Origin of the sequence: Actinophytocola oryzae (assembly GCF_004364325.1) — a bacterium.
Taxonomy (GTDB): domain Bacteria; phylum Actinomycetota; class Actinomycetes; order Mycobacteriales; family Pseudonocardiaceae; genus Actinophytocola; species Actinophytocola oryzae.
In genome coordinates, this window is record NZ_SOCP01000018.1 from 1 (window position 1) to 222,116 (window position 222,116).

Here is a 222,116-nt window from a genome sequence, read left to right on the forward strand (position 1 = left end):
ACGCGCGGCGACCGAACAACCCCACCGCGGCGCGCACCACCTCGTCCTCGTCGAACGCTCTTCGCCTGCCCATGCCGCGACGTTAGCTTTTGGGGTGGATGAGTTCACTTCCACCGATCCGGCCTGCGAGGGCCAACAGACGTTGGCACCGATCGGCTACATCTACGGCGCTGCGCCGAACGAGTTGCTCACCGCGCCGCTGTACCGGTGCCGGACAGGCAACGAACTGACCACCGAACAGTTCACCTCCGGTAGCGAGATCTGTGAGGGCCGCGTGGTGGACCGGCTACTCGGACACGTGCTCCTCGCGCCGCCGGTTCCCGTCGCGGCGGCATAGGTCAGCGATCCAACTGGGAAGGGATAGCCATGCGGGTATGGCGTAGCAGTGCCCTGTTCTTGTCGGTGTCGCTGATCGCGCCCCTGATACAGGGAGTCGCGCCTCCGGTCGCGGCCGCTGCCGGCGGACCGTCGGGGCAGCTGCCGACTATTCCTTCCGAGCCGGTGACCAAGCAGAACCATGAGAATCCGGGCACTGGGGACGAGACCTCACCGCGTGCGCTCAGTGGTGACCAATCCGGTGGCACGTCGCTTCCTGGCAGTAGCAACTACGCGGCCACGTCGCTGTCGCCGTCGGCCATGTGGCAGGTATCCGGGCAGACCGGCGAGTTCATGTGGTCCTACCCGCTGCCTGTGCCGCCCGCGCCCGGCGGGCTGTCACCGAGTCTGGCGTTGTCGTACTCGTCGGGTGCGGTGGACGGGCTGACCAGCGCGACGAACAACCAGGCATCCTGGATCGGGGACGGCTGGAACCTGTGGCCGGGGTTCATCGAACGCGGGTACCGCAGCTGTGCCGATGATCTGGACGGCACCGGGGAGAAGCCCGCGGACCTGTGCTGGCACTCCGACAACGCCGTGCTTTCCCTCAACGGTGCGGGCGGTCAGCTTGTCCGCGACAGCAATCCGAACAACACCATCGAGGTGTGGAAGGCCAAGGACGACGACGGCTCCCGGATCGAGCGGTTGTCGGCACCGGGCAGCGCGGACGAGTCCTGGAAGATCACCGCCGTCGACGGCACACAGTACTTCTTCGGCTCGACTCCGGCCGCGAAGTCGATGTGGACGGTGCCGGTGTTCGGGGACGACACGAACGAACCGTGCCACAAGGCGACGTTCGCCGAGTCGTGGTGTACCCAGGGATACCGGTGGAACCTCGACAAGGTCATCGACCGGCACGGCAACATGATCCGCTACTTCTACGAGACCGAGATCAACTACTACGGCCGCAACAGGAACACCGCGGTCTCCGAGTACGTGCGGAACGGTTGGCTCGACCACATCGACTACGGCCTACGCGCCGACGACACGAACATCCCGGCATCGGGACAGGTGACGTTCGCGGTCACCGACCGCTGTGTGAAGGAATCCGACTGCACGCTGTCGAGGCCCGCGAACCTCCCCGATGTGCCGCTGGACCTCAAGTGTGACGGAGGGTCCTGTGCGGACAAGTGGGCGCCCTCGTTCTGGACCACCAAGAAGCTGACCACGATCACGACGAAGTCATTGGTCGCAGGCGAGTACAAACCAGTGGACAGCTGGGCGTTGCGCCACGAACTACCCGATCCCGGCGACGGCGAAAACCCCGCACTATGGCTGAAAGGCATCACCCACACCGGGCACACCGCGACGCCGGCGATCACGTTGCCCGAGGTCACCTTCGACGGCGTCCGCAAGGAGAACCGGGTCCACGGCGTCGACGGCTACGCCGCACTCGTCCGGTTCCGGATGAACGCCATCGTGTCCGAGACCGGTGGGGTCACCTCGATAGCCTACGCGGAGCCCGATTGCGCGTTCGGCACGGCGATGCCGGCAGACGCGCACCAGAACACGAAGCGCTGTTTCCCGGTGCGGTGGACACCGAAGATGTCCCCGGAACGCACGGACTACTTCCACAAGTACGTGGTCTCCCAGGTATCCAACCACGACGGCGTGGCAGGAACCCTGGCCGACGAGACGACCTACGAGTACCTCGACGGCGCCGCATGGCACTGGGACACCTCCGAGTTCGTCAAGGAGGACAAGAAGACCTGGAACGAGTTCCGCGGCTTCTCGCGTGTCCGCATCCGCAAGGGCTCCGCCGACGACGGCCCGCGAACCATGACCGAGCAACGGTTCTACCGCGGCATGGACGGTGACCATCAGCCGACCGCCACCCGCACGGCAACCGTGACCGACAGCCAGGGCGTGGCACACACAGACTCGGAATGGCTACACGGCTTCCAGCTCGAGCAGGCCACGTTCGAGAACGAAGCACCGTCCGACCAGCCGGATCCGAAGCGTGTCGTCAAGACGATCAACGAGCCGTTCGCGCACGGCCCCACCGCCGTCCGCGACACGTTCCAGGCCTACATCGTCCGGCCCGCCGCCTCGCAGGTGTACACCGCCGTCGGCGACACGGATGAGCGTGTCACCCGCACCGAGACCGCCTACGACACACGGTGGGGCCTACCGACCTCGGCGAGCGACCTCGGCGACACCGACACCGACGCGGACGACCTCTGCACGACCACCACCTACCGGCCGAACGAGAACGCATGGCTCATTGACTTCCCGTCCCGCGTCGAGACCGTTTCCCTCCGCTGCGGACAAGCACCATCGTTCCCCGATGACGCGGTGAGCGACGTTCTCATCGCCTACGACGGCCAGGACCCCAACGCCCCACCGACTACCGGTAACGCCACCGCGATCCGCACAGCCAAGGAACGCCCCGCCACGGATCCGGTCTACGTGGTGTCGGGGGCATCCACCTACGACGCACGTGGCCGGACCACCGCCACGACCGACCCGCTGGGCAACACCGCCACGACCGCTTACACCCCAGCGGTCGCCGGTCCGGTCACCCAGATAGTCACGACCACCCCGGGACCCACGGCAGGTGTCGCCGGATTCGCGACGACGACCACTCTCGGGGCGCTTCGAGGCCAGCCGACGAAGGTCGCCGACGCCAACACCCGCACCACCGAACTCGCCTACGACGCGTTGGGCCGCTCCGTCGAGGTGTGGCTCCCCAACCGCCCCCGCGCGACGTTCCCCACGGGCAACGGCAGCTACAAGTTCTCGTACCTGATCCGCAACAACGGGCCCAACGCCGTCACCACCGCCAAGTTGACGCCGAACGACAACTACGTCAGCTCCACGGAGCTGTACGACGGCCTGCTCCGACCACGCCAGACACAGACTCCAGCGCCCGGTGGCGGCAGGCTGCTGTCGGATACCCGCTACGACTCGCACGGCCGCGCAGTCATGACCACCCAGCCCTACTACAACAATGCCGCCGTGGACACCGAACTGTGGCTGCCGACCGACAACGTCGTGCCCGGCATGACGGTCGTCGAGTACGACGGCGCCGACCGGCCCACCGTGCAGGCCTACCTCGGCAACGGCGCGGAGAGGTGGCGCACCACCACCGAGTACGGCGGCGACCGCGTCACCACCACCCCACCGGCCGGCGGCACCAGAACCACGGTCATCACCGACGCCCGCGGCCGCACGTCAGAGCTGCGCCAGCACGGCCCGGACGGCGACGACGTCACCATCTACGAGCACACCCCGGTCGGCGAACTGGCCACAGTGATCGACCCCGGCGGCAACGCCTGGACCTACACCTACGACCTGCGGGGCCGCAAGATCGAGGAGATCGACCCGGACCGCGGTCGCTCCACGTTCACCTACGACGACGCCGGCCAACTGCGGTCCACAACGGACGCGAACGGCGCCACGCTGGCCTACGAGTACGACAACCTCGGCCGCAAGACCGTGCTGCACCGCGACTCGGTGACCGGGCTGCGCCTGGCCGACTGGACCTACGACACGGTCAACTTCAGCAAGGGCCAGCCCGCCACCGCGACCCGCTATGTCAACGGCAACGCCTACAAGACCGGCGTGCTCGCCTACACGCCCCTCTATCAGCCGGCCAAGGTCGAGGTCGAGATCCCCGCCGTCGAGGGAACCGAACTCGCCGGCAAGTACTCCTCGACACTCACCTACAAAGCGGACGGCTCGCTCGCCTCGGAGGGCTACGCCACCGCTGGTGCACTCCCCCAAGAGGCGGCTTCCCATTCCTACAACGACGTAGGCCTACCGACACGTACCTGGGGCGGCTACAACGGCGCGACAGTCGAGTACGTGCTGGCCACCGACTACACCCGCTACGGCGAGGTCCAGCAACTGACGCTCGGACAAGGCACCAAGCGTGCGTGGTTGTCCTACTACTACCAGGACGACACTCGCCGCCTCGACCACACCGTCGTGGACGCCGAGGTCTCCAACCCGATGCAGGCCGACTTCCACTACGGCTACGACGACATCGGCAACATCACCTCCATCGCCGACACGTCCGCGAGCGTGACGGGTGACGTGCAGTGTTTTCGCTATGACCACCTCCGCCGTCTGGCCGAAGCCTGGACCCCGCCAAGCGGCTGCTCCACAGGACCCGCGCTCGGCGGCGTGGCACCGTACTGGCAGACCTACGGCTACGACCAGACCGGCAACCGCGTCGAGCGAGTCCAGCACACCACCACCGGTGACACGACCAGCACGTACACCTACCAGGGCCACCAACTCGACACGGTGACCTCGACCACCGGTGGCGTCACGACCCTCGACGAGTACAACCACGACCTCACCGGCAACACCACCAGCCGCGTGCTCGCAGGCGAGGACCAGACCCTGGAGTGGGACCTTGAGGGCCACCTGGCCAAGGTGACTGAGAACGGCCAGGAAACCACCTACATCTATACCGCCGACGGAGAACGCCTCCTCCGCCGCGACCCGCAGGCGGTGACCCTGTATCTCGGGAACCAGGAGATCCGGGTTGACCGGGTGTCCAGGATCAAGACAGGCACCCGGTACTACACCCACGGCGGCCAGACTGTGGCCGTTCGTACCCAACAGGGCCTGAACTGGCTGGCTTCCGATCACAACGGCACCGGTGAGGTGTCGATCAACAGCGCCACCCAGCAGGTCAGCCGCCGCCGGCACCTCCCGTTCGGCGAACCCCGTGGGACCGCGCCGTCGATCTGGCCGGGGGAGCGCGGCTTCGTCGGCGGCACCCTCGACGCCTCGACAGACCTGACCCACCTGGGCGCCCGCGAGTACGACCCCACTCTGGGGCGCTTCATCTCGGTGGATCCGCTCATGGACCTGACCGACCCCCAGCAGATGAACGGCTACACCTACAGCAACAACAATCCAGTCACCTTCAGCGACCCCACCGGCGAGAAATTCTTCGAAGGCGACAACAGCGGCGCCATCGACTCCGGCGCCTGCCGCGACGGCAAATGCGGCAAACCCCCACTGACCCCCGCGCAGTCAGCCGGACAAGCCCAGCAAGACGCCGAGATGCAAATGAACGGACCCGTCTACGGGAAACCGCTCAACAAAAACGCACTCGACGCCCTAAAACAACGTGGCTACAAGGGCTCTCCGCTGTTCAGCTACCGTGACGCACTAGAGTTTGCGCGGCAGAGCCCACAAGCGGCGACGACCGTGTGTGAGGCCTTCGCTGACACACAAGGCACTTCCCGAGCCGGCTGCAACCCGGACCCCTGGAACTGGGAAGGCTTCCTCTCGGGGCTGGAGACACTCGCCGAACTTGCCTACCAACTCACCCCAATCCCAGACGTCATCGACTGCGCCCACAACGACGGCGGCGCCTGTCTGTGGCTTGCCGTCAGCGTCATACCAGGCGGTCGAGTACTCAGAGCAGCCGACAACATGGCCGACGCCGCCAAAGCCACGCGAGCAGGACGGCACGCATGTAGTTTCTCCGGTGACACCGAAGTACTGATGGCCGACGGATCCACAAAACCAATCAAACACGTCCAGGTCGGCGACCAGGTACAGGCCACGGATCCGGAAACCGGCGAGACCGGCGCCCGCACAGTCGCAGCCGTGTGGCATCACCAGGACGCTGTACTCGAACTGATGGTCGAGGACAGTGCTACTGTCACCACGACTGAAGATCACCCCTTCTGGAACGCCACTGACCACGAATGGCAACAAGCCCAACAACTTGACCCCGGCGACCAGCTTTACACCGGCCACTTGCGGTTGCTCCGTGTCGTCGGTCTCGATCCCGCAACTACCCATACGACAACTGCCTATAACCTTACGGTCCCAGGCATTCACGCGTATTATGTCTTGGCTGGTCGTACGCCGGTGTTGGTTCACAACCAAGACGGCGCCTCAGATTTCATTATTTCAGGCGATTACGAAGGTCGAGTTGATCGGTTCACGTTCAGAGGCCAGGCGCACTTCGAGGTACACGTCTATTACAAGGGTGCCGAGGTTGGGATTTATGGTAGCAATGGTTGGATTGGTAAGCATGGGCACTCGGCGGATATGAAGCTAAATGACACCGTAGAGAATCGACTCAAGGGGATAGCGATTGACGAGATGCGCCGAGCTCACACGCTTGGCCCCAACGATAATGTCAAGGGCGACGCTTGGAAGCGTCCACATGTTGGCGACGCAGGATGCTGATGATGAGATACATTAAGATTGAAACTGTGAAGGAACCATGGCCGGGTTTCGCTCTCGATGCGGATGAGTATGTCAGGGTGCTGCCTGAGATTGAGGCTGACCTGCCGGAGGGGGCGCGGAGATTTGCACTCGACACCGAGCATTACAATTTCTTCGGTTCTCGTTGCGTGAAGGATCTAAAGCTTTCGTCGATGACCATCGTAGATGCTGCAGACGAGCTTTCTGTGAAATTATTGTTCGCCCCGAACAGATTCAAGCATGACCAGGGTCTGGCTATCATGTATTCAAATGCTGTTGTCATCAATGTGGACGTTGCAGCTAGCCCAAGGATGGTCAATGTTCAGGCGGACTCGCGTCGTCTCGGCGACCTTCAACTCGATGAGATCCTTCCGCACGAGAAGGGCATGAGTCACGAGCTAAAGTTTACGGGCGGAACCGTTCGAATTATTGCCGCAGACCTGTTTGCGGAATGGAGTGAAGAATCAGTTGAAAATAGCTGAAAGGTACCCGCGAGACACACGATGCCGCCGAGTGTGTGTTGTCTCAAACCGGAGACGTTAGCGAGTGCAGTTCACCACGCGGCTTAAGCGAAGGACAATGAGCACGTGAACGGTAGTCCAGGAGCAGTGCAAGGAAACACGACCTTTCTGATTATCTGGATTTGGATGACGTTCGCGGCCTGATTGAGGACACCGCGAAGACCCGAGGGCGACCGAATGCGCCCGATCCGGTGATCGGGCATAAGCGTGATGGGACGATTCACACTGTAGACTGCGACTACCCTGTTGGCTATCGAGGTGAGACTAAAGGTTGTCCCGTATTGATCTTGGGGGGTGTCTGTCAGGCTGCGATGGTCAGGTTGCGCATCTGGGCCACACCGAGGGTTGCGTGCCAGACACCGTCTCCTTTGCGTCGGCAGTTGCGCAGGATGTTCCAGGACTTCATATGCGCCAACGCGTGCTCGACCCGAGCACGGACCCTCTTGTGCACGATGTTCAACTCCTCCTGCCACTCGGGAAGATCCTGGCCCTTGCCTGGTTTGCGGTCAGGGCTGAGGCAAAGTCGCGTTTCAGCTGGTTGTGATCAGTTTGATGGCTCGTGTGGGGTTGCGTCCTGTGTGGCGTGTGGCTTTGGCGATGTTGGTGTGGCCGGTGAGGCGTAGCAGGCTGATGGCGAGGTTGCGCAGGCTGGCCATCATTCTGGGGCCGCCGCCGGTGCGGGCGCGGGAGGCGTCTTCGCCCATGGTCACGTCGCGGACCCAGTGCAGTTTGTTCTCCACGTGCCAGTGGCCGCGGATGTAGCGGGCCAACTCGGCCGGTTGGGTCTGTGCGGCGGTCAGGGACGTCACCGCGTACACGGTTTCGCGGGTCGCGCGTGTGGTGCTGTTCTTGCGTTTGCGGGTCCGGACGATCTGGACCGCCTGAGCGGCGTGCGGGAAGATTGATCCCGGCCGCGATGGTGACGACCTTGTAGGTGCGGGTCACCGTGCGGCCGTGGCCGGTGTCGGTCTCGCGGTGCCCGGTCGGCACGTCTTTCCAGGGCAGGCCCGCCAACTGATTCCGGAGTGTCTTCTGGTTGCCCTTCACGGTAATCACATAGTGCGCGCCACGACGGTGCAGATATTCGGCGTGCTCGCGTTGCGCGTGCAGGGCATCGGCGGTGACGACCAGACCGCCCAGATCGGTGATGGTGTCGAGAAGTGCGGTGAACATCGGGATCTCGTTGCTCTTCTCGCCGATCTCGACCTGACCCAACACGATCCCGCTGTCGTGGTCCAAGCACGCCATCACCATCTGCGCCCGCTGCTCACCGTCGCGGGAGCCCGCAGCGCCTTCCCGTCGACTGCGACCGCGCGACGTGGAGATCGCCCTTGCCGCCTGCCCGACGTCCCCGCTCGTGCGGCCCTGACACGCCCGGACAACCAAGCACCGATCGCGGTGTCGAACCCGTCACCGGTGAACGCACAGAGCGCCCGCCGGATCGTGGACGCGTTCGGCGCGCCGATCCCCATCCCACACAAAGTGCCATCAACCGCGTCACCGACCGCATCGGCAGCCCATTCAGCGATCGCGGCGAACGACCGCGCACCCGAGACCACCGCACACACCGACACGAACAGGATCGCCGAGAACCGATGCCGCACACCCCGCTTCTTGCGGGGGTCCGGCACCGACTCCAACACCTCCAGCAAGCCACCCCGCGCCTCTGGTGTCACCTCGCCCAGCGGGGCCAGGTGGCGAGACAGGACAGCGATAGGAGACGATGACACAGCAGGCACGGCGCAGGCTCCGAAGATCACGATGGCGTAGGAACCTTCATGATCAACGGTCTCGCCGTGCCTGCTCCCAGCCGCCCCGATCTTCGGTGTGGGGCATCACGAATCAGCAGGTCAAGACGCTGATATACGACTTTGCCTCAGCCCTGAGGAGGTCGTGGATGCGGAACCGGTCGGCGTCCGCGTTAACCAGGTGCGCGTCGGCAAGCTGGGACAAGGCCTTCCGCGCTGCTGACACGTCGACGCCTGCGAGCGCTGCCGCCGTGTCCAGACTGATGTTGGTGACAGGTGACAGACCAAGGAGCCGGAACATGTGGGAGTGCACGGTAGGACCAGGAGAAGATCGCCCTCACGGCGGTCGAGGTGTCGTCATCGGAGAAGTCCAGGGCGTCCAGGCGTGACTGCTCGTCACTGAGTTCTTGGATGTATCGCTCGATCCGTGTCCCTGGGTTCGCCGCGTGCTCGGCCGCGATCCGCAGGGCGAGGGGTAGGCCCGCACAGAGCTCGGCCAGCTGTGCCATGGTGGCCTCCGGTATGCGGTGCTCGGCCACGATGCTGGTCAGGAAGGTGACCGCGTGCTCGGTTGGCAGCGGGTCGAGCGTGAGTCGTCGAGCGCCGTCGCGAGCGACGAGGCCGGGAAGACCTTTTCGGCTGGTCACCAACGTGAGACAGCGGGCGCCGGGGGGAATGAGCGAGCGGACCTGATCGGTGCTCGCGGCGTTGTCCAGGATTGCCAGCACGCGACGCTCGGACGTCATCGAGTGGTAGAGGCCCTTCTGCGCCTCCCGACTCGCGGGAATCACGAGTTGCGGTCCGCCCAGGGCCTGCAAGAAGGCTTCGAGCACGTTCTCCCACCTGGCCGGGTCGCCAGTTGCGTCGTATCCGCGGAGGTCGACGTAGAGCTGACCGTCCGGATACTGCTCCCGCGCGCGGTGCCCCCAATGCACCGCCAACGCCGTCTTCCCGACACCTGGCTGTCCGGTGATGACAGCGGTCCTTGCGGTCTCCTGGTTCCTGCTGGCGAGGTCGTCGAGCTGTTCGAGATGCTCGCTCCGCCCGACGAATGCGGCCTGATCGGGCGGCAGCTGATACGGGGTCGGATAGGCGACCGTGTTGTGGACATGCACGTCCCGCGCCTGAACGATGCTCCCGCTCGATATACCGATGAAGACGTTGCGGTGTTGCTCGCGATCCATGGTTCTTCAGCACCGCCCGTATTTCGTGGTACGAATCGCCTCGAACGTAACGGACGACACCACGGACGGTCCGACTTGACCGCACGGGAATCAGTCGTTTTCGCCCTGTGCACTCCACCATCGAAGACGAGCCGCTGCGCTGACGTCAGCCCTTGGGGCGCGAGATAGCGCTGACTTCCACCGCCGCCAGATGGTGCACAGGGCCGACCTGCCGGCGGCTGCAGGAAGGCCGGCGGAGGTCCGCTCTGTCCACGATCTGTGCGAGCGTGCCCGGGGACCTGCCGGATCGACTGGTCGATCTGGACGCGTACGCGACCGATGTCGCCGAAACGTTCACTGGCCGTGAGACCGGGAGACTCGAGGATGTTCTTTCGCGCTGAACGCAGGCTGCGACCGCCTCGCGACAACACGCGCGGCCTGTTCCTCACCGGCCAAGAGGCTGCCGAACCGCGCACCAGAAGCCGGGCGATCAGGTGCACTCAACTCGGCAGAAGCTGACGTTGGAACTACCGCTTCACGATCACGTTCCGTAGCCGTCCGGTTCGCTTGTTGTTGATCGAGTTGCGGTGTCTCCCCGATAGGCGCATCACGGTGTCGACCTATCAGCTGTTCAGGGAGGCTTGTCATGGCATGGGTGGAAAAGGTTGGGCGGCATTCGTGGCGCGTCCGGTACCGCACCGACAGCGGCTACGGCTCGGTGCCGGGCTTCGACAGCCACGAGACAGCAGTGGAATACCTGCAGGACATGCGCACCAACCAGCGCCGCGGAACCTGGCTGGACCCAGCCGGCGCGAAGACGCGACTCGACAAGTGGGTCCAGCGATGGATCGAAACTATCGACGTGGAAACCAGAACCGAGGAGAACTACCGACGCTGCCTCAGACTCCACATCCTGCCCCGCTGGGGCCACCTCGGCTTGGGTGAGATCACTGCCTCGGCCGTGACCGAATGGCTCAAGCAGCTCCGGCAACGCTACGCGGCGTCCACCGTCGTCACCCTCCGCACCATCCTCTCCATGATCCTCGACGACGCTATCGACGAACGCCTCATCCCCGCCAACCCCGTACGCCGCCGGCGCCGGCGAGGTCGTCGCCGCGACCACGCACCCACCCCACGTGAGCGAGTCTGGGCAATGCCCGACCAAGTACTGCGCATCGCCGAACAAGCCACCCAACTCGGCGGCCCCTCCGCCGGCCTGCTCGTCATCACCACGGCGTGGACCGGATGTAGGTGGGGCGAAATCGCCGGGCTACAACGCGACCACATAGACCTCGACCGCGGCGTGATCACAATCGACCCCGAGACCGGCGCCCTCCACGAGTCGGCACACGAGCTATGGCTCGGACCACCGAAGACACCAGCCTCGGCCCGCACCATCGCTCTCCCACCATTCCTCATCACCCAACTCGGGGAACACCTCGCCCACAGCAGCAGCCCATTCGTATTCACCAGCCCGCAGGGCAAGCTGCTACGGCGCAGCACCTTCGATCGGAGAGTCTTCAGGCCCGCCGTGGACGGCAGCCTGCGCAAAGACACACAGTCAGTAAAGCCTGGGTTGACCTTTCACGGACTCCGGCACAGTCACAAAACCTGGCTCATCGCCGACGGCATCCCCGAGATCGCCCAAGCCCGTCGCCTCGGCCACCACCTCGCCAACCGCTTGGTCGAGGTCTACAGCCATGTCGCACCCGAAATCGAAACCCGACTCCTCCACCAACTAGAACGACGCTGGAAGCAAGCCACAACCAACAAACGATCACATCGCGCGCCTCATCGCCGACGTGACCCCCACACGGCTCCCGCGCAGCGCGCCACCCTCCACAGAGCACGGCTGAACCAGAAAACCCAGTTCAACACCACTATGCAGCGAACATCCAACCCAGATACCCGTGCTCGCAGTGCTCCAGAATTGCTCCAGCTAGATGCGTCCAGCGACCGACGACGACCATGGCTGTCGATCATCGCGGACATGAGAGAAGCCCTCCGGCCAGGCAAAACATCTGACCGAGAGAGCTTCATCAAAAAGTGGAGCTGAGGGGGTTCGAACCCCTGACCCCCACACTGCCAGTGTGGTGCGCTACCAGCTGCGCTACAGCCCCGTGGTGGTACAAGTTACCGGACGTCGCCGGAGGGCTCGCAGGCGGGTCCGTTCTTCCCCCGGGCATGGTTCGCGTGCTACACCGACATCCGTGGTCGTTGATGCCCAAGTGGTGCCTCTGGTCGAGCCGGACGCGGAAGGGGTTGATCCCCAGCGACGTCGTGAGCTGCAGGAACGTCGGCTCCGACAGTTGGTGGACCGGCTGCTCGCCGCGGACGGGCTCCAGGCTTCCCGGCTTCGGGACGCCGGGGTCGACAGTGGCGCGGACGTCACGCTCGACCGGCTCGGGCAGCTACCTACGGTCACCAAGCGGGACCTTTGGGATCATTACCCGGACGGGTTGCGTGCGGTCCCGATTGAAGACATCGTCTGCGTGCACGGGTCGTCGGGGACCGGTGGGCGGCCCACGCTCATTCCCTACACAGCCGCTGACATCGACGTCTGGGCCCAGGTCATGGCTCGGGCGCTCGGTGGGGCCGGTGCCACGCGGCGCAGCCTCGTGCACAACGCCTACGGGTACGGGCTCTTCACCGGCGGCCTCGGCGTCCATCACGGAGCGATGAGGCTCGGCGCGACCGTGTTGCCACTTTCGGGTGGTATGACCGACCGGCAGGTCCGCATGATCGCCGATCTCAAGCCCGACATCCTGACGTGCACACCCTCCTACGCGATCTTCCTCGGCGAGGCGATGACGGAGCCGCCGCCCAGCCTGCGGGCCGGGCTGTTCGGTGCCGAGCCCTGGACCAACGAGATGCGTGCCCAGATCGAGCGTCTTCTCGGCCTGCGTGCGCTCGACATCTACGGGCTCTCCGAGATCATCGGCCCCGGGGTGGCCGCCGAGTCGCTCGACTCGGACGGCATGTTGAACGTCGCCGAAGACCACTTCTTCGTCGAGGCCGTCGACGCCGACGGGCGGGCCGTGTCGGACGGGACGCCGGGGGAGCTGGTGTTCACCACGCTCACCAAGACGGGCATGCCGCTCCTGCGCTACCGCACCGGCGACGTCGCGACGCTCGCCGGGCCGGTGCCGGGGGCGCCGCGCACGTTGCGGCGGATGTCGAAGCTGCTCGGCCGCACCGACGACATGCTGGTCGTGCGGGGTGTGAACGTCTTCCCGACCGAGATCGAGGCGGTGCTGCTCGCGGACGGCCGCGTCAGCCCGCACTACCTGGTCGTCGAGGACCGGCGGGTCGCGGCGCGTGCGGAGCTGATCGTGGCGGTCGAGCCGGTCGCGGACGGCCATGGTCTCGCCGCCGACCTCGACCGGGCGTTGCGGGAGCGGCTCGGCCTCACCTGTGTGGTGCGGGTCCTCGCCCCGGGCAGCGTGCCCAGGGTGGAGGTCGGCAAGGCCAAGCGGCTCGTCCGCTGGTCGGAGGGGCCTGCGCCGCTCGACGGGCTAGCTGGCTGACTTGACCAGGTTGTCCAACCAGTTCGACTCGGACGTGTCGACGACCTGCTGGCCGACCGCGACGGTCGGCGTGCCGAAGCCCTTCTGACCGTTCCCCAGGTCCTGTTGCAGGTAGGGGGTCTTGCTGACCTCTTCGTAGTTCGTCGACACGAGACTGTCGTACTTGCCGCTGGTCACACAGCTCTTGAACGTCACGTCCTTGATGCCGAGGTCGGCGCCGAGCTTGGCGAGCTGCTGGTCGTCCCAGCCGCGGCTGCCCTCCTCGGGTTGGTCGTTGTAGAGGCTCTGGTGGAAGGCCGGGAACTGGCCCGCGTCGGCCGCGCACAGGCCCGCGTTGGCCGAGTCCGTGGAGTACCCCGGCGGGTCCGATCTGTCGTTGAGCAGCGGCAGCATGTGGTACCGGACCTGGACACTGCCCGCAGCGACGTTCTTCTCGATGTCGGCGCCGTAGGTCTTCTCGAACTCGCCGCAGATCGGGCAGAGGAAGTCCTCGTAGACGTCGAGGGTGACCTTGGCGTCGGTCTGGCCGACGACGACCACACCACCGTCGCGGGTGACCGGGAACTCGGCGGTGGCGGCCTGCTGGGAGCTGTCCGGCGCGATCGCCTTGATGTTCTGGCCCTCGGTGGTGTTCTTCTGGTTGTTGTAGATGATCACGCCACCGATGACGGCGGCGAGCAGCACGACCACCACACCGACGCCGACGATGACCTTCCTGCGGTCGTTGTCGCCACGACGTGCCGCCGCCACGGCTTTGCTGCCGCCGCCCCGGCCCTGCGCCTGACGCTTCTTGCGAGCGTTGCGCTGTGCTCCACCCACCGGTCCTGTCCTTCCCTACGTGTCCTGGGGCTCCGCGGCGGGGGCCTTCGCCGTCAACCACCCGTCGAGCGAGGCGAGACTGCGCGGCCGCGCCACCAGCCACCCCGCGAGCAGGAGAAACCCGACGTCGCGCGCGATCTCCTGCGGGTACTGCGTCTGCCCCGCCGCGACCTGTCCGCCGCCGCCGAAGCATCCGCAGTCGATGGTCAGCCCCCGTGCCCAGGACTGCGCGACCGCCCCGACGAAGGCGACGAGCACGACGACCGACACGATCGCGCCGATCCGCGTCCCGAGCCCGACCAGCAGCAACACCCCGAGCGCGAGCTCGAGGAAGGGCAACGCCCCGGCGACGACACTGGACACGGACCCGGGTAGGAGATCGTAGGCCTGCACGGCGATGTAGGTCTGGTTGAGGTCGCTGGCCTTGATGGACCCGGAAACCAGCCACACGGCGGCGAGACCAAGCCGAACAATCAGCCCGACGAGGTCAAGCACCCGCGCAGAAGGTCGCACCACAACACGAAGTTACCGAAGCCGCCTTAGCGCAACCTGAGAGCCCGTCGTCGCAGGTGAGCCCCCACCACAGCACCGTAGACGAGATGGTCGACGACCTGCGGAAAAACGGACAAGCCACGCACAGCGGCCGCTCGCCGCCCAGGCATCCGCAAGTCGACGGCGGCGATGACACCACCAGCGACAACGCCCCAGAAGACGGTCCCCCGCGCGGGCAGAACCTGCGCGAGCACGACGCCCCACCCGGCAGAGATCCCGACGTGCACGGGCACCCCGACAAGAGCCAGGTTCCACCGCCCACGCCCGTCGGGCAGGAGAAGCCGGCCGGCGGCAACCGAGGCGGCAAGGGGATCGCGGCGACGAACGATGGCCCACAGCGTGGAGGGCACCCCGCCGACCACACCACCGGCAATCCCAGCCCGAACCCCACCCCGCCGCACAGACCGAGTGTCCCCGACAACACACCGCAAGGCAGCCCCGGCCGGGAAGCTCCGGCACCGGCGACCGCCTGACGTGGCAAGCCGCCCACCAGGACCGCGAGGACGCCTACCAGCCCCACAACCACCTGAGCCAGAATCCGGCGAAAGCTGGATCGGGAACCAGAGGATGGTGGCCAGGGCTGACCCAGCCGCAACGCGGGCAAGGTCCGGCGTGTGGCTGGGTTGACAACCGAGGGCGATCGGGATGAGACCTGCCAACGCCGGGCAGACACCGACGGCATCCCGAAGGCGGGAACCAAGAGCCCTGACAGGTGCGACCAGGCGGCAACGCGGGGGCGGATCCAGTGGTGACGCTGGGGCAGGATCCGAGGGATGGTGTTGGGGGAGACGCAGGGGCCACGCGAGTGGCATGGGCCGGCGGCGGCGCTGGTCCGTCCCCACCGAGGACCGTGGCTGGCGCGAGGTCAGGCAACAACGCCTGAGGGAGGACCCAGCGGCAACGCCAAGAGCCGCGACAACCGGCAACGCCGAGGGTGGGGAATAGGCAGGGTGTGGGCGGCGACACCGAGGTTGGGGAATCGGCGGTAGGCGGGGTTGTGGGCGGCAACCCCGAGGGTGAGGAATGGGCGGTAGGGCAGGGTTGGTGGGCGGCAACGTCGAGGGCTGGGAATCGGCGGTAGGCGGAGGGCGGTGGGCGGCAACGCCGAGGTTGGGGAATCGGCGGTAGGCAGGGTCGGTGGGCGGCGCCGAGGTTGGGGACCTGGCGGTAGGGCAGGGTTGGTGGGCAGCGATGCAGAGGGTTGGGAACTGTCAGCAGGGCAGGGTCGGTGGGCGGCGCCGAGGTTGGGGACCTGGCGGTAGGGCAGGGTTGGTGGGCCGCGATGCGGAGGGTTGGGAACTGTCAGCAGGGCAGGGTCGGTGGGCGGCGCCGAGGTTGGGGACCTGGCGGTAGGGCAGGGTTGGTGGGCCGCGATGCGGAGGGTTGGGAACTGTCAGCAGGGCAGGGTCGGTGGGCGGCGCCGAGGTTGGGGACCTGGCGGTAGGGCAGGGTTGGTGGGCCGCGATGCGGAGGGTTGGGAACTGTCAGCAGGGCAGGGTCGGTGGGCGGCGCCGAGGTTGGGGACCTGGCGGTAGGGCAGGGTCGGCGGGCCGCGATGCGGAGGGTTGGGAACTGTCAGCAGGGCAGGGTCGGTGGGCGGCGCCGAGGTTGAGGAATCGGCGGTAAGGCAGGGTCGACGAGCGACAGCACCGAGGGCTGGGAACCGGCGGCAACGCCGGAACGGCGGCAGGCGCCCACGCTGGGTCGGGAACCGACCGCGACGTGGGGTCTGCGGGGGTCGCCCCCGCAGAATGATGAGGGCCGACCCCGGCGAGGCTGCGTCAGCAACCGAGCAGGGTCGGCCCAGAGGTCCGTGGAGGTGCCGGGAATCGAACCCGGGTCCTCTGTCGCTTCAACAGGGCTTCTCCGTGCGCAGCTCACTGTGTCTCTACTCGGCCCCGCCGGTCACGTGAACAAGCCGGTGTGACGGGCCCAGCCGCTGTTGGTGTCCCGCAGCGGCCCTGCGGCCAGTCCGCTGCGGTAAGCCTCCTAGCTGATGCCGGCAGACCGGGTCGGAGGCGACCCCGGGCCGACAGACATCGCTACTCGCTCAGGCGGCGAGTGCGACGTCGCGCTGGTTATTAACCTTGGCGCTTATTGGTTTGCGGCGACGCTTGAGGTGGCCATCCGCCTGCACCTGCACGCTTCCCCTGAATCAACGTCCAGAGTCGAAACCGTTCACCCCCTCGTCGTGACTGTGTCACGTGAAGGATAACGCCTGGCGCCCGGCGGATCATCCCGGTTACCGGGCCACCCTCGTGGAGGTAGGGAAAACCCCACCCCCAAGTCTGCGGTACACCGCATGGTCCCCGCCTCCCCGACGCGCCATCCTGGTCACATCACCCGCAAAGGAGACCCAGCGATGACGACCACACACCGTGACGGCACCCGGCCGAACCCACCGCTGTTGGGTTCGCTCGCGTATCTGGTGATGAACCTGCCGATCGGGATCGGGTCGTTCGTGTTCGTCGTGACGAGCACGTTCCTCGGCCTCGGCACCGTGGTCATCTGGGTCGGCCTGGCCGTTCTGACGGTCGGGATGCTGGCGATGCGGGGCATGACCGGCCTCGAGCGGATGAGGGTGCACGCGATGCTGGGCACCTACATCGCCTCGCCGTACCGGCCGCTGCCGGAGAAGGGACGGTGGCTCGCCCGGGTCAAGGACCCCGCCACCTGGAAGGACATGGCCTACCTCGTGCTGCTCCTGCCACTGGGCATCGCGGAGTTCACGATCATGGTGGTGCTGTGGGCGGTCAGCCTGTACCTGACGCTCCTGCCGCTGTACTGGCACTGGGTCCCGGCCGACTGGCAGCTGGTGATGTGGAACCACTCGTTCGTCTCTCCGGACTCCTCGTGGTTGAGCACGCTGCCGTTCGCCGGGCTCGGGGTGCTGATCCTGGCGCTGGCGATCATCGCCACCAACGCCCTGGGCACCATGCACGCCATGTACGCCCGCGCCATGCTCGGCCCGAGCCAGCGCCGGATCGCGAAACTGGAAGGCCTGTCGACGGCTGGTGCGATCGACTGGAGCACCGAGTGGCCGCAGAACACGAGCACGATGACCTACGGATCGGTGTCCCGATGACCAGCCCGGCCGAGAAGCAACCACTGCGCTTGGTCCAGCCCCACGTCCCGGTGGATGCTGGCGAGGTGGCACCGTTTCCCGAGAACCCACAACCGCAGGGCGCGCCCTACCCGGACGTCCAGCAGGCGGAGTACCCCACGCAGGGCCTGGACCTGGGTGCCCACGCCGCCCCGCTGACGCAGCCGCTGACCCAGCAGGCGACCGTGCCCGTTGCCCAGCCGGAGCCCGAGGTGGCGGTGGGTGCGGAGGTCGACAAGCCGACGCTGGTCAGCCGCGGTTTCCGGGCGGCGGGGTTCATGCTCGCGGGCTTCCCGGTCAACCTGCTCGCCTTCATCCTCATCGTGACGTTGTTCTCGGTCGGGGTGAGCACCCTGGTCGTCTGGCTGGGCCTGGTCGTCCTGCTGGTCGCGACGAAGACGGTCTTCGGTTTCGCCGCCGCCAACCGGGGGCTGATCCGCAGGACGCTCGGCGTGGACATCCCCGCGCCGCCGATCACCTACGACGACTCCGGCACGTTCTGGCAGCGATACTTACGCCGCCTGACGCACCCGCAGATGTGGCGCAACCTCGCCTACCTGGTGCTGGCGTTCCCACTCGCCTGCTTCGAGTTCCCGCTGGCGATCGCCGGTGTGATCATCCTGCCGGTCGGTCTGTTCGTGCTGCCCGTGGTCGCCGCGCTGCACGTCCTGCTGGCGCGGGCGCTGCTCGGGCCGAACTCGACCGCCGCGCTGGAGCAGAAGGCCGAGCGCCTGCAGGCGTCGCGGGCCCGTGGCGTCGACGCGGCGGAGGCCGAGCGGCGGCGCATCGAGCGGGACCTGCACGACGGCGCGCAGCAGCGGCTCGTGGCGGTCGCCATGGGGCTCGGCCGGGCGAAGTCGAAGATGGACCTCGACCCGGACGCGGCCAAGGCGCTGATCGACGAAGCACACGCGGACGCGAAGCTCGCGGTGTCGGAGCTGCGTGACCTTGCTCGCGGCATCTATCCGGCGGTGCTCGGCGACCGGGGTCTCGACGCGGCACTGTCGTCGCTGGCGGCGAAGTGCCCGATCCCGGTCGAGGTCAACGTCCGGATCGACCCCCGGCCGCCTGCCGCGGTGGAGTCGACCGCGTACTTCATCGTCGGCGAGTGCCTCACGAACATCGCGAAGCACTCCGGCGCCGCGGAGGCCAAGGTCAACGCGTGGCGTGAGGAGCGGCCTACCGGCGACCTGGTGGTCGTGGAGATCACCGACGACGGTCACGGCGGCGCGTCGATGCGTGCGGGCGGTGGGCTGTCGGGTCTCGCGGACAGGGCTGCCACGATTGACGGCGTGATGACCGTGGTGAGCCCCATCGGCGGGCCGACAGTGATCAGGGCGGACCTGCCATGCGTGTGGTGATCGCGGAGGACTCCGTGTTGCTGCGGGCGGGCATCCAGCGCCTGCTGGCCGACGAGAACATCGAGACGGTCGCGGCCACGGAGGACGGTGACGGGCTGCTGGTCGCCGTCAGCGAGCACCGGCCGGACCTCGCGATCGTGGACGTGCGGATGCCGCCGTCGTTCACCGACGAGGGTCTGCGGGCGGCACTGCGTGCGCGCGAGCAGCAGCCGGGGCTGCCGGTGCTGGTGCTGTCGCAGTACGTGGAGGAGCGGTACGCGGTGGAGCTGCTGTCCGGCGGCGCGGGTGGGGTCGGCTACCTCCTCAAGGAGCGGGTGGCCGACGTCGCCGAGTTCGTGGACGCGGTGCACCGGGTCGCGAACGGCGGCACGTGCATCGACCAGGAGGTGATCGCACAGCTCATGGCACGTGGCAGGCGCAACCCCATCGACGTGCTCACCCCCAGGGAGCGCGAGGTCCTCGGGCTGATGGCCCAGGGGCTCACCAACGTGGCCATCGCCAAGTCGCTGACGGTCTCCGACGGCGCCGTGGAGAAGCACGTCGGCAACATCTTCTCGAAGCTGGGCCTGGAACCCAGCGCGGAGGAGCACCGCAGGGTCCGCGCGGTGCTGACCTTCCTCGAACGCGGATAAGGGACCCGGGGGGTGAGGGAACTTGTCGAAATCGGGTGCGGGTAAGCCATTTCGGTCTATAGGGTGCCCCCGGTAAAGGGGGCACGGCATGACGAAGCTGAACCAGATCATCGCGGTCGAGAAGAGTGTCAAGAGCGGCTCGCTCCGGGAGCTCACCGATGCTCATCACGGGCTGCAGAAGCCCACGCTGCTCGCCGGCATCTCGCGGACCTACCAGCCGAAGGACGAAGACGGCGAGGTACTGCCGCCGGAGTCCACACGGGTGCAGGTCAAGGCCGAGGACGTCCTGCGCAGGACCGCCGCCATGCTGACCCGCCTGTTCGACGTCACCGCGACCAAGGACTGGGCCAACTGCGTGGCCAAGGCCGACATCGTGGTCGACGGCCAGACGCTGCTGCGTGACGTGCCGGTGTCCTACCTGCTCTTCCTGGAGAAGCAGCTGACCGACCTGCACACGTTCGTCAAGAAGCTGCCGCTACTGGACGCGGCCGAGGACTGGGGCTTCGACGGGTCCGCCGACTGCTGGCGCACCGAGCAGGTCCGCACCATCCGCACCAAGAAGGTCCCGCGCAACCACGTCAAGGCCGAGGCGACCGAGAAGCACCCGGCGCAGGTCGAGGTGTACTACGAGGACATCCCGGTCGGCTACTGGAGCACGGTGAAGTTCTCCGGCGCGCTGCCCGCGCAGCGCGTCAACGAGCTGCTCGACCGCGTGGAGAAGCTCCAGCACGCGGTGAAGTTCGCTCGGGAGGAAGCCAACAACATGGAGATCACCGACCACCACGTTGGCGAGGTGATCTTCGGCTACCTGTTCGGGTAGCACCACGGACTCCCCGCTGGAGCGCGGGGATGCGCTCCCAGAAGGGAGCGTGAAGCTGAAGCTGAAACGTCAGCCTGAATCGCTCGGTAAGAGTGGGGGTTCGAATCCCTCTCCCGGCACCCCACGCCGGGATAGCCCAACAGGCAGAGGCAGCCGAGGTCAATCTCAGACTCTCGCTCCAGACTCAGCATTTCCGCCGAACGCCAGATCACTCGAGGCCGGGCAAGACTCGTCGGGGTGTGGGTTCGAATCCTGCTGGCCGCTCCACGTGCGGCTGTAGCTCAACGGCAGAGCACGACGACCTAAGGACTGATCCGACCTCTTAAACGTCGCTGGTGTGCGCAAATGGGCGGGACAACGGGGCCCTGGACTGGACATGTCCAGGGCCCCACCTGCATTCCCGGGCAGCCGGCCGTCTCGATAAACAGGTTGATGGTCGGCGAGGCGTCGGTCATCATTGGTTTCACCAGATCAGAGGAGAAGAGATGGCCGGCATCAAAGGCGAAAGGCTCCCGTCGTGACGAGGTGATGGCACGCCAGGGAGCCGCCCATCGGGAAACCGGTCCGGGCGGCTTTCTCTGTCTGGGGCAGGTTTACGCGGTCGTGGTGAACTCGGCGGACATGCCGGTCTTCCAAACCGGAGAAGTGGGTTCGATGCCCACCGACCGCTCTCCACACGTGCCTCTCGCGGTCGATTGGTGGAGCACCCGCCTCGTCAGCGGGGTTCGAGACCCCGAGGGAGGCTCGTGTACGAGGTGGAGCATGGCGGTCTGTGCGGCGCCCTGATAAGGCGATGGATCAGGTTCGACTCCTGGCACCTCGACGTTCGGCAACCTGGGTCGTTAGCTCAAGGGTAGAGCAGTCGCCGAGTAGCGTGGCCGCCCTCCGCACGCACGTGCGGCCATGGCAACGCTTCCTTCTCTCTTCTTCAACCGACAGGTTCGGGGTTCGAGTCCCCGGCGATCCACTTTCTTCCCGTTCAGCGCGCCAGGCGGCCCAGCAGTGACGAGGAGGCTGCCACGCCCGCCGCGGCGGCCACGACCAGGACGGCGAAGTCCGTGGCGAGGTGGGCCGGTGTGCCGAGCAGTAAACCTCGCAGTGCGTCGACCTGGTAGGTGAGTGGGTTCACCGTGCTGATGGCGCGGACCCACGCCGGCATCACGTCGACCGGGTACAGGGCGTTGGAGGCGAAGAAGAGCGGCATCGTGATGGCCTGGCCGATGCCCATCAGCCGGTCGCGGGTGAGGACGATGCCCGCGATCGTCATGGAGAGGCAGGCGAAGAACGCCGAGCCGAGGACCACGGCGACCGCGACACCCAGTAGCCGCAGCGGGTTCCACGTCATGCCCACGCCCAGCAGCGCGGCCAGTACCACCACCACGACCGCCTGGACGACCGCTTTGACGCCTGCCGCGAACGCCTTTCCCGTGATCAGCGCCGCCCTCGGTGTCGGGGTGACCAGCAGCTTGGTGAGCACGCCCGCGTCGCGCTCCCAGATGATGTGGATGCCGTAGAAGATCGAGATGAACATCGCGGACTGGGCGATGATCCCCGGTGCCATGTAGTCGAGGTACGGAATCCCGCCGGTCGGGATCGCGCGGATGCGGGTGAAGGTCTCGCCGAAGATCAGTAGCCAGAGGGCCGGTTGGATCGCCCTCGTGTACAGCTCGGTGCGGTCGTGGCGCAGCTTCTGCAGCTCGACCACGCACATCGCGCCTACCCGGGCTGCCACCACCCGCCAGCCGGTGCGGGCTCTGGGTGGCGTCAGCAGCAGCGGTGAGGTCTCAACCGAGCCGGGAAGCGGTGCGGCGGGTGCGGCGGACATCGCTGAACCTCTCCTTCTGGTCCTCGTGCGCGTCGGCCAGGTCGCGCCCCGCGAAATGGCGGAAGACGTCCTCCAGCGTCGGCGGTGGTCCGTCGCCCCTGGTGGCCGCCAGGTTGTCCTTCAGCTCACGGGGTGTGCCCAGGCCGCGGATCTGGCCTCGGTGCATCAGGGCGACGCGGTCGCAGTACTGGTCTGCCTCGTCCATGTAGTGGGTGGTGACCAGCACGGTCATGCCGGTGGCGGCCCGCACCGCGCCGATGTGCTCCCACACCTCGGTGCGGGCGATGGGGTCCAGTCCGATGGTCGGCTCGTCCAGCACCAGCAGCCGCGGCGCGTTGACCAGCGCCTGCGCCAGCTCCAGCCTGCGGATCATGCCGCCGGAGTACGTCTTGGCCAGGCGGTCGGCGGCGTCGGTGAGACCGACGGCCTCCAGTGCGGCCGCCACGCGTGGGCGGCGCTCCCTGCGGGGCACGTCGAAGACGCGGGCGAACAGGGTCACGTTCTCCCTGCCGGTGAGTCCGGCGTCGGCCGAGAGCGCCTGTGGGACGTAGCCCAGCAGTCGCCTGACCGCCATCTTCTCCCTGGCCACGTCGTTGCCGAACACCTGGACCATGCCCGCCGCCACCGGCAGCAGGGTGGTGATCGCGCGGATCGTCGTCGTCTTGCCCGCGCCGTTCGGGCCGAGCAGGCCGAAGACCTCTCCGGTGGCCACCGAGAGATCGACACCGTCCACCGCCCGGTTCGTGCCGAACGCGTAGACCAAGCCGGTGCAGTCGACCGCGGAACCGGTCGTCATGTGCCGTCCACCTCCTTCCGCAGGCCCTGCGCGAGCCTGCGCAGGGCGGGCACCGCCGCGGCCAGTGCCGCGCGGTCCGGTACCGACAGGCGTCCCACCTGTTCCCGCATGAGTGCCTCGCGCCTTTCCTGCCAGTCACGCATCCGTTTCTCGGCGACCGGGGTGAGGTGCAGCACCGCCGCCCGCCGGTCGTCGGCCGCCTTTTCGCGGTGCAGCAGGCCGGCCTCGGCCAGCTCGTTGACCAGCGTCGACACCGTGTTGCCCGCCAGGCCCAGCCGCTCGGCCGCGTGCGAGACGCGGACCCCCGGGTGCTTGTCGACCAGGCGCAGCAGCTCCACCTGCGCACCGCGGATCGGCGGGCCGACAACACCGGCCCGCAGGGTGCGCCGCATCAGCCGGTGCACTCCGTGGAGCACGTCGGCGAAGTCGTCGGGGACGTCCGTCACCGCCCCAGATTACCTCTGAAGCAGAGCTAACTACTCGTGATGCGCGGCACTCGGCCGTGCAACCCTTCGCGAACCGGTTCCGTAAGTAACCGCGGTGCGAAGGGAGTACACATGCGGAAAGCCGACGAGGACCGGTTCCGGGAGTTCGCCCGGAGTCATGCCATGGCCATGCGGCGCAGCGCGTTCCTGCTCTGCGGCGACTGGCACCTGGCTGAGGATCTGGTGCAGACCGCATTGATCAAGATGTACCGCGCCTGGCCTCGGATGGTGCGGACCGACCGCCCGGTCAACTACGCACGCAGGACCCTGCTCCGCTGCTGGCTCGACGAGCTGCGCAGGCCGTGGCGCCGTGCCGAGCGGCGGGACGGCCTCGTGCCGGACGCCGTCGACGGCGCGGTCGACCCGGCCTGGGCCCAGCAGCGACAGGACCTGCGTGGGGAGCTGTTCGACGCGTTGTCCGCGATACCGCCGAGGCAGCGAGCGGTGCTCGTCCTCCGTTATTTCGAGTCGCTCTCCGTCGCCGAGACGGCGGAGGCGCTCGGGTGCTCCGAGGGCACTGTCAAGAGCCAGGCCGCACGTGGTCTGGCTGCGATGAAGGCCGCACTCGACCCGGCGGCCGAGGCAGCGTTGAGGAGTGAGTTGTCATGATCGAAGATCGGCTTGCGGAGGAGTTCCGTTCGGCGGTGACCGGCGAGCCGCCACTGGGTTTCGACCCGGACGACGTGGTGACCGAGGCCGCGCACCGACGCAGGCGCAGGTTGGCCGCCGGGGCGACCGCCTTCGCGACCGGCGGCGTGGCGTTGGCCGCCGCGGCGGTGTTCGCCACGTCCGGCATGGCCGGTTCGTCTGACGTACGGGTGGGTGCCGGGCCGTCGGGCTCGGTCGTCTCGACCACGCCGCCGGGGGAGGGCAAGCCGGCCGAGTCGATGCCGCCCTCGACGCCGCCGACCTTCCCGGGGTCGGACGAGGTGGTGGCGAACCTCGGGCAGGTGATCCCGGCGGTGCTGCACGACCGGGTGCCGGGACTGGAGTTCACCGAGCCGGACAGCGGCCCCCTGATGGTCGTCGATGGCAGGCGCGGGGTCGGCGGTGCCTATCTCGTGAGCGGCACCACACACCGGTACGTGACGGTCTTCGTCTACCACGACAAGGACACGCTCGACCTCGTCGGCGACCCGGCGGCGAGCGGCGGCTGGGGACCGCTCCTCAGCGACACCCCCCAACAGGACGGCTCCCACCTGCGGGTCTACGGCCTCGGCGGAGGCGACAGCCAGGGTCTGACGGTCCTGCACCTGCGCACCGACGGCGTGATCGTGCAGGCCGACACCACGGCGAAGCCCGAGCCGGGACAGAACGGCCTCGCCGTGAGCCAGGAGGTGCTGACCGCCGTCGCCACGGACCCCCGGTTGACGTTCTGACACGACGGGCGGCCGGGCTCCGGCTCGGCCGCCCGGCTGTGCCGAAGGGACGGCAGCACTCCCGGCCGCCGGGGCAAATTCCGTTGACGGGTGGGCGGGGCGCGGTCATGATTGTCCTCGTTGAACTGACCAAAGGGGAAATGATGACCGGCCGAAAGCGTCAGCGAGCGAGGTGGTGCCCCGCCGCCATGCCGCTTGCCGGCCGTGAACAGGCCAAACTGTGGTCCATCGACGAGGGCTCCCCGCCGTGACGTGGTGATGTCACGACCAGGAGCCGCCCCTCGGGAAACCGATCAGGGCGGTTTCTTTTGTTTGTTCACGAATTACCCATGGGTCGTTAGCTCAATGGGTAGAGCAGCCGGCTGAACTAGTGCGCCCGCTTTCCGCTCACGCGGACATGGGTGCGCTTCCTTCTTCTACCGGACCGGCAGGTTCGGGGTTCGAGTCCCCGGCGACCCACCAGATGACGGAAAGGGGAGACCCGTGCTCGAGAAGTTGATCATCCAGAAGACGCTGCGCGTGCCGGCGAGCGCGGGCGCCCACGGCGACGGCACGGCGGTGGCCCGGCAGCTCGACGCGGCTCTGCTCGGCGTCGGCTTCTCCGCCTCGCGGGCCCTGCTCGACCACGTCGGCGGCCTGGCGACGGGTCCGGCCATGGACCTCGCCGCCACGGTCGTGGCCTCGGTTCGCGAGCTGGTCGGTGACCACGTCCAGCACAACGCCTACTTCGTCGGCTTCCCGGACGGCGTGCCCGACACCGTCGAGTTCTGGGTCGAGCGGCTGCGTGCCGCCGTGCTCACCGGTGACGCGACCGACGCCCAGCTGCGCGATGCGGTCACCTCCGGCGGGATCGACCTGCTCAGCCTCCCCGGCTACGGCACTTACCAGCACACCTACGCCGACCTCCTGGCCGCGCACGACGACCTCGTCGCCTCGGCGGGTGACCGGCTGACCGTGCTCCACCTCGGCGACACCGTCGAGGCGGAGGCGGCGCGTCTCTACCTGTCCATGGCGGGCAGTGTGACGCCGCTCGGCGAGGCCGACCTGGCGATCCTCAGCGAGCTCGCGGTGTCCTGTGTGGACGACGAGCAGCCCGCTGAGATCCCGGTGCGGGAGAACCGTGCCGTGCTCAACGGGGTTCGGCTGGTCCTCGGCCGGCCTCTCGTCGCGGTCGACACCACGACCGACGTACTGCGCCTGGCCTGCCAGGTCTCCGGCGGCGACGTCTCTCTCGCCACGCCGACGCGGTTGCGTGCACTCCGGCGACGTCACCGACGCACGCGAGGGCGCGACCGAGTTCATCGACGTGCCGCTCGCCGGCATGGGGCAGTACGTGGTGCCGCAGGTCCACGTCTACGCGGGCGAGTCGTTCGACGAGGTCGCGGAGTCGATGTTCGGGTACCAGACCCGTGGGCGCGACCAGGGCGGCGCGCCGTTCGACGCGCGGACCGTGCGGTCACGCTCGAGGCTGCACGGCCAGGGCCGGGTGGCGCTACCGGTGGTGTTCGCCAGGGGCGAGCACGGTTGGCAGGCGGTGTGGCTGCACCTGTACCTGCGGGGCACGCCGGCGTTCAACCGGGTGGAAGGCAACACGTTCACCACGGCCCACCGCGTGCGGGCACTGGTGGAGCGGCGGTACCTGACCATGTCCTACCTCGTCGGCCTGTGGCGCACGCGGACCGAGGTGACGATCTGGGACGGTCGAGCACTCGACGGGCCGGTGACGTTCGTCGGTGTCGACGCGCCTCGCGAGCTGCCCGACGGATCGGACGTGTATACATTGGACCGGCTCGGCGAGCTGATCCCGGCGTGATCGTGGCCAGTGGGGCCATGGGAGGGCTTCCTTCTTCCAGGAACACAACCCCTTAGCACTCCCGCTTTCCCCGCTGGCCACGGTCAGAACTGCTCGGTCACTCGACACCCGGGAACCGGAACACGGCCTCCGGCAAGGGGTTCTCGTTCGTGGCCGGTCGCTTCCACATCTCGGCGAAGCGTCGCAGGGAGGTCGTGGCGAGCTGGTCGAGCGAGTGGCGGGTCTCGTCCACCGTGCCGTCGGCGAAGATCTCCGCGGGAGACAGCTCACGCAGCAGGAGCATGGGACGCTCGCCGTCGGTCAGCTCCAGGACCTTGAAGCGTGTCCCGGGAGGGAAGACCACCCGGTCCGCCACCGTCGCGTCAAGCGGTGCCGTCCTGCGGGCGGTCATCGACCACACCAGCAGGTCCGCCTCGCCCTCGCCGGGCGCGGGCGGCGCGGTCAGCATGCTGTGGAAGGCGGGCTCGGTCACGATCGTGTTGTGGCGGTAGAAGTCCCACTGCGCCGCCGTGGGGGTCAGTGTCGCCACCGTGCCACCCCGGTGCTGCGGCAGTGCCCTCAACGCCGTCACAGCGCAGCGGGCCAGGTCCACGTACGGGCCTTTCCTGCCGTCACGCAGGGCCTTGTTCATGGTCTGGTCCGTCAGGTACAGGTGCAGCGCCAACGCGTCCTCCGGCGCGCCTGCGGCCAGCTTCGGGTGCGCCGCGACGATCTCCCGGACCGGGTCGGCCTTCGGACCGAACTCCTTCGGCCATGACTCGCGGACCCTCGCGCGGGTCTGCGTCATCCCCTCCTCGGACAGCGGTGTACTCAGGTCCACCGGGAGGGACGTCGTGGGCACGGACTCGGTCAGCCAGTCGAACTCCTCGACCGTCGCCACGTCCGGCGGCGAGGTCGCCACGAGACGGCTCGCCAGCCTCGCGGCGTAGTCGAGCTTCCCGTGCACCTCCTGCGCGACCGTCCGCATGCGAGGCGTGTCTTCGTGCAGCAGCAGCATCGTCGCGGGGTCCACCGGGGTGGCACGCGGCTCGTCCGCGTTGGCCGGGGCCTCGGCGGGCCTGACCCACAGGCCCGCGGACACGACCTCCAGCACCACGTCCGGGGCGTACTCGTACGTGCCCGGCGCGAGCTCGCGGAGGCCGGACAGCGGGGCGCGGTACGCCGCCGGCTTCGGGACCGTGCCGTGCGGTGAGTACGTGAGCTGCTGTACGAACGCGTTCCAGCCGTGCGAGCCGTCCTCGCGGAGGAGGTGGACATCCGACCTGCCCACCGGCATGCCCGTGTAGCAGGTGATCTCCTCGTCGAGGAGGTCGGCCAGTGCCTGGCCCAGCGGGGTTCCGGAGGGGGTGGCCACCGGTCCGAAGTGGACGAACCGCACTTTCGGGTGGTCGGCGGGCGGCAGGGCCTCCCACAGCGAGACCACGTCGTCCAAGGGAAGCTCCGGGAGGTCGCGGCCGCCCAGCGCGATCGTCAACACGTCCGGCCTGCACGGGATCGAGTGCGTGATCCGGTTCCTGCCCGCGTCCAGACGGCCCCTGTCACCCTCCGGGCGCAGCCACAGGCCGGACGGCATCGGCTCCGCGGTGCTCTTCCCCGTCCCGAACCGCTCGTTGACCAGCAACGACTCCCAGGACGGGCGTGGGAAGCGCTTCGCCTCACGTGCCGGCTCGCTGCCGGGCTGGAAGCGCAGCCAGCCGGTGCCGGGGCCCGCGTCCACGAACAGGCCGCCGTTCAGGTCGCGGAACAGGATGCCCGCGGGAGCCAGCACCGTGCGGCCGAGCCTGGCGGACAGCCAGTGACCTGCCGGCCCACCCAGCTCGCGGGACCCGTTCGTCAGCACCAGGCGCAGGCCGCGACGGCTGCGGGGCAGCGAAGTCGCGACGTACTCCCAGAACGTGCTCTCCACGGTGGTCGGCATGTCCGCCACCACGAGGTCGTTGTCCGGGTCGGCAGGCAACGCCGACGCGAGCGAGCGTGCGTCGGGGCTCATTCCGTCCGGGGCGTGCACCACCACGGCGTTGCCGACGGTGGTGACGCCGTGGTGCACGCTCCGCGGGCGGAGTTTCGTGAGCAGTGACATCGGCCTCCCCTTCCGATCCGGTCTCATGGTGGCTAGGAGTTCTCCGACGCGGACCGGTACTCGCCGTTGAGCATCGCCGTCGACAGCTCGATCCGGGAGCGGTAGCCGGTTCTGACGAACAGGCGCGACAGGCGGCCCTCGACGCTCTTGTCGCTGGTCCGCAGGGCCGCGGCCAGCTGCTTGTTGCTCAGGCCGCCCGCCGCCAGCATCGCCAGCAGGCGTTCGTTCTCCGCGACCGTCTCCTTGCGGCCGGGGACCGGCACGCCGTGGTCACGCATCACGTTGCGCGACCACGCCCGGTACAGCACCGCGTCCAGCGTGCCGAGCAGCCCGTACGCCTCGGCGAGCAGCCTCGGGTCGGCGCCGCCGTGCCTGACCAGGCGGTCCAGCACGATCGCCTGCTCGAGCGGCTGCGCACGCTCCCGAACCAGCCGCTCGCACTCCCGGGCCGCCTCGTGGTCCTTGTCGACCGTCGCGCGGGCCAGCAGGGTCAGCATCGTCGCGCGACTGGTCTGACACAGGCGTTCCAACGCGGCGAGGCCCTGTTCGGCCTCGGCGCGGTCGCCGCGTTCCAGTGCCAGGTCGACGAGCTCGCTCCACACGACGTCCATGCCGACCGCGAGACCGGACTCGGTCACGCAGCGCCGCAGCCGGGCGCTCGCGCCGTCGTCGTCGCCGAACGCGCGGTCCACCTGTGCGTCGGCGAGGTCCAGCAGGTGCGCGAGCGTGGGCGGGGTGGCACGCGCGGTGTCGAGCAGCTGCCGTGCCGTGGCCAGCTCGCCCCGGGCGACGAGCACCGACACCGTGCTCGCGTACATGCCTGCCGAGCGGGTCTCCGCGCAGGCGATGCTCCTGCGGGCGAGGTCGACGGCCGCCTCCGCGTCGCCGCGTGCCGCCGCCAGCATCGACCGGCAGTACAGCGGTAGCTCCTCGGCGGCCAGCCCTTCCTCGGCGAGCAACCGCTCCGCCCGGTGCGTGTCGCCGGTGACGAGCAGCGCCGAGACGTGGCTGTCGACCTGGTCGAGCAGGTGCCGTCGCGACGAGCGCAGCGGCCAGTCGCGCCGGCCCGCGAGGCTGCGCTCGAACCGTTCCGGCGAGCCGGTCCACAGCTCGGCCATCGTCGCGGTCAGCCCGCCGAGCATGGCCGAGGTCGGGTTTCCCTCGTCCCACCCGGACTCGCGCAGCAGGTCACGTGCCTCCCGCCAGCGGTCCAGCCACCCGCAGGCCAGTGCGTGCGTGACGGTCGAGCGACCGGCCCAGTGGCCCTGTCCCGCCACCACCTCGCCGAGCGCCTCACGGTTGCCCGCGGCGCCGAGCGCCGCGGTCGCCATCGCGGCCACCTCCTGCGTGGTGTCCGGCGACAGCTGGTCGGCGTGGTCCTCGAGCAGCCGCAGCGCGCCGTGCAGGCACTGGTCGTGGTCCCCGAGCACGAAGCAGGTGGCCGTGTGCATGAGCAGGACCCGTGCGCGTTGGCGTTGGTCGCAGGCGAGCTCGGTCGCGGCGGCGAGCCAGCGCAGCGCGCACTCGGGCCGGTCGTCCCGCACGGCCGCCGCCCGGTGCAACAGCTCGCGAAGGGCACGTTCGGTGTCGACCAGCGCACCCGCGTCGGCGATGCGGTCGGCGAGGTAGTCCTGGTCGTCGCACACCGCCGTGTTCGTCCAGACCGCCGTCACCACCGCGGCCGACAGTGCCCGGCGCTCGAACGGGCCGAGGCACGCGAACAGCGCGGCGCCGACCAACGGCACGACGAACCGCCACGAGCGGCCCCGGTGCACGACACCGGCGTCGGCCAGCCGGTCCAGCAACGCCTGTGCGTCCGGTTCCTCGACGCGCAGGACCTCGGCGAGCAGCGTGGGCACCTCGGTGCCGAGCGGGGCGAGCACGGCCATCGCCTTCGCAGCAGCCCAGCAGTCCGCGCCGAGGTCGCGGACGGCCTCGACGAGCTGGTTGTCCGCCGGCGGCACGACCGGGGTGCCCGGCCGCACCAGGTAGGCCCTGCGGTCCACGACCTGCACGGACCCGTTGCGCAGCAACGCCTCCACCGTGTCCCGGACGGCGGCGGGCAGGCCACGGCTCAGCTCGCGCACCCGCCGGGTGAGCGCGGGCTCCGGCGACGCGGTGAGCATCGTCGTCACCTCGCGGGCGACCGCGCGGTGGGTGGCGGGCACGAGCCGGAACTGGTCGACGAGGTCAGCGGCCCGCAGGTCACGCAGCACCGCGGCCATACGCGGGGTCGGTGGGGTGGAACGGAAGGCGCAGACGCACCGCGTCCTGCCGCGGACCAGCGCGTGCAGCACGGCGAGCGAGTCGGGGTCGAGCCACTGGGCGTCGTCGATGAGCAGGACGGTGTTGGGGGTGGCGATCATCGTGGCGACGCGCCGCGCGAGCTCGGGGTTGTCGGCGGCACCCTGCACCGGGCCGAACGGCGCCCCGGCCTGGTCGGGTGCCGGCAGCCGCACGGCGTGCTCGCCGGGGGCGAACCGGATCGGCAGCAGGTCGCCCCTGGCGGTGGCGCGGCTCGCCGTCACGCGGCAGCCCTTGCGCAGCAACAGGTCGCTGAGCTGCGCGAGCAGGGTCGTCTTGCCGATGCCCTCGGCGCCGGTGACCAGGACGAGCGGCCGTCTCGCCGCGACGATCTCGTCCAGCATGCCGTGACCACCCCCGATGGTTGAACCAATCCCTACCGAGAACCACGCGCCGGGCGACGCCGAAGGTTCAGGTGGGGGATAGCCCTACCCGCGGCGGGGGACAGCCCCCGCGAACACGCAGGGCTACCACCCATGCACTGGGGGGACAGACCCAACGACACAGCCGCCTATCCCGACAACGCTAGCCCACGGAAAACCAAGTGTTCCCAACTCAACCGCAGAGTGTGTGGAGGCGAGGGATCCCGCGATGAAATGGCAACGCCACGAGCTGGTCGGCCGCCGTGCCGAGCTCGACGAGCTGCGCAGGCACAGCGAGGAGCCTGCGCTGCTGGTGGTCCGCGGACCGGCGGGCAGCGGGAAGACCGCCGTGCTGCGGCGCTTCCGTGCCGAGTGCGCGGGGGCGGTCCTCGACCTCGGCGGCGGGCCCGTGTGGGACGAGTTCCGGGCCGGGGCGCTGCTGACCGCGGTGCGCGCGGACTTCGAGGCCTTCGGTGTCAACCCGAGGGTCGCCGAGGCGATCGAGGCGGTGAGCAGGCTCTGCGTGCCGCAGTCCTATGCCACGCCAGGGAGTCGCCACCGGCTGCTCGGTGCCATCAGCGTGCTGTTGACCCGTATCCGCGTCCGGCTCGTCATCGTGGTCGACGACGCCGACGAGGTGCCGGTGTCCGCGCTCGCTCCCATGCACCGCGCCGGACACACCGTCGTCGCCGCGTGCGGCACCACCGCGCCGAGGGAGCTGTGCTCGCTCGCCGACGTCGTCGTCGACCTGGCGCCCCTGACCAACGAGGAGATCGGCCGCCTGCTCTGGCAGGTCGCTGCCGCGCCGGTCGACGAGGCCGTCCCGCGCGCGCTGCGCGACAACCTCGGCCCCCTGTGCGGGAACGCGGGCACCCTGGTGTCCACTGTGGAGAGCCTGCTCGACGAGGGCCGCCTCGCGAAGGTGCACGGGGTGCTCGCCCTGCGCGCGCCGCGCGCGCCGATCGCGCTGCCCTCGGGACACCGGCTGCTCGACGAGCTGGACGCCCTCGGGCGGGTGCTCGTCGGTCTGGCCGCGTGCGAGAGCGGGTTCCGGGTCGACCAGATCCCCGAGCTTGCCGAGTCCTCCGGGCACTCGGCACTCGACTTCGGTCACGCCGTCGACCGGCTCGTGCGTGCCGGCGTGCTGGTGCACGAGGCCAACGGCAGGCTGCGGTGCCGCGCGAGGGCCATCGGTGCCACGGTGGCCGAGCCGTCGCACCCGGTGGTGCCGTCGGACCGGCTGTCGCGGCAGTTCATCGCCGAGGCGGACTACGAGGGACTCGCCGCGTTCGTCGCGGACGTGGTGGCGCGGGCGGGCGGTGTGTTCGACGACGCAGGGGAGCGGGACGAGCTCGCCGCCGCCGCGGCGCTCGCCGCGATGCACACCGGTCAGGCCGTGTCCGACGCCGTGCGGAACGCACTCGCCGGTGACGCGCTCGCCCTCGCCGACCGGTGGTTCGCCGGGGCGCGGCTGCGGGTCGCGGACGTCGCCGAGAGCCTCGGTCGGCTCGCCCGCCCAGTGCGTGGCGTACTCGACGGGCACGCCGACACCCGAGACCTCGTGCCGGTACTGAGATCCGTGCTCGGCCCCCTCTACCGGACACCGACCGGGGGACCGCTCGCCGCCTACCACCGCGTCTGCCGCGGCTACGCCGACGGCGACTGGGCCGACGCCCTCAGCGCCGCACGGGAACTGGAGTTCCTCTCCGTGGGTGAGCCGGTACTCGACGCCGCCCGGTTGCTCGCGGCCGAGATCTGCGGCTGGCGCGGTGAGGACCGCCAGGCCGCCGCGTGGCTGGCGGCCGTCGGTGAGGACACCCTGTTCCCCGGGCTGCGTGGCTGGGTCGCGACAGGACTGCTGGACCAGGACTCCGCCGACGCCCTGTCCTACGGCTGGGACTGGTACACCGCACACGCGGAGCGCCTCGAGGAACCCGGCGCCGCACGCCTGCTGACCCGCCTCGCCTCGCTCGCCACCGACACGGGCGACCGCTACCGCGCACGCGCGGTCCTGCGTGCCGCACTCGCTCGCTACGGCCCCGAGTCCGAGACCTGCCTGCTCGTGCGGGGTCTGGTCGACGGCGACGGGGCGAGCGTGCGGGCCGTCGAGCCGGTCGTGCGCGCGCGGGGCACCCGGTTCGAGCTCGCGTTCGCCTGCCAGCGGCTGGCACACCTGTCCGGTGAGCCGCGGCCGTGGCTGTCCGAGGCCTACGAGCTGGCGCGTTCGATGGGGGCGGCGAAGCTCGTGACCACGACGAGGCGGGCGATGGAGGGCTGCGGTGTCGCCGTGCCGGTGCGCAGGGTGCGGCAGTCCGACGTGTCCGATGTGGAGCTGCGGATCATCGAGCTGATCCGGTCGGGCAAGACGAACCGGCAGATCGCGCTCTCGTTGCGGGTGAGCTCGAAGACGGTGGAGAAGCACCTCACCAGGTTGTTCGCGAAGGCGGGCTGCCGGACGCGCCACGCGCTGGCGATGTCCGGCCTCGGCGCACGGCAGGAACTCGTGGGCGCGTGACAGGAGCGCAACGAAGGAGCCGGACGAGGAGCAGGGCTCGGGAGCGAGGGACGAGCGTCCTGTGACGAACGAAAGAGGTGGCCGAGCGGATGAGCGCAGCGACCAGTGTTGAGGCGGAGGAGTCGCGACCGTGAGCAAGGACGTCATTGTCATCTCGCAGATCCCGGGGCACGGGCAGCGCAGCATCTCCGACGCCATCGCGGGGGCGACGGAAGGCGCGCTGATCGTCGTGGGTCCCGGCCGGTATCACGAGAACCTGGTGCTGTCCAAGCCCGTCACGATCACCGCGGAGGACGGCCCCGGCACCGTCCAGGTGGTCGCGAGGAGCGGGCCGACCGTGACGTTGTCCGCCGACTCCGCCGCACTGTCCGGCATCACGATCGTCGCGGGCGACACGGAGAGTCCCGCCGTGCTGGTCGTCCGAGGTCAGCTGTCCATCACCGAGTGCGAGGTGCGGGCATCGGCGTGGGCCACAGTGTTCGCGCGCGACCAGGGGATGGTGTTGATGCGCGACTGCGTCATCCACAACACGGTCGGCGCCGGAGTCGTGGTGACCTCCCCGAACGGCGGCGTGCTCGACGGCTGCCGGCTCGACGCGCTCGGCACCTCGGCGATCGTCGTGGCCGACGACGGCAACCTGCGCGTGCGCTCGTGCGCGGTGCGTGACGCCGCGGGCAACGGCATCTGCCTCAACGGCCGCGGCCAGCTCACCGTCGAGGACACCACGGTGTCCGGCACGGGGAAGCCCGCCGTCGCGGTGGAGCAGGGCGCCGGCCTGTCGGCCACCCGCCTGACGGTGATGGACGCGATGGCCATCGGCTTCTACCTCGCCACGACGGACCGGGTGTCCCTCGAGGACTGCACGGTCGAACGGGCCGGGGCGGAGGGTGTCTTCGTGGCCGAGGGCTGCACCCCGACACTGCGTGGCATGAAGGTCTCCGGCACGCGTGGCCGCGGCATGCACTTCGGCGGCCGTTGCGGCGGCACGGTGTCCGCGTCCACCGTGTCCGATGTGGACGGTATCGGCGTCTCGGTGAGCGAGCGGAGCGTCACCGAGTTCGAGCAGCTCACGGTGTCCTTGTGCACGCAGTCCGGGGTGCGGGTGGACGGCGGGGCCGACCCGCTGTTCCGCAGGCTGCACGTGCTCGGCTGCGACGGCGACTCGATCGCGCTGGTGGGCAGCCGGGGCACGATGGAGAACGTCGAGGTCGAGGGCGGCGGCACCGGGCTGATGGTCGACGAGGCGGCGCGGCCGACGGTCAACGGCCTGAGCGTCCGCAAGACCGTGGGCGCCGGTGTGAGCGTGACCGCTGCGACGCTCGCACTCAGCGAGGCCGCGATCGAGGCAACGGGCGGCGACGGCGTGCACGCCGGGAGCGGCGCGGACCTCTCGCTCGTGCGATGCCGGGTGCAGGGCAGTGCGGGTATGGGCTGCCTGTTCGCGGAGGGCTCGTCGGGGTCGGTGACGGAGTCGGAGTTCTCCGGCGGCTCGGCGGACGGGATCCGGGTCGACACCGAGGAGTCCGTGCGGGTCACCAAGTGCACGGTCCGCGACAACCACGGCAGCGGCGTGCGGCAGACCAGACCGGGTACCTCGATCGAGGTCATCGACCTGATCACCAGCGGCAACCTCGCCCCCGACGCCTTCGGCACCACGGCGACCGCGGACGTCCTCGCGCCCGCACCTGCCCAGGCGCCCGCGCGACCCAGACGTGGCTCGGACCCGGTGCAGGAGCTGGAGAACCTGGTCGGGCTCGCCGGGGTGAAGGCCGAGGTGACGTCACTGATCAACCTGAACAAGATGGCCAAACGGCGCATGGACGCGGGCCTGTCCGCGCCGCCGATGGCCAGGCACCTGGTGTTCGCGGGCGCGCCCGGCACGGGCAAGACCACGGTCGCCCGGCTGTACGGCGTAATCCTCGCGGAGCTGGGTGTGCTGCGGAAGGGGCACCTGGTCGAGGTCGCGAGGGCGGACCTGGTCGCGCAGATCATCGGTGGCACGGCCATCAAGACCACGGAGGCCTTCGAGTCCGCGCTGGGCGGGGTTTTCTTCGTCGACGAGGCGTACACACTGTCCAGTGGCCGGGGTGGCAACGGCCCCGACTTCGGTCGTGAGGCGATCGACACGCTCGTGAAGCTGATGGAGGACCACCGCGACGACGTCGTGGTGATCGCCGCGGGCTACTCGAAGGAGATGGCGGACTTCCTGTCCGCCAACCCCGGCATGGAGTCCCGCTTCAGCCGCACGATCGAGTTCGCCAACTACACGCCGGACGAGCTGGTGACGATCGTGCGCACCCAGTGCGCCAAGCACGACTACCGGCTCGACGACGACGCGGGCGAGGCGCTGCTGAAGTACTTCGAGGAGATCCCGAAGGACGGCACCTTCGGCAACGGCCGCACCGCGCGGCGCGTGTTCGAGCGGATGACCGACCGACAGGCGTCCCGGCTGGCGACCGACCCCAACGCGAACGCCGCGGACCTCACCCTGCTGACCCAGGAAGACCTGATTACCGCCAGGTGAGCCACACCAGGGAGTGAGAGATGCATCAGCTCGACCTGCTGGTCGCCGAACCACTGCACGAGCGGCACGTGCTGGTCCGGCACCGTGACGAGGCGGGGCTGGACCACCGGCTCGTCGGTGCCGCCCCCGTGGAGCCGGGGCAGCTCCTGGTGCTGGCCACACCCGGCGCGCACGAGGTGCCTTCGCTCGTGGAGGACCTGCCCGTGCTCCTGGAGTCCTTCTTGGACGGTGTGGAGTCGGTGTGGGTGGGCGTCGGCAGCCTTGCCGCCTCCGCCGCGGTGTCGGAGCTGGCCTCGTCGCTCGGTGTTCCCGTCGTCGCGCCGGATGGTGGGGTCGCGGCCATGCCGGGCGCGGCGTTGTACGCGGGACACGGGGTCGGGGGGACGGGGTGGTACTCGGCCGGGGAGTTCGCCGGTGCGCGTTTCCCGTTGCCGGAGTGGGAGTCGTGGGTGCCGGACGCGCCGGTCGAGGTCGACGGGTTCGTTGCGTCGCCGGTGCCGTGTGGTCTCGTGATCGGTTCTGCTACCGCGTTCGAGGTGCCGGTCAACCAGCGGTTCCCGAAGCTCGTCCTCGGTTCGCCGGTGCCGTCGCCCGCTGTCGTGGCCACGCTGCTTGGTGGTTTGCCCGACCGGCCGATCATGCTGGTGCCGACGGTTCCCGATGCGGCGTCGCACATCTGGCAGGCCGAGCTTGCGATGCGGTTGTCGCGCGATGTGGTGTTCAGTGCGGGGAGGCAGGTGCGAACGCGGAACGGGGCGTTGTCGACGATCGTGCCGGATGCTGCCGGTGGTCGGCTTTACCGGCCGTTTCCGTTGGTGTTGCAGCAGGGGGCCGGGGGTGGGGACCAGCGGGTGCTGGACATCGCCGCTGCGCCGCCCGGGTGGGAGCGGGAGGGGCGGCGGTCGTATCGGCATGCCGGTGGGGCGGTGGTGGCGGATGTCGTGCCGTCCGGGCTGGTGCTTCGGGCCGCTGACGGGTCGTCGGCTGATCCGGCTGCGGAGGCCGCGCCGTTCGACCCGGCTGGGTGGACGTTGACGTTGGGTATTTCCGGGCAGGCTGCGGGGTTGCCGGTGCTTGCGGCGGCGGAGGAGTTGTTGACTGTTCTGCCTGCTGAGCAGCGGGCGGTGGTGCGGGTGCGGATGGCCGGGGTGATGGACGAGGAGGCCGAACACGCGCTTGACCGGTGGGCTGGTGGGCGCAAGCGCCGGGCGGCTTCGGTGTCCGAAGAGGACGGTTTGTTGCCTGGGCGCGGGTTCGTGGTCGCTCCACCCGAGCCGGACGAGTTCGCGATCGGGGCGACGCTTGGCGGGTCCGCGCCTGAGCTGACGACACCGGTTGCCGTTGCCAGTGGGCCGGCTGAGCCGTCGGTGTCGGTTGTGGGTGCGAGGTCTGGTGGGCCGTTGGCCGGGTCTGTGCCGGCTGCTGCTTCGGGCGGGCAGGTTGTGTCGGGTACCGGGTCTGGTAGGGCGTTGGCGGCCGGGTCCGTGTCGGCTGGAGACTTGAGTGGACCGTCTGTGTCGGGTGTGGGTGCGGGGTCTGGCGGGGCGTTGGCGACTGGGCCTGCGCCGGCTGGTAGTGCGAGTGGGCAGGTTGTGCCTGCTGTGGATGTGGGGTCTGGCGGCTCCGTAGCGGGCCGGCCTGTGTCGGCTGGTGGCTCGAGTGGGCCGTCTGTGCCTGGGGTGGATGTTGGGTCTGGTGGGCCGTTGGTCCCTGGTTCCGTGCCTCCGCAGGCTGCCGGTTCAAAGGCGGAGGTTGTGCCGGGTGCTGGGTCTGTGCCGCCTGGTAGTTCGGGTGGCCAGGTTGTGCCTGCTGTGGGTGCGGGGTCTGGTGAGCCGCGGGCAGCCGGGTCTGTGCCGGCGGCCGGTTCGGATGGGCTGGATGGTTCGTCGCCTGTTCCGGGTGCTGGTGGCCCGGTGGGTTCGGGATATGGCGGGCCAGTGCTTGGGTCGACGCCGTCTGGGGCGGCTGCCGGTTCGGGTGGGTCGCCGTTGCCAGGTGTGAGTTCAGGGTCTGGTGGATCGGTGCCGACAGTTGGTTCTGGCGGACCAGTCGGTGCGCCTTCGGTGCCGGTCGTCGGTTCGAGTGGGCCGGTTGGGTCGCCGTCCTTGCCGTCGGTGGGTGGGGAGGGAGGCTCGGGGGCCGGTGGACCGGTGCCAGGGTTGGTGCCGCCGATGTCTGCTGTCGGTTCTGGCGGGCCGGTTGGTTCACCTGCTGTGCCATCGGCGCCGGTGGCTGGTTCGAGTGGGCCGGCGGGCTTGCCGCCTGCGGGATCGGTGGTTGCCGGCGACAGGGAGTTCACGGGTTCGGGATCTGCCGGGCCTTCGGTGCCGGTCGCGGATGGGCCTTTGGCGCCTGTGTTCGTGTCGCCGCCGCCGAGTGTTGGAGCGGGTGGGCCGGTCGGCTCGCCGCCCGCTGGGCCAACCGCTGCCGGTGCGAGAGAGCCGATGGGCCCGCGACCTGAGACGTCGTTGATGCCTGCGTCCGGTCTGAGCGGGCCTCATGGCCCGGGGTCTGGCGGGCCTCCGGTGCCGGCTGCCATGGCCGGACCGCAGTTCAGTGGGCCGCCTGCCCCTCCCGTGCCGCCTGCCGGTTCGGGTGGTCCGTGGCGTGGTGAGTCCGCGCCGGCGGCTGTGCCGCCGATGTCGGCTGCCGGGGTGAGTCGTCGGTTCGAGCCTGCTGATCCGCGGCGTGGTGACACGGCGGGTGCGTGGCCTGTCGACGGGTCTGCCGTGCCTCCGACGGTGCCGCCTGTCGTGACGACGTCCGCCGCGCCTGTGTCCACTGTGTCCGGACCACCGACACCGGCGCCCCAGCCGGAACACGTCGAGCCCGCGGCCCGCCAGGATGTGGCGCCCCCCGAAACCGTGCGACCGCCTGTCGTCGAGAACCTGGCGGGTCCGGACACCACGGTCCAGCCGGTACCCGAACCGCGCGCGGCTGGGCGGGCGCTTGTCGTGCCGGGGCGGGCCAGTACCACCGGCGAGCAGGCGCGGTTCACGTCCGCGGCCGGGGAGGGTTTCGGCGAGGCTCTGGCCACCGTGAACGCCGCCATGGCCACCTGGCCCTCCATGCGCGTGGACGACTCGTTCGGGGCCAAGGCCGACTACGTCGCCGTCTGCCTCTTCCTCGGGCGCGGTGACGGCGGTGCACGTTCCCTCAACGGAGCCCTGCGCGGCGGCCAGAGCGGCGTGCTCGACGGGCAGGTTCCCTGTCTGATGTCGGGGATCCGCCGCCTGCCGACGCACCGGCGCGCGGTTCTGCGCCAGGGCAGGGTGAACGAGTCACTCGAGCACCGGAGCGCGCCCGGCACGGTGCTCACCGAACCAGGCTTCCTCGCGGGCAGCATCGATCTCGACGTCACGATGCCCGGCGCCGATCTGGACGTGCTGATCTGGCCCAGCTCGGCCCGCCGGACGTCCGAGCTGATGCTGGGCAGGCCGATCGACGAGGCGGTGTTCGTCGCAGGGGCGCGGTTCAAGGCGCTCGCGGTGCGGACGGCCGAGGAGGACGACGAGGAGTCCGAGGACGACGGGGCACCGACCGCGCCGAGGATCGCCGTCCTCTACCGCGAGCTGGCGCCTGGCGAGACACCGACGACCACCGAGCTCGACGAACGCGATCTCGTCGTGCTCGCCAAGCTGGACAGCGTGCTCGCGCGGCGACACCAGGGTTCGCTGCGGCTCGTCGACGATCCCGAGGTGGTCGCGCGGCTGACCACGTCGATGGTGGCCTGGCAGCAGGAGGCGGCAGCGGCGGTGGCGTCGTGAGACGGCTTGCCGGGCTGCTGGTCGCCTGCGCTCTCGTGGTCGTCCCGGCCGCACCGGCGTACGCGCAGCCGTCGTCCTCCCAGGAGGAGGAACCGTGCCTGCCGCCGCCGCAGAGTGTGGATCCCTCGGTACCGTGGGCGCAGCGGCAGCTAGCGCCGGACAAGGTGTGGCCGCTGACCGACGGGGCGGGCGTGACCGTGGGCGTCGTCGACACCGGTGTGGACGGTCACGTGCCACAGCTGCAGGGCGTGGTGCTCCCCGGGGTCGACACGACCCGGCCAGGACACGAGCCCGCCGACAGCGACTGTTTCGGGCATGGCACGTTCGTCGCCGGGATCATCGCGGCCGTGCCTGCCGAGGGGACGGGATATGCCGGTGTGGCGCCGGGAGCACGCATCCTGCCGATCCGGTGCGCGACCACCGACACGCCGAACGCGCCGGGTTCCCTGACCCCCGAGGGAATGGCGCTCGGCATCCGGGTCGCGGTCGACGAGGGCGCACGGGTGATCAACGTGTCGGCCAGCACGACCGAGCCGAACCCGGCACTGGCGGACGCGGTCAGGTACGCGGAGGAGCGCGACGTCGTCCTCGTGGCGTCGGCGGCCAACAGTGCCAACGAGGGCGACCCCGTCACCTACCCGGCGGCGTTCCCCTCGGTGATCGCGGTCGGTGCGGTGGACGAGGCGGGGCAGCACGCGGACTTCTCGCAGACCGGGCCGTTCGTGTCACTCGTGGCGCCGGGGGTCGAGGTGTTGGGGCTGGGGCCGGGTGGGCCGGGGCACTGGAAGGGCAACGGGACCAGCTACTCCGCGCCGTTCGTGGCCGGGGTGGCGGCTCTTGTCCGCGCGTACCGGCCGGGGCTTTCCGCCGCACAGGTCAAACACCGGTTGCTGGCCACGGCGACGCACCCGGCCCTGACGCTGCCGGACCCGGCTCTGGGCTGGGGCATGGTGAACCCGCTGGCCGCGGTGACCACCGTGCTGCCGGAGGAGGCGGGCGCGAAACCGGACATGGTCATGCCGCCCGGCGCGAACGCCGCGCCGGTCGTTCCTGAGGACGAAATGGGGCCGGTCCTGGCCTCGGCGGGCATGATCGGCGCCGTCTGCCTGGTGTTGGCCACGCTGCTGCTGGTCCGCATGTTCGGTGCCGGCCGCAAACGGGGCTTTCGCCCCGCGAGGGTGGTCGAGGTGACCACACCGGAGGCCTGACCCCCTGCGGAGGCCGAACCCACGGAAGGGCGCCTTCGGCCCACGCACCCACTGCACCGCACCGAAGGACGCCTTCGGTGCGCCCACTGCAACGAAGGACGCCTTCCTAACGCCCAGCGTTACGAAGGACGCCTTCGTAACGCCCACGGTTAGGAAGGCGTCCTTCGGTACGGGCACGGTTGCGTAGGCACCCTTCGGCACGCCCCCGGTTACGAAGGACGCTTTCCTAACGCCCACCGTTAGGAAGGCGTCCTTCGGTGCGGAGGGCCGGTGGGGCGGGGGGAGTCGGTGGGGGTTGGCGTGTGGAGAGGGGTTTGGTCGACTCAATCCTGTGGGGTGGTGAGTGGCTAACACAGCGAACGGGCGCGAACAGCCCCAGGACCAACGACACAGAAAACCGGGCCGAAGGTCCGAAGACCAACGGCCCGGTACTCCAGGAGAAACTCAGCCCTTGTCCTCCTTGACGAACCCCTCGACCAACGGCGTCTGAACCAACCGCACAGCACGCCGACGGTTCACGAACTGCCCCCGACCAACAGGCAGAACCCGCGGCTTCAGATTGCCGAGGAACGACCCCTCACCCTTCGGACAGGACAGCAACAACCCAGGCGTCCCCAACTCCCACATCCGCCGAACCGCCTGGCTCATCATCGTCCGGCTCGCCCCCGACGTACTACGCGCAATGATCACGTGCACCCCGATATCCGCCGCCTGAGGAAGTAGCGGAACCAGAGAATCCAGCGGCCCCGCCGTCTCCGCCAGCTCGTAGTCGTCAATGATGATGTACAGCCGACCACCCTCCCACCAGTCTCGTTTGGACAGACGGCTCGGGCTGATCTCCGGCCCCGGAATCCGGCCCTTGAGTGCCTGCGCCGCACCGGCGATCGACTTGGCCAAAGCCTCCGCGCCCACCGCGTACTCCAGCTGGTGACTGGTGGGCACCGAGTCGTGCAGCTCCCGGCGGAAGTCGCCGAACATGATGCGGGCCTCGTCGGACGTGTGGTGTGCTGCCACGGCCCTCGCGATGTGTCGCAGCAGGTTCGTCTTGCCCGTCTCCGCGTCGCCGAAGATCAGTAGGTGGGGGCTCGCGTCGAAGTCGTGCCACAGGGGAGCCAACTGAACGTCGTCGATACCCAGGGGCACCCGCATTTCCGACGTCGGGCTCGGGGCTGCCGGGCCTGGCAGCTCCCGCACGGTCAGCGTGTGCGGCAGCAGCCTGACCTTCGGGGCGCTCGGCGCGGTCGGCAGTGCCAGTGCCTCGGACAGCTCCACCGTCGCCTCCGCCAGGTCCTCCGTGTCCGACGTGCCGTCGATACGGGGCAGCGCGGCGAGGAAGTGCAGCCGGTCCGGGGTGATGCCGCGACCCGGGATCGCGGGCACTGTCGCGGCGAACCGGCTGTTGACCTCCGAGTCGACCGCGTCGCCCAGCTTCAGCTCGAACCTCGTGCCGAGCACGTCACGCAGCCACGGGCGCATCTCCGACCAGCGGTTCGACGCGACCACCAGGTGGATGCCGAAGCTCAGACCCCGGGCGGCCAGCTCCGTGAACTTGTCCTCGATGTCGTCGAAGTCCTGCCTCACCGTGTACCAACCGTCGACGACCAGGAACACGTCGCCGTAGGGATCCACGTCCGTGAACCTGCCTTCCCGGCGCGCCCGCCGGTAGGTGGCCATCGAGTCGATGTTGTGGTCGGCGAAGATCGTCTCGCGCTTCGCCATCAGGTTCGTGACCTCCAGCACCGTCCGCGTCACGCGGTCCCGGTCCAGGCGGTTCGCGATGCTGCCGACATGCGGCAGCTTCGCCAGCGCGGTCAGCGTGCCGCCGAAGTCCAGGCAGTAGAACTGGACCTCCGCGGCCGTGTGGGTCAGCGCCAGGCCCGCGATCAGCGTGCGCAGCATGGTGCTCTTGCCGCTCTGCACACCGCCGACGACCGCCACGTTTCCCTTGCTGCCGGACAGGTCCGCGACCAGCAGTTCGCGCTTCTGCTGCGCGGGCAGGTCGATCAGGCCCACCGGGATGGTCAGGTTCCCCGTCTGCAGGCCACCGACCGGGCGTGGGCCCAGGTTCGGGTCGTCCACCAGGGGCGGGAGCAGCTGGTCGAGCGTCGCCGACTGCTTCAGCGGCGGCAGCCACACCTGGTGCGCACGCGGGCCGACGTCCTTCAGGCGCGTGAGCAGCACGTCGAGGACCGTCTCCAGGCTGTCCTGCTCCTCCGGCTCCGGCTCGGGATCCGGGTCCGGCTGGTTCTGCGGCTCGATGTAACGCATCCCGAACGGCACGACACGCTGGTCGGCCGACTTGTCCGCCGTCCCGCGCCGCCTCGGCCGGTACGGCGACGACGAGTACGCGCCCTTGAAGCGGATGAGCGTCTGCGTGTCCGGCCGCAGGTAGCCGTTGCCGGGGCTGTTCGGCAGCTCGTACGCGTCCGGCACGCCGATGACGCTGCGGCTCTCCATCGCGGAGAACGTGCGCAGGCCGATCCGGTACGACAGGTGCGTCTCCACCTTGTGGATCCGGCCCTCGTCCAGTCGCTGTGACGCCAGCAGCAGGTGCACGCCCAGCGACCGGCCCAGCCTGCCGATCATGGCGAACACGTCGATGAACTCCGGCTTGCTCGACAGCATCTCGGAGAACTCGTCGACCACGATGAACAGCGCGGGCATCGGCTCCAGCGGCACGCCCTGTGCCCGTGCGGCCTCGTAGTCGCGGCGGGACGCGTAGTTGCCGGCGGCACGCAGGTACTCCTGGCGGCGGTTCATCTCGCCGGTCAGCGCGTCCTGCATGCGGTCGACCAGCTCCAGCTCCTCGGACAGGTTCGTGATGACCGCCGAGGTGTGCGGCAGCTGGTCGAACCCGAGGAAGGCCGCGCCACCCTTGAAGTCCACCAGCACGAAGTTGAGGTCCTCCGGCGAGTGCGTCGTGGCCAGCGCGAGCACCAGCGTGCGGAGCAGCTCGCTCTTGCCGGAGCCGGTGGCGCCGACGCACAGGCCGTGCGGGCCCATGCCGTCCTCGGCGGCCTCCTTGATGTCCAGCTCCAGCGGAGTGCCGTTGGCCGCGATGCCGATCGGCACCCGCAGCCGCCGCTTGGCGGTCATCCGCTCCCTGCGGTAACGCGTCGGCTCGAAGTGCGCGACGTCGCCGATCCCCAGCATCGCGGCCAGGTCGTAGTCGGCGGCCATCGGCTCCTCGTCCTCGGATACCTCGCCGACCCGGTACCTGGCCATCGTGCGCGCGAGCGCGGACGCCGCGGTCGCGCTGAACGTGTCGGGGGTGCACAGGGGTTTGGTCTGCGGCCTGCCGAGGCGGTCGAAGCTCACGGTGCTCGCCTGCTCCGGCACGACCTCCAGGAACAGCACGCCCGCCCGCTGGTGCCACGGCAGGCTGCCGGACACGTCGAGCACCACCGCGTTGCGGTAGCCCTCGTCGGCGGCCCGGTGGTCGCCGGGGATCGGCACGCCGTCGAGGATGAGCACCACGTACGGCTCGGACGCGGTGACCGGCGTGTCGGCCTCGAACCGGGGCCTTCCGGTGAAGGACGGGCCGCCGAGCAGCAGCTCCACCTCGCTGATGCCCTCCGCGACCAGCCTTCGCGCGCCCGCGGCGTCCCGGCTGTCCACGTCCTGGTTGTGCGGCAGCCACTTCAGCCAGTCCCAGCGTTCGAGCCGGTCGTCGGTGGCGCACAGCGCGATGCGGACGTCGGCGGGCGCGTGGGCGGTGGCGAGCTGGCCGAGCATCGCACGCACCAGGTCGAGCACGGCCGCGTCGTCGCCGCTGAGCTGGATCTGCCCGAAACCACGCAGGTACACCGCGATCGGGGCGTTCGGGAGGGTGGAGTAGGCCCGCAGGAAGCGGCGCAGGGCGTGCGCGGCCAGCGGTTCGAGGTCCTCGATCGGCTTGGTGTCCGGTGGGAGGAGCTTGATCGCCGAGCGCTGCGTGCCGACGCCGATGCGGACCTCGCCGAAGTCGTCCTGCGCCGGGCGCCGCTCCCAGAGGCGGTAGCCGAGCGCGATCGACCACAGCGCGCGCGGGTCGGGGTGGATCCAGCGTGCCGCGCGCTGCTGTGCGGCGAGCGCCTTGCGGACCCGCCCGCGCAGCTGGGTGAGGTAGCGGATGTAGTCGCGCCGGTGCCCGTGCAGTTTCTGTTTGTGTGTCACAGAGCTGCGCACGAGCTGCACGATCAGCATGCCGATGACCGACACCAGCATCATGCCGCCGCCGATGTAGGACATCAGCCCGGAACCGGGCCGGACGAACATCATCACCATCGCGATGGAGCCGAGACCCATCGGCGCGTACATCAGGACCGAGCTGATCCCGCCGCCCTGGTCCTCGGGTACCGCGGGCGGCTCCTGGATCTGTATCTCGTCACCTGGCACGGCCGGCTTGGGCCGCCGTGCCCGGCGCGCGAACAACACCGTGCTCATCGTGACTCGCTCTCCCTCTCGGTGGTGAGTGGACTTCCCCTATTTCGCGCCGGCGGGGCTCTCTACCGAGTACACGCGCGCCGGGCGGGATTAGGTTCGGGCCTGGTTCAGGGTCTGGGATCCCTGGCAGGAAAGGACCTGACACCAGATGGAAGAGCAGACACAGCATCGCACAACGACATCGGCGAGGCTACGGTTCGTCCTCGGGAACAAGGCGACCGAGGTGGCGCTGCCGACCGAGGCGACGCTCACCGACCTGTTGCCCGCGGTGCTGCCCCAGTTCGGCGCCGACTGGATCGAGCAGGGCGCCGACCACGAGGGCTGGGTCGTGCAGCGCGTCGGTGAGGCCCCGCTGGACGAGGACCGGACGCTCGCCGAGCTCAACCTGCTCGACGGGGAGACCGTCTACCTGCGACCGCGTGCGGACCAGCTGGCCCCGATCGACTACGACGACCTCGTCGACGGCGTCGGTGAGCAGGTCCGCGACCACCCCGGCGCGTGGCAGCCCAAGCACACCCGCTGGATGTTCCGCATCGGCACGGCCCTCGCGCTGCTGCTCGGGCTCGTCGTGCTGCCCGGCGCCGGATCCCTTGGCACGCAGGCGTTCCTCGCGCTGGCGGGTGCGGCCCTGCTGCTCGGCGGGAGCGCGCTGGTGGCGCGGAGCGTGCCCGACCCGCCTGGGGCGATGATCCTGGCCGGTGCCTCGGTCTGTTACGCCGTGCTTGGCGGTGTGCTGCTCACGCGGGTGCTGGCGCCCCTCGCCACCTCGACGGTCGAGGCGACCGTCGGGCTCGTCGTCGCGTTCGTCGTGCTGTGTGTCGGGGTGTTCCTGGTCGCCGACGCGGCACTGCTGTTCGCGGGCGCCATCCTGTTCGTCCTCATGCTCGGGATCACCGGGGTCATCGCCTCCGTGGCGGACGTGAACCTCCAGCAGGCGGTGGGGATCGGCCTGTCGATCAGCCTGATCGTCGGGGTCTTCCTGCCCGCGACGTCGTTCCGGCTGTCCGGGCTGACCCTGCCGATGCTGCCGACCGACGCGCCGGAGCTCTCCGAGGACATCGACCCGGTGCCGGCGAAGATCGTGGTCGAGCGTGGCGTGGTGACCGTCGGCTACTCGACGGCGCTGCACGCGGGCCTCGGCGCCGCGGTGGCGGTCCTGCTGCCGATCCTCGTCGTCGACGGCAACGGCTGGACCGAGGTGCTGTCGCTGGTGATCGCGTTCCTGCTGTTCCTGCGGTCGCGCCATCCCAGCGGTGTGGTGCAGCGGTGGGCGGTCGTGCTGCCCGCGATCGTCTGCGTGATGGTGAACCTCCACCAGTTCGCCGGCGAGCGCACCGAGACGGGCAGGCTGCTCGCGGCGGTCCTGCCGTTGTTCGCCCTCGGCGTGGTACTGCTGCTGTTCAGCAAGATGATGCCGGGCAAGCGGCTGCGGCCCTACTGGGGTCGCGCGGTGGAGATCCTCGAGTCGGTCGCCGCCGTCGCCGTGGTCCCGATCCTGTTGCAGGTGCTGGGCGTCTACGCCTGGATGCGTGGGTTGGCAGGCTGATGCAGTCCAAACGGGATCAGGTACAGGCCTACTTCTTCGTGGTGGGCAGGCTCGTGTCCGCCGTGGTGCACGGCAGGCCGGACGCGCTGGCTCAGCCGAACAAACGGCTGAACACCGGCACGTTCCTCGGCGTGATCCTCGGGGGCGTGCTGATGGGCGTCTTCGGGATCATCGGGTTGTTCGTCCCCGGCGGCAACGTGACGTGGCGCCAGCCGGGCGCGATCGTGATGAACGAGGACACCGGCGCGCGTTACGTCTTCCTCGACGACCAGCTCCGGCCGGTGCTCAACTACTCGTCGGCGCGGCTCGCCGCGGGGAAGAGCGGCGGCCAGGTCTTCAAGGTGTCGCAGAAGTCCCTCGCCGACACGCCGGTCGGGCAGCCGATCGGCATCCCGGGCGCCCCGGACGCCCTGCCTGCCGCGAACGCGCTCGACAACGGTCCGTGGACGGCGTGTGCGCAGGAGGGGGGCACGGGCGCCCAGGCGACGGGTCCGACGTCGACCCTCCTGATCGGACAGTCGTTCGACCTGACGGTGGTCCCGTCGCAGGCACTGCTGGTGCGTGCGCCGGACGAGACGACCTTCCTCGTCTGGCAGGGAAAGCGGCACCTCATCCCAGGCAGGGCCGAGGCGACGGCACTCGGCTACGGCGGTGTCGACCCGGTCGACGTCACGGCGGCCTGGCTGAACCCCATCCCGCAGGGCAGGGACTTCGAGGTCCGCAGGACCCCGGACACCGGGGCGCCGGGCCCGGACATCGACGGCGAACCGAGCGTGGTCGGCCAGATCTACCTGGTGCGCAACCCGGCGATCGGTGCCGACCAGCTGTACCTGGTCCGGTCGGACGGGTTGACGCCGCTGTCCCCGACCGTGGCGGCACTGCTGCTGGCGGCGCCGTTCACCAAGGAGGCCTACCCGGACTCCGCCGTGACCCCCATCGAGGTGGGACCGGGGGCGCTGTCCGGTGTGCCGTCGACGAACAGCGGCCCCGACCTGGTCGAGGGACTGCCGCAGATGCCGCCGGAGATCGTGACTCCCACCCCGGACGACTCGGCGTGCGTGGCGTTCTTCCCCGTCGGCAAGGGAGAGATGCGGGTCGTCACGGGGTTCGTGCCCGCGACGGTCCACAAGGAGGCCATGCCGGTCGCCGCGCACGAGGAGGGCGTGACGACCGACCGGGTGCTCATCCCGGCGGGCGGCGGTGTGCTCGTCAGGGAGCAGCAGTCGCCGGAGGCGGCGCTCAACGCGGTATACCTCGTCACGGAGACGGGGGTGAAGTACCCGCTGGCGAACTCGGACGTGGTGCAGGCGCTGGGCTATTCCGCGCAGTCCGCCGTGGCCATGCCAGGCGAGATGCTGGCCCTTCTGCCGACCGGGCCGGTGCTGAGCGTCGAGGCCGCGTTGAGCGCCCAGCAGTCATAACCGGCTCATGAGGGGAGTTCCGCTTGTTCGCCCCCCAGCGGTCGAGACCGGACTTCCTTGCCGAATCCGAAACTAACGTGTGAGTGGTAGCCAGGCTGTCTGCGGGCTGCCGGGGCTTACCGGAAGAAACGAAACCGAGGAGATCTCATGGCGCACACGACACAGCTGGACCCGGACGAGATCCGCAAGCAGGCGGACAACCACGACACGACCCGCGAGGACATCGTCGCGCAGCTCGAGCAGCTGAAGACCGCCGTCGACGACGTCCTGGGCAGGAGCACGAGTGCGGCCACGCGTGCCCTCAGCACGTCGACCGACACCTGGGTGGAGAACGTCAAGAAGTCGGTGATCGAGCACATGAAGGCCATGGCGGACAACATCCGGCGTGAGTCGAACAACCAGGAAGGCACCGACGAGGACTTCAACCAGCAGATCATGAACATCCCGCTGGAGACCGGCACCTTCCTCGGCGTCAAGTAGCCGGCCAGAACCTCCCGACGACAGCGGAAACCAGGAGAACAGCGATGATCACATACGACTACCCCGCCATCGACGAGGCCATCGACATGATGACCAAGAAGGCAACCGAGATCGCGAACCAGACCGACCAGCAGCAGCAGCAGGTCAAGGCGATCATGGGCAACTGGACCGGTACCACGGCCGACGCCTACAACAAGCTGTGCGACGACCTCGAGGCCGACCTGCGCGCGAACGTCGAGATCCTGAACAACCTGAAGACCACGTTCGGCCAGGGTGCGGACGAGATGAAGCACCAGGACGCCAAGGGCGGGCAGAACGTCGCCGGCAGCTGATGCCCGCACGGTGTGTGTGCCGGGCGCCATCCCGCCCGGCACACATCACACCGGCCAGTCCTGACACGTCCACCGTCCTGTTTGGAGTACCGCGATGACGACGACGAACATCAATGTCGAGGCCGTGAAGGACTCGGCGGCCAACCTCGGGCGGATCATGGACGACATGTCCGCCTTCAACGCACTGCGGGCGTCCTTCCCGTCGATCGGGAACTTCGACCTCGCACAGCAGCTGCAGGTCATCATCGACGACCGCCGCAACGGTGTCGTCGCGCACGCCGACCAGCTGCGGATCTCGCTCGACGAGATCTCGGCGGCGCTGAACCAGATCGCCACGAACGTCGAGAACATCGACAACGGCAACGCGGCGGCGATCCTCGCCGTCGTCGCCGATCTGCGGACCCGCGTGAGCGAGGACCTCGCCGGGCTCGGCGACCCGGCGAGCTGAGGGATCGGACATGGCCGACAAGACGGAGTACAGCTCCACGGACATCACGAACATCGCGGGCGAGGTCGGCAAGATCCTCGACGACATGGCGCCCTTCATCGACCTGAAGAACCACTGGCCCAACGCGGGCAAGTTCGAGCTGGCGCAGTGGCTCGAGCGGATCGTGGACGACCGCCGCAACGCGATCGTGGCGCACGCCGAGCACCTGCGGATGACGTTCGACAGCCTCGAGACGTCGCTCGTCCAGCTGGCCAAGGACTTCACGACCACCGACGGGGAGAACGCCGCCGAGATCAAGAAGGTGCTCGGCGACCTCGAGGACAAGATCGAGGGCCAGTGGGACACGTGGGACGAGAACACCGAGAAGGACCACCACAACTACTCGCCTGACGACAAGGTCAAGAACAACTCCACGGACGGCGACGGCTACAACGACGACCTCAGCGTTCCCATCGGGGACTAGGTCCGCACGAACAACACCGGTTCCGCAGCACGATCGACAAGGGTTGGAAAATGGCCAAATCGGAAATCCAGGACGTTGGTCTGTACAACGCCTCGGCACCGCCTCTGGATCCCATGCGGTACACCACCCTCAACGACCTCGTCGACGTGACCGCGGGACTGGTGGTGTCCAACAACGGTGAGAAGGACGGCGCTCAGGCGAGCCTGTCCACCAACACCACCGCCGAGGCGTGGTACCGGCTCGAGACCCAGATGAACGCGGCGACCAAGAAGCTCGGCGAGGTGAACGACGCCTTCGCCAAGCAGATCAAGGCGTTGAGCGACAACCTCAAGGGCGAGGCGGGCGACGCCTTCAACGAGTTCGCCACGGACGCGCTCAAGAAGAGCCAGGACCTCTACAACACACTGGACACCAAGAAGTACGGCCTGATGGTCGGCAACATCGGCCACTGCATCCAGTGGTTCGCCAACCGCTGGTGGGAGATCATCCAGAAGTCGGACGACGCCCGTACCGAAGCCGCGTTCGCGGTGAAGGCCCTCGCCGCCGCCCGCGCGGAGGCCGCGACGTCGACCGCCGACCTCCAGGACGTGCTCGACGAGCTCAAGACCGAGATGGACAAGGTCGACGACGCCGCGGAGAAGGCGCTCATCAAGGACCTCCAGGACCTCCTCGGCGAGATGGGCAGGCAGTACAACTCGCGGGGCCAGGACCTCGCGCCGATCTACATCGCGGGCGGCGAGCAGGCCAAGTCGGGTGGCGGTGGCGGTGACGACGAGGACGACGACGAGGACGACGACGAGGACGACGACGACAGCGACGACAGCGACGAGAACGACGACAGCGAGGACGAGGACGACGAGGACGACGAGGACGACGAGGAAGAGGACGACTCGTCCGGTAGCGATTCCGGTAGTGGTTCCGGTAAGGACGCCGACCTCGCCGCGGCCAAGAAGGCGGCCGAGGACGCGATAGACGGCGTCAAGGCCAAGACCGACGACCCCGAGGCGAAGAAGGCGCTCGACGACGCGAAGAAGGCGGTCGGCGACGCGATCGACGGGCTCGGCGGCGAGGGTGGCGGCGACGGCTCCGGCTCCGGTGCCGGTTCGCCAGGTGGCGGTGAGGAAGGCGCGGGCTCCGGCTCGGGTTCCGGCGCCGGTTCGCCCGACACCAGCGCGCTCGACGACGCGAAGAAGGCCGCCACGGACGCCATCGACGGCGTCAAGGCGGGCACGAGCGACCCGGAGGCGCAGCAGGCGCTCGACGACGCGAAGAAGGCGGTCGGCGACGCGATCGACGGTCTCGGCGGCGGCGAGGGCGCGGGCGACGGCCCCGGCGCGAGCGGTGGCGGCGCACCGGGCGGCGGTTCGCCCGGCATGGGCAGCTCCGGTGGCGGTTCGTCCGGCGGTGGCTCCGGCTCGCCGCGCTCGAAGGCACTGGAGGACGCCAAGAAAGCGGCCCAGGACGCCATCGACGGCCTGGCGGACGGCACCGACGACCCGGAGGCCGACAAGGCCCTCCAGGACGCGAAGGACGCCGTCGGCGACGCGATCGACGGCCTCGGTGGCGACTCGGGCATCGAGGCCGCGAAGGACCAGGCCAAGGACAAGGCCATGGACGCCATCGACGACGCGATCGGCAAGACCGACGACCCGGCTGCCAAGCAGGCGCTCGAGAACGCGAAGGACGCGGTCGGCGACGCCATCGACGGCATCGACGCCGACAGCCCGGCCGACGCGCTGCAGAAGGCGGGCGACGCGGCGAACAAGGCACTCGACGACGCGTTGGGCAAGACGGACGACCCGGCGGCCAAGCAGGCGCTCCAGGACGCCAAGGACGCGGTCGGCAAGGCCATCGACGGCATCGACCCGGACACGGCCGGTGCGCTCGGCGACGCCAAGGACAAGGCGCTCGACGCGCTCGACGGCGTCAAGGACGGCACCACCGATCCGGAGGCGCAGCAGGCGCTCGACGCGGCCAAGGACGCCGTCGGCAAGGCGATCGACGGCCTCGACGCCGGTGCGGGCACCGACGCCATCAAGGACGCGGGCGACGCGGCGAACAAGGCACTCGACGACGCGCTGGCGAACACCACCGATCCCGAGGCTCGCCAGGCACTCCAGGACGCGAAGGACAAGGTCGCCGACGCGATCGGCGAGCTCGACACCGACAAGCCGTCGACGATCTCCGGCGGCCCGGGCGCCGAGGACCCGGAGGCGAAGCAGGCGCTCACCGACGCGCGGGGTGCGGTGGACAAGGCGCTCGACGACCTGATCGGCAAGGAGACCGACCCGGAGGCCAGGCAGGCCCTCGAGGACGCCAAGGGCGCGGTCGACAAGGCCATCGACGGCATCAAGCCGCCGAGCAGCGGCATGGACGCGATGAAGGACTTCCTCGGTGGCGGTGGTGGTTCCTCCGGCGGCGGTGGGGGCGGTGGCCTCGGTGGTGGACTCGGCGCCGAGTCGGCAGCGGCACTGCCCCGTGCACAGTTCGACACCGACGTCGCCCAGCAGCGCGGGTTCACACCCGCGGGGGTGCGGACCGTGTCGAGTCCGATGGGCGCGTTGACCCCCGCGATCCCGGGCACCCCGGCCATGTCGGCGGGCATGCCCATGGGCGGCGGCGGCATGCCGATGGGCATGGGCGGCATGGGTGGCATGGGCGGCCAGCAGAACAACGAGCGGGAGCCGCAGATCTGGCTGCAGGCCGACAAGGATGCGTGGACGGACGACGCGGACGGCCAGGATGACGACGGGGTCGTCGGCCGCCGGACGACGAGGACATAAGCGATGCCCGACGGTTCGCCACCCAACCCGCCGCCGAATCCCAACGACCCGTGGCTGGAAGGACTGACGTTCGAGCAGATCGCCCAGCTGATCAACGAGGTCAGCCCGGACGTCTTCTACCAGCGTGCCTCGGCCTTCGACCAGTCCGGCGGGCGGTTCCAGGACGTGCTCGACCGGGTCCGGCACGAGATGAACCTCGTGCGGGAGGCCTGGACCGGCAAGGCGTCCGACGACTTCGACGCCGTGGTGCGCGAGGTCACCAGCAAGATCAGCAACGTGCTCCAGTTCCTGCAGAACCCCGGCTACGGCGCGACCCTGCGCGACGCAGGCGACCGGCTCGCCGACGCCCAGCAGCGGTTCCGGGACCTGCAGGGGCAGAAGACGCAGCAGGAGAGCACTCCGCCCGTGGCGGGTGGCCCGTCGCCGGAGGAGACGGCGAAGGTCAACGACGACTCCGCCAAGCAGATCCTGCGGGACCTGCGCACGGTGTACTGGGACGTCGGGAACGCGCTCACCCCGTTGCCGTACAAGCCGCCGCAGGTGGTCACCGACAAGTCCGGGGTGGACCCGAAGGACATCGTCACCAACAAGGTCGTCACGAACCAGCCGGGGAACGGCACGCCGAACCCCGGCGACGACACGAACACGAACAACGACACGAACTCGTACGCGAACGGGGATTCGAACGCGAACCCGTACGGGCCGTCGTTCATGCCGCCGACGATGCTGACGAAGTCGGCCGTGACGACCCAGCCCGGCCAGCACGGCGGCGGCGGTGACCGGTTCCAGTTCACCGGAGGGCAGGGCGGCCAGGACGGGCAGGTGCTCGGCCGGTTCGGTCCGGGTGGCGGCGAGAGCTTCGGCGGCCCCGGGCCGGGTGGTCCGTTCGTGCCGGGGCAGCTGGGTGCCACGTTCTTCGCCGGGGGCTCGCCGGGCAACGGGCCTGGCGTGCTCGGCCAGTCGAAGTCGTACGCCGCCGCGCGGGCGAACGATCCGCTCGAGCGGATCGACGACGAGGCGAGCGAAGCAGGCGGCATGACGCCGTTCGGTGTGGTGGCACCCGCGGTGCTCGGCCGGTCGGAGAGGTCGGCGACCTGCCGGCCGGAGGGTGCGACCGCGACGGGCAAGTCCGGCAAGGAGAAGGACAGCGGGCGCAGGACGGTCGACAACGTGCTGCTGGAGGAGACCCTCCCGGAGACCGAGTCGACCGAGACGCTGTCCACCGAGCTGCCGGAGCAGGAGAAGCAGAGCCGCGTCAGGACGGCCGTCGACGCGCCACCGACACGGGTGACCGAGAAGGCACGCGAGCTCGCGGGTCACGCCATCACCGCGTCGGGGGAGCCGCTCGTGGCCACCACGCACGGGATCGCGGCGACACCGGCGCTGGAGACCCTGGCACTGCCGCAGGTCGAGCCCGCCACGCCGGTCGAGCCCGCCAAGCCTGCCCTGACACCCGCGCTGGAGCTGGGTCCGGAGTCGAAGAAGTTCTTCGGGCTCTCGACATCGGCCGGTGGCGGCGGCGGTGTCACGCACGCGATCGCGCTGGACCCGCAGTCCCGCGGCATGTTCGCGCCAGGCACCGCGACAGCGGACGGCCTCACGGTGTCCGACCAGATCACGGGTGCCACGGCGCCGGGAGCGTCCGGTCGCGGCGCCGTCACCGACCCGAACGCGTCGCCGCACATGGGTGGCATGCCCATGGGAATGATGGGCGGGATGGGTGGCATGGGCGGCCAGCAGCAGAACGGCGGGCGCATGGCCGCCATGCCGAACGAGCCGCGACCCGAGGTGTGGGACCCGTCGAACGGCGCGCCCCACGCCGTCGGCCGCCGTGAACAGGAGCGCGAGCAACGCGAGGAGCGCGCGCCGGAGCCGCTTTCCAAGGAACAGGTGCAGGCCGCGCTCGCCGAGAAGTTCGCAGAGCTCGATCGGTTGATGGAACGAGGGAAATGACGATGGCCGACTGGAACTCCGCCGATCCCACCCAGGCTATGGACGCCGCGTTCGCGATGTTCGAGAACGAGTCCCGCAAGCTCGCCGAGCTGGGGAAGCACTGGGAGGAGGCGAGCACGACCGTACGGGCGAAGGACCACTCGCTCGAGATGACGCTAGACGGGCGCGGCGAGCTCGTGGAGCTGGTGTTCAACGCGTCGAAGTACCGCGCGATGCCGCCTGCCCAGCTCGCCCAGGTCATCGTCGAGACGCTGCGGCAGGGCCGTGTGCAGGCCCAGCAGAAGATGAACGATCTGATGGGCATTCCCGAGATTCCCGGGATGGACCTGGCCGGTCTTGCCAACGGGCAGGTCCGGCCGGACGAGATGATCAGCCAGCTGATCGGCCCCATGTTCGACACCCTGAACGAGTTCGGCGTCGAGGCCGAACGGCCGGGACTCGGCGGTGGCAACAGCAGCGGCAGTGCCAGTGCCAAACAAGAGGAGCGGTGATGGCCGAGAACTTCTACCTCGACGAGCCGGCGCTCGACAGTGTCGCCGACGGCATCCTGGTCACCGGGACCAACTTCACGTCCGCGTACAAGGACCTCGACGGCGTCCTGACCGCGACGCAGGGTTGCTGGGGCGACGACGAGATCGGCAAGGCGTTCGAGAAGAACTACTGGGAGAACGGCGAGAAGGTCTGGACCGGGACCGAGGGCGCGGGCGAGGGGTTGACCGAGACCTCGAAGAACATGAAGAAGTCCGCGGCGAACCTGTCGAGCGTCGACGAGGAGACCGCCAAGTGGCTGGACTCGCAGATCGAAGAGGAGTGAACGAATAACGGCCCCGCCGCCGTGTCCCCATCAGAGAGCCATTCGGAAGGAGGTGTATCGACAGAATGGCACCCAAGGGTGGCGGCCACGGCGGGCAGGCGAGTGGCATAAGCGGGTCCGGGTCGTCGATGACGACCCAGCTACCCGACGGACTGCAGAAGTTCTTCAAGGTCACCCTCGGCATGACCTGGCCGGAGGGCAGCGAGGGTGGCCTGCATCAGATGTCGGATGCCTGGTACGCCTTCCAGAAAGCCGCCGAGGCCGGCGTGGCCGACCTCGAGGCGCTCCTGCCCCGGTTGGCCTCGGCGATGCGTGGCGACACCGCGGACGCGTTGACGAAGTACCTGGAGGACGTCAAGTCCAGCCTGAACGACGTGGCGGACGCGTCCGGCGAGTTCGGCAAGATGGCCAACACCACCGCCGCGGACATCCAAAAAGCCAAGATCATGCTGATCGCGATGGCGCTCATGGTCCTGGCCACCGTCATCTCGCTCATCGCCTCCCTCTTCGGGGCCTTCGCGGTGCCTGGCGTGCTGGCCGCGGGCCGGTTCGCGCTGCAGGCCATCTGGAACGCGCTCGTCCGCAAGATCATGCAGATGACGTGGCAGAAGGCCGCCATGGGGCTTGGCAAGCTCGCATGGACGATAGGCAAGTACGCCGCCGGTGGTGCGGCATTCATGGGCGGGCTGGACCTGTCCATCCAGACCGGCCAGCTCATCGACAACAAGATCCACGGCGGGCACGGCGGGCGCGACGAGATCGACTGGGAGTCGGTGAAGGGTTCCGTCATCGGCGGCGCGATCGGCGGTGCGGCGTTCGGCGGGTTCCACGGCATCGGCAAGGGCATCGGCGGCGCCGTGAAGGGCGCCGGCAAGGGTGGCGGCCCCAAGAACATCGGCGGCAAGGGGCCCGGCGCGGGGTTCGGCGGCAAGGGACCGGGTGCGGGGTTCGGCGGCAAGGGGCCGGGCGCGGTCGGCAAGGGGCCGGGCGCCGGCGGAAAGGTCGGCGGTGAGGGTGCGGGCGCCGGTGGCAAGGGCGGCGGCAAGGCCGGTGAGGGTGCCGGCAAGGGCAAGGGCTACGAGGGCAAGGGCTACGACTCGAACGGCTTCAAGACCGAGGCTGACCCGAAGAGCTGGAAGAACAAGCTCGGCGGTCGCGGCGAGGCGGGAGACCCACCGGGCTGGGTGCGCGGCTTCGGGCAGATCGGGTACGCGGGCGCCCAGATCGGCATGGTCGCGGCCAGCAACCCGCTCGTGAACAAGGCCACCGGCCACGACGACGACATCTGGGCGGGCATCCTCGGCGGTGCCGCGCCCTACCACGCCAGCAAGGGCATGTCGGCCAAGGCCGACGCCATCGCGGGCGACTTCGCCAAGAAGTTCGCGAGCAAGCTCGGCATGAACTTCGACGAGCCGAACCTCGGTCTCGGCGGCGGCGACTCCGAGAAGGCCCCGCTCCTCGGCGGCGACGACTCGGACAGCGACTCCTCGCACGGCGACGAGAGCGGCTTCGACGACGCCGGTGACACGCACTCCATCGCCGGTTCGCTCGACGAGACGACGCCGCTGACCATCCCGGAGAGCCCGTTCGACACGGAGGGCGGGTTCACCGGCCACGGCCAGGACGTGTCGAACGGGGACGGCAAGTTCGGCAGCCTGTTCACGGACGGCGGCGAGCACTCGATCACCACGTCGACCGACGGGAACACCGGGTCGTCGTCCCAGTCGGGGCAGATGTCGGACGACGCGAAGCAGTTCTTCGGTGGCGGCGAGTCCGGGCAGAACTCCGGCGGCGTCACCCAGGAGGGTGGACAGCAGGGCGACCAGGGGCGTGGGGGAGACCAGTCCCAGGGCCAGGGGCGTGGCGGGGATCAGTCGCAGCAATTCGGGGACCAAAGTCAGCAGGGGCGTGGCGGGGATCAGTCGCAGCAGTTCGGGGACCAGAGCCAGCAGGGTCGTGGGGGCGATCAGAGCCAGCAGTTCGGCGACCAGAGCCAGCAGCATGGCCGCGGTGGTGGTGAGTTCGACCAGCACGACGGTCACACCGGTCGTGACGGTGGTCCGATCAGGTCGGAGTTCGGGCCCCAGCTCGGTTCGCAGGACGGGAACGGCGTCTTCCAGCCGGGCCAGCAGTCCGGCTTCCCGACCGGCCAGCAGTCGAACCTGCCAGGCCAGCAGTCCAACGTGCCAGGCCAGCAGTCGAACCTGCCGGGTCAGCAGTCGAATGTGCCGGGCCAGCAGTCCAACGTGCCGAGTGGGAGCCAGCAGACCACGCCGGGCGGCAACTCGGGAACCCAGCAGAACGGGCAGCCGGTCACCCAGCAGTCCGGGCCGCAGAACGCCCAGCAGAACAACCAGCCGAGCACGCAGTCCAACCAGCCGAGCACGTCCGGCGGGCCGAAGCAGGGCGCGCCGGTGGTCACGCAGTCCGGGCCGGCCACGAGCGGCACGGGGCACACGACCTCGTCGGGACCGTCCATCCTCGACAGTCCCGTGCCCAAGATCGACATCCCGGCGCTGGCGGACCAGACGCCCGAGGCGCACATCCTGGACTCGCCGGTGCCGCACATCGACACCCCGGCGCTGGCCGACGGCCCGCCGAAGCTGTCGGTCGAGAACAACGTCGTCGACGAGAGCCCGGTCAGCCCGCTGACCGACAGCGAGCGGACGTTCCAGCCGACCGGTCCGGTCAGCCCGATCACGCCGGCGGCGCCTTCGTTCCCAGCGAGCAACACCCAGAACACGTCCGGGTTCACCCAGCAGACGCCCAGTTCGTCGTCCACGTCGAACGTCACGCCCAGCGCCACGCCGCAGTCCCACCCGCAGGCCACGCCGCACACGACTCCGCAGAGCAGCCAGCAGAGCACCTCGAACACCCAGCCGGTCAGCCAGTCGCGGGACACCGGCGGGTCGTCGTCGAACCAGTCCTCCTCCTCGACGCAGCAGCCCCGCGCCGAGGACCCGGCGAACACGACGCCGAACATCGCCAAGGGCATCGACAAGTCGGTGGCCGACAAGCTGCAGTCGCTGCTGGACCGGCCGACGGAGCGGACGTTCCCGCTGACGCAGTCCGGCGAGCGGCCCGGCCTGGACAAGACCGTGCCGCAGCCCAGCGACCGGACCGTGCCGCAGCCCAGCGACCGGACCGTGCCGCAGCCGAGTGACCGGACGGTGCCGGACAAGTCGCAGGTCGCCCACGTCGGCGAGCAGCGGACGCCGCAGAAGCCGCTGCCCCAGGCGCCGGAGAAGGTCCCGGTCGTCGACAAGCCGGGCCCGACACCGGACCGGCCGTCCGACAGGACCCCGCCGCCCGAACGCCCGGCGCCGTCCGACAGGTCCGCGCCAGGTGGGGACCGGTCCGGCCCCGAGAGGCCGGCCGTGAAGACGTCGAAGCCGGAGGAGGTGGCCGCTGCGGTCGTGGCGGTCGCCCACCTGGGGCCGGACCTCCAGGCCGGTCACGACAACGGCACCAACCACGGTGGCCACCAGGGGCCCGGCCGCGACGGCGACGGGTTCGCGCAGCGGGACTCGCGGGACAAGCGTGCGGCGTGGGACGGGCAGCGGAACGCCGCGAAGCCCACCAGGATCAGCATGGAGCGCTTCCTGCCGTCCCCGGTCACGAAGGACGACCCGCACCGGACGGTCGAGAACAACCAGGTCTCCGGGACCATCTCGCAGATCCGCTACGACGTCCGCCACTTCGAGGCGTCGCCGGGGAAGTGGGTGCTGGAGTTCAGCGTGCCGCTCGACCTCGTCTCCCCGAACAACAAGATCGACGCGGGGACCCGGGCGAAGGCAGCGGAAGAACTGCAGCAGCTGCTGGACGAGCACGTCAACTTCCAGCACAAGTGGCAGGACAAGGGTCAGTTCGACGGCGAGCAGGTCCAGCTCGGGAAGGGGCAGTTCGAGGACAGCCAGATCCACTTCACCGTGGAGGCCAAGACACCGAACGGCGTCGAGAAGGGCTGGGACGCGGACCCGAACCGGAGCGTGCCGGTCGACGTGCACCGGGGCAACCCGTTCCGGAAGGTGAACCAGGTCCAGTGGGACCTCAGCAAGCCGCCCGCGACCCGGATGCACGAGTTCTTCCACTTCCTCGGGCTGGACGACCCCGCCGTGGGGCCCAACCCCACCGTGGGCCGCGGCGGCATCATGAGCCTCGCCGACAACAAAGTGACCCCCGCACAGCTCGGCGTGATCACGGGCCTGTTCGACAAGTGGTCGCGTCCGGTGATCTCCCGCGCGTGGAGCGACGAGAGCCCCCACGCCCAGCCCACCCCCAGCCCGGCCCCGTCCGCCGAGCTGGTGAACAGCGTCTTCTCCGACGGCCCCTACAGCGGGCAGCACAAGCCACCCAACGCCCCGAACCCCCCCGACCCGCAGGGTGGTCCCCCACGGGACCCGCAGGGCGGCCCGCCCCGACAGGGCCCGTCCCGCGAGCGGCAGGGCCCGCCGCGTGGTCCGCAGGACGGCCCGTCGTCCTCGCGGCGTTCTCCCGGCCGGTCCACGGAAGGGTCCCGCGGCGACCGGCGCTCGCAGCAGGACGACCCAGGCCGGTCCGGGCAGAACAAGCAGGGCACCCAGCCGCGTGGGTTGTTCGACGACATGGCCCAGGATCCGGCGCACAAGGCGGCGCAGGACGAGTTCAACGCGGCGATCGAGGCGAACAAGGCGTCTGCCGATGAGGCGAGCCGGCTGGCGGACCTGTTCGACCCCAGCAAGATGTCCGAGCAGCAGCGTGCGGCGGCGCAGCAGTGGGACAAGCTGTTCTCGAACGAGGACCACGAAGCCGGGGATCCGCTCGGGTTGGACACGAGGCCGAACCCCGAGCTGGCCGACTCGGGCGGTAAGGACAACTACAAGGTCCCACCGCCGACGCCGTCCCGCGGTGTGCCGCCGAACCCGGCCTGGACGCCGATCGCGGCGACCGTGGACCGGGCGCACGCGGAGGCGTTGTACAACGAGTTCACGACGTCCACCTTCCGGCATTCACGCCGCGGCGACCTGCCGCTGCCGACCGAGCACCCCGAGGACGGCTGCTACTTCCGCGCCCACGAGTGGGCCGAGACGCTGGCGAACCGGGGCATCGATGTCCGCAAGGTCTTCGTCGGGCGCAAGACCCCGTCGCTGAAGACGATGTCGAGCAACGCCTTCGGTGCCACACCGAACAACCCGAGGCCCATCCACTGGGGTTACCACGTCGCGCCGATGATCGCGATCGATCCCGGCAACGGGGGTAAGCCGGAATACGTGGTGCTGGACCCGGCGATGGGTCGCGGCGCGGTGCCCGTGGCGACGTGGCTGGAGCTGGCCGGTGTCAAGGACGGTTTCCACGAGAGCGACCTGAACAACCCGAAGCCCTACCACCACCCGCACAACGCGAGCCCGCTCACGGCAGGAGAACCGCGGGTGCTCGTCACGGACCCGTACGCGCTCATCCCGCCGTGGCTGACGATCGACAACAAGTCGGGTGAGGTGCGTGGTCCCGAGTCGCGTGCCGAGGCGCAGCGGCAGGCCAGGGCGATGGAGGACCGGATCGCCCGGTACAGCGACGAGGCCGGTAAGCGCAAGCAGTTCCGGCAGTGGGTTGAGTCGCTGTCCGACGGGCAGCGGTCCTGGTTCGATCTGGCGAACAACTCGTTGCAGGGCGACAAGCTCAAGGACTTCCAGACCTGGTTCCGGGGTCTGTCCGGAGCAGACCGCGCCGAGTTCCGCACGAAGCTGGGCGACATCCCCCACGACGCCTTCAACCGGGTGCCGGAGCTGCGTACCCAGGTCCAGGAGGCCCGCGACTTCCTCGCCGGGCTGCCGGAGAACCAGCGGAACGAGATCAAGGGCGCCGCGAACTTCATCGTGCTGGCCGACCACCACAAGGAAGGTGGTGCCGATCTGCGTGCGCCCTTGTTCGACGACATCGTCGACATGGTGGCGCACAAGTACAGCGCCGATAGCGTTACCAAGGCGGAGGACCTGTCGGCTGACCTGACGAAGAAGTTCGGGTCGCAGGACTTCTGGCGTGGTCGTGGCGGTGACCCGGTCGGCAAGGCGCTGGACGAGTTCCGCGCCACACACGGCGGACCCGGCCGTGGCACCACCCCCAGCCGGTACACGCCTTCCGCGAGCACCAGCACGCCCTCGGCCAGCACGCACACGCCCGCCCAGGCACGCACCGCGCCTGCCCCCCGGCGAGGTGGCCTGACGTTCGGGTCGGCGTTCACCGGGCTGCTCGACCTCATCTCCGGCAATCGCCGGGGTGGCGGGCACGACCTGGAGGGCGGCCGGTCCTCGGGGTTCCCGGACCCGCCCGCCGCACCGCCGCGGGATGGCGGAGCGACGGCACCGCCGCGGGATGGCGGGTCGACCGCGGCACCCACGACCGTGCCGCGCCCGGAGCGGCCGGCAGGGCCCGCGCCGGAGCACGCGTTCGACATCGAGCCGGGTAGCACCCGGTTGAGCGACGGGCAGCGCGGCGAGCTGAAGTCGTTGGCGGACGTGCTGAAGAACGCGACGGAGACGCGGCGTCAGGACGGTTATCTGCCGCCGCCGGTGACGGTGTCGGGTGCCAACGCACATCTGGTCGCGGACGGCCTTGCCGAGCACGGTATCGATGCGAAGGTGGCGCCGGGTCGTGCCGACGGCGCCGATGTGACGGTGGACTGGAAGCTGAACCGGCCGACCAGTGACCCGGCGGACGCGATCCTGAACGACGAGTCGTGGCGGCACAGCACGGCCGAGAGCGCGCCGTGGTTCGACCCGAACACGAACCCCGTTCCTTCCAACGTGATCGAGGACGCCGCGAAGAACGTGCCGGTCTCCGGCAAGGTGAACAGCGAGCAGGGTGGTCTGCGGCAGAGCGGCAAGCCGTGGCGTGGGCCGATCGGCTACGACATCCGCCGGTTCGACGTGACGGGGCCGGACGGCAAGACCGTGCCGGTGGAGCACCACACCACGAAGGTGTTCCTGGACCCGGGGAAGGCCACGCCGGAGGAGATCCGCGCGCTCCAGGAGCGTGCGAAGGCCGGTGTGGACGAGCGGTACAACCAGGGCTACCGGACTGCGGGCGGTCGCCAGTTCCACTCGTCGATCGAGTTCGTCAACGATCGGGGCGACGCCCACGGTGTCGTCAAGGTGGGGGAACCCGGCGGCCGGGCCGACCAGCTCAACTGGCCGGTGGACCTGCCGAAGGAGGAGCTGGGGCACGAAGCCGGTCACTTCGGCGGCCTGCACGACGAGTACCTGTCGACCGACGCCGACAAGCCCGTCTTCCAGCACCAGGACGGCAAGGGTCGCGTCGTGTCGGACAAGGGTCCGATGACGGCCGGGTTCGCAGACCCCGACGCGCGGTTCAAGCCGCGCAACATGTGGCTCGTCGAGAACCGCATGCGGGAGCTCGAGTCCGAGGCCGTCGACACGCGGACGCCGCCGGAGGAGTACTCGTCCCCGCCGCAGGTCCACCGTGACGGTGGCAGCCAGGGCGGCAGGCAGGGCTCGACGCGGGACCAGCAGGGCGGCAGGCAGGGATCGTCGCGGCAGGACGACTCGCGCCGGTCCGGGCAGGACCGCTCGGGTACCCCGCCGCGCGACCGGCAGCTGAGTCAGCTGTTCGGCGACACGCACCTCGACCCGGCGCACAAGGTGGCGCAGGACGAGTTCAACGCGGCGATCGAGGCGAACAAGGCGTCTGCCGATGAAGCGCACCGGCTGGAAGATCTGTTCGACCCGAACAAGATGTCCGAGCAGCAGCGGGCCGCGGCGCAGCAGTGGGACAAGCTGTTCTCGAACGAGGACCACGAGACCTGGCAGGACCCGCTGGGGCTGGAGTCGAGGCCGAACCCCGAGCTGGCCGACTCCGGTGGCAAGGACAACTACAAGGTTCCGCCGCCGACGCCGTCCCGCGGGGTGCCGCCGAACCCGGCGTGGACGCCTATCGCGGCCTCCATGGACCGTGCGCACGCGGAAGCCCTCTACAACGAGTTCACGACCTCCACCTTCCGCCACTCGCGCCGCGGCGACCTGCCGCTGCCGACCGAGCACCCCGAGGACGGCTGCTACTTCCGCGCCCACGAGTGGGCCGAGACGCTGGCGAACCGGGGCTACGACGTCCGCAAGGTGTTCGTCGGGCGCAAGACCCCGTCGCTGAAGACGATGTCGAGCAACGCCTTCGGTGCCACACCGAACAACCCGAGGCCCATCCACTGGGGCTACCACGTTGCCCCGATGATCGCGATCGATCCCGGCAACGGTGGCAAGCCCGAGTACATGGTGCTGGACCCCGCGATGGGCAAGGGTCTGGTCGACGTGAAGACCTGGCTGGAGCTGGCCGGCGTCAAGGACGGTTTCCACGAGAGCGACCTGAACAACCCGAAGCCCTACCACCACCCGCACAACGCGAGCCCGCTCACGGCAGGAGAACCGCGGGTGCTCGTCACGGACCCGTACGCGCTCATCCCGCCGTGGCTGACGATCGACAACAAGTCGGGCGAGGTGCGTGGTCCCGCGTCGCGTGCCGCCGCGCAGCGGCAGACCCGCGCGATGGAGGACCGGATCGCCCAGTACAGCGACGAGGCGGGCAAGCGCAAGCAGTTCCGCCAGTGGGTAGAGTCGCTGACGGAGCGGCAGCAGGCCTGGTTCGACCTGGCGAACAACTCGTTGCAGGGCAACAAGCTCAAGGACTTCCAAACCTGGTTCCGGGGCCTCTCGGGAGCGGGCCGCGCCGAGTTCCGCGCCAAGCTGGGCAACCTCCCCGCGGAAACCCTGAACCGGGTGCCGGAGCTGCGCGACCAGGTCAAGGGCGCGCGTGACTTCCTCGCCGCGTTGCCGGAGAACCAGCGCAACGAGATCAAGGGCGCCGCGAACTTCATCGTTCTCGCGGACCACCACAAGCTCGAGGGCGGCGACCTGCGCAGCCCGCTGTTCGACGACATCGTCGACATGGTGGCGCACAAGTACAGCGCCGAGAGCGTCACCAAGGCGGAGGACCTGTCGGCGGACCTGACGAAGAAGTTCGGGTCGCAGGACTTCTGGCGTGGTCGCGGCGGTGACCCGATCGCCAAGGCACTGGACGAGTTCCGGGCTGGTCGCGCCCCCGCGCCTTCGGCCACGGCCAGCCGGTACACCCCCTCGGCCAGCACGAGCACGCCCGCCCCGGCTCCCGCGGCCGGTCGGGGAGGCGCACCCGCGGGGCGGCGTGGCCTGACGTTCGGCTCGGCGTTCACCGGGCTGCTCGACCTCCTCTCCGGTAACCGCCGGGGAGGCGACGGGCACGACCTTGAAGGTGGCGGTTTCCCCGACCCGCCCGCGGCACCGCTGCGGGACGGCGGGTCGACTGCGGCGCAGGCCACTGCGCCGCGGCCCGAGCGGCCCTCTGGGCCTGCGCCGGAGCATGTCTTCGACATCGAGCCGGGTAGTACGCGGTTGTCCGATGGGCAGCGCGGCGAGCTGGAGTCGTTGGCGGACGTGCTGAAGAACGCGACGGAGACGCGGCGTCAGGACGGTTATCTGCCGCCGCCGGTGACGGTGTCGGGTTCGAACGCGCATCTGGTCGCGGATGGTCTTGCTGAGCACGGCATTGACGCGAAGGTCGAGCCGGGTCGTGCCGACGGCGCCGATGTGACGGTGGACTGGAAGCTGAACCGGGGGACCAGCGACCCGGCTGACGCGATCCTGAACGACGAGTCGTGGCGGCACAGCACGGCCGAGAGCGCGCCGTGGTTCGACCCCGCGCCCAATCGGGTCCCGTCGGAGGTCATCGAGAAGGCTGCGAAGAACGCACCCGTCTCGGGGCGCGTGCACGGCGTGGACGGTGGACTCCGGCGCAGCGGCAGGCCGTGGGCCGGGCCCATCTCCCATGAGGTCCGCCGGTTCGACGTGGTGGGGCCGGACGGTAGGACCGTGCCGGTGGAGCACCACACCACGAAGGTGTTCCTGGACAACGTGGCCAACGCGTCGCTGGAGGAGATCCGCGCGCTCCAGGAGCGCGTGAAGGCCGGTGTGGACGAGCGGTACAACCAGGGCTACCGGACCGCGGGCGGCCGCCAGTTCCACGCGGCGGTGGAGTTCGTCGACAACCGTGCCGACGCGGGGGACGGCGTCGTCAAGGTCGGTGAGCGCGGCAGCCCGGCCAACCAGCTCAACTGGCCGGTGGACCTGCCGAAGGAGGAGCTGGGGCACGAGGCAGGCCACTTCCTCGGCCTGCACGACGAGTACCTGTCGAAGGCCGACGACAAGCCGGTCTTCCAGCACCAGGACGGCAAGGGCCGGGTCATGTCGGACAAGGGTCCGATGACGGCCGGGTTCGCGCACCCCGACGCGCGGTTCAAGCCGCGCAACATGTGGCTCGTCGAGAACCGCATGCGGGACCTCGAGTCCGCCCCGAGCGCGCCGCGTCCACCTGCGACCAAGTTCTCCGCGCCGCCCGAGGTGAGCCGCGGCGACGCCCGTACCGAGCAGGCGGCTCGCGCCGCGGTCGACAGCGCACGCAGGCGGTTCGACGACGCCGAGAGCCGGCTGGCACGCGCGCTCGACAACCACGCGCCGGAGTCCGTGGTCACCGCCGCGCGGGACCGGGCGGCGGCGGCCGAGTCCGCACTGGACAGCGCCAACGAGCGCCTCTCCGCGTACGAGTACCACTCCTGGCTCGACGACGCGTTCGAGGGCGAGTCGCTGCGCGACACCGACGACGCCGTGAGCACGGCATCGGAGCCGTCCCCCGCGCGGCCGCCCCGCGACCTCGACAGCGTCCTGCCGCGCGAGGAGCGGTACCGGCTGTACCTGGACCCGGCGCACTTCGACATCGCGGAGCGGCTGTTCCCGCACGACCCCGGCTCGTACTACGACCACGACGAGTCGCCCGGGTACAAGGCGAGCATGGAGGCGGCCTACGACCAGTTCCTGGACACGGCGAAGTTCCCGGAACAGCGGCTGAACTCCGCGCTGTACGAGCAGATGCACGACGCCGTCAACTCCTCGCTGAAGAAGAAGGCCGACTGGACGGCCAGCGACTACGAGGCGACGGACTTCCCGCTGCGGGCGGAGAACCCGAGCCCGGACGTGTTCACCGAGACGCTGCTCGGCAGGCCGTTGCTGGTCGAGGGCGGCGAGTACCTCGTCGGCGGCAACGGGATCACCCTCCTCGACCGGGAGAGCCACAACCGGCCGTACATCCGCACGAACTACGGCGTCGAGGAGGCCAGGGGTCTCGTCGACGCGGTGTTCGACCGGTTCTACGACGACATGGCGAAGGCGGGCACGGACGCGGACCGGTTGAAGGCCATCGGCCGCGCGGTGCGCACCGTGCACATCGTGCACCCGTTCAAGGACACCAACCGCAGGCTGAACGTGCACCTGTTGCTGCCGAGGCTGTTGCTGGAGGCCGGGTTCGCGCCGGTCGTGTTCAAGGACATGGACCAGCTGTTCCAGGGCGGGCGCTCACTCGACCAGATCGCCGACGCACTGGCGCGCGGACAGGGCCTCGACCTCACCGGCAACGTCAGGCACACAGACGCCGAGAGCACCAACTCGCAGACCGAGGCGCGGCCGGACGAGCGTCACGGGCTCGACCTGCACCCCGAGACGGTGAAGAAGAACAAGAAGGCCGTCCTGGCCTGGGGCGCCGCGAGCGTCATCGCTGGCAGGCACATGGACGAGCCGCCCGTGGGCCACCCCGACCGGGTGGTGTTCGACGACATCGTGGACGCCGTCGCGCACCAGTACGACAGCTACGGCCACTTCCACGCCGACCAGCTGGCGAAGAAGCTCGCCGGGAACCCCGACGGCCGGTTCGCCGCGGAGCCCGGGACGTGGCACTACCAGTCGGCGCGCGCCAAGGCACTGCACGAGGCGCTCGGCGACGAGGGCAGGGCGGCCTACGACAGGGCCGCCGACGAGATCGCGGACATCGTCAAGCAGTACCACCAGCTCCCGGAGGACCGGAACCCGAACACGTCGTTCTTCGGCGAGATCATGAGGGTGGTGGGACTCCGCCACCTGGCCGGTGGCCACGACAGCGCGGCGGCACTGTCGGCCCGTCTCGCCGACGAGCTGCACACCGCGTATCCGGCGGGTGAGCAGCGGTCCGCTGCCGTCCCGTCGACTCCCGCCGCGCCCAGGCCGGTCCCGGCCATGGCGGAGCCGCTCCCGGAACCCTCGGCCGGCCTGCCGACCTTCGAGGTGACCCCGGCCGAGGACCTGCCGACCTTCCAGGTGACGCCGGCCGAGAACGTGCCGAGCATCGTGGTCACGCCCGACGAGTTCCCGAGCCCGCCCGAGGCGCCGTCGAGGGAGGGCGGGCTCGAGACCATCCACGAGTCCCACGAGCTGGAGACGCTGTCCTCACGTGGGGCACAGGACGAGTCGCGCCACGACGGGCAGGAGCCGCGCGACACTGACGCCGACGCGCACCACACGCCGCCACCGCCGCCACCGCCGAAGGCGCCCTCGCTGACCGGCCCGGTCACGAACGACATGATCCCCTCGGGCATTCCCGAGTACATGCTGGAGAACCGCGGCGCGGGCAAGTCGGACAACCCGTCGGCGGTCACGGGCGTCAACCCGAAGCGCACCATCGCGAAGGCGGCACCCGCGTTGGCGGGCCACCCCGTGCTGGACCAGATCCACCACGAGGTGACCTCGGACTACCGGCCGTTCGTCGGCGACAACCGCAAGCCGCCGTACCGGATCGTCACGAAGGACGACGTCTACGAGGTGCGGCCGAAGGCCGTGCAACGATGGGACCTCGCCGAGATCGTGGACCCGGCCGCCGAGGCGGGCAAGATGAAGCCCGGCGGCGACAACAAGACCGTCTCCAGCAACAAGACGTCCACCGGCCGCGACGGCACCGTCACCAAGCAGGCCAACGTCTCGGCGATGCCGCCGCTGGTGGTCAACGTCAAGGCGGGCGGCACGCTCACCCCCAACGAGACGCACGAGGTCGCGGGGCAGCGCAAGACCAAGCAGTCCACCGAGGCCGAGATCGAGAACATGCACCGGGTGCGGGTGCCGGTGGAGCTGTCCTACGAGATCCGCAACGGCAAGGGGCAGCTGCTCGGCCAGACCGCCGACGCGGCCGGCGGCCGGCGGAACCGGTCCGAGACCGGCAAGGCCGAGGTCGACGTCCCGCTGAACCTGGGTCGCCGCGGCGCGGACCCGTTCGTCATCGACAAGCCGAAGGCCCTCCCGGCCGCGCCGCGGATCGAGGAGCTGTTCACCAACACCAAGCCCGGCAAGGGTTTCTTCGAGCAGGCCGCGAAGCTCCTGCCGAAGAGCCTGACCGAGGTCCGCTCGGCAGGCCGAGGCGAACTGCAGGGCCTCGTCGGCGACTCGGGCCTGAAGTCCAAGTGGCACAAGATGGCGGTGACCGAGGAGGACGTCAGGCGCAACCCCGAGGCCGGCTGGCAGGAGTCCTCGGCGCTGACCAAGGGCGCGGACAGCAAGCGGTGGTCCAACAAGGCCAGCAAGTTCCAGGTGCGGGCCGTCGCCAGGCAGGTCGAGGTCATCAACACGGTGCCGAACGTCAAGGCGACCGACAGCCGGTTCGTGAAGGACACCCTGACCAAGAAGGACACCGCCGAGCGCGGCGGTGAGGGCTCGTTCATGTTCGGCGTGGGCGGCGACGTCGCCAACACCCTCTACGTCGGTGCCGGCCCCGCGTTCAGCGGCTCCGCGAAGTCCGCGCACGGCATGGAGCACACGGCCAAGGACCTCTACAAGACGTCGGTCGCCAGGGCGAGCGACGAGGTCCGGTACCGCACGGTGCACGAGCTCCAGGTGCGCCCGCTGGGCGGCGAGATCAAGACGCTCGACGGCGACGTCGTGACCTACCAGTCGACCTCGTACGACAAGGCGGCCGACGCGGGGCTGGTGCCGCCGCGCGAAGCGGCACCGCTGGCCGAGAACGAGCAGCGGTACCCGCCGCCGTGGGTGACGGCAAAGAAGTCGCTCGGCGGCACGATCGTCGACGACTTCAAGGGCGGCGACAACATCTACCGCGCGGTGGCGCAGAGCCTGCGCAAGCTGCCGGGCCGCAAGTGGTACCACATGACCCGCAGCGACTACGTGGTCGAGTTCGGCGACGTCAAGGTCGGCACGTACTCGCGCGGGCTCAAGGCGAGCGTCGAGCGGCTGCTGTCCCGAAGCGACGGGCTGCGCAAGGACATCTCCGACGAGCAGCTGTCCGAGCTGGTCGACACGATGCTCACCGACCGGGGCGTGACGTTCACCGTCAAGCCGAAGGACGCCCTGCCCGGTGACTTCGGCACCACGGTCAACCTCAAGGCCACGCTCGACGAGATCAACCCGGCCGGCAGGCCGGACGAGGTCACCTACTCCAGCGAGGCCAAGGAGAAGCTGTCGTCGAAGGTCTCCGACGAGCGGTCGCGGAAGGGCGACATCGGCGTCCAGCCGCGGTTCTGGCACCCACTGGGCGACAGCGGCCTCTCCCACGCGGGCAACATGAACATCGGCAAGAGCAAGCTGTGGTCCAGCTCCGCCGACATGTCCGCCAAGAGCAGCGAGGGCACCAAGCGGACGCACGGGCCAACGGCCGGCTCCGACGGCAAGGCCGCCAAGCAGAAGATGTGGCCGTTCGGCGCGAAGCTCACCATCACGCCGACCGTCACCTCGACGTTCAAGCCGAGCGTCGGCCTGCCGGGCAGGTCCGCGCCGGAGATCTCGACCCGGTCGCTCGAGTCGCACGAGGTGCCGCTGAAGGTGCTCGTGCCGGACTCGCTGACCTCGTCGAAGAAGGTGCACGAGTTCGAGACCTCGGCGCCGGTGAACAAGACGGTCATGGACACCGTGCCGAAGCCGAACGAGCTGCGTCGCAAGGCGCCGCGGATCCTCGACGACCTCGATGTGGTCGCGGTGTTCGGCACCGACCACATCGCCGACGCGCTGGACGAGCGGGTCCACCACGCCTCAGGCGACCCGGTCGACGCGCTGGGCCCGGACGGCCGGGCGAAGTACCCGCACAGCTCGCGGACCGACGAGGACCAGCTGACCCCGGACCACCTCAAGCGCAGCAGGCGGCGGTTCGAGCCGATCAGCATCGACCGGGACTGGACGCGCGGCTGGGCCAACCTCCAGGTCGACTCCTCGGTGGTGATCACCCCGTTCAACCCGCGGCCGATGAAGCGCCACGAGCTCCAGGAGATCGAGAAGAGCTACGGCGCGGGCGCGGGCACCGGTCGCGGCAACAAGACGTCCTCGTCGTTCGGCATCACCGCGGGCGACGTGATCCTGCCGGTCAGCAACGCGCTCGGCGACGACCCGGTGGTCCGGTTCCGCGGCATCGTCGGCGGCGAGGCCACCCCGTTCGAGCAGCGGTGGGGCCAGGGGCGCTCCTCCGACTTCGCCAGCTCGTCGGAGACTACGGTCAAGAGCTCGCGACTGGTCAAGGAGACCCTGGTCTGGACCGACTACACGGCCGACATGGTCTCCGACGCGAAGTACACGAACAACTACGACAAGGCGAAGCTGTTCCCCGGCAAGGAGCCGGGTCGCTCGGGCATGAGCCACGAGCAGCCCAAGGGCATGCTCGTGTGGGCGACCGACGAGCAGGTCGACGCCATGAAGGCGTACTCCGACGCGAAGGCGGCGGCCGAGGCGGAGGCGGCGGCGTCCCACGCCGACGTCACCCCTGACTCGGTCTCGGACACCGGCTCCGAAAGCCGTTCCGAGGGCGGCCGGTCGGCCGGCACCCGCTCCGACGGCGAGCGCTCGACCGGCACGGGCTCCGACACCTCCCGGTCCGACGGCAGGCCCGCTCCGAGGCACACGCCGAGGTCCAACTCGTTCCCGCGCAAGCCGGTCACCAGGACGGCCACCGAGGACAGCTTCGCGACCATGTCGGTCGGCCAGATGTCCCGGCAGGAGAGCTTCGAGTCGATCGTGTCGGAACAGACCCGCTCGCCGTTGCCCCCGCCGCCGTCCATCGTGGGCAGCGAGGGCGTCTCGCTGGGCGTCGGCGCGATCACCACGACCATCGACGCCAGGGACAGCATCGAGAACCTGCACAAGGACCTGGTCGAGAACCTCGGCGAGGACGGCGCCGGCTCGTTGCTGCCGAAGTCCCGGTACGACGCCAAGCACGACAACCACGGCATGCTCGACCACCTGCTGGCCAACGTGAACCGCGCCGCGAGTGCCGCGTTGAACGGCGAGCAGGTCGCGCCGATGCGCCGCGAGCTGGGCCGCTGGAAGGGCAAGACGTACTTCCTGAGCGTCGGCGCGAAGTTCGTCGAGGGCCCCGAGTTCACCGGCATCGAGCACGTCGACAAGCTCGCGGTCAGCGACTCGGTGTCGCGAGGCGACACGAACACCAGGTCCTCCGGCCAGACGGTCGGCAAGGCCGGCGCGCTCGCCAGGCCGGGCATCAGCATCACCGGCAAGGCCGACCCGGCCGCCGCGAACGCCACGACCGGGCACGGCCCGGCGAGCGGTGCCCTGGCGGGTGGCCTCGGCGCCGACGTCGCACTGGGCCGCCGGGACGACGAGCGCTCGCAGAGCCTGTCGCAGAGCCACAAGCAGTCGGCCGAGACCACCGGGCCGATGGCCTCCTACGCGGGCCGCGTCGAGCTGGACATCCGGATCGAGCGCGGCTTCGAGATGGACGAGCACGGCAAGGAGGTCGCGCGCGAGGTCGTCGCCAGGGACTCCGGCGCGACCCACGACGTCGACCTGCTGAAGCTGCCAGAGGAGTCGTTCCCCGAGCCGACCGGCGAGAAGCTCGGCGAGGCCGAGCCGGAGCCGTGGTCGAACTCGAACCCGGGGCCGAAGAAGGCCACCCCGGCGCAGACCACCACGTGGCGCGAGCAGTCCGGCCACGTGGTGCTGACCGAGGAGGGCGCAACCAGGCCGGACCGGCCGAGCCTCGAACGGGACAAGTTCATCGCCGAGCACTACTTCGGCGACATGACCGAGTTCCGCAACCGGGTCGAGCAGGCGCTGCTGCGGGTGCCGGGCGTCAGTGAGCTGCCGTCGCGGACGATCGCCGAGCTGAAGTCGGAGGTGACGCTCGCCGCGGTGAAGGCCGGGGCGCCGGACATGATGGCCGGCAAGTTCACCTTCCCGCTGACGGACTTCGACGTGGAGGTCCACCTCGGGCTCGACGACGAGCCGCGGCTTGCCGGCGCGAGCGACTGGGTCGACATCGAGGCCAAGTCCGACACCACCTACCAGGACAAGTCCGGCTCGAAGACCGGCCACGACGCGAGCGTCAACGCGCTGCCCATCCAGGGCAGCGGCGGCGTGACGCACCCGGGGGGCAAGAACTCGTTCGCCGAGGGCCGCAACAACTTCGGCTCGGTGTTCGCGGGCACCCAGGCCAACAACGTCAAGCTCGGCGGGCACGAGAGCGTGCTGGAGGGCGAGGGCACCAGGAAGGGCAAGGCGTCCACGCCGAAGTCACTCGAGGACCCCGGCAAGCTCACCCGGGTCGACCTGCACGACGGGCAGTTCCTGTTCGTGGCGCGGAAGAAGGGCGCCGTGCCGGGCTCCGGCGAGGGCGTCTCGGTGCTGCCCGTGTCCGACGGGTACGCCATCCGGCACTACCCGGACCCGGCGAAGCCGCTGCCCGAGTCGCTCAAGGCCGCCGTCACCGAGCACGGCAAGGCGCGCAAGGCGTGGACCGAGGCGGTCAAGGAGCTCGACGCGCTGAAGCTGAACCAGCACAGCGGCAAGGGCAAGGCGACCGACGCGGGCGAGCTGAAGGCGGCCCAGACCAAGCGGAACGACGCACAGTCGAAGTACTGGTCCACCAAGCAGGAGTACGACACCCAGCTCGTCGCGGCCCGTGCCGCGCAGCCGGTCAGCGAGGCCGCGTACGCCGCCGAGCAGCACGCCAAGCGGACGACGAGCGCGGCGGACAAGGCCGCGAAGGCCGCCGAGGACGCCGCGCGCGCCCAGGAGTTCGCCGAGGCGGCGCGGCGCAACGAGCAGCAGGGGGTCGCCAGGGCCGCGCTGGGCGAGAAGGCCGCGCAGGAACGGATCCAGCGCGAGTCCGTCAACGACGCGCACGGCAACCACCTCCTGGCGCGCGAGAACGCGCAGAACGCGCGGAGCCAGGTCCAGCCGTCCATCATGGACGCCCGGCGTGGCGCGCAGCGGCACACCAAGGACTTCCCGGAGCTGGACGAGGACCCGAGGAAGGTCGCGAAGGGCAAGGAAGCCAACCGGTTCGTGCTGGACGCCATGCGGGCCGGCAGCCGGATCGGCAACGAGTTCGCCGGCCGGGCCAGGGACGCGGCCGACCGCGCCGCGCAGACCTACCGAGGCACCCGGTGGGACGGCGACGACCACGGCTCGGTCCACAGCACCGACCGCGGCACCGACCGCGGCACCGACCGCGGCACCGACCGCGGCACCGACCGCGGCACCGACCGCGGCACCGACCGCGGCACCGACCGCGGCTCGGACCCCGGGTTCGACCTCGGGCCCGTGCGCGACCCCGGCACGGAGCACCTCGCCACCCCGGCGGACTCCGATGGCGGGTTCTGGTCGGAGGACGGCTTCTCCGGCGACGAGTCCGCCTCGCGGACCGGCGACTTCGTCGAGGACGCCCCGGTCCCGTCGGGCAGCCGCCGCGGTGGCGAGTTCTTCGTCCCGATGATGCACGGCGCGCTGAACCCCGACCTGACCGGCGGCGCGGCGGGCCGGGCAGACGACGGGCCGGTCTCGCCGTTGAGCGAGTCCCGGAGGAACACGGGCGAGGACGCGTTCCCCGTGCCGCCGAACAACGTCCGCGGCGTGGGCGGTATGCCGGAGGCCGCGAGCGGTGTCCACCCGGTGGACCCCTCGCCGAACCGGGTGTCGTTGGGCAGCTTCAAGAACACCGAGGACGCGGCGGCCTACATGCGGGCCAACCGCCCGCTGGTGCCCAAGGTCAACAAGCCGAGGTTCGACAACCACGTCCCCGGCACCCGCACGAACTGCGCCCCGGCCACCATCGAGACCTACAACGCCCTCGAGCACGGCGAGGTGCGCGAGGCGGGGCCGAGCGCACCCGTCAAGACCGAGGACATCGAGCGGGTCACGGGCCGCAGGTTCCGCCGGGTCCCCGACTACGACACGATCGACCGGATCATCTCCCGTCCGCAGGTGCCCGTCGGCGCGAAGGCGATGGTCTTCACCGACCACGCGAACAAGAAGGGCCACTACTTCGTCGTCGAGAAGCTCGCAGACGGCAGGCCCCTCTACATCGACGGTCAGGACGGCCTGCCGGCGAACCTCGGCACGAAGCCGACCGAGATCGGCCTCATGATGCTGCCGAAGGGCGCGCGGATCGACGCGGTCTACGCGCCGTTCACGCCGAAGCCCACCGAGGCGGGCAACCCGCACCGGCTGGCGGCGGGCCCCGGCCCCGCGTCGCGGCAGTCGGCGCCGACCCTGCCGGCCGGTGGCGTGCTCGCGCACAGCGTTCTGAGCACCGCCCAGCAGGGGCAGCTGGACCGACAGGGCGCGCACGCGGTCATCGCCGAGGGCGGGGCCAGCCCCGTCGCGAACCTCCTCGACGCCATCAAGCGCAGCCTCGACCCGCACGCAGCCAGCGAGTACAAGCGGCTCACCGAGGCACTGGACGCGGCCGCGGGCAAGCGCAGGACGAAGTTCGACCTGAACGGCATCGCCGCGGAGGCGGGGCTGCGGGTGCACGTCCTCGGCGACAAGGGCGACTGGCGGTCCTACGGGCCGGTCGCCGGCCGGCCGGTGCACGTGGTGGACGCGAACGTCAAGGGTGTGCCGCGCTTCCTCGGCACGAAGCAGGCCGTCGAACTGGGCAGGACCGGCGTCGTCTACCCGGGCCCGACGAAGTCGCACGCCGACGGCGCCGACCACCTGGAGCACCGGGGCGAGTTCGAGGTCGAGACGATCGCGGGCCAGCACTACGTGCGCGTCTACACCGCCGTGTTCGACACCGCCCTGCCCGGCTCCGAGCACAAGGACGTGCACCAGGACGCGAACGGCAAGGTCACCCCGTCGACCGGCAAGGCAGGCGTCGCCTGGGTGTCCGGCGGGCGCCCGCTGCGGGCCGTGCAGTGGGTGGCCAAGTACCGCAACGACCAGGTCCAGAAGGGCGAGACGCACGCGACGCCGCTGCTGCGCTCGTACCTGGTGCCGCTCGACACCTACCGGAAGGCGAGCGAGAACGCCCGGCCCGAGGGCGTGGACCCCAGCAGGGACCGGACGCTCAACGTCGACCAGAGCGGCGACGTCAACCAGTTCGGCGTGCGCGGCCCCGACCTGGACGACCTGCGCAAGCACGCGCTCGACGGCTCCCTGGTCACCTTCGTGCCGCCGGAGAGCACCGGGCACGCCAGGCCGGACCTGTCCGGTCGCGTGGAGCCCATCTCGGACCTGTACGAGCGCCTCGGCATCAAGCCGGACTTCACCTCGACGGCCCTCGGGCCGGACAACGACCCCTGGTTCCGCTGGACGCGCGACCAGGACGGGAAGGTGCGGTTCGACGGCTTCCGCAACGACCCCAAGCAGCTGCGCGGCCTGGCCGCCCGGTTGCGTGAGGCGTACGTCCTGTGGACCGAGCCGGAGGTCGCCGCCGGTCAGCGCGGGTCGGCCTTCTTCGGCCCGGACGAGGCGATCCCGGGCGAGAGCAGCGGGAGGGGCGGCAGGGGCAAGGCCCCCGCACCGCATGCCGGCAAGCTGGCGGCGACGCTCAACACCTTCGTCAACTCCCACGGCCCCACCGCACGCAACCTCGACCAGGTCTCGGACGCGATCCGCCAGGAGATCGGTGGCGCCACCAGGGACCTCGTGGCCCAGGTGGCTCCCCCGGTCGACCGCGGCCGGGTGTTCACCGAGATCGGCGAGTCGCTGCGCAAGTTCACCGCGTCCGCGGGCTTCACCCGGCCCGCCGAGATGATGGTGCGCAGGATGAACGGCCCGGACGGGTCGAGCGTGCCGCGTGGCGTCGCGACGCTGCCCGAGCTGGCCGCCTCGATCCAGCGCGGCAACAGCCACCACGGCAGCTTCCACGACACCGTGATCACCCCGATGGCGAACGCGCTCGCCGACCACGTCGTCACGGACGGTCGGTTCAAGGCCCTGGACGCCTCGACGTTCTCGAACCAGCTGCGCGACATCCTGCGGGACACCATCGCGACGCACCTGATCGGCCACTTCGACGAGCTGGCCACCGACCCCGAGCGCGGCGACACCCTCGCTGAGCACGCCAACCGGGGCGGCCAGAGCGGTTGGCTGTCCGGCCAGCGGCTCACCGAGTTCCTCGACGACGTCATGGCCGACGTGCGCGACGACGTGGGCCTCAAGACCGCGGTGGCGAACGTGCCGCTGACGATCGACACCACGGCACTGCGGGAGATCGTCCAGGGACCGGTCATCGACGCCGTGCGCAAGGACACCATCGACAAGGTCCTCGCCGAGAACCTGGTCGACGTCGACCCCGCCGCGCAACGGAAGCTGTTCGAGGACAGGATTGCCGGCGGGCTCGAGAACTCGGTGCGCGAGCGGATCAACCGCGACCCGTCCCTGGGGCTCGTCGACCCCCGCTACCGGCGAGGGCTGGCGGACCGCGTCGCCGACACGGCGGCTTCGAACGTCAGCGACGTGCTGGCGAACCTCCCACTGCGCACGGTGAGCCACGCGCAGGTCGACAGCTTCATGCGCAGGCGGGTGCCCGAGTTCGCGACGATGGCCCAGATCGGCGCGACGATCGCGACCGACGCGCTGGCGAACAAGGCCGACTTCGACACCAGGACCGGCACGCCGTTCCCCAACGACTTCGGCACGTGGCGCAAGCAGCACGAGCAGGGCTACACGCAGAAGAACGACCCGGCCGTGTTCAGCCACCACCGCGACGTCGGCGACCGCCTCCGCGAGGTGATCGAGAGCGAGCTGACCGACCCGCGGCCGGAGTCGGCGAAGAACATCGTGGACGAGCTGAGCCGGGTCGACGAGAAGGCACAGGACGGGCACGACACCCTGGGCAGGAAGTTCGCCGAGGTCATCGCGCCGCAGGGCGCCGACAGGCAGACGCGGGCCGGCGAGAGTGGGCCGCCGGTGCTCTACCACGAGCACGCGCAGATGGTGCTGAACCAGTTCCTGTCGCTGACCAGGGGCGAGGACGACGGCGCCCGGTTCGTCTCCCGCGAGGCCGTGGCCAAGGCGATCCTGTTCCACGACATGGACAAGCTGAACTCGAAGAACCAGTTCGGCGACGGTCAGGCCCGCCACGACCGCGAGCCGGAGCACCGGGGCGCGGTCCGGTACATGAACCGGCACGAGGGCCTCTGGTCCGGCGAGCGTGACTTCCGCCTGGCCCGCGCGATGGTCGACTCGGACCCCATCGGTGGCTACCTGCGCGGCAAGCACGACGCGACGACGGCCTACGAGTTCATCCGCGACCTGGCGCACCGGGCGGGCAGGCCGGATGGCAAGGAGGTCACCGCGCAGGACGTGCGGAACTTCTTCGACGAGTTCCACCAGTACTACCAGTCGGACTTCTCGTCGTACTCGAACCAGTCGGTGTTCGTGAACCCGAAGACCGGCGGGGTGGAGCACGGCAAGGAGTCCGGCCTGACCGGCCTGGCACGCGACGGGAAGTCCGGCCCGTTCCGCCTGGCGCCGGACCGGCGCCACTTCGAGTACCTCGACACGACGTCCGGCGCCAAGGACAGCTACGCACGCAAGATCACCAGCCTGCGCGGGTTGTTCGACCGGGACGTCGAGACCGACGACGCCGCCAGGACGGTGACGACCGGCGGTGCCCCGGTGGCCGGTGTCGGCGGAATGCCGTCGTCGTCGAACGAGAAGTTCCGCGCCAGGAACGACGAGGGCGGGACCATCGAGTTCGGGCGGAAAGCCGTGCTCAGCAGCCGGCTGGGCAGCTCACGCAACGCGCGGGGCCTGGTGTTCGGGACGCGGGCGCACGCGGAGTCCCTGGACAACTGGGCCAGGAACGCGCGCCGCACCCCGACCGTGGTGCGCAGTGCGGCCGGCGAGACGGCCCGCGAGGCGCTGGACAGGGTCGCGGAGCGGCCGGAGAGCGTCGTGGCGGCGCCGTGGGAGGACCCGATCTTCGTCGCGGCCGATGTCGACGGGGACCGCTTCGTCCTGCCCGTCGGCAGCGAGGAGCACCACATCGACGCCCGGCTCAAGCCGGGGGAGTTCGCCAAGGTCCTGGCCGGGGACCCGACGTTCAAGCGGATGTACGAGGAGGCCGACGAGCCGTCGATCCTGCTGGTGTCGTCCCACGCGGACGAAGGCACGACCATCAGGAGCCTGCAGGACAAGCTCACCGACCTCGGGTACCCGCTCGACATCCACACCACCAGGGGTGACGTGGAGACCACCGACGCGGGCCACATCAGCGCAGGCCACAACGCGGGCTGGGCGACCCACGAACGGCGCGTCGAGAGCAAGACGGTGTACGTGAAGGGGCTGATCGGCAAGAAGCCGGTAAAGCAGCACACGGTCAGGATGACCCGGGTCGTCTGGGGTGCCACCGAGTACAGCCCCGCGGACCTGGCGGCCATCGCCGAGCGCGCACGCCGGGCCGACCGCGAGCGGGTGGACGGGACGCGCCGCGTCTGGGAGGGCGAGAACCGCCGCCGCGAGGAGATCTTCCAGCGCGACACGCAGGACCGTGCCCGCCAGGCGGCTGGGCGGTCGGGGGAGACCCGAACGGAGGGTTCGACCCCGGAGTCGGGTGCGGCGCCGGAGTCGGGTGCGGCCCGCGAGACGCGGCCGGAGCCCGAGCAGGAGCGGGACACCGAGTCGGAGTCCGCGTCGGACCGGGACGAGGAGTCCGAGTCTGCTTCGGATCGCGAGGAGGAGTCGGACGTCGGCTCGGATCGTGAGGACGAGTCGGACCGGGAGTCGGAGGACGGCTCGGACCGCGAGTCCGCAGGCGAGTCGGAGGCGCGGCCGCAGGCCGGGTCGTCGCGTCTGGACGATCAGGCCGATGAGGCTGATGTTCGGCGTAGGGCTGAGGATGAGCGTCGGGCGGAGGCGTTGCGTCAGGCTGAGCGGGATCGTGAGGTTCAGGCCAAGGAGAAGGCCGAGCGGGAGGCTCGTGAGCGTCAGGCCGAACTTGACCGTGAGGCTGATGTTCGGCGTAAGGCTGAGGATGAGCGTCGGGCCGAGGCGTTGCGTCAGGCCGAGCGGGACCGTGAGGTTCAGGCCAAGGAGAAGGCCGAGCGGGAGGCTCGTGAGCGTCAGGCCGAACTTGACCGTGAGGCTGATGTTCGGCGTAAGGCTGAGGATGAGCGTCGGGCCGAGGCGTTGCGTCAGGCCGAGCGGGACCGTGAGGCTCAGGCCAAGGACAAAGCCGAGCGGGAAGCCCGCGAGCGCGAGGCTCGGCAGCAGGAAGCGATCGACAACGACCCCACCGTGATCGCGGCCCGTGCGGCGTACGCCGAGGCCAAGCGGCGGGCTGAGGAGTCGGCGGCCGCGTACGACCGGCTCGTCGAGGAGATGGCCGAGTCGCGACGCAAGGACGAGATGCGTCGTGAGGAGGAGGCCGCCGCGGCCCGCCGCCGGGACGAGGAGGCCGAGGCCCGCCGGCGCGAGGAGGAGTTGGCGGAGATCAACCGCCTCGCGGAGGAGGCCCGCAAGGCGACCAAGGAACGTGAGGAGGCCGACCGCCGGGCCGGCGAGAGCCGGAGCCGGGCCGACGCGCAGTGGGACTCGGCGTACGACGCACAGCGTCGCGCCAACGAGACGGCGCATGACTCGGCCTCCGAGAACGGCTACGCCGAGGGGTGGCGCGAGGCCCGTGACCGGGCCCGCGAGGAGGCCAGGGCCCGCAACCGCGACGCGTCGTGGCGCCAGGAGATGCGGAACAACCCCGAGGCGTGGCGTGACCGGCGTGCGGAGGCCCGCGAGGAGGCCCGCCGACGCCAACAGGCCGAGGAGGACGCCCGCAGGCAGGAGGAGGCCGCCGCGGCCCGCGAGCAGGAGCGTCAGCGCCAGGACGAGGACGAGCCCGGACACACCCAGCAGGAGCAGCCCCGCGGGGAGCAGCCCCGCCAGGAGCAGTCCCGTAACGAGCAGTCTCGGCAGGAGGAGTCCCGCCAGGAGGAGTCCCAGCAGGAGGAACCGGCCACCGAGAACCTCGACGACCCCAGGGGCTACTACGCCGCCCTTGACCTCGAGCCAACCGCCTCCGAGGACCAGATCAAGAAGGCGCGCCGGAAGATGGCGCTCAAGTGGCACCCGGACAAGAACCCCGGCGTCGACACCAACGCCGAGATGGCCAAGGTCTCAGAGGCCTACGAGATCCTGTCCGACAAGGAGAAGCGCAAGGAGTACGACGACTACCGCCGCATGGCCAAGGACGCGGCCGAGGCGGCGAGGCAGTTCCGCGAGGCGGCCTCCCGGCACGAGTCGTCGACCCGGCAACCCGGCCCGTCCGACCAGCACGGCACGCACACCTGGGACCAGCAGCAGCGGAGCCGACCCGCACCGCGGGACTGGAACCAGCAGTGGCACCGACCCGCGCCGCAGGACTGGGGCCGGCAGCAGCAGTGGAACCAGCCCGGGCACCGGGACTGGGACCAGCAGCGGAACCAGCAGCGCAACCAGCAGTGGGACCAGCAGTGGAGCCAGCCCGGCACGCACACGTGGGGCCGGCCGAGCGCCGGACCGACGCCGCCGGTGGACCCGGGGCCGCCCGCCGGCTGGATACCCGTGCGGACGTCCCCTCGGGCGGGGCGAACCGTCTACGTCAACCCCGACACGGTGCGGCGCAAGCCGTTCCTGGCCCAGGACGGCCGGACCATCGGTGTCATGTTCGTACCGGACAGCGATCCCACGCAGAGGTATGTCTCCTCGTGGGGGCGGTCCGCGCCCCGGCTCGACCTGAACCTGCGCACGATGCCGTTCGAGTCCCCCAGCGAAGCCCTGGCCGCCAACCGTTCCGACTCACTGATCATGGCGCCGTGGTCCATGGACTACGCGGGCGGCGGCGCCGGTCCGATCTTCCTCGTCGCGCACGGGCTCGGTGAGTGGATGGAGACCGAGGTCGGCGCCGGGGCCACCATCTGGGACGGTCAGTACGCGGTGCGCGCCGCGAGCATGAAGAACTACGTGAACGGCACCGCGGCCTGGGAGCTGCTGCGCCACGTGCGGACGTTCCAGACCCTCCTCGCGACCAACCCCTACGGCTCTATCGCCGGCATCATGTGCCTCGTGGCGAGCGGCTCCTGGTCGGACCGGTTCGTGACGGCCATGCGTGCTGCGGGGTACACCAACGAGGCGCACTTCGCCAACGACGTGATGTACCCCGTCAACCACCCCGCCGGCCCGACTGCGGCCGTGCCGAACAACGCCGGCTACGACACCTACCTGCGGCCGGACGCCTACGGTTTCACCAGGCGGGTCTGGGGGATGGGCACGAGGTACAGCCCGGAGGAGATCCTCTGGCACCAGCAGCTCGAGGCCCAACGGAGGTACTACGGCGATGACAACGCCTACGGCTACGGCTACTGACGTGCCCCTGCGTCTCGCGGCAGGCTGGCTGGACCACTCCTACGGCGGTCTCGTCACCGTCGACGGCGGCCAGCCGCTGCTCGAGACCGAGCTGAGCTGGCTGGTGCCCTGCGCCTACGCGGACCACCCCGGACCGCTGCTGGCCGCGACCCTCGCGGTGCCGAAGGACGGGACCGAGCCGTTCCCCGTGGGCAACTCGGACCCGCTGGCCCCTGAGACGGCCGACGGCTGGCAGTGGCGCGTCAACGCGCGTGGCTGCCTGGTCGCGACGGACGCGGCGGTCGACGACCGGCCTGCCTCCGCGCTGCCGTGGCGGCCGGCCGACGAGGCACCCGGCTGGTGGGACCGGTTGCTCACCAGGCACTTCCCGGCCGCCGAGGTGGCCACGTGCGCGACCTGGGACGACGTGACCTCGGCGATCGTCGCCGGCGGCCCGGGAACGCGCGGTGCGGTGTGGCTGCGCAGGCGCGTGGCCGGGGCGGAGCTCACCGGCCACCTGCTGTACGCCTACCACGCCGACGGCAAGGCCGTCGTCGTCGACGGGCAGCGTGGGGAGCCGGCCTGGCTCGACGACGAGGAGGTCGGCGGGCTCGTGCTGGCCCGCTTCCACCGCGCCGACCCCACCGGACCGCTCATGCCGTCGCTCGCGGCCGCGCCCGACCTCGCCGCGGCCGTCGACAAGGCCACGAGCTGGCTGGCCGGCGCCTACGACGGCGCCGTGACGCTCGTCGACCCGGCCGCCGGGGACGAGACCGCGCGTGGCTGGCTCTTCGCCTGTGCCACCAGGCGCTTCCAGGTCACCGGCGACTGGCGCGACCAGCTGCTGGATGCTGCACTGGTCGTCCCGAAGGCGGCGGGTACCGAGCCGTTCGGGCTGCCCAACGACGACCCCTGGACCTGGCTCAGCGCCTGGGACGCGGGCCGGGACGACCTCCCCGAGCCGCCGGAGCCCGGAGCGGCGTCCTGGTTCGGGCCGACCGCGGGGCAACTCGGGACGGTCCGGGCCACCAGTACGCACCAGAACTGGGGCGACGCGCTGCTGGCGTTGTCGGACCTGCCGAACGGCGCGAAGGCACTGGTCTGGCTGCGGCGCAGGGACGGGCGGGGCCGGGAGACCGTCGGCAACGTGCTGGTGGCCGTCAAGGACGGCGACGAGGTGCGGCTGGTCGACTCGCGCACATCCGAACCGGCGATCGAGCCGAACCCGCTCGCCGTGCACGTCGTCAGCTTCGGCTGAAAGGAGGCGTCATGGGCGACTGGTCCTTCGTCATCGACCCGGCGTGGCAGCCGGCCGAGGAGGGCGACGAGCCTCCGTTCGAGGCCGTCGTCGGTGGCTGGCTGCTCCGCGACGACGGCGCGGTCAGCCTGTTCCGGCCGAACCCGAGCTACCAGCCGTCCCGTCCCGGTCTGCCGACGGACCCCGTGGACGTCGTGCTGCAGCTCCTGTCCGCCGAGGACGACAGCGAGGACGACAGCGAGGACGACAGCGAGGACAGTGACAGCGGGAGTCGCGGCGAGGACGAGCAGCTCGGCGAGGAGCTGCTGACCGCGCTGCAGGAGGTGCTCCTCGGCGTGGCCGTCGACGAGCACGGCATGGCACTGGTGGTCCCCGCCCCGGACGGTGTGCCCTCGGTGCTCGTGGCCACCGCACCCGCGCACCGGGCCAGGGTCGACGCCGAGAGCTGGCGTGAGGTGACCGTCGTGGAGCTGGTCGCCGCCCTGCCTCCCGAAGGCGTGGACATCCTCCTCAACCCCGGCGCGCCCGCGTCGACCCGCCTGATCGCCGACGCCGTCCGCCTCTCGGTCACGATGCCCGGTTCGTGAGGGGAAGCCCGGCGATGTCCCCTCGCCGGGCCCCGGTCCGGGACGGACGTGCCCTCCCCGTGTGATCGTGGGTTCTCGAACGGAGGGGAGCCCGATGTCCTTGCTGACCAGAATCCGTGGGCGTGCCGGGTTCGGCCGGACCAGGATCGGTGCTGCCGTGGTGGTGCACGCCGCCGACGGGGTGACCGACGAGGCCCGCGCGCTCGCCGAGTCGCTGCCCGCAGACCCCGAGCACGAGCTGGTCGTGGCGGACGTGCCGCCGGTGTCCGCGATCGACGTGTGGCAGTCGTTCGCCGCCGCGCTGCCGAGAGGCCGCAGGTCCCTGCGGGTCGTGCCAGGTCAGGAGCCGCGTGAGATCGCGCCGTACGTGTGGCAGTGGCTCGCCGACCGGCTCGGCCGAGGCGTGCTCGCGCCCTACGGCCTGACCCAGAACCGTGCGGGCACGCTCTTCGTGCACTCGATCGACCAGAGCGGCTGGGTGTCGTTCGGCAAGGGCAAGGCACCCGCCTGGACGGGCAAGCGTTTCCCCCAGCCGGTCTGGGACACCATCGAGGTCTCGCAGGTCCGGTCCGCGGGCTTCCGAGGCGTCGCCGAGCCGTTGCCCGCCGGGGTGTGGCTGCGCCCGGACGTCGACCAGGGAGTGCTCACCACCGGCCGCAACAGGCTCGCCGCGACGCTGCCGTGCCTGCCGGACACCCCGTTGATCGTGCTCGGCGTGTGTGATGCCGCGGACCTCGACATCGCCGACGTCGCGGCGTTCTGGCGGACGCTGCCGCCGAACCTCGCCGCGTCGGCACGGTTCGTCCAGTACGGCGGGCTGACGCTGCCGCACGGCGCGACCTTCGGCCAGCACCTCGCGGACGCGCTCGGCATGGAGATCTGCGCCTACACCGGCATTCCCACCGGCACCCCGGACAAGCTCGACGTGCTGGCGCTGCGCCAGGACGGCTCCCTGGGTGCCAGTGCCTTCGCGCAGGCGTTCGCCTACCGCCCGGGTGGCCCGGCCACCGGCAGGCTGTGTGCGCACCGGGCACCGCTCGACGGCCTCGGCGAGGTGGCGCCGGGGGTCTACTGGTACGCGCCGGACGTCGTGGTCGAGGTCGTCAGGGCCGGGCTGTGGCTCCGGCCCGCGGAACAGATCACGGACCCGACCGGCGTTCGCGCCGCACCGCTCGACCCACCGCACAGCCTGCTGCTGTACGAGGCGACCGATCCCGCGAGGGCGGACCGGCTCGCCGAGGTGGCGGCGGAGCTGCGTGACCGCCTCGACGAGGAGACCCGTTCGGCGACCCTGCTGATGCCGAGCACGGCCCTGGCAGGCGCGCCATCGGGGGTCACGCGGCCGGCCGCGCCCCTGCCGGTGGAGCCGTCGCCGCCCGTCGTCGAGGTCCAGGACCCGCCCGCCGAACCGGTCGACGCGGGCGGGACCGACGACACCGACGACACCGACCTGCCGTGGCTTTCGCGCCTGATGGAGACCGTGTCGATCCCGGCGCCCGCCCGTCCGTCCAGAGTGGAGGTCCAGGATGACGGAGCCCGAGGCACCCGCTGAGCCGGACGGGAGGTTCATCTTCCTGGTCGACCCGGCGTGGCGCCCGACGGAGGAGTCGACCACCACGCCGATGACGTCCATCATCGGCGCCTGGCCGCTGTCCGACGACGGTGTCCGCGGCCGTTTCCAGCCGAACCCGGTCTACTTCCCGTCCACACCGGACTCCCCGCTGGACCCGGTCGACGCGGTGCTCGGCAAGCTGGCCGCCGGCGAGTTCGACGCCGACCTGCTGCCCGAGGTGCTGACCGACGTCATGTTCGGCATCGCGCTCGACGAGCGGGGTGTCGCGATCGTCCGCCACGCACCGGACGGCGTGCCCTCGGTGCTGGTGACGACCTCCTACGGGCACCGCGAACGGGTCGACGCGGCGGACTGGCGCAACGTGACGCTCACCGAGCTGGCCGAGGCGCTGCCGGCACGGGGCGTGGACGTGCTGCTCAACCCCGGCGCGTCGACGTCGATGCGGGTGCTGGCCGACGCCGTCCGCGCCGCGGTCCGCGAGCACGCCGAGACCAGCGGGTAGTGCCGTCAGCCCAGCTTGTCGCAGGAGGTGGCGTCGGCGTCCTTCGCGGCGTCGGCCTCCCAGCGGACGTGCGAGAACGTGGCGTCGAAGGTCTGCTCCGTGTACACGAGGAACGGGGTGTTGACCTTCTTCGGGTCCAGCCCGCCCGCGGTGAAGCAGCTCAGCGGGATCTTGACCGTGGACCGCTTCTCCGGCTTGAGGTGTTGCAGCACCGCTGTGATCGGCACCTCGGCGCCGCACGGGTACTCGCAGTGCACGGCCACCGTGGTGCGGGCCACGGGGGGCGCGTGCACGGCGACGTCGAAGACCAGCGCGCCGGAGTCGGCGTAGGACTTCAGGTCCTCGGTGCCGTCGGCGTTCTGGAGGTACATCTGCGCGGCGGTGCCGTGCCAGGCGATCCGCAGGCCGCCGCCGTCCGGTGTGGCGGAGATGGGGCCCTGGACCGCGCCGTCCTTGGTGATCTCGACGCCGCCCCAGTTCTCCCCGGACGCGATGAAGCCGGTCCACGGCTTGACGGCCCCGTTGTCCAGCACCTTCATGGTGGGTGGTGGGCCCGCCTCCTGGGCCTGGCCGCCGCTGGAGGTGAGCAGCAGGGTCGTGACCACGCCGACGAGCACCACCGCGGCCACGGCCATCGCGGGCACCAGCCACCTGCGTTTCGGCGTGGGCGACAGGGTGAAGTCCGGCGGCGGGGCAGCGGAGACCGCGGCGGGCACGGCGGTGGGCGCGGGCCGGTTGGCGGCCTCCGCGGCCGCGCCGAGCGCCACCGTGAACTTGGGGTGCAGGGTCACCCGCACCGGCTTGCCGAACTCCTTGGACACCAGCTGCCAGACGAGCGGGATGCGCGACGAGCCGCCCGCGAGCAGCACCGCCGACAGGTCGTCGGGACGCAGGCCTGCCGAGGCCACGGTCCGGCGCAGCGCGTCGGTCGTGAGCTGCACCGACGGCCGGATCATCTCGTTGAACTCGAGCCGGGTGATCGTGACCTCGCGCGGCCCGGACGGCAGCGGCACGGTCAGGGTCACGTCCGGCTCGGTCGACAGGTCCTCCTTGGCCCGCACGCACATGCCGCGGATCGCCGCGAGCGCGGCGGTGGCGGCCGGGTCGGTGGGGTCGAGTGCGCCGATCGCGCCGTCCAGCCGCTCGTCCAGGTGCGCGAGGAGCGTCTCGTCGAAGTCGATGCCGCCGAGGTGCTCGATGCCCTCGGGGACGCCGAGGATCTCCATCCCGCCGGGCCGCATGCGCAGGATCGTGGAGTCGAACGTGCCGCCGCCGAGGTCGTAGACGGCGACGACCTCGCCGTCGCCGAGCCGCCGCTCGGCGGAGTAGTGCGTCGCCGCCGCCTCTGGCTCGGTGAGCAGCTGGTAGCCGGGCAGACCGGCCAGCTTGGGCACCTCGCCGAACTGCTCGCGCCGGTAGGGGCCCCAGATCGCCGGGCAGGTCAGCACGACCGAGCCGGGCGGACCGCCCATGGCCCTGGTGACGGTGAACAGCACGTCGCGGAGCTGTGCGGCCATCAGCGCGGTCGGCGAGTACGCGGCGCCGCCGAGCACCAGCGGCGTCGGGTCGCCGAGGCGGCGCTTGAAGTTGCGGGCGATGCGGGCGGGGTCACCCGCCGCGGCGAGCGCGGCCGGACCGGTGAGGATGGCGCCGTCCGGCGCGGGACAGGCCACGGAGGGGACGACCACGCCGGGACTCAGCGCCACCATGCGGGTGCCACCGGGGCCGCTGACAGCGGCGGACGTGAACGAGGTGCCGAGATCGATCCCTACGCCGTAGCTCATGGCATCTCCGACTCTCCATCGGTGAAGCACAGGAATATCCAACTAAACGAAGCTATAGTAACAACCATGTCGTCGGGTCACCCCTCCATGGTCACGGGGCCCGCACCCCTGTTCGTTCATCGCCTGCTCAACGTGCTGGTCAGATCCGGGTCGGTCGCCACGTGCGGGTAGCGATCGCCGAGGACGGCGCATTATTCCGCGAGGGTCTGTCACTGCTGCTGCGGGCCGCCGGTCACGACGTGGTCGGGTGCGTCGGCGACGGTGACTCACTGCTCGGGATCGTCGCCGCCAACCCGGTGGACGTCGCGATCCTGGACGTGCGGATGCCGCCGGAACCCGAGGGCGGCCTGACGACCGCGGCCCGCATCCGGGCGGCCTACCCCGCCACCGGCCTGCTGCTGCTGTCCCACCACGCGGAGACCCACTACCTGACCCGGGTGCTGGAGATCGGCGCCGAGGGCATCGGCTACCGGCTCAAGGAGCGGATCGCGGGCATACAGGTGCTCGCCGACACGCTGGACCGCATCGCGGCCGGTGAGATCGTGATCGAGCCCGCGGTGGCCAAGCGGCTCGTGGAGGTCCCGTCGAAGAGCGCGGAGAACACCATCGCCGCGCTGACCGAGCGTGAGCTGGACGTACTGCGGCTGATGGCGCAGGGCCGCGCCAACAACGCGATAGCCGGGGCGTTGTTCGTGTCGGCCAAGGTGGTGGAGAAGCACATCGCGTCGATCTTCGCGAAGCTCGAGCTGCCGGGTGACCAGACCGTGCACCACAGGAGGGTGCTGGCGGTCCTCGCCTACCTTCGTGCCACCGGACTGGACGGGTGAGCCCGTTCGGCGTCACCCGTCCGCCCCGGGTCACGGGTGGTAGAGCTCGGCGACCTCGGCGATCCGGTCCTGCGCGTCGACCTTGATCTCGGCGGTCAGGCCGCCGTCGTCGAGTGCGGCCAGCAGCTGCTCCGCGGTGCAGGGCTGGTTGCCGCGCCCGTCGGCGCCGATGGAGAGCCCCGTGTCCGTGTCGGCCGGGCAGATTGAGCCGGCGCTGAAGACCTTCACGTCGGGCGCCAACGGCAGCCGGTGCGGCCCGTCGCCGGGCACGTCCACGTAGCGCGCCTCCATGTTGCCCTCACCCGGCTCCAGCTGGACCAGCTCGAAACCGACCATCCTGAGGTCGCGGTCGTACCCGGTCAGTGCCGCGGTGACCGTGGTCCCGGGGAACCGCAGCTCGTCGACGGGTGCGGCCCCACTCGTGTCGCTCACCTTCTCGACGTCACCGCCCGATGGCTTGGTGCCCGCGTCGTCGCTGGTGTCACAGGCAGTGGTCCCACCGGCGGCGAGAACGGCGGCGACGAGGAGTCCGACAGTGGTGTTGCGCATTTCTTCCCCTTTGTTTTCCCGTGGATTTCGAAGTCGCACCGGTGAGCATTCACAAAAGGAGACGCCTCGGCTTCCGGGGAGGTTCCACGAAGAAGGAAGGAATTGGAGGCAACCTTGGCAAGCGATGCGACTACCAGTGGAAACCGAAGAAATGTGCCACTCGTCGACCGGAATTTTCTTTCTCGCCGACAACGTCACGGGGGTGCTCAGGGAATGAGACGGGCGAGTGTGTCCGTGACCACCCGGACCGACGGGCGGCGGCCACCGTCGGGTTCGTGGGTCAGCCAGCGGACCGGACCTCTTCCGGTCACGCTCGGCGGCAGCGGGACCCGGCAGCCCGACGGGAGCCTGCCGACCGCCGCGGGCAGGCGCGGCGTGGACACCGGCACCTCGACGGGCTCCAGCAGCACGACGCTCGGCTCGGCGAGATCGACCACCGGGCACGAGAAGTCCATGGCGCGCAGGGCGGCGACCAGTTCCACGGCGAGCGCGGTCGGCATCCGGAGACCCCAGAGGTCGTCGTCCAGTTCCAGAGCCAGCTGGTTGCCGTCGACGGTCGTCGTCCAGCCCAGTTCCAGGTGGTAGGTGTGCGCGGCGTGGCGCAGCTGGTCGCCGGTGGTGTCGGCGAAGTCGATGGTCATTCCGGTTCTCCCCAGCATCGGCCGTCCTACCACCGATGCTGCCGACCGTCGCCGTCGCCGTCATTGGGCCTGTCCCCCCGGTTCGCGGGGCCAGCCCACCGGTTCGGGTAGGGCAGGCCCCCTACAGGGCCGCCCAGAACGAGCAGTGGTGCGCCGCCGCGAAGTCGGTCTCCGGTTGGGGGTGGGGTGGGACAAGGGACTGCGTCAGCTGCCTGCCGTCGGTGAACCTCGGCCACAGCGGGGTGGCGTGGTCGGCGAACGAGGTCCACGACCGGCGCATCGCGGAGGCCAGCTTCTCCTGCGACGGGGACAGCCCCGCGGGTGCGCCGAGGTCGAACAGGTACGGCAGCTCGGCGGCGTGGGCGGCACCCTGCGGGAAGCTCACGGGTGGCAGCAGAGCCGGGGCGTTCTCGTCGTTGAACTCGTAGGCGTAGGTGGGGACGTACTTCGCCGCCGCCCTGCTCACCGTCAGGCCGGGGCAGGCGAAGATCGCGTCCGTGCCGACCGCGCCGAGGGCCAGCGGGGGCGCCGCGTACGCCGTCAGCGGGTACTCCGCCGCTATCGCGTTCGCCGCCTGCGGTGGGACACCGAGCAGCGACCCGATCATCGGGACGTAGTTCTCCGCCGTCACCGGCCGGCCCCGCAGCTCGTCCGCCGCCACGAACAGGCGCCATTCGTCCCGGTTCGTGCCGTTGACGACCGGGACCCTCGCGAACTGGCCCGTCACCAGTGCGTCGCCGATCGACCGGGTCAGCGTCCGGCCGTCCAGGTTCGGGGTGTAGCCGTCGGACTGGTGTGCCAGCACGGTTTCCACCGGCAGGTCGCGCAGGCACGCCGCCGACTGGTCGGGGCAGCCCGCCGCCGTCGCGAACGCCTCGCCCTGCGCCTCGGCCGCCGACTGGGTCTTCTGCGTCAGCTCGTACGCGCCGCTCTGGACGATCGCGCGGTCGAACAGGCCACGGGAAAGTGGTGACGCCAGATGGGAAAGCACGCTCAGCCCACCGGCCGACTCGCCGAAGATCGTTACGTTGTGCGGGTTTCCGCCGAAGTGCCCGATGTTGCGGGAAACCCAGCGCAGCGCCAGCTGCTGGTCCATCAGGCCGTAGTCGCCCGTCGGCCCGCCGTTCGAGAACGCCGGGTGGGCAAGGAAACCGAGTGCCCCGAGTCGGTAGTTGACGGTCACCACCACGACACCGTCACGCACCAGCTTCGTCGGGTCGTACGCGCCGCCGGAGCCGTTGACCAGTGAGCCACCGTGGAGCCACACCATCACCGGCGCGTCGCGTGCGACCTTCGGCGTGAGGACGTTGAGGTACAGGCAGTCCTCCGACGCGCTCGGCGGGTCGAAGAAGCCCTGGTTCTGTGCGCACGGCGACCCCAGCTCGTCGGCGTCGCGGACGCCCTGCCACCGCGCGGGGGACCGGGGCGGTTGCCAGCGAAGGGATCCGACCGGGGGAGCCGCGTACGGGATGCCGAGGAACCGCTCCTGTCCGCCGGTCGTCACGCCGCGGACGAGGCCGTCGGTCGTGGGCACCACCGGCGCGTGTGCCGCCGGGCCGGTCAGCGTCGCCGTGAGCGCGAGGGCCACGGCACCGAGTGTCACTCCAGGAGGCATCGTCGACTCCTTCAGGGAAAGCAGGGTTCACCCACTCTCGCAGAGAAGGGGGTCAGCCCGCGAGTACCCGCTCGAGGAACGCGGCCACGTTCGCCGTCGTGCGGTCGATCTGTTCGGCCAGCGTGAGCGACTCCTCTAGGCGCCGCCCGGTGTCCTTCCTGCCACGCAGGTGAAGCGAGCAGTCGAGGTCACCGCACACGTAGACGCCGACGGAGTTGTCGCCCCGCGCGGACTTGCGTGCCGTCATCAAAGCCACGCCGTCGCCGGGGTGCGTGGTGAGGCACCACGCGCACATGCCGGTCCGCCGGTGCCGCCCGGGCGGCGCGACCCGCAACGCCACCCCGACGAGCCCGTCGCCGTGCTCCGCGACCACGTACGCCCGCTCCATGTCCCGCCAGCCCAGGAAGTCCAGGTCGTCCCACGGTCGCTCGGCGAGGTCCCTCGGTACGGCCATGCGCTTGGCCTCGCCCTTCGTGCTGTTCACGAAGGAGGCCCGGATCTCCCGTTCGGTCACCGCTCTCATGGACACCATCCTAGGAGCCCTAGGCAAATGGTTATGTCACCTAGGTAGGATGAGGCATGGCACGCGCAGGACTGACCACCGACCGCCTGATCCGCGCGGCGGCGGAGCTGGCCGACGAGATCGGCTTCGAGAACGTGACCGTCTCGGCTCTGGCGCGTGGCTTCGGTGTCAAGGACGCGAGCCTTTACTCACACATCAGGAACCTGCGGGACCTGCGCAACCGGGTGGCGGAGCTGGCGCTGACCGAGCTGGCCGACCGGGTGGCCGACGCCATCGCGGGCCGCGCGGGACAGGACGCGCTGGTGGCGTTCGGGAACGCCTACCGCGACTACGCGAAACGCCATCCCGGCCGGTACGTGGCGTCCCGCCTCGGCCTGGACCCCACGACCACGGCGGCGGACGCGGCCCGTCGTCACTCCGACCTGACCAGGTCGCTGCTGCGCGGCTACGCTCTGCCCGACCCGGCCCAGACGGATGCGATCAGGCTGCTGCACAGCACCTTTCACGGTTACGTCAGCCTGGAGGCGGTCGGCTTGTTCGACCATCACCCGCGCGCAGTGGAGGTTTCGTGGAACAATGCGCTGAAAGCGCTCGATGTCCTGCTGAAGAACTGGCCGTAGGGACAGATTTTCGTGCGCGTTCACACATTGACGCAACCGACCCGGGGTCTCGGACGTGATCTAGGTGGTGAGGAGAAACTCGGGTAGACGCAGGCGCCGTCTGGCAGCCCTGGCGACCGCGGTCGTCACGGGTGCCGGTGTGGCTTTCGCCTACGTCGTCACCGGTGGCACGGTGACGTGGCCGAGTGAGGCAGCCGCGCCGCACACGGCCGCGGGCACCCAGTCGTCGCCCCCGAGCACGACCACCACCCCGCCGCCGCCACCCCCGGTCCTCCCGTTCAACGCGAAGCTGACCTCGCAGGACATCCCGGTCAAGGGCGGTGGCGTCCGCAGCGGGGCGTGCAGTGGCTCGCTGATCGCGCCCCAGTGGGTGATCACGGCCGGGCACTGCTTCCACGACATCAACGACGTCCGCGTCGGCGGGCCGCCGCAGTACACGATGTCCGTCGTGATCGGCAAGCTCAAGGACAGCGACCCGGGCGGCCACGCGGCCCAGGTCGTCGACGTGCGTCAGTCGCCGCTGAACGACCTGGCGGTGGTGAAGCTCGACAAGGCCGTCAAGGACGTGGTGCCGCTGCAGATGGCCACCACGCCGCCCGCGATGGGCCAGCCCCTGCAGTTCGCGGGCTGGGGCTCGCTCTCCGCGACGGTGCTCGGGCCGTCTGACCACCTGAAGCGTGGCCAGTTCACGGTTTCCGGCATCGGTGAGTACACGCTCGAGGCCCAGCCGGTCGGTGTGCGCACGGTAGAGAACGGCCCGTGTCCCGAGGACTCCGGCGGCCCGTTCTTCATCTCCGACGACGACCGCACGGGCATGCTGGTGGCCATCGTGAACACCGGGCCGCCCTGCCCGCAGCCCGGCGCGGAGATCATCGCGCGGGTCGACGTCGTGGCCGGCTGGATCCAGCAGCAGATCGTGGCGTAGTCACAGGTCGAGAGCGGCGGAAACCCGATCGGCCAACTCGTCCTCGCCGACACCGAGGTCGACGTCGATGCCGGTCAACCCGAGCCGCCTGGTCTCACCGGCGAGGTGCTCGGTGAACAGCCGGTCCCGTTCGAGCAGGTTCGCGAGGGTTCGCTCCGGATCACTGGTCCAGCCCGGGATGTCGACGCCCCGCTTGGCGAACGCCGCCTCCCGGAACCGGGGCGTCGGCAGCAACCACACGGCGTTCCCGGCGAGCGGCGCGACGAGCCGGGGCAGCAACCGGAACCCCTCGACGATGATCCGGCCCGACATCCGCTCGAGGTCGTCGAGAATGAGCCCGAAACCCTCGCCACGGAACCAGTGGAAGGTCTCGACCATCTCCCGGGGTGACCGGCGCAGCCAGCGCTCGTCCATGTCCATGGCCAGGAACCGGTGCAGGTACGGGGCGTCGTCAGGGGTGGTGCGCGTGGCGTGGTCGGCCATCGTGTCGTCGGTGGCGTACACGGTCAGTCCGTGCCTGGCCGCGAGCCGCGCTGCGGTGGTCGACTTTCCGGCGCCACTGCCCCCGCCGAGCCAGTAGACCTGCCTCATGTCAGAGGCTCATGGCCTTGAAGGTCTCCGCCTGGGCGCGGATCGCGGTCTCCGTCGGCAGGCGCTCCATCGAGGAGGCGCCGAAGAAGCCGACCACGCCCTCGGTGTGGCGCAGGACGTACTGCGCGTCCTCCGGCTCGGCGATGGGACCGCCGTGGCACAGCACGAGGATCTCCGGGTTCACGGCCACCGCGGCGTCCCGCATGGCCTGTACGGCTGCGGCTGCCTGGTCGAGCGACATGGTCGTCTTCGCCCCGATGGCGCCCTTCGCCGTCAGGCCGACGTGGGGGACGAGCACGTCCGCGCCCGCACGGGCCAGCTCGGCGGCCTGGTCGGGGTCGAACGCGTACGGCGCGGTGAACATCCCCCGGTCCGCGGCCAGGCGGATCATGTCGATCTCCAGGCCGAAGCCCATGCCGGTCTCCTCGAGGTTCTCGCGGAACGTCCCGTCGTAGAGACCGACCGTCGGGAAGTTCTGCACCCCCGAGAAACCCAGGCGCACCAGCTCGTCGAGGAACGACCCCATCAGGCGGAACGGGTCCGTGCCGCACACCCCGGCGAGCACCGGCGTGTCCCGCACGACCGGCAGCACCTCGCCGGCCATCTCCACCACGATCGCGTTCGCGTCGCCGTAGGGCAGCAGCCCGGCCAGCGAGCCGCGGCCCGCCATCCGGTATCTGCCGGAGTTGTAGATGATCAGCAGGTCGACCCCGCCCGCCTCGGCGGCCTTGGCGGACAGGCCGGTGCCCGCACCCGCGCCGACGACCGGACGACCCGAGCGGACCGTCGAGACCAGCCGCTCCCGCACCTCGTCGCGTCGCATGCCAACCCCTCCCACGTGCGAGGCTACGGCGTCCACAGCCCGGCGGCCGTCCGCACGACCAGCCTCGGAGCTCCCTCGTCGCTCGGCGACGGCAGCGAGAGCAGGCCGTCGACCACCTCGGTCAGACCACCGTGCAGCTCCCACACCACGCCGCCCGCGCGGTCGCAGCGCAGCCCTGCCGCGTCGGTCGTGAACCGCACGGTCACCGCGTCCACCCAGCCGTCCGGCCACGCACGCACGCCGCGCACCTCGACCAGCTCGCCCTCCGACGAGACCGGCAGGAACCGCCATCCCGCGTTGCGCAGGTCGACAAGCCTGCGCAGCTCGGGGAACTCGGCGAGCGCCGCCCCCTCCGTCGTCATCAAGCATGTCCCCCGTGTGTCGTGATCAGCCGGTGCAGCGCCTCGGCTGCCGCCCTGCCGAACCCCTTGTCGTTGATGTGGCTGTCCACGTCGTGCACAACCACGGAGGACCCCGCCAGCCCGGCGCGGATCTCGGCCAGGCACGCCTCGTCGGCGGCGGTGTCCTCGAAACGCATACCCGGTCCGTCGATGCCGGAAACTCCACCCAGCGGCAGGAAGACCTCGACGGGGCCGGTCGCGGCGGCGACCTTGTCGGCGATGCGCCTGCCCAGGGTGGCCATCTCGTCCCGGGTCGTGCGCATCAGCGTCACGGTCGGGTTGTGCACCAGGAACGTGCGGTCGGCGAAGCGCTCCGGCACCGTCTCCCGGGGACCGAAGTTGACCATGTCGAGCGCGCCGACGCTCACCACTTGGGGGATCCCCGCCCGGCCCGCGGCCTCCAGCCGCTCCGGCCCCGCGGTGAGCACGCCGCCGACCAGGTCGTCCGCCAGCTCGGTCGTCGTGAGGTCGAGCACCCCGTCCACCAGCCCGGACGCCACGAGCGACTCCATCGCCCGCCCGCCGGACCCGGTCGCGTGGAACACCAGCACCTCGTAGCCGAGGTCGGTGAGCACGTCCCGCGCCTCGTCGACGGCCGGGGTCGTCAGCCCGAACATCGAGGCCGCGACGACCGGCCTGCGCTCGCCCCGCTCCGGCGCGTTGCGCCGCGTCCCGTGGTGTGCCGCCATGCCCGCGACGGCCGCCACCGCGTTGCCCAGCACCATCTCCGAGACGGAGTTGACCCCGCTGATGTCGACGACGGAGTACATGAGCGTCACGTCGACGTCGCCGACGTAGGGCCGCACGTCCCCGGACGCCATGGTCGACACGAGCAGCTTCGGTACCCCCACCGGCAGCGCGCGCATCACCCGCCCGGCAACCGAGGAGCCGCCGGAACCACCCACCGCGAGCACGGCGTCGAGCCGACCCTCCCGGTACAGGCGGGTCACGACCGCGGCGGCGCCGTCACCCATGACCTCCATCGCGTGACCACGGTCACCCTGCGCGCGCAGCTGTCCGAGGTCGGCCCCCGCCTCGGCGGCCACCTCGCCGGAGGTCACGTCGGCGAGGCCGGCGCCGTCGGAGAACGGGCCGACGTCGACACCCAGGACCGAGCACCCGTGCTCGACGAGCCGTTCGCGCAGCCAGCGGTACTCGGCCTGCTTGGTGTCGAACGTCCCGAGCAGCGCGACGGTCGGCATCGACCGGTCCTCCTCGATCAAGGGGCAGTAGGGTTCCCGGCCATCCTTGCCAGCGGTCACGGTGAGGCGATAGACCACTCAGACCGGATTGGCCCATGGGGAGAAGTGGAGCATATGCCGGACGGACACCGCGTCGCCGCCGCCACGCTCAGCCGCCTGCTCGACGGCTGGGCGACGACCCACGACGAGACGCTCTACCTGCGGCTCGCCGAGGCGATGACCGACCTGATCCGCAGCAACACCCTGCCGGACGGCACGATCCTGCCCTCGCAGCGCAGTCTCGCCGAGGCGCTCGGCATCGCGCGCGGCACGGTGACCAGGGTGTACGAGACGTTGGCCGCGGGGGACCTGATCGAGGCCCGCCGGGGCACCGGCTCACGGATCCGGGGCAGGGGCGCGGTGAGCCACGTGACCGGCGACGCCCGCCTCATCACCTACGACGGCCACCACGGCACCGAGATCGACCTGACCAGCGGCGCGCTGCCCGGGTTGCCGCTGGTCGTCGAGGCCTTCGGCCGCCTCGACCCGGCCCGGCTGGCGGTCGAGGTGGCCACGGACGGCTACCACCCCAAGGGCATGCCGGTGCTGAGGTCCGCCGTCGCCGACCACTACACCCGCGGCGGCCTGCCGACCACCCCGGACCAGATCCTGATCACCTCCGGCGCCCAGCACGCGGTCTGGCTCGTCGCGCACGCACTGGTCGGCCAGGGCGACGACGTGATCGTCGAGGAGCCGACCTACCGGGGCGCACTCGAGGCGTTCCGGCACGCGGGCGGGCAGCTCCGCTGTGTCCCGGTCCGGGAGGAAGGGCTGGACGTCGACCACCTCGCCAGGCTGCTGGGACACCGCAGGCCGCGCCTGCTGTACTGCCAGCCGGGCGTGCACAACCCGACGGGCGTCGGCCTGTCGCGGTCGGGTCGCCGCAGGCTGGCCGACCTGGCCGAACACCACGGTGTGACGGTCGTGGACGACACCTCGTTCGCCGAGCTGGCCCTGTCGGCGGACGTCGCGCCGCCGCTGCCCGGCGCGATCCTGGTGGGCACGGCGTCGAAGCTGTTCTGGGGCGGGTTGCGGGTGGGTTGGGTGCGTACCGCGCCCGACCTGGTGGACCGGCTGGTCGCGCTGCGCAGGGCGTCGGACCTCGCCACCCCGGTGGCCGACCAGCTGGTGACGGTCGACCTGCTGGCCAACGCCGAGGCGGCACGCGCGACGCGGGCGGCGGACCTGCGTGCGAGCCTGGACCGGACGGTCGAGCTGCTGGCCGGCCGGGTGCCGTCGTGGTCGTGGCAGCGGCCCGCGGGCGGCACGGGGCTGTGGATCGACACGGGCGGGAACGCGGTGACGCTGGTGGAACACGCACGACGGCAGGGTGTGCGGCTGGTGGCCGGGCCGGCGTTCTCGGCGTTCAACGGCTTCTCGCGGCACGTGCGGCTGCCGTACTGGCATCCGGTGGAGCTGTTGTCGGAGGCGCTGGACCGGGTCCTATAGGTAGCGCAGGTGCAGGTTGTCGACGGAGAACATCGCGTCGGTCCGCCCGGCGAACAGGGGCTCGAGCCGGGCGAAGTGGTCGCGCATCGCGGTGTCGAAGTCGGCCTGGCCGCCGAGCAGCCATTCCGCGCCACGCACGATCTCGTCGAGGTCGCCGTCGATGCGCTCGGCGGACATGCTCGGCGAGCGGGGCCCGTCGTCCTGCACCGGCTCCGGGTTGTTGCCGAGCATGACGTAGCAGGGAAAGCGTTCGAGGTCGGGGAGAACCGAGTAGAAGGGGACCCCGGGGTTGAAGTAGTACTCGGCCCAGTCGTTCCCGGCGATCGCGAGCCACGGCGTGCCGACGGCCATGCACGCGAACGCGAACCCGGTGTGCGGTGCGAGGAAGACCCCGCAGCGCTGGACGGCGGCGAGCTGTCGCGCGAGTGGGACGTCCACGGCACCGACCGCGTCGGGGACGGCCCGTGCCATGGCGTCGAACTCGTCCCGGGTGAAGGTGGTGCTGGTACGGCCGTCGTCGGCCAGCTTCCCGACGAGGACGAACCGGGCGTCGGGCCACCGGTCGGCAAGCGCGCGCAACACCCGCAGCCACGAGTCGAGGGACGGATAACGCCACCGGGGCCCACTCCCGCCCGGCATCACCGCGATGGTGGTCCGGTCGCCGGGCAGCAGCTCCTCGGCCCAGGCCGTCGCGTCGTCCGGCAGCGCGAGGTCGAGCCGGTTACCGGCCCGGTAGGACGGTCGTGGCGCGCCGACCACCAGGTGTTCCCCGGTGGTCCGGAAGTGTGCCGCGGCGATGTCGTAGTACCCGGCCAACCCCGGGAAGAAGTCCCGCTGGAAGGGCTGGTGCCCCCGGGGATCGTCCACGACCCAGTCCCAGTCGGCGGGCACGTGGGCGAGGACGTCGTCGGTTGGCTGCCCGAAGACGTCGACGTCCACTGTGTACAGATCGTCGACGTGCGGACACCACCGCGCGAGGTCCACGGCGGTGTTGGCCTTCAGCACCAACCCGACCCGGCGCGTGGGATCGGCCAGCTTGTAGCCGAGGCAGTACTGCACCGCCTCGACGGCGTGCCCTACGGGGTGGCAGTAGACGAAGTTGACGAGCATCGACTCAGCGACCACATCCCCGACCTTAGGACGCCGCGCCACCGGGTTTCCGGCACCGCGAGGTCGACGGCGGCCGGTCGTCCCAGGTGGAGCATGCTGGAGGCATGTCTGCGAAGATCACGCGCGTCAACCCGGACGGGGTGCACGTGCCGGAGGAGTACCACCAGGTCACGATCGTCGAGGCGGGGCCGACCGCCCACCTGGCGGGTCAGTGCCCGATGGACGCGTCCGGCGAGCTGGTCGGCGACGGCGACCTCGCCGCGCAGGTCGACCAGGTCGTCGCCAACTCGATGGCCGCGCTCGCCGCCGCGGGTGCCCGCCCCGACCAGGTCGTGCGGAGCGTCGTCTACGTCGCGAGCGCCGACCAGACCGACCTCGTCGCCGTGTGGGACCGGCTCAACGCCTCGCCGCTCGCCGACGCCTTCACCACCGCCAGCACTCTCCTCGGCGTCGCCCAGCTCGGCTACCGGGGTCAGCTGGTCGAGGTCGACCTCACGGCGGCCCTGTAGACAATGGACCGTGTGAGCGTGAGATACGCGGCGATCGGCGACAGCTTCACCGAGGGCGTCGGCGACGAGCAGCCGGACGGTTCGGTGCGTGGCTGGGCGGACCTGGTGGCGGTGGGACTGGCACGCGAGGAGGCCGTCCAGTACGTGAACCTGGCCGTGCGGGGCCGTCTGCTGGCGCCGATCGTGAGCGGCCAGCTGGAGACGGCCCTGGCACTGGACCCGCCGCCGACCCTGGTGACCTTCAACGGCGGCGGCAACGACATGTTGCGCCCCCGCACCGACGTCGCCGAACTGGTCGCCCTGACCACCCGCGCGGTCCGCCGCTGCCTCGACGCGGGCGTCCGCCTGGTCCTGCTGAGCGGCGCCGACCCGTCGGACCAGCTGCCGTTCGGCAGGACCATCCGCAGACGCGGCGAGGAGCTGACGGCCCGAGTCGCCGAGTTGGCCGCGGCCAACGACATCCCGCTGGTGGACGTCTTCCACGACACCGAGATCCGCCGGCAGCACTACTGGTCCGCCGACCGCCTCCACCTCAACGCGACGGGGCACGAACGAGTGGCGGGCCTGGTGCTGGCGGCACTGGACGGCGCCCCCGCCCCACAGCCGAACGACTCACCCCCGCAGGTGGCGCGCGGTCTCGCCGCCGAGGCCAGGTACTACTGGCAGCACGTGCTGCCGTGGGTGAACCGCCGCCTGCGTGGCCGCTCCTCCGGCGACACCCTCGACGCCAAGCACCCGGTCTGGACGGTCATCGAGCAGGCAGGCGTGTGACCTCAGGCACCCGCGTGGACGAACGGTGCCCAGGTGCTCGGGCGGTCGGGATCACGGTCGCGCAGCTCGCGGGTGACCCGGTGCAGGGCGCGGGCCGTGCCCGAGGCGTCCGGATAGCCGTGGCGGACCAGCAGGGGGTAGAGGGCACGCGACACGGCGAGCGCGGCGTCGTCCCAGACGGTCCACAGGGTGGCGACCACGTGGCGCCAGCCGGACTGGTGCATGGCGCTCGCGATGGCGACCACCTCGTCCAGGTTGGCGATGCCCGTGGTCGCGGTCGTGCACGCGGACAGGAAGGCGAACTCGCCGCCCGGGTGGTCGGTCAGCACGTCGATGCCGACCAGGCCCTCGGTCTCCCAGTCGTACGGCAGCAGCCCGCCGGCCAACGGGTTGCGCAGCGACTGCGTGCCGTGGCACGACGCGTGGAACCAGTCGTGCTCGACCAGCTCAGCCGAAACGGCCTCGCGGGTGGCGCCGGCGTCGGCGAGCACGGTCGGCTTCTCGAACAGCTCCGCCAGCAGGTGCTGCTCGTCCTCGGTGCCGGGAAGTCGGCGCCTGCCAGGGGTTTCCGGCAACGCGACCACGAGCATGCCGGTGGCCGCGGGCCGGGTGCGCGGGCGGGCGAGTGAGCGGGCCGTTGTGGCGTAGGAGGAAACGACCCGGTCGAGGACGCTGCGGCCGGCGGTTCCGTGGTATCCGGCGGCATGCAGGGGCAGCACGGTGAGCGCACCCGTGGGGCACCACCACAGCCGCGGCCAGTTGCCGGTCGGTGTGCTCGTGTGGCCGAGCGCGGACAGCACGGGCTCCGCCACGTGGTCCCACAGCCACTCGAGGACGTCGGAGATCCCGTGCTCCAGCACGAGGCGGTCGGCGCTGCTGCCGTGCGTGCCCTCGAACTCCTGGAGCGCGCCGAGGTAGCGCCCCGCCGCGTCGCGCACCGTGTCGACCGTCAGCGTCGGCAGGGGCACGACCGTGACGCCGTCGTGGGACAGGACCAGCGCGTCGCACCGCCACGAGCTGACGTTGAGCAGGACGATCCGGTCGTTTCCCTTGCGTGGCAACAGGTCTTCCAGACGCGGCGGGTGGAGGAACCGTGCGGGGTCCGGCAGGTCGGCGGTCCTGGGGAGCCCGCGCACGCGTGCGGCGAGGACGTCGAACTCCTGGGCGGCCCACAGCCGCGACTCCTCGTCGTCGTTGCCGACGCCGTCGAGCACGGCACGGCACGCGGCCAGGTCCGCGGCCACGTCGGGGTACGCGTGCCGCAGCATGGTCAGGTCGGTGCGCGTGCCGAGCAGGTGCGACCACGTGATGCCGCGCCCCTGCTCGAGCATCTCGACCGCGAGGGCGCCGTCGCCAGCCTCGATCGCGCACGCCGCGGCGTCCCTCGCGATCGCCGCGGCGACCGTCTCCATCGGGTACTGCTGGTCGTCGCGGCTGACCTCCCGCCACAGCAGCAACGGCAGCAGGCGCACCGCGTCCGCGTACGCCGCGACGGCCGAAGCGGGGCCCTCCGCGTCGGCGATGGCCTCGGCCCGGCCGCGGGCGGCCTTGAGCCTCGCGATCGTCGGCGCCGTGGTCATGGTGGCGGCCCTCGTCCACGTGGCGACCGCGTGCTCGAGGTCGCGGGCCTCGCCGGTCGTCGTGTGACGCAGGTGCAGCGCGGCGGCGAGGTTGCCGAACACGCCGGCGAGGCCGGGGTGCGTCTCCGGCATCACGTCGGTGGCCTGCAGCGCCATCGCGATGGCCTCGTTGATGTCGTCGAGGGCGCCGAGCCGCGCGAACCTGGTCTGCAGCAGGCTGCCGAGGTTCGTGAGCATGGCGGGGAAGCTCGGGTCCTCGGGGTCCGTCGCGGCGACGGCGCCACGGCACGCGGTGATGGCGTCGTTCAGGTCGGTCGGCTCGCCGCGCTCGTCGAACCGCATGCGCAGCGCGCCGCCGAGGTTCGCCAGGACCGCGGCGTGCTCCTGGTGGGTCGGCGGCACCGCCTCGAGCGCGCCGCGGATCGCGGTGACCGCCTCGTCGAGGTCGGCGACGTTCCCGGTGCGCTGGTAGCGCAGCCGCAGCACCGCGCCGAGGTTGGACAGCCAGCCGCCGTCGCCCTCGACGATGCCGACCGCGCGGCGCATGACGTCCACGGCGTCGTCGAGGTCGGTCAGGCTGCCGCTGTGGCCGAAGCGCCGCCAGAGCGCCGAGGACAGGATGGACAGCATCTTGTCGAGGGCGGGGTCGTCCACTCTGGCGGTGCCGACGGCGGCACGTGCGGTGGTGACGGCCTCGTCGAGGTCGGTGAGCTGGCCCAGGTGGAGGAAGCGTTCGACCAGCACCTCGGCGAGGTCGGCGAGCCTGCCCGAGACGTCGCGGTGGTCGGGGGTCGTGGCCGCGACGGCGTTGCGGGCCGCGACCAGGGTGGCGTCCACGTCCTCCAGCGCGCCGCTGCGCATTGCCTTCTCCCACGCCGCCCGCGCGAGCACGGACCAGCGTTCGCCGAGGTCGGGATCCCCCGGCGAGGTCCGCCGCAACGCGAGCGACGCCAGCGCGATCGCCTCGTCGATGTCGTCGTCGGTCCCGGTGACCCCGATGCGTGAGCGCAGCGCGAGGCCGAGGATCGACATGTACGTCGTCAGCTCGGGGTCGTCGGGTGGCGTGGCCGCGACGGCCTTCCGACCGATCTCGACGGCCTCGTCGAGGTGGGACAGCGAGTCGCCGTGCTCGAAGAGGGACTGCAGCGTGAGGCTGAGCAGGATGAGGTACCTGGACAGCTCGGTGCTGCCCTCCGGCGTGAGCTCCACGGCCCTGCGGTCGTTGGCGAGCGCCCGGTCCAGCTCGGCCCTGTTGTTGTCGCGCTTGAACAGCTTCTGGCGCGTGTCGCTCAGGTAGGACAGGTAGTGCGGCAGGTTGGGGTCGTCCTCCGGCAGCTTGCCGACGGCGGAGGCGAGCATGCGGATGGCCCTCGGCAGTATCGACGAGTCGCCGTTGCTCCCACTGAGCAGCTCGATCGCCGCCTGGGCCTGTGCCTGCGGGTCGGTGGCCGCGTCGTACTCGTCGAAGAAGTCGAGCAGCTCCTGCGGCACGACGTCCCGCTCGAGCTCCACGATCGCGGCGACCAGCGACATGGCGGCCTGCAGGTCCTCGTCGCCCTCGGTCGTCCCGAGGGCGCGGTACCGGCACCAGTGCACCCAGGCGATGACCTTGGCGATCTCGAGCGGAACCCCGCCCGGGTCCGAGGACGCGACGTCCCACAGGTTCCTCGCGTGGACCAGTGCGCGCTCGGCCACCACCCCACGGTGATCACCCCGTTGGAACGCGATGATCCGAGAACGCAGGTGAGCCGTCCACCGGGCAATCGACATCGCTGCTCCCAGGCTGGCCTCCTCTTGGCTCAGCGTGGCTGCACTCTAACCGACGCTCCGGCGTTCCCTCTCCTCGACGACACGCATGGTGTAGACCTCCCCTGGTTGCCGGCTCGGGCCGGTACGCAGTGTGAGGAAGTCGTGTCAGTCGCGGGCCCGCAGTGGTGCGATCGGTACCGCTGTCGAGTCGCGGAGGACCAGGCGGCACGGGTTCGCGTGCTTGCCGGGGGCCGGGTCGCCGTTGATGGCGGCCAGCAGCAGGTCCGCCGCGGTGCGGCCCAGCTTCTCCAGCTCCATGTCGACGCTGGTCAGCGGTGGCTGGCAGGCGAGCGCCATGACGTCCCAGTTGTCGAAGCCGACCAGTGCGACGTCGTCGGGGACCCGCCGCCCGGCCGCGCGCAGTGCGTCGGCCACGCCGCGGGCTATCTGGTCGCTGCCGCAGAACACCGCGTCGAGGTCGTTGGCCGCGCCGAGCAGGATCTGCACGGCCTGGCGGCCCCACGCCTCGCTCCACTCGCCGAACAGCGGCGGCGCCACCAGGGTGAGGCCGGACTCCGACAGGCGGGCCCGCGCCGCCGCGGCGCGGACCGCCGCGGAGTGGTGGTGCTCGGGGCCCGTGATGTGGGCGACGCGGCGACGGCCGATGCCGAGCAGGTGGTCGACGGCCTTGGCCGCGCCGCCCGCCTCGTCGGGGACCACCGAGCAGTCGTCCGGGTCGGCTGAGCTGATGAAGGCGTAGACCACCGGGATCGGGAGGTCCGTCCCGATCGGGGGGCGGGCCTGCGTGCGCCGTCCCGTGACGATGATGCCGTCCACCCGGCGGCTGAGCAGGGTGCGCAGGTAGTACTGCTCGCGGATCGGGTCGTCACGGGCGTCGCAGAGGAAGACCGACATCTCACCGGCACCCAGTGCGTCCTCGGCACCCATGAGCAGGGGGATGCTGAAGCGGCCGATCGTGTCCGTGGTGATCATGCCGACCGTGTAGGTGCGGCCGGAGTTCAGTGCCACGGCGGCCTTGTTGGCCTGGAAGCCCAGCTGTTCCGCAGCCGACAGCACTCGGCGGCGGGTCTCCACGCGCAGGGACCCGCGACCGTTCAGCGCCTTGGACACCGTGCCGACCGAGACGCCGGCCAGCAGGGCCACGTCGCTGATCGTGGCGGGCTTGGCCAGGTTTCCGTCGGTTTCCGCAGGTTTCCTCGGTGGCATTGTCGCAGGGTACCTCCGGTGTGCCGGACAAAAGGCCCAGAACCGCGAAGATGTCGGTCTTGACACCCCCGAGCCGCCGCGCCTAGCGTTGCGGAAACCGGTTTCCGTATTTTCCTCATCACTCCTCGAAGCTCAACGCCAGCGGTGTCGGAGGCAACGATGAGTACACGTTCACGCGCAGTCGCACTGTTATCCGCCTGCGCACTCGCGCTGGCGGGATGCCAGAGCGGCCCGTCGACCACCTCCGGCGAGGACACCGGCGCGGTCGACGACGGCACCACCATCACCATGTGGACCCGGTCGCCGACGGCCACCTTCAGCCAGACCCTGATCGACGCGTACAACGCGAGCCACGAGAACCAGGTCAAGCTCACCGTCTTCCCCGCCGACTCCTACCAGCAGAAGGTCGGCACGGCCGCGGGCGCGAAGCAGCTGCCCGACGTGCTCGCCTCGGACGTCGTCTACGCACCCAACTACGCGTCCAAGGGCTTGTACCTCGACCTCACCGAGCGCGTGAACGCCCTGCCGTTCAAGGACACGCTCGCACCCGCGCACATGAAGACCGCGACCTACGACGGCAGGTTCTACGGCGTCCCGCACGACATCGACCTGTCCGCCGTGTTCTACAACAAGGTTCTCTTCACCCGCGCCGGACTGGACCCCGAGACCCCACCGACCACCCTGGAGGAGATGGCCGGGGCCGCCAAGAAGATCCAGGCACTCGGCGGTGGGGTCAGCGGCTACTTCTTCGGCGGCGCCTGCCCCGGCTGCCAGCTCTTCACCAGCTGGCCGATGATCTGGGCCTCCGGCGGGGAGGTGCTCAACGAGAAGGGCACCGCGTCCACTCTGGACAACGCGACCGCCGCGAAGGTGTACGGGTTCCTGCGTCAGCTCTACGCAGACGGCTCGGTGCCGGAGTCGGCCAAGAACGAGTCCGGTCCCACGTGGACGCAGGCGTTCAGCGAGGGCAAGGTCGGCATCCAGCCCATGGGTGCCACGGCCCTGCAGGGCATCAAGGAGGGGCCGGACCTCCAGGTCGGCGTCGCCCCCATCCCCGGCCTGACCGGCGGCAGCTCGTCGTTCGTCGGCGGCGACGTGCTCGGCATCAGCGCCAACAGCAGGCACGCGGCGGCGGCGTGGGACTTCATCTCCTGGACCCTGTCCGAGGACGCGCAGGTCGACGTCGTGGCCAAGAACAAGAACATCACGGTCCGCGCCGACCTCGCGGACAACGAGTACGCCAAGCAGGACCCGAGGCTCGGCGTGTTCAACAAGCTCGCGGGTGAGGGCCGGACACCGATCTCGGTCAACTTCGGTAAGACCTTCAACGACCCCAACGGTCCGTGGACCCAGACGGTGATCGACGCCGTGTTCGGCGGCGAGGACACGGCGAAGGTGCTGCGCGACCACAACTCGGCGATCACCGAGTCACTGTCGAGTGGCGGCTGACCGTGGTGTCGCTGTCGCCACCCAGGGTGTCGGCGCCGCCCGGGAGACGGGCGCGGGCACCGGGCCGTCGCCGGTCGGCGCTCCACCGGGACAGGCGCAGGCTGGGGCTGCTGTACTCCGCCCCGATGGCCGCGCTGGTGCTGGTGCTGTTCGTCATCCCGCTGGTGCTGCTGGTGTGGATGTCGTTCAACCACTGGCCGCTGCTCGGCGCGTCGGCACCCAACGGCGTCGAGAGCTACGAGGCGTTGCGGGACCCCCTCTTCCTGCGCGCGGTGTGGTTCACGCTGAAGTACACGCTCGTCACCACGGTCGTGCTCGGCCTCGTCGCGTTCGGGCTCGCGCTGCTGGTGCAACGCGACCGGCCGGGCGTCGGCGGGTTCCGCACGGTCTTCTTCCTGCCGAGCGCGGTCGGGCTCGCGTCGACGAGCCTGTTGTTCTACGGGCTGTTCAACACCGACGCCTCACCGCTCAACGAGTTCGTCGAGTGGCTCGGCCTCGGCCGCGTCGACTGGCTCGGCTCCAACGCCAGCACGCTCGGCTCGTCCGTCGGCATGATCACGTGGCGGTTCGCCGGGTTCTACATGCTGATCCTGATGACCGGCCTGCAGAGCATCGACCCGGCGCTGTACGAGGCGGCACGCATCGACGGCGCGAACCGGGGGCAGATCATGTGGCGCGTGACGCTGCCGTTGCTGCGCCCCACGCTGGCGTTGACGATGGTCCTGTCCGTCACGGGTTCCCTGCTGGCGTTCGACCAGTTCTTCATCCTCACCGGTGGGCGGCACGACACCGCGACCGTCGTGATCGACATCTACCGCGAGGCCTTCCTGTCACAGGACCTCGGCCGTGCCGCCGCCGTCTCCGTGGCCACGCTCGTCGTGCTGATCGTGCTCAACCTCGCGCAGATGCGGCTGATCCGGCGGGAGGGGCGGTGAACGTCATGCGCAGACCGGGTTTCTACATCACCTGCGCCGCGCTCGCCGTGCTGTTCCTGTTGCCGATGCTGTGGACGGCCTACTCCTCGGTGCACGGCAGACAGGCGGCGGCCGACAACGGCTTCGGCGTGGACAACTACCGCCGCCTCGCCGACTACGGCACCGGGATCGGCACCTACCTGGCCAACACGACCGTGGTCGCGCTCGTGGCCGTCTCGGTGACCGTGGTGACGACCACGCTCGGCGGCTATGCCATGGCACGCCTCGCCTTCCCCGGCAGGAACCTGCTCTTCGTCGTCACACTGGCGATCCTGATGGTGCCGTACACGACGATCCTGGTGCCGCTGTACATCCTGCTCGGCTGGATCGGCCTGCAGAACTCGCTCTTCGGCCTCGGGCTCGTGATGGCCGTGCTACAGCTGCCCTTCGGGCTGTTCATGATGCGGAACTCCTTCGAGGCGCTGCCGGTCGAGCTGGAGGAGGCCGCGCTGATCGACGGCTGCACGGTCGGCGGCGCGTTGCGGCGGGTGCTGCTGCGCGGGGTGCTGCCCGGCGTCGTCACCATCGCGCTGTTCTCGTTCCTCGCCGCGTGGAACGAGTTCGTCGCGCCGCTGATCTTCCTGACCGACGGCGAGAAGTTCACGCTGCCGGTCGCGTTGTTCAACCTCCAGTCCGGCAACCTCGGCTCGGTCGACTTCGGCGCACTCCAGGCCGGCGTGGTCACCTCCGCGCTGCCGTGCGTGGCGGTCTTCCTGATACTGCAGCGCTACTACGTACGCGGTTTCACCTCGGGTGCACTCAAGGGCTGAAGGGACGTCTCGATGACTGGGTCGATGTTCACTCCGCAGGCTCCGCTCGGCAGCATCCCCGGTCCCGTCGAACCGACGCCGTCGGCACTCGCGACCCTGGCACCGCTCGCGTTGTCGGATGTCAGCCTCACGACCGGCTTCCTCGGCGACTGGCAGCGGCGCAGCGCGGCGCGGTCGCTGCCCTACTGCGTCGGCAGGCTCGACGGGGCAGGCGCGCTCACCAACCTGCGCCGCGTCACCGGCGAGGCCGACGGCGACTTCGAGAACATGTGGTTCGCCGACTCGGACATCTACAAGACCCTCGAGGCCGCGGCGTGGCAGCTGGGCGCCACCCCCGACAACGCGGAGCTGCGGACCTTCGTGGACACCACGGCCGCGCTGCTCGCCAAGGCACAGGCCGAGGACGGCTACCTCAACTCCTACCGCATGCTGAAGGAGCCGGACCGCCGCTGGGAGGCACTGCACTGGAGCCACGAGCTGTACTGCGCGGGCCACCTCATCCAGGCCGCCGTCGCCGCGGCGCGGTCCGGGGTCGGCGCGGAGGTCGTCACGGTCGCCCGCCGCCTCGCCGACCTCGTCGTCGAGCGGTTCAGCACGGTCGACGCCGTCGACGGGCACCCGGAGATCGAGACCGCGCTGGTGGAGCTGTACCGGGTGACCGGGCACCGGCCCTACCTGGACCAGGCCAAGCGGTTCGTCGACCTGCGCGGGCGCGGGCTCCTCGACGGCGAGCGGTTCGGCTCGGCCTACCTGCAGGACCACGAGCCGGTGCGGGACACCGACTCCGTGACCGGGCACGTGGTCCGGCAGCTGTACCTGCTGGCCGGCGTGGTGGACGTGGCGGTGGAGACGCACGACGAGACGCTGCTGGCCGCCGCGCGCAGGCTGTGGGACGACGCGTTCGGCGCCAAGACGTACGTGACGGGAGCACAGGGCTCCCGGCACCGGGACGAGGCGTTCGGCGACCCGTACGAGCTACCGCCCGACCGCGCCTACGGCGAGACGTGCGCGGCCATCGCGAGCTTCCACTGGAACTGGCGGATGCTGCTCGCCACCGGCGAGGTCCGCTACGCAGACGAGATGGAACGCGCGCTGTACAACGTGATCGCCGGCTCGACCGCGCTGGACGGCGAGCACTTCTTCTACTCCAACACGCTGCACCTGCGCAGCGGCCACGACGGCTCGCACGAGGACGCGCCGTCCGGCCGTCTGCCGTGGTACTCGTGCGCGTGCTGCCCGCCGAACCTGGCCAGGCTCCTCGCGTCACTGTCCGGGTACCTCCTCACGACCGACCACAGTGGACTCCAGGTCCACCTGTACGCGGCGGGCGACGTGCGGACGACGGTCGACGGTCACGACGTGCACGTGGCCGTCCGCACCGACTACCCGTGGGACGGCAGGGTCGTGTTGACCGTGACCACCGACGCGGCCGTCACGCTGTCGCTGCGGGTTCCGAGGTGGGCGACGGAGGTCCGCCTCGACGGCGACGTCGTCGAGGCGCGGGACTGGTACGTCCAGGTCCAGCGCGACTGGTCCTGCGGGGCGACGGTGACCCTCGACCTGCCCATGGCGCCGAGGATCATCGCACCGCACCCCAGGATCGACGCCGTGCGCGGCTGCGTCGCCGTCGCGCGGGGACCGCTCGTCTACGCCGTCGAACAGGCCGACCTGCCCGCCGGTGTCACGCTGGAGGACGTGCGGATCGACCCCGGCGCGCCGATCGCCGCAGGCCGCCTGCCGGACATCCCCGTGACGCTCACCGTCGCGGGTGCCGTCGAGACCGCCGAGTCCGACGAGCTGTACCCCGCCGCCGCGCGGACCCACACCGAGCCACTCGAGCTGACCGCCATCCCGTATTTCCTGTGGGGCAACCGGACTCCCGGCCCGATGCGGGTCTGGATCCCCGTCACCACGGGATAACCCTGCAACCCTGCAACCAAACAGAGGTACCCGATGTCACGACGAAGTCTCCTCGGGATCACCGTCCTGGTCGCGGCCGCCGCAGCGGTCCTTCCCACGACACCGGCCCAGGCAGCGGGCCACACACTGGTGGTCAACGTGGCCGCGCCGTTCCGGCCGGTCACCCACGTCGCCTCCGGCGGGCTGTACGCACTGGCGGAGAACAACCGGCCCGCCGACTCGACGCTGTTGCCCCTGAGGCTGAACACCAACACCCAGCCTCCGCCCGGTGTCGGGCAGCGACCCAACGGCCAGCCGCCCGGCGGCGACGCGCTCCTGGTCGCCGCGCAGGGTGACCGGGTCGGTGCCGCGCAGGTCATCCGCATGCCGGACATCTACCCGAACTTCCCCTACCAGTGGGTCGGCTGGGACGACTGGCTGTCCAAGGTGGACACCATGGTGACCGCCAGGCTGAACGCCACCTCGGTGAGCAACGTGGTCGGCTGGGAGATCTGGAACGAGCCGGACTACACGTGGAACACCTCGGCCGCGGGCGACTTCAACGCGGGCTGGGTGCGGACCGTCCAGCGGATCAGGACCCGCGACACCGTCACCCCGATCGTCGGCCCCAGCTACGCGACCTACGACACCAACCGGATGCGGACGTTCCTCACGGTCGCGCGGGACAACAACGTGCTGCCGGACGTCATGATCTGGCACGAGCTGAACCACAGCAGCGCGGCCGTCGCGGGCAACGTCGCCGCCTACCGCTCGGTGGAGTCCTCGCTCGGCATCAGCCCCCGGCCGATCTTCATCAACGAGTACGCCTGGACCGACGAGATCGACGTGCCCGGCCGCGTGTCCAGCTACATCGCGAAGTTCGAGCGGGCGGGCGTGGCCGCCGCGGACCGCGCGTTCTGGTACGAGTACGGGACCGTCAACGGCCTGGTGGTCAACAACAGCGAGCCGACCGCCTCGTGGTGGATGTACAAGTGGTACGGCGACATGGCCGGCTCGATGGTGAGCACGACCCCGCCCGCGCAGACCGGCATCGACGGGTTCGCCTCCTACGACTCGACCCGCAGACGCGTCGACGTCGTGTTCGGTGACGAGTCCGGCACGAACTCGGTGCGGTTGACCGGACTCGGCGCGCTCGGCTCGAGCGTCCAGGTGACCCTGGAGTCGACCCCGGGTTCCGGCCGCACGACCGCCGTGAGCGCACCGACGACGATCTCCAACACCACGGCCACGGTCTCCGGTGGACAGCTCACCGTGTCCGTGCCGAACATGTCCGCGACCGGCGCCTACCACCTCGTGGTGCAGCCGACCAGCGGCGTGCCCGCCTACCAGCAGCGGTACGAGGCGGAGAACGCGTCGGTGTTCCGCGCGGCACGGCTGTCGGCCTCCGGCGCGTCCAACGGCGGCTACGTCGGACGCATCGACAACACCGGCAACCCGCGCAACGACAGCTACGTGGACTTCGTCGTGAACGTGCCGACCGCGCGGTCCTACACGATGACCATCGGCTACGCGAACGGCACCGGCGCGACCTCGACGCAGGGCCTGGCCTACAACGGCGGCGCGTGGTCGACGGTCAGCTACCCGCCGACCGCGGGCTGGGGCCAGTTCGGCTCGACGGTGTCGACCACGGTCAGCCTCCGTGCGGGCTACAACGTGATCCGGCTGGCGAAGGGGTCGCCGTTCTTCGGCGGTGGCACCGGTTTCGCTGAGCTGGACTACATCCAGCTCACCTAGATCTCGACCGCCACATCGGGAGCGTACGCGTCCACCCGTAATTGTTAACGCTAACATTCAATAGCTCTGGAGGACTCGATGACGCGTCCTGTCATGGTTCGAAGCCCGAGGCGGCTCGTGCGGCTGGTTGTGCTCGCGGTGCTCGGCCTGGTGGCCGGGCTGGTGTCCGCGCTGCCTGCCGCTGCGGCGACCACCTTCACGAGTACCCTGGTCAACCAGGCGAGTGGTGGCTGTGCCGCCGTGCCGGGCGGCGCGAGCACCAGTGCTCTGCAGCTGGTCGCACAGACCTGCGACGCCAGCGCCCGGCAGTCGTTCACGTTCACGCCGGTGTCCGGCTCGTCGGACGCCTACCGCGTGGGAACGCTAACATCGGGTAGCTGCCTGGACATCTCGGGAGCGTCCACCTCGGACAACGCCGCCGTGATCCAGTATGCCTGCCACAGTGCGGGCAACCAGCAGTTCCGGTTGCAGGCGGTCGGCACGAACGTCAACGTCGTGGCCGTCGGCTCCGGCAAGTGCGTGGCCCTGTCCGGCGCCAACCTGGTGCAGCTGCCGTGTTCGACCTCGGCGGACCGGGTGTGGCGGGTGCCCGGCTTCACGAGCGGCGGTGGCACGCAGGACCCGCCGACCAGGACGGTGCGGGTGTTCCTGCTGCGCCCGTCCGACGTGCCGTACGACCAGCGGTACCCGGACGGCATCGCGAACGTGATGCGTGAGGCACAGCGGTACTACCTGCAGGAGCTGGGCAAGACGTTCCGGCTCAACAGCGTCGTGGTCGAGGTGGTCGTCGGCGAGCACGTGAAGAGCTGGTACGAGAACACACCGAACGGCAGCGACCGCTACTGGTGGGCCGTGTTCAACATGCAGCAGGAGCTGCTGCGCAGGCTGGACCTGCGTGCCCCGGACAGCCGGTGGCTCAACGTCGGTGAGGTCATCGCCGAGGGCCAGGGGGCGGGCGGCGGTGGCGGCGGTGGCTGGGTGATCCTCTGCCAGCACGACGCGGACGGCGCCGCGGGTCTCGGCGGGGCCATGAACCGTTGGTACGGCGGGATGGTCCACGAGCTGGGTCACGCGTTCGGCCTGCCGGACTCGTCGTCGACGGACGGCACCCCGATGTCCGCGTCCTTCTACAGCTACCCGAACACCCACTTCAACCAGAGCCAGAAGACCGCGATCCTCAACGGTCCCTACGGCACCTTCCTTTTCTGAGCACGCGAAGTGAGGCTTCGATGAAGAAGAGACACCTGGTGTTGTTGACGCTGACGACACTGGCGGCCGGGTTCGTGGTGACGGCTCCGGCCAGTGCCGCGACCGCGTTCACGTCCACGATCGTCAACACCGGCAACGGGAACTGCGCGACCGTGCCCAGCGGCACGAGTGCGGTGCAGCTGACCCTGTCGGCCTGCAACTCCGGCGCGGGTCAGTCCTACACCTTCACGCCGGTGTCCGGCGACGTCTACACCATCGCCACGTTCACCTCGGGCAGCTGTCTGGACATCTCCGGCGCGTCCACCTCGGACAACGCCGCGGTGATCCAGTACGCCTGTCACAGCGCGGCCAACCAGCAGTTCCGGCTGCAGTCCACCGGTACCAACACCTTCACCGTGATCGCGGTCGGCTCCGGCAAGTGCGTCGCGCCGTCGGGCAGCACGCTGGTCCAACTGCCCTGCTCGACCAGCCTGGCGTGGCGCCTGCCCGGCTTCAACCCGGGCACGAGTGACACCTACCAGACCATCCCCAACCTGGCGCCCAACGCGTGCAGGAACTCCAGCCTGCCCAGGTCGTACGGCACGAACTTCCAGACCCCGAACGACCCGTACGGCCTCGGTTTCCAGAACACGACGGCGATCGGCTGGGACGGCAACTACTGGCCGGTGACGACGTTCCTGTCCGGCTCGTTCTGGGCGCGGGGCGTGAGCAACACCTACAACGGACTGTGCGGCGGGATGTACTCGTTCAGTGCGTACACCTACGGCGGCAACCCGGGCGCGCAGTCGGTGCAGTGGACCGAGGACAACGGCTACCTACCCGCGATGCGGACCAGCCGCACCTCGGGCAACGTCGGCATCGTCATCAAGAACTTCGCCAACCGGGTCACCATCAACGGCAACGCGTTCATGCTGGTCTACACGCGGGTGGCGATCACCAACAACGGCTCGTCGTCGGTGACGGTCCCACCGGGCGGCTCCGGCCCGAACCTGGTGCGGCTCACGAGTTCCACTTCGGACACCGTGGCAGCGGGCCAGACGAGCAACCACGACTTCGTGGTGGCCGTCGACAACTTCGGCAACGGCGCCGCCTACCCGACGGGCACGACGCTGTCGTCGAACGCGCCGAACTACGACACCGCCTACAACCAGATGGTGTCGTACTGGAACTCGCGGCTGGCCGAGACGAACACGTTCAGCCTGCCCAACACCACGCTGCCCAACACCGGCAACCTGGCGAACCCCGGCACCGCGATGACGAACGCCTACAAGGCAGGCACGATCTACAACCTGATCATGCAGGTCGGCAAGGCGCAGTTCTCCGGGGCCAACAACTACAACTGGATCCTCAACCACGACGTGCCGGGCGAGCTGACGGCGAAGTTCCTGACCGGCGACTTCCGGGACGCCAGGAACCTCCTGCTGACCGCACGGATCTCCCAGCAGACCGGCTGGGACGAGGTCGGCGCGAACTGGTACTGGGACGGCGTGTGGAAGACGGTCGGCACGTGGGCGACCTACCTGCAGAAGACCAACGACACGGCCTTCGTCAGCCAGTACTTCCGCGACGACCAGTCCAGTGCCTCGCCGTGGGGTCCGAGCCTGTACACGATCGCGCGGGTGCGGTACCCGGCGCAGCTGGACACCGACGGCACGCTGCGCTCCAACTTCGACAACGACTCGACCGGCCGCTGGCTGTTCAGCAACTTCTCGGCGCTGCAGATGCTGGCGTCGTACAAGTACATCGCGACGAAGATCGGTCAGACCGCCGAGGCGACCTGGGCGAACGGCGCCTACAACACGCTGCTCAGCTCGCTGAACACGGTCGTCGGCCGCAACCAGTCGACGAACGGCTTCAACTACCTGCCGTGTGAGGTGCACCGGCCGAACAGCGCCAACCGCTGCAACACGTTCAACGACGCGAACTGGGCCTCGCCCGGCTGGGTCGGGCAGAACCAGTGGTCGACGATGCTGTCCGGCGGCACGCTGAGCGGCATCATGGGTGACCCGGGCCAGATCGACCGCATGTACCAGTGGGGCTTCAACCGCTTGTCCGCCAACGGCTACCCGTATCCCACGTTCGGTGCGTTCAACGGGTACTCGACCGCGTACAACACGTCGTACTCGTCGGACGGGTTGTACTCCAACAACTACCGCGACCTGCCGATCACGAGCTACGCCTGGCAGTTGCGGACCACCACCGGCGGCCCGAACGCCTGGTGGGAGGCCAACGGCAGCGGACCGAACGCCAACAACCCGTGGATCGGCAGCCATGCGGGCCCGCAGTTCGGCGCGTGCCCGTACGCGTGGCCGATCGCCGGGCAGCAGGAGGGTCTGCTGGAGTCGCTGGTGGCGGAGGGCCTGGCGTCGACCGGTTCCGGGCCGTACACGTTCACCAGGCCGCTCTACGTCGGGCGCGGAGTGCCGAACACGTGGGTCGCACCTGGGCAGACGATGTCGGTCGGCAACCTGACCAACACCTACGACGTGTCGACGGGCAGCCGCTCCACGTACGGCGTGACGATCGCGGTGGGCGGGTCGAGTGGCGCGCGGGTCGTGACGGTGTCGCTGTCGGGCAGCCTGCCCGGCGGCACGGTCAGCATCCAGCTGCCGATCTTCGCGACGGTAGGCGTCACGTCGGTCAGCGGCGGCACCTACAACTCGAGCACACGCACGGTCACCGCCAGCGCGAACACCGTAACGATCAACCTGGCGGGCTAACCCCAACCGGCCCCAACCCGACCGCACTGAAGGCGTCCTTCGTAACGCTCGACGTTACGAAGGCGTCCTTCAGTACGCCCGACGTTCAGCATGCCCGACGTTCAGCATGCCCAACGTTACGAAGGCGTCCTTCGGTACGTCCAGCGTTATGAAGGCGTCCTTCAGTGCGGTCGGCGGCCCCCTCGAAAGGCGCGATCATGCAATCGTTCGACCGTCGTACCGTCCTGAGAACCGCAGGCGCGCTCGTGGCGAGTGCCGCGCTGGCGCCGACCCTCGCCCGTGAGGCAGTCGCCGCGACCGCCGCCCGCACGGACATCGGCGTGTCCGTGTTCGCCTTCCCCCTCGGCTCGGTCCGGCTGCAGTCCGGCCCGTTCCTGGACAACATGAACCGCCAGCTGGCCTACTTCCGGTTCGTCGACGCGGACCGGCTGCTGCACACGTTCCGGCTCACCGCGGGCCTGTCCACCTCCGCACAGGCCTGCGGCGGCTGGGAGACCCCGACCACCGAGCTGCGCGGCCACTCGACCGGGCACCTGCTGACCGGCCTCGCACAGGCCTACGCGAACACCGGTGACACGCAGTACAAGACCAAGGGCGACTACCTGGTCACCTCACTCGCCGCGTGCCAGGCGCGGTCGCCGCAGCAGGGCTTCCACACCGGCTACCTGTCGGCATACCCGGAGAACTTCTTCGACCGCCTCGAAAGCGGCCAGTCGGTGTGGGCGCCCTACTACACACTGCACAAGATCATGGCCGGGCTGCTCGACCAGTACCTGCTGGCAGGCAACCAGCAGGCGCTCGACGTGCTGCTGCGCAAGGCCGCCTGGGTGAAGACCCGCACGGACCCGCTGTCCACCAGCCAGATGCAGCAGACACTGCGCACCGAGTTCGGCGGCATGCCCGAGGTGCTGACGAACCTGTACCAGCTGACCGGCACCGCGGACCACCTCGCGACGGCGCAACGGTTCGACCACGCGCAGATCCTCGACCCGCTGGCCGCCAACCAGGACCGGCTGTCCGGGTTCCACGCCAACACCCAGATCCCGAAGATCCTCGGTGCGATCCGCGAGTACCACGCGACCGGCAACACCCGCTACCGGGACATCGCGGTCAACTTCTGGCGCATGGTGATCGACCACCACACGTACGTGATAGGCGGCAACTCCAACGGTGAGTACTTCCAGACTCCCGACGCCATCTCCACCCAGCTGTCGGACAGCACGTGCGAGGTCTGCAACACCTACAACATGCTGAAGCTGACCCGTCAGCTGTTCTTCACGAACCCGAGCGCCGCGGAGTACATGGACTACTACGAGTCGGCCCTGTACAACCAGATCCTCGGCGAGCAGGACCCCAGCTCCGGCCACGGCTTCGTGACGTACTACAACCCGTTGCGGGCGGGCGGCATCAAGACCTACTCCAACGACTACAACAGCTTCACCTGCGACCACGGCACCGGCATGGAGTCGCAGACGAAGTTCGCCGACTCGATCTACTTCCACGCCGGCGAGACGCTGTACGTGAACCTGTTCGTCCCGTCGGTGCTGACATGGCCAGGCCGGAACATCGCGATCCGCCAGGACACCACGTACCCGTCCTCGCCGACCACCCGTCTCACGGTCACGGGCTCCGGCCACATCGCGCTGAAGATCCGTATCCCGCGCTGGACCTCTGGCGCGGTGGTGCGGGTCAACGGCACGCCACAGAACGTGGCGGCGGGCGCGTACGCGACGATCGACCGGACCTGGGCGTCCGGCGACGTCGTGGAGGTCGCGGTCCCGGCGACCCTGACCTTCCCGCGCGCCAACGACAACGCATCGATCGGCGCAGTGCGGTACGGCGCGATCGTGCTCGCGGGCCAGTACGGCTCGACGGACCTCAACGGCACCCTGCCGACACTGCAGACGAACACACTGGTACAGGACAGCACGAACCCGCTGCGCTTCACGGGCACGGCGAGCACGGGCGCGGTGACCCTGCTGCCGTACTACGTGACCCACCACCAGCGCTACACGGTGTACTGGCGCATGGGCAGCACACCGGCCGGCACGTCCTACGAGGCGGAGGCGACCGCGAACACCCTGGGCGGCCAGGCGGTGCGGCGCAACTCGTCGGGTGCCTCCGGTGGCGCGGTGGTGGGCTATGTCGGCAACGGCACGGCGAACTACCTGCAGTTCAACAACGTCACCGCCACGGCGGGCACCCACGCCGTGACCGTGTACTACGCGTCAGGGGACAGCCGGTCCCTGAGTGTGAGCGCCAACGGCGGCACGGCCACGACCGTCACCGCCCCGAGCACAGGCGGCTGGGACACGCCCGCCTCGGTCACGGTGACACTGACCCTGGTGGCAGGCACCAACACCATCCGAATCGGCAACGCCTCCGGCTGGGCACCCGACATCGACCGAATCGTGGTGAGCTGACATGCGTGCCTGGATACTGCTCGCGGCCCTGTCGCTGTCCCTTGTGGACGTGACACCGGCGGTGGCCGCGCAGGGCGTCGTGCCGGGGCTCACGGGCTCCGCCGCGGTGCGGTCCGCCGGTGACGCGGCGGTGCGGTTCCGCGAGCTGACGGAGGCCCGCATCGCCCGCGCCGACCTGCACACGGCGTGGGGCACGTTCTTCAACGACACGGCGAGCACGGGCCTGCGGGCGACGCACACCGTGCTGAACGTGACCACCACCGGCGGCGACTACGTGTACGCCCCGACGGCACTCCCGCCGGGCAACGCCTGCCTGGAGATGACCACGGCGTACACGCCGTCTGGTCCGAAGCTGTGGGCGTGGGACTGGTGCGGCGGCCGCGACACCATCGGCAAGGTCGTCGACATGGACGCGGCGTTCCAAGCCACGTACACGACGGTGGTCGACGGTCGGCGTGTGTACACAATGGACGAACACCGCACGTCGACCACGGCCAACACGTGGACCGCGTACCTGATGAACTACCGCACCGGTGCGTGGGACGTGTTCTACACGAGCACCGGCACGAAGGACATCCCCGGCTCGACGTGGGACTTCTTCGAGATCTACACGACGGTGAACCCGTCGACGGGTGCCGGCTACTTCTGCCGCGACCTGCAGGGCGCGACCATCGACGCGTCGAACATGCTGGTGCAGCAGAACGGGAACTGGGTGCCCGCGAGCCCGACCAACTCCTCGCTCGCGTCCCCGCCGTCCGGCAGCCGCTTCGACTGCCCGTCGCTGACCTTCTCGGTGGTCCACGCCAACGACGCCTGGCGCGCGCAGGTGGGGCAGGCCCAGACGGGCACGTCCTACGAGGCGGAGGCGACCGCGAACACCCTGGCCGGGCAGGCGGTGCGGCGCAACAGCTCGGGTGCGTCCGGTGGTGCGGTGGTGGGCTATGTCGGCAACGGCACGGCGAACTACCTGCAGCTCAACAACATCACCGCGACGGCGGGTACCCACCGGGTGACGATCTACTACGCGTCGGGGGAGAACCGTTCGGTGGCGGTGAGCGCCGACAACGGCACGGCGACCACGGTCAGCACGCCGAGCACCGGTGGCTGGGACACGGTCGGATCGGTCACCGCGACGCTCACCCTGGCGGCAGGCACGAACACCATCCGGCTCGCCAACCCGTCCGGCTGGGCGCCGGACATCGACCGCGTCGTGGTCAGCTGAGCGACCCCGCTCGTGGGTGGCGTGCTGCCACCCACGAGCAGGGGGCCGGTCAGGACGCTGGCTCGCCCGACGGGACCGGCAGGCGGGTGCTCAGCGAGACGGGGGTGCGGAAGTTCGGTGTCCCGTCGGCGTTCCACGTGAACTTCTGTGCGCGGGTCGTGCGGTTCATGTCGCAGCCGCCGCTCGAGGAGCTGTTCGCGTGGTACACGATCCAGTCCTCGGTGCCGTCCGGCGACTTGAAGAAACCGTTGTGCCCCGGCCCGTACACACCGTTCGCGTTGCTGCGCTGGAAGACCGGCTGCGAGGACTTGACCCACGAGGACTGCGACAGCGGGTCACCGCCGTTGTAGGTCAGGATGCCGAGCTTGTAGTCGGGGGTGGAGCAGTGGCTCGCGGAGAACACGATGAACGTCTTCCCACCGTGCTGCAACACTTCCGCGCCCTCGTTCACCGCGCCGCCGACGGTCTCCCAGCTGTTCGTCGGCGACGACAGGATCCGGCGGGTGCCGCTCGCGGTCCACGGGTTCGACAGCGGGCGGATGAAGTTCGGCTGCGAGCCGTTGTAGAACGTGCCGAGCAGGTAGAGCTGACCGTTGAGCTGCATGATGCTCGGGTCCAGCTCCCACGTGTTGTCCTGCTGCGGGTCGAGCATGTCCGCCTTGAACGTGTACGGGCCCATGGGATCCAGGCCCGCGCTCTCCAGCACGTGGATCCGCTGCGTGCCCAGGTTGTACGGCTCCTGCCCGGCCACGTAGTAGAAGTACCAGCGCTGTCCGTTCGGCCCGTTGAGCAGGTGGAACTCCGGTGCCCACATCGTGCCGGCGCCGTTGGGCCTGGTCAGGTTGAAGATGACGGTCTCGGTGGCGGACGCGAGGCCGCCGAGCGTGCGCGACCTGCGCATGGTGATCGTCCGGTTCCACGTGGTCGTGGCCAGGTAGTAGTAGCCGTTGTAGTACTGGAGCCACGGGTCGGGGCCGTGCGCGCTCAGCGGGTTGACGAACGTCGCGCCGCCGGTGCCGCCACCGGTGAAGCCGGGGAGCCGCCACACCCTGGTCGTCGCCGAGTTGCACGGCAGCTGCACCAGGGCCGTGCTGTCGCCCGCGACGCACTTGCCGGAGTGGACGGCCGCCACGGTGAAGTTGTTGCTGCCCAGCGCGGTCAGCCGGAACTGCTGGTTGGTCGCGCTGTGGCAGGAGTACTGGATCACGGCCGCGTTGTCCGATGTGGACGCGCCGGAGACGTCGAGGCAGCTGCCCGCCGTCATCGTGGCGATCGTGTAGACGTCACCGGACACGAGCGTGAACGCGAACGACTGGCCTGCGCCGGAATCACAGGCCGTCCGCGTCAGCTGTACCGCGCTGTTCCCGTTGGGGACCGTCGCGCAGTTGCCGTTCGCCTGGTTGACCATCGTGCTGGAAAAGGCGACGGCGGCCTGGGCGGGTGCCCCGGATACCACCGTGACCAGGCCCGCGGCCAGCAGAGTGGTCGCGAAAATCGATCTGAACCGGAAAGGACGCATCGTCGAGCCCTCACATTCTCGGGAGGAGAGGAAGAAACTCCAGGCAGGGTGCGTGCCGCCTGAATTCTACCGTCGGCGCGATACCTCGGACAAATTAATAACAAAAGGATGCATAGTGCATTCTTTGGGTGGCGTTTGCGTTTTCGCCGGACGGCGAGTATGTCTACTTGGGGAGATCAGCTCGGGGAAGGCGAGGCGGACATGGCCATGACCGGGATCTTCCGGCGCAAGCCGGTCGACGACATCGAGTCGGTCGACAGCGGCGGTCTCGCGCGAACGCTCGGCCTGTGGCAGCTGACCGCGATCGGCATCGGCGGGATCATCGGCGCGGGGATCTTCTCCCTGGCCGGCGCGGTCGCCAACGAGACGGCCGGGCCCGCCGTGGTCATCTCGTTCCTGGTCGCGGGCATCGCCAGTGCCGCCGCCGCGTTCTCCTACGCCGAGTTCGCCGGTTTGATCCCGCGTGCCGGTTCCGCCTACACGTACGGCTACGCGGTGCTCGGGGAGGTGGTCGGCTGGTTCATCGGCTGGGACCTGCTCCTCGAGTACACCGCGATCGTCGCGGTCGTGGCCATCGGCATCTCGGGGTACTTCAACGACCTCCTGGGCTTCCTCGACGTGAAGCTGCCGCTGTGGATGTCCGGCGCGCCCGGCACCGAGCCGGACGGCGTCGCGTCGGGCTCGTACAAGATCAACCTGTTCGCCGTCGTGCTGTGCCTGCTGATCGCGTTCGTCCTCAACCAGGGCATGAAGAACGCCGCCAGGTTCGAGACCCTGCTGGTGTACCTGAAGATCTTCATCGTGCTGGTGGTCATCGCCGTCGGTGTGTTCCACATCAGCTCGGACAACTGGACCCCGTTCTTCCCGTTCGGCCTGTCGGGCGCCTTCACCGGCGCGGCGACGGTGTTCTTCGCGGTGTTCGGCTACGACGCGATGTCGACGGCGGCCGAGGAGTCGACGGACTCGACCAGGCACATGCCGAAGGCGATCATCTACTCGCTGGCGATCTCGATGGTGCTGTACGTGCTGGCGTGCCTGGTGCTGACCGGGATGGTGAACTACCAGGACATCAACCCGGAGGCCGCGTTCTCGAGCGCGTTCGCCGACGTCGGGCTGAAGTGGCTCGGCCTGGTGATCGCGGTCGGCGCGATCCTGGGCATCCTGACCGTGTTGTTCACGTTCATGATGGGAGCGGCCCGGATCGGCTTCTCGATGAGCCGCGACGGACTGCTGCCGAGGTGGTTCGGGAAGACGAACGAGCGTCGCCGCGTGCCGAGCCGGATGACGTGGATCATCGGTGGGGCGTCCGCGGTGCTGGCGGGTTTGCTGCCGATCGGCGAGGCCGCGGAACTGACCAACATCGGCATCCTGCTGGCGTTCGTGGTCGTGTGCGTGGCGGTGATCGTGTTGCGGTACCGGCGGCCCGACCTACCGCGCACGTTCCGCACCCCCGGGATGCCGGTCGTGCCGGTCATCGGCGTGGTGTTCTCGATCTGGCTGATCACGTTCCTGAAGCCCGAGACATGGCTGCGTTTCGCGATCTGGTTCGTGATCGGCATGGTCGTGTACTTCACCTACGGCCGGAAGAAGTCCGCACTGGCCGCAGACGAGGACCAACCGCACTGAAGGACGCCTTCGTAACGCTGGACGCACTGAAGGACGCCTTCGTAACGTTGGGCGTGCGTGACGTCGGGCGTGCGTGACGTCGGGCGTACTGATGGGAGCCTTCGTAACGCTGGGCGTACTGAAGGACGCCTTCGTTGCGCCGGGTCAGGGGCTGCCGGGTCAGAGGCTGCCGGGCCAGAGGCGGGCGGCCAGGTTGCGGATGGCGAGACCGGTCCTGGTCTTCGGCACGAGCAGGGCGCCGGCCCGCCGGACTCCACGCTGCTTCGATGCCACCCTGGCGCGGTGCACGGTCTCGTAGTGCCGCAAGGCGTCCGCGTGGTCGGCCCGTTCGGCGAGTGCGGTCGCTAGGCTGTGCGCACCGGCGATGGCGAGACTGGAGCCGTCGCCGAGTAGCGACACGCAGGAGGCCGCGTCGCCGAGCAGTGTGACGCGGTTCCGCGACCACGCCGGCAGGTCCACCACGCTGACGGCGTCGAAGAACACGTCGTCGGCGTCGTTCAGCCGCTTGAGGAGCTGGGGGACGCGCCAGCCCACGTCCGAGTACGCGTCCGTGACGATTCGCTTGTGCTGGGCCATGTCCCGGTAGTCGAACTCGGCGCGACTCCGGAAGATGAAGGCGGCCAGTGCCTGGTCGCGGCCGGGGTGGATCGAGACGAGCCTGCCGGGCGTGTTGTGGATCAGCACCTCCTCGGGGTCGTCGACGGTCTCGCCGAGCGGTGTCGTGGCGACGAGCATGCCTGCGGGGTCCACGAAGTCGCGCTCCGGCCCGAACACGAGCCGCCGCACGGTCGAGTGCAGCCCGTCCGCACCGACGACCAGGTCGAAACGGCGGGGCGCCGCCCGGTCGAACGTGACGTCGACGCCGTGTTCGTCCTGGTGGAGGGCGGTGACGGTGTCGTCGAAATGGAACTCGGCGTGGTCCCGGGCGGCGTCGTGGAGGACCGCCGCGAGGTCGGCTCGGGGCACTTCGACCTCGTTGCCACTCGCCGCGGGCGTGCCGACCGTGGCGACCTCGCGGCCCTCGCCGGTGAGGATCAGCATCCTGGTGGCGTGCGTGGCGACCTCGCGTAACCGCGGCACGACCCCCATGGCCTCGACGACCGGGACGGCCGGGCCGCGCACGTCGACGGGGTTGCCGCTGGAGCGCAGGCCCTGGGAGCGCTCGACGACCGTGGGCCGGAACCCGTTGCGGGCCAGCCAGTAGGCGAGTGTCGTGCCGGCCACGCCGGCACCGGAGATGAGTACGTCCATGCCACGACCATAACAGCACTGAGTGCAAGTTTGCAATGAGTGCATACCTGCGCCGAGTGTCGATCCGCGTCGAGTGTCGTAAGCTAACGGCCATGTCCCTCCGTGACCGCAAGCGTGCTCGCACCCGCCAGGCCCTGGTCGAGGCGGCGACGGACCTGTTCCAACGCAAGGGCTATGACGAGACGACCATCGCCGACATCGCCGCCGCGGCCGAGATCGGCACTCGGACGTTCTTCAGCTACTTCGCGACCAAGGAGGAGCTGCTCTTCCCGGAGTCGGACGCCAGGGTGGCCGCCACGCTGGACGCCATCGCGAACAAGGCGCCGGACGAGGGGCCGATCGCGGTGCTGCTGCGTGCGCTGACCACCGCGAGCGAGGCGAGCGACGACATGGTGAGCCCGCTCGCGGCCCTGCGCACCCGGCTGATCGGCACGGTCCCCTCGGTGCGCGGTCGCGCACTGCAAATGCAGCTGGACGCCCAGCGGGAAATAGCCGGGCACCTGGCCGAGGCATTTCCGGAACAACTTGACGAGGTGAGCGCCGCCGCGTTGACCGGCGCATTCGTCGGCGCGTTGACCGGCGCGCTCCAGGTATTGCTGGACGGTGTCGAACACGCGGACCCGAAGGCCATGAAGACCGCGCTCCAGGCCGCTGCGGACGTTGCTCTGGCGCCCTGGCGCGAGTATTTGTCCTGATACTGGTTTGTCCACTGAACCGGATCAGCGAACGGTCCGACCTGCTGAACAAATCGCTTAACAAATATCGACTTGTTGACACTGAACCGGTTCGGTGTTGTCATCGAATCCATGCGTAGGTTCCTGTGCCTGCTCGCGGCTTTCGTCGCGCTCCCTTGGACAGCGCCATTCGCCATGGCCGCACCGGGTGGTGACACACTGGCCGCCACCCCGCCGATGGGCTTCAACAACTGGAACGCCTTCGGTTGTGACGTCAGCGAGGCGCTCATCGAGGAGACGGCGGACAAGCTCGTCTCGTCCGGCTTCCGGGACCTCGGCTACCGGTACGTGAACATCGACGACTGCTGGTCCCTGCGCGAACGCGGCGCGGATGGCCGACTCGTGCCGGATCCCGCGAAGTTTCCCAGTGGTATCAAGGGACTCGCGGACTACGTGCACGCCAAGGGCCTCAAGCTCGGCATCTACGGCGACGCGGGCACGAAGACCTGCGCCGGCTACCCCGGCAGCCTCGGCCACGAGGACGTCGACGCCCGGACGTGGGCCGACTGGGGCGTCGACTACCTCAAGTACGACAACTGCAACAACCAGTCCGACGGCTCGCAGGCCGACTACGTCCGCCGCTACACGGCCATGCGTGACGCGTTGCGGAGGACAGGTCGCGCCATCGTGTACGCCATCTGCGAGTGGGGCACGACCCAACCCTGGCTGTGGGGCAGGGAAGTCGGCCAGCTGTGGCGCACGACGGGCGACGTCAACGACGAGTGGCCGAGCCTGCGCTCGATCATCGCCACCAACGCGCCGCTCGCGCCGTACGCCGGGCCGGGCCACTGGAACGACCCCGACATGCTCGAGATCGGCAACGGCGGCATGACCGACGCCGAGTACCGCACACACATGAGCATGTGGGCGATGATGGCCGCCCCGCTGCTGATCGGCACCGACCTGCGCACCGCGTCACCCGCCACGATGGCGATCCTCGGCAACCGCGACATCATCGCGATCGACCAGGACCGGCTCGGCGTGCAGGGCGCGGTCGTCCTCGACCGCGACGGCCTGATGGCACTCGACAAGCCGCTGGCGAACGGTGAGCGTGCGGTGGCGCTCTACAACGCGACCGACGCGCTGGCAACGGTCAGCGTGCCGGCCGGACAGACGGGACTGCCGAGGGCGAACGCCTACCGGCTGCGTGACGTCTGGTCCGGCGAGGTCCTGCAGACGAAGTCCACGATCTCGGCGGCGGTGCCCGCACACGGCACGGTGGTCTACCGCGTGCGCCCGCTGCGTGATCCGGGGCACCTGGCGCCGTCGGTGACCGTCGGCGCCACGCTGGGCACGCTCGTCCCCGGCACGGGCGGCACCCTCACCACGAGGGTGACCAACCGTGGCGCGCGGGCCGTCGAGCACGTCACCGTCACAGCACGGGCACCGGAGGGCTGGACGGTCACCGCGTCGACGCCGACCACCCGCCGCCGCCTCGCGACCGACGCCGCGATGGACACGACGTGGACCGTCACCACACCGGAAGGCACGCAGGCGGGCCGCAGCCCGATCACACTGACCGCCACCTACGACCGCCACGGCTCGTCGACCAGCGAGGTCATCGGCACGGTGGTGAACGCGCCACCGGACGGCAGGCGCTACCTGAGCACGATCCAGCCGGTGAGCGCCACCAACGCACCCGGCACCGACACCAGCGCGGACGGGAGCCTGATCACGATCGGCGGCCGCGTCTACCAGCGCGGCATCGGCACGACCGCACCGAGCGAGATCCGGTACTACCTGGGCGGCCGGTGCACCCACCTGTCGACGGACGTGGGCCTGGACGACGAGGCGGCGTCCGGCGAGGCCACATTCACGATCCACACCGGCGACACCGTCGCGGCCACCGCCACGGTCGGCCCCGGCGCCCCGGCCACGCTGACGGCGGACCTGACCGGCGTGTCATGGCTGCGGCTCACCACCACCGGCACCACCCACACCGACTGGGCGGCCGCCGCTCTGGCGTGCGGCACCAGCACACCCGACGACCCGATCGAGCCGGTGGACCGCACCCTGTTCTCCTTCGAGACCGGCACCGACGACTTCACCATCGCCAACCCGGACGACGGCGGCACCGTGGCACAGTCCACGACGTTCCACACCGATGGCGACCACGGCCTCGCGGTGACGACCCCGTTGGGCGGCAACTGGTACGGCGCGCGGACGTCGTTCGACCTGACCGGCACGTCGATGCTGAAGGCCGACGTGCGCGCAGGCGCGGCGGCGGGCACCACGGGTGAACTGGCGGTGCAGACGGGCGCGGGCATGTCGTGGTGCCAGGGCAGCCGCTGGGAGTGGACGGACGCGGGCCGCAGCAACACGATCTCGGTGACGTACGAGGAACTGGACTGCCCGGCGGGCGTGACGTTCGACCCGTCGCAGGTGCACGCGGTGTGGGTGTTCCTCAACGGCGGCGAGGTCTACGTGGACGACGTCCGCGCCGAGTGAACGACGCCGGGCGTAGACTCCGCGCCAGGATCCAGGCGACTTGGCGGTGACCGGGTTGACGTCGACGGCGTCCGGGGTGGCCACGATGTGGGCCGGTCCGTGGCAGATCACCGCGTTGCTCGACGCGAGCGGCCCGTTCTTCACGCGCTGTTCGCCGACAGCCGCCACCGCCCGACCTAGCTGGCGACCCCGCACCTGACGGTCCCGTTCGTGCCGGTGGAGTGACCGGCCCGCTCTCCTCGCACCCGCTATCGTCAGTGTCGGTGGGTGTCGCTGGACACGCGCCCAGTTGGCTGTGGAGGGGGGTGAGATTGGTGGCGACAGCTGATCAGGTGAAGGCACTGGTGAAGAGCCACGCGGAGGGCGATGACCGGCGGTTCTACTCGGTTGCGTTGCAGGTGGCCGCCGGTGCGGCGCGAAGCGGTCAGAACCGCTTCGCGCAGGACCTGCGCGACTTGGTGGACACGCTGCGTGAACGTTCGGCGCACGTGGAGACCGCCGGGGGTATCGCTCGGTTGGTGCCGGTGGTGCAGCCGCGGGGTGAGCTGGCGCAACTGCTGACGGTGACGTATCCGCAGCCCGTGTTGGCGGAGATGGCGTTGAACGACGCGGTGCGGGCGCGGTTGGCGCGGGTGCTGTTGGAACAGCGACGGGGGGACACTCTGCGTTCCCACGGGTTCCAGCCGATGCGACGGTTGTTGCTGACGGGGCCTCCGGGTACGGGGAAGACGATGTCGGCGCACATGCTGGCCGGAGAGCTGCGTCTGCCGTTGTTCTCGATCCGGTTGGACGGATTGATCACGAAGTTCATGGGGGAGACCGCCGCGAAGCTGCGGTTGATCTTCGATGAGTTGTCGGAGACGCGCGGGGTCTACCTGTTCGACGAGGTCGACGCTCTTGCCGGGGAGCGAGCGGCAGCCAATGACGTGGGTGAGATCCGTCGGGTACTGAACTCGTTCCTCCAGTTCCTCGAACTGGACACCTCCGCGAGTGTGGTCGTCGCGGCGACCAACCACCCCCAGTTGCTGGACCGGGCGATGTTCCGTCGCTTCGACACGGTCATCGACTACCCGTTGCCCAATCCTGACGTGGTCCGCACGGTGATTCGCAACCGTCTGGCGTCGGTGAGGACGGCCCGGCTGTCGTGGGCGAGGATCGATGCCGCGGCGGCGGGGCTCAGCCATGGCGAGGTGGCGACCGCGGCCGAGGTCGCGGCGAAGGACGCGATCCTCTCCGGTGACGGTGAGGTAACTACCGCTACTCTGTGTGAGTCGTTGCAGGAGCGTAGGGTCCACCAGGGGCTCTGACCGCCGCTGGGTGGCTCATGACTGAACGTGATCGACCGCACTTGATCATCCCTGTCCCGGCCCGGGCGGCGGCGTACCGTCCGTACAACCGGGGCGGAGGGTCGCCACTCGTGCCGACGCCGAGTGATCGCCTGCGCCACGGCCAACGCCTCCGCGGTGACCTGGAACGTGCTGCGCAGGTCGCCACGACGCGCCGACAACGTCTCCCGATCGTGGTGGACGGCGCCATCGACGGTTTCTACGCCACGTTCGACAGTTTTCCCGGGCTTCAGCTCGCGCTGACCAGTCTCGATCCGCGGCGGGGACGACGCCACCCGGAGCTGATGTCGGTCCAGGAGATACCGGTCCCGGGCAGCGGTGTCGTGGAGCGAGCCACGGTGTTCGTTCCAGAAGGGACGGTTGGCTACTTCCTCGATCGGTTGACGGCCTATGCCGACTCGGCGGGCATGACAACGGTGAGGCACCGTGCGTTGGTCGATCCGATCCAGTCGGCCCGGCTGGCCACCATCGAGGCATTGTGGACCGATCCGCCGGGGATGTTCCCACCCGCGGGGCGGCGGGTGTGGTGGGAGGTGTGGCTTCGGCGTCGCGACGGACACGAACTGGACCGGCTGCGGGCCTTTGCCCAGGCGACCGGAGCGAGGGTGGGGCGGCAGCACCTCGGGTTCGGTGACCGGATCGTCGTGCTGGTGCAGGCCGGCGTCGAGCAACTCGCGGGTGCGGTGGATGTGCTTGACGACTTGGCGGAGTTGCGGGCGCCCAGTGAGCCCGCGATCGTCCTGGCCCGCATGCCTCCTGCCGAGCAGCGGGAATGGGTCGATGATCTCCTCGCTCGACTGGAGCCTGCCGGTAGGGAGGCGCCGTCGGTATGTGTGGTGGACAGCGGGGTGTTCCGTGATCATCTGCTTCTGGAGTCCTCACTGGACACAGAGGACTGCCACGCTGCGGATCCGCTGTGGCCGGTCTGTGACGACTACGGACACGGCACGGAAATGGCCGGGCTCGCACTGTTCGGAGACCTCGCCGCTGTGTTGAGCGGCTCGACGGCGGTACGGCTGACGCATCGCCTGGAGTCGGTGAAGATCCTGCCGCCACCACCGGCCCACAACTCCCCGGAGTTGTACGCGGCCGTCACCGTCGATGGCATCGCCCGCGCGGAGATTCAGGCCCCGTACCGCCGTCGGGTGCACTCTCTCGCCGTGACCGCTCCGCAGCCGCCTTCGCCGAAAGGTGCTGCCGCCACTCCTGTAATGGGGCAGCCCTCGTCCTGGTCGGCTGCGCTCGATGCGTTCGCGGTCGGCCGCTCGGTGATCACCAACGATGACGGGCTGGAGTTCGTCGACCTCACCGACGACGCGGGTGTCAGCCTCGTCGGAGGCAACGGCCAGATTGGGCGGTTGTTCGTGGTCTCGGTCGGCAACATACGCACCGCCTGGCAGGACGATCACCTCGACCAAAGCGATCTGCAGCCGGTCGAGGACCCGGCACAAGCATGGAATGTCGTCACGGTCGGCGCGTTCACCGAACGTGACTCCATGGCCGACGCGCCCGCCGGGTTCGCAGGCTGGACGCCGCTGGCGGCGAAGGGGAGCTGTCTCCGTTCAGCCGGACATCCATGACCTTCAGCAAGACCTGGCCCGCCAGGCCGGACATCGTCCTGGAAGGCGGCAACGTCGCGCGCTCCCCGAACGGCACCGAGTTCGACACGCCTGACAATCTGCAGATCGTCACTACCAACGCACCTCTCGCCACGAGATCCACGCGTCTGTTGACCACAACCAACGCCACCAGTGCGGCCACCGCACAGGTCGCGGCACTGGCTGCCGCGGTGTGGGCCGACTACCCGGCACTGCGGCCCGAGACGGTTCGCGCGCTGGTTGTGCACTCCGCCGAGTGGTCTCCGGTGATGCGGCGCCGTCTCGATGCGGTGAAGAGCCGACGACCTCGGGCTCGGCTGCTGCGCCGCTACGGCATGGGCGTGCCCGACCTCACCCGTGCCACTCGCAGCGCAACCGACGCCTTGACCTTGGTTGCCCAGGACGTGATCCATCCGTTCGAGGAAGGTGTCATGCGGGAGATCCACTTTCACGACCTGCCCTGGCCCACGGACGTCCTTGCCGATCTCGCCGAGACTCAGGTACGGCTGCGGGTCACGCTCTCCTACTTCATCGAACCCAACCCTGGCCGTCGCGGCTGGCGGCGCCGCCACAGCTACGCCTCTCATGGTTTGCGGTTCGACCTGCGTACCGCTACCGAGTCCCAGGGTGACTTCGAGAAGCGGCTCAACCAGAAAGCCCTCGCCGAAGAGGAACAACGCCCCACAACCAGCGGTACGGATGCCGGGTGGTACCTCGGAACCGAACACCAGTCAGCCCCCGGCTGCCTTCACACCGACATCTGGACTGGCACGGCCATCGACCTGGCCAACCGGGGAGCGATCGCCGTGTACCCCGTCACGGGGTGGTGGAAGGAAAACCCCACCCGCGACCGTAGCGACCACGGCGCCCGCTACGCCCTCGTTCTCTCCATCACGACCCCCGAAACCAACGCCGACATTTGGACACCCGTTGCCCAACAAATCGGCATTCCCGTTGCCATTGAAACCTGACGGGTAAGGCGCGCAACAACTGCGAAGGGGACGCGGCCACCGGACGGGATGGTGCCCGGTGGCCGCGTGGCCTTCGGTGACCCGGCCGGGCCGGGTCGAAGGCCGTGTTCTCCGCGATGCGGATCGTGTCCTCGCGGGTCGAGGGGGATCGTGCCCAGCCCAGGGCGGGTGTAAACCTCCGGGCACCGGCCGACCACGGTGCCACGCCGGGTCCTTCGCATACGCGCCGTCCGTTTGCCGCCAGACGTGCGACGGCCCGTCCGCAAGCCTTTGCCGCATGAGCAACGCACTCGAGGGCAAGGCCGCACTGGTCACGGCGGCAGCAGGGGAATCGGCGCGGCGGTGGCGACGCGGCTCGCCCGGGACGGCGCGGACGTCGCCATCACCTACCAGCGTGACGAGCGGCGCGCGGGCGACGTCGTCGAGGTGATCAAGGCCACGGGTCGGCGCGCGGTCGCCATGCGTGTCGACAGCGCGGACACCGCCGAGGTCGCGAAGGCCGTCGACCGGGTGGCGGAGGAGTTCGGCAGGCTGGACATCCTCGTCAGCAACGCGGGTGAGTTCGCGGTCGGACCCTTCGAGGACCTGACCGCGGCGGACTTCGAGCGCACGATGAACGTCAACGTGCGTGCGCCCTTCCTCGCCACGCAGGCGGCCGTGCGGCACATGGCCGCGGGCGGGCGGATCATCACCATCGGCAGCAACGTCGCCGAGCGGGTCGTCTTCCCCGGCTTCGGCCTCTACGCCACGAGCAAGGCGGCGCTGACCGGTCTGACCAAGGCGCTCGGCCGTGAGCTGGGTGGCCGTGCGATCACCGTCAACCTCGTCAACCCCGGCCCGACCGACACCGAGCTCAACCCCGCCGACGGGCCCAACGCCGCCACCATCAACGGGCACACCGCCCTCGGCCACTTCGCCGTACCGGAGGACATCGCCGCGACCGTGGCGTTCCTCGCGGGGCCCGACGGGCGTTACGTCACCGGCGCCAGCCTCGCCGTCGACGGCGGGTTCAACATCTGAGCGACGTAGTCTGCCCTCATGACAGTGGGGCACGGCGAGCGGCTCACTGGGCGGGAACAGGAGCTCACACGGCTGGCGGAGTCGGTGCGCCTGCTCGCCGACGGCCGGGGAGGCCTCGGCTGGGTGCGCGGCGAGCCCGGCATCGGCAAGTCGATGCTGGTCGACGTCGTCGCCGCGCGGGCGCGGCAGGCGGGCTGCACGGTCCACCGGGCCACCGGCGACGAGCTGGCACAGGCGTTCCCGCTCCGGCTCGTCGCCGACGCCTTCGGGGTGTCGACGCGTTCGCCCGACCCGGCGTTGACCGCCATCGCCCGGCTGCTGCGTGGTGAGGGCAGCGCGGCCGATCCCGTGCTGGCGGCGGGTGAACGCCTGCTGGAGCACATCGACCGGCTGTGCACGGCCGGTCCTGTCGTGCTGGTGACCGAGGACCTCCAGTTCGCGGACGAGCCGAGCCTGCTGCTCTGGAACCGCCTTGCTCGTGCCGTCGACCAGATTCCGTTGCTGCTGCTCGCCACGTCCCGTCCGGCGCCGTACCGGGCGACGGTCGCGCGGCTGCACGACCTCGCCCGCGAGCGCGGCGGCGAGCTGGTCGATCTCGGTCCACTGGGGACGGACGACGTGCGTGAGGTCGCCGGGCACCTGCTCGGCGGCCCGCCCGGCCCCCTGCTGACCGCCGAGCTGGCCCGCGCGGGCGGAAACCCCTTGTACGTCAGGGAACTGGTCGACTCGCTGGTGCGTGACGGGCTCGTCCGCGACGCCGAGTTCCACGGCGAGTCCGGTGCGGTGCCCGACTCGCTCGCGGTCGCCATCGGGCGCAGGCTCCGGTTCCCCAGTGCCGACACCGCCGACGTGCTGCGCATCGCCGCCCTGCTGGGCAACGACTTCGGCGTCGAGGAGCTGTCCATCGTGACCGGCCGGTCGGCCGCCGGACTGTCCACCGTGGTCGAGGAGGCCATCGCGGCGGGTGCCGTGCTGGCCGTCGGGACCCGGCTGGCGTTCCGGCACGAGGTGATCCGCCAGGTCCTCGTCGGCCAGGCCTCGCAGGCGACGCTGGACGGCCTCCACAGCCACCTCGCGAAGGAGCTGGCCGACGCCGGCCACGGCCTCGACGCCGTGGCCAGGCACCTCCTGGCGGGCCCGGAGACCACCGAACGCTGGGTCATCCAGTGGCTTGCCGGGGTGCCTGAGGCGATGCTCTACGCGGTGCCGCAGGTCGCGGCCGAGCTGCTCACGCGTGCCGTCCGCACGATCGGCGCCGACGACCCGGCCTGGGCGGTCCTCGCCGGGCGCGCCGCGCAGGTGTCCTACTGGCTCGGCCGCGACGACGAGGCCGCGCGGCTGGCCCGCGAGGTCGCCAGGCACACCGACGACATCGAGACCGCCGCCACCATGACCATCCTCGGCGTGCGTGCCGCGGGCCGCTCCGGGCGGACCGAGGACGCGCTCGCGATGGCCACCGCGCCCGTCGACGACCGCGTCCCGCTCCACCTCCGAGCCCGCCTCGGCGCGTGGTCGGCGATCCAGCGCGCCCTGCTCGGCCAGGCCGACGCCGCGGTGGCCGCCGTGTCCACCGCACTCGACGAGGCCACCCGGTCCGGTGACCCACTCGCGCTCGGCTACACACTGCACGCGTCGACGCTCGTCGCCGACGCCCCGACCGCCGTGGACCGCATCGACCGGGCGCTCGCGGAGCTGGGCGACGACCCGGAGTCGACGGACCTCCGGCTGCTGCTCACGAACAACCGGCTCACCTACCTCGCCATCCTCGGCCGCTGGGACGACGTGGCGGCCGCCCTCCCACCCGTGCTGGTGCTCGCCGAACGCGCGGGCACGTTCCGTGCCGCGGGCCTGCTCGCCACCGCGGCCGAGGTCGGCTACATGCACGGCGACTGGGACGACGCCCTGGTCCACCTCGGCGGCATCGACGCGGAGTTCCGCGGCAACCGGGCCAACCTCAACTCCTCCGCCCTCGGCGCGCTCATCGCACTGCACCGGGGCGACCGCGACGCCGCGGCGGGCTGGCTGCCGTCGTCGGACGAGTCGTTCGCCGACCTCGCGCGGCTGCCCGCGAACTGGCGGCTGGCCGCGGCGTGGTCGCTGGACGCGGAGGTCGTGGGCGAGTCCCGGCAGGCGCTCGACCGCCTGTCGACGCTGCTGGAGCACAGTCACGTGCCAGGTCAGCGCACGCGTCAGGAGCTGATGCCGCACCTGGTCCGGCTCGCGCTCTCGGTCGGCGACCGGCACCTCGCGGACGCCGTGGTGGCCATGTGCCAGGCCGACGCCGACGCGGCACCGCAGACCGACCGGATCGCCGCCGCCCAGTGCTGCCAGGCGTTGCGGGACGGCGACGCGGAGGGGCTGCTGGCCGCGGGGCGGCGGTACGGCGAGCACGGCTGGCCGCTGCAGCGCGCGCTCGCGCTGGAGGAGGCGGCGGTCCTGCTGGCGCAGGACGGCGAGCCGGGCCGGGCCCGGACGGCGTTCACCGACGCCCTGAACGCCTACCACGGGCTCGGCGCCACGTGGGACCTGCGGCGTGTCGAGGCGCGGCTGCGCCCGTTCGGCATCCGGCGCGGGCCGCGCAGCCTGCGGCGCAGGGCCACCTCGGGGTGGGACGCCCTGACCCCGGCGGAGACGCGCGTCGCGCGGCTCGTCGCACGCGGGATGTCCAACCCGGACATCGCCGACGAGCTCTTCCTCTCCCGCCGGACGGTGCAGACCCACGTGTCGAACATCCTGGCCAAGCTGGCACTGCGCTCCAGGGTGGAGATCATGCGCGAGGCGGCGGGCAGGTAGCCGACGGCCAATACCTACGTGCCGTGGCCGATGACTACGCCACCCCCGGGGAACCAGGCTGGGTGGTGTGAGAACCCGGTCGGTGTCCAGCCATCCAGGCTCCGCCGTCTCGGGGGGCGCGGTGGGGGAACGGCCCGGACATCCGGTGACAGCGGGAGCGGGGGAGGTCCGGTGCTCTGCAGGGGAGTGCCGGGGTGGGATCCCCCGGCACCGGGTGACCGGGCCGTACGGGCACACGCGGGTCGGGGACGTCGTCACCGACCCGGCCGCACACGACGTCCCGCTCGGGGAGCGGTGGCTGTGCGGTGACCCGATCGACGTCGCCACCGGCTGGGTGGTCCTGCCGCGGACCGACGTCGAGCTGGCGGGTGCGCTGCCGTTGACCCTGTCCCGCACCCACCTCTCGTCCTACCGCCTCGGCAGGGCGTTCGGTGCGTCGTGGGCGTCCACTGTGGACCAGCGGGTCGAGGAGGAACCGGACGCGCTGCACCTCGTGCTCGCCGACGGCACGCTTCTCGGCTATCCCGTCCCGGTCAACGGAAGCGAGGTCCTCCCGAACTCCGGACCGAGATTTCCCCTGCGTCGCGTCAGGGACGGCTACGAGGTCATCGACCGGGACGCCTCCCGGCTGCTGCGCTTCGGCGACCACCTCGAGTCCATCGTGGACGGTGACGGCAACCGCGTCGACTTCCGCCGCGACGGCACGGGAAACCTCACGGCCGTAGAACACTCCGGCGGCTACCGGCTCGACGTGGCGACCGGGGACGGACTCGTCACCGCGATCGGCACGGGTGACACCGAGCTGGCGCGCTACCGGTACGAGAACCGCCGCCTGGTCGAGGTCACCGACGCGAACGGCGCGGCGACCCGCTTCGCCTACGACGCCGATGGCCGCGTGACCAGCTGGGAGGACGCGGACGGCTGGTACCGCTACCACTTCGACGCGCTGGGCCGCGTGGTCCGCGCCGAGGGCACCGGCGGCTACCTCGACTGCCTGCTCGCCTACGACGACGACGTCACGACCGTCACCAACTCACTCGGCCACGTGACCCGCTACCGGCTCGACGAGCGGCTGCGGGTCGTCGCCGAGACCAACCCGCTCGGCAACACGACCCGCTACGAACGCGACGAGTGGGGCCGCCTGAGTGCCCGCGTCGACCCGCTCGGCCGCGTCACCCGCTACGAACGCGACGAGACCGGCAGGGTCACGGCGGTCACCCGGCCCGACGGCAGCCGCGCCACCAGGGAGTACGACGGGCGACACCGGCCCGTCGTCACGACCGGTCCGGACGGCGCGGTGTGGCGCCGGGAGTACGACGCCAGGGGCAGGCTCGTCCGCACGAGCGACCCCACGGGCGCGGTCACCGTCCGCACCCACGACGAGAACGGCAACGTCGCCACCGTGACCGACCCGCTCGGGGGCGTCACCCACGTCGAGTCCAACGCGGCGGGCCTGCCGGTGGCGGTCACCGACCCGGTTGGCGCGGTCACGAGGTACACCTACGACGACCTCGGCCACGTCAGCACGGTCACCGACCCGCTCGGCGGCGTGACCACGATGACCTGGGACGCCACGGGCGAGCTGCGGGAGCGGACCGGCCCGGACGGTGCCGTGTGGCGCTGGCACGCCGGTGTCTCCATCGACCCGCGCGGCGGCAGGACGGCGGCCGAGTACGCGCACTTCGACCTGCTGGTCGCGGAGACGGCGCCGGACGGCGGCCGCCTGTCCTACGCCTACGACACGGAGCTGCGGCTGGTGTCGGTGACCAACGAGGAGGGCCTGGTCTGGCGCTACACCTACGACCCGGCGGGCAACCTGGTCAGCGAGACCGACTACAACGGCCGCACGACGCGCTACGGCTACGACGCGGCGGGCCAGATGACGGTGCGGGCCAACGGGGCGGGCGAGACCGTCGTGTTCGAGCGGGACGTGCTGGGCCGAGTCGTGCGGCGGCAGACCGCCGCCGGGGTGGCCACGTTCACCTACGACGCGGCGGGCCGCCTGACCGTCGCCAGGAACGCCGACGCGGAGCTGCGGTTCGTCCACGACGCGCTGGGCCGCGTGGTCGCGGAGTCGATCAACGGCCGCACGGTGCGGTCCGAATACGACCTGGCCGGCCGCCGCACGACGCGCCGCACCCCCTCGGGCGCGCAGTCGCGGTTCACCTACGACGAAGCCGACCATCCCATCGCGCTGTACACGGCAGGCCGCTCGATGCGGTTCGAGCACGACCGGTGCGGCCGTGAGCTGGTCCGCAGGCTGCACGGCCTGTGCGACGACACGGAGATCGAGCTGCGGCAGAGCTGGGACGCGGTCGACCGCCTGGCCACGCAGACCGTCCGGGGCGGCGGGCGCACGGTGGCACACCGCGAGTACGACTACCTGCCCGACGGCCACGTGTCGCGGGTGACGGACACGCACTCCGGCACGAGGACTCTCGACGTGGACCCGGCAGGCCGCGTGCGTGCGGTGCGGGGCCGCTGGCAGGAGCGTTACGAGTACACGCTGTCCGGCCTGGTCCGGACGGCGAGCCTGCCTGGCGCGGGTGGCCCCCGCGGCTATCGGGGCACGCTCCTGGCCGCCGCGGCCGACGTGGTCCACGCCCACGACGCCGAGGGCCGCACGACCGCACGTGGCGACTGGCGCTTCGAGTGGCAGGACGAGCGCCTGACGGGCGTGACGACGCCGGACGGCCTGCGCTGGCGGTACCGCTACGACGCGCTCGGCCGCCGGATCGCCAAGCAGCGCCTGGACAGAGCGGGCCGGATAGCGGAACAGGTCCAGTTCACGTGGGACGGCACCCACCTGGCGGAGGAGGTCCGCAGCGGCACCGGTTCGGCGGTGGCGATGGTGTGGGAGTGGCTCCCGGGCACCGACCGCGTGGTGACCCAGACCCGGCGGGTGCTCGGCCAGAGCGGCACCGACTTCCACGCGGTGGTGACGGATCAGGCAGGCACGCCGACCGAACTGGTGGACGAGGCGGGAGACGTGGCGTGGCAGGTCGGCATGACGTTGTGGGGCAGGGTGTTGTCACCACCCGGCACGGCGTACACGCCGCTCCGGTTCCCCGGCCAGTACCACGACACCGAGACGGGGCTGCACTACAACCTGCACCGGTACTACGACCCGGACACCGGCAGGTACCTGTCGCACGACCCGCTCGGCATCGAGACCGGTCGCGACTCGCTCGCGTACGTGACGAACCCGACGACGATGACCGACCCACTCGGCCTGTCGGCGTGCCCGGTGACAGGCGGCCGGAACACCCGCGCGGCACCTAATCCGGTGACCCTTGGCGGTACCTGGCACGAGCAGGCGCGGCTGGACAGGGTGTTCGACCCGGCCGGGGGACCGGTCTACGCGGGCACGTTCCAGGCCGAGTACCCGATCGGGTACGAGCCGCCCGGCACGGACGCGGAGCCCTGGCACGTGTCGGCTCGCCCCCCGCACTGAAGGACGCCTTCCTTGCGCTGGGCGTTATGAAGGACGCCTTCAGTGCGTTCGGCGGCGGGATCGTGGGCTAGCCGCGCAGGTTGGACAGGCCGCGCAGCACGCGGGCCAGCAGGTCCACGTCCGGCTGCCCGTCACCCGTGGTCTGGTTGGTGTGCACGGTCACGAGGCCCAGCCCGGCCATGTCGTCGAGCAGCACACGCGTCACGCCGAGCGGAACCGACAGCAGGGCACCGATCTCCGCAACCGACCTGGTCTGCCTGCACATCCGCGCGACGGACTGGTGCTCGCTGCGCATGGTGTGCATCAGCTCCTCCGCCCGCGCGGTCGTCGAGACGAGCGTCTCGATCTCCAGCCGGCAGCTCGACCGGACGCGCCCGCCCGTCCACGCGTAGGCACGCACGCTTGCCGCGTTCTCCTCCTCCTGCGGCTGCGGAACATGCGGCGGAACATCCGGCGCGGTCTCCTTTCGCTGCTGTGGCGCGGGTTCCACGCGATCACGCTGCCTGCGCCTGCCGCCCATGGTGAGCCCGTTGAACACGTCCGCGAAGGTGGACTCGTCCTCGGCGCTCATGGTCTGCTCACGTTCCTAGCCCGCCGCGAGCGCGGCACGCAGCTGCGGGGTCAGGAGCTGGCCGACCTGGTCGACCAGCACGGCCATCTCGTAGGCCACCTGCGCGATGTCGCAGTCCCGCACGGCGAGCACCGCGAGGCACGAGCCGTCCTTGACCGACTGCAGCAGCAGCGAACCGAGGTCCATCTCCACGACCGTGCGCACCACCGACTCGGCCCCGAGGATCCGCGCGGCCCCGAGGTTCAGGCTGACGAGCCCGGCCGCGATGGCCGACAGCTGCTCGGCCCGGTCGACGGGCAGCTGGTTCGACGACGCGAGCGCCAACCCGTCCACCGAGACCACGACGGCGTGCGCGACACCGGGCACGTTCTCCGCGAAGTTGTTCACCAGCCAGCCGAACTGCCCCACCTGGTGGGTCTCCTCCGGCCTGAACACGCCCGTCATGATCCCGTTTCCCCTTCGCGGTTCTGACTCTGACGGATGCCGGCCTGCAGGCCGGTCATGAACCCCCTGGCCCGCACGGCGTTCCTGGCCGTCGCCTGCGGTGGGTTCTGGTCCTTGCGCGCGCCCGGCTGCTGCCCTTTCGGCACCCGCTTCGGCAGGCCGGCCGGTCCGGTCGTCACGGCAGGTGTGACGGGTGCCGGTGCGGCAGGTGGCGGGGGCGCGGCGGTCGCCCGTGCCACGGCCCGGTCACGCAGCCAGGAGAACTCCCCGCCGCCCGCGCCCTTCGACGTGCTGTCCGCGAACAGGATCGACGCCGGTGTGGACGCGTTCGGCAGGTCGGGGAGCGGCGAGACGATGATCCCGGCCGTCTCCAGCATGCCCGCCACCTCGACCGGCACGAACTCCTCGGCAGGCCACGACGACTCGGCAGGCGGCAGCGGTCCGGCCGACTGCTTCCCCGGTGCCTCGGCGATGCCGACGACCGGCACCTCGATCACCACGGGCTCGTCGAGTTCGGCGGGTGTGGACTGCCAGGCGTGGCCGGCGGGCCCCTCGGTACGTGCGAGTGGCACCAGCGGGGTGACCGTCATCGGCCGGCTCGTCGCCACCGAGGACGCGCCCAGCCACTCGGTCGCGGTCGACGGGCCCCTGCCCGGCACGGGCAGCTCGATGGCGGCGGTCGCACCGGGGTCGCCGATGTTGACCAGCCCGGCCGGGACGAGCACCGACGCGCACAACCCGCCTTCCGCACGGGGGATCAGCCGCACGTGGATGCCGTGGCGCGCGGTCAGCCTGCCGACCACGAACAGGCCCATCTGCCGTGAGATCGGCACGTCCACGCCACCACCGCCCGCGATGCGCTGGTTGGCGTCGACGAGGTCCTTGTCCGACATGCCGACGCCGACGTCGAGGATGTCCACGACCGCCGCCCCGTCGGCCAGCAGCCTGCTCACGACGGTGACCTGGGCGTCCGGCGGGGAGAACGCCGTCGCGTTCTCGATCAGCTCGGAGATCGACCGGATGAGGTCGCCCGCCGCGTAGCCCGCGACCCGCACGTCCGGCACCGAGCGCACCACCGCGCGCTGGTAGTGCTCGACCTCGGAGATGGCCGCCCGCAGGACGTCCGGCAGCGCCATCGGCTCGGCGAAGCGGCGCAGCAGGCCGGTGCCCGACAGCACCATGAGGTTCTCGTTGTTGCGGCGCATCCGCGTCGCGAGGTGGTCGATCTTGAACAGGTTCTCGAGCTGGTCGGGGTCGTCGGTCTTCTGCTCCAGCTGTTCCATCAGCCGCAGCTGGCGCTCCACCAGGCCCTGGCTGCGGCGCGACAGGTTCGTGAAGATGTTCGCGAGGTTGCCGCGCAGGCTGGCCTCCTCGCCCGCCGACCGCACGGCCTGCCCGTGCACGGCGTCGAAAGCACGGGCCAGCTGGCCGAACTCCTCGGTCGACCGCAGCGGCACCGGGTCGATCGCGGGCATGCCCTCGCCGGCGCGGATGCTCATCACCGCGGCAGGCAGCCGCGAGTTGGCGACGTCCAGTGCCGTGCGGCGAAGCAGGGCGACCGAACGCAGCAGGTAGCGGCCGAGACCACCGCCGATACCCGCCGCAAGCAACACCATTGTCAGCAGCAGCACCGACTCCAGGCCCGCCCGGTCGCTGACGCTCTCGGCGAGCGCGGCGGAGGCCGACCGCAGGTCCGCCGCGGCACGCGCGGTGAGGTCCGTCATCAGCGCGGACGTCTGCTTCGCCGCGGTGTCCCACTGCGCCTGGGTGATCGGCAGCGCGGCGGGGTCGGTGGTCCGGATCGCGTCCACCAGCTGCCGGAACGTCGTCACGTCCTCGTCGGTCGCCGCCCTGACGTAGCGGGCGGTCAGCGCGGACGGGGCCTGGGAACGGAAGTCCTCCAGCTTGTCGGCGAGCCGCACGCCGGTCTCGACGAGCACCTGCCGCCCGTTCCCGGACAGCGCGCGGTCGCGCAGTCCGAGGTTGCCGATCGCCCGCTGCAGTGCGACCTGCTCGCTCATGCCCTGCAGCTCCGCGAGCGCGATCGACGTGTCGGCGAGGTTCTCGTCGGGGAACTGGCCGACGAGCGACCGGTCGAACTCGAGAACCGTGTCGACCACTGCGTTGTACGCGCTGAGCACGACCATGCCGTCGCCGCCGATCTGGCGCCGTGCGGCGGGCAGCGAGCCGATCGCACGTTCCAGCGCACGGTAGCCGGAGGTCGCCGAGCCGAGCTCCGGGTGGCGCCGCACGACCTCGGCCATCGCGGCGACGGCCCGGTCCGTCACGGCCGCGGCCTCCCGCAGCCGACCGCCTGCCCGCACGGCCTCGGCGCGTTCGTGTTGCACCGCCGCGACCACCGACACGAACTGGGCGCGAAGTTCGGCCGTCTGCGCGGTTTCCGTGTAGGACTCGGCCAGCGAGACGTCGGACTGCACCCGCAGCACCCCGAGCGCGAGAGCGCTCACAACCGGCACGAGGAGTACCGCGCCCAGCTTGACCAACAGGGGCCAGTTGCGCCACTGGACCGTCGCTGACCACCAGTTTTCCCGACCGCCGACCGGGTCGGCACCGGTTTTCCCGACCGAGCTCACGAGATCACACCCCACCTAACGGCATTGCGTTCTCGGGCACGCCCGGACGTCCCGACAATCCCAGTCAATTTAGGGATGAACCTCGCCAATGTTCAAGCGTTGTTTACGCAGCCGATCGTGCACTCTCCGTGAGATAAACGATCTTGGCGGGACATTTTCTCGATCATCTCGTATGTCGAAACTTTCGCACCGAAGTGGGCTTGACTCTGGGCGCGCGATGGCTACGCTTTCGCAAGCTTCACCGAGAAGGGAATCCCCACCATGACTCAAGCGTCGGCGTTCTCGCGTGCGCAGGAGCCGGAGAAATACGTTGCCTTCGAACCCTTGGTAAACGATTTCTCAAGCGGGTTCCCGGACGCCGAGAATGGTGAGCCGGACTTCACCGCGATTCGTGAGCACCCTGATTTCGTGCGGATCCGCCGCCGGTTGGCACGTTTCATCTTTCCGGCAAGTGGCCTGTTCCTGGCCTGGTACCTGACATATGTGCTGCTCGCGGCCTATGCACACGAGTTCATGGCCCACCGCATGTTCGGCAGCGTCACGGTCGGTCTGCTGCTCGGTCTCTCGCAGTTCTTCACGACGGTCGTGATCATGCTCTGGTACGCGCGTTTCGCGAGGACGAAGGTCGATCCGGAGATCCGGGAGCTGCGCAGGATCGCGGGGGAGACGGAACAGTGACGGGCGAGCCGGTTCTCAACGTCAGCATCTTCCTCGCCATCGTCGCGGTCACCCTGTTCGTGGTGTACCGGGTCAGCAGCCGCAACACCACGACCGACGACTACTACGCCGCGGGCGGCGCGTTCACCGGTCTGCAGAACGGCGTGGCGCTGTCCGGTGACTACCTCTCGGCGGCGTCGTTCCTCGGCATCGCCGGGGCGATCGCGGTCCACGGCTACGACGGGTTCCTGTACTCGATCGGCTTCCTCGTCGCCTGGCTCGTCCCGCTGCTGCTGATCGCCGAGCGCTTCCGCAACGTGGGCCGGTTCACCATGGGTGACGTGGTCAGCTTCCGGATGCGGCAGCGCCCGGTGCGTGCCGCCGCCGCGAACGCCACGCTGGTCATCTCGGCGTTCTACCTGCTCGCGCAGATGGCGGGCGCCGGCGTGCTCGTCTCGCTGCTGCTCGACGTCCGCTCCGGCGGCGGCCAGGCGCTCGTCATCACCGGCGTCGGCGCGATCATGATCTTCTACGTGTTGGTCGGCGGCATGAAGGGCACTACATGGGTGCAGATCATCAAGGCCAGCCTGCTGCTCGTCTGCGTGCTGATGCTGACGGTGTTCCTGCTCGGCAAGTTCGGGTTCAGCCTGTCGGCGCTGCTGAACCGTGCCGCGGACAACAACGTGCTCGGCGACCGGGTGCTGGAGCCAGGGGCGCAGTACGGCGCGACGGAGACCACGAAGCTGGACTTCGTGTCGCTGTCGCTCGCGCTGGTGCTCGGCGCGGGCGCCCTGCCCCACGTGCTGATGCGCTTCTACACGGTGCCGAACGCGTTGCAGGCCAGGAGGTCGGTGCTGTCGGCGACGTGGGCGATGGTGTTGTTCTACGGGTGCACGCTGGTCATCGGCTACGGCGCGAGCGCGGTCGTCGGCTCCGACACGATCATGTCCGCGCCCGGCAAGGAGAACTCGGCGGTGCCGCTGCTGGCGTTCCAGGTGGGTGGGACGGTGCTGCTGGCCATCGTGGCGGCCGTGGCGTTCACGACGATCCTGGCGGTGGTGGCCGGTCTGACCCTGACCGCGTCGGCGTCGTTCGCGCACGACGTGTACGCCAACGTGATGAAGGACGGCAGGCCCGAACCGGGGTCCGAGCTGCGGGTCGCGCGGATCACCGCCGTGGTGATCGGCGTGCTGTCCATGGTGGGCGGCTACCTCGCCATCGGCCAGAACGTGGCGGCACTGGTGGCGCTGGCGTTCGCGCTCGCCGCGTCCGCGAACCTGCCGACCATCCTGTACACGTTGTTCTGGCGCCGTTTCAACACGACCGGCACGCTGTTCTCCATGTACGGCGGCCTGGGCTCCTGCCTGCTGCTGATCGTCCTGTCGCCGGTCTTCTCCGGCGGCTCGAACTCGATCGTGAAAGGCGTGGACTTCCACGTGTTCCCGCTCAACAACCCGGGCATCGTGTCGATCCCGCTGTCGTTCCTCCTCGGCTGGCTCGGCACCGTCCTGAGCCAGGACGACACGGACCGCAAACGCGCCGACGAGCTGGAGGTCCGGTCGGTTACCGGCATCGGTGCACCCAACGCGTAGTGGCAACGAGTCTGTAACGGCGGTGAACACAAGGCCGACACGGCTCGTGTGCCTGGTGGCCGGTAAAGGCCGGCCACCAGGGGAGTGAACCGGGAGTGCGTACACATGAGTCGAGTTGTGGTAGGTCTGGCGTTGGCCGCGTTGATGACGGTCGGACTCGGGGGAGCGGCCGGCACGGCGGGGGCGGCCACGCACCGGGCGGTGCCGGAGGTCATCAAGGTGCCTGCCGGTAACAAGAGAATCGCCCTCATGCCCGCGACGGGGGTGCAGACCTACCAGTGCACCGCGGGCGCGTGGACGTTCGTGCAGCCGGACGCCATCCTGCGGTACCGGGGTCGCGCCGAGGTGCTGCACTCGAAGGGGCCGGTGTGGACGGACGTGGCCGACGGCAGCTCGGTGACCGCTGCGGCGCAGGGAAGCTCTCCCGTGCCGAACGCGATCCCGCAGCTGCTGCTGAAGTCGACAGGCAACCGGGGGCCCGGCCTGCTGGCGGGTGTCACGTTCATCCAGCGTCTCGACACCAGGGGCGGCGTCGCGCCCACCGGCACCTGCGTCGAGGGTGCGACCGCGTCCGTGCCCTACATGGCCGACTACGCCTTCTGGGCAGCGGTCTGACCAGGCGAGTACATTTGTGCACGCTCCCATGAACTCGATCTGGGAGCGTGCACAAATTACCCGGCGTTGACGTTCGGTCACCCAACCCTTTACCCTGGCTCAGGCAAACGCTTTCCTGTGGAGAGGGTGGCAACGGTGCCCCGAATCTCACTGCGCCGCGTGACGAGGGCCGCGGCGGTCATGGGTATGGCCCTGGTCGCGAGTCTCGTGCTGCCGGCCCAACAGGCGGCAGCGGCGGCGTGTGGCAGCGGCTCCTTCAACGCCGAGGCGTACCTGAACGGCAGCACCTGGACGGCCAGGCACGGCAGCACGACCGTCTACACCGGAACCGACATGCGCTCGGCCGTGCAGGCGGCGGTGAACAGCCTCACCGCGGGCCGCACGTCCAAGGAACGTGTCGTGGTCTGGCAGGGCGGCACCATCAGTGCCGGCGCGCGGATCTCACTGCCCAGCTACACCGTGCTCGACTCGTGCGGCACGATCAACGTGACCGGCTCGGGTACCGGCGACCAGGCACCCGTGTACTCCCGTGGCACCACACAGATCGAGGTGCAGCACCTCTACCTGACCGGCGCCCCGCTCTACGGCATCTTCATGCGCAATGTCACCGACGTCGTGCTCGGCACGATCGACATGCGCCTGTCCGGCGGCCTCGGCGTGCGGATCGACAACCGGGGCGACACGAGCGTGCGCAGCCGCAACATCCGCATCGACACCGTGTACGTGTCGGGCACGGGCACCCACGGCGTCGAGACCTACGGTGTCGACGGCCTGACCATCAACACGGTCACCGCCCGCAACGTCCACGACTCCGGCCTGCTGCTGAACGACACCATCAACGCGACGGTCGGCACGGTCGACGCCGAGAACGCGGGCGCGGGCACGGGTTACGCGGCGTTCCGCGTCGCCAACCGCAACGGCCGCATCGGCAACAGCTACCCGACGAACGTGCGCGTGGGCCTCGTGCGGGCACGCGGCGGCGGGCGCGGCGTGTTCTGCGTGTCGGAGAGCGGCGGCCTGTCGATCGACCGCGTGGACATCGCGAACACCGGCAACAACGCGATCCTTGTGGAGAACTGCTACAACGTCACGATCGCGAGCCAGAGCGGGACCGTGTCCGGCGGCGGCGAGATCCGGCTGGCCGCACGCACGGAGTTCCCCAACAACTCCGACATCTACGTGCAGAACCTGACGGTCACGAACTCGACCATCCGCGAGGACCCGTGCGGCACCAACACCGTGTTCCGCAACAACACCCTGGTGAACAGCAGCCAGAGCATCTGCGCCTGACGGGCCCAACGCACTGAAGGACGCCTTCCTAACGCCCAGCGTTAGGAAGGCGTCCTTCAGTGCACTCGGGCCGGGTCGCGGGTGGCGTCAGGCCACCGGCTCGGCGATGACGATGCGGTTCTCCTCGTAGCCGTCGTGGCCGCCGACCCAGCGGCCGCCGCAGGTCACGAGTACCAGGCGGTGGGCGCCTTCCTGGCCGAAGAGTTCCTGGGCGCGGCCGGGCAGGTCGTTCTTGTGGACCGTGACGAGCTGTGCGACGCGGTACCGGAACGGCCGCCCGTCGCCGTCGACGACCGAGACCACGTCGCCGAGTTTCGCCTGCCACAGCTCGGCGAACGGGCCGGTCGCGCCATGCCAGTTCACGTGGCCGGCCAGCACGCTCGCGCCAGCCCCACCGTCGAACGGCGCGCCCCACCAGGCCGCCTGCGTGACGCCCGCCGGCACCGGCAGGACACCGTCCACGACCTCCTGCCGCACCAGAGTCGCCTCGCCACCGCGTGCCAGCCGGACCGTGTTCGACGCCTGCGGCCTGGGAGCCTCGGGGTTCGGGGTGGCCGCGGCGGGTGGCGGCGGCGCGGGTGGCGTCGTCGGGGCGGCCAGTGGTGACGGGGTCGCGTTGACCAGCGCCCGTTTCACCGGCGCCCTGGCGGACGCCGACGGGCTGCCCGTGATGGTGCTCGGCTCGGCCGCCACCGCGACCGTCGCGGCCAGCAGGACAGCTCCGACGGTCGCGGGCACGGCCATCCGCCGCACCAGCGATCGCCTCGGCTGTCCGTGACGGCCGCGCACGCTCACACCCGCTCGCGCTTGCGCAGCACCAGCTGCCACATCAACAGCGCCCCGAGCACCAGCACGCCGAGGATGCCCGCGATGGCACCGCCGGACAGTGAGCTGTCCATCGAGGCCTGGGCAACGGGCGCATCCGGTGAACCGCCCGCCGGGATCTTGCTCGGCACCTGCGGCGGCGTGGTCGTCGTCGGCGGCGGGATCGCGGACGCCTGCGCGGACTTCGTCAGCTGCTTCTCGCCGCCGGTGCTGATGATGCGCTGTGTGTCGACCTGCACGGCGTCCTGCACGACCGGCACGTCCGCTGGGCTCGCGAGCTTGATGTCGAGCTTCGGCGAGCTGCCCGTCGGGGTCACCTTCAGCACGAGCGGCGTGGTCTCGGTGGTGGTCACGGTCCCGGTGGTGACGGGCTTGCCGTCCGGGCCGGGGAAGGTCGCGTCGATGGCGTCGACGGTCACCGCCACGTTCGGAATGCCCTTGCCCGAGGCGTTCTTGACCTCGATGCCCCAGTCACCCGCGACGCCGATGGTCTGCTGTGCGTTCGGCGCGACCACGGTGGCCGTCCACGGGCCCCGGTTGGCGGTGGCGTCCGCGGTCAGCGTCTGCACGGCCGTCTGCGCGTTCGCGGGCAGCTTCGCGAGGTGGGCGGGCGCGTCGTACGCGATGGTGCGGAAGTCGTTGGCCGGATCCAGCTGCCCCGGGTTCTGCGGGCTCGCGGTCCACGTGTGCAGCAGGTGCGCGAGTGCCGAGGCCTCGTCCGGGTTCTTCGTGTCGCCGTAGCGCAGCAGGAGGTAGGAGATGTTCGCCGCGACGTCGGCGGGAAGGTCCGTGCCCCACTTGGTCTTCAGCGCCATGCCAGGCTGGTACAGCTCGTCGCTGTCCGGCGCGACGTAGGCGAACTGCACGCAGAAGACCTGCTTGCCGTTGACCACGTACGAGCCGAGCCAGTCGGCACTGTCCGGGTTTCCCTTGTACGGCTGGGCGGGCGTCGTCGCGTACCCGATGCCCTGCTGCACCGTCGCGGACGCCGACGGGGCCCCCATCAGTGCCAGTCCGGTGACCAGGAGGCCTGTCGTCAATCCCGCGCGCAAACGTCTGGACATGCGTCATCCCCAATCCCCAGAGGGCTCGTGGGAAGCTTTCTGGATCGACCCCTGTCACGACAAGCCCCCAGCAGAGGGGCACTGCTAGCCCAGAAATACCAACGGTCGCGCGATAACAGTGACTGGACGTGACTGTCGGGGACGTTCCGGTACGTTCTTCGTGAAACTGGGGAGGCGATGACCGTGGTTGTCCACCACCTGAACTGCGGCAGTATGAAGGTTCCTGGCGGCCCACCGTTGGTGTGCCACGTACTGGCCGTCGAGACCGGCGACGGGCTGGTGCTCGTCGACACCGGCTTCGGCACGGCCGACATCGCCGACCCGCGTCGGCGCGTCGGGGTTGTGCGGTTCCTGGTCCACCCGGCGCTCGACCCGGCGGAAACCGCTGTCCGGCAGCTGACCGAGCTCGGCTACGAGCGGTCGGACGTGCGCCACATCGTGATCACGCACTTCGACCTCGACCACATCGGCGGCCTCGCGGACTTCCCGGACGCGTCCGTGCACGTGACCGCCGCGGAGGCACGCGGCGCCGTGCATTCCCCGTCACGCCAGGAGAAGTTCCGCTACCGGGCGGTGCAGTGGGCCCACGGCCCGAAGCTGGTCGAGCACTCGCCGGACGGCGAGCCGTGGCGCGGGTTCGCCGCCGCGAGCGAGGTCCTGCCCGGGATCCTCATGCTCGCGTTGCCCGGCCACACAAGGGGTCACGCCGCGGTCGCCGTGGATTCCGGCGACGGCTGGATCCTGCACGCGGGCGACGCGTTCTTCCACCGGGGCGTCATCGACGGCGCCACCCCGGTCCCCGCGGTGACGAAGGCCCACGAACGGTTGGTGGCGTTCGACCTGCCACGCGTGCGCGACAACCACGCCAGGCTGGCGGAGCTGTACCGCAGGGCGGAGCCCGACCTGACGATCACGTGCTCGCACGACCCGGCGCTGATGCCACGACGTTGACGCACACGACGACGGCGATCGCGAGCCAGGCCGGCACGTCCAGGTGCTGGCCCAGCACGACCAGCCCGACGAGCGCCGCCAGCACGGGGTTGACGCTCATGAAGATCCCGAAGAACCGCGCGGGCACACTGCGCAGCGCCAACAGGTCGGCGAGGAACGGCACGGCGGAGGAGAGCACGCCCGCGGCCAGCGCGCACCCCAGGACGCCCGCGCTCGGCGGGTGCTGCCACAGCACGACCACACCGACGGGCAGGTAGAGCAGTCCCGACACGGCAGCGGCCGCGGCGGAACCCTGCGCGCCGGGCAGCCGCTCGCCGACGGTCCGGTTCAGCAGGATGTAGCACCCCCAGCAGACGGCGGCGAGGAGCGCGAGCCCGATGCCGAGGTAGTCGGTGCTGGGCCGGGGGCGGGTGAGCACGACGACGGCCGCCCCGACGGCGACCGCGCACGCGAGGTCGGCCCTGCGCCGGGAACCGAGCAGCGCGATCGTCAGCGGCCCGAGGAACTCGAGCGTGACGGCGAGCCCGAGGCCGATCCGCGCGATGGCCGTGTAGAGCGACAGGTTCATGACCGCGAACACGGCGGCGAGCCCGAGCACCGGCCGCCACTGACCGGCCGTGAAGGCGCGGATCCTCGGCCGTCCGGCGGTGACCAGCACGGCCGCGGCCGTCCACTGCCGCACGGCGACGACCCCGACCGGTCCCAGCACCGGAAACGCGAGCGCGGCGACGGCGGCGCCGACCTGGTTGGACAGCCCACTGCCGAGCATGAGTGCCGAGCCACGGAGCTTCATGCCACCGAGACTCCTCGCCACGGGCGCATGCGCAAAATGCATCCGACACGGGATCTATACGCTGGGGTTATGGAACTCCGGCACCTGCGCACGTTGGTCGCCATCGTCGACACGGGCAGCTTCACCGACGCGGCGATCGAGCTGGGCGTGTCCCAGGCGGCGGTGTCCAGGGCGCTGCTGTCACTCGAGGAGTCGCTGTCGGTGCGGCTGCTGCACCGCACGTCCCGCGCGGTGACGCCCACGACGGCGGGGGTGCAGGTGCTCGCGCGGGCCAGGGTGGTCCTGGCGGAGGTGGACGAGCTGGTCCGCGAGGCGACGACCGGTCACACGAGACTGCGGATCGGGCACGCGTGGTCGGCGATGGGCCGCCACACGGCGGAGTACCAACGCCGGTGGGCGGCTCGGTACCCCGACATCGAGCTGACGCTGATCCGCCACAACACGGCGACGGGCGGGCTGGCCGAGGGCCTGTGCGACCTGGCGCTGATCCGCACCCCCGTCGACGCGACCCGCTACGCCCACGCGGTGGTGGGTGAGGAAAAGCGTTACGTCGCGATGGCGTCGGACGACCCGTGGGCACGCCGACGCTCGGTCGCACTGTCCGAACTGGACGGTCGCACGCTGGTGGTGGACCCCAGGACCGGGACCACCACGGCGACCATGGTGCCCGGCGCGAAGCTGGAGTACACACAGGACATCGACGACTGGCTGGCCGCCATCGCCACCGGCCGGTGCGTCGGCGTGACCCCTCGGTCGACGACGACGCAGTACCGGCGGGACGGCATCGTCTACCGCCCGCTGCGGGACGCCCCGCCGGTTGAGGTGAGCTTCATCTGGCGCCGCCACGACCCCCACCCGGCCACCCACGCCGCGGTCGCGTTGCTGGTGGACCTGTGGCGGTCACCGTCGCGTCAGTAGCCACAGCAGGACCGGGGCGCCCAGCGCGCCCGTGACCACGCCGACCGGGAGCTGGGCCGAGGGCAGGATGTGCCTGGTGAGGACGTCCGCCGTCAGGATCACGGCCGAGCCGGTCAGACCGGAGACGATCATGGGCGGCCACGCCATCCCGGTCAGCCGCTGGGCGATCTGGGGCGACACCAGCGCCACGAACAGGACGGGCCCGGCCGCGGCGGTGGCGAACGTGGCCAGGCAGACGCCCGTCACCAGCAGCGTCAGGTGCGCGAACCGGACCGGCGTGCCGAGGCCGACCGCCACCTCGTCGCCCAGCTGCAGCTGGCGCAGCCACGGTCCGAGGACCACCGCGACGGGCGTGCACACGACCAGCGCCACCATCAGCGGCTGGACCTGCGACCACTCGCGGTCGTTGAGGCTGCCCACCAGCCAGCCCATCGCCCGCTGGGCCTCGAAGACCTGTGCCTTCGTCATCAGGAAGTCCGTGATGCTCGTGCACATCGCCGCGACGCCGACACCGACGAGGATGAACCGGTAGCCGGTCGTGCCACGCCGCCACGACAGCACGTACACCACGAGCCCCGCGCCGATCCCGCCCGCGACGCCCAGCCACGTGCCGGAGCCGAAGTCGAACGTGATGCCCGCGACCACCAGCGCCGCCGCGCCCGCGTTGACGCCCACGATGTCCGGGCTGGCGAGGGGGTTGCGCGTGACCGTCTGGAAGATCGCCCCTGCCATGCCGAACGCGAGGCCCGCGAGCAGCCCCGCCAGCGCCCGCGGCAGGCGCAGCTCCTGCACGATGTACACCGCGCCAGGCTCGCCCGCGCCGAACAACGCCCGCACGACGCCGCCGAAGCTGATCGGGAAGCTGCCAATGGTCATGCCGTAGCAGAACGGCACCAGCACGACGACCAGGAGGACCAGCCCGACGGCGAGCATCCTCGGCCGGACCACCCCGGACGCCCCGCCCGCGCGGAACGTCGTGCGGCCGTGCTCACGGGTCAGTTGCACCATCTACAGCTCCGCGAGGCGTCGGCGCCGGCGGACCAGCGCGATGAAGAAGGGCGCCCCCAGCAGCGCCACCACGATCCCGACCTGGGTCTCGGCCGGGCGGGTCACCACCCGGCCGACGATGTCCGCCACCAACAGCAGGCACGGCGCCAGCACCATCGAGTACGGCAGCAGCCACCGGTGGTCGGGGCCGGTCACGAAACGCGCGACGTGCGGGATCACCAGGCCCAGGAACATGATCGGGCCCGCCACCGCGACCGCCCCGCCGGTCAGCAGCGTCACCGCCACCACGCCCTGCGCACGCACCAGGCCGAGGCGGCGGCCGAGTGACTTCGCCGTGTCGTCGCCGAGCGCCATGCTGTTCAGCGCGGGCGCGCTCGCCAGTGCCAGCACCACGCCGACCGCCAGGAACGGCAGTACCCGCACCAGCGACCCGGACACCGGCCCCGCGAGCGAGCCCGCCGACCAGAACCGGTAGCGGTTCAGCGCGACGGGGTCGGTCAGCACCAGCGCGCTCGTGAACGACGTCAGCAGCGCCGTCACGGCGACCCCGGCCAGTGCGAGCCGCACCGGCGACGCCTCCGTGCGGCCCCGGTTGCCGAGCAGGTACACGAGCACGCTCGCCGCGAGCGCACCCGCGAACGCGAACCAGATGTAGCTGTACAGCGAGGTGACCCCGAGCACGGCGATCGCGAACACGATCGCGAACGACGCCCCCGCGTTGACGCCGAGCAGGCCCGGCTCGGCGAGCGGGTTGCGGGTCAGCGCCTGCATCAGCGCCCCGGCCAGGCCCATCGCGGCGCCGACCGCCACCGCCAGCAGTGTGCGTGGGATCCGGACGCTGTGGATCACCACGGCGTCCGCCGACCCGTCGTCGCGCCACAGGATGTGCCACACGTCCGTGACGGGGATCTCCTTCGAGCCCAGCCAGATGCTCAGCAGGCACAGCACGCCGAGCACGACCACGGCCACGAGCAGGCCCGCTGCCCGCAGGGCACGAGTGCCTCCCGGCGCGTTGCCACCTTCAGTTCCCACGGTGTGAAACCTAGCATTAGGGCTCCCTAACCTAATTGTTGTTAGGCTCCCCTAAGTCATCGGTTCTAGTCGGGGAGGCGGGGCGCCCGTGTCTGGTCGCGAAGCGGTGGAAGAGACTGCGCGGGAGCTGGCGGAGTCGTGGGAGGCGGGGTTCCTGCTCACCGCCGTCGCCGCGCTCCTGTCCCGCTACACCGGCGACACCGCGCTCACCATCCGCACGGGCACGCTGACCAGGCACGTCGACCTCGCCGGGGACCCCGCGTTCGCCGACATCACCAGCAGGCCCGCAGACCACGCCGACTTCGCGCTGACCGTCGAGGGCACCCGGCTCGCCATGTCCTACCCGGCGGGCAGGCTCGACGCGGACACCGCGGAACAGGTGCTCGACCACCTCGACGTGCTCCTCGCCGACGCCCGCGAGAACCCCACCCGCCCGGTCAGCAGGCTCGCCCTGACCGACGCCGAGGAGCAACGCAGGCTTGTGGTCGACTGGAACGACACTGGACTCACCACCCCGCTGCGCACCCTCCCGGACCTGTTCGCCGAACAGGTCGCCACGCGTCCCGACGATGTGGCGGTGGTCTTCGAGCGGACCCACCTGACCTACGCCGAGCTGGACGAGCGTGCGAACCGCCTTGCGCACCTCCTGATCGCGCAGGGGGCCGGCCCGGAGCGGGTGGTGGCGCTGTCGGTGCCCCGGTCGCCGGACATGGTCGTCGCGGAGCTGGCGGTGCTGAAGTCGGGTGCCGCGTACCTGCCACTCGACCCGGACCTGCCGGCCGAGCGCCGCGCGTTCATGCTCGCCGACGCGTCGCCGGTGTGCGTGGTGACCTCGCTCGACGACGACGCGCTCGCGGCGGCCCCCGCCGAGGACCCCGCGGTCGCGATCAGCCCGCTGGGTGCCGCGTACGTGATCTACACGTCCGGTTCGACGGGCAGGCCCAAGGGTGTCGTGGTGTCGCACGCCGGTGTGGCGAAGCTGGTCGCGACGCAGGTGGAGCGGTTCGGGGTCGGGCCGCACAGTCGGGTGCTGCAGTTCGCGTCGCCGAGTTTCGACGTGGCGTTCTGGGACCTGTGCCTCGGGCTGCTCTCCGGTGGGCGGCTGGTCGTGGTGCCCGCCGAGCGTCGGGTGCCCGGCCCCGAGCTGACGTCGTACGCGGCCGAACACGGCGTGAACTTCATGATCCTGCCGCCCGCGCTGCTGGCGGAGCTGCCCGCGGACCTCGATCTGCCGCATGACTCGGTGTTGTTGGCCGGTACCGAGCGGGTGTCACCCGAGCTGGTGGCCAGGTGGGCGCCGAACCGGCGGATGTTCAACGCCTACGGCCCGACCGAGGCCACGGTCAACTCGACGCTCGGGGCGTGCACGCCGGGTGGAACCGTTGTGCCGATCGGCATCCCGGACCCCGGCACCCGCGCGTACGTGCTGGACGCCGGCCTGCGTCCGGTCCCGCCCGGTGTGGTGGGGGAGCTGTACCTGGCAGGCGACGGCCTCGCTCGTGGTTACCTCGGGCGACCGGCGCTCACGGCCGAGCGGTTCGTGGCCGACCCGTTCGGGACCGGCGGGCGGCTCTACCGGACGGGTGACCTGGTCCGCTGGCTCCCGGACGGCCGTCTGGTGTTCCTGGGGCGTGCGGACGACCAGGTCAAGATCCGCGGCTACCGCATCGAGCTCGGCGAGATCGAGGCCGTGCTGACCGAGCACCCGTCGGTCGCGCAGTCGGTGGTCGTGGCTCGTGACGGCAGGCTCGTCGCGTACGCGACGGCGGTGGCCGGTCGCGACGAGGCCGCGGAGGACGCGCACGTCGGCGAGTGGCGTGAGCTGCACGAGGACGTCTTCGCCGACGCGGCCTCCGGTGGCCTCGAGGAGAACTTCGCGGGCTGGAACTCCAGCTACGACGGCAGCCCCCTCCCGCTCGACGAGATGCGCGAGTGGCACACGGCGACCGTCGACCGGATCATGGCGCTCGCCCCGGAGCGGGTGTTCGAGATCGGTGTCGGCAGCGGCCTGATCCTGTCGCGGGTGGCGCCGAGGGTCGAGGCGTACTGGGGCGTCGACCTGTCCGAGCAGGCCATCACGAACCTGCTGCGCGAGGTCGGCCAGGACCCGCGCATCCACCTGGAGTCCCGGCCCGCGCACGATCTCGGCTACGTGCCGGACGGCTTCTTCGACACGGTCGTCATCAACTCGGTGGCGCAGTACTTCCCGAGCGTCGACTACCTCGTCTCCGTGGTGCGCGAGGCGTTCGAGCTGCTGGCGCCCGGCGGCGCGATCTTCCTCGGCGACATCCGCAACGCGCGCCTGCTGCCGGTCTTCGCCGCGGCCACCGGCCGCGCACAGGAGGGCGAGCTGCTGCTCGACCCCGACTTCTTCCCCGCGCTGGCACAGGAACTGGGCGGCCACGCCGACCTCTGGGTGAAACCCGGGGCCGCACACAACGAGCTGACCCGGTACCGCTACGACGTGGTACTGCGCAAGGCGCCCATGACCACGGCCGCCGAAGAGGACGTCGTCGCGTTCGAGGACCTGGCCGCCGTCGAGCGGGCACTGGCGGCGGGCCCGGAACGCCTGCGGGTCACCGGCATTCCCAACGGCCGTCTAGCGGCGGACATCCCCGGCTTCACCGGCGTCGAACCGGACGCGTTGTCCGCACTCGCCGAGCGGGCGGGCTACCGGGTCGCGGTGACGTGGTCCACACAGGACCGCTGTCTCGACGCGGTCTTCGCACGCACGACGCCAGAACACGTGTACCGGCCGGGTCCGCTCGCGAAGCCACTGGCCGCCTACGCCACCAACCCGTCCCGGCGCAGGGAGTCGGCGACCCTCACCGCGACACTGCGGTCCTACGCCCGCGAGCGGCTGCCCGAGTACATGGTCCCGGCCGAGTTCGTCGTGCTCGACCGGCTGCCGGTGCTGGCGTCCGGCAAGGTCGACCGCCGTGCGCTGCCCGACCCGGAGCCGAGGAGCGCGTCCGCGGGCCGCGCGCCACGCACCCCCGTCGAGCAGATGCTGTGCGAGATGTTCGCCGAGGTGCTCGGGCTGCCGTCGGTGGGCGCGGACGACGACTTCTTCGACCTCGGCGGCCACTCCCTGCTCGCCACCCGCCTGCTCCTGTGGGTGCGCAAGGCACTCGGCGCGGAGCTGTCGATCCGCGCGGTGTTCGACACCGCCACCCCGGCGGGTCTCGCCGAGCTGCTCGCCGGCAGCGTCGCCGCGCGGGAACGGCCCGAGCTGGTCGCCGCGGACCGGCCGGAGCGCGTGCCGCTGTCCTTCGCCCAGCAACGGCTCTGGTTCCTGCACCGGCTCGAGGGCGGCTCGGCCACCTACAACGTCCCGCTGGTGCTGAGGCTGACCGGCGAGGTGGACGTCGCCGCGCTGCGGGCCGCGCTGAACGACGTGGTCGACCGGCACGAGGCCCTCCGCACGGTCTTCCCCGCCGCGGACGGCGTGCCGTACCAGCATGTCCTGCCGTCCGCCACCGTCGACCTGGTCACCAGCAACGTGTCCGATGTGGACGCCGCGGTGGCGGAGACCGTCCGGCGGGTCTTCGACCTGGAGAACGGCATCCCGGTCCGTGCCGAGCTGCTCGCTACCGGGGACGACCGGCACGTGCTCGTCCTCGTGTTCCACCACATCGCCGCCGACGGCTGGTCCATGGCGCCGCTGTGGCGCGATCTCGGCACCGCCTACGCCGCACGGGTGGCAGGCCGGGCTCCCGGCTGGGCGCCGCTGCCGGTCCAGTACGCGGACTACACGCTGTGGCAGCGGGAACTGCCGGGCCTGGAGTCCCAGCTGGACTACTGGCGGGCGACGCTCGCGGGCCTGCCGGACCGGACCGAGCTGCCCACCGACCGGCCGCACCCGCCGGTCGCGTCCTACCGCGGCGGCTTCTTCACGTTCGGGTGGGACGCCGAGCTGCTCGCCGGGCTCGGGGAGCTGGCCCGCTCGTGCGGGGCGTCGGTGTTCATGGTCGTGCACGCCGCTCTCGCCGCGCTCCTGACCAGGCTCGGCGCGGGCACGGACGTGCCGGTCGGCACGCCGGTCGCCGGCCGCACCGACCAGGCGCTGGAGAACCTCGTCGGGTTCTTCGTGAACACGTTGGTACTGCGGGTGGACACGGCGGGCGACCCGTCGTTCCGCGAGCTGGTCGGCCGGGTGCGTGAGCGGAGCCTCGACGCCTACTCACACCAGGACGTGCCCTTCGAGCGGCTCGTCGAGGCGTTGAACCCGGCCCGCTCGCTGGCCTACCACCCGCTGTTCCAGACGATGCTGGCCTGGCAGAACACCCCGATCGCGGACGTGGAGCTGCCGGGCCTGACGGTCGAGGAGGTGCCGGTCGGCACCGGCACCGCCAAGTTCGACCTGTGGTTCTCCCTCACCGAGAAGCCGGACGGTGTCCAGGGGCTCGCCGAGTACAACACGGAGGTGTTCGACAGGTCCACTGTGGACGCGATACTGGAGCGCCTGGAACGCCTGCTGCGTGCGGTGGTCGCCGACCCCGACGCACCCTTCGGCGCGATCGACCTGCTCACGACCGACGAGCGGCGGCAGGACTGGGTCGACACACCGGTGCCGGAGACGACCGTGCCCGCGTTGTTCGCCGCGCAGGTCGCCGCCACACCCGACCACCCGGCGCTGTTGTTCGAGGACGTCGAGCTGACCTACGCCGAACTGGACGCGCTGTCGAACCGCCTCGCCCGGCAGCTGGCGGGCCGGGGTGCGGGCCCGGAACGCGTGGTGGCACTGGTGTTGCCGCGTTCGGTGGAGCTGGTCGTCGCCATCCTGGCCGTGCTCAGGACCGGCGCGGCCTACCTGCCCGTTGACCCGGACTACCCGGCCGACCGCATCGACTTCATGCTCGCCGACGCGTCCCCGGCGATCGTCCTGTCCACAGTGGATTCCCTGCCCGAGGACGACAGCCCGCTCGACGTCGACGTGCACCCGGACCACCCCGCCTACGTGATCTACACGTCCGGCTCGACGGGCAGGCCCAAGGGTGTCGTCGTGCCGCACCGGGGCATCGTCAACCGCCTGCTGTGGATGCAGCACGAGTACGGCCTCACACCGGATGACCGGGTGCTGCAGAAGACGCCGTCGAGCTTCGACGTGTCGGTGTGGGAGTTCCTCTGGCCGCTCGCCGTGGGCGCCACCGAGGTCGTCGCCCGCCCCGACGGCCACCGGGACCCGGCCTACCTCGCCTCGCTGATCCGCGCGCGCGAGATCACCACTGTCCACTTCGTACCGTCGATGCTCCAGGTCTTCCTGCGGGAACCGGCAGCGGCCGACTGCACCTCACTGCGCAGGGTCGTCTGCAGTGGCGAGGCCCTGCCGGTCGACGCTGTCGAGCTGTGCCACCGCGTCCTCGGCGCCGAGCTGCACAACCTCTACGGCCCGACCGAGGCGTCCGTCGACGTCACCCACTGGCGCTGCGATCCGTCGGACGCGACCGTGCCGATCGGCCGCGAGGTGTGGAACACCCGCACCCGCGTGCTGGACGCCCGTCTCCAGCCGGTCCCGCCAGGCACCCCCGGCGAGCTGTACCTGGCAGGCGTGCAGCTGGCCCGCGGCTACCTCGGCCGGCCGGGCCTGTCGGCGGAGCGGTTCGTCGCCGACCCGTACGGTCCGCCCGGGACCAGGATGTACCGGACCGGCGACCTGGCGAAGCGGCGTGCCGACGGGGCGCTGGAGTTCCTCGGCCGCGCGGACGAGCAGGTCAAGATCCGCGGGTTCCGCGTCGAGCCCGGGGAGATCGCCGCGACGCTCGCCGAGCACCCCGAGGTGGACCAGGCGGTCGTCGTCGCCCGTGAGGACCGACCCGGCGACGCGCGGCTCGTCGGTTACGTGGTGGCCGCCGACACCTCGGACGGCGCGACCGAGCACGTCGGCGAGTGGCAGCAGCTGTACGACTCGATGTACGCCGCCTCGCCGGAGGACGACTTCTCCGGCTGGAACTCCAGCTACGACGGCCAACCGATCCCGCTGGAGCAGATGCGGGAGTGGCGGGACGCGGTCGTCACGCGGATCCGGGAGCTGGCGCCAAGACGGGTCCTGGAGATCGGCGTCGGCACCGGCCTGGTCATGTCGCGGCTGGCGCCGGACTGCGTCGAGTACTGGGGCACCGACTTCTCCGCCTCGGTGATCGCCGGGCTGCGCAGGCGGTTCCCGGACGTGACCCTGCGCCACCGCGACGCGGCGGACCTCTCCGGGCTGCCGAGGGGTTTCTTCGACACCGTCGTGATCAACTCGGTGGTGCAGTACTTCCCGACCGAGGAGTACCTGCGCTCGGTGCTGCGTGGCGCGCTCGGTCTGGTGGTGCCCGGCGGCGCGGTGTTCGTCGGCGACGTGCGGGACCTGCGCCAGCTGCGTGCCTTCCACACCGAGGTGGCCGCCAGGCGTGGCGACCGGACCGTCGAACAGGGCCTGGCGCGGGAGAAGGAGCTGCTCGTCGCGCCGTCGCTGTTCGCGGGCCTGGGAGTCGCCGACATCCGCGTCAAGCGGGCGAAGCACGTCAACGAGCTGAGCCAGTTCCGCTACGACGTGGTGCTGCACAAGGAACCCCGCACGGTGGCGGACCTGGGCTCGGTGGCCGGGCTGCCGTGGGAGAACCTCGGCGCGGCGGCGTCCCTGCTGCGGCAGCGGCCGAAGGCGGTGCGGTTCACCGGGGTGCCCAACGGCAGGCTCGGTGACGGCGTGGACCCCGAGGCACTGCACGACCTCGGCGACGCACTCGGGTTCCGGACCGTCGCGACCTGGTCGCCGTCGGACGACGGCAGCCTCGACGTCGTGTACTTCACCGGCGACGGAGTGCCGGCAGGCGCGTTCGTCGGTACCTCGCAGGGCCCGGAGGTCAGTGACCCGTTGCGGTTCCGGCAGCGGGCCGAACTCGTCGCGGCCGTGCGGGAGCTGGCCGCGAGGCGCCTGCCCGAGCACATGGTGCCGTCGTCGATCGTCGTGCTCGACGCGATCCCCGTGACGGCCAACGGAAAGCTCGACCGCCGCGCCCTGCCGTCACCCGACCCGGCGGTGTCCACCTCGGACCGTGAACCGGCGAACGAGCGGGAACGCGTGCTGTGCCGGATGTTCGGCGAGGTACTCGGCATCCCGAAGGTCGGCCCGGACGACAGCTTCTTCGACCTCGGCGGCCACTCCCTGCTCGCGACCCGCCTGATCGCCCGCATCCGCGCGGTGTTGAACGCGGAGCTCGCGGTGCGGTCGGTGTTCGAGACTCCCACTCCCGCCGGCCTGGCCGAACTGCTGGGCGAGTCGACGGCCGCCGCCCGGCCGCCGCTCGTGCCGGTCCAGCGGCCCGAGTACCTGCCGCTTTCCTTCGCCCAGCGCCGGTTGTGGTTCCTCCACCACCTCGAAGGCCCGTCCGCCACCTACAACGTCCCGCTGGTCATGCGGCTGTCGGGCGCGGTGGATGTCGACGCACTGCGTGCGGCACTCGCCGACGTCACCGACCGGCACGAGGCACTGCGCACGGTGTTCCCGCAGCGCGACGGCGTGCCGTACCAACACATCCTGGACGCGGCCGAGGTCGACCTCCTGGTGCGGGACGTCACCGAGGACGAACTCGGTGCCGTGCTGACCGGTCTCGTGCGTCGTCCGTTCGACCTGGAGAACCGCGTGCCGACACGCGTCGAGCTGCTCCGGCTCGGCCCGGACGACCACGTGCTCGCGCTGGTGTTCCACCACATCGCCTCCGACGGCTGGTCGATGGCCCCACTGTGGCAGGACATCGCGACGGCGTACGCGGCCCGGCTGCGCGGCGACACGCCACAGTGGACACCGCTGCCGGTGCAGTACGCGGACTACACGCTGTGGCAACGGGAGGTACTCGGCGACGAGACCGACCCCGGCAGCGAGGCCGCCGCCCAGCTCGACTACTGGCGTGAGGCGCTGGCCGGACTGCCGGAGCGGATCGAGCTGCCGCTCGACCGTCCGCACCCGGCCACGGCGGCCTTCCGGGGCGAGCTGTTCACGTTCGCGTGGGAGGCGGACCTGCGTGCGGGCCTGTCCGAGCTGGCCAGGGCCTGCGGTGCCACGGTGTTCATGGTGGTGCACGCGGGACTGGCGGCGCTGCTGACCAGGCTCGGCGCGGGCACGGACGTGCCGATCGGCTCCCCGATCGCCGGTCGCACCGACGCGGCGCTGGACGACCTCGTCGGGTTCTTCGTGAACACGTTGGTACTGCGGGTGGACACCGCGGGCGAGCCGACGTTCCGCGAGCTGGTCCGCCGGGTCCGCGAGCACGACCTGGAGGCCCACGCACACCAGGACGTGCCGTTCGAGCGGCTCGTCGAGGTGCTGAACCCGTCGCGGTCGCTGTCCTACCACCCGCTGTTCCAGGTGATGATCGCCGGCCAGAACAACAGCCGGGCGGACGTGACGCTGCCGGGACTGACGGTCACCGAGATCCCGGTCACGACGGGTACCTCGAAGTTCGACCTGTCGATCTCGCTGACCGAACGGGACGCAGGCATCGACGGCGTCATGGAGTTCAACACCGACGTGCTCGACCGGTCCACGGTGGACTCGATCCTGGCGCGGCTCGAACGGCTGCTGCGGGCCGCGCTGAGCGCCCCGGACCGCCCGGTCGGCGCGCTGGACCTGCTGGCGGCAGGCGAACGCGACCAGGTCCTCGGCGAGTGGGCAGGCGTCGACGAGGCCATGGGCACGTCGACGTTCGTGTCGCTGTTCGCGGAGCAGGTGCGCGCCAGGCCGGACGCCGTGGCCGTGGTCTTCGAACAGACCGAGCTGACCTACGCCGAGCTGGACGAGCGCGCGAACCGCCTGGCGGACCTGCTGGTCACGCGTGGCGCGGGCCCGGAGCGGGTCGTCGCGCTGGCCGTGCCGCGCTCGCCGGACATGATCGTCGCGGAGCTGGCCGTGCTGAAGTCGGGCGCCGCCTACCTGCCGGTCGACGTGGACTACCCGGCGGACCGCGTGGCGTTCATGCTGGCCGACGCGGCACCGGTGTGCCTGGTGACGACCCGTGACCAGACCATCGGCGGCGCCCCGGTCGTGTACGTCGACGAGGCGGAGGGCAGGTCGTCGACCGCGCCGGACGTGCCGCTCCACCCGGCCAACGCGGCGTACGTGATCTACACGTCCGGCTCGTCCGGCCGCCCCAAGGGCGTCGTGGTGTCGCACGCCGGTGTGGCGAAGCTGGTCGCGACCCAGGTCCGCCGCTTCGGGGTCGGCCCGCACAGTCGGGTGCTGCAGTTCGCGTCGCCGAGTTTCGACGTGGCGTTCTGGGACCTGTGCCTCGGCCTGCTGTCCGGCGGACGGCTGGTCGTGGTGCCTGCCGAACGCCGCGTGGCAGGCCCGGCGCTCACGTCGTACGCACAGCAGCACGGCGCGACCTTCATGATCCTGCCGCCCGCGCTGCTGGCGGAGCTGCCCGCGGACCTCGATCTGCCGCATGACTCGGTGTTGTTGGCGGGTACCGAGCGGGTGTCACCCGAGCTGGTGGCCCGCTGGGCGCCGAACCGGCGGATGTTCAACGCCTACGGTCCCACCGAGGCCACGGTCAACTCGACGCTGGGCCTGTGCGAGCCGGGCGCACCGATCGTCCCGATCGGCATCCCGGACCCGGACACCCGCGCGTACGTGCTCGACAGCGGCCTGCGCCCGGTCCCGCCCGGTGTGGTGGGGGAGCTGTACCTCGGCGGCTCGGGCCTCGCGCGCGGCTACCTCGGCAGGCCCGCGCTCACGTCGGAACGCTTCGTGGCCGACCCGTACGGGACCGGTGGGCGGCTCTACCGGACCGGTGACCTCGTCCGCTGGCTCCCTGACGGCCGTCTGGTGTTCCTGGGGCGTGCGGACGACCAGGTGAAGATCCGCGGCTACCGCATCGAGCTCGGCGAGATCGAGTCGGTGCTCGCGACCCACCCGGCGGTCGGCCAGCCGGTGGTGGTCGCCCGCGACGGGGAGCTGGTCGCCTACGCGGTCCCGACCGGCGGCCGGGACGCGGCGGCCGAGGAGGCGCACGTCGCGGAGTGGCAGGAGCTGCACGAGGACGTCTTCACCGGTGCGGCCGACGGCGGCATGGAGGAGAACTTCGCGGGCTGGAACTCCAGCTACGACGGCACCCCCATCCCGCTCGACGAGATGCGGGAGTGGCACAGGGCCACGATCGACCGGATCACGGCGCTGTCGCCGAGGCGGGTCTTCGAGATCGGTGTGGGCAGCGGCCTGATCCTGTCCAGGATCGCGCCGGTCGCGGACGAGTACCGCGGCGTCGACCTGTCGGCGAAGGCGGTCGCGAACCTGCGCCACGCGATCGGCGACGACCCACGCGTCCACCTCGAGGCCCGACCGGCCCACGACCTCGGCGACGTGCCGGACGGCCACTACGACACGGTCGTCATCAACTCCGTCGCCCAGTACTTCCCCAGCGTGGCCTACCTGGCGGACGTCATCCGCCGCGCCTACGCGCTGCTGGCCCCCGGCGGTGTGATCTTCCTCGGCGACATCCGCGACGCACGCCTGCTGGCGACGTTCACCGCGGCCACCGGTCGCGCCCAGGAGACCGAGCTGCTCCTCGACCCGGACTTCTTCCCCGTCCTCGCCGACGAACTCGGCGGGAGCGCGGACCTGCTCGTCAAGCGCGGCAGGGCCCACAACGAGCTGACCCGCTACCGCTACGACGCGGTGATCCGCAGGACGGCGCCGACCCGGCGTCCGGCGGAACGGACGGCCACGTTCGAGGACCTCACGGGCATCGAGGCGTTGTTGGCGGAACGGCCCGAGAGGCTGCGTGTCACGGGCATCCCCAATGGCCGCCTCGAGGGCGACGTCCCCGACTTCGATGGCGTCGAACCCGAGGCGCTGCACGACCTCGCCGAGCGGGCCGGGTACCACCTGGCCGTCACGTTGGCGGCCCGCGAGAACGCCCTCGACGCGGTCTTCGCCACGGAGGAGCCCACGCACGTCTACCGGCCACGCACCAGGGACGCGGCCCTGTCCAGCCTCGGCAACAACCCCGCGGGCAGGCGTGAGAGCGGGTCGCTCGCCGCCGCGTTGCGGGCGCACGTGCGGGACCGGCTGCCCGCCTACATGGTGCCGTCCGCGTTCGTGCTGCTGGACCGGTTGCCGCTGCTGCCGTCCGGGAAAGTCGACCGCTTGACGTTGCCCGCGCCGGAACGCCATGCCGACGCAGCGGGCCGGGCACCCCGCACACCGGTCGAGGAGGTGCTCTGCGGGCTCTTCGCCGAGGTGCTCGCCGTGGCCGGGGTCGGCGTCGACGACGACTTCTTCGCGCTGGGTGGCCATTCCCTGCTCGCCACCCGCCTGATCGCCAGGGTACGCGGGGTGTTCGGCGTCGAGCTGGTCGTCCGGGCCGTCTTCGAGACCCCGACGGTCGCCGGGCTGGCCGCCGCACTGTCCACAGGGGATACCGCGCGGCACCCGCTGACGACCGTCGAACGGCCCGTCCGCGTGCCGCTCTCCTTCGCCCAGCAACGACTCTGGTTCCTCCACCGCCTGGAAGGCCCGTCGCCGACCTACAACATGCCGAGCGCTCTGCGCATGGCCGGGCCGCTCGACGTGCGGGCACTCGAACAGGCCCTCGCCGACGTCCTGGCCAGGCACGAGGCCCTGCGCACGGTCTTCCCGGAGCACGACGGCACGCCCTACCAGCGGGTGCTCGACGAGCCTTCGGTGACGCTCACTCGCAGGGACGTCACCGAGGACGACCTCGCCGCCGCCATCTCCTCGGCCGCGCGGACGGTGTTCGACCTGGAGACCCAGGTGCCCCTGCACGCCGAGCTGCTGCGCCTCACGCCGAGGGAACACGTGCTCGTCCTCGTGTTCCACCACATCGCGTCGGACGGCTGGTCGACCGCGCCGCTGTGGCGTGACCTCGCCGCCGCCTACGCCGCACGCACGGCGGGCACCGCGCCCGGCTGGGCGCCCCTGCCCGTCCAGTACGCGGACTACACGCTGTGGCAACGAGAACTGGACGTCGACGGCCAGCTGGACTACTGGCGGACCACGCTCGCCGGCCTGCCGGACCGGATCGAGCTGCCCGCCGACCGCCCGCACCCGGCGAAGGCCTCCTACGAGGGCGAGATGCTGCGTTTCGCGTGGGACGCGGACCTGCGCGATGGCCTCACCGAGCTGGCCCGCGCGTGCGGGGCGACCGTGTTCATGGTCGTCCACGCCGCGCTCACGGCGCTGCTGTCCCGGCTCGGCGGCGGCACCGACATCCCCGTCGGCACGTCGATCGCGGGCCGGACCGACCAGGCACTCGACGACCTCGTCGGGTTCTTCGTGAACACGTTGGTGCTGCGGGTGGACACGGCGGGCGACCCGAGCTTCCGCGACCTCGTCGCGCGGGCGAGGGAACGCAGCCTCGACGCCTACGCCCACCAGGACGTGCCGTTCGAGCGGCTCGTCGAGGCGCTCAACCCGGTCCGCTCGCTGGCCTACCACCCGCTGTTCCAGACCATGTTGGCGTGGCAGAACAACGCGGTCGCCGACCTGCGCCTGCCGGGACTGACGGTCACCGAGGAGCCCGTGCGCACCGGCACCGCCCGCGCCGACCTCACGTTCTTCGTCGGCGAGCACGGCGACGGCATCCGAGGCGCGGCCGAGTACAACACCGACATCTTCGACAGGTCCACAGTGGACTCACTGGTGGCGCGGCTGGAACGCCTGCTGCGGACCGTCGTCGCCGACCCGGACCGGACGCTCGGCGCCATCGACCTGCTCACCGCGAACGAGCGGGATCTCCTTGCCGCCGAGTGGGTCGACACCGCACCGCCCGCACGGAACGTGGCCGAGCTGCTTGCCGCGCAGGCGAAACGCACGCCCGATGCCGTCGCGCTCCTGTTCGGCGACCGGACCGTCGCCTACGCGGAGCTGGACGCGGCGGCCGACGGGCTCGCGCGTGCACTCGTCGCCAGGGGAGCCGGGCCCGAGACCGTGGTGGCGCTGGCACTCCCGAGGTCAGTCGAGCTGGTGACCGCACTGCTCGCGGTACTCAAGGCCGGTGCCGCCTACCTGCCGCTCGACCTCAACCACCCCGCCGAGCGCATCGAGCTGATGCTCGCCGACGCCGACCCGCACCTGGTCATCAGCGACAGCACGGGGTGGGAGCGCGTCGTCAGTCCACACGAGACCGGCGACGCGGACCTGCCCCAGGCGACACCGGACAACACCGCGTACGTGATCTTCACGTCCGGCTCGACCGGCCGCCCCAAGGCGGTCGCGGGCACCCAGAGAGCACTCGTCACCCGCCTGGACTGGGGGCGGGCTCTCGGCGGCGGCATCCGGGTCGCCAAGAGCGCGCTCACGTTCATCGACGGCTCGACCGAACTGCTCGGCGGCCTCGTCGCGGGCGACACCGTGCTCCTCGCCGACGACGCGACCGCTGCCGACCCGCGGGCGCTGGCCAGGCTCGTGGACCGCCACCGCGCCACGATGCTCACGGTCGTGCCGAGCCTGCTGTCCACCCTGGTCACCGACGCCGACGGCACGTTCGACTCGGTGACCACGTGGATCACCAGCGGTGAGGCCATGCCGGCGGCACTCGCCGAGGCCCTCGCCACCCGCTGGCCGCACGCGCGGCTCGTGAACCTCTACGGCTGCTCGGAAGTCGCCGGTGACAGCCTCGAACACCAGTGGCACCACGGTGACGTGCCCATCGGCAAGCCGATCACCAACACCAGGGCCCACGTCCTCGACGCAGGCCTCCAGCCGGTGCCGCCCGGGGTGCGGGGCGAGCTGTACCTCGCGGGCGACGGCCTCGCGCGTGGCTACCTCGGCCAGACCGCCCGCACCGCGGAACGTTTCGTCGCCGACCCGTTCGGGCCGCCCGGCACACGCATGTACCGCACCGGCGACCTCGTGCGCCGCAGGCCGGACGGGGCCTTGGAGTTCCTCGGGCGTGCCGACCAGCAGGTCAAGATCCGCGGCATGCGCATCGAGCCGGGCGAGGTCGAGGCAGCGCTCACCGCGCACCCGGACGTGTCCGCCGCCGCGGTGACCGCCCGCGACGGCAGGCTGGTCGGCTACGCGGCAGGCACCGCGAACCCGGCCCGGCTGCGGGAGTTCCTGGCCGGGCGGCTGCCGGACCACCTCGTGCCCACCCACCTCGTGGTGCTCGACGCACTCCCGTTGAACACCAGCGGCAAGCTCGACCGCCGCGCGCTGCCCGAACCGGACGTCGCGATCGACGACCGCGAGCCGAGAACGCCGACCGAGCGGGCGCTGTGCGAGTTGTTCGCCGAGGTGCTCGACCTGCCGCGCGTCGGCCCGGACAGCGGGTTCTTCGCGCTGGGCGGGCATTCACTGCTCGCGACCCGGCTGGTGAGCCGCATCCGGGGCGTGCTGGGCGTCGAGGTGCCGATCCGCGCCGTGTTCGACGCGCCGACACCGGCGCGGCTCGCGGGCCTGCTCGACCCCGACCGCGACGCGCGACCAGCGCTGCGGCCACAGGCCCGACCAGCGGAGGTCCCGCTTTCCTCCGCGCAGCAACGGCTCTGGTTCCTCGACCGGCTCTCCGGGCCGAACACGACCTACAACATCCCGTGGGCGTGGCGGCTGTCCGGCCCCGTCTCCGTCGAGGCGTTGCGGGCCGCGCTGGCGGACGTGGTCGACCGGCACGAGGTGCTGCGGACGCTCGTCGTCGACACCGACGGCCTCCCGCGACAGGTCGTGGTCGAGTCGGCGGAACCACCGCTGGCGGAGGAGACCGTGACGCCGGAGGACCTCGCGGAGCGGCTCGCGGCACACGCGGGTCACTGTTTCGCCATCGACACGGAGATCCCCGTCCGCGCCGCACTCCTGCGCATCGGCGAGGACACGCACGTGTTCCTCCTGCTGGTGCACCACATCGCCGGTGACGGCTGGTCGCTGCCGCCGCTCAAGCGCGACCTCGACACGGCGTACGCGGCCAGGCTGTCCGGCGACGCTCCACAGTGGACCCCGCTCGACGTCCAGTACGCGGACTACACCCTGTGGCAACGGAACCTGCTCGGCGACGAGGACGACGAGGCCAGTGTGCTCGGCAGGCAGGCCGCGTACTGGCGGAAGACGCTCGCCGAGCTGCCCGACGAGCTGACCCTGCCCACCGACCGGTCGCGACCGCCGCGGTCGACGAACCGGGGCGGCGCCGTCCCGGTCGCCGTGCCGGTCGACGTGCACCGGGGGCTGCGGGAACTGGCGCACGGCAGCGACGCCAGCCTGTTCATGGTGTTGCAGGCCGCGTTGGCGGCACTACTGACCAGGCTCGGCGCGGGCACGGACATCCCGCTGGGCAGCCCGATCGCCGGCCGCACCGACCACGCGCTCGACGACCTGGCCGGGTTCTTCGTGAACAACCTGGTGCTGCGCACGGACACGAGCGGCGACCCGACCTTCCGCGAGCTGGTGGCCCGGGTCAGGGAGACCGACCTGGCCGCGTACGCCAACCAGGACCTGCCGTTCGAGCGGCTCGTCGAGCTGGTCAACCCGGCGCGGTCGCTGGCCCGGCACCCGCTGTTCCAGGTGATGCTGGCCTTCTACCACGCGTCGACCGCGCCGGAACGGTTGCTGGGCCTCGACGCCGAGTACACGGACGCCGGACTGCGGCAGGCGAAGTTCGACCTGTCGTTCGACCTGGTGGAGCGCCACGACTCCGACGGGACCCCGGCGGGCATCGAGGGCTCGATCGAGTACGGCGCCGACCTGTTCGACGAGTCCACCGTGCACACACTGGCGGGGCGCCTCGTCCGGCTGATGGCCGCCGCGGTCGCCGACCCGGACCAGCCGATCGGCCGCCTCGACGTGCTGGGCACCGAGGAACGCCACCGGCTCCTCGTCGAGTGGGGCGCCAGGCCCGCGATCGACGGCGACCGGCACACGGTGCCGGAGCTGTTCGCCGCCCAGGTCGCGGCCACGCCGACCGCGACGGCGTTGAGCGACGACCACCTCGACCTCACGTTCGTCGAGCTGGCGACACGGGTCGGGCGCCTGGCGCGCGTGCTCACCGCCGCGGGCGCGGGCCCGGAGAAGGTCGTGGCACTGGCGCTTCCCCGCTCTGCCAGGGTGTTCGAGGCGATCCTCGCCGTGCTGGAGGCTGGTGCCGCCTACCTGCCCGTCGATCCCGACCAGCCCGCCGACCGGATAGCCGACGTCCTCGCCGACGCGGGTGCCGTGCTCGTGGTCACCGAGCCCGGGATCGCGCTCCCGGCCGGGCCGCCCCGACTCCACCTGGACGACCCCGGCCTGCCCGAGGCGCCGGTCGTGCCGCCTCTGCCGGGGAACCCGGCGTACGTGATCTACACGTCCGGCTCGACCGGGCGACCCAAGGGTGTTGTCGTCCCGCACTCCGGGCTCGCCAACCTGTTCCGCAGCCACCGGGAGGACCTGTACCGGCCGGCCGTCGAGGCGGCTGGTGGTCGGAAGATGCGGGTCGGGCACGCGTGGTCGTTCTCCTTCGACGCGTCGTGGCAGCCGCAGCTCTGGTTGCTGGACGGGCATTCCGTGCACGTCGTCGACGACGACACCCGCCGCGACCCCGTCAGGCTCGCCGAGGTCGTCAGGGAGCGGGGGATCGACTTCATCGAGCTGACGCCGTCGCACTTCGCGCAGGTCGCGGCAGCGGGCGTGATCTCCGACGGCGAGTGTGCGCTGCGGGTGGTCGGCGTCGGCGGGGAGGCCGTGCCGCAACAGCTGTGGGAACAGCTGCGCGACCTGCCGGACACGGCCGCCTACAACCTGTACGGCCCCACTGAGTCCACTGTGGACGCACTGGTCGGCCGGTTCGCCGACGCCGAGCGGCCGGTGGTCGGGCGGCCCGTGTACGGCAGCGGCGCCTACGTGCTCGACACGGGACTCTCGCCGGTCCCGGAAGGCGTGCCGGGCGAGCTGTACCTCGCCGGGAACGGGCTTGCCCGTGGGTATCTGGGGCAGGGCGCACGCACGGCGGAGCGGTTCGTCGCCGACCCGTTCGGCCCGGCGGGCACCCGCATGTACCGCACCGGCGACCTCGTGCGGTGGCGGGACGGGCAGCTCGAGTACCTGGGCCGCACCGACGACCAGGTCAAGCTCCGCGGGTTCCGCATCGAGCCGGGGGAGATCGAGGCCGTGCTCGCGCGGCACCCGGACGTGGCCGACGTGCTGGTCGTCGTCCGCGAGGACCGGCCGGGGGACCGGCGGCTCGTCGCCTACACCGTGCCCGACGGCCCGGACCCCCGGGCGCTGAAGGAGTTCGCGGGCCGCTCGCTGCCGGAGTACATGGTCCCGGGGGCGATCGTCCCCATGTCCGCGTTCCCCGTCACCCCCAACGGCAAGCTCGACCGGTCCGCGTTGCCCGCGCCGGAGCCGGCACCGGTCGGCAGGCCGCCGGAGACACCGACCCAGGTCGTCCTCTGTGGACTGTTCGCCGAGGTGCTCGGCCTCGCGTCGGTCGGCGTCGACGACGACCTGTTCTCACTCGGCGGGCACTCGATGCTCCTCGTCCGGCTGCGGCTGCGCATCCGTGCGGAGACCGGCGTCGACCTGCCCGTCGCCGAGTTCTTCCGCACCCCGACCGTGGCCGGGATCGCCCGCCACCTCGACGAGACCGAAGGACAGTAGTAGATGCGACGCACCCTGCTGAACGCCAAGATCCACCGCGCCACCGTCACCCAGGCCGACCTGCACTACGTCGGCTCGCTGACGATCGACGCCGACCTGATGAAGGCGGCCGACATCGTCGAGGGCGAACAGGTCCAGGTCGTGGACATCACGAACGGTGCCAGGCTGGAGACCTACGCGATCACCGGAGACGCCGGGTCCGGCGTGATCGGGATCAACGGGGCGGCGGCACACCTCGTGCACCCGGGTGATCTAGTGATCATCATGACCTACGCGCAGCTGGAGCCGAGGGAGATCGCGGCCCACCGGCCGACCGTCGTCCACGTCGACGACGCCAACCGGCAGGTGCTGGTCGGCGTCGACCCGGCACAGCCGGTTCCCGGGGCGGCGGCGCAGGTGACGGGACGGTGACGACCTGGGCGGTGCTGCGTGGCGCGCTCCGGGGCCAGCGCAGGCATGTCTGGTGGGCGTCGCTGCTCACCGGCTCGCACCAGGCGTGCGAGGCGGCCGTCCCGGTCCTCATCGGCCTGGTCATCGACGACGCCGTGGCCGCCGAGGGCTACGGGCGGCTGCTGTTGTGGCTCGTGGTGCTGGCCGCCGTGTTCGCGGTGCTGTCCTACAGCTTCCGGTTCGGGGCGCGGCAGGCGGAGCGCGCGGTCGAGCAGGCAGCGCACGAGCTGCGGCTGTCGCTGGCCGCACGGGTGCTGGATCCCCTGGGCGGCGCGGAGAAGGGGCGCCTGCCCGGTGAGCTGACGAGCCTCGCGACGGGCGACGCGATGCGGGTCGGCGCACTCGCGCGTGCGGTGGCCTACGGGGTCGCGGCCCTGACCGCGGTCGTGGTGGGGGCGGTGGCGCTGCTGTGGATCTCGGTGCCGCTGGGGTTGTTCGTGCTGCTGGGCACGCCCCCGTTGCTGTGGCTGGCGAACCTGCTCGGCAGGCCGCTGGAACGACGCAGTGAGGCCGAACGCGAGCGCGCGGCCAACGCGTCGGGTGTGGCGGCGGACCTGGTGAGCGGCCTGCGGGTGCTCAAGGGCCTCGGCGCGGAACCGGTGGCGATCCGCCGCTACCAGGAGACGAGCCAGGACGCGCTGGTGGCGACCGTGCGGGCGGCGGGGGCGAAGGCGTGGCACGACGGCGGGATGCTGGCGCTGAACGGCATCTTCCTGGCCCTGGTCGCGTTGATCGGCGGTCGGCTCGCGGCGTCGGGGGACCTCAGCATCGGCGGCCTGATCGCGGCGGTGGGGCTGGCGCAGTTCCTGATCGGGCCGCTGACGAACTTCGTGTGGGTCAGCTCGGAGTTCGCGCAGGCACGGGGATCGGCGGCCCGGCTGGCGGTCATGCTGTCGACGCCGCCCGCGGTGGCCCAGGGCGCCGGGACGTTGCCCGCCCCGGCGCGGGGCGAGGTGCGCCTGCGTGCGGTGGCCCACGCCGAGCTGACGGGCCTGGACCTGCACGTGCGGGCGGGAGAGCTGGTGGGGGTGGTGACGCCGGACCCGGCCGTGGCGCAGGCGTTGCTGGCGTGCCTCGGACGTGAGGTGGACCCGGTGTCGGGGGCGGTGGAGCTGGACGGGGTGGCGCTGCCGGACCTGGAGATCGACCACGTGCGGTCGGTGATGCTGGTGGCCGCCCATGACGCGGACCTGTTCGAGGGCAGCCTGATCGCGAACGTGTCGTCGGCCACGGTCGACGATCGGGTGCTGGCGGCGGCCGGCGCGGACGAGGTGGCCAGCGCCCTGCCGGACGGTGTGGACACGGAACTGACCGAGCGGGCACGGTCACTGTCTGGCGGCCAACGCCAGCGCGTGGCACTCGCCCGCGCACTGGCCGTGGACGCCCCGGTCCTGGTGCTGCACGACCCGACCACGGCCGTCGACGCCGTGACCGAGGCCCGCATCGCCGACGGCATCAGGGAACTACGCGAAGGCCGGACCACGATCATGGTGACCACGAGCCCGGCCCTGCTCGCGGTGGCCGACCGGGTGGTGGTCCTGGAAGCGGGCACGGTGACCGCCGAAGGCGCCCACCAGGACCTGGCCACCACGAACGAGACCTACCGAACGGCGGTGCTCGCGTGAGTGCGAACCTGCTCCCAACGGCCACTCCCGCGCGGACCAGGGCCGTCGTCCGGGAGATGGTGCGGCCACACAGGAAGCTCGCCGTCACGGCGTTCGTGGTCATCCTCGCCGGTACCGCGGTCGGGCTCGCCACCGCGCCACTGCTGGGGCGCATCGTCGACATCGTCGTGTCGCGCTCACCCGTCGGGGACATCACCCTGCCCGTCATCCTCCTCGGGCTGACGGCCGTCGGGCAGGGTGCGCTGACCGGGCTCGGGACCAACCTCGTCGCGCGGGTCGGTGAGCGGGTGCTCGCCAGGCTGCGGGAACGGTTCATCGACCGGGCCCTGCGGCTCCCGCTCGAACAGGTCGAGCGCGCCGGCTCCGGCGACCTCACCTCCCGCGTCACCGACGACGTCACGGTCATCGCCGAGGCCGTCCGCGACGCGCTGCCCGCGCTCGCCCGTGCCTCGCTCACCATCGCGCTCACGTTGGGCGGCATCGCCGTGCTCGACTGGCGATTCCTCCTCGCCGCGCTGCTCGCCGTGCCCATCCAGGCGCACACCGTCCGCTGGTACGCGGGCACCGCCGCGCCGCTCTACGCCCGCCAGCGCGTCACCGTCGGCGTCCTGTCCCACCAGCTCCTCGACACCATCGGCGCAGGTCAGACGGTCCGGGCGTTCCGCATCGCCAACGAACACCTCGGGCGCGTCGGCAGGAAGTCCCAGGGCGCCATCGACATCGCCCTGCGGGCCGCGAGGCTGTGGACACGCTTCTACGGCCGCCTCAACCTCGCCGAGTTCGTGGGCCTCGGCGCGGTGCTCACCACCGGTTTCCTGCTGGTGCGCAGCGGTGACGTGTCCGTGGGCACGGCCACCGCGGCCGCACTGTACTTCCACGGCCTGTTCAACCCGATCAACGTCGCGCTCGCGCTCGTCGACGACGCCCAGGCCGCGATGGCGAGCCTCGCGCGGCTCGTCGGCGTGGCCGAGACTCCACCACCCGCGGAACCCGCCGAGCCCGCGACCCCGGCGGACGCGTCGGTCGCCGTCACGGACGTCCGGCACGCCTACCGCGCGGGCGAGGAGGTCCTGCACGGCGTGGACCTCGACCTCCGGCCGGGCGAACGGGTCGCGCTCGTCGGTGCCAGCGGCGCGGGCAAGACGACCCTCGCCAAGCTCATCGCCGGCATCCACGCGCCGGCGAGCGGGGACATCCGCGTCGGCGGCGCCCACCTCGACGACCTCGGCCCCACCGCGACCCGGCAGGCCGTCGTGCTCGTCACGCAGGAGGTCCACGTCTTCGCCGGTCCGCTCGCCGACGACCTGCGCCTCGCCAAGGCCGACGCCACCGACGACGAGCTGGCCGACGCACTGGAGAAGGTCGGGGCACTCACCTGGGTCCGCGCACTGCCGGACGGGCTCGCCACGGTCGTCGGCGAGGGTGGGCACCGGCTCACGACTGCGCAGTCGCAGCAGCTTGCGCTCGCGCGGCTCGTGCTCGCCGACCCGCCGATCGTGATCCTCGACGAGGCCACCGCGGAGGCGGGCAGCGCGGGCGCGCGGCTGCTGGAGGGCGCGAGCGTCGCCGCACTGCACGGCCGCAGCGCACTGGTCGTGGCGCACCGGCTCACCCAGGCCGCGTCGGCCGACCGGATCGTCGTGCTCGACGCGGGACGGGTCGTCGAGTCCGGCACGCACGACGAGCTGGTCACCGCGGGCGGCCACTACGCCACTCTCTGGGAAGCCTGGTCCGCCAACCGCGCCTCGGTGAAGTAAGGTGTGCCTACCCTAATTCGACTGAGCGAGGTTGCCATGCCGTACCGCCCCATCAGCCGCCGAGGCTTCCTGTTCGCCACCGGTGGCCTCGCCGCCGCCGCGGCCCTCGCAGGCTGTGGCGAGGACACCCCCGCCAACGCGTCCGGCAGCGGCGCCTGGGAGTTCACCGACGACCGAGGCACGAAGGTCAAGCGGGACGAGCGGCCGGAGAAGGTCGTCGCGTACGTCAGCTCGGCCGCGGCGCTGTGGGACTTCGGCGTGCACCCGGTCGGCGTGTTCGGCCCGCAGAAGACGGCGGACGGCGAGAAGGAGCTCCAGGCGGGCAACATCGACCTGTCGAAGGTCACCTCGCTCGGCAACGCCTGGGACGACTTCGACGTGGAGAAGTTCATCGGGCTGGGGCCGGACCTGCTGGTCACCGGCCTGACGGGCACCAAGCCGACGGACCTGTGGGCCATCACGCCCGAGACCGGCACCAAGGTCGAGAAGACCGCGCCGATCCTCGCGCTGTCGGAGTACAAGGTGTCGCTGCCGAAGGTCATCTCCCGGTACGAGGAGCTGGCCAGGGCGCTCGGTGCCGACGTGGAGTCCTCGACCGTGAAGTCGGCGAAGGAGGAGTTCCAGGCGGCGTCGGACGAGCTCCGTGACGTGGCCAAGGCCAAGGCGGGCCTGAAGGTGCTGGTCCTGTACGCGGACAAGGACGGCATCTACATCGCGAAGCCGGAGTTCTTCGCCGACCTGTCCTACTACCGGGAGCTGGGCCTGGACATCGTCGCCGGTGGCGGGTCGGAGGACTACTGGGAGCAGCTGAGCTGGGAGCAGATCGGCAAGTACCCCGCGGACCTGATCCTGACCGACACCAGGACGTTCGCGCTGAGCCGCCAGCAGATGGCGGAGTACCCGACGTGGACGGCGCTGCCCGCCGTGTCCGCGGGGCAGGTCGGCGACTGGTCGGCTGAGCCGCGCTTCAACTACACGCTCGCCGCCCCCGTGATCCGCGACCTGACGAAGGCCGTCAAGGGCGCCCGTACCGACATAGCGGCATAGGAGGTTCCGATGACGAACCCGTTCGAGGACCCGGACGGCACCTACCTGGTGCTCGTGAACGACGAGAACCAGCACAGCCTGTGGCCGTCCTTCGTGGACGTCCCGGACGGCTGGCGCACCGCCCACGGACCCGCCGGCCGCCAGGCGTGCCTCGAGTACGTCGAGCAGCACTGGACCGACATGCGTCCGCAGAGCCTGATCGACTCCATGGGGGAGTGACCGTCACCCCGGCCGACCGGCCACCTGCCCTGGGTGGTTCCGGCACGGACCACGTGTCGAGTTCCCGCGCGGACGTTCGTCCTCGGGTGTCAGTCTCACTCACCCGGAAGGACGGACGCATGTCCGGAGAGATCAACTGGATCGAGCTGCCCGCCGCCGACGCCGCGAAGGCGAAGGCCTTCTACGGCAGCCTGTTCGGCTGGACGACCATGGAGTTCGGACCCGACTACCACCTCATCCAGAACGGCCCGGCCGGGGCGATCACCTCCGGTGACTCCTCCCACCCGCGTGTGTACTTCGCCACTGACGACATCGAGGCGTCGGTCCGGCGGGTGCACGAGCTGGGCGGCAGGACCGAGGACGTACAGACCATTCCGGACGTCGGCAGGGTCACCGACTGCACCGACGACCAGGGCACCACGTTCAGCCTCTACGAGCCGAGGGCCTAGCCGCAATGCCGGTCGTTTAGATCGCCAAGGGTCTGCTTGTGGATCTTGGTCGTGCCTGTTTCCGCTGGTCGCCGATCGTCGAGTTGATCTTGCACTGGCTTAAACGACCGGCATTGGGCCTAGCCGGTGTCGCCGACGCCACCCCCGCTGTTGGCCGCGGGGGAGGCGCCGGCTGGACGTGATCTGCTACGCATGGGGCATGAGCGGAGCCAATCATCGGTGTTCGGGCGAGGGGGCGGCATGAGCCAGCACATGACGCCGGACGAGTTCCGTGAGTACGGCAGGCAGGTCGTCGACTGGGTCGCGGACTACATGGAGGGCGTCGAGAAGCTGCCGGTGCGGTCGCAGGTCGCGCCCGGTGACGTCCGGGCCGCCCTGCCCGCCCACCCGCCGGAGCGCGGCGAGGGCTTCGGCGGCGTCCTCGCCGACCTCGACCGGATCATCGTGCCGGGGCTCACCCACTGGCAGCACCCCGGCTTCTTCGCGTACTACCCCTCGAACGCCAGCGGCCCGGCGATCCTCGGCGACCTGCTCTCCAGCGGGCTCGGGGTCCAGGGGATGCTCTGGGCGACCAGCCCGGCCTGCACCGAGCTGGAGACGGTCGTCGTCGACTGGCTCGCCGAGCTGCTCGGGCTGCCCGACCACTTCCGCACCGACAACGTGGGCGGCGGTGTCATCCAGGACTCCGCGTCCAGCGCGAGTCTCCTCGCGATCCTCGCGGCGCTGCGGCGCACCGGTGACGCCGCGGAGCAGGGCCTCACCGGCAGGCACACCCTGTACGTCTCCACCGAAACCCACTCCTCGCTCGCGAAGAGCGCACGCATCGCGGGCATCGGCGCCGACAACGTCCGCGTGGTCGGCGTCGACCCCGCGACGCTCGGCATGGACCCCGAGCGGCTCGACCGCATGCTCGCGGAGGACATCGCGGCCGGGGCGACACCCGTGCTCGTCTGCGCGACCGTCGGCACCACCTCGACCGCCGCCGTCGACCCCGTGCGGGCGATCGGCGAGATCTGCCGCAGGCACGGTGTGTGGTTGCACGTCGACGCCGCGTACGCCGGGGTCGCCGCCGTCTGCCCCGAGCTGCGCGGGCTCAACGACGGTGTCGCCGAGTACGCCGACTCCTACGCCACCAACCCGCACAAGTGGCTGCTCACCAACTTCGACTGCACCGTCATGTGGGTCGCCGACCGCGCCCCGCTGACCGGCGCGCTCGCCATCCACCCCGAGTACCTGCGCAACGCGGCCACGTCCTCCGGCGCGGTCGTCGACTACCGCGACTGGCAGGTCTCCCTCGGCCGCCGGTTCCGCGCGCTGAAGCTGTGGGCCGTCCTGCGCTGGTACGGCGCCGAAGGACTGCGCGACCACATCCACAAAGGACTCGAGCAGGCGGCCAGGCTCACCGCCTGGATCACCGACGACCCGGACTTCGAGCTGCACGAGCCGCAGACGCTGGGCCTCGTGTGCTTCCGCCCGCTCTGGGCGGGCGGGGACGAGGACGCCGCCACGATGCGGCTGATGGAGGCCCTCAACGACAGCGGCGCGCTCTACCTCACCCACACCAGGGTCGCCGGGCGGGTCGTGCTGCGGATGGCGCTCGGCGGGGTGAGGACGGAGGCCGAGCACGTGCGCGCCGCCTGGGAGGCGATCCGTGCGGAGCACGCGCGTACAGTCGTCGGGGAGACGGCGGTCGTCACGGGCCGGTCTGACCTTATTACTTGACGAATTCGGATTTGTAATTCGAGATTCGTTTCGGTCAGGCGGTTGACACGTCGCCTACCATCGTTCGAGCCGGGGCAGTGATATCACTTCGTGATGTCGCGCGAGTGAAGCGGGGACGCAAGGTGGCCAGATCAGACCAGGTGACCGCCGATGACGTGCGGTCCGTCGTCTTCGACCAGTCGAGGAGGATGGCACGCGGTTATAGCGAGGAGCAGGTCGACGCATTCCTCGACCTCGTGGCCGACACGATCGAGGCCCTGACGGCAAAACTCGCGGATAAGCAGGCCGACACGGGACGTGTAATAAGCGAAGCACACCGTAACGCGGAGACGATCGTGCGCCGTGCCCAGGCCACGGCGGAACAGATCGAGGACGAGGCCCGTCAGCGGGCCGCCCGCATGGTCGCCGACGCCTCCCGTCGCATGCCGATGCCGCCCCCGCCCCAGCAGCCCCCGCCCCCGCCCATGCCGCCGCAGATCAACGAGGAGTTCGCCGCGGCGGCGGTCGCGGTCGGCACGCGGATCGGCGGGATAAGGGACGCCCTCAGTGCCGAGCTGGCGAGCCTCTACCGGCTCATCGGCCAGGTCCAGAACAACGGAATGCGCCGCTAGGCGTATCAGACTGCGCCATTCGGCTCAACGTCGTCCAACCATCTGGTAAGCAGCGTCTCCAGTTGGTTTTTCTCGTTCTCGCTCAGCGTCGAGAGCAGCCGGTGCTCGTTGGCCATGTGCTCGGTGAACGCGCGGTCGATCAGTTCTCGCCCGGCTTTCGTCAGCGCCACCACCCGCCCGCGCCCGTCCGCCGCGCTGTGTCGCCTGGTGACCAGCCCGTCCCGCTCCAGCCGGTCGAGCCGCTTGGTCATGGCACCCGTGGTCACCATCGTGAACCGCGCCAGCTCGCCCGGCGCCCGCTCGAACGGCTCGCCTGCCCTCCTGAGCGCGGCGAGCACGTCGAACTCGCCCTCGCCGAGCCCGTACCGGCGGTAGACGACGCAGAGCTGCTCGGTGAGGTGCCCGGCGAGCCGGTGCAGCCGCCCGATGACTCCCTGCGGGCTGACGTCCAGGTCGGGGCGCTCCCGAGCCCATTCGGCCTGGATTCGTGCGACGTGGTCGTTCACGGACCTGACTATACCTTCCGAGGAAGCTATAGTAGCTTCCGTGGAAGCTAAATGGGTGGCCGTCACGGCGGTGGCCCCGGTCGCCTGGGGCTCGAACTACTACGTCACACACGAGTTCCTGCCCGCCGGACATCCGCTGTACGGGGCGCTGTTCCGGGCGTTGCCTGCCGGCCTGCTCCTGCTCGCGGTCCACCGGCGGCTGCCCACCGGTGCGTGGTGGTGGCGCTCACTCGTGCTGGGCACCCTCGACGTCGGCGCCTTCTTCGTGCTGATCTACGTCGCGGCGCAGCTGCTGCCGACGAGCGTCGCCGCCACGGTCATGGCCACCTCGCCCGTGGTGATGATGCTGTTCGCGTGGCTGGTGCTGTCCGTGCCGCCACGGGGCAGGCAGCTGCTCGGCGCCGCGCTCGGCATCGCGGGCGTGGGCCTGATGCTGCTCACCGGCGCGGTGGCGGCCGACCCGCGTGGTGTCGCGGCCTCCGTCGCCGCGATGGTCATGTCGTCCTACGGCTACGTCCTGACCAAGAAGTGGGGCGACGGCGTGGATGTGCTGTCCCTCACGGCATGGCAGCTCATCGCGGGCGCCCTGGTGCTCCTGCCGGTCGCGGCCGTCGCGGAGACACCGCCCCGGCTCGACGGTCCCGCGGTGCTCGGCTTCGCCTACGTCACCATGGTGGCGACCGCGCTGGCGTTCGCGGCGTGGTTCGCGGGTCTGCGCCACCTCGACGCGGGCACGGTCGGCCTGGTCGGCCTCCTCAACCCGGTCACCGGCGTGCTGCTGGGTACCGCCGTCGCCACCGAGACGCTGTCGACGCGCCAGCTGATCGGGCTGGCGCTCGTCATCGCGGGCATCCTCGTCCCACATGCTGGACGACGCGGTTCGCGGAGCTACGATCGGCGACGTGGCGAAACCGTTGCGGAAACTGGGCTTCCTCACCATCGGGCTGTTCGACGAGGCTGACCCCCGCCGTGGCCACCAGTCCACACTGGACATGATCGGGCTCGGCGAACGACTCGGCCTCGACAGTGCCTGGCTGCGGCACCGGCACCTGCAGTTCGGCATCTCCTCGCCGGTCGCGGTCCTCGCCGCCGCGTCGCAGATCACCGACCACATCCACCTCGGCACCGCGGTAACGCCGCTCGGCTGGGAGAACCCGCTGCGCCTCGCCGAGGACCTGTCCACTGTCGACGTCCTCTCCGGCGGCAGGCTCAACCCCGGCGTGAGCGTCGGGTCGCCCATGCACTACGACGACGTCAAGGGCACCCTCTACCCGGACACGGCCGACGTCGAGGACTTCACCTACCGCAGGGTCGAACGGCTGCTCGCCATCGTCGGAGGCGAGCGGGTCACGGGATTCCGTGGCACCGAAGGGTTCGAGGAGTTCTCCGACCACGTCCAGCCGCACTCGCCCGGCCTGCGTGACCGCATGTGGTACGGCGGCGCCGGTCTGCGGTCGGCGGAGTGGGCGGGCGAGCACCGGATGAACTTCCTGACCAGCAGCGTGGTCCGTGCCGAGGACGGGTTGTCGGACTTCGCGGAGCTCCAGCGGCGCCACATCACCGCGTTCCGCGACAGGCACCCGGAAGGCCGTGTCTCCCAAGGACTCGTGGTCATCCCGACGGACAGTGCCGACGCCGGCCAACGGGCGCGGTACGCCGAGTACGCGGCGAAACGCCTGCCCCGCACCCGTGCGCCCCAGGGGCCGGGACGGCTGCTGTTCTCGCCCGACTACGTCGGCACGTCGGCGCAGCTCGCCGAGCGGCTGGCGGAACACGCGGCGTACCAGGAGATCGACGAGGTGGCGTTCGCGCTGCCGTTCTCCTTCGAACACGCCGACTACGTGCAGATCCTCACCGACATGGCCGAGCGGCTCGGGCCGGCACTCGGGTGGCGCCCGGCGCGGCGCTGAAGGTCGTCTCATCGGCGGTCGGGGACGCGGGGTTGACGACACTTCACACTTACCGTAAGTTTTGAGCATGCCGAGACCAGCCGCCACAGAGGACGTGTTCCGCGCGGTTGCCGACCCGACGAGGCGTGCGGCCCTGGAGATCCTCGGCCGCAGGCGGGACGTGCCCGTCACCGCGCTGGCCGAGGAGCTGGGGGTCGGGATGCCGATGCTGTCGCGCCACCTCGCGGTGCTGCGTGCGGCGGGGCTGGTCACCGAGCGGCGCGACGGGCGGCAGCGGCGCTACCGCATCGAGCCCGAGCCGCTGCGTGAGCTGTACGACTGGGCCGCCATCTTCCGCGACTTCTGGCCGGAGAAGATCGAGAACCTCCGGTCCTACCTCGAGAGGACGAGCAATGACACGTGACATCAGGGTGGACGTCGAGCTGCCCCACCCGCCGGAGGTGGTCTGGCGGGCACTGACCGACCCGGCCGCCCTGGCCGAGTGGATGATGCCGGTGGAGGACTTCGCGCCGGTGGTGGGCAGGCGCTTCACCGTGCGTGCCAGGCCGATGCCGGGCTGGGACGGCGTCGTGCACTGCGAGGTCACGGCGGCGGACGAGCCGAAGAACCTGGCCTACACGTGGCGGGGCAGCAAGATGCGTGCGACGACCACGGTGACCTGGACACTGACCGAGCCGTCACCCGGCCACACGCGGCTCCTGTTGGAGCACAACGGTTTCCCGGGCCTCGGCGGCGCCGTGCTCGCGCTCATGCACCGCGGCGGCTGGCGCAGGATGCTCACCACTCGCCTCGCGGGCCTTCTCGCGACGCGGTCGGCGACCCCATGAGCGCGGTGGTCGCCGCCGTCGCCACGACGAGGGCCGCCGCCAGCCAGAACGCGGGCGCCACCGAGTGACCGTGGAGGTAGACGCTGCCGAGGACCGCGACGCCGAGGGTGGCACCCAGCTGCTGCACCGCGTTCAGCAGACCGGCGGCCGAGCCGGTCTCCTGTGGACGGACACGGGACAGGGCGGTCGTGAAGAACGGCACGGTGAACAGGCCCAACCCGAGGCCGCCGAGCGCGAGTGCGCCCAGCAGCCCACGCGGCCACCCGATCGCCAGGAGGATCCCCGCCAGCAGCGACCCGAGCCCGGCGAACGCGACGCGCGAGCCGAACCTCGGCACGAGCCACGTGCCCGCGACCCAGGACGACACGGCCAGCCCGCCGGACCACGGCAGCAGTGTCAGCCCGCTGGTGAGCACGTCACGGCCCTCGTCGAGCTGCTGGTGCAGCACCACGACCAGCATGAGCCCGTTCATCACGGCGAAGAACAGCGTCGACGTGACGAGGGCGGCCGGGAAACCGCGGTCGTGGAACAGGCTCCGTTCGACCAGTGGGTGCCGCCGATTTCGCTGCTGGACGGCGAAGACCGCCAGCACGGCGGCACCCGCCGCGAACACGGGCCAGTGCCACCGGGTGATCAGCGGGTGGACCACGAGTCCGACACCCGCCGCGGCGAGCACGGTGCCCACGAGGTCCAGCCGCACCGGGGCCGCCGCGCGGTCCTCTGGCAGCAGCCTGCGGGCGGCGAGCACGGCCACCGAGATCGGCACGTTGACGAGGAACGCGACCCGCCAGGACGCGGCGTCGGTCAGCACCGCGCCGAGCACCGGACCGGTCACCGCGGAGACTCCCACCACCGGGCCGTTCCAGCCCAGCGCGGCGGCCAGTTCCGGCCCGGAGAACGCGGCCCTGATCAACCCGATGGTCTGGGGGATGACGAGTGCCGCGGCGGCGCCCTGGACCGCCCGCGCCGCGATCAACACGCCGGCGTCCGGTGCCACCGCGCAGCACAGCGACGCGATGGCGAACCCGGTGACGCCCGCGAGGAACAGCCTGCGGCGCCCGTACCGGTCGCCGAGCCTGCCGCCGGTGATCAGCAACACGGCGAACGGGAGCGTGTACGCGGCGCCGAACCACTGGATGTCGGACCGCGCGCCGCCGAGTCCTGCGTGGATGGCCGGGGCGGCGACCTGCGTGATCGTCGCGTCGAGGACGTTCATGGCCTCGGCCGCGAGCAGGACGGCGAGCGCGGCCCACCTGGTCGTTGTCACTTGCATGCCGGCCAACCTGGGCCCAGTATGAGCTTTGTTCCACGAAACGGGGTCGTATTGGACGAGATCTTCCATGCTTGACGACATCGACCGTGGTTTGGTCCACGCACTGCACCTCGACGCCAGGGCGCCGTTCAGCCGGGTCGGCGCCGTGCTCGGGGTGTCGACGCAGACCGTCGCCCGCCGCTACCAGCGGCTGCGGGCCGAGGTCGGCATGCGGGTGGTCGGCCTGCCGGACCCGGCCCAGGCCGGGTTGACGCAGTGGCTCGTCCGGCTCACCGCGCAGCCGGCCAGCGCGCGGACCCTGGCACGCTCACTGGCCCGCCGTCCCGACACGTCGTGGGTCAAGCTGACCTCGGGCGGCCTGGAGATCGTGGCGATCGTGCACACGCCGGTGAACGCGCCCAGCTCGATGCTGCTGCACGACATCCCGCGCACGGCGAGTGTCACGGCGGTGTCGGCGCACTTCCTGCTGCACACCTACCTCGGCGGCCCGACCGCGTGGCGCGGCAGGATCAACGCACTGGACGCGGAACAGCAGCGGTCGCTGCGGCTGCCGGACCGGGTCGCCACCGACGAGCCGCTGTCGCGGGCGGACCACGCGTTGATCGCCGCCCTGCACCACGACGGCAGGCTCGGCAACGCGGGTCTCGCCGCCGCGACCGGGCTCTCGCAGGCCACCGCCGCCCGCAGGCTGGCGGATCTCCGTGCCAGGGGTGCCGTGTTCTTCGACGTCGAGATCGACGCGGCCCACTACGGCGCCACGACGCAGGCGTTCCTGTGGATGGCGGTCACGCCGGCCGACCTCGACCGGGTGGCGACGGTGCTGGCCACGCACGAGGAGCTGGCGGTCGTCGCGGCCACGACCGGGCCGACGAACCTGACCGCGCACGCGCTGTGTGCCGATCCCGCCGCGCTGCACCGGTACCTCACGCACCGGCTCGGCGCGCTGCCCGCCATTCACACGCTGCACACGGCCCCGGTGCTGGAGACGGTGAAGGCGGTCGGTCCACTCAGGACGTGAAGGAGTACGGGCCGAACCGGAGGATGGCGACGACCGCGGACAGGATCAGCAGGACCACCGCCGGTGCCATGGTCTTGGTCTCCTTGCGCCGGACGTGGACGATGACCGCGCCGACCATCGTGACGGCGAGGCCGAGCGCGGCGATCGGCACGAGCACGGGCGCGATGTCGAGGAGGGCGGGCAGGATCAGGCCGATCGCGCCGAGGATCTCCACCACGCCGATGAACTTGACCATGCCGGGCGAGAAGTCCTCGGTCCACGCCATGCCCGCCTTCGCGAGATCCTCCCGCGAGCGTGCGACCTTCATGAAGCCGGCACCGAGGAACGCGGCGGCGAGTACGCCGGCGATGATCCAGAGCACGACGTTCATGCGACCTCCTTGACTTGAACCTTCAACCGAAGAGTACGTGAAGTGTCAAGTTATCCTTGGCTCATGGAGGAACCACGCTGGCTCAGCGAGGAGGAGCGGCAGACCTGGCTCGCGGTGGTCGGCCTGCTCGTCCGCCTGCCGTCGGCGTTGGACGCGCAGCTCCAGCGGGACGCGGGGATCAGCAACTTCGAGTACCAGGTCATGGCCGGGCTCTCCGAGTCGCCGGACCGCTCGATGCGCATGAGCGACCTGGCCGCGCTGTCGAACGGCTCCCTGTCGCGGATGTCCCATGTGGTCAAACGGCTGGAGCGGCAGGGCTGGGTGGAACGGGGCCCCGATCCGAGTGACGGCCGCTACACCATCGCCACCCTCACCCACGACGGCTACCAGAAGGTCGTCGATGCCGCCCCCGGTCACGTGGCCGCCGTGCGCAGGCTCGTGTTCGACCCGCTCACGAAGCCGCAGACCCGCCAGCTCCGTGAGATCGGCCACCGCGTCCTGAATGCCGTCGACCCCGACGGAACCTGCCCTTCCTGACGGCGCGTTCGGATTTCGTAAAGGCACCCGGCGCCGCCGTCAAGGTCCCGTCAGGACCTCACAAAGACCCCTGAACGCGATACAGACTCGCGTCGTTCGGTCGCCATCGGGGCGGCCCACACGGAGGGGGCATGCGCTGATGGCCGACCTGGCCTGTGCCGTGCTGCTGATCACCGCGTTCGTGATCCTCGGACTGACGTTGCGGGGGTTGGAGAAGCTGTGAGCAGAGCTTGCGGAGCGAACCATCGGACACCGAACGACCGTCGCGAGGCGTGGTCGTGAACGGGGCCGGTGTTCTCGCGAACGTCGTCGGTGGCGTGCTCGCGTTGCTGCTGATCGGCTACCTGTTCGTGGCACTCGTGCGGCCGGAGAAGTTCTGATGTCCTCCACTGTGGCCGGTCTGCTGCAGGTCGGTCTGCTCGTGCTCGCGCTCGCCGCGGTGTACAGGCCGCTCGGCGACCACATGGCGCGTGTCTTCCAGTCCGACAGGCACCTCGCCGTCGAGCGGGTGATCTACCGGGTCGGGCGGGTGAACCCGGACAGCGAACAGCGGTGGCCGGTGTACGCCGCCGGTGTGCTCGGCTTCTCCCTCGTGTCGGTCGTGCTGCTGTACCTGGTCCAGCGGCTGCAACCGTTGCTGCCGTTCGACTTCGGGCGCGGCGCCGTCGAACCCGGCATCGCGTTCAACACGGCGGTCAGCTTCGTCACGAACACCAACTGGCAGTCGTACGTGCCGGAGGCCGTGATGGGGCACGCGGTCCAGATGCTCGGGCTGACGGTGCAGAACTTCGTGTCGGCGGCCGTCGGGCTCGCCGTCGCGATCGCGCTGGTGCGCGGGTTCACCCGGTCGGCCTCCGACCGGCTCGGCAACTTCTGGGTCGACCTCGTGCGGGGGACGGTCCGGATCCTGCTGCCGCTCGCGTTCGTCTCCGCGATCGTGCTGGTCGCGCTGGGGGTGGTGCAGAGCCTGAGGTCCGGACTGGACGTGACCACCGTGGATGGTCAGGCGAACCGCATCGCGCTCGCACCGGCCGCGTCGCAGGAGGCCATCAAGGAACTGGGCACCAACGGCGGCGGCATCTTCAACGCCAACTCCGCGCACCCCTTCGAGAACCCCAACGGCTGGACGAACCTCGTCGAGATCTTCCTGTTGCTGGTCATCCCCGTCTGTCTCACGCGTACGTTCGGCACGCTCGTCGGCAACCGCGGACAGGGCCACGCGCTGCTGTCGGTCATGGGCCTGCTGTGGGCCGCCATGCTGACCGTGATCTGGTGGGCCGAGGCACATCCGAACGGCCCGGCCGCGCTGCTGGCAGGCGTCACCATGGAGGGCAAGGAGGTTCGCTTCGGCGTCGCGGGCTCGGCGTTGTTCGCCGACAGCACCACCGGCACGTCGACCGGAGCCGTGAACTCCATGCACGACAGCTACACCGGCCTCGGTGGCGGCGGCACGATCCTGAACATGCTGTTCGGCGAGATGACGCCAGGCGGCGTCGGCACCGGCCTGTACAGCATCCTCGTGATGGCGATCATCGCCGTGTTCATCGCGGGGCTGATGGTCGGCCGCACGCCCGAGTACCTCGGCAAGAAGCTCGGCAGGCGCGAGGTGACGGCGGCCGCCATCTCGATCCTGGCCATGCCGACGGTGCTGCTGCTCGGCGCGGGCATCGCGATCATGCTGTCCGGCACACCCGGCTACCTGGCCAACGACGGCGCCCACGGCTGGTCGGAGGTGCTCTACGCCTACACGTCGGCGGCCAACAACAACGGCAGCGCGTTCGCGGGCATCACGGTCACCAGCCCGTGGTTCCAGTCCTCGCTCGCGGTCTGCATGCTCATCGGCAGGCTCGTCCCCATCCTCGCGGTGCTCGCACTCGCCGGATCCCTTGCCAGGCAGAAGAAGATTCCTGCCACCTCGGGCACGCTGCCGACGCACGGCCCGCTGTTCGGCACGCTGCTGACCGGCACCGTGGTCCTGGTGGCGGCTCTCACGTTCATCCCAGCACTCGCTCTGGGTCCGATCGCAGAGGCTCTCGCATGACGACGACGACAGAACGCCCCTTACCCGATGTGGGGCGGCACAAGGAAGAGGCGCGGCACATCGGCGCAGGAGTGTTCAGCCCACGGCAGCTGCTCGTGTCCTTCCCCGACGCGCTGCGCAAGCTCGACCCCCGCCACCAACTGCGCAACCCGGTCATGTTCGTGGTGTGGGTCGGGTCGGTGCTCTCCACCGTGTTCGCGATCGGCGACCCGTCGACGTTCACGATCCTGGTCACGGTCTGGCTGTGGTTCACCGTCCTGTTCGCGAACCTCGCGGAGGCGGTGGCCGAGGGGAGGGGCAAGGCGCAGGCGGAAACCCTGCGCCGCACGAAAAAGGAGACCATGGCGCGGCGCCTCCTGCCGGACGGGACCGAGGAGTCCGTGCCTGGCGTGGCACTCGCGGTCGGCGACCTCGTCGTCGTCGAGGCGGGCCAGGTCATCCCGGGCGACGGCGACGTCGTCGAGGGCATCGCGACCGTCGACGAGTCGGCCATCACGGGCGAGTCCGCGCCGGTGATCCGCGAGTCGGGTGGCGACTTCTCCTCGGTGACCGGCGGCACCACCGTGCTGTCCGACCGGATCGTGGTGCGGATCTCGACTCGGCCCGGCGAGTCCTTCGTGGACCGGATGATCGCGCTGGTCGAGGGCGCCCAGCGGCAGAAGACGCCCAACGAGATCGCGCTGACGATCCTGCTGTCGACGCTCACGATCATCTTCCTGCTCGCGGTCGTGTCACTGCAGCCGATCGCCCGCTACTCGGGCGGGGTGCAGTCGGTGATCGTGCTGACCGCGCTGCTGGTCTGCCTCATCCCGACGACGATCGGCGCGCTGCTGTCGGCGATCGGCATCGCGGGCATGGACCGCCTCGTGCAGCGCAACGTGCTGGCCACGTCGGGCCGCGCGGTCGAGGCCGCCGGTGACGTGTCGACCCTGCTGCTGGACAAGACCGGGACCATCACCTTCGGCAACCGGCGGGCGACCGAGCTGATCCCGATCGAGGGGACGTCGCCGGACACCCTCAAGGCTGCCGCCCGGCTGGCGAGCATCGCCGACACCACACCGGAAGGCCGCTCGGTCCTGGAGCTGTGCGGCGGCCCGGTGGAGGTGGTGGAACCACACGAGTTCGTGCCGTTCACCGCGCAGTCCAGGATGAGCGGCGTCGACATCGGCGACCGCCACATCCGCAAGGGCGCGGCGAGTGCGTTCCCGTCCACCGACGAGTCCGCCCGGATCGTGGCCGAGATCAGCGCGGGCGGCGGTACCCCGCTCGTGGTGGCGGAGAACGAGAAGGTGCTCGGGGTGATCCGCCTGTCCGACGTGGTGAAGCCCGCCATGAGGGAGCGGTTCGCCGAGCTGCGGCGGATGGGCATCCGGACCGTCATGATCACCGGCGACAACCCGTTGACCGCGAAGGCGATCGCGCAGGAGTCCGGTGTGGACGACTACCTCGCCGAGGCGCGGCCCGAGGACAAGATGGCCCTGATCCGCGAGGAGCAGGAGGGCGGCAGGCTCGTCGCGATGACCGGTGACGGCACCAACGACGCCCCGGCCCTCGCGCAGTCGGACGTCGGCGTCGCCATGAACAGCGGCACGTCGGCCGCGAAGGAGGCCGGCAACATGGTCGACCTCGACTCGGACCCGACGAAGCTGATCGAGATCGTCGAGATCGGCAAGCAGCTCCTGATCACGCGTGGCGCGCTCACCACGTTCAGCGTGGCGAACGACCTCGCCAAGTACTTCGCGATCCTGCCTGCCATGTTCGCGGGCATCTTCCCGCAGCTGGACCGGCTGAACATCATGAACCTGCACTCGCCGTCGTCGGCGATCGTGTCCGCGGTGGTGTTCAACGCGCTCGTCATCATCGGGCTGATCCCGTTGGCACTGCGCGGGGTTCGCTACCGCCCGACGACGGCGACCGCGCTGTTGCGGCGAAACCTGCTCGTCTACGGGCTCGGCGGTGTCGTCACGCCGTTCGCGGGCATCTGGCTCATCGACCTCGTCGTCCGACTCGTCCCTGGAATGTGATCGCCATGAACTCACTCGGCAGGCAGACACTCGCCGGGCTGCGGATCCTGCTCGTCCTCACCGTGCTGACCGGAGTCCTGTACCCGTTGGGAGTGTGGGTGGTGAGCCACGTCCCCGGCCTCGAGGCCAACGCGGAGGGCTCGATGGTCACGGTGGACGGGCGGACCGTCGGCTCGGACCTCATCGGAATCGACCCGGTGGCCGGGGATCCGAACAACGACCCGTGGTTCCACACCCGGCCGTCCGCCAGTGCCTCGGACGAGAACGGCCTCGGTCCGGCCGACGCGTCGACCTCCGGCGGCTCGAACAAGGGCGGCTACGACGCCGACCTCGCCGCGACCGTCAAGGCACGTCAGGAGATCATCGCGAGACGGGAGGGTGTGGCCGTCTCGCGGGTGCCTGCCGACGCCGTCACCGCGTCCGCCTCCGGCCTCGACCCGGACATCAGCCCGGCCTACGCCGCGCTGCAGGTCGCGCGGGTCGCGCGGGTGAACGGGTTGTCCGGGGACGAGGTCCGCGCGCTCGTCGACCGGTTCACCGACGGTCGTGGACTTGGTTTCGTCGGCGAACCCGGCGTGAATGTCATGGAACTCAACCTGGCCGTCCAGGCCGCGAAACAATGACCTACGAGCGGACCGACGGCCGGGGGAATGCGGTGGTGGCCTTACCGGCAACGGTGAAGAAATGACGTCGTCGCCGTGATCTCCGTGTTATCAACGAAAGCAGCGGGCGTCACCAGGTGATTCGGTGCGTCACAAGACAGTTCCGTCTTGTGACTGTTGTGGCCGCGTCCGGCATGCAAGGATTCGGCATGACTCGTTTGCGTCATTCCGTTGTCCTCGGACCCGTCCCGAAGGACTGGTTCGACGAGAAAGTCGGGTTGGGCCACGAGATCGTCGGGGAAGCCCTCGGTACCGAGCTCCCGCTCGTCGGCGGGGAACACCTCAGCCCCAATTCCTGGTACGGCGACGACGGTCTGCAGGTGACCGTCGAGTCCTGGCGCCGGGACGGCGAGACGTCCGGCACGCTGCACCTGTCCGACGAACGCTGGGCCTCGCTCATGTCGGTCCGGTTGGTCAGCGCGGAGTCCCCCCGGCTCGCGGAGGTCGGCGGGGACGTGCGGTCGATGTCGTCCCGTTGGCTCGGCCGGATACGGGGCTGTATGCGGGTGGACATCGAGCGGTGGTGGCACGCGGTGTCGGGGAAGGCCGAGGAGCCCGCCGTCGAGGGGAAGGCGAAGCACGGGATGGTGGGGGTCTCCTTCACCCTCACCCCGTCGGCGGGCCCGGACGGGCGGTGGACCGTCACCGCGGACGTGCGCCTGCGGAGCCGGGGCGTGCTGGCGCCGTTCACCGCGCTCGGGCTGCTCCTGGGGCGCTCGGCGATCCGGCGCGGGTTCCGGGACGCCGCGGAGAGGTTCGCGGCGGAGTGGAACCGCGAGGTGCCCGCGCTGCTCGCGCTGTCCGCGCAGGACCTGCGTGAGCGCTTCATCGCGGAGCTGACGAACGCGAGGTCGTGACCGTCTCGCCGTCGCGGGGGCAGGCCGGTGGGGCCGCGCTCACGACGGCAGCGACAGCGACTCCGGCGGTGCGAGCAGCGCGATCGTCGCGTTGACCGCCACCTCCGTGATGTCGCCTGCCCGCCCGCCCTCCTCGACGGTGGTGGCGATCAGCTCCCGCAGCCCGCCCAGCATGAGGATGGCGAGCTGCCGCGACACGCCCTCCGGCCGCACGGCGCGCCACTCGTCGGCCTCGGACAGGGTCTGGACCATCCTGATGAACGCGGCCATCATCTCGCGTTGCAGGTCCCTGCCCGACGCGCCGAGCGCGGGGACGTCGCGGATCCAGCTCACCACGATGCCCGGCTGCGACTCCGCGCACGCGATCCACGCCCCGATCGCCTGGCGCACCTGCGTCACCCAGCGTGTCGACGGGTCGACCGCCGCGCTGATCTGCGTGATCATCTCCGCGTTCGCGTCCCTGAGCAGCGCGACGAAGCACTCCTCCTTGCCCGCGAAGTGCTCGTAGAAGGTGCGCCGCGACGTGCGGGCGCGCCGGACGATGTCGGCGACGGTCGTCTCGCGGTAGCCGACCGCCACGATGGACTCGGCCAACCCGTCCAGCAGGCGGCGCCTGAAGGTCTGCTGGAGCTGCGGAGTGGTCACCGGCGTCACGCTAATACACCTCACTTGTGCCTGATGGTACATCGGCGTACCGTGCGATTGGTACTGTCACGTACCACTGCGGCGATGAGGTGTTGCTCTGATGACGAAGCTGCCACCAGGCCCGACGACGCCCCGGTTCGTGCAGGCGGTCTACGCGCTGACCCAGCCCAACCGGGGCATCCCCCGGATGCGTGAGCGTTACGGCGACGCGTTCACCGTCGACGTGCCGGTCTTCGGGAACGCGCTGGTCATCAGCGATCCCGGCGAGATCAGGCAGCTGTTCCAGACCAGCTCGGACATCGCGGAGAACGTCGAGCCCAACCTCGGCCGCATCCTCGGCCCCGGGTCGATGTTCGCGCTGAAGGGCGAGGCCCACCGGGCCCAGCGCAAGCTGCTCGTGCCGCCGTTCCACGGCCGCAAGCTCGCCGCCTTCGAACGGATCGTCGAGGACGAGGCGGTGCGCGAGATGGCGACGTGGCCGCAGGGCACGCCCTTCCCCGTGATGCCGTCGACGATGCGGATCACGCTCAACGCCATCCTGCGCGCCGTCTTCGGCGCGGAGGGCGCGGAGTTCGACGAGCTGCGTGACCTGCTGCCCGAGATGGTCAGGGTCGGCTCGCGGATCGTCTCGCTGCCGATCCCCGGCCGCCCGATGCCCAGGTGGACCCCGTGGGGGAGGTACCGGGCGCTGCGCCGCGAGTACGACGCGATCATCGACCGGCTGATCGACAAGGCCACCGACCTGGACGACCGCGACGACGTGCTCTCCATGCTGGTCCAGAGCCGCTACGACGACGGCTCGGCCATGGCGCGGAGCGAGATCGCCGACCAGCTGCTCGCCCTGCTCGCGGCGGGCCACGAGACCACCGCGACGACGCTCGCGTGGACGGTCGAGCGCCTGCGCAGGCGCCCGAGGATCCTGCGTGACCTGGTGCGGGAGCACGACGAGGGCGGCAAGGCGCTGCGCGAGGCGTCGATCATCGAGACCCAGCGCGTCCGCCCGGTGATCGACTTCGTGGGGCGCAACATCAGGGTCGACGACTTCGAGCTCGGGCGCTGGGTGGTGCCGAAGGGGTACAACGTGCTGGTGAGCATCGCCATCCTGCACGCGGACCCCGCCGTGTTCCCGAACCCGCGTGCGTTCGACCCGTCGCGCTTCGTCGGCACCCGGCCCGACCTCTACCAGTGGATCCCGTTCGGCGGCGGCACCCGCCGCTGCATCGGCGCCGCGTTCGCCACGATGGAGATGAACGTCGTGCTGCGCACGCTGCTGCGGGACCACACACTGGTGCCGACCAGCGAGCCCTCGGAACGCTGGCACTCGCGGGGTGTCGCCAGCGCACCGGCCAAGGGCGGCCTCGCTGTCGTGTACCGCCGCACGGCCGGTGCGGTGCCCTCGTCCACCGAGTCCACCATGGGAGCACAGTCTTGACAGAACGGACCGTCGACGTCGGGCGGGGGATCTCCCTCGCGTACGAGGAGATCGGGACCGGCGAGCCGCTGGTCGCGGTCGCGGGCCTCGGGCAGCAGCTGCACAGCTACCCGACCGCCTTCTGCGAGGCGCTCGCCGAGCGCGGCTACCGGGTGATCCGGTTCGACAACCGCGACGCGGGCCTGTCCACGCACCTGTCCTACCGCCCGGCGAGCTTCGGCGCGATGCTGCTCGGCAGGTTCCCGGAGGGTCAGTACGACCTGTCCGACATGGCCCTGGACACGGTCGGCCTGCTGGACGTGCTGGAGCTGCCCGACGTGCACATCGTCGGCGTGTCGATGGGCGGCATGATCGCCCAGACTGTGGCCGCCGAGTACCCGGGGCGGGTGCGCACGCTGACGTCGATCATGTCGAACACGGGTGCGCGGCGGGTCGGCCGACCGGCGCTGTCGACGTGGCGGCTGATGGCTGGCAAGCCCGCGAGGACCCGGGAGGAGGCCGTGGCAGGCGCGCTGCGGATGTTCCGCCACATCGGCTCGCACGGCTTCCCGCTCGACGAGGAGTTCGTCGCGGAGCTGGCCGGCACCGGCTGGGACCGCGACCCGTCCCCGGCGGGCACGGCACGCCAGCTGTCCGCGATCTTCCGCTCGGGGAACAGGACCGCGCGGCTCGCCTCGGTCACCGCACCGACGCTGGTGATCCACGGCGACCGCGACCGCATGGTCAACCCCACCGGCGGCGCCGCGACCGTGCGGGCGATCAGGGGCGCCCGCCTGGAGACGATCAAGGGCATGGGCCACGACCTGCCGAAGGGCGCGTGGCCGCGCCTGCTCGACCTGATCGACAGCCACGCGAGGAGGAGCAGCGATGCCAGGTCGTGAGGTGGCGGGCCGGCCCGTGATGATCACCGGGGCGGCCTCGGGTATCGGCAGGGCACTCGCACGGCGCCTCTCCGGGCTTGGCTCGCCGGTGGCCATCGCCGATGTCGACGCCAGCGGCCTGAAGGAGACCGAGGGCTCGCTGTCCGGCAGGGTGCTGACCCGCGTCCTCGACGTCCGGGACGCGGCCGACGTGCTGCGCTTCGCCGACGAGGTGCGGGAGTGGCTGCCCGCGCCGCTGGGGGCCGTGTTCAACAACGCGGGTGTGGCGGTCACCTCGTCGGTGCTCGACGCGGTGCCGGAGGACGACCAGTGGCTGTGGGACATCAACTTCCACGGCGTGGTGAACGGGACCCGTGCGTTCCTGCCGATCCTGGTGGGGCAGGGCTCGGGGTTCGTCGTGAACACCTCCAGCGTGTTCGGCCTGGTGGGAATGCCGTTCCAGAGTGCCTACTGTGCCGCGAAGTTCGCCGTCCGCGGCTTCACCGACTCGCTGCGCCAGGAGCTGCGCGGCACCGGCGTGCGTGCGGTGACCGTCCACCCCGGCGGCATCACGACGAACATCGCCCGCAACGCACGCATCCGCAGGGACCCCGAGGGGCTCGGCCGCACCAAGGAGCAGATGGCCGCGCAGTTCGAGGCCATCACGATGACCTCACCGGACAGGGCCGCCGCGATCATCCACAAGGGACTGTCGCGCGGGAGGTCACGCATCCTGGTCGGCCCGGACGCGTACCTGTTCGACGCGTTGGCACGCATCACCCCGACGCACTACTACGAGGTGATCTCCCGCGTGCAGAGCCGGCTGCGGACACAGCAGAAGGCGGACCGGTGAGCAGTCATGTCGACGTGCTGATCGTCGGGGCCGGGTTGTCCGGCATCGGTGCGGCACACCAGCTGCAGGCGGCCTTTCCCCTGCGCACGTACACGATCCTGGAGGCCCGCGACGCCATCGGCGGCACGTGGGACCTGTTCCGCTACCCGGGCGTGCGGTCGGACTCGGACATGCACACCCTCGGCTACCGCTTCCGACCGTGGACACAGGCGAAGGCCATCGCGGACGGCCCGTCGATCCTCGAGTACGTGCGGGACACCGCGCGCGAGGGCGGCATCGACCGGCACATCCGCTTCGGCCACCGGGTCGTGCGCGCCGAATGGTCCACTGAGGACTCCCGCTGGACGGTGACCGCCACGCACGACGGGGAGGCGGTCGTGCTGACCGCGTCCCTGCTGTACCTGTGCAGCGGCTACTACCACTACGACAGCGGCCACACGCCGGAGTTCCCCGGCATCGAGAACTTCGCGGGCCCGGTCGTCCACCCCCAGCGCTGGCCCGCGGACCTGGACTACACGGGCAGGAAGGTCGTGGTCATCGGCAGCGGCGCCACCGCGGTGACGCTGGTGCCCGCCATGACCGACCGCGCGGAGCACGTGACGATGCTCCAGCGGTCGCCGACCTACGTCATGTCCCTGCCTGCGCGGGACGCCATCGCGAACCGGCTGCGCCGCGTGCTCGGCCCCTCACGGGCCTACTTCCTGACGCGGTGGAAGAACGTCGTCATGAGCACGTTGTTCTACCAGCTGAGCAGGCGCCGCCCGCACATCGCGAGGTCGATGATCCGCAGGGCGGCAGTGAGGATGCTGCCGCCCGGCTACGAGGTGGACAAACACTTCCGGCCCCGGTACCAGCCGTGGGACCAGCGTCTGTGCCTCGTGCCGGACGGTGACCTGTTCCGGGCGATCAGCACCGGGAAGGCGTCGGTCGTGACGGACGAGATCGCGGAGTTCACCCGTGACGGCATCTCGCTGAGGTCGGGGGAGGAGCTGGCGGCCGACATCGTGGTCACGGCGACCGGGCTTCGCCTGCTGGCCTTCGGCGGCATGGAGCTGTCCGTGGACGGCCGGGCGGTGGAGCTGCCGAAAACCATGGCCTACAAGGGCATGATGCTCAGCGACGTGCCGAACTTCGTGTTCACCATCGGTTACACGAACGCGTCGTGGACGCTGAAGGCCGACCTGGTGGCCGAGTACACCGCGCGGCTGCTGCGGCACATGGACACGCACGGCTACGCGCGATTCGTGCCGACGAGGGAAGGTCCAGCAGTGACCGAACGGCCACTGCTGGACTTCCAGGCCGGTTACGTCCTTCGCTCGATGGACGAGTTCCCCAGGTCCGGCTCGCGTGCGCCGTGGCAGCTTGGCATGAGCTACGCCCACGACGTGGTCTCCCTGCGGCACCGCCCGGTCGAGGACGGGGCCATGAGGTTCACGCGTGCCGGTCAGCCCTTGCGGCCGACTCCCGCGTAGAGCCCGTCGCGCTCCGGCTCGTCCAGCTCGGGCAGGTCCGGCCGCCACTGCGACGTGGTGACCAGCCCCGGCGGGACGAGCTCGAAGTCACCGAACAGACCGGCGATCTCGTCGCGGGTCCTGGCCTGCAGGTTGTTCTGCGAGCCCTTCATGGTCTCCGTGATCTCCTCGGCCTTGACCGACGCGAAGTCGTTGGTCAGGTGGGTCATGGCCAGGTACGAGCCGTTCGGCAGCGCCTCCCGGTAGGCGGTGAAGACGCCGTTCGGGTCGTGGTCGTCGAGGATGTAGTGCCCTATGGTCACCGCGAGCAGCCCGATCGGCTGGTCGAAGTCGAGCACGCGGCGGACCTCGGCATCGCGCAGGACCAGGCCGGGCTTCGTGATGTCCGCCATGATGATCGTGGCGTTCTCGTTGTCCTCCAACAGGAGTTGACCGTGCGCCACGGCGACGTGCTCGTTGTCGACGTACGCCACGCGTGAGGTCGGGTCCACTTTCTGCGCGATCTCGTGCACGTTCCCGACCGTCGGGATACCAGAGCCGAGGTCGAGGAACTGGCGGACACCCCGGTCGAGCATGTACAGCACGGCCCTGCGCAGGAATGCCCTGTTCATGATGGCGAAACGTTTCACCTCCGGCTGGAACGCCAGGATCTTCTCGAGGAACTCCCGGTCGACCGCGAAGTTGTGACTGCCGCCGAGCAGGTAGTCGTACATCCGCGCTGCGCTCGGCTTGTCCGTGTTCACCGAGGTCGGTACCCAGTTGGTTTGCTGTGACACCCAATACTCCGTTTCGTGGGTTCCCAGGGTTCCGCTCCCATTCGTGATCCAGACATTACTGGCAGTCGCGACTGCCGGGAACTTCCGTGGTAGGAAGGATCGGGTGACGACCGGAGACCTCTTCGCTGACCTCGACGGATTCGTGGCCCTTCCCCGCGTGGCCGGGTTGTGGCTCTCGCCGGACGGGCGTCGCCTCGTCGTCGGCGTGTCCGTGCCCAACGCCAAGAAGACGAAGTTCGTGTCCTCCCTGTGGGAGGTCGACCCGGACGGCGAGCGGCCCGCGCGCCGCCTGACCCGCAGTGACCAGGGCGAGAACGGCGCGGCCTTCACCCCCGATGGCGATCTGCTGTTCGTGTCGGCGCGGCCGGTACCGGACAAGGACGACGACCCACGCAGGGCGTTGTGGCGCCTGCCGCACGGCGGTGAGGCCGAGCTGCTGGCCGCGCCGCCCGGGGGTGTTGGTGACGTCGTGGTGGCGCGGGAGGCGGGCACGGTCGTGCTCGGGGCCGCCATGCTGCCCTCGGCGACGGATCCTGATCATGACAGGAACCTGCACGACCAACGCGGCGAGGTCGCCGCGATCCTGCACGACGAGTACCCGGTCCGGTTCTGGGACCACGACCTCGGCCCGGCCCGCACGCGCCTGCTGGCGGGTCTGCCGGGGGAGGAGCTGCGTGACATCACCGGGCACGTCGGCCGAGCCCTCCACGACGACTCGACGTGGGACGTCACGCCGGACGGTGGCACGGTCGTCGCGTCGTGGGCGGTGGGCGAGACCGGTGCGTCACAGCGCAACACGCTCGTGGCGGTCGACGTCGCGACGGGGGAGCGGCGCGTGCTGGCCGACGACGTCGCGTACGACTACACCGAGCCGAGGGTGTCGCCGGACGGCACGGCGGTCGCGGTCGTGGTGTGGGAACGGCCCGTGCCGGAACGGGTCGGCGACTCGTGGCTCGCGGTGGTGTCGCTGGCCGACGGCACGGTGACGCCGGTGGCCAGGGCGTGGGACCGCTGGCCGACCTCGCCGCGCTGGACGCCGGCCGGTGACGCGCTGGTGTGCGTGGCGAACGACCACGGGCACGCGCCGCTGTGGCGGGTCGACGTGACCTCCGGCGAGGTCACGAGGCTGACCGAGGACGGTGCGTACTCGAGCCCCCGGGTGGCCCCGGACGGGACCGTGTACGCGTTGCGGGCCGCCGTCGACCACCCGCCGACCCCGTACCGCGTGACCGCCTCGGGCGTGACGGCGTTGCGCGGTCCGGTCCCGCCGGTCGAGGTGCCGGGCAGGGTCACCGAGGTGACGGCGACGGCCGAGGACGGCACGCCGCTGCGTGCCTGGCTCGCACTGCCCGAGGGCGACGAGCCCGCGCCGCTGCTGCTGTGGATCCACGGCGGCCCGCTGAACTCGTGGAACGACTGGCACTGGCGCTGGAACCCGTGGGTCGCCGTGGCCAGGGGATACGCCGTGCTGCTCCCGGACCCCGCGCTCTCCACGGGGTACGGCCTGGACTTCATCCAGCGGGGCTGGGGGCAGTGGGGCGGCACCCCGTACACCGACCTGATGGCGGTCACGGACGCGGCGGTGGCCCTGCCGGAGATCGACGGGACGCGGACCGCCGCGATGGGTGGTTCCTACGGCGGCTACATGGCCAACTGGGTGGCCGGCCACACCGACCGCTTCACGGCGATCGTGACGCACGCGTCGCTGTGGCACATGGGGCAGATGGGCACGACGACGGACTGGGCCTTCGAGTGGGTCCGCGAGATGACCCCCGAGAGCGCGGAGACCTACTCCCCGCACCGGTTCGTCCACCGGATGACGACCCCCATGCTCGTCATCCACGGCGACAAGGACTACCGGGTCCCGATCGGCCAGGCCATGACCATGTGGTGGGACCTGACCTCCCACTCACCCGACACGGGCGGCGCCCACAAGTTCCTCTACTTCCCCGACGAGGGCCACTGGGTCATGAAGCCCGAACACGTCAAGGTCTGGTACGGCACGGTCCTGGCCTTCCTGGCCCACCACCTCAACGGCGAGGACTGGCAGCCCCCGGCGGTGCTCGGCTAGCCGACATCACCCGTCCATCCACTGTGGATGATCGGGCGGCGGTCGCCGGAGACGTCATGCCCCGGTCCCGTGTGGACGAGCGGGGCATGACGTCCGAAGGGCTACCCGCGCGCGGCGCCCGGCGGCCAGAGAACCGTCACGGGTAGCCCGCGATGGTGGGCGGCGGCCACCACGTCGGCGGTGCCGCCGTAGCCGGAGGCGGGCCTGCCGTCCCAGACGGCGAGCAGCGCGTCGACCCTGGCGAGCATGTGCTCGCTCGCCGCCATGTACGCCGCGGGCCCCGAACGGGGGAACGGCATCGTGTGCACGGCCGCCGCCCGGTCCAGCAGCGCGTCGAACTCGGCGAGGTCGGGCTGGTGGGCGCGGTAGTCCGACGACGGCAGGACCACGTGGACCTCGCCGTCCAGGTCGAGGACCACCCGCGCGAACACCTGGTCGGCGCCCGCGGCCAGGCAGCTGACGCCGGTGAGCGACGCCGGGGCGTGGACCGACAGTGCCGTCCGTAAGGCGTCGGTCACCAACGGCAGCGTCGCCTGCGTGAGGTTCGAGTGTCCGGTGATGCCGATGCGGGGCACGGGTCGGTTCCTTTCGGCCGGGTCCGTTCCCTCCCGGCGAGTGTAGGTTCTGGACATGTCTGGGCGTCCAGTTGATACACGGTCCTGGTGTGACACTTTCTCAGCCCCGTACGCCTAACGGATGGGGGTGGCGTCCACCTAAACGAGGTTCCCAGTGACTGCAGGTCAGGCGGCGGCCGACCTCTCCGCGACGGTGCGTGCGGCGCGCCGTGGTGACGAGGAGGCGTTCCGGCTGCTGTACCGGGAGGTACAGCCCGGTCTGCTGCGTTACCTGCGCGGGCTCGTCGGCGAGGACGCCGAGGACCTCGCGTCCGAGACGTGGCTGCAGATCGCCAGGGACATCCACTCGTTCCGCGACGAGGGCGCGGGCTTCCGGGGCTGGGCCGCCACGATCGCGCGGCACCGGGCGCTCGACCACGTCCGGCGCAACCAGCGCCGCCCGCAGCCGGGACTGCCGGTGGACGTGCTCGCCGACCTGCCGTCGGCCCAGGACACCGCCGACGAGGCCATCGGGCTCGCGGCCACCAACGCCACCATCGCCTTCGTCGCCACCCTGCCGAGGGACCAGGCCGAAGCCGTCCTGTTGCGGGTGGTGATGGGCCTGGATGCGAAGGCCGCCGCGAAGGTCATGGGCAAGCGGACCGGCGCCGTCCGGACGGCCGCGTGGCGGGGCCTGCGCACCCTCGCCGAACGGCTCGAACGTGCCGGTGTGACGAACGTGGCGGCCGGTACGCCTAGGAACATGAGATGAGTACGCACACCTGGGGCCTGGACCCGCACGAGCCGCTCGACGCGGTGCTGCGTGCGGCCGTCGTGCCTGGGCACCCGGAGGAGCTGGCGGGCGAGCGTGCCGCCATGGCCGCCTTCCGGGCCGCCGTGCCCGCCCCACGCAGGCGGTCGCTGCTCACCCGCGTACTCACGGTGAAGGTGCTGGTCGTCGGGGCCGTCGCCGCGTCGACCGGGGCCGTGCTGGCGACAGCCGGCGGCGTGCTGCCCATCCTGCGTCCGGACCAGGGCCCCGCCGTGCCCGCCGACCCGCCCGCGGTGACCGCCACGACGTCCGCCGCGGTCGTGCGCCCCTCGACCGAGCCCCCGCCGTCGAGGGCGGCCAACGAGCCTGACGACGTGCCCGCGCCGCACGGCACGTCGTCGCCGGGCCACGGTCCGTGCGCGGTCTGCGGGCGGGACGACGGTCCCGGGCCGCGGACACACCAGCCCAAGCCGGGCAAGGACCGCGAGGACGACGGCCACCACCACGACGAGCCCCCGTCCTCCCGGTCGAGCGAGCCGCCGCCCGCCGACCACGAACAACCGCCGCCACCGTCACCGATCACGACACAGACTCCGGGCAGCCCAGCCGAGGGCGCCGCGACCGCCGCACCCCCCAGCGGCGACGAAACGCCGCCCCCAGGCGGCTGACCGGATGGAGTGGGCTCGGGCCGCGACTCCCCAGACACAAGTCCGAGCCCACTCCCCTTTACCGTGCGACCCATGATCCTGCACATCACGACCAATGCGGACTACCGGCCGGGCGAGCCGTACCGTGCGCCGTCGCTCGACACGGAGGGCTTCCTCCACTGTTCCGACTTCGGCACCGTGCACCTGCCCGCCAACCGGCTGTTCGCCGGGCGCGACGACCTGCTGCTGCTGGTGGTCGACCCCGCGCGGCTCGACGTGCCCCTGCGCTGGGAGCCGGGCTCGCCGCCGGACCCCAACGGCGCCTGGTTCCCGCACGTGTTCGGTCCGATCCGGCCGGAGGCGGTCGTGGCGGTCCACGACTTCCCGTCCGGTCCCGACGGCTTCGTGCTCCCGGACGCGCTGAGATTCTTCGGCGAGTGATGTCGAGACGCGTCGCGCGGCTCCGACTTCCCGGCGAAGTCCACGGAAGAAGGAGCCGGAGCAATGCGCAAGGTCATCTACTGGGTCCACACGTCCATCGACGGTTTCATCGCGGGCCCGAACGGTGAGTTCGACTGGCCGTTGCTGACGCCGGAGCTGTCCGAGTACTCGGACCTCATGAGCGACCGGGTGGGCGTGTTCCTGTACGGGCGGGTCGTCTGGGACCTGATGTCCGGCTACTGGCCAACGGCCGACCAGGTGGCGGACGACCCGCACAGCGTGAAGTTCGCCCCCATCTGGCGGGAGACCCCGAAGGTCGTGTTCTCCAGGACGCTGACCGAGGCGGGCTGGAACGCCCGCGTGACGGCCGACCTCGAGGGCACCGTCCGGGCACTGCGTGCCGAGGACGGCAAGGACATGGTGCTCACCGGCGGCGCCGAGACCGCGGCCGCGCTGGCGAGCCACGACCTCATCGACGAGTACCAGGTCGTGGTGCACCCGGTCGTGCTCGGCGGCGGCAAGCGGATCTTCCCCGTGGCCGAGCGGCTCGGCCTCAGGCTGGCGGAGACGCGCGCGTTCGACGACCGCGCGGTCCTGCTGAGCTACCGCCGGTCCTGAGTGGACGGCCGCTCAGGCGACCGCTTCAGGGAAGAAACGGTTGCGGATGTTGGCGATCGTGCGGAAGTCGTCCGTGGTCACCTCGTCGAGGGTGATCTCGGTGTGGAGCTCCGCCTCGATCAGGTACAGCAGCTCGACGAAGTGCATCGAGTTCAGCACCCCGGTCAGGACCAGGTCCTCGTCCACACCGATGGGGCCCACGTCGGGGCACTTCGACTCGAGGAACGACGTGATGAACTCAGGAACGGCCGTGGTCATGACTTCTCCTCGAGTTGGGTGATCCTGATGGTGGCGGGCAGGTCGCAGTCGTGCTCCGCGACGTGCTCGCCGACGCGGCTGTCGGTGGGGACGAGCCTGTTGGTGCGCAGGGAGAGCGACGGGTCGGTCAGCACCGGGTTGGCGTCGGTCACGGAGGTGGCGAGCAACGCGAAGATCGGGTCGATCACCTTCGTGACCCCGTCCGAGTCGGTCACCTCGACCCACGCGTGCACCAGGTCGAGCATCCCGATGACCCAGCCCCGACGCGTCCGCGCCGCGAACCCGGCCTCCAGGCAGCGCCTGGCGAGGTAGCTGCTCGCCGAGTCGCAGCTCGCGACCCGGTGCGTCAGCAGCACGTCCTCGTCGTGGCGCAACGCATCCGGCAGCTTCACCCACCGCAGCCCCAACGCCGTGAAGTCGCCCACCAGCGAGACGAGGTCCGGCGACCGCAGCGGTGACAACTCACCCCGGGTGCGGATCGTCGCGGTGAGACTCGTCGCGGTCACCTCGACGTCCGTGGCGTCGCACGGTGGCGCGAAGGCGGCCGACGCGCACGCGCAGGAGAGCCGCACGGAGAACCGCGACGTCCTCGGTGCCAGCAGGGAGGGTGTCGGTGACCGCATCCACCGCAACGCGTAGGCGAACGCCTGCTCCGGGAGCGTCCGCCCGGAACCGGAGTGCAGTCCGAGGTTGAACAGGTCGCGTGAGTCGAAGAGGTCGTCGCTGACCGTCAGTCCACCTGAGACGAACGCGTCGAGCGCCTCCTCGGTGCAGTCCAGGATCCGCGCGGCCTCGGCACGCGGCGTGTCGGCGACGTGGTACTCGGGTGGGATGAGGAACGTCATGACGTCACCAGCGCCGGGCAGTCGCGCCACATCGTGCGGACCACCTTGCCCGTCCGCAGCACGTACTCGTCCACCACGGACCAGCCGAGCAGCACGTTGATCTCGACCTGCTCGTCGCCCGCGGACGTCTCGAGGTAGCCGGGCAGGCCGAGGCTGTCCGCCCTCGCCTGGCCTGCCCGCAGCAGCACGTACCCGACACCCGGCGTGTCACCGCGACGGCCGAGCACCGCGTGCCACACGTGTGGCTCGCGTGGCTTCAGCCGTTCGAGGTCGCCGGAGATCCGCACACACCGCGCCACGGCCACCGGCCCGGCGAACAGGCAGGCGGGTGCCCGCAGCACCCAGCCCCACCACGGTGTGGGCCGCTCGCCCGCGGTGTAGGAGATCAGCACGCCCTCGAGGCGGTCACCTCGGGCCGCCCCGATCGCGAAACCCTTCTCCCACCGGCAGATCAGCAGTTCGGCGAGATAGAGCAGGGTCAGCGAGACCTGCCGCTGCCACCGGGTCATCCGGCCGGCGGCGGCCCAGATGGCGCCGTCGGCGTACGCGTCCGCGAGCAGCCGCGCGGCGCGCCAGGTGTCCCGCCACGCGAGATCACGGGTCTCCAGTCGAGTGGGCATGCCGACTCCTCCTACCTCATCCTCAAGTCAAACAACTCCCGGTAACCCCGGAGTAAGCAGTCACGCAGCCTTGTAGGTGGTCTGCATCTTGTGGGAGAACCACTGTCCGACCGTGACCCGGTCGAGGTCGGCCTCGATGCCCGCGACCGGGCCCATCGGCTCGATCGACGCGTCGTGGTTGGGCAGGTAGAAGAACGGGACCGAGATGCGCGAGGACACCTCCAGCTCTTCCGGGTTCACCACGCGGTGCACGGTCGAGGCCCAGCGCCCGCCCGTCCAGAACGCCATCAGGTCGCCGATGTTCACGACGAAGCTGCCCGGGACGGCGGGCACGTCGACCCAGTCGTCCTCGCCGCGCAGCACCTGCAGGCCGCCGAGCTCGTCCTCCACGTACAACACGGTGAGGCTGCCCCAGTCGGTGTGCCGCTCGCGGCGCAGCACCTCCGGCTTCGGCCCCGCGTAGTAGTAGTTGGCGACGATCAGCGACACGTGGTTGTCGAACTTGCTGTCGAAGAAGGACTCTGGCAGGTCGAGCGCGAGTGCGAACAACCGCATGACGTCGGCCGAGAGGTCGGTCATCGCGGCGACGTACTCGTCCCACACGGCCTTGAACTGCGCGTCCGGCCAGATGTTCGGCGCCTTCCACGTTGCGGGGTAGTCGCCGAGCGCCGCCCGCTCCTCCTCGCCGAGGTCCCCGGTCACGTGCGCGGCGAACGCCTCGTACGGGCCGCCGACCCTGCGCAGGCCAGCCACACCCCTGCCCTGGTTGAGGCTGCGGTCCTTCACCCCTTCCGGCGAGGTGAAGAAGTTCGACGTGGTCTTGTACATGCGGTCCACGAGGTCCTTCGACACGCCGTGGCCGGTGATCGTGAAGAACCCGGACGTCTCGCACGCGCCGCCGATCGCCTCGGCGAGGGCGGCGCGGCCCGCGGCGGTGTCCCGGGTGGACAGGTCGATGATCGGTACGAACTCCCTGGCCATCGCCGGCCCCTCTCTACGCTGCTTCCCTGACCGCGCCGGTCTCCGGTGCGGTGACGGGCAGTTCCTTGGCGAGCTTGCGGATGTTCAGTGCGTTCGCGTGCAGCACGTCGATCGCGGGCAGGCCAGGCACCAGCGGGGTCGTCGCGGGCGCGGTGGCGGCCTTGTCGATGTTCTCGAGGATCTCCGGCAGGCAGCGGGGGAACAGCGACCGGACGAAGTTGGCCCGCGCGAGAGCGCGGCGCGTGCTCGACACCGGGTGGCGCCAGCTGACCTCGTCGAGCCGGAAACGGTTGTCCCGCACCAGCTTGGCCCGGAACTCACGCCACGACACCAGTTCCAGGCCGAAGCGCTCGGCCAGCTCGGCGGTGGTGACCGGCGTGACCGGGTAGCTGATCACGCGTGGCGCGGCGGAGAGCGCGTTGTTGAGCACCGCGCGGGACAGGACGTCACTGGCCACCATCGGGATCGTGGCGCCGGACTGCCAGGTCTGGCCCTGCCGCACCATGTGCCAGATCATGTTCCAGAACGAGTACTCCATGCCGGGGTCCCGGAACGCGGTGCCGGGACCGCCGAGTGCGAACGGCGCCTGGTAGATGTGGATCGGCACGCCGTCGCGGCTCAGCCGCAGTGACAGGTGCTTCACGACGAACTTCATCTTGCTGTAGCCGCAGAAGAAGAAGCTGCCCCGGAAGAAGTCGCGGCGCCGCTTGTACACCTCGCTGCCGACCGAGCCGATCACGTGCAGGGTCTTGAACCGCCGCGTCAGGCAGAACTCGGCGAGCGTGACGGTCGGCAGCACCTTCTCCCTGCGGTAGCGCGAGTACGGGTACTCGTGCGTGGTCGCGCCCGCGGCGTCGAGGACGATGTCCACCTCGGACAGCAGCAGCTCGTAGGTCGCCCGGTCGAGTCCCATCGACGGGTCGAGGTAGCTGCCCTCCAGTACCACGAGCTTGCCGGTGTCGGGCAGCGCGAGCTTGTACTTGCGGGCCTGCCGCGCGAGCCGGGCCTCGCCGGAGTTGGTGCCCTTGGGCCGGACCAGGATGTACACCTTCTCGACACGCTCGTCGTCGAGGAGGTCACGCAGGAAGTGCATACCGACGAAACCGTTGCCTCCCAACAGGAGGACGGTCTTCCGTTCGTCGGCCGGCCGGCGCGGGAGTGAGCCGGCCACTTGAACGGGGTCTTCCGAGTACGAAACCGCTAACCGACTGTGGCTGCCGGTCCACAGGGCCAGCCGGTCGCTGTGGGAACGCAGGGTGATACGCATGAGGAAACCGCCTGGTAAGTAGAGTTTTTGTGGTAGGAGAAGACGAACTGCCGGAAGGCGGCTATGCCACGCGGCGGTCGAGGTGTTGCCAGAAACGTTCCCGCAGCTCGCGGCGCAGGATCTTGCCGCTGGGGTTGCGGGGAAGGGTGTCGATCAGCTCGAAGCTCGACGGGATCTTGAAGTCGGCGATGCGGTTGCGCAGGAACGCGACCAGCTGGCGCGTGGTCACGGTCTCGCCCTGCCTCGGCACGACGAAACAGTGGACGACCTCGCCCCAGTGCTCGTTCGGCACGCCGACCGCGGCGGCCTCCAGCACGGCCTCGTGCGCGGCGACCGCGTTCTCGATCTCCGCAGGGTACACGTTCTCACCCGCGACGATGATCGTGTCCTTGACGCGGTCCCTGATGAAGAGGAACCCCTCCTCGTCGACGTACCCGGCGTCGCCGGTGACGAGCCAGCCGTCCACCACGGTCGACGCGGTGGCCTCCGGCAGACCCCAGTACTCCAGCATGAGCGCGGGGCTGCGCAGGCACACCTCACCCACGACACCCGGCCCGACCGGCTCGCCGTCGTCGTCGAGCACCTTCACCTCGACGCCGGGGTACGGCATTCCGGCGGCCTGCATCCGCGGCCCGCCGGGCACGTGTTGGGCGGGCGGCAGGCACACGGCCGTGTTCCCGCACTCGGTGAGCCCGTAGATCTGGGCGAACTCGCAGTCGAACGTCTCGATGCACCGGCCGAGCAGGGACTCGGAGATCGGTGAGCCGCCGTACACGATCTTGCGCAGCGCGGAGAAGTCCTCCCGGCGCGGCCTGGGTGGCGCGAGCATCATCTGCATCTGCGCGGGCACCAGACATGCCGTCGTGATGCCGAGGTCACGCACGAGCCGGACCACCTTGTGGCCCGCGAACACCGGTACCGACACCATCGTGATGCCCGCACCGAAGCCCTGGACGGCCCACCACAGCCCCCCGATGTGGAAGCCGGGGATGCCGATGAGGCTCACGTCCTCGGGTCGCCAGTCGATCCAGTCGAGGCCGGCGTTGGCCAGGGCGTGCTTGATCGCGAAGAAGCTGCGGTGGGCCAGCACGGCACCCTTGGGGTTGCCGGTGGTGCCGCTCGTGTAGACCTGCGCGACGGGGTGCTCCTCGCCGAAGACCGCGTGCAGTTCGGTGTCGTCGGTGCCGCGCCAGTCCGCGATCGCGGGCAGCGGCACGATCCGGCGCAGCCGGGGGAGATCCTCCTTGAGCGTCGCCGCCATGTCGAGGAACTCGTCGTCGGCGAACAGGAGCGTCGCACCCGAGTCGTGGAGGATGTGGTGGATCTCGGCGGGCTTGAGCCGCCAGTTGACCGGGGTCAGCACCGCGCCGGCCTTGGCGCAGGCGAACAGGATGTCGTAGTAGTGCTCGGACTCCTTGCCGAGGAAGCAGACCCGGTCGCCCGCCTCCACCCCCGACCGGTGCATGGCGTTGGCCGTCCGGTTGCTCAGGTTGTGCAGCTCGCCGTAGGTCAGCCGACGGTCCTCGCAGATGATCGCCACGTGGTCCGCGTGCTCGCGGCCGTGGTGGGCGATCACGTCGTGGATCGTGCGCAGCTGCGGGTAGAAGGCGCCGGTCATGCTGCCACCTCGCCCGCTCCGTGACGCCGGGACGCTCCGCAGGCTCCGCTACCCCGGCGTCCTCCGCGGTCGAGAAGCCAGCCTGAATATCGATGATTCGCTCCGCAAGCTGCGCTCATGCCGCCACGTCCCGCACATAGGACACGATGGCCTGCTCGGTCACCAGGTCCGGGATGACGTCCGGCTCGACCTCGACGCCGAACTCCTTCTCCAGCGCCAGTACGAGCTGTACCTGGCGCAGCGAGCTCCATCCTGGCACGGTGTCGGGTTCCAGCCGGGCAGGCAACCTGTCCGGCGACAGTGAGAACACCGACGCGATCACGCCACGGACGCGCCCCTCGATCATGTCGAACTCCATTCACCGCCGCAAATTCGTGATCAGATTCAAACAAGCGCTGGTAACCGGCGAGTAAGCCTCCGGACCGAGAAATCCAGTGATCGGTAACCGCCTGGCCCACATTTTGGTAAGTGCTGTTGTCGGCTGGGGAACGGAATTGCACCATGAGTGCGTGGTGGACAGGGACGTCGGGGAGTTGCCAAGGGGCAGGCTTCCCTCCGAGCGCTCGTGGCAGCTGTTGCGTGCCGCCGCCGTGGTCGGGTACCGCGTCGACCTGTCCGAGCTGGCCTCGCTGATGCGCCGCGGGGTCGTCGAGCTGCTGCCCGCCGTCGACGAACTGCTCGACGCGGGCCTGCTCACCTGGTCGGGCGACTGCCTGACGTTCGTCGCCGAGCCGGACCGCGCGGCCGTCCTCGACGCGCTGCCACCACCCGTGCTGGCCGCGTTGCGGACGGACCTCGACCGCGTCCGCGGCGCCACCCGCCCGGCTGCGGACCCCCCGGACACCGCGGTCGACGAGCTGTCCAGGGCCGTGCACCTCGTGCGGGCCGCGCTGGCCAGGCCCGGCGCGGCCCGCCTCGCGGACGACCTGCACGCCCTGCTCGCCAACCTGCTGCTGCTCAAGGGGCAGAGCGCGACCGCGCGTGCCGCCGCGGAACGCGTGCTCGCCACCCAGGACGACCGCCTCGCCGACGAGGCGGCGGGCACCCGCGTCGCGGCGATGGCGCTGTCCGGCGACCCGGAGGCCGCGGTGTGTGCCGAGGAGCTGCTCGCCACCGCGCCACCCACGTCGACCAGCGCGGTCGCCGCCGCGTTCGTGCTGTCGAACGCCCTGTGGGACAGCGGGCGGCTCACCGAGTCGCTGCGCCTGGCCCGTCACCGCGTGGACACGGGTGCGGGTGCCGCGCCGCACTGGTGGCTCTGGCAGCGGCTCGGGCTGATCAACAAGCTGGGCCTGCTGCGCCGCCTCGACGAGGCGACCGAGCTGATGCGGGCCACCGTCACCGAGCTGGCCGCGCGCAGGCTGACCTCCTACGAGGGCAACCGGCTGATCACGCAGGCGCAGCTGCTGCTCGCCGGGGGCGAGCTGGCCTCTGCCGCGGACCACGCGCGGGCGGGCGTCACCGCGGCCCGCCTGACCGGCAGCCCACTGCTCGTGCCGCACGGCCTCGCCGTGCAGGCCGAGGTCGCGCTGCGGTCCGACGACCTCGAGACGGCCGTGGGCCTGCTCGCCGAGTGCGAGGCCGTGCGGGCGGGTGCCAACTGCCTGCCCTCCACCACGCACACCTGGGTGGCGGTGCGGTGCGCCGCGCGCCGCCACGGCCCGCGCCGCGCCGCCGCCATGGCCGCCGACCTGGCCGGACGCGCGCTGCTGCTCGCCGGTGAGCCGGAGGCCGCGCCCTGGCTCGTCACCACGGCACTGGCCGCGGAGGACACCGAGCTGGCCCGGCAGGTCGTGCGGGATGCCGAGCGGCTGGCCGACGACAACCCCGCCTTCCCCACCCTGGCCACCGCGGCGGCGCGGGCACGGGAGTGCCTCGACTGCGATGCCGAGCACCGCTGGACCTCGTTCAGCGACGTCGAGCAGGCCATCGCGCGCCTGGTCGCGCAGGGCATGACCAACCGCCAGATCGCCACGCGCGTGAAGCTGTCGCCGCACACCGTGAACTACCACCTGCGCGTGCTGTTCCGTAAGCTCGGTATCTCCTCCCGCGCCGAGCTCGTCCGGCACGTGCCGAATTCGACGGCCGCGTGAGTGACAGGCCAGCGCGATTCGAGTGACGAATTCATGCCAGTCGGGTGCACTACTAACTTGAGTAGGGAACCTGTCGTGTGAGCCGCTCACTTTGGTAGTCGAGAAACGCGCGTTCGCATAGGTACCTTTGGTGTAGTCGAATTATCGAATTCAGCCGCCGAGGGGCTCACATGAAGAACCGCAGGCAGCAACGCGTCCACGAACTGATCACCGCCCGCGCCGCGGCGTGCCCGGACGGCGTCGCGGTGGTGCACGGCGACGCGGCGATCACCTACGTCGAGCTGGAGCGCCGGGCGAACGCGCTCGCCAACTACCTGACCGGCCAGGGTGTCGGCCAGGACTCCGTGGTCATGGTCCACCTGGAACGTTCGATCGACACGATCGTCGGCCTGCTCGCCATCTGGAAGGCGGGTGCCGTCTACCTCCCCGTCGAGCCCGGTGTGCCGGACAGCCGCATCGCGACCTTCGTCAAGGAGACCGGCTGCGCGACCGTGATCGCGCACGAGCGTGACCTGTCCCGGTTCGCGAACCTGCCCGTCAGCGCCGTCACGACCGCCGCGGGCGACGGTTTCCCCACCACCACGCCGGACCTGCGGGTCGCGGACCACGACGCCGCCTACGTGATCTACACGTCCGGCTCGACGGGCACGCCGAAGGGCGTCGTCGTCGAGCACCACTCGCTGTCCTACCTGACCGGTGAGCTGGCGGGCCGGTACGGGATCACGCCCGCCGACAACGTGCTGCAGTTCGCGTCGGTCTCCTTCGACACGTCCATCGAGCAGATCACCGTCACGCTCCTCGGCGGCGCGACGCTCGTGCTGCCCGACCACTCGTGGGCGCCGAGCGAGCTGGCGGACCGCCTGCGCGCACACGGGGTCACGGTCATGGACCTCACTCCCGCGTACTGGCGCCAGTTCCTCTCCTCGGTCGCGGCGGGTGCCGGGGAACTGCCCGTGCGGCTCGTGATCGTCGGCGGCGAGGCCGTCAACGCAGCGGACTGCCGCACCGCGCTCGAGCTGATGCCCGGCGTGCGGCTGGTGAACGCCTACGGGCTCACCGAGACCACGATCACCTCCTGTGTCACGGACCTGACCGTCGACGTGCTCCCCGCCCGGGGCGCGGCGCCGGTCGGACGCCCACTCCCCGGGACCACCGTCCACGTGCTCGACGAGTACGGCGTGCCGGTCGGTCCCGGGGAGCGCGGCGAGATCTACGTCGGCGGTCGCGGCGTGGCCCGCGGCTACGTCAGCGAGGACGGCCGGGGTCGCTTCCAGCTCGACCCGTACTCGTGCGACCCGGGTGCCCGCCGGTACCGCACGGGCGACCTCGGCACGTGGACGGCGGAGGGCAACCTCGAGGTGCTCGGCCGCATCGACCGGCAGCTCAAGATCCGCGGGTTCCGGGTGGAGCCGGGCGAGATCGAGGCCACGCTCGCCGCCCACCCCGGCGTTGGCAACGTGGCCGTGACGGCCTTCGAGCAGCACGGCCAGCGCCGCCTCGCCGCGTATTACACAGGGACCGAGGTGGACGCACGCGAGCTGCGTGAGTTCGTCGGCAGGCACCTGCCGGACTACATGGTGCCGTCGTCGTTCGTGGCGCTGCCGGAGCTGCCGTTGAAGACCAACGGAAAGGTCGACCTCGTCGCGTTGCCCGAGCCGACGGCCGCCGCGGCACGGGCCGAGGCGGACACCCAGCCGATCGACCTGTTCGAGCGGGCCGTGGCCAGGATCTGGCGGCAGGTGCTGAAGGTCGACCAGATCCACCCGGACGACAACTTCTTCGACAAGGGCGGTAACTCGATCCTCGCGGCCGAGCTGATGGCCAAGGTGCGTGGCTCGCTCGGCGTGATGATCACGCAGGTCCGCCCGCTGATCCGCCTGCTGCTGCAGGACGCCTCGCTCGCGAGCTTCGCGCAGGCCGTGCGGGAGGCCCGGGCAGGCACGCTCGCAGGCGACGACACCCGCGCCCGCGTCGACTTCGCCGCCGAGTCCGAGCTGGGGGTCGAGATCACCCGCGACCGGGAGGACCGGCCCGCGTGGTCCAACCCCCGGCACGTCCTGCTGACCGGCGCGACCGGCTTCCTCGGCATCTACCTGCTCAAGGAGCTGCTGTCGACGACGGACGCCGCGGTCCACTGCCTGGTGCGCGGCAAGGACGTCACCGACGTGCTGTCACGGCTGCGGGACGCCGCGGCGCGGTACGGGCAGGAGGACCTGTTCGCGCACGCCGACCGGATCGTGCCGCTGCCCGGCGACCTCGCGAAGCCGGGCCTCGGACTGTCCGAAGAGGACTTCGACCGGCTCGCGCGGACCGTCGACGTGATCCACCACCCCGGCGGCCTGGTCAACTTCATCTACCCGTACTCGCACATGCGTGACGCGAACGTCGAGGGCACGCGCGAGATCATCCGGCTCGCCGCCCGCCACCGCAACATCCCGGTCCACTACACGTCCACGATGGCCGTGCTCGCCGGGTTCGGCACCGCGGGCGTCCGCCACGTCGACGAGGACACCCCGCTCGCGCACGCCGACCACCTGTCGGTCGGGTACGTGGAGAGCAAGTGGGTGGCCGAGGCGTTGCTGCTGCGAGCCGCGGCGGAGGGGCTGCCGGTCGCGATCTACCGCGCGGCCGACATCTCCGGCGACCGCGTGCGCGGCGCGTGGAACCTCTCGACCGAGATGTGCGCGATGAAGAAGTTCGTGGTGGACACCGGGCTCGCGCCGGTGGCCGAACTGCCGCTCGACTACACGCCGGTCGACGTGTTCGCCGCTGCCGTGGCGCACATCGCCGCAACGTCCCTGCCGGGTGGGGACGTCTACCACCTCACCAACCCCGGCAAGGTCAACATCGCGGCGCTCGTGGACCGGCTGCGTGCCCACGGCCACGACATCCGCGAGGTGTCGTGGGCGGACTGGATCGACGAGATGGTCCGGATCGCGGTCGAGCAGCCCGAACACCCGATGACCCCGTTCGCGCCGCTGTTCATCGACCGCTGCGCGACCGGTGCGATGAGCGTCGCCGAGATGTACCTGGAGGACACCTTCCCGGTGTTCTCACGCACCAACGTGGACGACGCACTGCGCGGCAGCGGGATCGAGATCCCGCCGGTGGACGCGGAGATGCTCGACCGCTACATCGGCTACCTGACCGGCATCGACTTCCTGAGGACGGCGGCGTGAGCGGGGACAACGCGATGCACTGGGACGATCTCGACCTCTCCGAGGCGCCGGTCGAGGGGCCGGTGGCCTTTCACGACAACCTCTCGCCCGATGTCCTGCTCGACGCCTACCGGCACGGGCTCTACCCGTTCCCGGCGGACACCGAGGAGCAGAAGATCCTCAGTGAACTGTCCTACGAGGGCCTCGTCCCCGCCGAGGGCGCGGATCCCTACGCGGTGGCGTGGTGTTCGCCCGACCCGCGGCCGGTGATCTTCGTGGACCAGGTCCGCATCCAGCGCAGCCTGCGCCAGCAGCTGCGCAACAAGGTGGACTGGACGACGACGCTCAACGCCTGCTTCGACCGTGTCGTCGAGCACTGCCGCACCGGCCGCGAGCCGCGCTGGCTGACCGACCGCCTCGTGACCGGGCTGCTCGCGCTGCACGAGGCCGGGCACGCGCACAGCGTCGAGGTCTGGGACGGCGACACGTTGGTCGGCGGCACGTTCGGCGTGCGGATCGGCGGCGTCTTCAGTGCCGACTCGCAGTTCATGCTGCGCAGCGGCGCCGCGAAGGTGGCCGTGGCGTGCCTCGTGCGGCGGGTCGCCGACGCGGGTGGTGTCGCGGTCGACGTCCAGCACGACGGCGAACACGCGAAGCTCATCGGCGCGGTGCCCGTGTCGCGTGCGCGTTACCTCGCCCTGCTCGCGAACCAGGCAGGCCGGGGCGGGGTGCCTGCCGGTGGCCGGCTCTCGGCCCGCAGGCTCGCCGAACCCGTGGTGGGCGAGGGGCTGGCTGCCTGATGAGAGACACGCACTGGGTCGGCGGACAAGTGCGGTGCGGGTGAGCCACAAGACCCCGGCGCCACACTTTCTCCTGACCCCGCTCGCAGAAGGAGTCACCATGTCAGTAGCCACCAACCTGCGCGTGGCCAGCCTCGCCGAGCGGCCCGACCTGGCGAACGCGATGCTGACGATGGAGGCGACGTGGCCCGCGTACGTCCGGGCCGAGCCGCTGCTCGTCAACTGGGCCTTCGAGCGGCACGCGGAGCACCAGCTCGTCGTGCTCGACGGCGACGGTGACGACGAGCGGGTCATCGCGCGGGCGGCGAGCGTGCCGTTCGCGTGGGACGGCGACCTCGACAGCCTGCCGGACACGGGCTGGGACGAGGTGCTGCGCCAGAGCATGCTCGACACCTACGCCGGTCGCGAGCTGACCGCCGTCTGCGCGCTGGAGATCGCGATCGTGCCGGGTCTGCAGGCGAGGAACCTGTCCGCGCGCACCCTCGTGGCCCTCAACGACAACGCGCGGCGCCTCGGCTTCGCCGACCTCATGGCGCCGGTGCGGCCGAGCAACAAGCACGCCGAGCCCGAGGTGCCGATCACCGAGTACATCACGCGTACCCGGCCGGACGGGCTGCCCGCCGACGCCTGGCTGCGCGTGCACGTCCGCGAGGGCGGCCGGATCGTGAAGATCTGCCCGGCGTCCATGGCGATCGCGGGCAGCCTCGCGCAGTGGCGCGAGTGGACCGGCCTCCCGTTCGACGAGGACGGCCCGGTGGCGGTGCCCGGTGCGCTGACCCCGGTCGAGGTCAGCGTGGCGCACGACCGCGCCGTCTACATCGAACCGAACGTGTGGATCCGACACCGCCTGAACAAGTGAAAGGCCCATCATGACCAGCACCCTGCCCAACCAGGCCGAGAAGATCCGCGACCGCGCGGCGCTGATCGAGGTGATCGGCGGGTACATGGCGTCCCAGGCACTGCGCCTCGCGGCGGAGCTGAAGATCGCCGATCTCATCCACGACGGCGTCGACACCAGCGCCGCGCTCGCGCAGGCCACCGGCTCCCACGAGCCGTCGCTGCACCGGCTGCTGCGCATGCTGGCCGCGGTGGGCATCACCACCGAGCCGGAGCCGGGCCGCTTCGGCCTCAGTGCCGTCGGCGAGCAGCTGCGCTCGGACTCGCCCGACTCGCTGTGGGCCTTCACGCGGTTCTTCACCGACCCGTCGCTGTTCACCTCGTGGCAGTCGGTCGGGCACACCGTCAGGACGGGCGAGTGCGCGTTCGACCAGGTGCACGGCAAGAACGCCTACGTCCACCTCTCGGAGCAGCCGGAGCTGTCGGCGCTGTTCAACCACGCCATGAGCCAGGAGTCGCGGATCGCGGCCGGGCAGGTCGCGGCGGGCATCGACTTCACCGACGTCAAGTCCGTGGTGGACATCGGCGGCGGCGACGGCACGCTGCTGAAGGCGATCCTGACCACGCACCCGCACCTGACCGGCGTCGTCTTCGACAGCCCGAGCGGGGTGGCCGAGGCGCCGAAGGTGATCGCCGAGGCGGGCCTCACCGACCGCTGCGAGGTCGTGGCAGGGGACTTCTTCCAGGCCGTGCCCGAGGGCGGGGACCTGTACATCATCAAGAGTGTCTTCCAGGACTGGGACGACGAGCCCGCGGCGAAGCTGCTGCGCACGGTCCGCGCGCACATGCCCGATGGCGCGAAGCTCCTGATCGTCGGCTCGGTCCTGACCGACACCGCCACCACCGACGAGCCGGTCATGTTCCTGACCGACGCGAACATGCTCGTGACCGCCGGTGGCCGCGAGCGGACCGAGAGCGAGTTCGCCGCGCTGCTCGCCGACACCGGCTTCACGGTGGAGGTCGTGGCACGCAACGCGGCCGGCCCGCTGTCCGTCATCGAGGCCCTGCCCGCCTGAGCCTTCTGGAGTACCGACATGATCCCGTTCAGCACCGCACCGAGTGAGAAGATCGACAGCGGCGGCGGCAAGTGCATGTACGCACAGCTCGACCGGTTCCGCGAGTCGGCCCCGGCCGTGGCCGTCGAGCTGCCGGAAGGCGTGGTGGTCTGGTCCGTCACCAGGGGCGACGTGGTCCGCAGGATCCTGACCCACCCCGACGTCTCCCGCAACCTCAGGAACAACGTGCCGATGTACGAGCCGGGCGAGGTGCCGTGGCTGTCGCCGTGGGTGGACGTCGAGTCCATGTCCACCGCGGAGGGCCGCGAGCACCAGCGCCTGCGCAAGCTCATCGCACCCGCGCTCACACCCAAACGCATCGACGCCATGCGCCCGCACCTGGCCGCCATCGCGGAGAAGCTGCTCGACGACCTGGCGAGCGAGCCGGCCGACGAGCCGGTCGACCTGCACGTCAAGTTCTCCCAGCAGCTGCCCACCAGGATGATCTGCGATCTGTTCGGCGTACCGGAGGACCTGCGTCCCGAGGTGCTCCGCATCCTGCGCATCGTGCTGAACACCGACAACGTGCCGGAGGAGGAGTCGTCGCGGGTCTTCGTCGACATCGGCGTCGCGATGCGGACCCTCATCGACGGCAAGCGCCGCGAGCCTGGCGACGACCTGACGAGCTACCTGATCGCGGCCCGCGTCGACGGCGAGGCGCCGCTGTCGGAGCAGGAGCTGGTCGACATGTTGATCCTGCTGATCGGCGGCGGCAGCCAGACCACGGTGTCGCTCATCGACCACACCGTCCGCGAGCTGCTGGCCAACCCGGACCAGCTCGCGATCGTGCTGGCCGACCCGAGCCGCTGGCCCGACGCGGTCGAGGAGTCGCTGCGTCTCCAGTGCCCGGTCGGCCACCTGCCGATGCGGTGGGCCAAGGAGGACATCGACCTCGGCGAGGGCGTCGTGATCAGGAAGTACGACGCCATCATGGTCAGCTACCTCGCGCACGGCCGTGACCCCGACGTGTTCCCGAACCCGCTGGCGTTCGACGTCGACCGGGACAACAAGGAGCACATCGCCTTCGGTGCCGGGCCGCACTTCTGCCCCGGCGCGCGGCTGGCGCGGCTCGAGGCGGCGGTCGCGGTCCCCGCGTTGTTCGCCCGCTACCCCGACCTCGCGCTCGCGGTGGCCCCCGAGGACGTGCCGCCGCTGCGTTCGTTCATGGCCAACGATGTCGCCTCGCTCCCGATCCTGCTCCACCACGAGGCCGCCGCGGCTGCCTGAGCGATTACCGGTCGATTACCCCCTCCGGGTACCGTCGAAGACTGGCGGTACCCCCTGGGGGTAAGTCCAGTTTTGGAGGGATCTCGTCCATGTCCACCACCGACGACCCGTCGCAGCCGCGAGCCGGACGCAAGGAGTGGCTGGGCCTGGGGTTGCTGGTCCTGCCGTCGTTGCTGCTGTTCATGATGCTGACGATCCTGTTCCTGGCGATCCCGCACATCGCGGCGGACCTTCGCCCCAGCAGCACGCAGATGCTGTGGATCGTCGACATCTACGGCTTCCTCATGGCGGGTTTCCTCGTCGCCATGGGCACTCTCGGCGACCGCGTGGGCAGGCGACTGGTGTTCACCGCCGGCTCCGGGGTGTTCGCCGTCGTCTCGTTCGTCGCCGCCTACACCGGTGACCCGGGCTGGATGATCTTCTGGCGGGCCGTGCTCGGCGTCGCCGCCGCCGCGGTCATGCCCGCCACGCTCGGCCTGATCTTCTCGATGTTCCTCAACGCCAGGCAGCGCGGCATCGCGATCGGCGCGTGGGCGGCGAGCATCTCCGTCGGCGTCGCACTCGGTCCGCTGCTCTCCGGCGTACTGCTCGAGGTCTTCACCTGGCGGTCCACGTTCCTGATCTCCGTGCCGGTGATGGCGCTCGTCGCCGTGTTCGCGCCGTTCGTCCTGCCGGAGCACAGGGACCAGAACGCGGGCAGGCTCGACCTCTTCAGCGTCGGCCTGCTGCTCGCCACGCTGCTGCCGCTGGTCTACGGCGTGAAGACCCTCGCGAAGGACGACTCGTTCACGGTCGCGATCGGGGCCGTCGCCGTCGGCGTGGCGTTCGGCGTGTGGTTCGTGCTGCGGCAGCTGCGGTCCGCCGCGCCGCTGCTCGACGTGCGCCTGTTCGCCAACCGCACGGTGTCCGGTGCCCTCTCGGTCTACATCCTGGCCGCGCTCGCCATGGGCGGCACGTACCTGATGTTCACGCAGTACCTGCAGCTCGTCGCCGACCTGTCGCCGTTGCAGACGGGCCTGTCGATCCTGCCCGCCGCGCTGGTCCTCGTCGGGGTGTCGATGGTCGTGCCGATCCTCGCGCGGAAGGTGCGGCCCGGGTTCGTCATCGCGGGCGGGCTCGCCATCCAGGTCGTCGGCTACCTGATGCTCACGCAGGTCGAGAGCACCGCGGGACTCCCGTTGCTCATCGCGGGCTTCATCGTCCTGTATCCGGCCGTGAACCCGGCGATGGCGCTCACGACCGGGCTGGTCGTCGGCTCCGTGCCACCCGCGAAGGCGGGTGCCGCGTCCGGACTCGCCACGACGGCCAACGACCTCGGGCTCTCGCTCGGCGTCGCACTCATCGGCAGCATCGGCGTCGCCACCTACCGCGACGGCATCGACCTGCCCGGCGGCCTGCCCGCCGACGTCGCCGCCTCGGCGCGGGAAAGCCTCGACGGCGCGGTCTCCGCCGCGCAGGGCCTTCCCCTGGACGTGAGTGCGGCGGTGCTCGAGCCTGCGCGGGCCGCGTTCACGAGCGGGCTCAACCTCGGTGCCGTCATCGCGGCGGTGATCGCCGCCGTCGGCGCCGTGCTGGCGGCCACCCGCCTGCGGCACGTGCCCCCGACCGGTGCGCCGGCCGAGGCGCCCGTGCCCGCCGACAGATCCACTGTGGACGCGTAGCGAGCCCGGTGCGGTGCGGCCCCTCCAGACCCCGGGGGCCGCACCGGCCAATTCTTCGTCGTGGGAAGGAACCGGCGGTGGACAGCAGACCAGGATTCGGCACGGAGCTGTTCGACGGAAGGCTCCGGCTCGACCTCCTCGACCCGGTGCCGTCCCTGCTCCTCGACGCCGAGAGCGAGGCGTTTCTCGCGCGGCTGCGCACCTTCTGTGAGGAGAAGGTCGACGGCAGGCAGATCGAGCGCGAGGACCGGATCCCGGACGAGGTCGTCAACGGGCTCAGGGACATCGGCGCGTTCGCCATCAAGATCCCCAAGGAGTACGGGGGTCTCGGCCTGCCCGGCGTGTGCTACCACCGGGCACTGATGATCGTCAGCAGCACGCACTCCGCGCTGGGCGAACTGCTCGGCGCGCACCAGGCCATCGGGCTCGTGCAGCCGCTGCGCCTGTTCGGCACCGACGAGCAGAAGAAGTCGCTGCTTCCCCGGTGTGTCAGGGAGATCTCCGCGTTCATCCTCACGGAGCCGGACATCGGCAACGACCCGTTCCGCATGCGCACCACCGCGACGCCGACGGTCGACGGCTGGGTGCTCGACGGCGTGAAGCTGTGGACCACCAACGGGGTGCTCGCCGACTTCCTCGTCGTGATGGCCGTGGTGCCCGCGTCGGACCGTGGCCCAGGCGGGATGTCGGCTTTCGTGGTCGACGCGGACGCCCCCGGCGTCACGGTAGAACATCGCAACTCGTTCCTGGGCCTGCGCGGCCTGGAGAACGGGGTCATCCGGCTGCACCAGGTCGTCGTGCCGGTGAACAGGATGATCGGGCCGGAAGGTCAGGGCCTGGAGGTCGCGCTGGCCGCACAGGACACGGGACGGCTCTCGCTGCCCGCGGTGTGTGTCGCGGCGGGCAAGTGGAGCCTCAAGATCGCGCGCGAGTGGTCGCGGGTGCGGGTCCAGTGGGACAGGCCGATCGGCGAGCACGAGGCCGTCGCCGCCAAGATCGCGTTCATCGCGGCGACGACGTTCGCGATGGAGGCCATGGTCGAGGTGTCCGGCCGCCACGCCGACGAGGGCCGCTTCGACACCCGCACGGAGGTGGAACTGGCGAAGCTGTTCGCGTCGGAGAAGGCGTGGCAGATCGCCGACGAGCTGGTCCAGCTCCGCGGTGGACGTGGCTACGAGACCGCGGAGTCCGCCGCGGCGCGCGGTGAGCGCGGCGTGCCGGTCGAGCAGCTGCTGCGGGACCTGCGGATCGGCCGCATCTTCGACGGCTCGACCGAGGCGCTGCGGGTCTTCATCGGCACGGACGCCCTCGCGGCGCGGAACGAGCCCGCGGGCCACCCCGCCCGGGCGGGCGAGCTGGCACCCGCGTTCGGCCAGCTGGCACAGCACGTCCGGTTCGTCGACCGAGAGGCCCGCCGCCTGGCCAGGCAGATCGACTGCGCGAAGGCAAGATGGGGCGAGGGCATCGGCGAACGGCAGCGGTTCCTGGGCCGTGTCGTCGACATCGCGGCCGAGCTGTACGCGATGTCCGTCGCGTGCGTGTACGCCAAGGTACTCGGCGAGCAGGCGACCGAGCTGGCCGACGTGTTCTGCCGCCAGGCACGTCGGCGCGTTGGCGAGCTGGGTGACCAGCTGTGGGTGAATACTGACACCCACGACAGCGCAGTGGCGGCACGGGTGCTGGCGGACGGCTACACGTGGCTGGAGGAGGGCGTGCTGGACGCCTCCATCGAGGGACCGTGGATCGCCGAGCCCGCACCGGGGCCGTCGACGAGACCGAACCTGCATCGAAGGATCCGGAGGCAGTGATGGACGTCGGCTCGCTGGTCGACCAGGCGCAGCGCGTGCTCGTGCGTTCCCCCAACCGTTTCCTGGACGCGCTGGAGGCGGGCACCGTGTCCCGCGACCGCCTGCGGCTGCTGGCGGGGGAGCTGTACTGGCTGGTGTCGACCGACGCGCGGAGCAGCGCGCTGCTGGCGGAGCGGTTCCCCACCTCGACACTGTTCGCGGGCATGGCCGCGGGCGAGGACGAGGCGTTGCGCCTGCTGCTGGAGTTCGCGGCGACGCTCGGGCTGGGGGAGCGGGACCTGCGCGCGTACGAGCCGATGCCGTCCGCGCAGGCGTATCCGGCGTATCTGGCCCAGACGGCGGCCTTCGGTGGGCGCGCGTCGCTCCCGTTCGCGATGCTGGTGAACGTGGCGGAGTCCGGCGGCTACTACACTCGGGCGGCGGATGCCCTGGTGGCGAACTACCGCTTTCCTGAGCCGTCGGTCGCCCACTTCCGCTTCTTCTCCGACACTCCCGAGGAGATGCTGAAGCTGGCCATCGACACCGTCTCACTGGGACTGTCCGAAGGGGACGACCCGGCGATGCTCGTCCGCACGGCCAAGATGGTCAACGCCTACGAGGCCGCGTTCTGGTCGACACTGGCAGGCTAGCCCCGCACTGAAGGACGCCTTCGTAACACTGGGCGTACTGAAGGACGCCTTCAGTGCATTCCCACCGGGACGCGGCCAGCTACAGCTGACGCGGCTCGGCACAGCTAAGGCGGCGAGACCTCGACGCGGCGGTCGATGCGGTCCTCGATCCACGTGCTGGTGTCGATGAGCCACAACCGGTCCACCGTGATCTGGTAGACCCGATGGTCCGCAGGCGGGAGCAGCGCCTCGACCGGAAGCGTGTACTCGGCGCGACTCTCCTCGTCGGGCAGCAGGGCGTCGTAGAACGTGGCGTGGTGGGCCCGCACCTCGACCGGGTCCAGCTCCCGGCAGGTGCCGGTGAACTGGGCCCCGTCGACCTCCGTCAGGGCGCCGTCCCCCGTCACGTACAGGGAACCACTCACCGACGGCCGCACGGCGACATGCCTGCTGTGCCGGGACTGCGTGGCCGACCCGAACAGGAACCGCAGCGGCCGCGGCAGCCACGCGTACTGGAGCACGGCCGTCCACGGCTCACCGCCACCGGACACAGTGGACAGCGAGAGGTACCTAGCCTCCGCCAGCACCCGATTCGTCCGCTCTGCCAGGCTCATGCCGCCTCCAGCCAACGGGAGTCTTCCCGGTTGAGCGCGATGGCGACGTCCGCCCGGCCGAAGACCAGGATCTCGTTGTCCGCCAACAGATCCGTGTCGACGGGCACCTCGGGCGAGTGGTGGATCAGGCGGTACTCGGCACCGCGGCTGTCCAACAGAGCCATCAGGCGGTCGTACGCGGTCATGGTTCCAGGTTAGGCGGCCACGTCCACACGAGGACCGACGTCCAGTGTGCGCACAGTCCACAGTTACCGGAGGGTTTCCTACCGGATCTTAGGTTGTGGGTGGCGGACCGTCGAGGGCGAGGAGGCGCACGGTGACCGACTTCAGCGCTGCCACCACCGCGAGCGGCCCGCTCACGGTGTTGGTTGGCTCGCTCCGCTCGCTGGTGAGCGGGCCTTCATCCGGCGTCTTCCCTCCTGCGCGCGGAAGTCCCTGGGCTCGTTCCTCGCGCAGGGACTTCCGTGCTCGTCAGTCCAGACGCCGGCGGCCCGCTCACGGTGTTGGTTTGGCTCGCTCCGCTCGCTGGTGAGCGGGCCTTCATCCGGCGTCTTCCCTCCTGCGCGCGGAAGTCCCTGGGCTCGTTCCTCGCGCAGGGACTTCCGTGCTCGTCAGTCCAGACGCCGGCGGCCCGCTCAC

Annotated in this window: 151 protein-coding genes, 5 tRNA genes, 1 other RNA gene and 3 pseudogenes; 105 read left to right on the forward strand and 55 right to left on the reverse strand. The window is 70.5% G+C overall.

All coding sequences use genetic code 11. The features are described from left to right. From CLV71_RS48860 to CLV71_RS35820, 3 genes are all read left to right on the forward strand, one after another. The coding region (locus CLV71_RS48860; protein ID WP_208297918.1) for a hypothetical protein at positions 1–337 on the forward strand (337 nt) is incomplete at its 5' end. Between the two features lie 164 nt (positions 338–501). Then, on the forward strand, positions 502–6,540 hold the full coding sequence (locus CLV71_RS35815) for an RHS repeat-associated core domain-containing protein (protein WP_166664400.1): 6,039 nt from the start codon (positions 502–504) through the stop codon (positions 6,538–6,540). Positions 6,541–6,566: 26 nt separating this feature from the next. Beyond that, on the forward strand, positions 6,567–7,040 hold the full coding sequence (locus CLV71_RS35820) for a hypothetical protein (RefSeq protein WP_133907349.1): 474 nt from the start codon (positions 6,567–6,569) through the stop codon (positions 7,038–7,040). A gap of 340 nt (positions 7,041–7,380) precedes the next feature. On the opposite strand, the pseudogene CLV71_RS48105 reads toward CLV71_RS35820, so the two are convergent. The 5 genes and pseudogenes from CLV71_RS48105 to CLV71_RS35830 all read right to left on the reverse strand — a co-directional run. Beyond that, positions 7,381–7,572 (reverse strand): annotated as a pseudogene (locus CLV71_RS48105) (transposase); the annotation flags it as partial. A gap of 37 nt (positions 7,573–7,609) precedes the next feature. Continuing rightward, positions 7,610–7,981, reverse strand: coding sequence for an ISAs1 family transposase (locus CLV71_RS50245; RefSeq protein ID WP_279588781.1), 372 nt, complete (start codon positions 7,979–7,981; stop codon positions 7,610–7,612). Between the two features lie 76 nt (positions 7,982–8,057). Next, positions 8,058–8,333, reverse strand: a pseudogene (locus tag CLV71_RS50785) (transposase); the annotation flags it as partial. After that, positions 8,327–8,839: a transposase family protein gene (locus CLV71_RS50790; protein ID WP_424923935.1), complete on the reverse strand. Its 513-nt coding sequence runs from the start codon at positions 8,837–8,839 to the stop codon at positions 8,327–8,329. The pseudogene CLV71_RS50785 and the gene CLV71_RS50790, both read right to left, overlap by 7 nt. Before the next feature lie 161 nt (positions 8,840–9,000). After that, entirely contained in the window at positions 9,001–10,011 is a 1,011-nt protein-coding gene (locus CLV71_RS35830) for an NB-ARC domain-containing protein (protein WP_133907350.1), read from the reverse strand. A 625-nt stretch (positions 10,012–10,636) separates the two neighbouring features. On the opposite strand from CLV71_RS35830, the gene CLV71_RS35835 reads away from it, so the two are divergent. Continuing rightward, on the forward strand, positions 10,637–12,046 hold the full coding sequence (locus tag CLV71_RS35835) for a tyrosine-type recombinase/integrase (RefSeq protein WP_133907351.1): 1,410 nt from the start codon (positions 10,637–10,639) through the stop codon (positions 12,044–12,046). Here CLV71_RS35835 and CLV71_RS35840 read toward each other — a convergent pair. Beyond that, positions 12,038–12,110: transfer RNA gene (locus CLV71_RS35840), tRNA-Ala, on the reverse strand. The two genes, CLV71_RS35835 and CLV71_RS35840, sit on opposite strands and share 9 nt — an antisense overlap. Before the next feature lie 111 nt (positions 12,111–12,221). Between CLV71_RS35840 and CLV71_RS35845 the strand changes: the two genes are divergently transcribed. Beyond that, complete coding sequence (locus CLV71_RS35845; protein WP_243867034.1) at positions 12,222–13,517, forward strand: phenylacetate--CoA ligase family protein; 1,296 nt, start codon at positions 12,222–12,224, stop codon at positions 13,515–13,517. Here the strand turns inward: CLV71_RS35845 and CLV71_RS35850 are convergent. After that, on the reverse strand, positions 13,506–14,336 hold the full coding sequence (locus CLV71_RS35850; RefSeq protein ID WP_133907352.1) for a DsbA family protein: 831 nt from the start codon (positions 14,334–14,336) through the stop codon (positions 13,506–13,508). The genes CLV71_RS35845 and CLV71_RS35850 overlap by 12 nt on opposite strands. Positions 14,337–14,351: 15 nt before the next feature. Then, entirely contained in the window at positions 14,352–14,831 is a 480-nt protein-coding gene (locus CLV71_RS35855) for a MauE/DoxX family redox-associated membrane protein (protein WP_133907353.1), read from the reverse strand. 104 nt (positions 14,832–14,935) lie between these two features. Between CLV71_RS35855 and CLV71_RS48110 the strand changes: the two genes are divergently transcribed. Beyond that, entirely contained in the window at positions 14,936–15,361 is a 426-nt protein-coding gene (locus tag CLV71_RS48110; RefSeq protein WP_166664402.1) for a hypothetical protein, read from the forward strand. Between the two features lie 1,338 nt (positions 15,362–16,699). Here the strand turns inward: CLV71_RS48110 and ssrA are convergent. Then, positions 16,700–17,074: a transfer-messenger RNA gene (ssrA, locus tag CLV71_RS35865) on the reverse strand. A gap of 176 nt (positions 17,075–17,250) precedes the next feature. Between ssrA and CLV71_RS35870 the strand changes: the two genes are divergently transcribed. The 7 genes from CLV71_RS35870 (at position 17,251) to CLV71_RS48120 (ending at position 21,771) form a co-directional block, all read left to right on the forward strand. Further along, positions 17,251–17,973, forward strand: coding sequence for a sensor domain-containing protein (locus tag CLV71_RS35870; RefSeq protein WP_133907355.1), 723 nt, complete (start codon positions 17,251–17,253; stop codon positions 17,971–17,973). A 296-nt stretch (positions 17,974–18,269) separates the two neighbouring features. Further along, a complete protein-coding gene (locus CLV71_RS35875) occupies positions 18,270–19,352 on the forward strand; it encodes a sensor histidine kinase (protein WP_133907470.1) in 1,083 nt (360 codons plus the stop codon). Then, positions 19,340–19,984: a response regulator transcription factor gene (locus CLV71_RS35880; protein ID WP_133907356.1), complete on the forward strand. Its 645-nt coding sequence runs from the start codon at positions 19,340–19,342 to the stop codon at positions 19,982–19,984. The genes CLV71_RS35875 and CLV71_RS35880 overlap by 13 nt, the downstream gene beginning before the upstream one ends. Before the next feature lie 88 nt (positions 19,985–20,072). Then, positions 20,073–20,804, forward strand: a complete 732-nt coding sequence (locus tag CLV71_RS35885; protein WP_133907357.1) for a DUF7873 family protein — start codon at positions 20,073–20,075, stop codon at positions 20,802–20,804. Between the two features lie 597 nt (positions 20,805–21,401). After that, a tRNA-Gly gene (locus CLV71_RS35890) sits at positions 21,402–21,474 on the forward strand. An 81-nt stretch (positions 21,475–21,555) separates the two neighbouring features. Then, a tRNA-Ile gene (locus CLV71_RS48115) sits at positions 21,556–21,627 on the forward strand. Positions 21,628–21,640: 13 nt separating this feature from the next. Next, positions 21,641–21,771, forward strand: a tRNA-OTHER gene (locus CLV71_RS48120). Positions 21,772–21,783: 12 nt separating this feature from the next. On the opposite strand, the gene CLV71_RS35895 is transcribed toward CLV71_RS48120, so the two are convergent. Genes CLV71_RS35895 through CLV71_RS35905 form a run of 3 tightly spaced genes read right to left on the reverse strand, consistent with a single transcriptional unit; the run spans position 21,784 to position 23,871 of the window. Then, positions 21,784–22,629 carry an ABC transporter permease gene (locus CLV71_RS35895; protein ID WP_133907358.1) on the reverse strand — a complete coding sequence of 282 codons (846 nt, stop codon included), beginning with the start codon at positions 22,627–22,629 and terminating at the stop codon, positions 21,784–21,786. After that, a complete protein-coding gene (locus CLV71_RS35900) occupies positions 22,589–23,425 on the reverse strand; it encodes an ABC transporter ATP-binding protein (RefSeq protein ID WP_133907359.1) in 837 nt (278 codons plus the stop codon). The genes CLV71_RS35895 and CLV71_RS35900 overlap by 41 nt, the downstream gene beginning before the upstream one ends. Then, positions 23,422–23,871: a MarR family winged helix-turn-helix transcriptional regulator gene (locus CLV71_RS35905; RefSeq protein ID WP_243867036.1), complete on the reverse strand. Its 450-nt coding sequence runs from the start codon at positions 23,869–23,871 to the stop codon at positions 23,422–23,424. Before CLV71_RS35905 ends, CLV71_RS35900 begins: the two co-directional genes overlap by 4 nt. 111 nt (positions 23,872–23,982) lie before the next feature. Here CLV71_RS35905 and CLV71_RS35910 point away from each other — a divergent pair, with 111 nt between their 5' ends. From CLV71_RS35910 to CLV71_RS48125, 3 genes are all read left to right on the forward strand, one after another. Then, positions 23,983–24,519 carry a SigE family RNA polymerase sigma factor gene (locus tag CLV71_RS35910; protein WP_133907360.1) on the forward strand — a complete coding sequence of 179 codons (537 nt, stop codon included), beginning with the start codon at positions 23,983–23,985 and terminating at the stop codon, positions 24,517–24,519. Next, positions 24,516–25,289: a hypothetical protein gene (locus CLV71_RS35915; RefSeq protein WP_133907361.1), complete on the forward strand. Its 774-nt coding sequence runs from the start codon at positions 24,516–24,518 to the stop codon at positions 25,287–25,289. Before CLV71_RS35910 ends, CLV71_RS35915 begins: the two co-directional genes overlap by 4 nt. 331 nt (positions 25,290–25,620) lie before the next feature. Next, positions 25,621–25,751: transfer RNA gene (locus CLV71_RS48125), tRNA-OTHER, on the forward strand. On the opposite strand, the gene CLV71_RS49720 is transcribed toward CLV71_RS48125, so the two are convergent. Then, positions 25,706–25,945 carry a hypothetical protein gene (locus tag CLV71_RS49720; protein ID WP_243867038.1) on the reverse strand — a complete coding sequence of 80 codons (240 nt, stop codon included), beginning with the start codon at positions 25,943–25,945 and terminating at the stop codon, positions 25,706–25,708. The two genes, CLV71_RS48125 and CLV71_RS49720, sit on opposite strands and share 46 nt — an antisense overlap. A 342-nt stretch (positions 25,946–26,287) precedes the next feature. Further along, the gene (locus CLV71_RS49725; protein WP_243867040.1) at positions 26,288–26,527 is read right to left on the reverse strand and encodes a hypothetical protein; all 240 of its coding nucleotides are present in this window, start codon (positions 26,525–26,527) and stop codon (positions 26,288–26,290) included. 14 nt (positions 26,528–26,541) lie between these two features. Between CLV71_RS49725 and CLV71_RS49730 the strand changes: the two genes are divergently transcribed. After that, entirely contained in the window at positions 26,542–27,102 is a 561-nt protein-coding gene (locus CLV71_RS49730) for a hypothetical protein (RefSeq protein WP_243867042.1), read from the forward strand. 97 nt (positions 27,103–27,199) lie between these two features. Here the strand turns inward: CLV71_RS49730 and CLV71_RS35925 are convergent, their stop codons facing one another. Then, the gene (locus CLV71_RS35925; RefSeq protein WP_133907362.1) at positions 27,200–29,182 is read right to left on the reverse strand and encodes a hypothetical protein; all 1,983 of its coding nucleotides are present in this window, start codon (positions 29,180–29,182) and stop codon (positions 27,200–27,202) included. Positions 29,183–29,214: 32 nt separating this feature from the next. Further along, the gene (locus CLV71_RS35930; protein ID WP_133907363.1) at positions 29,215–31,830 is read right to left on the reverse strand and encodes an AAA family ATPase; all 2,616 of its coding nucleotides are present in this window, start codon (positions 31,828–31,830) and stop codon (positions 29,215–29,217) included. Positions 31,831–32,077: 247 nt separating this feature from the next. Between CLV71_RS35930 and CLV71_RS35935 the strand changes: the two genes are divergently transcribed. After that, on the forward strand, positions 32,078–34,363 hold the full coding sequence (locus CLV71_RS35935; protein ID WP_133907364.1) for a helix-turn-helix transcriptional regulator: 2,286 nt from the start codon (positions 32,078–32,080) through the stop codon (positions 34,361–34,363). Between the two features lie 130 nt (positions 34,364–34,493). Beyond that, a complete protein-coding gene (locus CLV71_RS35940) occupies positions 34,494–36,887 on the forward strand; it encodes a right-handed parallel beta-helix repeat-containing protein (protein WP_133907365.1) in 2,394 nt (797 codons plus the stop codon). A 25-nt stretch (positions 36,888–36,912) separates the two neighbouring features. Here CLV71_RS35940 and CLV71_RS35945 read toward each other — a convergent pair whose 3' ends face one another. Beyond that, on the reverse strand, positions 36,913–37,494 hold the full coding sequence (locus tag CLV71_RS35945; protein WP_133907366.1) for a hypothetical protein: 582 nt from the start codon (positions 37,492–37,494) through the stop codon (positions 36,913–36,915). 2,146 nt (positions 37,495–39,640) lie between these two features. Between CLV71_RS35945 and CLV71_RS35950 the strand changes: the two genes are divergently transcribed. Together CLV71_RS35950 and mycP are read left to right on the forward strand one after the other, a co-directional pair. Then, complete coding sequence (locus tag CLV71_RS35950) at positions 39,641–40,654, forward strand: hypothetical protein (protein WP_133907367.1); 1,014 nt, start codon at positions 39,641–39,643, stop codon at positions 40,652–40,654. Next, on the forward strand, positions 40,651–41,862 hold the full coding sequence (mycP, locus tag CLV71_RS35955) for a type VII secretion-associated serine protease mycosin (RefSeq protein ID WP_243867044.1): 1,212 nt from the start codon (positions 40,651–40,653) through the stop codon (positions 41,860–41,862). Before CLV71_RS35950 ends, mycP begins: the two co-directional genes overlap by 4 nt. A 444-nt stretch (positions 41,863–42,306) precedes the next feature. On the opposite strand, the gene eccCa is transcribed toward mycP, so the two are convergent. After that, complete coding sequence (eccCa, locus tag CLV71_RS35960; RefSeq protein WP_133907369.1) at positions 42,307–46,287, reverse strand: type VII secretion protein EccCa; 3,981 nt, start codon at positions 46,285–46,287, stop codon at positions 42,307–42,309. 148 nt (positions 46,288–46,435) lie between these two features. Between eccCa and eccD the strand changes: the two genes are divergently transcribed. The 15 genes from eccD to CLV71_RS36035 all read left to right on the forward strand — a co-directional run bounded on the left by eccD (position 46,436) and on the right by CLV71_RS36035 (position 86,882). Next, positions 46,436–47,833, forward strand: a complete 1,398-nt coding sequence (gene eccD / locus CLV71_RS35965; protein WP_133907370.1) for a type VII secretion integral membrane protein EccD — start codon at positions 46,436–46,438, stop codon at positions 47,831–47,833. Beyond that, positions 47,833–49,254 carry a type VII secretion protein EccB gene (eccB, locus tag CLV71_RS35970; RefSeq protein WP_133907371.1) on the forward strand — a complete coding sequence of 474 codons (1,422 nt, stop codon included), beginning with the start codon at positions 47,833–47,835 and terminating at the stop codon, positions 49,252–49,254. Before eccD ends, eccB begins: the two co-directional genes overlap by 1 nt. A 147-nt stretch (positions 49,255–49,401) precedes the next feature. Beyond that, on the forward strand, positions 49,402–49,734 hold the full coding sequence (locus CLV71_RS35975; protein WP_133907372.1) for a hypothetical protein: 333 nt from the start codon (positions 49,402–49,404) through the stop codon (positions 49,732–49,734). A 44-nt stretch (positions 49,735–49,778) separates the two neighbouring features. Next, positions 49,779–50,066, forward strand: coding sequence for a WXG100 family type VII secretion target (locus CLV71_RS35980; protein ID WP_133907373.1), 288 nt, complete (start codon positions 49,779–49,781; stop codon positions 50,064–50,066). A 94-nt stretch (positions 50,067–50,160) separates the two neighbouring features. Then, positions 50,161–50,514 carry a hypothetical protein gene (locus CLV71_RS35985; RefSeq protein WP_133907374.1) on the forward strand — a complete coding sequence of 118 codons (354 nt, stop codon included), beginning with the start codon at positions 50,161–50,163 and terminating at the stop codon, positions 50,512–50,514. Positions 50,515–50,524: 10 nt separating this feature from the next. After that, on the forward strand, positions 50,525–50,977 hold the full coding sequence (locus tag CLV71_RS35990; protein ID WP_133907375.1) for a hypothetical protein: 453 nt from the start codon (positions 50,525–50,527) through the stop codon (positions 50,975–50,977). Between the two features lie 50 nt (positions 50,978–51,027). Further along, positions 51,028–53,760, forward strand: coding sequence for a midas domain-containing protein (locus CLV71_RS35995; RefSeq protein WP_133907376.1), 2,733 nt, complete (start codon positions 51,028–51,030; stop codon positions 53,758–53,760). 3 nt (positions 53,761–53,763) lie between these two features. Next, positions 53,764–55,713 carry a WXG100 family type VII secretion target gene (locus CLV71_RS36000; protein WP_133907377.1) on the forward strand — a complete coding sequence of 650 codons (1,950 nt, stop codon included), beginning with the start codon at positions 53,764–53,766 and terminating at the stop codon, positions 55,711–55,713. 2 nt (positions 55,714–55,715) lie between these two features. Next, positions 55,716–56,204: a YbaB/EbfC family nucleoid-associated protein gene (locus CLV71_RS36005; protein WP_133907378.1), complete on the forward strand. Its 489-nt coding sequence runs from the start codon at positions 55,716–55,718 to the stop codon at positions 56,202–56,204. Beyond that, positions 56,204–56,527: a hypothetical protein gene (locus CLV71_RS36010; RefSeq protein WP_133907379.1), complete on the forward strand. Its 324-nt coding sequence runs from the start codon at positions 56,204–56,206 to the stop codon at positions 56,525–56,527. Before CLV71_RS36005 ends, CLV71_RS36010 begins: the two co-directional genes overlap by 1 nt. A 65-nt stretch (positions 56,528–56,592) precedes the next feature. Continuing rightward, positions 56,593–82,983 (forward strand): protein-glutamine glutaminase family protein, encoded by a 26,391-nt coding sequence (locus CLV71_RS36015; RefSeq protein ID WP_133907380.1) that lies wholly within the window; start codon positions 56,593–56,595, stop codon positions 82,981–82,983. A gap of 1 nt (position 82,984) precedes the next feature. Then, positions 82,985–84,220: a YrhB domain-containing protein gene (locus CLV71_RS36020; RefSeq protein WP_243867045.1), complete on the forward strand. Its 1,236-nt coding sequence runs from the start codon at positions 82,985–82,987 to the stop codon at positions 84,218–84,220. 11 nt (positions 84,221–84,231) lie between these two features. Further along, the gene (locus CLV71_RS36025; protein ID WP_133907382.1) at positions 84,232–84,807 is read left to right on the forward strand and encodes a hypothetical protein; all 576 of its coding nucleotides are present in this window, start codon (positions 84,232–84,234) and stop codon (positions 84,805–84,807) included. A 94-nt stretch (positions 84,808–84,901) separates the two neighbouring features. Next, the gene (locus tag CLV71_RS36030; RefSeq protein WP_133907383.1) at positions 84,902–86,359 is read left to right on the forward strand and encodes a hypothetical protein; all 1,458 of its coding nucleotides are present in this window, start codon (positions 84,902–84,904) and stop codon (positions 86,357–86,359) included. Then, on the forward strand, positions 86,334–86,882 hold the full coding sequence (locus CLV71_RS36035) for a type VII secretion system-associated protein (RefSeq protein WP_133907384.1): 549 nt from the start codon (positions 86,334–86,336) through the stop codon (positions 86,880–86,882). The genes CLV71_RS36030 and CLV71_RS36035 overlap by 26 nt, the downstream gene beginning before the upstream one ends. A 5-nt stretch (positions 86,883–86,887) precedes the next feature. Here CLV71_RS36035 and CLV71_RS36040 read toward each other — a convergent pair whose 3' ends face one another. Further along, positions 86,888–88,666, reverse strand: coding sequence for an Hsp70 family protein (locus tag CLV71_RS36040; protein WP_133907385.1), 1,779 nt, complete (start codon positions 88,664–88,666; stop codon positions 86,888–86,890). Between the two features lie 161 nt (positions 88,667–88,827). Between CLV71_RS36040 and CLV71_RS36045 the strand changes: the two genes are divergently transcribed. Next, complete coding sequence (locus tag CLV71_RS36045; RefSeq protein WP_133907386.1) at positions 88,828–89,493, forward strand: response regulator transcription factor; 666 nt, start codon at positions 88,828–88,830, stop codon at positions 89,491–89,493. Positions 89,494–89,523: 30 nt separating this feature from the next. On the opposite strand, the gene CLV71_RS36050 is transcribed toward CLV71_RS36045, so the two are convergent. The 4 genes from CLV71_RS36050 to CLV71_RS36065 form a co-directional block, all read right to left on the reverse strand. Continuing rightward, complete coding sequence (locus CLV71_RS36050) at positions 89,524–90,042, reverse strand: hypothetical protein (protein WP_133907387.1); 519 nt, start codon at positions 90,040–90,042, stop codon at positions 89,524–89,526. A gap of 206 nt (positions 90,043–90,248) precedes the next feature. Then, entirely contained in the window at positions 90,249–90,683 is a 435-nt protein-coding gene (locus CLV71_RS36055; RefSeq protein ID WP_133907388.1) for a hypothetical protein, read from the reverse strand. 121 nt (positions 90,684–90,804) lie between these two features. Beyond that, the gene (locus CLV71_RS36060; RefSeq protein WP_133907389.1) at positions 90,805–92,298 is read right to left on the reverse strand and encodes a carboxylesterase/lipase family protein; all 1,494 of its coding nucleotides are present in this window, start codon (positions 92,296–92,298) and stop codon (positions 90,805–90,807) included. A 52-nt stretch (positions 92,299–92,350) separates the two neighbouring features. Further along, positions 92,351–92,821 carry an FBP domain-containing protein gene (locus CLV71_RS36065; protein WP_133907390.1) on the reverse strand — a complete coding sequence of 157 codons (471 nt, stop codon included), beginning with the start codon at positions 92,819–92,821 and terminating at the stop codon, positions 92,351–92,353. Positions 92,822–92,877: 56 nt separating this feature from the next. On the opposite strand from CLV71_RS36065, the gene CLV71_RS36070 reads away from it, so the two are divergent. Both CLV71_RS36070 and CLV71_RS36075 read left to right on the forward strand, forming a co-directional pair. Then, entirely contained in the window at positions 92,878–93,441 is a 564-nt protein-coding gene (locus CLV71_RS36070) for a TetR/AcrR family transcriptional regulator (RefSeq protein WP_133907391.1), read from the forward strand. A 64-nt stretch (positions 93,442–93,505) separates the two neighbouring features. Further along, positions 93,506–94,366, forward strand: a complete 861-nt coding sequence (locus tag CLV71_RS36075) for a S1 family peptidase (protein WP_243867047.1) — start codon at positions 93,506–93,508, stop codon at positions 94,364–94,366. Here CLV71_RS36075 and CLV71_RS36080 read toward each other — a convergent pair whose 3' ends face one another. Genes CLV71_RS36080 through CLV71_RS36095 form a run of 4 tightly spaced genes read right to left on the reverse strand, consistent with a single transcriptional unit; the run spans position 94,367 to position 97,404 of the window. Then, on the reverse strand, positions 94,367–94,957 hold the full coding sequence (locus CLV71_RS36080) for a hypothetical protein (protein WP_133907392.1): 591 nt from the start codon (positions 94,955–94,957) through the stop codon (positions 94,367–94,369). It lies immediately after the preceding gene. A gap of 1 nt (position 94,958) precedes the next feature. After that, a complete protein-coding gene (locus CLV71_RS36085) occupies positions 94,959–95,780 on the reverse strand; it encodes a phosphoenolpyruvate hydrolase family protein (protein WP_133907393.1) in 822 nt (273 codons plus the stop codon). 23 nt (positions 95,781–95,803) lie between these two features. Continuing rightward, positions 95,804–96,142, reverse strand: a complete 339-nt coding sequence (locus CLV71_RS36090) for a hypothetical protein (protein ID WP_133907394.1) — start codon at positions 96,140–96,142, stop codon at positions 95,804–95,806. Continuing rightward, positions 96,142–97,404, reverse strand: coding sequence for a Tm-1-like ATP-binding domain-containing protein (locus CLV71_RS36095; protein ID WP_243867048.1), 1,263 nt, complete (start codon positions 97,402–97,404; stop codon positions 96,142–96,144). Before CLV71_RS36095 ends, CLV71_RS36090 begins: the two co-directional genes overlap by 1 nt. A gap of 93 nt (positions 97,405–97,497) precedes the next feature. Here CLV71_RS36095 and CLV71_RS36100 point away from each other — a divergent pair, with 93 nt between their 5' ends. Next, entirely contained in the window at positions 97,498–98,871 is a 1,374-nt protein-coding gene (locus CLV71_RS36100) for an aminotransferase-like domain-containing protein (RefSeq protein ID WP_133907395.1), read from the forward strand. On the opposite strand, the gene CLV71_RS36105 is transcribed toward CLV71_RS36100, so the two are convergent. Then, positions 98,866–99,996 carry a glycosyltransferase family 9 protein gene (locus CLV71_RS36105; protein ID WP_243867051.1) on the reverse strand — a complete coding sequence of 377 codons (1,131 nt, stop codon included), beginning with the start codon at positions 99,994–99,996 and terminating at the stop codon, positions 98,866–98,868. The genes CLV71_RS36100 and CLV71_RS36105 overlap by 6 nt on opposite strands. A gap of 89 nt (positions 99,997–100,085) precedes the next feature. On the opposite strand from CLV71_RS36105, the gene CLV71_RS36110 reads away from it, so the two are divergent. Both CLV71_RS36110 and CLV71_RS36115 read left to right on the forward strand, forming a co-directional pair. Further along, entirely contained in the window at positions 100,086–100,490 is a 405-nt protein-coding gene (locus CLV71_RS36110; protein ID WP_133907396.1) for a RidA family protein, read from the forward strand. A 12-nt stretch (positions 100,491–100,502) separates the two neighbouring features. After that, positions 100,503–101,261 carry an SGNH/GDSL hydrolase family protein gene (locus tag CLV71_RS36115; protein ID WP_243867053.1) on the forward strand — a complete coding sequence of 253 codons (759 nt, stop codon included), beginning with the start codon at positions 100,503–100,505 and terminating at the stop codon, positions 101,259–101,261. Positions 101,262–101,263: 2 nt separating this feature from the next. On the opposite strand, the gene CLV71_RS36120 is transcribed toward CLV71_RS36115, so the two are convergent. Both CLV71_RS36120 and CLV71_RS36125 read right to left on the reverse strand, forming a co-directional pair. Beyond that, positions 101,264–104,536: a CHAT domain-containing protein gene (locus tag CLV71_RS36120; protein ID WP_133907397.1), complete on the reverse strand. Its 3,273-nt coding sequence runs from the start codon at positions 104,534–104,536 to the stop codon at positions 101,264–101,266. Positions 104,537–104,755: 219 nt separating this feature from the next. Then, a complete protein-coding gene (locus tag CLV71_RS36125) occupies positions 104,756–105,817 on the reverse strand; it encodes a LacI family DNA-binding transcriptional regulator (protein ID WP_133907398.1) in 1,062 nt (353 codons plus the stop codon). Positions 105,818–105,976: 159 nt separating this feature from the next. On the opposite strand from CLV71_RS36125, the gene CLV71_RS36130 reads away from it, so the two are divergent. The 9 genes from CLV71_RS36130 to CLV71_RS36170 all read left to right on the forward strand — a co-directional run bounded on the left by CLV71_RS36130 (position 105,977) and on the right by CLV71_RS36170 (position 120,238). Further along, positions 105,977–107,266 (forward strand): ABC transporter substrate-binding protein, encoded by a 1,290-nt coding sequence (locus CLV71_RS36130; protein WP_133907399.1) that lies wholly within the window; start codon positions 105,977–105,979, stop codon positions 107,264–107,266. A 2-nt stretch (positions 107,267–107,268) separates the two neighbouring features. Next, complete coding sequence (locus CLV71_RS36135; protein WP_133907400.1) at positions 107,269–108,201, forward strand: carbohydrate ABC transporter permease; 933 nt, start codon at positions 107,269–107,271, stop codon at positions 108,199–108,201. Positions 108,202–108,206: 5 nt separating this feature from the next. Further along, entirely contained in the window at positions 108,207–109,010 is an 804-nt protein-coding gene (locus CLV71_RS36140; protein ID WP_243867066.1) for a carbohydrate ABC transporter permease, read from the forward strand. A gap of 12 nt (positions 109,011–109,022) precedes the next feature. Further along, a complete protein-coding gene (locus CLV71_RS36145) occupies positions 109,023–110,930 on the forward strand; it encodes a glycoside hydrolase family 127 protein (protein ID WP_243867068.1) in 1,908 nt (635 codons plus the stop codon). 33 nt (positions 110,931–110,963) lie between these two features. After that, positions 110,964–112,664 carry a carbohydrate-binding protein gene (locus tag CLV71_RS36150; protein WP_133907402.1) on the forward strand — a complete coding sequence of 567 codons (1,701 nt, stop codon included), beginning with the start codon at positions 110,964–110,966 and terminating at the stop codon, positions 112,662–112,664. Between the two features lie 78 nt (positions 112,665–112,742). Continuing rightward, a complete protein-coding gene (locus tag CLV71_RS36155) occupies positions 112,743–113,873 on the forward strand; it encodes an RICIN domain-containing protein (RefSeq protein WP_243867070.1) in 1,131 nt (376 codons plus the stop codon). Positions 113,874–113,893: 20 nt separating this feature from the next. Beyond that, the gene (locus CLV71_RS36160) at positions 113,894–116,593 is read left to right on the forward strand and encodes an RICIN domain-containing protein (RefSeq protein ID WP_208297922.1); all 2,700 of its coding nucleotides are present in this window, start codon (positions 113,894–113,896) and stop codon (positions 116,591–116,593) included. A 197-nt stretch (positions 116,594–116,790) separates the two neighbouring features. Beyond that, positions 116,791–119,016 carry a beta-L-arabinofuranosidase domain-containing protein gene (locus tag CLV71_RS36165; protein WP_243867072.1) on the forward strand — a complete coding sequence of 742 codons (2,226 nt, stop codon included), beginning with the start codon at positions 116,791–116,793 and terminating at the stop codon, positions 119,014–119,016. A 1-nt stretch (position 119,017) separates the two neighbouring features. Further along, entirely contained in the window at positions 119,018–120,238 is a 1,221-nt protein-coding gene (locus CLV71_RS36170) for a carbohydrate-binding protein (RefSeq protein ID WP_133907403.1), read from the forward strand. 49 nt (positions 120,239–120,287) lie between these two features. On the opposite strand, the gene CLV71_RS36175 is transcribed toward CLV71_RS36170, so the two are convergent. Then, positions 120,288–121,757 carry a family 43 glycosylhydrolase gene (locus CLV71_RS36175; RefSeq protein ID WP_133907404.1) on the reverse strand — a complete coding sequence of 490 codons (1,470 nt, stop codon included), beginning with the start codon at positions 121,755–121,757 and terminating at the stop codon, positions 120,288–120,290. 201 nt (positions 121,758–121,958) lie between these two features. On the opposite strand from CLV71_RS36175, the gene CLV71_RS36180 reads away from it, so the two are divergent. Then, complete coding sequence (locus CLV71_RS36180) at positions 121,959–123,383, forward strand: amino acid permease (protein WP_133907405.1); 1,425 nt, start codon at positions 121,959–121,961, stop codon at positions 123,381–123,383. 159 nt (positions 123,384–123,542) lie between these two features. Here the strand turns inward: CLV71_RS36180 and CLV71_RS36185 are convergent, their stop codons facing one another. Continuing rightward, positions 123,543–124,634: an FAD-dependent monooxygenase gene (locus tag CLV71_RS36185; RefSeq protein WP_133907406.1), complete on the reverse strand. Its 1,092-nt coding sequence runs from the start codon at positions 124,632–124,634 to the stop codon at positions 123,543–123,545. Between the two features lie 92 nt (positions 124,635–124,726). On the opposite strand from CLV71_RS36185, the gene CLV71_RS36190 reads away from it, so the two are divergent. The 9 genes and pseudogenes from CLV71_RS36190 to CLV71_RS36220 all read left to right on the forward strand — a co-directional run bounded on the left by CLV71_RS36190 (position 124,727) and on the right by CLV71_RS36220 (position 138,998). Next, positions 124,727–125,329 (forward strand): TetR/AcrR family transcriptional regulator, encoded by a 603-nt coding sequence (locus CLV71_RS36190; protein WP_133907407.1) that lies wholly within the window; start codon positions 124,727–124,729, stop codon positions 125,327–125,329. 111 nt (positions 125,330–125,440) lie between these two features. Beyond that, a complete protein-coding gene (locus tag CLV71_RS36195; RefSeq protein WP_133907408.1) occupies positions 125,441–127,816 on the forward strand; it encodes an NPCBM/NEW2 domain-containing protein in 2,376 nt (791 codons plus the stop codon). Between the two features lie 46 nt (positions 127,817–127,862). Continuing rightward, positions 127,863–128,015: a hypothetical protein gene (locus tag CLV71_RS48130; RefSeq protein WP_166664403.1), complete on the forward strand. Its 153-nt coding sequence runs from the start codon at positions 127,863–127,865 to the stop codon at positions 128,013–128,015. Positions 128,016–128,073: 58 nt separating this feature from the next. Then, positions 128,074–129,123, forward strand: a complete 1,050-nt coding sequence (locus CLV71_RS36200) for an AAA family ATPase (RefSeq protein ID WP_208297923.1) — start codon at positions 128,074–128,076, stop codon at positions 129,121–129,123. A 110-nt stretch (positions 129,124–129,233) separates the two neighbouring features. Then, positions 129,234–130,742, forward strand: a complete 1,509-nt coding sequence (locus CLV71_RS50255) for a S8 family peptidase (RefSeq protein ID WP_208297924.1) — start codon at positions 129,234–129,236, stop codon at positions 130,740–130,742. Next, a complete protein-coding gene (locus CLV71_RS50260; RefSeq protein ID WP_208297925.1) occupies positions 130,739–131,731 on the forward strand; it encodes a S8 family serine peptidase in 993 nt (330 codons plus the stop codon). Before CLV71_RS50255 ends, CLV71_RS50260 begins: the two co-directional genes overlap by 4 nt. 277 nt (positions 131,732–132,008) lie before the next feature. Continuing rightward, positions 132,009–132,751: pseudogene (locus tag CLV71_RS36210) on the forward strand (SDR family NAD(P)-dependent oxidoreductase). 18 nt (positions 132,752–132,769) lie between these two features. Continuing rightward, a complete protein-coding gene (locus CLV71_RS36215) occupies positions 132,770–135,544 on the forward strand; it encodes a helix-turn-helix transcriptional regulator (RefSeq protein WP_133907410.1) in 2,775 nt (924 codons plus the stop codon). 214 nt (positions 135,545–135,758) lie between these two features. After that, positions 135,759–138,998, forward strand: a complete 3,240-nt coding sequence (locus tag CLV71_RS36220) for an RHS repeat-associated core domain-containing protein (protein WP_243867074.1) — start codon at positions 135,759–135,761, stop codon at positions 138,996–138,998. 67 nt (positions 138,999–139,065) lie between these two features. Here the strand turns inward: CLV71_RS36220 and CLV71_RS36225 are convergent, their stop codons facing one another. From CLV71_RS36225 to CLV71_RS36235, 3 genes are read right to left on the reverse strand one after another with little or no spacing between them, the layout of a single operon-like run. Next, positions 139,066–139,569, reverse strand: coding sequence for a DUF742 domain-containing protein (locus CLV71_RS36225; protein WP_133907412.1), 504 nt, complete (start codon positions 139,567–139,569; stop codon positions 139,066–139,068). A gap of 15 nt (positions 139,570–139,584) precedes the next feature. Then, positions 139,585–140,013 carry a roadblock/LC7 domain-containing protein gene (locus tag CLV71_RS36230; RefSeq protein ID WP_133907413.1) on the reverse strand — a complete coding sequence of 143 codons (429 nt, stop codon included), beginning with the start codon at positions 140,011–140,013 and terminating at the stop codon, positions 139,585–139,587. Then, positions 140,010–142,607 (reverse strand): nitrate- and nitrite sensing domain-containing protein, encoded by a 2,598-nt coding sequence (locus tag CLV71_RS36235; protein WP_166664404.1) that lies wholly within the window; start codon positions 142,605–142,607, stop codon positions 140,010–140,012. Before CLV71_RS36235 ends, CLV71_RS36230 begins: the two co-directional genes overlap by 4 nt. Positions 142,608–142,868: 261 nt before the next feature. Here CLV71_RS36235 and CLV71_RS36240 point away from each other — a divergent pair, with 261 nt between their 5' ends. The 4 genes from CLV71_RS36240 (at position 142,869) to CLV71_RS36255 (ending at position 146,761) form a co-directional block, all read left to right on the forward strand. Then, entirely contained in the window at positions 142,869–143,285 is a 417-nt protein-coding gene (locus tag CLV71_RS36240; RefSeq protein WP_133907415.1) for a DUF485 domain-containing protein, read from the forward strand. Continuing rightward, positions 143,282–144,856, forward strand: a complete 1,575-nt coding sequence (locus CLV71_RS36245; RefSeq protein ID WP_133907416.1) for a solute symporter family protein — start codon at positions 143,282–143,284, stop codon at positions 144,854–144,856. Before CLV71_RS36240 ends, CLV71_RS36245 begins: the two co-directional genes overlap by 4 nt. A 105-nt stretch (positions 144,857–144,961) precedes the next feature. Continuing rightward, entirely contained in the window at positions 144,962–145,471 is a 510-nt protein-coding gene (locus tag CLV71_RS36250; protein ID WP_133907417.1) for a DUF3455 domain-containing protein, read from the forward strand. 135 nt (positions 145,472–145,606) lie between these two features. Continuing rightward, the gene (locus CLV71_RS36255) at positions 145,607–146,761 is read left to right on the forward strand and encodes a hypothetical protein (protein WP_243867076.1); all 1,155 of its coding nucleotides are present in this window, start codon (positions 145,607–145,609) and stop codon (positions 146,759–146,761) included. 87 nt (positions 146,762–146,848) lie between these two features. Here the strand turns inward: CLV71_RS36255 and CLV71_RS36260 are convergent, their stop codons facing one another. Both CLV71_RS36260 and CLV71_RS36265 read right to left on the reverse strand, forming a co-directional pair. Next, positions 146,849–147,550, reverse strand: a complete 702-nt coding sequence (locus tag CLV71_RS36260) for a class F sortase (RefSeq protein ID WP_243867078.1) — start codon at positions 147,548–147,550, stop codon at positions 146,849–146,851. A 2-nt stretch (positions 147,551–147,552) separates the two neighbouring features. Continuing rightward, the gene (locus tag CLV71_RS36265; RefSeq protein ID WP_133907418.1) at positions 147,553–148,650 is read right to left on the reverse strand and encodes a hypothetical protein; all 1,098 of its coding nucleotides are present in this window, start codon (positions 148,648–148,650) and stop codon (positions 147,553–147,555) included. Positions 148,651–148,827: 177 nt separating this feature from the next. Here CLV71_RS36265 and CLV71_RS36270 point away from each other — a divergent pair, with 177 nt between their 5' ends. Further along, the gene (locus CLV71_RS36270; RefSeq protein WP_243867080.1) at positions 148,828–149,601 is read left to right on the forward strand and encodes an MBL fold metallo-hydrolase; all 774 of its coding nucleotides are present in this window, start codon (positions 148,828–148,830) and stop codon (positions 149,599–149,601) included. Here CLV71_RS36270 and CLV71_RS36275 read toward each other — a convergent pair. Next, complete coding sequence (locus CLV71_RS36275; protein WP_243867082.1) at positions 149,561–150,394, reverse strand: EamA family transporter; 834 nt, start codon at positions 150,392–150,394, stop codon at positions 149,561–149,563. The two genes, CLV71_RS36270 and CLV71_RS36275, sit on opposite strands and share 41 nt — an antisense overlap. A gap of 69 nt (positions 150,395–150,463) precedes the next feature. Here CLV71_RS36275 and CLV71_RS36280 point away from each other — a divergent pair, with 69 nt between their 5' ends. After that, complete coding sequence (locus tag CLV71_RS36280) at positions 150,464–151,312, forward strand: LysR family transcriptional regulator (protein WP_208297926.1); 849 nt, start codon at positions 150,464–150,466, stop codon at positions 151,310–151,312. On the opposite strand, the gene CLV71_RS36285 is transcribed toward CLV71_RS36280, so the two are convergent. Together CLV71_RS36285 and CLV71_RS36290 are read right to left on the reverse strand one after the other, a co-directional pair. Further along, entirely contained in the window at positions 151,295–152,320 is a 1,026-nt protein-coding gene (locus CLV71_RS36285) for a FecCD family ABC transporter permease (protein WP_133907419.1), read from the reverse strand. The genes CLV71_RS36280 and CLV71_RS36285 overlap by 18 nt on opposite strands. Next, positions 152,321–153,352, reverse strand: a complete 1,032-nt coding sequence (locus tag CLV71_RS36290; protein ID WP_208297927.1) for a FecCD family ABC transporter permease — start codon at positions 153,350–153,352, stop codon at positions 152,321–152,323. A gap of 106 nt (positions 153,353–153,458) precedes the next feature. Between CLV71_RS36290 and CLV71_RS36295 the strand changes: the two genes are divergently transcribed. The 9 genes from CLV71_RS36295 (at position 153,459) to CLV71_RS36335 (ending at position 178,801) form a co-directional block, all read left to right on the forward strand. Then, positions 153,459–170,921 (forward strand): non-ribosomal peptide synthetase, encoded by a 17,463-nt coding sequence (locus tag CLV71_RS36295; protein WP_243867084.1) that lies wholly within the window; start codon positions 153,459–153,461, stop codon positions 170,919–170,921. 3 nt (positions 170,922–170,924) lie between these two features. Beyond that, the gene (panD, locus tag CLV71_RS36300; protein WP_133907421.1) at positions 170,925–171,332 is read left to right on the forward strand and encodes an aspartate 1-decarboxylase; all 408 of its coding nucleotides are present in this window, start codon (positions 170,925–170,927) and stop codon (positions 171,330–171,332) included. Then, positions 171,329–172,996: an ABC transporter ATP-binding protein gene (locus CLV71_RS36305; RefSeq protein ID WP_133907422.1), complete on the forward strand. Its 1,668-nt coding sequence runs from the start codon at positions 171,329–171,331 to the stop codon at positions 172,994–172,996. The genes panD and CLV71_RS36305 overlap by 4 nt, the downstream gene beginning before the upstream one ends. Continuing rightward, the gene (locus CLV71_RS36310) at positions 172,993–174,753 is read left to right on the forward strand and encodes an ABC transporter ATP-binding protein (RefSeq protein ID WP_133907423.1); all 1,761 of its coding nucleotides are present in this window, start codon (positions 172,993–172,995) and stop codon (positions 174,751–174,753) included. The genes CLV71_RS36305 and CLV71_RS36310 overlap by 4 nt, the downstream gene beginning before the upstream one ends. Positions 174,754–174,789: 36 nt before the next feature. Further along, entirely contained in the window at positions 174,790–175,800 is a 1,011-nt protein-coding gene (locus CLV71_RS36315) for an ABC transporter substrate-binding protein (RefSeq protein ID WP_133907424.1), read from the forward strand. Between the two features lie 9 nt (positions 175,801–175,809). Next, a complete protein-coding gene (locus CLV71_RS36320) occupies positions 175,810–176,019 on the forward strand; it encodes an MbtH family protein (protein WP_133907425.1) in 210 nt (69 codons plus the stop codon). A gap of 119 nt (positions 176,020–176,138) precedes the next feature. Continuing rightward, positions 176,139–176,468 (forward strand): VOC family protein, encoded by a 330-nt coding sequence (locus tag CLV71_RS36325; RefSeq protein ID WP_133907426.1) that lies wholly within the window; start codon positions 176,139–176,141, stop codon positions 176,466–176,468. Between the two features lie 252 nt (positions 176,469–176,720). Continuing rightward, positions 176,721–178,190: an aminotransferase class I/II-fold pyridoxal phosphate-dependent enzyme gene (locus tag CLV71_RS36330; RefSeq protein WP_133907487.1), complete on the forward strand. Its 1,470-nt coding sequence runs from the start codon at positions 176,721–176,723 to the stop codon at positions 178,188–178,190. A gap of 122 nt (positions 178,191–178,312) precedes the next feature. Further along, a complete protein-coding gene (locus tag CLV71_RS36335) occupies positions 178,313–178,801 on the forward strand; it encodes a DivIVA domain-containing protein (RefSeq protein WP_208297928.1) in 489 nt (162 codons plus the stop codon). Between the two features lie 5 nt (positions 178,802–178,806). On the opposite strand, the gene CLV71_RS36340 is transcribed toward CLV71_RS36335, so the two are convergent. After that, on the reverse strand, positions 178,807–179,307 hold the full coding sequence (locus tag CLV71_RS36340; RefSeq protein ID WP_208297929.1) for a MarR family winged helix-turn-helix transcriptional regulator: 501 nt from the start codon (positions 179,305–179,307) through the stop codon (positions 178,807–178,809). Between the two features lie 40 nt (positions 179,308–179,347). Between CLV71_RS36340 and CLV71_RS36345 the strand changes: the two genes are divergently transcribed. The 4 genes from CLV71_RS36345 (at position 179,348) to CLV71_RS36360 (ending at position 182,044) form a co-directional block, all read left to right on the forward strand. Further along, positions 179,348–180,268, forward strand: coding sequence for an EamA family transporter (locus tag CLV71_RS36345; protein ID WP_243867086.1), 921 nt, complete (start codon positions 179,348–179,350; stop codon positions 180,266–180,268). Beyond that, a complete protein-coding gene (locus CLV71_RS36350; RefSeq protein ID WP_243867088.1) occupies positions 180,210–181,217 on the forward strand; it encodes an LLM class flavin-dependent oxidoreductase in 1,008 nt (335 codons plus the stop codon). The genes CLV71_RS36345 and CLV71_RS36350 overlap by 59 nt, the downstream gene beginning before the upstream one ends. A 67-nt stretch (positions 181,218–181,284) precedes the next feature. After that, positions 181,285–181,620 (forward strand): ArsR/SmtB family transcription factor, encoded by a 336-nt coding sequence (locus CLV71_RS36355; protein ID WP_133907430.1) that lies wholly within the window; start codon positions 181,285–181,287, stop codon positions 181,618–181,620. Beyond that, the gene (locus tag CLV71_RS36360) at positions 181,610–182,044 is read left to right on the forward strand and encodes an SRPBCC family protein (RefSeq protein ID WP_133907431.1); all 435 of its coding nucleotides are present in this window, start codon (positions 181,610–181,612) and stop codon (positions 182,042–182,044) included. The genes CLV71_RS36355 and CLV71_RS36360 overlap by 11 nt, the downstream gene beginning before the upstream one ends. On the opposite strand, the gene CLV71_RS36365 is transcribed toward CLV71_RS36360, so the two are convergent. Then, the gene (locus tag CLV71_RS36365; RefSeq protein WP_133907432.1) at positions 181,995–183,317 is read right to left on the reverse strand and encodes an MFS transporter; all 1,323 of its coding nucleotides are present in this window, start codon (positions 183,315–183,317) and stop codon (positions 181,995–181,997) included. The two genes, CLV71_RS36360 and CLV71_RS36365, sit on opposite strands and share 50 nt — an antisense overlap. A 67-nt stretch (positions 183,318–183,384) precedes the next feature. On the opposite strand from CLV71_RS36365, the gene CLV71_RS36370 reads away from it, so the two are divergent. After that, complete coding sequence (locus CLV71_RS36370; RefSeq protein WP_133907433.1) at positions 183,385–184,335, forward strand: Lrp/AsnC family transcriptional regulator; 951 nt, start codon at positions 183,385–183,387, stop codon at positions 184,333–184,335. On the opposite strand, the gene CLV71_RS36375 is transcribed toward CLV71_RS36370, so the two are convergent. Further along, a complete protein-coding gene (locus CLV71_RS36375; protein WP_133907434.1) occupies positions 184,325–184,705 on the reverse strand; it encodes a DoxX family protein in 381 nt (126 codons plus the stop codon). The two genes, CLV71_RS36370 and CLV71_RS36375, sit on opposite strands and share 11 nt — an antisense overlap. Positions 184,706–184,768: 63 nt before the next feature. On the opposite strand from CLV71_RS36375, the gene CLV71_RS36380 reads away from it, so the two are divergent. The 6 genes from CLV71_RS36380 to CLV71_RS36405 all read left to right on the forward strand — a co-directional run bounded on the left by CLV71_RS36380 (position 184,769) and on the right by CLV71_RS36405 (position 190,826). Further along, a complete protein-coding gene (locus tag CLV71_RS36380) occupies positions 184,769–185,242 on the forward strand; it encodes a MarR family winged helix-turn-helix transcriptional regulator (RefSeq protein WP_133907435.1) in 474 nt (157 codons plus the stop codon). Between the two features lie 278 nt (positions 185,243–185,520). Further along, the gene (gene kdpF, locus CLV71_RS36385) at positions 185,521–185,622 is read left to right on the forward strand and encodes a K(+)-transporting ATPase subunit F (RefSeq protein ID WP_133907489.1); all 102 of its coding nucleotides are present in this window, start codon (positions 185,521–185,523) and stop codon (positions 185,620–185,622) included. Next, a complete protein-coding gene (gene kdpA, locus CLV71_RS36390) occupies positions 185,622–187,283 on the forward strand; it encodes a potassium-transporting ATPase subunit KdpA (RefSeq protein WP_133907436.1) in 1,662 nt (553 codons plus the stop codon). The genes kdpF and kdpA overlap by 1 nt, the downstream gene beginning before the upstream one ends. Next, on the forward strand, positions 187,280–189,307 hold the full coding sequence (gene kdpB / locus CLV71_RS36395) for a potassium-transporting ATPase subunit KdpB (RefSeq protein WP_133907437.1): 2,028 nt from the start codon (positions 187,280–187,282) through the stop codon (positions 189,305–189,307). Before kdpA ends, kdpB begins: the two co-directional genes overlap by 4 nt. Before the next feature lie 5 nt (positions 189,308–189,312). Further along, positions 189,313–189,930 carry a potassium-transporting ATPase subunit C gene (locus CLV71_RS36400; protein WP_133907438.1) on the forward strand — a complete coding sequence of 206 codons (618 nt, stop codon included), beginning with the start codon at positions 189,313–189,315 and terminating at the stop codon, positions 189,928–189,930. A 188-nt stretch (positions 189,931–190,118) separates the two neighbouring features. Further along, positions 190,119–190,826: a hypothetical protein gene (locus CLV71_RS36405; protein WP_133907439.1), complete on the forward strand. Its 708-nt coding sequence runs from the start codon at positions 190,119–190,121 to the stop codon at positions 190,824–190,826. Between the two features lie 39 nt (positions 190,827–190,865). On the opposite strand, the gene CLV71_RS36410 is transcribed toward CLV71_RS36405, so the two are convergent. Next, positions 190,866–191,471 carry a TetR/AcrR family transcriptional regulator gene (locus CLV71_RS36410; protein WP_243867090.1) on the reverse strand — a complete coding sequence of 202 codons (606 nt, stop codon included), beginning with the start codon at positions 191,469–191,471 and terminating at the stop codon, positions 190,866–190,868. A gap of 100 nt (positions 191,472–191,571) precedes the next feature. Between CLV71_RS36410 and CLV71_RS36415 the strand changes: the two genes are divergently transcribed. The 4 genes from CLV71_RS36415 to CLV71_RS36430 are packed head-to-tail and all read left to right on the forward strand — an operon-like array spanning position 191,572 to position 196,088. Further along, a complete protein-coding gene (locus CLV71_RS36415) occupies positions 191,572–192,903 on the forward strand; it encodes a cytochrome P450 (RefSeq protein WP_133907441.1) in 1,332 nt (443 codons plus the stop codon). Next, the gene (locus CLV71_RS36420; RefSeq protein WP_133907442.1) at positions 192,900–193,784 is read left to right on the forward strand and encodes an alpha/beta fold hydrolase; all 885 of its coding nucleotides are present in this window, start codon (positions 192,900–192,902) and stop codon (positions 193,782–193,784) included. The genes CLV71_RS36415 and CLV71_RS36420 overlap by 4 nt, the downstream gene beginning before the upstream one ends. Then, on the forward strand, positions 193,771–194,616 hold the full coding sequence (locus tag CLV71_RS36425; RefSeq protein ID WP_133907443.1) for an SDR family NAD(P)-dependent oxidoreductase: 846 nt from the start codon (positions 193,771–193,773) through the stop codon (positions 194,614–194,616). The genes CLV71_RS36420 and CLV71_RS36425 overlap by 14 nt, the downstream gene beginning before the upstream one ends. Then, on the forward strand, positions 194,613–196,088 hold the full coding sequence (locus CLV71_RS36430; RefSeq protein ID WP_133907444.1) for a flavin-containing monooxygenase: 1,476 nt from the start codon (positions 194,613–194,615) through the stop codon (positions 196,086–196,088). The genes CLV71_RS36425 and CLV71_RS36430 overlap by 4 nt, the downstream gene beginning before the upstream one ends. On the opposite strand, the gene CLV71_RS36435 is transcribed toward CLV71_RS36430, so the two are convergent. Then, positions 196,061–196,864 (reverse strand): SAM-dependent methyltransferase, encoded by an 804-nt coding sequence (locus CLV71_RS36435; RefSeq protein WP_133907445.1) that lies wholly within the window; start codon positions 196,862–196,864, stop codon positions 196,061–196,063. The two genes, CLV71_RS36430 and CLV71_RS36435, sit on opposite strands and share 28 nt — an antisense overlap. A gap of 103 nt (positions 196,865–196,967) precedes the next feature. On the opposite strand from CLV71_RS36435, the gene CLV71_RS36440 reads away from it, so the two are divergent. Then, complete coding sequence (locus CLV71_RS36440; RefSeq protein ID WP_133907446.1) at positions 196,968–198,935, forward strand: prolyl oligopeptidase family serine peptidase; 1,968 nt, start codon at positions 196,968–196,970, stop codon at positions 198,933–198,935. A 101-nt stretch (positions 198,936–199,036) separates the two neighbouring features. Here the strand turns inward: CLV71_RS36440 and CLV71_RS36445 are convergent, their stop codons facing one another. Beyond that, positions 199,037–199,510 (reverse strand): hypothetical protein, encoded by a 474-nt coding sequence (locus CLV71_RS36445; protein WP_133907447.1) that lies wholly within the window; start codon positions 199,508–199,510, stop codon positions 199,037–199,039. A 154-nt stretch (positions 199,511–199,664) separates the two neighbouring features. On the opposite strand from CLV71_RS36445, the gene CLV71_RS36450 reads away from it, so the two are divergent. From CLV71_RS36450 to CLV71_RS36465, 4 genes are all read left to right on the forward strand, one after another. Beyond that, a complete protein-coding gene (locus tag CLV71_RS36450; protein ID WP_133907448.1) occupies positions 199,665–200,261 on the forward strand; it encodes an RNA polymerase sigma factor in 597 nt (198 codons plus the stop codon). Then, on the forward strand, positions 200,258–200,929 hold the full coding sequence (locus tag CLV71_RS36455; RefSeq protein WP_133907449.1) for a hypothetical protein: 672 nt from the start codon (positions 200,258–200,260) through the stop codon (positions 200,927–200,929). Before CLV71_RS36450 ends, CLV71_RS36455 begins: the two co-directional genes overlap by 4 nt. 72 nt (positions 200,930–201,001) lie before the next feature. Beyond that, on the forward strand, positions 201,002–201,349 hold the full coding sequence (locus CLV71_RS36460; RefSeq protein WP_133907450.1) for a DUF952 domain-containing protein: 348 nt from the start codon (positions 201,002–201,004) through the stop codon (positions 201,347–201,349). 63 nt (positions 201,350–201,412) lie between these two features. Beyond that, a complete protein-coding gene (locus CLV71_RS36465; RefSeq protein ID WP_133907451.1) occupies positions 201,413–201,967 on the forward strand; it encodes a dihydrofolate reductase family protein in 555 nt (184 codons plus the stop codon). A gap of 12 nt (positions 201,968–201,979) precedes the next feature. Here CLV71_RS36465 and CLV71_RS36470 read toward each other — a convergent pair whose 3' ends face one another. The 7 genes from CLV71_RS36470 to CLV71_RS36500 all read right to left on the reverse strand — a co-directional run bounded on the left by CLV71_RS36470 (position 201,980) and on the right by CLV71_RS36500 (position 207,902). After that, positions 201,980–202,225, reverse strand: coding sequence for a phosphopantetheine-binding protein (locus CLV71_RS36470; RefSeq protein ID WP_133907452.1), 246 nt, complete (start codon positions 202,223–202,225; stop codon positions 201,980–201,982). Next, positions 202,222–203,070 carry a hypothetical protein gene (locus CLV71_RS36475; protein ID WP_133907453.1) on the reverse strand — a complete coding sequence of 283 codons (849 nt, stop codon included), beginning with the start codon at positions 203,068–203,070 and terminating at the stop codon, positions 202,222–202,224. The genes CLV71_RS36470 and CLV71_RS36475 overlap by 4 nt, the downstream gene beginning before the upstream one ends. After that, positions 203,067–203,690, reverse strand: a complete 624-nt coding sequence (locus CLV71_RS36480; RefSeq protein WP_133907454.1) for a hypothetical protein — start codon at positions 203,688–203,690, stop codon at positions 203,067–203,069. The genes CLV71_RS36475 and CLV71_RS36480 overlap by 4 nt, the downstream gene beginning before the upstream one ends. 60 nt (positions 203,691–203,750) lie before the next feature. Continuing rightward, on the reverse strand, positions 203,751–204,671 hold the full coding sequence (locus tag CLV71_RS36485) for an isopenicillin N synthase family dioxygenase (RefSeq protein ID WP_133907455.1): 921 nt from the start codon (positions 204,669–204,671) through the stop codon (positions 203,751–203,753). Between the two features lie 13 nt (positions 204,672–204,684). Then, positions 204,685–205,788, reverse strand: a complete 1,104-nt coding sequence (locus tag CLV71_RS36490) for an SDR family oxidoreductase (RefSeq protein WP_166664405.1) — start codon at positions 205,786–205,788, stop codon at positions 204,685–204,687. 211 nt (positions 205,789–205,999) lie between these two features. Continuing rightward, positions 206,000–207,556 carry a long-chain-fatty-acid--CoA ligase gene (locus tag CLV71_RS36495; protein ID WP_133907457.1) on the reverse strand — a complete coding sequence of 519 codons (1,557 nt, stop codon included), beginning with the start codon at positions 207,554–207,556 and terminating at the stop codon, positions 206,000–206,002. A 115-nt stretch (positions 207,557–207,671) separates the two neighbouring features. Then, on the reverse strand, positions 207,672–207,902 hold the full coding sequence (locus CLV71_RS36500) for an acyl carrier protein (RefSeq protein ID WP_166664406.1): 231 nt from the start codon (positions 207,900–207,902) through the stop codon (positions 207,672–207,674). Between the two features lie 163 nt (positions 207,903–208,065). On the opposite strand from CLV71_RS36500, the gene CLV71_RS49740 reads away from it, so the two are divergent. The 9 genes from CLV71_RS49740 (at position 208,066) to CLV71_RS36545 (ending at position 220,884) form a co-directional block, all read left to right on the forward strand. After that, positions 208,066–209,649 carry a helix-turn-helix transcriptional regulator gene (locus tag CLV71_RS49740; RefSeq protein WP_133907459.1) on the forward strand — a complete coding sequence of 528 codons (1,584 nt, stop codon included), beginning with the start codon at positions 208,066–208,068 and terminating at the stop codon, positions 209,647–209,649. Between the two features lie 170 nt (positions 209,650–209,819). Continuing rightward, entirely contained in the window at positions 209,820–212,828 is a 3,009-nt protein-coding gene (locus CLV71_RS36510; RefSeq protein ID WP_133907460.1) for a non-ribosomal peptide synthetase family protein, read from the forward strand. Next, complete coding sequence (locus CLV71_RS36515) at positions 212,825–213,607, forward strand: leucyl/phenylalanyl-tRNA--protein transferase (protein ID WP_208297930.1); 783 nt, start codon at positions 212,825–212,827, stop codon at positions 213,605–213,607. The genes CLV71_RS36510 and CLV71_RS36515 overlap by 4 nt, the downstream gene beginning before the upstream one ends. A 100-nt stretch (positions 213,608–213,707) precedes the next feature. Next, positions 213,708–214,466 carry an N-acetyltransferase gene (locus CLV71_RS36520; protein ID WP_133907461.1) on the forward strand — a complete coding sequence of 253 codons (759 nt, stop codon included), beginning with the start codon at positions 213,708–213,710 and terminating at the stop codon, positions 214,464–214,466. Positions 214,467–214,476: 10 nt separating this feature from the next. Then, complete coding sequence (locus tag CLV71_RS36525) at positions 214,477–215,520, forward strand: methyltransferase (protein WP_133907462.1); 1,044 nt, start codon at positions 214,477–214,479, stop codon at positions 215,518–215,520. A gap of 18 nt (positions 215,521–215,538) precedes the next feature. Then, positions 215,539–216,786 (forward strand): cytochrome P450 family protein, encoded by a 1,248-nt coding sequence (locus tag CLV71_RS36530; RefSeq protein ID WP_133907463.1) that lies wholly within the window; start codon positions 215,539–215,541, stop codon positions 216,784–216,786. Positions 216,787–216,875: 89 nt separating this feature from the next. After that, on the forward strand, positions 216,876–218,447 hold the full coding sequence (locus tag CLV71_RS36535; protein WP_133907464.1) for an MFS transporter: 1,572 nt from the start codon (positions 216,876–216,878) through the stop codon (positions 218,445–218,447). Positions 218,448–218,524: 77 nt separating this feature from the next. After that, positions 218,525–220,255, forward strand: a complete 1,731-nt coding sequence (locus CLV71_RS36540; protein WP_243867092.1) for an acyl-CoA dehydrogenase family protein — start codon at positions 218,525–218,527, stop codon at positions 220,253–220,255. Next, positions 220,255–220,884: a thiaminase II/PqqC family protein gene (locus CLV71_RS36545; RefSeq protein ID WP_133907466.1), complete on the forward strand. Its 630-nt coding sequence runs from the start codon at positions 220,255–220,257 to the stop codon at positions 220,882–220,884. Before CLV71_RS36540 ends, CLV71_RS36545 begins: the two co-directional genes overlap by 1 nt. Before the next feature lie 104 nt (positions 220,885–220,988). Here CLV71_RS36545 and CLV71_RS36550 read toward each other — a convergent pair whose 3' ends face one another. Further along, a complete protein-coding gene (locus CLV71_RS36550; protein ID WP_133907467.1) occupies positions 220,989–221,477 on the reverse strand; it encodes a pyridoxamine 5'-phosphate oxidase family protein in 489 nt (162 codons plus the stop codon). Then, entirely contained in the window at positions 221,474–221,662 is a 189-nt protein-coding gene (locus CLV71_RS36555; RefSeq protein WP_133907468.1) for a hypothetical protein, read from the reverse strand. The genes CLV71_RS36550 and CLV71_RS36555 overlap by 4 nt, the downstream gene beginning before the upstream one ends. Between the last annotated feature and the right edge of the window lie 454 nt (positions 221,663–222,116).

Bases quoted from the DNA above. Each gene is read 5' to 3' on its own strand.
- CLV71_RS36050 (WP_133907387.1), bottom strand. From the start codon at position 90,042: ATGCGCAACACCACTGTCGGACTCCTCGTCGCCGCCGTTCTCGCCGCC.
- CLV71_RS36230 (WP_133907413.1), bottom strand. From the start codon at position 140,013: ATGACGGGCGTGTTCAGGCCGGAGGAGACCCACCAGGTGGGGCAGTTC.
- CLV71_RS36480 (WP_133907454.1), bottom strand. From the start codon at position 203,690: ATGCCCACTCGACTGGAGACCCGTGATCTCGCGTGGCGGGACACCTGG.
- CLV71_RS36275 (WP_243867082.1), bottom strand. From the start codon at position 150,394: ATGAAGCTCCGTGGCTCGGCACTCATGCTCGGCAGTGGGCTGTCCAAC.
- CLV71_RS36155 (WP_243867070.1), top strand. From the start codon at position 112,743: ATGACGCGTCCTGTCATGGTTCGAAGCCCGAGGCGGCTCGTGCGGCTG.
- CLV71_RS36010 (WP_133907379.1), top strand. From the start codon at position 56,204: ATGGCCGAGAACTTCTACCTCGACGAGCCGGCGCTCGACAGTGTCGCC.
- CLV71_RS35910 (WP_133907360.1), top strand. From the start codon at position 23,983: ATGCGGAAAGCCGACGAGGACCGGTTCCGGGAGTTCGCCCGGAGTCAT.
- CLV71_RS36330 (WP_133907487.1), top strand. From the start codon at position 176,721: ATGACGCCGGACGAGTTCCGTGAGTACGGCAGGCAGGTCGTCGACTGG.
- CLV71_RS35895 (WP_133907358.1), bottom strand. From the start codon at position 22,629: ATGTCCGCCGCACCCGCCGCACCGCTTCCCGGCTCGGTTGAGACCTCA.
- CLV71_RS36280 (WP_208297926.1), top strand. From the start codon at position 150,464: ATGGAACTCCGGCACCTGCGCACGTTGGTCGCCATCGTCGACACGGGC.
- CLV71_RS36555 (WP_133907468.1), bottom strand. From the start codon at position 221,662: ATGACCGCGTACGACCGCCTGATGGCTCTGTTGGACAGCCGCGGTGCC.
- CLV71_RS35870 (WP_133907355.1), top strand. From the start codon at position 17,251: ATGACGACCACACACCGTGACGGCACCCGGCCGAACCCACCGCTGTTG.
- CLV71_RS36510 (WP_133907460.1), top strand. From the start codon at position 209,820: ATGAAGAACCGCAGGCAGCAACGCGTCCACGAACTGATCACCGCCCGC.
- CLV71_RS36025 (WP_133907382.1), top strand. From the start codon at position 84,232: ATGGGCGACTGGTCCTTCGTCATCGACCCGGCGTGGCAGCCGGCCGAG.
- CLV71_RS35980 (WP_133907373.1), top strand. From the start codon at position 49,779: ATGATCACATACGACTACCCCGCCATCGACGAGGCCATCGACATGATG.
- CLV71_RS36375 (WP_133907434.1), bottom strand. From the start codon at position 184,705: ATGAACGTCGTGCTCTGGATCATCGCCGGCGTACTCGCCGCCGCGTTC.
- CLV71_RS36405 (WP_133907439.1), top strand. From the start codon at position 190,119: ATGACTCGTTTGCGTCATTCCGTTGTCCTCGGACCCGTCCCGAAGGAC.
- CLV71_RS36140 (WP_243867066.1), top strand. From the start codon at position 108,207: ATGCGCAGACCGGGTTTCTACATCACCTGCGCCGCGCTCGCCGTGCTG.
- CLV71_RS36520 (WP_133907461.1), top strand. From the start codon at position 213,708: ATGTCAGTAGCCACCAACCTGCGCGTGGCCAGCCTCGCCGAGCGGCCC.
- CLV71_RS36285 (WP_133907419.1), bottom strand. From the start codon at position 152,320: ATGGTGCAACTGACCCGTGAGCACGGCCGCACGACGTTCCGCGCGGGC.
- CLV71_RS36535 (WP_133907464.1), top strand. From the start codon at position 216,876: ATGTCCACCACCGACGACCCGTCGCAGCCGCGAGCCGGACGCAAGGAG.
- CLV71_RS36035 (WP_133907384.1), top strand. From the start codon at position 86,334: ATGACGGAGCCCGAGGCACCCGCTGAGCCGGACGGGAGGTTCATCTTC.
- CLV71_RS36225 (WP_133907412.1), bottom strand. From the start codon at position 139,569: ATGAGCGCCGAGGACGAGTCCACCTTCGCGGACGTGTTCAACGGGCTC.
- CLV71_RS36455 (WP_133907449.1), top strand. From the start codon at position 200,258: ATGAGTACGCACACCTGGGGCCTGGACCCGCACGAGCCGCTCGACGCG.
- CLV71_RS35835 (WP_133907351.1), top strand. From the start codon at position 10,637: ATGGCATGGGTGGAAAAGGTTGGGCGGCATTCGTGGCGCGTCCGGTAC.
- CLV71_RS49720 (WP_243867038.1), bottom strand. From the start codon at position 25,945: ATGGCCGGACCCGTCGCCAGGCCGCCGACGTGGTCGAGCAGGGCCCGC.
- CLV71_RS36185 (WP_133907406.1), bottom strand. From the start codon at position 124,634: ATGGACGTACTCATCTCCGGTGCCGGCGTGGCCGGCACGACACTCGCC.
- CLV71_RS35885 (WP_133907357.1), top strand. From the start codon at position 20,073: ATGACGAAGCTGAACCAGATCATCGCGGTCGAGAAGAGTGTCAAGAGC.
- CLV71_RS35935 (WP_133907364.1), top strand. From the start codon at position 32,078: ATGAAATGGCAACGCCACGAGCTGGTCGGCCGCCGTGCCGAGCTCGAC.
- CLV71_RS36545 (WP_133907466.1), top strand. From the start codon at position 220,255: ATGGACGTCGGCTCGCTGGTCGACCAGGCGCAGCGCGTGCTCGTGCGT.
- CLV71_RS36250 (WP_133907417.1), top strand. From the start codon at position 144,962: ATGAGTCGAGTTGTGGTAGGTCTGGCGTTGGCCGCGTTGATGACGGTC.
- CLV71_RS36265 (WP_133907418.1), bottom strand. From the start codon at position 148,650: ATGTCCAGACGTTTGCGCGCGGGATTGACGACAGGCCTCCTGGTCACC.
- CLV71_RS36090 (WP_133907394.1), bottom strand. From the start codon at position 96,142: ATGACGACGGAGGGGGCGGCGCTCGCCGAGTTCCCCGAGCTGCGCAGG.
- CLV71_RS36030 (WP_133907383.1), top strand. From the start codon at position 84,902: ATGTCCTTGCTGACCAGAATCCGTGGGCGTGCCGGGTTCGGCCGGACC.
- CLV71_RS36070 (WP_133907391.1), top strand. From the start codon at position 92,878: ATGGCACGCGCAGGACTGACCACCGACCGCCTGATCCGCGCGGCGGCG.
- CLV71_RS35990 (WP_133907375.1), top strand. From the start codon at position 50,525: ATGGCCGACAAGACGGAGTACAGCTCCACGGACATCACGAACATCGCG.
- CLV71_RS36315 (WP_133907424.1), top strand. From the start codon at position 174,790: ATGCCGTACCGCCCCATCAGCCGCCGAGGCTTCCTGTTCGCCACCGGT.
- CLV71_RS36085 (WP_133907393.1), bottom strand. From the start codon at position 95,780: ATGCGACGCGACGAGGTGCGGGAGCGGCTGGTCTCGACGGTCCGCTCG.
- CLV71_RS36130 (WP_133907399.1), top strand. From the start codon at position 105,977: ATGAGTACACGTTCACGCGCAGTCGCACTGTTATCCGCCTGCGCACTC.
- CLV71_RS36525 (WP_133907462.1), top strand. From the start codon at position 214,477: ATGACCAGCACCCTGCCCAACCAGGCCGAGAAGATCCGCGACCGCGCG.
- CLV71_RS36495 (WP_133907457.1), bottom strand. From the start codon at position 207,556: ATGACCGGCGCCTTCTACCCGCAGCTGCGCACGATCCACGACGTGATC.
- CLV71_RS36325 (WP_133907426.1), top strand. From the start codon at position 176,139: ATGTCCGGAGAGATCAACTGGATCGAGCTGCCCGCCGCCGACGCCGCG.
- CLV71_RS36170 (WP_133907403.1), top strand. From the start codon at position 119,018: ATGCGTGCCTGGATACTGCTCGCGGCCCTGTCGCTGTCCCTTGTGGAC.
- CLV71_RS36425 (WP_133907443.1), top strand. From the start codon at position 193,771: ATGCCAGGTCGTGAGGTGGCGGGCCGGCCCGTGATGATCACCGGGGCG.
- CLV71_RS36365 (WP_133907432.1), bottom strand. From the start codon at position 183,317: ATGCAAGTGACAACGACCAGGTGGGCCGCGCTCGCCGTCCTGCTCGCG.
- CLV71_RS36475 (WP_133907453.1), bottom strand. From the start codon at position 203,070: ATGACGTTCCTCATCCCACCCGAGTACCACGTCGCCGACACGCCGCGT.
- CLV71_RS36320 (WP_133907425.1), top strand. From the start codon at position 175,810: ATGACGAACCCGTTCGAGGACCCGGACGGCACCTACCTGGTGCTCGTG.
- CLV71_RS36360 (WP_133907431.1), top strand. From the start codon at position 181,610: ATGACACGTGACATCAGGGTGGACGTCGAGCTGCCCCACCCGCCGGAG.
- CLV71_RS35880 (WP_133907356.1), top strand. From the start codon at position 19,340: ATGCGTGTGGTGATCGCGGAGGACTCCGTGTTGCTGCGGGCGGGCATC.
- CLV71_RS36550 (WP_133907467.1), bottom strand. From the start codon at position 221,477: ATGAGCCTGGCAGAGCGGACGAATCGGGTGCTGGCGGAGGCTAGGTAC.
- CLV71_RS36370 (WP_133907433.1), top strand. From the start codon at position 183,385: ATGCTTGACGACATCGACCGTGGTTTGGTCCACGCACTGCACCTCGAC.
- CLV71_RS36530 (WP_133907463.1), top strand. From the start codon at position 215,539: ATGATCCCGTTCAGCACCGCACCGAGTGAGAAGATCGACAGCGGCGGC.
- CLV71_RS36470 (WP_133907452.1), bottom strand. From the start codon at position 202,225: ATGACCACGGCCGTTCCTGAGTTCATCACGTCGTTCCTCGAGTCGAAG.
- CLV71_RS50260 (WP_208297925.1), top strand. From the start codon at position 130,739: ATGACCTTCAGCAAGACCTGGCCCGCCAGGCCGGACATCGTCCTGGAA.
- CLV71_RS36005 (WP_133907378.1), top strand. From the start codon at position 55,716: ATGGCCGACTGGAACTCCGCCGATCCCACCCAGGCTATGGACGCCGCG.
- CLV71_RS36065 (WP_133907390.1), bottom strand. From the start codon at position 92,821: ATGAGAGCGGTGACCGAACGGGAGATCCGGGCCTCCTTCGTGAACAGC.
- CLV71_RS36000 (WP_133907377.1), top strand. From the start codon at position 53,764: ATGCCCGACGGTTCGCCACCCAACCCGCCGCCGAATCCCAACGACCCG.
- eccB (WP_133907371.1), top strand. From the start codon at position 47,833: ATGCAGTCCAAACGGGATCAGGTACAGGCCTACTTCTTCGTGGTGGGC.
- CLV71_RS35915 (WP_133907361.1), top strand. From the start codon at position 24,516: ATGATCGAAGATCGGCTTGCGGAGGAGTTCCGTTCGGCGGTGACCGGC.
- CLV71_RS36270 (WP_243867080.1), top strand. From the start codon at position 148,828: ATGACCGTGGTTGTCCACCACCTGAACTGCGGCAGTATGAAGGTTCCT.
- CLV71_RS48110 (WP_166664402.1), top strand. From the start codon at position 14,936: ATGGTCGACGACCTGCGGAAAAACGGACAAGCCACGCACAGCGGCCGC.
- CLV71_RS36500 (WP_166664406.1), bottom strand. From the start codon at position 207,902: ATGATCGAGGGGCGCGTCCGTGGCGTGATCGCGTCGGTGTTCTCACTG.
- eccD (WP_133907370.1), top strand. From the start codon at position 46,436: ATGGAAGAGCAGACACAGCATCGCACAACGACATCGGCGAGGCTACGG.
- kdpB (WP_133907437.1), top strand. From the start codon at position 187,280: ATGACGACGACGACAGAACGCCCCTTACCCGATGTGGGGCGGCACAAG.
- CLV71_RS36175 (WP_133907404.1), bottom strand. From the start codon at position 121,757: ATGCGTCCTTTCCGGTTCAGATCGATTTTCGCGACCACTCTGCTGGCC.
- CLV71_RS36125 (WP_133907398.1), bottom strand. From the start codon at position 105,817: ATGCCACCGAGGAAACCTGCGGAAACCGACGGAAACCTGGCCAAGCCC.
- CLV71_RS36150 (WP_133907402.1), top strand. From the start codon at position 110,964: ATGTCACGACGAAGTCTCCTCGGGATCACCGTCCTGGTCGCGGCCGCC.
- CLV71_RS36485 (WP_133907455.1), bottom strand. From the start codon at position 204,671: ATGGCCAGGGAGTTCGTACCGATCATCGACCTGTCCACCCGGGACACC.
- CLV71_RS35900 (WP_133907359.1), bottom strand. From the start codon at position 23,425: ATGACGACCGGTTCCGCGGTCGACTGCACCGGCTTGGTCTACGCGTTC.
- CLV71_RS36180 (WP_133907405.1), top strand. From the start codon at position 121,959: ATGGCCATGACCGGGATCTTCCGGCGCAAGCCGGTCGACGACATCGAG.
- CLV71_RS35830 (WP_133907350.1), bottom strand. From the start codon at position 10,011: ATGGATCGCGAGCAACACCGCAACGTCTTCATCGGTATATCGAGCGGG.
- CLV71_RS36400 (WP_133907438.1), top strand. From the start codon at position 189,313: ATGAACTCACTCGGCAGGCAGACACTCGCCGGGCTGCGGATCCTGCTC.
- CLV71_RS36195 (WP_133907408.1), top strand. From the start codon at position 125,441: ATGCGTAGGTTCCTGTGCCTGCTCGCGGCTTTCGTCGCGCTCCCTTGG.
- CLV71_RS36055 (WP_133907388.1), bottom strand. From the start codon at position 90,683: ATGACCATCGACTTCGCCGACACCACCGGCGACCAGCTGCGCCACGCC.
- CLV71_RS36160 (WP_208297922.1), top strand. From the start codon at position 113,894: ATGAAGAAGAGACACCTGGTGTTGTTGACGCTGACGACACTGGCGGCC.
- CLV71_RS36110 (WP_133907396.1), top strand. From the start codon at position 100,086: ATGTCTGCGAAGATCACGCGCGTCAACCCGGACGGGGTGCACGTGCCG.
- CLV71_RS36040 (WP_133907385.1), bottom strand. From the start codon at position 88,666: ATGAGCTACGGCGTAGGGATCGATCTCGGCACCTCGTTCACGTCCGCC.
- CLV71_RS36190 (WP_133907407.1), top strand. From the start codon at position 124,727: ATGTCCCTCCGTGACCGCAAGCGTGCTCGCACCCGCCAGGCCCTGGTC.
- CLV71_RS36240 (WP_133907415.1), top strand. From the start codon at position 142,869: ATGACTCAAGCGTCGGCGTTCTCGCGTGCGCAGGAGCCGGAGAAATAC.
- eccCa (WP_133907369.1), bottom strand. From the start codon at position 46,287: ATGAGCACGGTGTTGTTCGCGCGCCGGGCACGGCGGCCCAAGCCGGCC.
- CLV71_RS36215 (WP_133907410.1), top strand. From the start codon at position 132,770: ATGACAGTGGGGCACGGCGAGCGGCTCACTGGGCGGGAACAGGAGCTC.
- CLV71_RS36465 (WP_133907451.1), top strand. From the start codon at position 201,413: ATGCGCAAGGTCATCTACTGGGTCCACACGTCCATCGACGGTTTCATC.
- CLV71_RS36060 (WP_133907389.1), bottom strand. From the start codon at position 92,298: ATGCCTCCTGGAGTGACACTCGGTGCCGTGGCCCTCGCGCTCACGGCG.
- CLV71_RS35985 (WP_133907374.1), top strand. From the start codon at position 50,161: ATGACGACGACGAACATCAATGTCGAGGCCGTGAAGGACTCGGCGGCC.
- kdpA (WP_133907436.1), top strand. From the start codon at position 185,622: ATGTCCTCCACTGTGGCCGGTCTGCTGCAGGTCGGTCTGCTCGTGCTC.
- CLV71_RS36145 (WP_243867068.1), top strand. From the start codon at position 109,023: ATGACTGGGTCGATGTTCACTCCGCAGGCTCCGCTCGGCAGCATCCCC.
- panD (WP_133907421.1), top strand. From the start codon at position 170,925: ATGCGACGCACCCTGCTGAACGCCAAGATCCACCGCGCCACCGTCACC.
- CLV71_RS35925 (WP_133907362.1), bottom strand. From the start codon at position 29,182: ATGTCACTGCTCACGAAACTCCGCCCGCGGAGCGTGCACCACGGCGTC.
- CLV71_RS36380 (WP_133907435.1), top strand. From the start codon at position 184,769: ATGGAGGAACCACGCTGGCTCAGCGAGGAGGAGCGGCAGACCTGGCTC.
- CLV71_RS36080 (WP_133907392.1), bottom strand. From the start codon at position 94,957: ATGAGGCAGGTCTACTGGCTCGGCGGGGGCAGTGGCGCCGGAAAGTCG.
- CLV71_RS36415 (WP_133907441.1), top strand. From the start codon at position 191,572: ATGACGAAGCTGCCACCAGGCCCGACGACGCCCCGGTTCGTGCAGGCG.
- CLV71_RS35875 (WP_133907470.1), top strand. From the start codon at position 18,270: ATGCTCGCGGGCTTCCCGGTCAACCTGCTCGCCTTCATCCTCATCGTG.
- CLV71_RS36015 (WP_133907380.1), top strand. From the start codon at position 56,593: ATGGCACCCAAGGGTGGCGGCCACGGCGGGCAGGCGAGTGGCATAAGC.
- CLV71_RS36165 (WP_243867072.1), top strand. From the start codon at position 116,791: ATGCAATCGTTCGACCGTCGTACCGTCCTGAGAACCGCAGGCGCGCTC.
- CLV71_RS36100 (WP_133907395.1), top strand. From the start codon at position 97,498: ATGCCGGACGGACACCGCGTCGCCGCCGCCACGCTCAGCCGCCTGCTC.
- CLV71_RS35995 (WP_133907376.1), top strand. From the start codon at position 51,028: ATGGCCAAATCGGAAATCCAGGACGTTGGTCTGTACAACGCCTCGGCA.
- CLV71_RS36460 (WP_133907450.1), top strand. From the start codon at position 201,002: ATGATCCTGCACATCACGACCAATGCGGACTACCGGCCGGGCGAGCCG.
- CLV71_RS36355 (WP_133907430.1), top strand. From the start codon at position 181,285: ATGCCGAGACCAGCCGCCACAGAGGACGTGTTCCGCGCGGTTGCCGAC.
- CLV71_RS35975 (WP_133907372.1), top strand. From the start codon at position 49,402: ATGGCGCACACGACACAGCTGGACCCGGACGAGATCCGCAAGCAGGCG.
- CLV71_RS35930 (WP_133907363.1), bottom strand. From the start codon at position 31,830: ATGCTGGACGAGATCGTCGCGGCGAGACGGCCGCTCGTCCTGGTCACC.